This is a genomic window from Sphingobacterium prati, assembly GCF_013167215.1.
In the GTDB taxonomy this organism is placed as follows: domain Bacteria; phylum Bacteroidota; class Bacteroidia; order Sphingobacteriales; family Sphingobacteriaceae; genus Sphingobacterium; species Sphingobacterium prati.
In genome coordinates this window covers 230687-414617 of sequence record NZ_JABJWY010000024.1, presented here as the reverse complement: position 1 = coordinate 414617, position 183931 = coordinate 230687, and the positions used below count along the sequence as shown (strand labels likewise).

The window sequence follows — 183931 nt, the reverse complement described above, 5'->3', positions numbered from 1 at the left end:
GATGATATTAAGAGTTACACTGTTGATGTTTATAGCTGCCTTTTATGTTTCTGGAGTAAATGGACAGACAAAAGGGATATTTTCTACAGGTACGAAAATTGTAATGCCCAATATTCAGGAGTATTTTAAGGAATGTGGGGTAAGAGGGACTATAGCTATTTATGATAATAGAAATGACATCTGGTTTGTATCCGATACATCGGATTCCAAGGTTGAAAGTGTACCAGCATCTACGTTTAAGATCATCAATATGCTCATCGCATTAGAGACAAATACGATCAAAGCCGAAAACGCTGTGGTGAAATGGCCGGGATCAACAGATACCATTAAATATGGCTATCGTCCGGATATCTACAGAGATATTTCAGTAAAAGAAGCTTTTCAGATGTCTGCAGGCTGGGCTTTTATTGAGCTTGCAAAGAAAATAGGCAGATCTACCTACCAAAAGTTTTTAGGAGAATCCGGCTATGGAAATGCCGATCTCACTGAAAAAGGAGAAGATTTTTGGAATTTTGGAGCAATGGGTATTTCTCCTGTCAAACAGGTTGAATTTTTGAAACGATTATATGAGGGGAATTTGCCTTTTTCCAATCGAAATATGAACATTGTCAAAGAGGTAATGATAACAGAGAAAGAAAAAGACTTTATAATACGGTCAAAAACTGGATGGACAAGGGAGCATAATACGAACACAGGATGGTGGGTAGGATACCTTGAATCTGGTCAAAATGTGTATTTCTTCGCGACACGACTTATACAGGACCGTAAATTCAATAGATCAGATTTTTCCAGCTGTAGGAAGGAAATTACCAAAAAGGTATTTCGGGATCTTAAAATAATGCAGTAAATTATACTGTTATCGAAAGGAGTATTTTACGCATCTTAATCCAATGTTGTATAATCCTTTGAACAAGTTGACAAAAGTGCTTTTCGTGAGGTTAATGCCCAAACTGGGGGTGGTCTATCCAAAGTAACTATATATTCCACAGTTCAAGAAAATTAATTGTATTAAATTTCATATTAAAGCCATGCGTGACATCAGTTATTTAGGGCTTTACTACTAATTTTGATTGATAGGCTGTCATGACCATGCTTATCTCATTCGTCAACACTGTTAATATGCTACGGGAGCACCATACAATTAACGATACCCCTTCGAGATGAGATACTTATTTACTTTGATATTTAGACCTAATATTGCTATCATAACCCCGAACCCGATAAATATATAGCTGAACATATCTTCAAATCGAATGTTGATGAAAAAGGGGATACTTTGATAATCAATAAACTCGACATTATCGTTAATGCCCGTCACTTGTGTATCCGAGTTTTCGCTGTAGTATATTTCGATATTATCACCCACACGGAGATCATCTATCGTTTGTAGGTTTCTAACACTATTTGGCTCGTAAATCTCGAAAACATAGGGGTAGCTGTCAATTTTCAGATATCTGTAGCTTCCACGGAATCTCTTGGGAAACTCTTTATACTCTTTTGAAAAATAAGTTATTGTTCCTGTTGTATTGATGTAATCGGATCGTTCTCTATTACTTTTATACAGAAGGATCAGCCCACCAATGAAAAACAATAGGGAGGTGATCATTATTTTGAAAAATTTCATTGTTATGATTCGCTCATGTGAGCTTATATTTAGTTGATCATTATAGGGCTTATTCCATCAATTTGAATTCGCCTAAATTACGTAAAATCTTGACGGTTCAAAATTTATTTTCGGATGTATTTATTGCGTTCCCATAGATGGAATATAATAAATCGTTAAGTCCCTTAATCTGTATTTTCGGTATCTCCCCGATACCGCTTACATACACCTTGTTTTCCTTAGATACCCCCCGTAGCAGCCATACTTTTGCTATACACATAAAAACAAAAGAATATGGCAAATCAATTTTTAATTAAAGAGACTATGGCAGCTATGCGAGGCTTATCTGCCGCTGAAATTACGGCATTACAGAACGGCAATTATGACGGCGTGCAATTATTGGGATATTATGAAAAAGGAGATACACCAACACCTATTGTTTATTACTTATCAGACTCAACAGAATCTGATAACGGAGGTTCTGTAGTATCAGTAGGTGGAATTAAGTTAGTACATGAATTTGTGGGTAGTATTTTCCCTGGTTATTTTGGAGCCAATTCTATAGGTGATAGTTCTGATATATTTCAGATAATTACTAATTTATACCCATCACCAAATATTGATTTAAATGGTCGTACATTTAATATTAATACTAGATATAATACGAAAAATAACACGTCTATCAGAAACGGATCTATTGTTCTGGGATCAACAAATAAATATGATACTATTTGGTTGACTGGAGAGAATATAAAAGTTGAAGATTTAAATATATTATGTGATACTCAGGAGAAATTAGGAGCATTGAGGCTACACCTTTGTAAAAACGTTAGAATACAGAATGTACAAGTTTTAGGAAATAATCCGGGACTTGCTATCTTCTGTAATACCTTGGCCAGTAATGTTTATATAGATAAGTATTATGCGCCATTATTCCGATGTGGTTTTCAATACAATGATGCAGTTGGAGAACAAGGCTCTGATTTTCGTACAGTAGATGGTGTTAATTATGCGGGCCAAGTTATTGGTGAAGGAGTTTTTGTAACCGATTCAACGATATCAATATTAGACAAGACATGGGGAGGTGATGGATTTTTAATTAATACCCCTGATAATGGGTTTAAAACTGTTAGAATAACAAATCTTATCATACAACGGACCATACGGCCAACTCCTGATTTTGCAGGTGGTTTTGGGATTGCCTTTGCCAATTGCAATGATGTAATAGTAAAGGGATGTACAGTATCAAATTCAGGCCATACAGCGATACATGCTGAAAAAGGTTATAATTACATTATTGAATCCAATAATATATACACTAGCGTTAAAGGCTTAAATATAGAGCAACTTAGAATAGCAAAAGTATTAAATAATAATGTTTTTGGGTGTGTAGACGGGTTTTCGACTTACAATGTCAATGTTAACTCCACAGATTGGGAGGTCAGTGGTAATTATTTTGATGGATGTATAGGATATCCCGCTATTGTCTCTTCTTCGGACAGAGGAAAATTTAACAATAATACTTTTATCAATAGTACGACTACAAACGCAATCTTATCTATACAAACAACAAACGGGCGCCCTTGCTCAAATTCTGAATTTAAGAATAATAAATTTATTCTTGGTACAGGAAGCGGTACAGTAGCTTTATTTTTAAGTACTGAATCAACGGGTAATATATTTGAAGGCACCCAGTATACGGGGTATGTAAGCACCTCTTTTCTTCAAACTACCACTACAAATCGTGCAAGGGTAGAATCATACATAGGAGAGGGCAACAAAAAGGGGGCAATGATATGGAGTGACAAAGACCCTAATGGCTACTATAATGGGAGAGCAGGTGATTTATGTACCGATACGATATTAGGAATACTTTATAAATGTGTTGGAGGACTTGCTTGGAAAAGAATACTTCCATCTGCTTATGGAACAACAGCACAACGTCCTATATCTCCATTGACAGGTGAATTATATTTTGATACTAACTTAGAATCGCTAATATGGTTTAATGGTACACAATGGGTTCTTGCTGTTCCTAGTGCAACATCTTCTAGAAGAGGTGTTGTTCTTCAATCTGCATCTATAACCAATATTACAACTCCGGACTCTACAGACGAAATCTCAGCTATAACTCTTGCAAATGTTAATAAATCAAAGATAAATGAGATTTTAGCTAAATTAAGAATAGCTGGCATATTGGCTATTTAAAGTAAATATGGTAAATTGAATGGTTACTTGTAGGGAGGTGTGGGCAACTCTTTCTTAAAAGTGATGATTTGAACAACATTTTCGATGAAATGAACAATAGCTATTTCAGATAACATGCTTATCTTTATGTAAAGACAAACTACATATAGTTTGCGGCTAAGTTAACCAGTTCATTAGCCAAATTGCTTCCCTCTGCGGGTTCGAGGGAAGCTCTTTTTGTTTTATGAGCACTCAAAGAAGAATAGAGATACCGGTCATTATAATTTTAAATTCAGGCTTGTATTTTAAAATTGACTATAAGCACATCACTCCCCAGAATGTAGATTAACAAGAGGAATATCAATTTTTAATCCGATGCTAAATATCGCAGCGTCGAAAGCCTTATCATTAAATCTTTTTTTCAGTCCCTCATCATAATACGCTTTTAAAGGGAGCAATTTTCCCCCAATGAATGCTACGAAAGGCGTATTTTTAATATTATATAGGATGTTAGCTCCTGGACTAAAAACTTCGCTAAAATGGACTTCCTTATTGTAGGCTGAGTCTGGAGTAATTAGATAGTGATTGACGAGGTTTCCTAATTCCAACAATTGCACGTTGAAATTGAAATATTTGAAGAAGTTACCTGCAGGTCGTATGGTGACACCTATTGGGGCAGTTATGCCACCCGTCCATTTACAGTTTAATGAAGAGTTTCCAATTGGAACAATTCTTCCTGCAAAGGCCCCCACATATGCATTCAAATCTACAGACGAAGACATTTTCCTTTTTAATTTGTAAGAAGTCGGAGGCAGTGCATGCGACTCTATTACATTCGCCAGTTCGGCTGAAGATGACGAGGCAATGACATCGCCAAAAAATCCCGACAGTTTGATCAATTCGTTAGCGTAGGACATTCCTGATAACTTTGGAAGAGCTGAGGCAAGCGTGTTCAATTGGGGAATTGAAGCTGAAAATAAATTTAACGCTGCGGTCTGCTGAATTGGTTTATTGGTTTCTGAAATGATTTTGAAAATCGCAATTCGATTAATGAGATATATCAAATCTTTATTATTTAAGCTATCTAGCCGTTCTAACTTTGTTAGCACCTCTTTTCCTTTAATAGTTTCTTTACTTGTTGTGATGAAACCTGATCGATCGTTTTCATCAAGACGCTGTAGATTTGTACCCAGATACTTAATATATTCCAAATCTTCTTTCTCTATTGGCGTACTATTATCATTAATCTTAATTGTAAGTTGTGTATTATTTGCGTCGTAATCTAGTTCATACTTATTCTCCGGGTGTTTTTTTAAAGAGAAACTTTTTAACGCAGTTATATCTATAGGATTTTGAGAAAAGCCTATTTTATAGTATGAATCAACCAATCCCAAAGTATTTTGTGCAGCGGCAACGAAATTTTTCTCCTGAATGTTTTCTATAATATCAAAAACGTTTTTGATGTTCGCCAAATAATTGTTGACACCTTGCTTCTCACTGATCCCAAATGGATAATTTTCAAAATTAGCGATCACTTGTCCAAGTATACTCCATGTATTAGAAAGCGATTGGTTCATTTGATCCGATTTATTTTTTTCAATCAAGGCTTGCTGTTCCAAATTGATCTTATCGAATTGACCTAACGATAATAAAAGTGGACTTAGCCAAGCGATCACTTTATCCTTATTTTTGATCGCATTTTTGATACCAGGTAAATTATCAAATACATTACCATATTTTAAGTCGAGGAGTTCAATAAATATTTTCCATTGCTCTGTATCCAAGGTTTTTAGTTCTTCATATGTAAGAAGCCTGTAATTATTTTTATCTGTAATCGTAAATAACTCATTAGTTGCTATGTAAAGTAGTGCAATAATATTTTGTGCATGTTTATTTATACCTCTTGTATTGTTAACTGATATATTAGGATCAGGACTGTAAGTTGGATTAAGGTACAGTTGACGAATGATATCCCTATAATTATATCGCGCTTTAATCAACCCATCAATATTATAGCCCATTTCTACGGCCGTCTCTAGGTTTGCCGCATTTTCTGTAGTTAAAAATTGTTTTGTCCAGCTACTTTTGGACACATTTCGAGGCATTTCTACAAAATCTTTTGAGATGGCGTATCGCCAAGAGGTGCCAAAATTGGCGGTTCTGTAGTCAGAGAGTCCGTCTAACAACTCAATTGTAGCTGGAAAAACATCATATATCAAAGGATTATTTACTCTTTTGCGCAATTGATCCATAAACCATATTGCCGCCTCCTGTTTTGCTCTTTTCGCCAGAAACATGGCCATAGCGTCTATCATTTGAGACTGTGAGGGAATACTTAACCCTGTGTAATTAAGACTTTGTTGCGCATTTTGGGTTGAGGTTGTAAGATTGATCTGTAATGACTCCTGTCGACTACGTTGGTTACCCTCCAGATAATTTTTAATATTAGCCGAGAGAGTTCCGTCACTTAGATATTTTTCGGCAATATTTTTAATTAACGAATCCATTTTGGAAGAAATTCCTTTTATCAATGTACTATTTGCGTCTATCTTAAGATTGGCTTTCAAAATCTCATTGTTGATTGATGCATCTTTCCGCATTAATTTTTGATTTAAGAGTTCTAAAGAATATATGTCAGCTTCCTGATGATCAAGCAGGTTTTTGTATTTATTTATTAGATCAATTGAATCTTTAGAATCACCACCCTTAAAAACCTTTAGGGAATCGAGAGCAATTTTTAGCTCCCTTTGTCTACTTGATAAAAGGGATATGTTATTTTTTGTTTCAGTGATTTGTCTATCATTCTCATTATATGCTATTTGTTGTTTTAAAAGAGAGTCCAAATCTTTATTTTTTTGTAATTTTGAGAGAGATTGCAAATCTTTATTTTTGTTCTCATGTTGTTTAGACTCTAATAATCTTCTTACAAAGTCTGTTTTGGCATTAATAGAACTCGTTTTGAATCTGTAAATAGACCCATACTTTTCACCCTCTTTTACTATATCTAGCTTATCTTTGCCAACTAGATTTACTAGGCTGCTGTAAATCAAGTCGTTTTCAGTGGGGTTCAGCGTTATTTTATTTAGATATTTACTTAAATAGAATAGGTTGTATGGCGGGGTGATACTATTTTTAAACTCATTAGAGTCAATCTTTGTAGAAGAGTTTTTGGATTGCTGCCCGTTCGCGATAATATAAAAGCTACTCAATAACAGCAATGACAAGGTAATTAGGTAAGGTCTTTTCATAACTTAATATTTTAATTTAATGACTTGTTTGGCTTTCAGTCAATTGGCTTGCACTAATATAAATAAATTATTTTAAAAAGTTACAGGTCGAGCAAAATGTTTGGGATGATAAAAATTAATCTTTTACTTAAGAAAAATATTGACAGATATGAAAAATAGCATCCAGAAAAAATATATAACTATTTAAAATCCAGGAGTCCTGAGGGCTACACAACTAATGTTAGTATGGTAAACAAAACCATCAACGGCATTTAAAATAATCTCCGGGAATCCTTTCTACAACAGGGTTGGGGAGAGCGCATTACCCATTCCGATGCGGATACCCAGCACAGAATTTATTGGATATACGCTAATACTCCAGTTGATCCAATAATACCATCTGCTCGCAATCTATAAAAAGTGATGATTTGAACAACATTTTCTATGAAATGAACAATAGCTATTTCAGATAACGTGCTTATCTTTATATAAAGACAAACTACATATAGTTTGCGGCTATTCAGACCAACTCACTAGCCAAATTGCTTCCCTCTGCCGGTCCGAGGGAAGCTCTTTTTGTTTTAGGGCTTTTCTGTACGCAGATAGCTGCTATTATTAAATTGATGCAGTGGAAGCGATATACTCGTTACAATAGGCAGGTCAGCTTCGGCCCAGTCGTAGTTCCTTAATTGAGCAGCATGACTATTTTGATATGTTCCAGTTTTAAGTAAGGTTTAGATAATTGCCATAGACAGATAATTCCGATAAATGCGATAGCACCGCCAAATACGAAGGATATTATGAGCAAAATAACCAAAACAGAAGCTTTTCGCTATTTCTTCTGTTCAAATGCCTGTAATACTTTTGATGCGAAAATAGGTGAATATTGAAGTTGTATACAAATTCGATTTATAATTTCTGCAAATACTCCAGATCCATACATTTCCTTGACGGGGTTGTTTTTATAGGGTGCTACCCAATTTTTAACTTCTTCACTTTTTAATATACCCATGATCTTTTCGGCTTCATCCTTCGTTTTTATTGGTGGAAGTGAGGCAAGTTCGCGCCATCTATCATCACTAAAATAAGTGTAGAAAAACCAATTATCTGTAACGATTCCTTTGTCCATGATGCTATCTGCCACATGACGCTCTACTTGGCTAGTTACATCAGCTGTTTCTATCTGGTTTTTTGTAATTCGTCGAAAAACTGTAATGGAAAATCTATTTGGAGGAAAGGGGACTGTTGTGTTAGGACTGCTGTCGAGGGACTCTGTCATTATCAACCAGCTATCACCATGCGCTTGTTGTCGGATGATTCTGTTCGTTTTTTCAATCTCCCAGTCTTTAGAGTTTAGGTTCAATGGTTGTTTTAGTTCAAGTAAGCTACCATGGAGTTTCATAAGAAGACTATCTTTTATAATTATGCGCCCCATCTCTCCATCGGATATTATAAATGAATATGCGCGGTCTAAAACAAATTTCTTTTGCTGTGCAAAAGCGGCCGTAAAAAAGATCGTATTTAAGAGTAAACATGTGGTGATAAGAGTTTTAATTTCCATTCTTTCTGTATATAAAGTTCTTTGAAAATATGTTCTTGTAAAGTTCACTCATTCGCATTTTTCAATGTTTGAAAACACAGAACATGAATAATCCACTATTTTCTCATTTTTATTTTCGTAGCACCACGATCATACCGCTTTCCATCTTTCGCGCCATCCCAGACCTCAGTGATACTACGAACTTTAATAGGAGCCTCTTTCTCTAAGCGTATTAATTTTTTGCAAACTTTTCTAAAAGTCCTATTCCATCGCCTTTTATCTTGTTTCTCCGATTCCGTATTGGTAATTCCGAATATTTTAGTTTTTCGTACCGATCTCGACATAAGTTTACTGTTTTGCACAAATATAAAGATATCAGCGATTTCTACTTTAAGATTGTTTCGGTCAACAATTCAATCTTTCCTCAAAGATCAGATAATATTTTATTATTTTTTTGCCACATTAAGCTGGTCACGAGGGCAAAGTCACATATTAATAGCTATCTAAACCTCCCTTAAACTTTTCGGTCTATAAGATCGAGGGGGTATTAATACCGTATTTTTCAATATAGTTAACACGCATAGCCATTAATTTATAAATTTTGCAACCGTCTTTATAAAATCTAGCAGGTATTCTGAAATATACTCTTGCTCTTCCTCAGATACTTCCGGTTGATAACCTTTTGGAAGATAGAAATGAAGCGTCTTTTCGTTCCAAAAACAGCGTGCATTGTATTCGGTAGAGTCAAGCATCTTCTTAAGTTTTGCTTTGCCATTGAAAGCATCAAATCTAAAAATTGCCCTTTGATCGACATGAAGCCGGAGTCCCTCTGTATAGTCGCATTTTAGAATGGAATCCTCTATGTAAAAGCTTCTATCAGGAAATTCAGATTCAAGCAACTTTTGGATCAAAGGCAGATGAAAATCTGTAGAGTTAATATAAGGTTCTTCAATTTTCGGACTAAAGAGTCTGTTTTTTATGGATCGGGATGCACTTTTGATTGATTCAACTTCAATCAAAACATCTTCGAATATTTCCGGATCATCGCTCTTGGTAAATAAGATACCCATCTCTCGATTATATCTTTCAGAATACTCATGTAGGTTCATCGACGACATCACCATAGTTTCGTCGTTTATGTAGCATTTAGCATGCAGGTTCTCGCAAAATAAAAGCTCAAGGTGTTCCAGGGCCATCAACTTTTCCAATTCAGGCTTTGACAGTTCCACTTTACCATATATAATGGTCATTTTTACTTTCCTTTTATTCGCGTCTTTTAACCGCTGCTCGAACTGCCAACTCAATTTGAGATAAGGTGTAATTAACGTCAATTGATTTAAAGCCTTTCTTACAATATCTTCAATACAAGATGCGGTGCCGGTTGTTGTCAAAAATTTTGCCATAGAAATATCTTATCACAAATTACAAATTTTGTGTACATTATCAAAGCAAGCGAAATCTTGATTTCAAAGAATGTAGGCTTATTTCAATCGACACCCAGTTATAGATACTTACTACTAGCCCTACTCTTTATTTCATATCTGTTAATTTGCTGATAAAGGAATAATGCAACTCCTTAAGCTCTTTCAATCCTTTATGTGGCACGGTTTGACCGAAATCACTGGCATCATTACTCGAAATACCCAGATACCGTCACATTTTAATCAGACTTCTAAAACTCTAAACCAAGGTGGTGTATTTTGCAGCGGAATTACTGGTGCTTAAATAGTAAAGTAAAATTTGAGATAAGATTATAGATCATTTGAAGAAGTATCCTGATCTGCAAATGAATCGTAATAGTCTCTGATAGTTGCTTTATCATCAAGCATCTCGCGTATGATCAGATTGTCTTTTATGATAAGGACAAACTTTTTCTGGGCTTCACAAAAGCGCTTTACTAAGGAAAATGGGTTTGGGAATATTACTTTCAGATCCTGTTTATTGAGTAATGCGTTGGATAGTTCATTGTTATGTTTGTCGCCACTGTAATACCGGTTGACAAATTTGGTTTTGATGATTGGTGAGTCTGACTCTGAATAATCATCTTTATCATCCTCATAAGTCCAGATGGGATGATGTACTAGGCAAAATGTTTTAGGATGTTTTAAGAAATTGGCCCAGCGTTTTACCTCATAAAATACCTGAAAGTGCTTTTGCTTGTAGGGTTCAGGAAGTTTGACGATATCGAAATATCAAATATCTGTTCCACCTGGAGGTATAGTAGGAATATAAAAGTAGTAAAGGTGGTGTATTCGTCATTAAAGAGGCGATAACCCAGTAAAAATGTTTCGATCCTGCGGTTGGATTCGTTCATATTACAGCCGATACAATTATGGGCATCTTCTGAACTAAAAAACTGATGAATAGAACAGAAGAGAGAATCATCGCCTTCACAAATAATATCAGTAGGCGTGTTATGAAATTCAACGTAATAAATCAATACTTCCTGAAAAATCTTTTTTAAGGCATTCGTGTCGTTTATATTCGTATAGTGGGCTTCAATGATCTGTTTTGTCTTTTCCTTCATAAGTCTTTTTGGTTATTAAATATGATTACTAAAATAAAAAATAAAAGGGTTAGATAAAAATGAGATTGTTATGGAGATCAGCAGGTCCTTGTTGGATAGGACCTGCGATAAAAGGAAAATACAGTATTCAAACTATCATTTATATTATTTCAAATACCCGTATGTCAAAAAGTTTTACACATCGTTTGAACTCCTAAGTATTTGAACTAAATTCGACCTAAGGGGTACAATTGGATAGAGACTGCTTGTTGCATTTTAGTAGATAATCTGTATAAGGTAGTTCATTCATTCAAAAAGGTACTAGCTAATTTCGTTATTGCTTTGAGGGCACTAGCCAACCCCTTCAAATATTTAAGTAGCGTAGAAATTTATGATAGAATGGGAATATCTAGCCAAGCAATATAAAATTGAAGGTGCAAGAAGCCGTTTTGAGGAAGTATGCACCGCAGTACTGATCAGGAAATTTCCTGAACGAAATGTAAAAAGTCCACAATCAAGTTCAGGCGATGGAGGTATTGATATCTTTATTGGCGATTTAGGTACAGCTAAGGCAGATATATTCCAGTGTAAATTCTTCCTTAATAGACTTGGTCCCTCCCAGAAGCAGCAAATCGGTTCATCTTTCCGCAAAGTTATTTTAGCAGATAATTTCAGAGCGAGCAACTGGACGTTATGTTTACCTATTCAGTTGACAAAGGAAGAACATATTTGGTGGGCACAATGGAAACAAAGACAGGAGGTTGAATTTGATCTGGGAACAGGTTTTATACGGCTAATGGACGGTCTTGAACTTCTTGAGGAACTAAAGCAACATGGGCTTTATGACCAAGTGTTTGATGAGCACGTCAAACAGGACATAAAATTGATGCTCGAAAGAACAGCACCTAAAGAATTTAACCTTGAAACGGAGCTTGCAAGAGCTTCTAATTTTCTTGGTGCACTAAAGAACTACTTTTCAAATAATACGCAAACCCATTTAAAACGGAAACAAACCTTGCAAGTGCTGGAATGGATCACCAGCGAACCACAGGGAGAACAAATCTTGGGAAATGTACTGGTAATAAAAGGGAGGAAAGGAGTGGGGAAATCCACCATCATTTCAGATACTTATCACCAACTCATCAGTGATAACAAACAACATATACTAGCCATAAAATGCGATCAGTTTTATGATACAAATGCAGAAGATCTTGCCAAACAATTATTTAGTACAGGTATTTCATTTGAAGATATATTTTCTAAAGCAACAGCCTCAGGAAAACAGACTGTAATTTTGTTAGACCAATTGGATGCCCTGTCTCAAACACTTTCTACAGACCGCCGTTGGCTGAAAACCTATTTATCCCTTATTGATTACCTGCTTGAAAAAAGAAACGTAAAGATTATCCTCTCTACCAGAACTTTTGATCTTGATTACGACGCAGACCTGATCAGGTTTAACGACCTGCAACATGTAAAACATATAGAGGTGGATTTGTTATCTCTTGAAGAAGTTTCTTCTGTACTGAGAACCCTCACAATAAACATTAAGAATAATACACTGCTTGAACATTTACGTATTCCTTATAATTTGGAGCTTTTTACGAAAATTCCAGATCTGGATAGATTGCTCGGAAATAGTATTGAAATTAATGTTTCTAGGCTACATGCCGAACTTTATTTCCAAGTACTAAAAGCGAGGCATTTGAAGATAACAGACTGTCTTGCACTGATTGTCCAGCGAATGTACTCCAATTTGCCGAACATAATCGAAGAGCGGTACCTGGAGGCCTTCTCTTCAGAAATCGACTACTTGATATCGCATGGAATCCTGATAAGGCATGGGGCAAAATTATCTTTTTTCCATCAGTCATTCTATGAATATTACCTGGCCAGATGGTTTGTTGATAAGCAAATGGACCTTGTGACCTATATCTTTGAGCAGGAACAAAACCTCTATATTCGCTCGCTGATAAAAAATGTAATAGATTACCTTCGTGAGGCTGATCACACCATATATATCAGCCTGTATAAAAATATTCTAAGCGATAAAAACATCCGTTATCATATCCTTTACCTTTTCATCACCACCTTAGGACAGGTCGAGCAGCCATCGGAAAAAGAACAGCAGATGGTTTACGAAATGCTGAATTGTGAACATGGAGCGTTATTTGGGGAAGTCTTCAATTCTGCTGGGTGGATGGAGTTTTTGATGGAAAATAATCTTTTGCCTAAAGGCACCAATGAGCTATATCCAATTTTGCACCGAAACCTTAATGCATTTCCAGAAAAAATTCTCAATTTTATTGAATGTTCAGCATTACCTAACCAAGAAAACCTGATTGCAAACTTGCTGTATTCAATTAAAGAATGGAAGGTAGGTCTATTGCCTTATTTTGAAAAATATTATCCTTATTCGGAAAATAATGAACTATGGTATTTTGAGATGCTGAAGAAAATTGCAATAATTGATTTCAAATTTGTTCTTGAAAAACTTAAACCGATTTTCGTTGCTCAGCGAAAGGAAAAAGAACGTTTGAAATTTGATTACCGGTATGATCGGATTGTCGAGCATCTTTTCAAAATAGATCCACGCTCCACAGCTGAATTTCTTCTGAATGTCCAAATTAATATTCTTGAGGAAACACAAAATGCATACTTTGGAGAGTATGGGAGGATTTCCTCTCCACTTCTAGGTTCCAGTCATTATGATAGGGGACTACGTTACAAAGATGGAGCTGATGAGAAATACCTTGAATCTTTCCTGTTGCGCTATTACCTGACTTGCGAAAGGGCTGAACTATTAGATCTTTATCAAAATCAGAAAAACAGTAACTACGTAGTGTTGATTTGTTTGCTTATCAAGTTGTTAAGGGATCGTGCGGAAGAATTTATAGACGAGATTTTCGAACTGATTGAAATTCTCAACCAAAAAAATGGATTAAAAGGTTGGGATGACTTCTTTTCGCTCCAGGTCCGCATGCTGATCTCCCGTTCAATACTGCTCTTTAATAACGGCCAATACCGGGCAATTAAAGTTCTCTTATTAAACCTTAGTAGCCCTCGGGAAATTTACATTTGGACTTTTGAGGATGGAAAGCGCCGTTTAATATCAAATTTGGGCAAGAAGAAATACCTTTTCCTTAAGGGACTTCCTTCAGAAGTGCTAAAAATGGATCAGAAAATACGCAGATCATATTTGGAACTTCAGCGAAAATTCGGCGAAATTAACCATAACATTGCAATGGAAGCTAGTGGAATGAGGTGGGGTGGGGGTCAGTCTCCACTTAGCAATCCACATTTTGACAAATTTAACCATAAGGCATGGCTTTCCAGCATGCGCAAAATACATGAGGGCTACAAGCACGAAGATTTTATGAGGGGCGATATCCTTGAACACGGCCGCTCTTTCGAAAAAGCGGTAGAACAAAATCCAGAATATTTTTACGATTTCATTGATAAACTGTTCGATCAAGATGGTATTTCCCCAAAATACATTTCCCATGGTATTTCGGGATTGATCAGCGCAAAAAACAACATTCCTAAAACGGCAGAACTTATCAAAAAAGAAATCCGGTTATCCTATGACCGAGAGTATACACAGTATGCGGTATGGCATAGCGTGTTTTTAATTAAACACAAACTCGTCACCCAGGAAATTGTAGAATTCTGGGTAAAAGTAGCCAAATGGGAACCACATGAAAACGACAGACTCAATCCAGGTCAGGAGATCAGTGACTTTATCAACACTCCAAGAGGTATTGCAATGGACAACTTAATGCATTTAGGTGCCTTTCCTGAATATAGCGAAACGGTTTTTGAAACTATTGAATATATCCTAAGGCCAGGGCAGATTCCGACCAAGACGCTATCCTGTGGGATAATGACCAATATCGCTTACCTCAACCAGCTGAACTTAAACAGGTCTTTTGAAATTTTCAAAACACTGGTAGCATATAACGACCTGGACATACTGAAACATTCCATCAATACCGCGCAATATTACAATAATACCTTCCACTACCAGATGGGGTTTTATTTTGATCAAGTGTTGAGACATAGTGAACTTTATAAGAACGCTTATTTTTTTATTTCCAGCTGGATTTTTGAACGTATCGATGATTATCCTTTGTATGATAAATTTATGAAGCTTGGTGGAGACGTATTAAAATGCGCAATAACTGTAGCAGAAAAACTATTAGTCGGTGAGAATGGGATAGATAAACGGAGCATTCAGGTTTTAGATCGATGCCTGGCTCAAGACGGTGAAGACCTATCACATGAATTCTCAGGCTTAGTGTTGAGGAAATTTAAGACGAATCAATTTTTGGAACTCTATTCATTTATTGAAAAATATATTACTACCCGACATTTTGCAAAAGATCCTAGGTATCTTTTTGAATACTTGACTGAATGTACAGCTTCATATCCGTGCGAATGCCTGCAACTCCTCGGTAAAATGAATCTCCCGTTCGATGTAGACATGCGGGAAACTGCATATATGGGAGATGAACCGCTCATTTTGGTGCTGGCGATTTACTCCAAACTGCGCAGCCTAAAATTCAAATATGCAACAGAGCAGAAAAAAGCGCTAGATGAATTTGACAGAATGCTGAAAATACCTGCTATCCGAATCAAGGCACTGGAGGCAATGGAAAATGTGCTTAATTAATATTAGATTTTGTTTATCTAAATAAATAACCCCAAGACAATTAGGGAAATGACAGATCCAATTTGGAAACCTTCGTTAGCGGAGTCAGGTTCAAAAAATAAATTAAAATTCAAATTAAATGGATGTCATAGAAATTATTAAACAAAAGAAATAACTGAACATAAGTTGTACAAAGTGGGACGAGTCAATGCAATATATAACTCTATCATTTGAACCAGAGCAAGCTAATCACATAACCATAGTTATCTGCGTAAAAGCACTGCTCGTTCATTTTACGATTGGCACGGTAATCGTTGAGAAAAGGAAAGAACCAGTCATCTGGATTGACTTCCTCTATGGAAGAAAATCTGCTATCTGGTTTAGTAAAGAATTCGCCCGCAACGGTCGTCGGCGGTAAAGTTCCGTATACCTTAAAACGAAATGGCCATTTGGGGAAATATTCGTTTCTTCCATACCATTTTACGATGTTATTTTCCGAAACCACAAACATCATCTCGTGAATACAGGTCTGGCAATATCGTATGGTCGCTGCTAAAAGGCTAACTTGGAAGCTCTCGGAAATTGCCTTGATCTTATCAAGGGAAAAATTTTTGACCTGATCAAAGTAATATAATTTATCATAGGGCATCAAAAGACAGCCGGCAAAGTAGTCAGCCTCCAGTTCAATAGGATCACTGTTATTAAGATCTGTAATTGAGCCGTGCGGTTCTAATAGGCCATTTTGCAAGCCAATACGATGTTCGTTGATGTAATAATGTGCAATTTCGTGAGCCAGGCTAAATCTTCCCCTGGTAGTTTCCAAGCTATTCTTTCTGTCGATATTCAAGTGTATGTGGAATTCCCCTTCATCGAACACGAGCATCCCGTCAAAGAAATTTTCGTAATGATCGATATACAGATTGATTTGTTCAGACTCGACGATCAGGTCGAGCCGCGTTACATTCTTTGTGGAAAATTGGACTGAAACAAAGTCTGCTATCTTATTCAGTTCCTTTTTCCGATGCCCCGTTATCATCTTTTGATCTTCCATCTTGGTTCTTTTTCATTTTGTCCAAAATATGCTGGGGAACATTAGAGCCCTTTCTAGCTATCATTTTCAAAGGAATAATATCTTTTTCTTCCGCTTCTTTTTTTAATGGTATTGTCCTGGTTTTCAGAGTTCCATTAAAGATCTTATCAAAATCAACCTGAAAACTGGAAGTGTCTTCTGCCTCTTCCGGATAAAGTTTGTCAAAACGAGCCAATTCCAGCTCATTCCGTGGAAACAAAAATCCAGTGGATGCCAACCATTCAGTTATGTTGTCAGGAGTGATATGTAATTTATTTTGAGCCATAAATTTCTAGGTACTCTTTAATCTTGTCAAACGCTTCTTTTTTGTAAAACTGTATTGTTGCCTGGGTCAACTGTAGTTCCGTCCGGAGTTTTTCCGTCAATGCTCTGGGGAGTTTGAAACCTTGCTGAGCATACTGTTGATAGGTGAGGTATATGATTTTATGCTTGGGAGAAAGCCTCTCCAGTGCCTTTTGGACCAATTCATATTTTTCTTTTATTTCTTTGAGTTTCTCCGGTCTTGCATCTAGCGCCTCTAAAGACGGCATATCATATATAAGTTCCTCCTCACCAGTAAAAGGACTAGGATTGTGTTGCTCATTGTAAAAATCATTGAACATATTCTGCGCCATCCGATACAGATAAAACTTGATACCCGAATCATAATCCTTTGCCTTTTTTTTATCAAAAACGTATTTGGGATATTTCAGAAATCGTTCAAATGTTCGTTGCGCGATGTCGTCAGCAATATGCTGGTCATATCCTCTATTTCTACTAATCACTCTGCACTTTTTCGCTAAGTCTGCCTGGAAACGAAAACAGAAGGCTATAAATGCATCCTGTGCCTGTTCGCGCATATCTCTATCGGTAAACCAACTAATGTAGGTTACCAAGTCTTCAGTGGATTCCGATTTCAGGTCTTGCCAGGCCATTTATAAAAGCGATCAATTTAATATACCCAAAACCGTTGGTAATGGTTTTGGTAGCATAGGTGGATACCGTCCGCTACATAAAGATAGTATTATTCATTTAACAAAAAATAAAAATATGAAAAAGAACAAAGACGTATTTGTAGTAAAACATGGAGATGACTGGGCAACAAGAACAGCAGGCAACCAAAGGGTAACCCAGATTTTCGATACCCAAAAAGAAGCGATTGACTTTGGCAGGCAGCAAGCCATCAGGAACAATTCGGAATTGACGATTCAGAATCGTCATGGACAGTTTCGTGAGAAAAACAGTTACGGCAATGACCCGAAAGATATCAAAGGATAGGATGGAAAAAGAAAGACTAAAATACTGTATCGATCGATTCGATCACTACTATGATAGTGTTAACAACAAAAGTTCAGTCTTCCTCGGTCTGAGCACATTCATAGTGGGCGGACTTGTCGCTGGTTACTTTTTGGTAGACCAGTACGTTGATTGTGGACTTTGGACGCACATGCTGATGATTGTTCTGATTGGGCTCGGAGTAGCGAACATGATTGTTGTTGTAACCGCTACAACGCCGTTTTTTGGAAAGGATAGTGATTCGCTTCATTTCTTTGGATCTATCGGCTGTATGGAAATTGGTAAATTCTGTTTGGAGTCGGAAGCAATGATAGACATGGATGTCGAACTCAAGGATCTTAGGTGCCAGGTTCATCAGCTTGCTTGTGGTCTGAAAAGAAAGTTCAATAAACTGAAAATTGCAGGTATACTATTTACCATTCAATTTTACCTATTTCTGCCCTTATTTATTAACATAATCTGTAACCTAAAATAAATATTATGCATATTTACGACGACTATTTAAAGCCGATCCGCGAAGCAATGAAGGCGGATCCGAAGTTCAGAAGAATGAATGAAAACTTTTCCTCTTCGGCAACCAATCTGAAAAAGGGAATGGAGTATAAAACCTTTAACCAACTTGTCCCCGAAAAGCGTCTTCTTCCTAATCTAGCGGATTTTGCAAGGGAACTAGGTCTCTCTCCAAACTTCGATCAAAGCCTGGGACTTCACCCTGATTTTTCTGATCTCAAACATTCAGAGAGATTAGAGGAGCATTACATTGTTTCTATGTTCGTTGATATTAAAGGTTCTACGAACCTTTTTAAGAAATATACGCCCCAGACCGTTTGGATCATCACCAACACTATACAACGAGCTGCAATACACACCTGTCTAATTTTCGGTGGATATGTACACCGTCTACAGGGTGATGGCCTGTTCGTCTATTTCGGAGGAAAGAATATGTCCGCTGCCATGGCGGTGCAAAGGTCCCTTCAGTTTGCGAGTGTATTCACCTATTTTGTAAAGGAAGACCTGAGAAAGTTGTTCAATGAACAGGGAATAGAAAATATATTCACGCGAATCGGTATCGATCTTGGCTATGATAGGGATGTCATATGGGGTATGGCTGGGATCGGAGAGATCAGCGAGGTTACCACCTGCAGCCTGCACACAAGTCTAGCCAGTAAGATGCAATCGCGAGCTATGAGCAATGGGATTGTGATTGGTGACTATGTCAAAAATGAAACTCCAGCACTTAACGACTATTATACCCCGGTATGCCACAGAACGAAAAGTGAAAATGACCGTTATATCTTTCAAATTCCAGATGAAAGGTTTAACTATACACAATATGACTTTAATTGGTTATCTTTTCTCAAACGACAGGATTTTATAGCGACAGATCTATATGGGCAATTGCAGCTCAAGCAAAAGGCGGTAACGATACCAAACAGAAATCTGGTGAACTTGGCACCAATTGCAGCCACTAGCAAACCTTATTATGACTTTAAATAAAAAGAAGTCGGTTTTTGAAAAAGATTTTGCGGAAGTGAAGGAACGCTTTCCGAAGCTTACTTATGGCTGGGACAAAAAAAGTAACTTGTGGGTAGTGTCTGGGAAACTTGATATCTGTGATATCGCCGGGGCGTACTGGAATACATTCGAGATAATGATCCTAGTTCCCAAAGGCTACCCATTTTGCGTACCTGTCGTGATCGAGCGAAGCGAAATCATTCCCCGTAATATAGACTGGCATGTTTCGCCTGAAGGTATTTGTTGCCTAGATGCAAAGCAATCACTTTTAGCCCTGTCAAAAACCGGAATTGAACTAACAGATTTCATCGCCGAGAAAGTCTATACCTTTTTTGCTAATCAGGTATATAGACTTGAATCTAAGAAGTATGCCGGCGAAGAATATGCCCACCATACTGCTGGCATTATCCAATATTATCTGGAAGATCTTAAGTTCCCATCAGTTGAAAAAACGGTTGCCATTTTGCAAATGGTGTTGAGGAAAGATGCTTTGGGAAGAAATGAAAAATGTCCCTGTTCCAGCGGGCTTAAATCTAAGCACTGTCATTTGCGGTCGATAGAGACCATCAAGTCATTCGGCTACGAGGAGATCAAGTCCGATTTAGAGAAAATTACTTGCTATTTAGCTGGGGCTAGCTAAATAGCTTTAATTTAAATAATTATAAAGATAATCGAGTATTTCTTTCAATGAATTAACTCGACCTAGAAGTCAATAGCTTCCGAAAAAGTTTTTAAAAACAGGTCCCAACCCCGAAGAGGGTAGTAGTTGAATACTTGGCATAACAACGATCGCACATCCTTTAGTTAGGTAAACTAGGTAAATCCATTCTATGCCCTGAGGCCTGGATCGACAAAATGGCAATGATGGGAAGTTGTGATGATTTTTGGCATAGCCTAAAAAATAGTAAGTTGACTAATAGCACCAGATCTCCATTTCAGCACCACAGCTGATGATCCGTTCATATACAGGGATCGCTAATTCATAAACGTTGTTATTCTTGCGGTTTTGTTTGGAAGTTTTGTTGTGATCGAATCCAGGTTGTGCTAGAACGACTCGGAATTTCCAGGCATTGGCTGCGAAATCATCTCGGATATCATAAAATACCTTTTTCGTACCTAAAACCAGGTTTGATTTTTGAGTCAGTCGAGTATTAAGCTGATTTAAAAGCTGGGTAGAAGAAATCCAATTGACACAACGTAGGGCTTGGGCAAATAGGATATCGGAATCTTTCACCCTGCAACCCGGAGTGTCCTTTGATGAAGGTTTGCAGTGGACAAAGGTGATAATTTTGTTTGTTCCATCAAACCAAACCAAATCCGAAATCTCATGACTACCATCGTCCAGTACCAGTACATCAGTGGCCGGATTAAACTTTGGTTTGATCTTTTCGACAACTGCGTTTATCACCGGTAGCTGATTAGCGGGGGCTGCGTTGTCATATCTTTCCTTTGTAATTTTGCAGTTACTCCAATCTTCTTTTACCCAGAGTGCTGATGGTAGGGATTCAATCTGGCGGTTTGGGGTAATCTCATTATTTCCGATGATAACATTTCCCTCCTGCATCACGAGCGTCGGTGGATAGTCGTTCAATAGCTGTTCCAGGTTGTCCTCTGTAACCTGCTGTTCATGATGGTCGGCTCTGACCGCTATTGGTGTAGTATGAATTATTTTCCATATTCTGTCTTGAGTGAGATCCATAGTCACCTGACATTTGAAAGAATCAATTTCTAGGGTACATTCTAGTATCTTTTGCGCAGTGAGGTTGTCAATTTTTACAATTGGGAGGACGTTCCGGAAAGTATCATTTTCGACCTGGATAATTAAGGTGCTTAGGCGAAAAAACCAATCATCCAGAATAGCTGCCATTGGCTTGCTTGGCAAAGCACTGACCGGTCTAGTGGTAGCCAGAAAACCCAGATTGGGAATTGATTGCGTGGGAGGTCCCTGCATCAAATTACCAAGTTCATCACACCAATCCTGCCATTCCGAAAGAGATCCTCTACGCATGGCCCAGATCCTGCCTCGTTTTGTAGCAATACCCCAGGCATTATCTTCATCCAGTCTGAGCAATGCGTGTCCAGCGCCAAAAGTACGGCCTTCGCTAGCCCTAATGGAGGATTGGACCGCGGTGCCAATCAACGTTTTGTAGGCAGGTTGTGATGCGCCAGTTCCGACAGCGTTTTTCATGCCGACCATTATGTAGTCTCCACTCTTGAATATCGACAATACCTTGAATAACCTACCGTATGGGATCGGCTTTAGTGTTGATGTGATTAATTTTGAACGGAACGCCCTAAGTGCTTTTTCACTTGTAGTCAATTCAAATACCAACTGATAAGTAGGATTATGATAAAAAAGATGGACATCTAGAACATCCTCGGTAAATAGTATTCTGCTTGACCAGTCCAATGGTTTCAAGGAACCGGTGATGATGGCCAGCGCTGAATCTGGGTTTTCCTGTTGTGTGTGTACAATTTCCACCTCGCCATTGATCTGGGTCTCAAATCCGCTTGCAAACTGAAATCCAGAAGGTGCCTGATAAACCAATACGCTAAAGAACACATTGAGCTCAGGAAACTCGAAGTCGTTCTGACGCCATTGTGCAGAACTGTAATGTCTCGCGGTTTTCAGCTGTTTATCAATAATACCTGGAATAATGATATCCCATGCTTGGTCAGATCTGTATAACCTGCTTACTTGTCCTTTCACCTCGTCGGTATTTGCAATCAGGATTGCAGATCCTTTTTGATCCTTCCCAGGTCTGGATATCCGCCCTAGAAACTGGATCGTATATGGGATGGATCGTGGGGTAGCATGTAAGACCGCAACCTTGAGATTGGGGATATCAAGGCCCTCGCTGGCTATTCCGACGCAAACCAAGGCGTTTAACTTGCCGTCTCGCAATGACTGTATAGTTTGGGCATTATTTGCGTCGCTTTTTTTTGAATGGACTATGCCAAATTTAAGAGTTGGTTCTGCTTGCTGATATTTCTCCAGAAGATTTTCTGCCTTTACCACCTCATCTGTACGGATCAAGAGAGCGGCGTTGGGCGAAGTTTTTAACTCCTCCAAGATCGTCTCAATCGCACTATGGATAAGAGCATCATCACTCTGGTCAGCTGTCAGTCCTGCAGCAGAACCTTTAAATACCACTGGTCGGAGTATATTATCCTGAAGAGCAATTTCAAGGGGATAATGGTAGGCGAGCTTTGCTTGCATCCTTTTTCGATCTCGCCTGAAAGGTGTTGCTGTAAAGAAGATACGTTTAATTGTTCTGTAATAATCATTGATCGCATTCCAGGTGGTGGCGGGTTCATGATGAGCCTCATCCATAAATACCGCATCGATTGAATTAGCCGGCAGAGGACACAGTTCTTTATAGTATGGGGAGATACTATTTGGGTGCGCCACAATTACATCATATTCCTTCAAAATTTCAACCCATTCCTCCTTGTGTTTTATTCGTTTGGATATTTCCTTTGCCTTAAGTCCGGGAGCTCCATCTGGCAGACAACCAACGTCTTTCAAAATCTGCAAACTACTGAATTGCATGCAGAGCTGCTGGCGTAGGATTTTGGAGGGAACAACAATCAAAATTTTCCTAAGGCCAAGCTCAAAGCAAGCAGCCATCATGAGCGCCGTCTTTCCTGCCCCCGTTGGTAAGCTCACCAGCGCAGATATCTCATGGTTTGTGGTAGTGAAAAAACTTTTGAGCGCCCAAACCGCGCCAAGTTGACATTTACGTAAACCATTACCTTCGTTTTTTTCGGGCTGAAGTTTAAACTTAGAACCGTGTTGTTCGAAATAAGACATAAATCAGATTTGAAAGAAAGTTATTAAAAATAGCTGGAAGAGGTGGAAATGCAGAAATAAAATTCTTAGCCATAATTGACAGTTTTATTTGACTTTACAAACACCTAATAGGTTTTAATTTGTTATATAAATAGATGTCTTGTATCAAATTTCTATAATTATTTAAATCTCTATTCCTCTCAAATTTCTATAAAGTTTAAGGGCGAATAGATCTGTCATTCCAGAGATGAAATCTATTATATGCATTACTTTTTGATAATCAGTTTCTTCTTCATTAAAGCTAAACTGTTTTGGAAGTAATTCTAATACTTTTTTATGCTCCTTTTCTCTTTTTGTTTTTGGAGTCAGTGCTGCGGTAACGAAATCCTCTACTAATCCAGACATTATTCTAAATCCGGCTAGTTCTAGCTTAACTACCTTTATATTATTGTATATCTTTTCATCGGAAATTTCTCTAATCTTTTTTAAAGTGGGTTGAATTTCCCGGATATCTTCTAAAAGTGTGTTTGCATATTCACCGTCAATTATTTTCGACTGGTTCTCTATAAACCTTTCAGCACATTTCAAAGTTAAAGCATTGATCGATTTAGCCCTCAAATAGGAAAGTGCTTCATTTTTATCATCTTCTAAAGTCAAAACTTGTTCCTCTATCCAACTAATCTGATCCGGTTCACAGAAGTCTATAAGAGATATTAGAAGTTCTTTTATAACGGCATATTCAATTATTCCCAATCTGTGCGCATCTTCTAAATCTATTATACTATAACATATATCATCTGCAGCTTCTACTAAATAAACAAAAGGATGTCTTTTGTATCTTACTAAATGATCTTTCCTATGCACAATCAAATTAAGCTCATTTGCAATATCTTTAAAAACACCTTCATCAATCTTAAAGTAGCCATATTTCTTTAAATGCTTTTCGCCATCTTTACCCTCAGAACCAAGAGACTCACATGGGTATTTTATAATTGCTCCGAGAGTTGAATAAGTGAGTTTAAATCCTCCTTTTACTTTACCTTTCTGTTGCATTGTTAGAATTCTGAGTGCATTTGCGTTTCCTTCAAAGTGTGTTAAATCTTGCCACTCGTTTTCAGAAAATTTTTTTCTGAAATCCATATCTTTTTGTTTTTTTCTAAAGTATTTAGAAATCGCTTCTTCACCTGAATGGCCGAATGCTGGGTTTCCTAGATCATGAGCTAAGCAAGCCGATGCTATTACATTTTTAAGGTTATTACGATAGAATCGCTTAGCTTCTTGATTATCATTTACTTCTGGTGTATCAGATAAATGTTTTCCTATTTTTTTGCCCAAAGACCGGCCAACACTTGCTACTTCTAAAGAATGTGTGAGTCTATTGTGTACAAATACTTCTTCAGGTAAAGGGAATACTTGTGTTTTATTTTGTAATCTTCTGAATGGACTTGAAAAGATTATTCGATCCCAATCTCTTTCATATTCTGTACGTATTCCTGCTTCGTTATTTTCAAATCCATATCTACGAGACGAAAAACAATTCGTCCAAGTCATCTTATTGTTCATTATATTACAATTAATTAATACCAAGTTCTTGTCTTACCCTTAGTTGTTTTTTACATCCAGAGCATTGTCCACAAGCTATGTTTGAAATATGACAAGAATGAGCGATTGATAGAAGTTCAAAGGGTACTTTGTAGGTTTCTGCTAATTCATGACTATAATAATCCAAAGTATCTGCATGCACTGAGATATTTCCCTCTTGGTAGGTTAATAACTCATTTATTTTTTCATAAAAAGCTTTAGTACCATCTCGATGAAAATTATCAGATTTAACAGATGCCAAATGCAATTCATTAACTCCATCTTTTATGGCTTGCATAGCAGCTAGAGTTATTAGCAGCTGGTTTCTATATGGCCACCATTCTTCGGAAGGGGAGATTGATATACTTTCAGTATTAGCTAAATTTCCAGATCCTAAAGATTTACAGTCTACAGATATAACTTTGTGTTTGATGCCCAATTCTTTACTTATATATTTTGAAACATAGATCTCTCGTTCAGCTACTGTTTGTCCGTAGTCAATAGTATAAGCTATATCGGGTTTTATTCCATATGTTAAACAAATCGAATCCACTCCACCAGATAACAAAATTCCTTTTTTTATAGACTCCATATTGTATTATAAATTGCAGATGTAAGATTATCATAAAGTTTAATATCAGCCGGTTTAAGCATTAAAAGATGATTTTTTTCACAGGTTCTTTGATATCCAATGATCTTTTTGTCATGCGCTAGTGCAAAACCAGATTCAATTAATGTTCCAGAATCTAGATTGTCAAAAACACAAAAAATAATATCTGATTTCATAAGACCTTCAATATCTTTTCTTGCAATCGATTCATCATCCCCGAATCCGATATCATGAAACGGAGAAAATACTTTTACACCAAAATCCAGAAAAGCAGTCCTTATTTTATCAATTAGGATTAGCTCTGCAAGGCTGAAAAAAGGGGCGGCTAAATAAACTTGTTTCTCTGATAAGTCAGAGAAAACATGCTCTTTGTATTGCTTATTCTCTATTGAACTCGTATCAATATAAGCTTGGATATCACAAAAATATGCTGTAGATAACGAGGCATACAAAGCACATTTTTCAAGAGGTAAATCCTTCTCTAACCAATAATAACCAAAACTTCCGGTGAAGATGTCCCCAGATCCGATTTTATGAACGTTAGAGGTAATATATGATGGAATATCAAACTCATATTGATCATAATATAGTTTGGCTCCATGTGGGCCGTTTTTTATAATAAGAGCATAAGCTTTTTCTTCCTTGAAAAAGAAAGTTTTTATATCTTTTATATCTTTGCTACCGGAAATTGATTCCGCTTCGCTTTTATTAACTATATAAATTAATTTTTCAGCTTCACCAAATGCTGAAAATTTTTTCGGTTTAACCGCTGTTTGAGGGTCGTATATTACCTTTATTCCTTTTATATTAACTTCTCCTTCTAATAATCCAAAACATATAATATTGTCATCACTTATCATTATGTGCTCTGATTTCACGATGTTTGGCAAACTTGGAAAGATCATTGGATTGTCTAAAGCGAAGCTATATTTAAAGGTTATCAATTCAGGGCTCGTAAGAAATTTGAAATCTAGTGCTGGATAAGCCTTTTTGTTTTCCTCCAGATATAACAAAGTCTCTTCATTTCCAAAGGTTACATATTTTACTTTACAGTTATTCTCCAATAAAAATTTACTAGATCTGAAACCAGAACCAAATATTTCATGAGAGACATTATCGTAATTAATTTCTCTATAGGTACCACCGACAACAGCTATCATATTCTTCTTATATTAACAGTACAAACAGGTGTATTGATAGCAGTTATCTTCGCAATATAATTGTTTCCATCATTAATACATTGTTTAATGTCACTAGTATTTACGTGGACGATAGATCCTAGGATCTGGCCATTCCCATTTACTGTCACTAAAGCGCCTGTAGCATTAATTTCTACCTGCAAAATGTCTCCAGCAGAATGAGTTAATAATATTGTTAGGTTAATTGTTGAAAGATTTGTGGTAATTGTACCACTATTGCAATCAAATTGCGCTCGCGCAGATGATTGATATCCGCGTTCTCCTCCAGATCCGCTCATTAGAATTTCTTTAAAAGGTTAATAATATATATCAAGATATAAAATATATTGTTGAATAAAAAAAATGCAAGTACTTTGTTACAAAAATAGCTTAGAAAATATGTTATTTTTAAGGGAAACCGTAATTTATGTGATTATAAAGTCTAAAAAATTAAAATGAATATTTTTTATATTTAGACAAGTTTGAAAAATAAAAAAACTGCGTTTGAATTCTATGACTTTATTGCTCTCGCATGGATAATTTTGATTTCTCTACTTTAAATAGTTCTGATTTGGAGGAACTTGTTTGCGATTTGCTAAATGCTAATTTGGTTGGATTAAAACCTTTTACTAGATATTGAACTTTCAAGGAGGGAAAAAGATAGAAGGATAGATATTTTGAGAATGTCCTGTGTGCAGAATCCGAATACTTTGTAACGCATATTCCGCAAGGCCCTATTGACAGATATATCCTTTTACATATTGTGTCCGATTTTTGAAATTTGAAAAGGTTATTAGATTAGATCGTATCTCGCTTGTTATTAATAGTTATGAATCTTTAAGCATTTGATATGCTTTTTCTTCATCGATGTAACTCAGATTAAATACAGGGATGATTAATTCGATATATATCCAAATATGGATATATTTGTAAAAAAAACAATAAATTTGATAGAAAAAATGCTAGTATATGCCAGAGGAGCCAAAAAACACTTTAAATGATCAATCTAATAAAGATCTTAACATGCAAGAAGATGTCGAGATTGAATTAGAGGATAATGATCCAACAGTCTCTTTAATGGATCGACCCTTTGATCCTGCCAAGATTAATATAGAAACTAAAACTCCATCGCTCGATACTTTAATAAAAAGGATGGAAAGGCTTACAATTCAAATGGATACTGATTCCTACTTTCAAAGAAAAGACGATTTATGGGATAAGGTGAAACAAAGTAGATTAATTGAATCTATTTTAATTAACTTTCCATTACCAGCTTTTTTCTTTGATGCAAGTGATGATAACAAGTGGCTTGTGGTAGACGGACTTCAACGACTAAGTAGTATTAGAAATTTTTGTGTTGAAAAAAAATTAAAGCTTACTAATTTAGAGTTTTTGGAAAAATTAAATGGTCTTGGATGGGATGATCTATCAATGGATCTACAAAGGATAATTGAAGAACACCAGGTGGTGATTTATAAAATTTTGCCTGGAACGCCCACAGATGTAAAATTTAATATATTTAAGCGAATTAATACTGGGGGGCTTGTATTAGAACCTCAAGAGATCCGACATGCTTTATTTCAAGGTAAACCATCTGTTTTTATAAAAGAGTTAGCTCAAAACCCTTCATTTATTAAAGCGACTGGTGGAAAAATTAAGACTCATAGAATGCTAGATCGTGACTTTGCAAATAGATTTTTAGCTTTTTATCTTTTGGGAATTGAGGATTACAATTCCGATTTGGATACTTATATGAGCAAGGCAATGGCAAAAGTTGGAACTTTTGATGATGAAGATTTAGACACTATAAAGAGAGATTTTACAAAAGCTATGGATATCTCTTATGCTATTTTTGGTGATAAATCTTTTAGAAAAATAGCTTTGGATAAATCTCGCACTCCTCCGGTTAATAAAGCGCTATTCGATGCAATTTCAACTAGATTTTCATTTATAAATGAAGAAGACGCTAAAATTTTAATTGAAAACAAAGAAGATTTTAAAGAGGGACTAGCATATGCGTTAGCATCGGATTCAGCTTTTTTTACTGCAATTTCGAGTTCTACAGGGGATCGATTTAGAGTTAAACTAAGGCACGATAAAATAAAGGAGATTATTCAAAAAGTATTAAATACATAGAAAATGATTACAAATATTGAACTTAAAAATTTCAAATCTATAAAGAGTAAACGTTTCGATATGAGGCGTTTAAATATTGTTATGGGGATGAATGGTCAGGGGAAGTCTTCTTTTATTCAATCTTTATTATTATTAAGACAATCTTACGGATTTGAAAGTGGTTCTTTAAAACTTAATGGTGGGGAAAACGGGCTCTTAAATATTGGTGTAACCAAAGACGCTCTTTATCAATTTGCAGGCGCCGGCGAAAATTTGGAATATCATATTACATTTAATACCAAAAGTAATTTAGATATTACAACAAGCTATGAGGCTGGGGCAGATTATTTTTCAATTTCGAATATAGAAGAATTTCAACATCAATTTTCTGAGGGGCAGATTCACAAGGAACCACTTTTTACGAACAGTTTTCAATATTTAAATGCTCAAAGGGTTGAACCTGCAGAAGCAAACAAGGCTAGTTATACATCTGTATCATTAAATAATGATCTTGGTAAATATGGCGAATATACTGCTCATTATATTGATCAGAATGGAGCTCAAAAATTGAATTTCAGAAACCTTATACATCCTAGCTCTACAGATTTTGATGAGATTACTGGAATGGAATTAACAAAAACTTCTTTGGTAGATCAGATTAATTTTTGGCTTGGTGAAATTTCTCCTGGAGTATCAGTTAAGACTCAAAAAGTAACAAACGAGATAGTCCTACTTGACTATGAGTTTAGTCAGCCAAATTTAGGATTTACAAATAAGTTTAAGCCTCAAAATGTAGGTTTTGGGATTTCTTACGCTCTACATGTCGTAACAGCGATTCTTAAAGCTAAAGAAGGTGATTTAGTTGTCATTGAAAATCCGGAAAGTCATATTCATCCTCGAGGTCAAGCGGAGTTAGGAAAACTTATTGCAAAAGCAGCTTTAAACAATATTCAGATCATTATTGAAACTCACAGCGACCACATCGTAAATGGAGTTCGTGTGGCCGTAAAAGAAAATCCGGAGTTGAAAGATGAAGTTATATTGCACTATTTTGAGAAAACCATAGAAGAAAAAGAACAATATTCGAAAATTTCGGACATAACAATTGACAATAAAGGTTCGCTTTCTATTTATCCAAAAAACTTTCTAGACGAATGGTCTAATCAACTATTTAGATTAATGTAAATATGGAAGTTTATTTAAATGAAATCTCTATTGAACCAATTTGTATTTCTATAGATGAAAGTAAAAAGAAGATTTTTTTTCTCTTAGAGGTAATGAAATTTCTAAGGGAACACAATATAAAAATTCTGAGAGTACATGAACACTTTTATATAGAAAACCTCGGCGGAGATTATTCAATAAATGATTTCCTAAATGATCAATCGGTTCCAATAGATATAAGAATTCTGCTTCAATCTATAGTAGCATATCCTGTAATAAAGGAAGAGAATGATAAGGAAATGGATAGCTATATCCATAATATTTTTGAAGTTGTAGATCATAAAAGACAATTGAAGAGTTCAGAGGGTGTTGCTGCTGGTTATTTATTTAATTCCCCAGTTTTAAGCCTATCAACACATGAATACTGGTCCGATGATGAGATTTCCCTTAAAATTACTTATCATCAAGGAGACGAGTTGACGTGTAAGGTTATTAATTTAGGATATCATAATTACAATAGTAATCAATTACTACTAAATTACTTGGAGATTGTAAATGGAATTCCTGCAATCTTCGATGAAGCGAGCATTTACAATATTTTTCCAATTGAGAGATATTTTTTTGAAAAACCTGCTATAGACGATATTCTTTCTTGGGTTCGTGACGATATAAGGTACATTAGCAGAATCATTGCGCTTATCGAAGATATTCCATTACATCCATTTTCAGGTGGGCTTGGTAAAACTGAAATACTTAAATATAATTGGAATGGTAAATGCTCCAAAAGAATAGTAAAAAAAGATCGCGTGATATATACATATACTGATGCAAAAATTACTATACATAGATGTAGGGAACACTATTAATTTTTTACACTTTTTGAGAAATATGGTAGGTAAATATCCCTGAAAAATCGGCCAGCTTGAGACTGGGGATAAATGTTTAGATTTAAGTAATAAAAAGTAAAAACAACCTGTCATTTTTGCCCTTGCCGGGCATACTCATCACGAAAAATATATAACCATCTCATGCGTAGTAACTAATAACTACCTTTACCCGGTATTACATGCCTCACACCACCTCTAGGATTTTCCATGTCGCCAGAATAACGCGGAATTAAGTGGCAATGAAAATGAAATACCGTTTGTCCGGCAGATTCGCCACAGTTCATACCAATGTTATAACCGTCTGGTGTAAACTCAGATTCAACTAAAGATCGCGCTAGACCAATTGCATTATCTAGGTCCGCTTTTTCACTAGGCGTTAACTCGAAATAATCTACTCGAAGTTCCTTGCTTATTATAAGGGTGTGACCTGGGCTAACTGGAAAACCATCACGGATCAAGAAGAAATGTTGTGTTTCTCCGATTTGTTTATCTGTTGGTAGTTCTAAAAAGTTTTTAATACTGCTCATAGCTTAAATTTCTCTAGAGATTATTCTCATTATCAAACAGAGTAGGGGTGTGTCGGTGAAGCGATAGAAACTGCTAAACTATTTTGCTGCAACTGATTTCATCTTTTTCATCGACTCGTCAATTGTTTTCATTAAATAATCGATAGACGAATTTACTTCTTCATTTGGAATAACCAAAGGTTTAATATCTCCTCTTGGAAAATCCAATTTACCGGCAAGTTCAGGGAAAAGAAAGTTTAGTTTTTCGTCATTCAGTCCACTGTAATCCAAGAAAGTCCAACCTTTGACAGTTGGCTCTTTGATTGCCATCAAAGTCGAATACCTAATCATTTTTTTTGTGCTGTCTGGTATACCTAAGACTATCAATTGTGGAAAGAAGCAGTACTGAATATTTTTTACTTTGGAAATTTCTATATCGGTATAGTTGATTACTGAATCAATTGTGACATTATCTTTTTGTATCTCCGCCATACTTTTTTTAAAAAGCTTTAAGGCATTTTCTTTTCCGCCCATTGGTTTAATTAGCCTTGGCGATGTTAAGTTTAAGGTGGCAAGTGGGTTGTTAAGAGTCGAGATTGAGCTCATTTTTGCAATCGCAATTTTAAGCTCAGGATCTTTCTGAGCATAACTATATGTAAAATTAACGATGATGGCAATTACTGTTAATAAAAAGGATCTCATGGCGTTTTATTTTTCTAAAAATTTCCCTGCAGTTCGATCCATGGTTCCCATTCGTGAATGGAATAGGAGAGTGTTAGATTATACTGCGCTTGTAGAAAGATACGTCTTTTTTCTTTTGTCAGGCCTGTTTGATTAATAATTGTTTCGGCAAGAGGGTGTTTACTTTCTATGTAGAACTCATTTCGGTTATACAATCGCTCCAAGTATCGTCGGTGTGGTACTCTTGCACTTTTATCGCTATTGATTTTAGGATCAGCTAAAACCAAATTCCAGATACCGTTAATATTTGCTTCTTCTGCAGTATGAGCTTTTTTATTCAGATGCGGTAGGAAGTGATCTACTTCACAGATGTTTTCCGATCCTTTGTTGACAAAAATATCTTGGTAGGAGTAGAAGCATTTGCCTTTTTGGTAACCATTTAATGCATCTCTGACAGAAGTAATATCAATACGACGCATTAATGAATCAACGAACAATTCCTGTTTTAGAGAATCGTGTTTTACTTCCAGCAGGTTAGGATTGATCTGCAAGCTCCAGGCTGTTTCAACCAGGCTCCATCTGGCGTCAACCTCTTGGTCCAAATTAATAAATTGAAGGCCTTCACTTAATTTAAATATATTGTCTGTTAGACTGATCTCTTTTTTACCGTTACCATAGTTTTTTTGATAAAAAGGATCTTTAATAACGTCTCCATTCACATTTTGAAATGCATCGACAACATTGACAAAGCCGGATTTGATTGTCGTTTGGATCAACTGATCTTCATTGATCTTACTCGCAATAAAATCGCGACAAGCATTTAAGAATTTGCTTGAGGAAGAATTACCCTGCTTATCACTTTTCCGCAAATGTTCGACAATATTCCTTGAGAAGGGGCCTGCTAAGTCTTCCAGCAACAAAGAAGATTTGCCTGAAGGCAATAACTCAATCATTGCCTTGGCAAAGGCAAACTTATATGTCGCCGAGTTTTTGCCAAACAAAATAATGGCGCGCCATTGCGACTCGAGACTGGGATCGTTTATCTGGAATATTGTAGACATTTATTCAAATTCATTAACAGCTTTGATCAATTAAAAAGACCTATTCCTTAATGTGATCTTTCAATTCCTCTTTCAACCTATAGAATAATTCTAACTCATATTTTAGCTGATCTTCTTCCGAAACCGCTGGTCTTACATGCGCTTCTGAAGGATCGAATGGGCCTTTTACAATTTCTAAAGTGACAATGTCTCCGAAATTAAGGTTGGTTTTTAGCCAATCAACGTGACTGTTTGCATCGGAATCTAGGCCCCCTACGTGGAAACCAAATGCATCATTGCTGCCTCTTCTACGTGCAAAAGCAGCCATTGCATGCAATACGTAGTGAGCTTTGTTAAATCCTGCTCTTGTAATCTGTTCCCCGTTTATTTTGATATTGATACCTATATTTTCCATGGAATTATTTGATGTGGTCTTTTAGTTTTTCTTTCAGATGATAGTAGTTTTCCAGTTTACTTTTTATCCTCGCTTCCTGGTCTATATCACTTTTGGTTCTAGATTTGGGGTCGTCAAAAGGAGCTTCAATTACCTCAAAAGTAATTGTGTCCCCTTCTTTTAGATCGGTCCCGTACCAATAAACATCGTCGTTCTGTTCGCCATCCATTCCGCTTATATTAAGTGTAAAGTCCTTACTTCCGTTATTTCGTTTCGCAAAGGTTACATTACCAATTAATACATAATCATCCGTGTCCAATCCGGCATTTGTGACTAGATTGCCATTGACTTTTATTTTGAGACCTAGTTTTTTATCCATAATCTTGTCTGCGGTTAGTTCTAAAGTTCTTTACTATTTCCAGTCTTTAATTTTTTCAATCAACTCCTTCGCAATTGGAATATCAGCTGGAGCCAGCTTCCAGTTTAATAGATCACTGACCTTAACCCATTCGAGTTGATCATGATCTGTAGACTCTGTTGCTATATTTTCGGTCTCACAGATGAAAGAAATCAATTCAATAGCGCCTTTATCGTAATGATGTACAGTATCGAAAAAGTGCTGTTTAATTTCGACCTTCAAGTTGAGCTCTTCAATCAGTTCACGGAGTAAAGATTCTTCGTAAGATTCCATGTCTTCCACTTTTCCGCCTGGAAATTCCCAATAGCCACCAAGGGATTTCTCCGGTTTTCGTCGGCAGATGAGGACCAGATCATCTTTGAATATAATTCCGCAAACTACTTTAGTTATATCCATGATCAATCAGTTGACAGTTTTAGTTTTTAGTAATAGAATCAGTTCATCCAAACTTAATGTTCGGTTCTTGCGTCGATGTATCATCGAATGACAATTAGGACAGAGAACGATCATATCCGTTCGAGGATTGACTATTCTCTCACCATCACCATCTGATAACGGTTTGGTATGATGAACGTGTATAAACCCAGCTCCCCATTCACCATATACTTTTTCGAAGTTAAAGCCGCAGCCCATACAAGTCAGCCCATGATACTCTATAGCTTTTTCCCTAAGCGTATTATCACGTTCGTATTTGGTTGAGTAAACAAGTTTACTTTTTCCTTCTGGCCGACTATAAGATTCGAGTTCTCCCTGCGCATTATCATTCGTTGCGTTATAATCATTCAGATCCGATAAAGAAAATATCTTGTTGAAGGTTTTCTCATCGATTTCTCTGACGCCATCTCGCCAATAATTTTTAATTTTTGATGATGGTATTGATTCTAAAAACGCACCATTGTGTTTAGCTAAAACGGGAGATAAAAAAGGCTTAAAATTGACGATCTCAGCATAGTAATCATTTTTATCAGAATCGTTATCGCGCTTGACCTCTCCAATTTGTGCGATTCCAAAGTAATGCGACAAAGCGGTCATACGCTTAGTAGTATATGATCGGTCTTTCATTAATCCTTTATAATAGATAACAACAGTTCCTTTTGTCAAATATTTTAAATAACGTTTAGGAAAATGATATTCTCTTCCTGTATTATCGTTCCATTGCGATACATCGTTTTCGGTAATTACAACGTAATTCATCAATAATAAATTAGTGCATTATAAATTTAGTTAAATCACTATGAGGTAGTAGTGGGAGGTGGATTATCGTTGTTTTCTGGTTTAACAGATTTCACAATATCTCTTAAAATATCATTTTGCTCACGCAACGCTGCGGTGTGCTCGCGCTTAGCGACTAGGTATCTATCAAGAAGACTTGATAGAACAAGGTACAGTCCGTAAAGACAGATTGCAATAAATCCTCCATATATGAGGTACATTAAAAGTCCGAATGAGAACATAATTTGTAGTTTATTGGTTAATGTATTTTTGTTTTAATCTGTTCAAGTATTTAATATGATTTATACAACTTCTTCAATAATAGACTTACCACTTGATTGGTCACCGCTTGTCCATTTCCATTCTTCATGAAGCCGTATTCTTCCATCTTCAAGAATCTCTGGTCTCGATTTACAAAGCCCTGTCATTATTTCCCCTTTATTATTAATATGGTGATATTGCATATCTATATTTCCATCTTCATCGACCATTCCGAGCAAATGTCCGGAGACAATGCTACCACCTGAATAGATCGAGGTGAGAATATTTCCTTCTTGCTTGTAATGGAAAGTGGTTTCACTTGATGTGTCGCCATTATCTGAATTGTTGATAACTCTGAATATTCGGTTATTGTAGTTCATTTTTAAATTTTGCTATTTAATAATGTGTTTCGCTATCATAGTCAATTAGATTTTTTCCTTTGGAATCTTTCTTTACCCCATCTTTCTAGTTTTTGAACCTAGATCTCCAAAATCAAGGTTATAGGATTCTCAATTTTCTCTGCCATATACGATACCTTGCTCGCGTAATATATTTTTCTCTCGTTCTATTTCCGCTATTAGCTCTTCTTCCGAAGGCAATTCGAGTAAATACTTACTGACGAACAATTGCTGATCGCTGTCAGCGATGGCGTATTCTACCAAGGCTTTATTTTGGTTGGTCACGAGCAATAATCCCACGGGAGGGTTGTCGTCCTTTTGCATCATTTCCTTTTTGTAGTAATTGACGTAGGTTTTTAATTGCCCAATATGTTCATGCTTGGCCTCGTCAATTTTGAGTTCTACGAGGACATGACATTTTAATATCCTGTGGTAAAAGACAAGATCAATGAAGAAGTATTCGCCACCTATCAGTATGCGTTTTTGTTTGGCTTCGAAGCAAAAGCCTTGGCCCATTTCGAGCAGAAAGCCCTCCAAGTGTTCGAGGAGTGATTTTTCAAGATCATTTTCGTAAACGACATCTTTGGCCTTTAGCCCAAGGAACTCAAAGGCAAAAGGTGATTTGATGAAATCATCGGCTGTTAGCTGTTCTGCTTTTTGGTTGACAATCTTGGATAATTTATCGGGTTTCTTGCTTATCCCACTTCTCTCATAATATAACGTGTTGATTTGTCTTTTCAGCTCCCGTACACTCCATGCATTTGTTATCGCTTCCATTTCTAGGAAAGCTCTTTTGCTGAGATTGGTAATGGATGCCAGTTCTTGTAAATGAGAATAGGATAAACTATCAAGCAGTTTGCCAGCTGGAGTAAGGATTGATGGCAATTCATCAGACAGCGTCTGATGAATTGTATTTAGCTTGTAGTCAATACTTTGTAATTGGTCAGACACTGTCTGACCAATTTGAATTCCTTTTAAGTTACTGTTGATCAGTATATCTTTTACAGCAGATATTAGATGGGGATATGCAATATAAAATTGTCGGCATAACCTTAGATTCGTAACAGATAATCCTTTTATTTTAATAGATGCGGCGAGTTCGGCGAGTAGCTGTTCACCATACTTTGCTCTTTCTTTACCCTTTTGTTCAAATTCTATGATGTATAGGCCTATTAGCCAGTTGCGCAAAGTGAGCGATTGGTTCACAGCTTTTATCGCTGAAAGCTGTAACTCTTCATGGGTATTTTGGATACTGCTGACTAATTTTTCAAATTCCATCGCGTAATAATATCTTTAATTATCTCAATTCTCTACGCTATATCAGTCAATCTAACTATCTTCCCATCGGCCGAAAACTCAAAAATCGACTGCCCTTGTAAATTAATCTCATCGCCTTTTTTTAGTCCATTCGGAAAATCCATTGCTGCAACCGCTTTGTAGTTAATTGTTATTTCAGTAGAATTTTGCTTGTGACAAATTGATTCAATAGACTGCTGCCTTTCACTGAAATATGATAAGGCATCAATTGCCTGTCTTTTAAATTCTTCTATGCCTCGTAATTCCATAGTCTTCTCACCGTTCATAACATTCTGGAAAATAATATCATCAGAAAAATCTGCTACCATATTTTTCACGTCCATACTGTTATAGGCCTCGACATATGTGAAAACTTTGTTTGTCCAATCGTTTAGGACGGATGCGCTCATAAGTTTTTCCATTTTTTTACTTAATAGTTGTCGTGTAGAATTTCCTATCTAAATTTTCTATTTTGCATCTAGGTATATAGACTTGACGAGATCAAACACGTCATATTGGCATTTTAGCTTAAGTAGCTTTTTTATCAGCATCTTTTTTAAACTTTTCCTTTATCTCATCATAGGTTTCCGAAGTCTCGTTTTCCCAACTTGTTTCATTCAACAAAAGCCTCACGTCAATCCTCAATAATTTAGCGATGAGATTAAGTTCTTCAATTGTAGGTTGTCTCTTATTATTTACCCACTTTGAAATAGTTTCTTCTGATTTATTAAAATATTTAGCGATGATTCTATTCCGAACCTTATACTTTTTAAATACCTCTTTTAATCTATTTAGTCCCATGAAACGTTTTTTTTTGTAAAAAGTTTGGCGTTTAACGTCAAACTTTGTATATTTGAATCAGTTAAATAATTACGACAATTTTGAAATGCTCGCGTTTCAAAAAACGATTGTCACTCGTGAACGAAAGCCGCCAAAAATTCCACATGAGTCGACACGGAGTTCGTATTCTATTGAGTTTTTGTATATTCGTACATAATTCAGTAGAGCGAACTTCTTGTAAGACTTTGTGGAGCTTAAGTTTCGACTTAAGTAGGTTGCTTGGCGGCGCCACGTTCAAAGCATTGAAGTTCGCTCTATTGGTTTTTCAACCAGTTTGACCTTTCTCTAGCTTTTGAGTCACATCGTTTTTATAACCAAAAATGATTATGATAAAACGATTCAAAGACCGCCAAAAACAGCAGGCTTACCTCAAGGAGGTTAGCACTGAGTTTTCCGATTTAATTCTAATAAGCAAGATTATTCGGGCTCCAGAATAATCGACTATAAAGCTATAAAACCAAAATAGGGGATAGCGGCATTGCATTTTGTTCTGTGCCGAATAGGTATACACTAGAAAGGCCCTTAGACTAGGTTTTCCCGATCTGTATTCGATACACTACCCTTTAATTTTGTGTAAGTTAAATAAAAGCTCTTTCGAGCCGTAAGACATCTTAAAAGTAGCAATTTATTTTTGAACAACAAAATTAAATACTATAATTTTGTATTGGTATTCTATACTAAATAGATCGGGTTTTTATTTCTTTCCGACAGGAAGCGCCATAATGCCTTCTAAAGATGACTAGTAACCAATTTTTAGGCGCTTTGCGGATCTGTTAATTTTTTCTTGTTGTACAAGTAGTAATAAAAAAATGCTGCGAATGACAACCCTTTTTGAATGCAAAAAATTGCAATTGGGGAAGCTATGCTCTTTTCAGAATATGGAGCCGGGCTCAAGTCATCTTTATTGAACCTATAAAATGAACCAAAAATATTCAAATGTGCTAGCGTTAGAACTTGCACTCTATGAAATCCACGATGCAGGATACGATCCAATCCAAAAGATTATAGACTTTTGGGAAAAACACGATCTGATAAGTATTCAGCGAACAATCGATCTATTACTAAAAAATCACACCGATATTAATTACATGAACGAAATTTATGTAGTCAGCCATAAACAAGTTTTTACAGCTGATTTGTTTCGTTTACTAGTCGCCTATTTTATGGCGCATACAAATCCTATTCAAATCGATAACATTGACATTTATGATGCTGATACCTCCCAGGTAAGTCTTCAAGAAATTACGATGACGAAACGGATTCATGATCTTTTTGACCGCATAGCTGAGTAAACCATTGACAATAAGCCGATGAAACACAGATCAAATCTGATGTCTGCCTTATTGGATAAGGTAGCATATCTGGCGTCCTTAAACGGCGCTGGAAAAAATAAATTAAAAAAAGTTCAATTCGAATGGGGTAAAAATTACCTCTTCAATTGTATAGTATATAGTCTGAGGCAGATCATGTCGGTATGTACCCCTGTGCCGACGCCGAGGAGCGTAAAGGGAATGTTTCATATAAGGGCAATTCTAATCCTGTCCCTTATGGTTTCTATGTTTAGTTTATCGGCTCAGACGCCCCGCAAGGACAGCGGGGCGGAAGGGTTGTTGTCCATCAGCGGTATTGTCCAATCGTCTGTCGATGGTAAACCTATCCAAGGAGTTTCTATCCGAGTCGAAAGTGAAAAGGGTAGGACCTCTTCTAAGAATGATGGTTCGTTTTCATTGCAAGTTTCCAATCCTAAAGGTACAGTTTCGTTCTCCCATGTGGGATTTAAGCGTTTAGAAACTTCATATACTGCCGGAGTATCAATGCATCTAAAATTGATACCACTGGAGAATCAATTGGAAGAGGTAGAGGTGCTCTCTACCGGGTACCAAAAGATTCCAAAGGAGCGGGCAACTGGGAGTTTTGTGCAGGTGGATAACCAACTACTCAATCGTACTGTCAGCACAAACATAATCGATCGGCTAGATGGCTTGACTAGTAGCCTTGTTTTTAACAAAAATCCAGAAAGTAGCTCACCCATAACTATCCGCGGAAATAGTACAATATATGGCAATCAAGTTCCTTTGATTGTATTGGACAATTTTCCGTATGAGGGGTCCTTAGAGAGCATTAATCCCAATGATATCGAAACGATAACAGTATTAAAAGATGCCGCTGCTGCATCAATATGGGGCGTGCGTGCAGGTAATGGTGTCATCGTTATCAATACCAAGAAAGGGGCTAACAAGAAAACGCAAGTGAATTTAGTTTCTAACTTGACGGTATCTCAAAAGCCGGATATCTTTTATCGACCTCAGCTTTCCTCAAGCGAATATATTGCATTGGAAACCTCATTGTTCAACAAAGGATACTTCTGGAATGTCACAGATGGATTTTCACCCATCTCTCCAGTAGTGGCGATGCTGCAGCAACGAAAAGAGGGAGAGATTTCAACTGCAGACTCTGCAGCATTTGTAGATCGATTGAGCAGTTTTGATGGTCGGCACGATATTTCTAATACTATTTATCGCCCGGGAGTAAATCAACAGTATGCTGTATCGATACGTGGTGGCAGTACCGCACACCGATACTTTCTTTCGGGTGGATATGATAGAATCCGTGGTACCGTCATCAATCAGTTAGACCAACGCTATTCGCTTACAGCAAAAAATTCGTTCAATATCTGGAAAGATCGACTAATATTCTCTTCGGATATTTTCTTTACAGAAAGTAATAAGAAAGGAATAAGTTCCCCTTATCTGACACCAAGATATCCCTATGAGCGAATGTTCGACGAAAATGGCAATGCATTGGCCACAGTGAAAGATCTGCGTACAAGTTTTGTGGAAAGCATTGATACGGATCAAATGTTGGACTGGTCTTACTATCCTGCCAATGAGCTGAATGCAGACCGAATGATCAATGGAACTGACTATCGGTTGAATCATCGTATTGAGGGGGAAATTTTGCCGGGGTTAAATGTTTCAGCTAACTATCTGTTTCAAAAAGGAACACAGGATAATAGGCGTCATTATCTTTCCGAATCTTACTATGTACGCAACCTGATCAATACATTTACACAACTGGATAAAACGACCGGACAGCTGAATCGGCCCATTGAATTTGGCGATATCTTAGACCAGGACTATAGTAGATTCATCAATAAGGCCGGAAGACTACAGCTAAATTTTGATAAACAGTTCGGAAAACATCAGGTCCATACGCTGACTGGATTTGAAATTAGGGATTATAAAACCGAATCATCCAGCGATAGGCGTTACGGATATGACCCTGAAACAGGCATATCAGCTAATAATGCGATGGATTTTTCAAAAGAATTTGCACAGTATTACGGTTATGGAAGTTCACGAATTGCTGCTCGGGTTGCCAATAGCAGGACAATAGATCGTAACCGATCACTGTATTTCAATGGATCTTACACTTACAATAACCTTTACACCCTCTCAGCGAGTGCGCGTAGGGATGAATCAAATTTATTTGGCGTAAAAACTAACCAAAAAGGGGTGCCGCTCTGGTCACTAGGTGGTTTATGGCAGCTTTCTCATGAAGATTTTTATGGCATATCAGCCATTCCAGTTTTACGCCTAAGGGCTTCTTATGGTTATAATGGTAATCTAGACAAATCTATATCGGCCTATCTCACTACACTGGCTGGTACGGGTATCAATAGCTTTGGCAATAATTATTTGAAGATTTCCAATCCGCCAAACCCTTCTTTGCGATGGGAAAAGGTCGGTGTTTGGAATTTTGGTTTGGATTTCGAGACCTTAAAAAAACGCTTGAAGGGTTCTGTCGAATATTATCGTAAAGGTAGCACCGATCTAATAGCAAACAGTCCGCTGGCGCCGCAAGCTGGTGTGCTTACCATAAAAGGTAATGCGGCAGATATGGTAACTGCAGGCTGGGATATCACGCTCAACAGCCGCAATCTCATTGGGAAATTTAATTGGGAAACTACAGCATTGCTGAGCTTGGTTAAAGACAGGATAACAAATTATAAAGCCAGACAGAGTACCAATTTTGATGTGGTAACAGGAAATTATATCAATCCATTGGAAGGATATCCACTATACGCCTTATTTAGCTTCCCATATGTTGGACTGGACGAGCAAGGCAATCCGAAAGGAAGGTTAGAGGGACTGGAAAGCCAAAATTATAGTGCGATAATGAACAGTTCAAATAGTGTGGATTTAGTCTATTCAGGTTCGGCTACGCCGACATGCTTTGGTAGTTTAATAAATACCTTTCGTTATCGTGATTTTGATATCAGTTTTAATATCGTCTTTAAAGCAGGGCATAAATATAGACGTGGATCGCTAAATTATTCGGAATTGTTGACTAATTATATGCAGTCTGACTATGATAAGCGCTGGCAGCATACAAGCGATGAAACCTGGACTAACGTACCTGCAATGGTGTATCCTTTCGACAACAATCGCGAGAGCCTTTACAAATATGGCACAGCGCTGATTGAAGATGCCAGTTGCGTTCGTCTAAAGGATATACGTATTTCTTATTACAAAGCTTTCAACAAGCTTGGGATACGTGACCTACAACTCTACCTCTATGCCAATAATGTTGGGCTGCTATGGAAGGCAAATAAGGTAGGGGAAGATCCCGATTCCCCTTTGCTACCTATACCCCGGAACTTTAGTGTTGGATTAAATGCAAACTTCTAATGAAATGATGATGAATATAAATAAATACATTACTTCAATAGGTGCTTTTCTATTGCTATTCATGTCGTTATATATTACTGCCTGTAAGGATAGCTTTCTTGATGTGAAGCCCTCCACAGATATCGTGTCTCCAAAGACATTGGATGATTTTCAGCAAATGCTGGACTATCCCCGGATAAATCAAACATCAGCACTACCGTTCCTAGCCTCGGACGAGTATAGTATACCGGAGGAAAAAGACTGGTTGGCTCAGTCAAATTTGGAACGAAATGTTTATATCTGGTCCGATGATCGATATGGTGGACAGACGAGTATAGAAGATTTTAATTACCCCTATGAGGGCATATTTTATGCTAACTCGGTTATCAGCGGAATGGAAAATCTCAAAGAGACCGGTTCAGATAGGAAAAAATACAACCATATTTTAGGACAGGCCTATTTTGCACGTGCTTTTGCATGTTTTGATCTAGTCAAAAACTTTGCGGCGCCCTATGATGCGGTTTCGACAGGGAAGGAACTTGGAATTCCTTTAAAACGCTCCCCTAATATTGATCAAGTGGTAGAGCGGTCTACTATCCAAGAAAATTATGATCAGATCCTGTCCGATCTTAACAGGGCTACTTCATTATTGGACGCGCTAATTACGGCCAATAGAAACCGGGCGAACAAACCTTCGGCTTATGCTTTGGCTGCCCGCATCTATCTAAGTATGCGGGATTATGAGTCTGCCGAAAAATATGCCGATAGCTGTCTTGTTTTGTATGACAAGCTGATTGATTATAATACCGTTAGCTTAACAGCAGCGGCACCTTTTACGCTAGGCAATGAAGAGTCAATGTTGTATTCAACAGTGGGGCGCAATTATTCATTGGTATTATATGCGAGTACACAAAACATGAGTATTGATACGGACCTGTATAATCTATACACTGATAATGACCTTCGAAAATTCATTTTCTTTTCAAAAAATGCTGCAAACGGGCTGATCAAGACTAAAAGGGGATATAGCGGTTCTTCACGTTTTCCTTATTCGGGATTGGCTACGGATGAAATATATCTGATTAAAGCAGAATGCGCCGCCAGAAAAAATGAACTATACACTTGTAAGGATTATTTATTTAAGCTGCTTTCCAAAAGATATAAAACGGGGACATTCACAATGGATAACTTTTCAACACAAGATGAAGCCCTAAAGAAAGTGTTGACAGAAAGACGGAAAGAATTGGTATGGCGAGCAGGATTACGCTGGGACGATATACGGCGGCTCAACAAAGAGGACGCGAACATATCTCTTACGAGAAGGTTGGGCAATAGAACTTACCTGTTGGAAATAGGATCACCTCGGTTTACATTTCCGATACCGACCAACGAATCAATTTTTTACACAAACAATAAATAAGGATAGTAATGAAAAAGATCTTTTTCAAACGGATGATATTTCTAATAGTCTGCTTATGCTGTAAGTTATCTGGGGTACAGGCTCAAGTTGACATAACAATTGGAGGCCACTTTTCAAAAGAATTGCCAAAAGGTACGAAGTTTAACCTTATTGTTCTTGACGAATATGCCTTGCCAAATTGGTTCGCATTTTCGACAGTGTACAAGAGTGAAATAAGTGAGGACGGCAGTTTTCAACTCAACTTTAAACCTAAAAGTTCCAAACTTTTTGTAAGCTTTAAGCTCGAAGGATCGAAACATGAATATAACTACCTGAATAAAGAGGACAATAATTACACTCTGTACCTGATGGAGGCTGGGGATAGCTTGCGTATGGATATTTCGGATGATAATGTTATATTTTCAGGTAAAGGCGAGGATAGAATGAACTGTCAACAGGCCATATATTCCAACCAGATATTTCCGAGGAATGCTATTTTGCCTTTGCTTCGTCAGAAAGAACGCAAAAATAGCGGTGATTATGTAAAATCTTTAATTGGATTAATTGATAAAAATCTGCAAACAAAGCTGGCTATCCTTGACCTTTATAAAAATGATTTGACCGACTCAGTATCCCAGATCATAAAATACAATACGATCGGAGGAGCTTATCTTACCCTGTGTTCGCAATTTTGGTTGAACAAAGGAAAAGTTGGATTTGACTTTCCTGTATTCAGGCAAGAATATCTAAATTGGCTATCTCAAACTCCCGAAGATGGTAATGATTTGGCTGCATATGCGCCACTTTACATTAAATATCTCTTTGAACGGGAGCAAAGCCGTGCAGCTTATACTAAATATCCTGATAAAATTGCTCAGGATTTTGAATTTAGCGATATACTTCAAACGATTACTACCATGCCTGTAAACAAACAACGTGATGCCTTATTGACTGCCAGCGCAATTAATCTCGCTGAGCGAAAAGCAGGTGTACAAGATACTGCGGCAAGCATTTATAACATGCTAAAAGATCCCATTATTAAGGATCTATTTGAAAGGTGGCAATCGAAAACAGGTAATAATGTGCCGGCGTATGCCTTTAGCCTTCCCGATACATCAGGTCACATGCATCGCTTAAAAGACTTTAAAGGTAAGATGATCCTAATTGATCTTTGGTTCAACGGTTGCTTCGGCTGTAAATATATGAACAAAGAAATGCGCAAGATTATAGACCATTTCAAATCCAAGAATGCAAAGAATATTGTCTTTATCAGCCTCAGTGTTGATAAAACTAGAAAGGGATGGATAAATGGACTGAAGACCAAAGAATACAGTCAGCCAGAGCAACTGAAACTCTCGACCTATGGAACATCTTGGTTTGATAATCCATTCTATAAACATTATAATTTTAAAGGGGCTCCACAGCTTCTCCTTATTGACAAAAAAGGGAATGTTATTTCATCAGCGCCTCCAGATCCGAGGTTTGACGGTGGAAAGGCATTAATTGAGTTAATGGAAAAGAATCTTTAGTACAACAGGCCGGCAATAATAGCCGGCCTGCTTTCTTAGATCCAAAAAGACTATTGGTAAAAGGCCTTATCTGAATCTGGGTGTGGTTGTACACCATTTGCCGGAGTAGCTTGACTGTAGTCTAACGTCGAAGGCAATGAAGCATTCTCCGATTGAACGACACAGTCATTTGGACTTGGTTCCTGACAATTCTCAATAGGATTTGGCGGAGTGGTTACTTCGATGTACTTGCCAGTTGCCTGGTCATTTACCCAGTAACGCATCGTAGCCTTTCCTATTGTTACTGCTTCAAGTTTCTCGCCATTCTGATAGGCAAGCTTTGAAGCTTTTTGCGCTTGAGCATAGTGAGCCATTCCGGCTCCTGCTCCTAAAATTGCTACTCCCAGTAGCACTTTCCCATATTTTTTGATTTTTTCCACGGGATTAAATTTTAAATGTTTATAATTTTTTTCTTTTCAGAGCATAGAGTCCTGCTATCAGCCATATGATATTAAAGGCGATATGCGTTTTCCAGCCCATAGCTTCGATTACACCACCACAATGACAAAGCTTTTTCTCTGCAAACATGACCATCAAACTAAGGTATATTGTAAATACACCCATTAATAATGTCGATGCCCACAGTGCGGAGCGCTTTACCCAATATACAGGGATAATTAACAGTACAGCCAGCGCAACCTCCAAAGTGGGGATGCCATAACCGATCGCTTTCGCATACTGACCTAGATGGGGGATCTTACTATTGCCTTTAATGAAGGTGGCCATATTCATAAACTTGGCCCACCCTGTGTACATATACATAAAGACATAACCATAGATGATCAGATCAGGCAAGCGAAAATAGATCCAGCGTGCAACCCGGCGGATTAAACTACCGCGTTTTGTGGAGCTCGTAGGGTGATCCTGTTGATATGCTGAAATATTGATGCGCTTTTCCATAAGCTTGTACGTATTGCTGTTGTATCTTTTGGTTTTCTGCGGAGCCACCTGCCCATAACAGATGGGTTTCCTGGTTAGTCTTGCTGCTTACCGGCATCGCGGGAATAAGGCAAATTTTCTTTTGTACTGTTTCATAACGTTTGTTTTTTATTGGAGCTTTCGGATGGCAGCCTCACCTGTACATGTTACTTTCTTCGATTAAGCTTGATGGCATTGATCTGCTGCATCCGACCCGCTGTTACAAAGTTCTAAAGCAATACCTGTTATATTTTGGGATTTGGAGCACTATGTTTTGGAATTGAAATACCAATATTTTGGTATTCCAGTTCCAATAAATTGGTATTCAAGTCACAATAAATTGTGCTCGTTAATATTCCCTTTCACGCAAAATACGTCTCAGCAGTTCGATACTGATCCCCATAAACCGTGCAAGCTCTTTTTGCGTAATGTGCGAAAGTATGTCCGGGTATTTGTCAAAAACAAAATCGTACTTATCCTCATTATGGAGCGAAAGCAGTTTGTGCCTATAATCGAGATAGATCTGCTGCTTGTCCCTGAGATTGGCGTATAGGCAAAAGACTTTTGAATTGTTGCCGTTGATCTCATACAGTTGTTTGAGTGAGGTTCGGTACGTGCGGCAATCACTTAGTGCGGTAAACTGATAAGCGTGCCTTTGGTTGGGGATCATCAGCGATTCGCCCCCGATGGCGTAGCGCACCGGGCAGGTCTTTTCATACTTTCCAAAAATTCCGTCAACGATCAGATACAGGTCGCCCCAGTCATTGATCAATTGCTCCCCCTTAATAAATCGCTCTTCTGCAAAAGCTGTTTTTAGTTCTGGAATTTCCTTCTGCCAGTTGGGATAAATTTCTTTAAAAAAGGGATTTAGTAGGTCTTCTTTACTTCTCTTCATTGTTTAGTTTATGTTGGCATTTTTATGATAAAAAAAGAAGAGGCAATTTACCCATTTGATTAATTAAAGGTTAATTGAGGGATAAATGACCTATTTGAGGGGTGAACTGCATATACGAGGGGTGAATGGTATTTTAACCCCTTGTGGTAACCTACTTTTCAGTTCAGCGCTGTTTTTTGGCTCTATTTCCCTCAATTTGTATAATTTTTTCAATTTGTAGCAAATTTGTTTATCAGCTGATCATTGAATAAATATATCGTACGATAGAGCAGGATAGATTCGATCTGCATTATTCGAGTCAATAAAATGATTTAAAAATGGAAAATGAATTGCAAACAAGCGTAACAAGTGATCTATTTGAAGGCTATACAGCTTTTGAACTGTTTGGTGACGACCCCATATTGGGCGATCTGGATGATGATAAGTGTTGGACAGGTTCTTTATAGGCCTTAATCGTTCACCAATGACATCAGGTGATTCAAATCACCTGATGCTATCTTAACCTAAAAGCACATGAATAATCAAAAAAAAGAAGAGCTGCAGCGCCTGCTGTGGATGGCTAACGTACAAGGATTTTATCCGGATAAACCCGCGGTCGAATTGGAGGCTGGCTATCAGCGGTGGCAAGGGCACCGCCAACAGTTTGCACAGCTGGACAGGGATTTTTCGCCTGAAAATATTCGGCATGGATCTCCTAACCTTGAGCTCGCTTCTTTGTCCGGCAGCCTAGTATTTACCTTTCATTATGGCCCATATCGTCTGGTGCCACGTTATCTGGTCGCAGCAGGATACTCACTCACGATAGTAGTCTCGGATGCAGTGCTAGACAGAGAGCGCAGGCGATATGCACGTGATCTCGACGCGATGGGCTTGCCAGCAGATAGGCTCGAATGTCTGGAAGCGAGTAACGCAATGGTCATACGCAAGATGCTTCAGGCCATTTCCAACAATCGACTGATTCTCGTATTCTTGGATGCGAATGAATCAGTCGGCGGCAATGAAAGTAAAGAGGAGCAGGGGCGACTGCGGGTCTCTTTCGGTGCAAGCTACTTTTACTGGCGTAGTAACCTGCTCAAGCTTGCACATCGATTTGGACTGCCTGTCTACGCCATCCATCTCAGTCCAAAAGTTCATCATGCCGCACCAGCCTGGCAGATGGGGGATCCGCTCACCGTATTAAGCCCAGCTGATAGGAATAATCCCATAGCGATCTTAAATGCCTTTACCAAATTGCAGGAATTTTTTCATGCAATGATGCAAATAGATTGGACTGCCTGGGAAAACTGGGGGCTGATGCACCATTATAAGGGATTTGACGAGCGGACCGGATTAGGCATAAGGTGCAATGGAAGCTGGATGGTTCCTTTTTCCTTTGCGGATAAAGGTTATCTATTTGACTTGTCTAGAAAGATTTTTTATGAAATTGTTCTTAAAAAGAATGAAAATTTCTAATTTAGGTTAAAACTTAACCGAATTTCATATGAACATTTTTTCATTCAATCTGGATTTTTTCAATCAGTTGCATTACAGATTCTTACTTGGAGTCACATTATTTGGCGTATTGCTGGCCATCATATTCAAAGATGTGTGGTTAAATCATCCGCTGATCATCTATTTACTGTTAATAATTCCGTATATATTCTATTTTGCGGTCTGTTTTATGACTTTTCATATCGTCAGGCTGCAGAAATATAGGCTCTGGTTTCTATTGCTGCCTGGTGTCGTACTGCTTGTATTGGTTTATCCTGTCATAAAATGGTATTATTATAGTTTTCTGACTGCACACGGCGTAGTGCTCTATTTCCCTTGGAAGGATGGGGATGCGCAAAAGCTATTTATTAAAATCGTTCGTGGGCTTTCGTTCGTGCTGCTTATCCTTGGACTCGATACCTTTTTTTGGCAAAAGAAACAAAAATCAGTAAAAATAAATGAACTTCAGCTCGCAGTAAAAGATATTTCTGATAATGCACTGCTGTCGGGACATTTTTTGTTTAAACTTTACCAATTTTCAGTAGAGAAGAAAATTGTGTTTGACCTTACAGTACTGGATTTCTTCCAATACATCATCAATAAGATCGCCATGCGTGATAGTCGGGTAGCGTTGGATGAGGAATGGGCTTATTTCAAACAATTGGTGGATATATGCGTGCATCGTAAAATAGAGATCAAAGGAGAGGAGCTTGTCCCAGCTTATATCTGGAACAGGTCTGTCCCTACGCTTTCGCTGATGACCTGGATTGAAAATGCAGTTTCTTATAGCCCGATAGGTAAATCGTTCCCTATTGTTATCGAGTGGATACGGGAAAAGGATGCAACCGTTTTTACAGTACGTAATCGTATTGCGGGCAGAAATGGAGAGAAGGGAACCGGCAGGGGGCTGATACTGGTCAATCGTCTTTTTGAGTCTTTACAAAAAGACAGGGTAAATGTTGCGTATCGTATTGAGGAGGAAAAGTATTTTGTGGTGGAATTAAAATTTATGAATTAATTATGCCTAAGTATAGTATCGTCGTGGTCGACGACGACAGATCGGATGCCAACAAGGTTGTCGATCAGATCTTAAAATTAAAAGATATCCACAAAATAGGGGATTTTGAAGATGTCAGAGTTTTTGAGAATGGAAAGGATGCGCTCAACTACCTGATGCGCAATAAGGTGGATATTCTCTTTCTGGACATACAGATGCCTGAGCTCTCAGGATTTGAGCTCTATAAGGTATTGCCGCAGCAGATGCGTCCGGCACTGGTTTTTGTTACGGCCTATGCTGAGTTTGCGCTCGATAGCTACAAATTGGATGCCTGCGATTACCTCATGAAAAATGTCAGTTTTGAAGCTATATTCCTTGCATTAAACAAATGTCTAAAACGATTAGGTGCGCCAATCATGCTTGCTCCTGCGGTACAGCGCGAATATTATGTCTACGAAGTCAAAGACTCCCGCAGTAAAAGAGTCTTGAAATATCGGGATATCGTCTATATCCAGAGCATAGACAATTATGTGGAGATAGTGACCCGCAATGAGCGGCTGATCTGCAGAATTACCATGGAGGAGATAGAAGAAAATATGCCGATTTCTTATTACGCACGTATCCATCGGGGATACATTGTCAACTTCAATTTTGTCAAGAATATTGATGGTGCCGAGCTATGGCTCACTGAAGGTGAAAAAGTTAGTCTTCCAATCAGTAGGACGCGCAGAAAAAATATTGCTGGAATGGGAAAATCGGCTGAATAACCCGTCTTTTATAAACCCTAAATAAATCTGTATGCGTAAAAATCAGTATCTCAGGGGCTTTTCCATAAGCTCCGGGCATTCCTTTGCCCAAAAATTGGTCTTGGTGGAACTACTGGCAGTAAAACGTCAGCTGGCTACCTATCTCGACTTGCGGGAGCAGCTAGAAGCGGAAAATGTCGTGCTTCGCGATGCGGAGTATGTCAAATCGCATGTCGGTATCTCAACTGAGACACTCTATCGGCTCCAGCGCGATGGCTATATCTGTATAGCCAAACGAGAACGCAATAAGCGTTATTATCGGGATGTGGATGTAGAGCGGCTACGGCTTAGCTACCGTGGGTTGTAGGTACTGCTCGATCAATTGATTTTTACCTGTACGCGGATTACTTTCTTCGGGCGTCTCTCTGGTCGGGGAGACGTTTTTTTATTGCGGTGTAACCTCCCTTATGATCAGCTGGGCTAGGAATGAATATTTTTCTGCAATGGGGGGCAATATCTTATAGCGGCTTTTGAATAAATTATATTTTTGTAAATTGACCTATCAAATGCTAACGATGGATAGTTTAATCGATTATATCTTGCGATTTGGTGATCTCAATACGTCGGAGATCGCATCAATCAAAGCAAGTGCTACGCAAATAGAATTGAAAAAGGGAGAATATTTTTCAGAGGCCGGGGCAGTGCCCAGACAGGTGGGTTTTGTCGTGCAGGGCGTGCTAAGGGGCTGTTATTATAATCAGGCAGGAGAAGATATCACACGCTGTTTTATTGCTGAAGATAGCCTGGCAGCGGATTACCTTAATCTGGAATCGCACCAAATCTCGACCGAATATATTCAAGCCTGTACGGACTGCAAATTAATTGTTTTTTCAAAGGCACAATGGGAGGGATTATCCCATACCGTTGCCGCATGGGACACCATAAAAAATAAAATGGTGCAACTCTGTATGTATCAAAAATCAAGAAAAGGACCCGTGGTATCGCAGGATGCTTCTTCCCGCTATCTTGAATTTTTGAAAAATTATCCTGATGTCATGCTCCGTGTGCCACTCCGTTATATCGCATCTTATCTGGGGGTGACGCAGCAATCCCTGAGCAGAATACGTAAAAATATCACTTGATGCATTTTTTACCATTTGGTAAAGAAATATTTTGGGGACTGTTATAATATTGCTTTCAGATTTTAAATATAAAAAAGATGAAAACAGTACTTATTACAGGTGCCAACAAAGGCATTGGATTTGAAACAGCGCGGCAATTACTGGAGCAGGGCTTTTACGTCTATTTGGGGAGTAGAAGTTTACAAAATGGGCTGGATGCCGTAAAAAAGTTGGCTGCATCAGGGCTTACACATGTAGAGGCTATTGCACTGGATGTGACCAGCCTGCGCTCAGTAAAAGAAGCGCGTGATCAGATCGCTGAAAAAACAGCTGTACTTGACATATTGATCAACAATGCCGGGATTAATGGCGATGCGCCCTACACCGCCTTGGAGGCTAGCGAGGATCAGTTTTTGGCGACTTTTGATACCAACGTCATTGGCGTATCCCGGGTTACCCAGCATTTCCTTCCCTTGCTGCAACAATCGGATCAACCCCGTATTGTGAATGTGAGTACCAGTGTTGGCTCGCTTTCGTTGCAAAGCAATCCGGAATGGCCTGCCTATGACTACGCGAAGTATGCCGTCTATGCTGCCTCCAAAGCTGCACTAAACATGTATACCATACACCTGGCCTATGAGCTGCGTAATACAAACTTTAAGATCAATGCCGTATGCCCGGGGTATACAAAAACGGATTTCACAGGCCATAATGGGGGTGAGGTTGAGCAGGCTGCTGGCAGGATCATCAAATATGCACTGATCGATGAACATGGCCCCTCCGGCAGATTCTTTAGTGAGGAAACGAACCCTGGCTCGGGTGAAATTCCATGGTAATGTGCGCTTGATAAAAATGTCGGTTGGATGCTTGTATTCCCCAAAGGAGACAACCCGACTGACACAATAAATGGATAAGCCGTTTGACATCTTGTGAAACGGTTTTTTTATGCTGGATCACCCGATACCAGCGGTGCTCAATGAATGGCTTTCTCGTAATAGTTTCAACTCTTCGGTTATTCGCCCGACTGCCCAATATTCTTCGGACTTTCTCCTGACCAACTCCTGCCTTTGCGGCAATTTCCATCGAAATGGCATCGGGATTTCATCGGAAAAATAGCATCCAAACCCGATGAAAATTCGATGAGAACCCGATGAAAGGTGGGAGCTGATTGGGAGTTAACTGCCTGTTGATTCATCTCCAATACCGCTAAAACTTGCGCTCTTTTTTCAAGTTTTGTGCTTCAAAACAGCCGTCATATTTCGTTGTATTCGGTCGGTGATCGGTCTACTTTTCGATACCCGTCGGTCAGTCTTCGGTCTACCATTCTATGTCTATTTGTTTCTGATTTAAAGTGTTTTATGTTTGTTATGTCAATCACAAGTACCGGTATGTAAAAGTGATGATTTAAACAAATGGGAACTATTGTAAATGGAGCAAATGGAGGCTTTAAGGGTAAAGCCGGCTCAATAATCGGAAGTAGTTGGAAGAGTATCAACTACATTAAGGGGCTTTATAAAAAAAGATCAAAGCCCGCAACAGAAGCACAGATGATGCAGCAGGAAAAATTCAAAACACTGATGCGATTTCTGCTGCCCATCAACTTCTTTTTAAAGATCGGATTTGGCCGTAAAAATACGGAAAAATTGACACCGATCAACGCGGCGTTTCAATTTAACTTGAACCAGGCAATCGCCGGCGTCTATCCGGACTATACCTTGGATTATTCCAAGATCAGTATCTCGGATGGTGGCCTGTACGGCGGTGGAACTGTTGGCGTGTCGTATGACGCGGGTGACCTCACCTTCATCTGGAGTACAGATGCAAGCGAGACGTTCGAGACTTTTGAAGATGATATTGTCTATGTATTGGCTTATCATCCCGAGAAAGACGAATTTATATCCACACCTACGCCAAGTTCCCGTGCGGCTGGTACGGTGTCATTTACAGTGCCCGAGCATCTGGCGACGGGTGCTGTACATACCTGGCTGTTTTTGTCCAATCGGTCGAAAACCAAGGTGTCCAAAAGCGTGTATCTAGGCGAGGTACAGCTAATCTAAATTAAACTGGGTTGGGCCATGCTGGCTCAGCCCATATTATACCACGTATTATGGCTAATAAAACTATCAGTCCTGCTCAGCAGCGGGTACGGGCTGCCTTTAAAGTGGGGGCTGCATTTCTGGCACCCTTAAATGGATTGATCAAAAAAGGCTTTGCCGAAATGGCTAAACGAAAGAATTCACTTGCATCGGGACTCGCACTGGGCTATACATTGCAAATGGCAATTAAATATGAAACAGATGGTCCGGTTGTCGATCCTGCTTTGGTGCGGTTGAGTGAAGGTTCGCTGTGGGGTGTCGTAAATGGGCAGGTGCATCGTTACGTCGATCGCATTGAAGTGGCCCATGAAATGCAATTCTCGAGCTTAGTTAATCATGACGACCGGCTGATCCTCTGTGCTTACCAAGTAGAGAAAGGCTATGCCTTTGTCAATGAGCAGATCTGGCAACGGCGGGAGGGTAAGGTCGTCGTTCCGATCCCGGAAGGTTTCCAGGACGATGGATTCCATCTCTATTTGCTGGTCTCAAACAGGAAGGGTTCAAAGTATTCACGCTCATTGTATTTGGGCTATTCAACGAAATGAAAACGAAACATATCCTGCTGCTCCAACGGAAATATGGAGCTAAGGGAACAAATGGAACCATCACCTACAAAGGGGAGCTGATCTGTCATACGATTGAACTTCCGGATAGAAATAATATCCCGCGTATCAGCTGTATTCCTATCGGGCAGTATAAACTGCAAAAGCGCCGCTACCCAAAGCATGGCGAGCAGATTGGTATTCCAATGGTGCTCGGCCGCGAAGCGATCCTGATCCATGCCGCCAACAATGCATTGCGTGAATTGCAGGGTTGTATCGCTCCGGTCACCACCTTAACAGGTGAAGGTACAGGCGATCACAGTGGTAAAGCGCTGGCGAAGTTGAAAGCGCTGGTGTATAGCTTGTGGGACCAAGGCGCAGAGGTTTATTTGAATATTCGATAGAAATTGGGAGGACATGAATTGGCTACTGCATTCCTTTGTGCCATCTTCTTAACAATCTGACGGCATAAATCAAACTCGCTGTGCTCAGACAATGATTTATGCTACCGTCATATTGCGTCAGCGATAGGCAGTCGAAATGCTATGCTTTCAATTCCTTGTCCTCCTTTATTGCTCGAATAAAAGTGGGCAGGATGAGCGATCAGCAGCTTCATATTCCGACTGCAAATTGATGAAGTCCCATGGTGTAAAAAATGAATTCCTGCCTGAACGAAGTGAGTTTGAATTCATTTAGCCATTGGGCAATAGCAATTGCATCAAGGAATATAGCGAATGATCACCGTCCTGTCTATTTAAAAGTAATGACCATGAAAAAAATCTTAAATAAAATCGGACAGGTGCTGCAGGTGGTCCTTCTGGCGCCGGTCAAACTGCCCGGAAAGGCAGCAAATATATTGAAATACATTGCACTGGGGCTGGGGATCGTGGAGACGGTCTTGGAAGAGGATAAGCCACCTCCTGAAAAGTATTCTGATGAGGGCACCGAGCATACATCAAGCGGCGAATCTCGCGGATCCACAGGCTCTCCGGTGGATGATGACGAGCTGCCGGTAATGCCCAAGGAAAGGAGCGAAGCCGATGAAACTGAATGATATCCGCATCTCCGCGATCGGTGGTACGCTTTGCTCCATCTGGGCAAGTATCTCGCTGGGCGATGTACTGCAAACTGCTTTAACAGCCGCTTTGGGGACCTTGGTCAGTTTCGCCACGAGTAGGCTACTGGGAAGGTGGAATAACAAGACCGGCAATAAGAAACGTTAGACAGTGCTCTGAAGACGTCTCCTAAAATTGGGAGGCGTCTCTTATGCCTGATAACTATAATTGACCATGGTACCAAAGATGGACTGCTGTCAGCATGAGCATTTTAAAGATTTATTGACAGGATCGGATCAAAAAATGATCGATCAGTTAAAATTCACCTTGCGAGATTCAAAATAGGTAATGGGAATCATAAAAATAAAGCCGTTTGAGATCTCCCAAACGGCTCCGTCACCCGGAGATGACTGATATAATAAAACAAACAACAGCGAATTATTGCTCTGGATAAAGTGTAAACTGAAACAGATGGCTTGATTCCAGGTATTTCTGCGCCAATTCTTTCACCTTTGCAGGGGTAATGGACTTAATCTGCTCGCTTTCATTAAAAATACGCGCCGGATCAAGCTGATCAACCGCACTGCTCAACAGGTAGGACAGCCAGAAACCATTGTATTGCAACTGCTGACTGCTGCTCAGGAGTTTTTCTGCAATGTATTTATCAACATCTTCCTGCGATGGCCCATTCTTACGGATCAGTTCGATCTCTTCGAGGGCGGCGGCCACTAATTTGTCAACTTGCTCGGGTGCTGTTGTAAAGGATATATTCATGCCAAACCGCTTCCGTGGATTTTTGGCAAGTGAAGGTGATACGCTAATGGAATAAATACCGCCTTCTTTCTCCCGTAGCCGCTCCGTCAGCTTAATCGTTAGGCTGCTTGACAGTGCGTCCATCAGCAGATTATTGTACTCGCTGTAATCTTCATAGGTGCCCAGATAGGCCATTGCTACAGTGGATTTCTCTTCTTTCCCCTTATAAATAGCGCGGCGGATACCCTGCTGCGGCGGATAAGCACCATTGTCCACGAACGATTCCTTGCGTTTGATATTGGGTAATGTGGCTAGATATTGTTTGATATAGGGATCTATAAAGGGACGGTCAAAATTGCCGACAATCACAAATGTAAAATCTGAGGCATCTGCAAATCTGTCTTTATAGATTTCGAAGGAGCGGTCAAAATCAATTTCCTCGATTTTTTGTAAAGTTGGCGCAGTTTTACGTGGGTCGTTGTTGTACAAAGCAGCGGCAATAGAATCTGTGAAAAATGTACTGGCTTGTTGCTGTCTATTTTTGAGGGACAGTTTTGTTTTTTCAAGATTGGTTTTATTGATATCCTTATCCAGACGGGGGACCGTGAAATAACCGTACAATAGCTCAAATGCTGTTTGTAGATCTTCACGATTGGATTGTGCTTTAATACCTTCGCCGATTTCATTGATGAAGGGGCTGGCCGTGGCATTCTTACCATTAAGGTAATGGGAGAGCTGTAGCGAATTAAAAGGACCCAATCCACTATTGGTGACGATATTGACAGCATTGGTTGCGGACTGGAAATCTTTAAGTGCATACTGAGAATACCCGCCAGGACTATAAGAGGTCAGCAGGATTTCGTCGTTTTTTAATGTTGTGGGCTTTAGGATAACCTTGGCACCATTACTCAGCAAAAGGGTCTGTGTACCTACTTTCTTATCTTCCTGCTCACTGATGATCTTTCCCGGCTGTGGTAGGCCTGGCAATAGCTGATCTGCGAGTTGTTCTTCTTGATAGGCACTTACCTGTTGTTTTGACGCCCTACTGATCCAGTCGTTCAATATAGACTCGTTGGGAACTGCTTTAATATCGTCATTATAAATCAACACCATATCGCGATTCTGATGACCTTCAAATTCTTTGCCATAGGTCAGGATATCGGTCATACGGATTTCCTCAAGTGCTTGGAGCAGGATAGGCTGCAAAAATTGAAAGGAAGGTGCGGGTTCTCCTTTGAGGTAGTGGGCCAGGATCTGATCCATAAAGGATTTGGAGTCTGTCTTGTCGTATTCTTTGAGGCTCTGTATGAGCATGCTGCGGTAGTCGGACTTCAACCGATCGAGTTCAGCCTTGGTGAAGCCATGTGTAGCAATCTGGCCCAGGGTGTAGTATACGGCATTGATACTGGACTGCAGGCTGTCGGGCTTGGGCATAATCTGAATGCCATTGGTTTCGATATTGCCAACAAGCGCGCTATTGCTCAGCGATGCTGCCAGAAAAGGTGTCGCTGATTTTCGCGTTTGTTCGGCCAGACGCATATTGCAGAGCTGGACAAAGAAATCTTTGGCCAATGAGTTTTTATAGTCGCTTAGCTGCCGCGTTTTCCGTGCTTCCTGTTTATATAAAATCTGTAAGGAGCTTTGTGTGACTTCGGGATCGGTGAATGCCAAAAATTGGTTCTTGCCGTTTAAAGAAATCGGGTAGCTTTTGGATTGCGGGGCGTTCTTTGGATTTTTTAATCCCGAAAACTGGGTTACAATCTCTTTTTCGATCGCATTGACGTCGATATCGCCGACGACGATCAGCGCCTGTAGCTCAGGGCGGTACCAGTCTTTGTGAAACTGCCGGATCTCTTGGTGTTTAAAGTTGTTGAGCACTTCATCGGTTCCGATTGGCATACGGGATGCGTAACGCGATTGGTTGGTCAATAAGGGAAATGTTTTTTCCTGCAGGCGGTGGGAAAGTCCACCCCGTTGCCGTTTCTCCTCGAGGATCACACCGCGCTCCTGATCGATTTCATCATCTTCGAGCAAAGCGCCATTCGCCCAGTCGCGCATAATCAGGATACCTTGGCGCAAAAGTACCGGATCTGTGGTCGGTAAGGGTAATTGGTACACAGTCTCTTCAAACCCAGTATAAGCATTGAGATCAGCGCCAAAACGGATTCCTGATTTTTGTAAATAGTTTACGAGCGCATTTTTCGGAAAATGGGTTGTCCCATTGAAATTCATATGTTCCAAAAAGTGGGCAAGCCCTTGCTGTTTGTCGGTTTCCTGTAGCGAGCCTACTTTGTTGGCCAGATAGAACAGTGCGCGTTCTTTGGGTTCGCTATTCCGTAGGATAAAATATTGAAAACCGTTGGCCAGTTTTCCCACCTTAATAGCGGGGTCAAGGGGGATAGACTTATTGGATCTGACGGAATGTTCAGTCTTTGCCTTTTGGGCATAGGTAAATGTTGGTGCAGCCGATCCAACGGATAGGGCCAGAAGTGTAAAAAATAGGGTTGTATGTCGCATGTTTTAAATATTTTTACGGTTTTGTTCTAATAATTCAAGTACCTTTTCTTTCTGGATCAGTACCATTCCATGTTTGTCGCTGCTGATTCCTTTTTCGGACCGGTAGCTGTAATAGGGGACTTGTCCGCGCATCTGGGTAGGCATATAGACAAACTGAACAGAACTATCTTCCTGCTGCAGCTGCTGGCCTACTTCAACAATGTGTGTGGAGATCAGGTACTGGCAATTGTGGTGTTGCTGGAATGCGCGTGTGACCGTAAGGGTGGCTTCAAAAGCATCCTTGACATTAGTCCCCTTGAAGAGTTCATCAAAAATCACAACCATATTTTTCCTTTGATTGACATACTCGGCCACCTTTTTGACACGGAGCACCTCAGCATAATAGTGGCTATGGCCCATATCGATGTCGTCCGACACGTTGATGGAACTGTATAAGCCCTCTTTTACGGAAAATAGCATCCTCTTAGCGGGCACCGGAAGGCCTAGATGGGCAAGGTAAATGGCAATGCCAAAGCTCTTCATATAGGTGGATTTGCCCGCCATATTTGCCCCGGTCAGAAAGATGAGGTTCTTCTCGCGATCAAAATGCAGGTCATTGCCCACGGCATTGGGAATGGTCGGATGATAGACATTTTCGAGCAGAATATGTTGTCTTTCTGCCGGAAGGACTTCAGCCCGCACAAAACCCTGCGCATTGGCAACGGAAGCAATAGACTGATAAAGATCGATGTGATAGACTGCAGAGAGGCTCTGCTGAATCTCTTTGGACCACTTGTGCCGCAACTGATAATCACAGCTTGCTGTCAAACCTAGGGGGATACCCTCAGCATGGGATTCGATTTTCTGCTGTAGCTGTACCAGCTGGCCATATTCCTCGCGCAACCACGATTGGTCAAAGATGCTTCCCTGGAGCAGGCCTGTGTTGTCCTGCTGTTGAAGTTCGGATAGATAACCGGCCAAATGCAGCATAATCCGAAGGGTGGTGCGAATACCGGACTCCAGGTATTTCTTTTCTTCTTTTAAACCCAGGCTGGCCAGCAGCTTGCGGCGGCCTGCATGGGCGAGGGTCAAGGCAAAGCCTTGATCCGAATAGCTGTTGGTAAAACTCTGTGCAATATCCAGATCATCTGCGTTGATCTGGAAGATATGCGGTAAACTCCTGAAAAATGAAACCAGCGCTGCCTGTCTATCAATGGCATCAGGGGTGGTAAAAGGCTGCTGAAACAGTTTTTCCAGCAGCAGCTCCCCGCCAAAGGTCTCGGTCTTATTGTAAAGTGAAAAGATGGAATCGCGTTTATATTTACCGGAAATATTGAGATCCTGAAGTGTTTGTTTATCAATGATGAAACTCATAAGCCCGTTTGTTTTTGAGAAGTTAATAAATCAATGATGCCTTCGTTTTCTATGATGATCATTCCATGCCTGTCTGCCGAAATCCCCTGTTGCAGCTTATAGCTGTAGCTTGGCTTGCCTTGTACCATGGTTGTGGGTAGAAAAACAAATTTGATATCGGGATACGCGTGCATCAGCTGCTCTCCGGCTTCGAGAATATGGGTGGATAGTACAAATTGACATCTGGGATGATGATATAGTCTGGAGACCACTTCAACGGTACCTTCAAAGGCATCCTTGACATTGGTACCCCGAAACATCTCATCGAAAATGACGAAAAGCCGGCGCCCCTCAGCAAGCTGCTGGGCGACCTTCTTGATGCGCAATACCTCGGCGAAAAAATGGCTATAGCCCATGGCGATATTGTCGGGCAGGTTGATCGAGGTAAAAATCCCGTCCCGAGGACTGAATACCAAACGTTTTGCCGGCACTGGAAAGCCGACATGTGCCAAATAAAGTGCAATACCCAACGACTTCATAAAGGTGGACTTACCGGCCATATTGGCCCCGGTCAGGAAGGTGATATTGTGTAAGATGTCCATACTATGGTCGTTGCCTTTGGCATTCCTGACCAGTGGATGAAATACACCTTCATAGATCAGGTGTTGATCCTTACTGCTATCGACAAGTGGAAGGACGAAATGCCGCTCGTTGGCGACGCGGGCAACACTCAGGTAAACGTCAAAGGTATAGATGTCACGAAGGATATTTAATAAGAGGTCTTTTTCCTCGAAGCGGAGGATATTGTCGTATTGAATGACCGTATCACGCTTTAGCGGCTCTTTTTCTTTGAGCAGCGGAACCTGGTCTAATCCACTGTTCTCAAATTTGAGAGACCACTTTTTTAGTTCTTCCCGATAGTTATCTTCAGTGCCGGTGCTGGAATGGATAAGCTCTTTCCAGCAGTGCATGATTTTGCTGCAGGCGATAATGCCGGCAATCACTTTTTTGTAGTCGGTATCGCCACCGGCAAATTGCTGAAAGCGTTCTTTAAAAGTCAGATTTCCCGCTTGCAGGCGGCTACGCTCATCGGCCATATCCAGATAAAATAGGGCCTGGTCAAACCAGCTGGACTGGAAGGGGAATTGCATAGGCTGCTCCATAAAATATTGAATGGTAGCCGTACGCCGGCCAATGGCGGTAGCATCTGAAAGCGGATAATTGAACCATTCTTCCAGAAGTTCGGCTCCGCCCGAGGTGGCGGTTTTGTTGTAGAGACCAAAGATGGACTCTGTACCCCTGGCAGCAAAGATCGAGAGGTCGTCCCGCGTCTGTTTGTCTATGAATAATCCCATAATTAACGCCCCCTTCTTCTGATCCAGATAATGATACCAGCACCCAACATGCCCAGTGGTATGATGTATTTGATTAGCAATTCAATGTATGTCCAGCTGCTTTCGCCGATCCGTAGGCTTTTATCAATCGAATCGGGTAGACGCATATCCACAGGGACTTCGCCATCACTAAGCCAGGAGAAAGCTGCGCTGACCAACGAAAAGTTGGAGGCATTGACCTGATTGCGTTTGATGAAAAGTTCGCTGTTGCTGATCCAGTCGGCATCTCCGGTGACCAGGATTTTTTGTTCTTTATGGCCGACTTTTCGGGATAGGGCCACGACTGTTGGGCGGCTTCCCTCATGCTCGCCGGCAGCGGCGTTGACAGCTGGTTTGTTGTCAATGAAATTAAGGTTTTCAAGCTCATTCCAGGTCCCGGTCGTATCCGAGGTAAAAAGTACCTTGGATTGGAACGGCGATTGTGGCGATACCAGGATACCAGCTGTACCGGACATCGTGATGACCTCTTCGCGGCGGGTCATTGGTTGGAGGTAATAGGAAAAATCCTCGCCCGTCTTGGTCGGTTTGAGTGTCAACAGGTCTGGTTGTAAGGCTTCTTGCTGTTTGACCAGTACGCCAGGTTCTAAGGTAACGCCCAATGGCGATGCGATGCGGTTGAAAATAGCTTCTTGCCCCGGCTCTCCGGCGAGCATCATATTGCGGCCGCTGGCGATATAGGCATGCAGGTTGGATAATTCCCGGTCATTGTAGGCCTGGCGCGGTTCGGCAATAATCAAGATATTGATGTTTTCGGGAACTGGCTTTGAAAGGTCAATTTCTTTGAAATCAAAACCTTGGTTGATCATCGAATAACGGAAGGTCTTTTCCTGAGTGATAGTCTTATAACCGCGGTCCTGTGTAGAGTTGCTGTTGCGCTCGCCATGTCCCGATACAAAGCCCACCACAGGTAGCTCATCCATGACCAGACGTTTGATGGCAGCGCTGATTTCGGATTCGAACGGCACGCGTTGCATGTCATCGTAAACACGTAAGAAGGTCTTCCGCCCATTTTCACGTTCCAGTACACGTACAAAACGATAGTTTTCCGAAGAGAGGTCTACTTGTTTTTTGATGGCCTCATAAGGAAGGATATCAAAATTCCATTTATTGAATTTCCGCAGGGTGTCCAAACGCTGTTCGGCATCGAGTTTTGGAAACTGTCGGTCGAGAATGGGATTCTCGGTCTGATGGTAGTAATACACATATTCCATCTCTATTTCGGGCTTGAAACGGATGTATTTCTCAAACGAGCCTACATCACTTTTGTAGGCGGAAGGGAGTCCGATAAAACTATTTCCATCAAGCATATTGACGTAGGTGGTGATCTTAAATCCACCGTTCAGTTTTCCCATGATAGCTTGGCTACTGGGGCGTAGGGTATTGCTTTTTCGGTAGGTGCTGTCATAATATAATTTGACAAAAGGCAGGGTGGTCAGGTATCCGACAAAGAACACCGCAAAGGTGATACCGCCAAATTTCAGTAGGTTTTTGCCTATCGACTGTTTCTTTCTGATGGCTTGAAGACGGAATATAGAGTAGCTGACAAAAAGTACATTAACAAGAATGAAGTAAAGAATATCTTCTGTCGTGATCAAGCCTGCGATAAAGGTGTCAGCTCGGCCATTGATGGCCAGCCAATAGGTAATCTCACGAACAAAGGGAATGTCCTGCCAAAGGCCACGTGCAAAGTTCATCATCGCAAATACACAGAGTGTACCAATGGCCGCCACGATATTGTAGCTGGTCAATGACGACATAAAAAGACCCACTGCAGCATAGGCTGACAACAACAGGAAAAGTCCGAGCAGGCCCGTCATCATCGGTCCGATATCTGCATTCACCACCGTGCTCATGGTAAAAATGACCAGAATTGAGACTGATAAGGTAAGGACAAGACCAAAAAGCAGCAGTGCAATATATTTGCCGAGAATAATCTGGCTATTGGTGATGGGTGAAGAATACAATAATTTGATGGAACCACTGCTATATTCCCGGCTCATTATGCTCATCGTCAATAAGGGCATGTAGAGGTAGAGATAGGATTGTACCTTTGGATAGATACCACCCCAAGCAGATGAAAATAAGCTTTCCGTTGCATTGACAAGGTCAATTTTCATGGATTGTAGCTGGACCATACCGGCATAGGAGGCGGAAAATAAATAACCTATCTGAAAGGTAAAGATCATCAGGACAAGCCATGCGACAGGTGAGTAAAAAAGCACCTGCAGCTCTGTTTTTGCTATTTTTAATGTCGTTTTCATGTTTGAATGGAATTATACTTTTCTTCTTTTTCGTGTCATTTCGGCAAATACGTTTTCGAGCGAACTTTTTTCGGAATAGATCTCGATCAGATTCCAATTTTCCTGGACGCTTTTTTCTACTAAGGCCCCCACGAGTTCCTGTGTGTTGGTGGAGCGTATTCGAAACTTAATGTTGCCCAATGGCTCCATATCAACAAAGCCGGGAAGCTGCTGAAATGCCTCCATGGATGGGGGCGATATCAGGCTGACAACAACACTGTTGGGAGCGACTTGATTGTCAAATTCTTCAAGTGAACCCGAAAAAATCATGCGACCCTCGTGGATCATCCAGATATGATCGCAGAGCGCCTGTACTTCTTGTAGGATGTGTGTGGACAACACGACGGTACGTTCTGCTGCGATCTCGCGGATCAGGTGCCGGATGTCGAGGATCTGATTGGGATCGAGGCCATTGGTTGGCTCATCCAATACCACAAAGTCAGGCTCATGGATAATCGCCTGAGCGATACCCACCCGTTGCTGGTAGCCACCGGACAGATTTTTGAGCAGGCGGTGGCGGAAATGGGCGATGCTGCATTTTGAGAGCACACGTTCGATAGCGGCAGGAATTTTGTCGGGCGCCATCAGACGTAAGTTGGCTGTATGGGTGAGATATTCCTCCACCGTCAATTCGGGTAGCAACGGTGGCTGTTGAGGGAGAAAGCCAATGTGTTTCTTTGCTTCTACCGGATGCTGTGCCATGCTGATGCCTCGGATATAGACCTCACCGTGTGACTGGTTCACCACGCCGCACATGATATTCATGGTCGTAGATTTTCCAGCTCCATTGGCTCCTAATAGGCCATAGATGCCATTTTTTTGTACTTCAAAATTAATGTCCCGGATAGCCCATTGGACGTTGTACCGATGGGAAAGATCTACCACCTGAACAATGGGTGTGTCGTTTGCTGTGCTCATGTTATCTTTTATTTTGGTATGAGTAATCCCCGGACACTGTGTTTTTGTTGTCATGGACACAGTGCCTGCTACCAGCGGAAATACTTTGTACGCCCGCTAGCAGTAGGGGATCATATTTATAATGCTTTTGTTACCTGGGATTCTGAACGATTTCAGGATTTAAAACAATGTATTTGGATGCAATAGGCATGACATACCGATTGCTGTTGGGGGCCAGGGTGAAAGACTCGCCTTTATACGTCCGTGTCTGCGTGTTGACAAACCCCGGTTCGGCCGCGAGACGTTTCTGGTCAAACCAGCGCAATCCCTTTCCCATCAGCTCTTTTCGCCGTTCGTTGATCACGAGCTTTAGGGTCGCCTGCTGACCGGGAATCTGTAGGGGCTTGTAAGCGCTGTCTTCAAAGCGTTTGCTTCGGAGGCTGTTTAATACAGCTACAGCTTCCGCAAAACGGCCATTATCCCGGGCCAGGGCTTCTGCTTTGATCAGCATCATCTCCGGAAGGGTGGGGCCATTGGTAATTTTGGCATTGGCCGATATAATGCGATGTTTGTTGTAGGCCTTGCCCTGGAAGGGTGCCCAGGGGAAGGCGCTGCCGTCAACGATAAAGAGCGTCGCGCGAAGGTCACCCGGCTCGAAAAGCGCCAGTAGCTCGGGATTTAATGACAATGTTGGCGCTATATTGCGCAAACTTTTTATAAAGATTTCTTCTGTATCGTCAAGGACATTGGGATAGCTGTTTGGTACCGCTTTGTACTGCCTGAGATCGATCAGTTTATACTGTGGTCTGGCCAGTACTAGCTCCGCATACTGCAGCGCTTTCCCATAATCGCGCATCTGTAAATATACGCGCGCCAAGATGCCCTCGGCGGCAGGTCGGGAGGCCAGCGTATTAAAATTGGCTTGCTCCGGAAGATCCGGGATGGCGGAGTTAAGGTCTTCAATAATCTGCTTGTAAACTGCCTCAATGGGTTTACGGTCTAGCTTGACATACAGATCGGGACTCGTTAATAAGGGAACACCCAGATCAGTTTTCGCAGTTGAAGCATCATACTGCTTCGCATAGCTATTGACGAGGTTGAAATAATTGAGCGCGCGATGTACTTTTGCCTGGGCCAGAATATTTTTCTTTTGGATCTCTGTTCCGCCCTGGCTTTCCATAATTTCCGTTGCGATCTGATTGAAAAGGTAGATCTGTTTATATTGGTCGGCCCAGTCGGGGTCCTCACTGTTGTCACCGACAAGGTCGCTTTTCCAGCTATAGGCATTGGCATCGGTCAGTAATAGTGTATTGAGGTAGGCTTCATCCGATCCATAGATATCGTCGCTGGCCAAGACTGGCCAATAATACGATCGCTCCACCGAAGTGCTGTTATTGAGCAGGCTCTGATAGTCCTGCGTATATTTTAGTTCACGTTTGCCGACCAGGTCTATCTCCACAAATTTACGGCAGGAAGCCAGGCTGGAAACGAATATGGTGGCAAGGCTGAAGGTGATAATCTTGTTTTTCATGTTCATAATTCTTAAAATCCCATATTGATGCGGAAAACATAGCTCGTAACGGGTGGCATGCTGCCATAACTGCCGTCAAACATATAATCTGGGTCGATATCCCGATTTGTCCTCTTCCATAAAAGGCCGAGATTGGTGGCTGTGGCCCCTATGCTCAACGATTTGATGGCTTTATTGCTGCCTAGTATGCTTGCTGGGAAACTATAGCTCAAGGCCAGCATTTGCAGTCGGATGTGACTGGCATCGATGACATTAATGTCTGCATACTCAAAGCGTTGTATGCTGTTAAGGTTGGTATTGATGACACCGGGGATGTTGGTATGCGCCTCGTCTCCGGGTTTGCGCCAACGGTCTACCAAAGCCTTGCTGTTCGGAAGGTATCCGTCAAAACCTGCTGTATTTGTAGGATACTGTGTGGAATTGACTTCTTTCCAACGTACCTTGTGCCCGAATTTCATGGTCATACGCGCTGTTAAGCTAAAGTTTTTGTAAGACAAGGTATTTGTCCAACCACCAAAATAAGGGGCACTCATGCGGCCCATATAGCGTAGATCAGTAGGTTGGAAATCATCTGTTGAGGCTTCTGAATCCAAGATGTTGCCCTGACCGTCACGAATTAAGGAGCGCCCTTTGTCGTCGAGTCCCGCCCAATGGTAGGCAAAGATCTGGTCAATGGGGTAGCCTTCGATCGGTGTGGAGGTCTCACCCGGCGTCTTCAACGTATTTGGAAAGCGGTCGTCCGTCACTTCGTTGCTGCTGTAAGCCAGGTTGAACGCACTATTCCACCTCCAGTTTGGCCCTTGAATGATCTGCCCCTGAATGCTCAGGTCAATACCATGACTTTTCATATTGGAGGTGTTGAAGGATAGGGTGGACCAGCCATAGGTCGAATTATAGGGGACCGAAGCAACGATACCGTATGATCTCTTGGTATAATAATCAAGGTTGACAGTCAATCGATTATTCAGCGCAGTGATATCCAGCCCTGTATTGAATGTGCGTGTTGTTTCCCATCCCAGCAGCTGGTTGGCTGGAATGCTGATAGATCCAGTAGGGAGCTGGGTGTAGAAATCGGTTATAGAAGCTGAATATAAGGTGTATGAGGTGCCGTCACGCGGTACGGAGCCGCCCGTACCGATGCTTCCGCGCCAGCTCAGGGCATTAATCCAGGGTAGTGCCCGCATAAAGTCTTCCTTGTGTAGATCCCAGCGCAGGCCCGTAGACCAAAAGGGTTTGGCGCGCTTAGAGCGGTCCACACCGATGATCGTCGCATCGTCAAAGCGTAAGCTACTTGTTAAAAAGTATTTTTCAAGAAGGGTATAGCCGGCATTGGCGTAGTAGCTCAGGTACCGTATACGGTCGATATTGATCGGAGCGTCCTGTATGTTCAATGTCTTGTTGCCGCCATAGATATCCTTATAAGGAACCGTCGGATTGATGACGGTAGATTGATAGGTATCTTTATCAAAGCCATAGCGTGTCTGTAGATAGCCCATCGTCTGGCTCTGGCGGATCTCGCTGCCGGCAAATAGGTCTATCTGGTGGATATCGTTAAATTTTTTGGATCCATCCAATTGGAAGCGTAGGGAGTAATCGTCTGTTTTGTTGTTGGAAGTGACGTATTTGCCACCCAAAGGAACGCCATAGATGAGTTTTCCTGTACTGCTGACTGTGGTACCGCTATTGATCAGGTCACGCATTTCATAGCTGTCGCGATCGCGGAGGCTTTCCATGTTACGCAGGCCCTTTTGATAGGATCCTGATAAAGATGCATTCAGCCAGCTCAAGGGACGATAGGTCAATTGACCGGTGAAGCGCGTTAGGTTATTGTCGTATCTATCGTTGCTCAGATTCAGCTCATCAATGTGATTATAGGACCAAGGTAAGTATCCTTGGCTCTCAAACCGTTCTTGTGCAACTTGGGGTGTGAAAGCAAAATAGCGATTGATGCTATTGCCATTTTCGTCCAATAACAGATTGTAGGGGGTGAGTCCAAAAGCACCCGGACTGATGGCACGGATGGCTGCACCATTAACCTTGCTTTTTTGAATGCTATGGTTGAGGCCTAAAGCTACTTTTAGCTTGTTGTTAAAATAACTGTTTTCGATATTGAAAGTCAAGGACATATTATTGGCATTGTTCTCCCGGTAGATCGGTCTGTCTTTTGAATACACAGCCGAAGCATAATAGCGCGCTCCCTGCACAGCACCATTGAACGACAGGTTATATTGTTGGCTTTGCGCCGCCTGCAACAGCTGGTCGCGGATTTGCTGACGGTTGTCCATCTGTCCTAGTTGGCTAAGGATGCTATTTTCTTCGTCGAGACTGATTTCACCGCGTTTGGCACGGAACATCGTCATGATGGCATCGGAGCGATTTGGTGCGCGCCAGCCGGATGTAGGATCGTAAAAGAAATTATTGTCAAAGAGCTCTTTCTCAAAATCAATATACTCAGCCGCATTCATACTCCGCAAGTTGTGCAGGTTGGGTGGTGCAGAGGTGCCTAGCGTAGAAGAGAAGTTGATGCTATTTTTCCCCATTTTGCCCGCTTTTGTTTCAATGACAATTACGCCATTGGCAGCTCTTGATCCCCAGATAGAGGCTGCGGCGGCATCTTTCAGTACCGTAATGCTGGCGATATCATCCGGGTTGAAGTTATTGAGTATTCCGGCACTTGTACTTGTGGCGGAAAGACGATCACCGGAGCCCGTTGGATTGCTGCTCAACTGTTGTTCCATTGCCGGAAAGCCGTCGATGACAATCAGTGGAGTACTGGAGGTGCTGGAAAAGGTATTCGGTGAGCGGACAAGGATCCTATTGGTACGGGTATCAAATTGAACGCCAGGAATTTGGCCTTCCAATCGCTCCATCAGGCTCAAAGCCGGACTTTCCTGTATTTTCTTTTCGTCAATGACGACGAGCGAACCCGTAGCTTTGCTGGGGTCTAGTTTTTGGTATCCTGTATTTGCCATCACGGATACTTCGTCGAGCGCAGAAATCTGTTGCTTGAGTACAAATAACGGTCCTAAGTTGCTTGCTGGTGTACCACTGAGGTCTATTTGTCGTAATTCATAGCCTAAGTAGCTGATTTCGAGTATGGCATCGCTGGGTACATTTGACAATACAAATATTCCCTTTCCATTTGTGCGGGTTTGATTATTGGTGCCTTTGATTCGTACACTTGCTCCGGCGAGGGGCTTTTGCTGCGTATCTGTAACGATTCCATTAATCGTGCGTTGCTGCTGATTATCCGTGACAATTATGGTCTTGTTGCGCACGATAAAGCCTAGGGATTGTCCCTGGAAGCAAAGTCCGAGCACCTCGTTAAGCTCAAGCTCACTTAAGTTGATCGTTAGGGCCGAGAACGATTTGCTATGCTCGGGACGGATCACATAATCATATCCCGTCTGTGCACGAACCTGTTGCAGGATCTGTTCGAGGCTGGCACGTTTGACATTTAGGTCAATTTTGTTTTGGCCGTGCAGGGCTGTGGCTGTTTGTAAAAACAAAACCAAAAACAACATGCAGAATAATTGAAATCGCATAAGCAATTTGATTATAAAGTTGGAAAAGATAGGCGGTCTTTGGGTCGGTTGATTTACCTGATACTTTTCATTAGCAAAAAAATATTGATACATTTGTTTGTTGATTTTTGGACATGGATGTCCCTCTAGACAAGGAGACATGTCATGCAGTTCATAATTTTCGTAATAAATGCTAGGCGTGAATTCAAAAATCAGTTCTAGGGGCGGTGCAACGCCTCTAGATTTTTTTTGAAATCCTGTTTTTTCTTTCGTTAGGGTATTACCATCAACCTCCTTTCTTTGCCTTTTATCTGGATATCAAATTTGATACCTGTGGTGGTCTCTAATATTTCAAGTACTTCCTGTAATGTTTTTTTGCGGGATATGCTGCTTATATATCGTTGATTGTTAATAGGACCGAGGTATTCCACTTCGATATTGTACCATCGTGATATTTGGGCCATGATTTCTTGTACGGTCGCCGAATCGAAGTAGAAATCGCCATTTTTCCAGGAGAGATCCTTGGAAAGATCAACTTCCAGTAGCGTAAATTCGTCGCCTGTCTGTATGATTTTTTGACCAGGTTTTAATAGGATAGGAGCAGGATTGGCAGGATTATTTAAGGCAATGGCCCCCTCTTCCAAGGTAAAACTTTGCTGTTTGTCTTCACGATAAGCTTTTACATTGAATTTTGTGCCTAATACCTGAATGGCATTCTGTCCGGCGTGTACAATAAATTCCTGCTTGATCATTTTACTGCCGGCGCTGATCTGCCGTTTGCTGACCTCAAAGTAAGCTTCACCATCCAGCGTCACTTCGCGTTTTGTACCTGTAAACTGTACCGGAAAAGTCAATTTACTATCGGCATTGAGCGTTACCTGTGTACCGTCCGCAAGCCGAATTTTGTAGGTATTGCCCTTTGGTACCACAAGTGTATTGCTGCGTACAGCTTGACTGTTACTTTTTGAGTCGTCGGCTTGGTAAACAAGCTGATTGTTATCGCTCCAATCGATAAGGATTTCGTGATCTTTGCGACTGTATGATCCACCGTTTTTATCCAGTGCTATTTGCTCGCCGTTCGATAAAATCAACATGGCTCCGCTGGTTGCTGCTGGGATCGGGAGGATTTTTTGTTTAGAAGATGAACCTGTTTCAACTTCTGAAGCCTGTATCCTGCTACTAATGCCCTTGGGGGCGGTGGAGGAATTGTGTATAAGGAAATAATAGGAAGAAAAGCCAATAACACAAATAGATGCTGCCGTTGCAAACCATTTTTTCCAGTGAGATCTGGATTGTTGCGGTACGTGGATCTCGGCATCAATGCTGTTCCATACATTCGAAAGATCCGCTTGCAGTTCTTCGGCTGTCAGCTCAAAATCAGGCAGCTGGTTTACATAGCTGATATACCAATCATCCACAAAGGCTTTCTCTCGGTTCGAACATTGATCTGATGTATATCTTTTTAGTAAATCGCGATCTACTTTTAACGGTTCTTTCACGTGTTGTTGTGTTGTTGTTTTGGAGTATAACAGTTAACTCGGCCACAGGTCCCAGATCAAAATGATTTTTTTAAAAAAAACTTGGACCATTAGGGTCGGTCCGGAAAAAAAGCAAGGATAAACAGAAGTAAGGGTAACTTGTGGCGCAACAAATTGAGTGCATTTGATATTTGATTCTTTACTGTTTTTTCACTGATTCCAAGTTTTTCGGCAATCTCCTTGTGGCTTAGGTACTGCGTGCGGCTTAATTGAAATATTTCACGCATTTTTTCAGGTAGATTTTGGATCTCTCGTTCGATGATGTCCTGCAATTGTTTCTCACGGATGACATGATCGGTGTCTGCTACGTAATTTGATGCATAAGAGGACATGCTTTCTAGGTATTTATCAACTACCTTACTGTGTGAAATATGGTTGATCAGTTCATTTTTAACAATTTGATAGAGATAGGAGGAAAGCTTGATGTCTGTCGGCAACTTGCTGCGTATGGACCAGATCTTGACAAAGACTTTTTGTAAGATATCTTTTGTCTCCTCTCGGTCACGGATAAATTTGTTGGCATGGACGTACAAAGGCATGCTATATCGCTGGTAAATGACTGAGAAAGCTTTCTCGTCATCCTGGCGAATCAGATCAACCAAGATTCCATCAGAGAGTATGGCGTAATCGTTGTCCTGCATGTTGTATTTAGGTACGTTTTTCTAAGGTGAATAACAGAAGCCGGGCCTTATCTTTTTGCCGAACTTCATCAATTAATAACACAAATATAACTTTTTAATAAAATAAGTATGAATGTTTTGCAAAAATTTCACTTTCGTCCAAAGGTCATTTGGGTTATGACCTAAAGATACGCAAGATTTATGCTGTTGCTTATCCAAAAACAACAGAATGAATTTGGTATAATTAGTTAATCACTTATTTTTTCTTTTTGGAACAAAGCTGATAGGCCACTAATCCAATGCCAAAATTTGTCCGGCACGCGGCAAACAACGTGCTGGACTTATCATCATTGCACCAGCTCGCTGGACTCGCTGATCAGTGTTGTCATGGCATGATAATCTATTTTTCCATTGCTGGTCCGTAAGATCGCGGACAGCTGCTGAAAACGGATCACTTGGGGCAGGATATTTACCCGTTTAAACAGCAGTTCTTTAATCGTTTCCTGTTGAATGTCGGGGTTTGCATAGCAGATGCTGATGTATTTATCCGAAGTACTACACAGACCAGTTCTTCGCGGAGAAACTGGGATGCCAGCGTTTGCTCAATGCAGCACATGGAGAGTGGGGTAAATAATTGGATGCAGAATATTGTTTATCGGCTGAAGCTCCTTAGTGCTGGAATTAAAAAATGCAAAATGGAATGAATGGGCTGGTTTCATTTTGCATAATTCGGTCAGGATTATTTGCTTAAAATAATCCTGACTATTCCCTTGCCCACTAGTTTGTATGCACCATCCGATAATTCCGCTACGCGTTGATAGGATGATTTAATTTTTTGTTCTACTTTAATCTTCGATAAAGTTGTTTTTGAAATGCCCAAAAGTTTCATCTCGGCATGGAGCGAAACACTACCCTCAACATGAAAAGTAACCGAATTTTTGAGTTCTCGAAAGTTTGAAATTGGGTAATTTATAAATAACGTCCCACCGAAAATAGTCAATTTAAAATATTGTCTGGGTATGATGCCGAAGGCAATGCCGGCTCCATATACTTCTTGTCCAACTTCTCCGCTTTTCTCCCACCCATCATGGATATCCTCTAACGGAACCCACAGATCTTTTTGCACCTTGCCAGTTTTGGTTTTTTCGGCGATCATTTCAGGTGGAAGAAGTGTCGGATAGTAATAGGCTAGTCGCCCTACAGCATATTTTATAAATTCAGGGATCAATACTTTTAATGAGGGAAGAATAGTGATGCCGGCCGTCACCTCTAAGTAGTGGTGCAGGGCGGCGAACACTTCCAGTTCTTCATATGCTGCTGTATAAGGCGCATCGTTTAACGGAAAAACGGAAAAGAAATAAGGGAAATTTTTGCCATAACCATAATCACAATCCCATATCTGACAATTTTTAAAAATTCCGGCAAGGCAGCAATAGCTGAGTTCCAGGTACTTCTTATCCCCGGTAATCTTGTACATTTCAACTAACGCTCCTGCAGAAAATGCAGTGTTGTTGGCCTGATAAAATATATCAAAGGCTAGGCCATCCAAACTTTTTATCGCCCTGGATGCTTCAAGAAGAAACCGTTTTTCTTTAGTCAGCTGCCATGCCATGAGCATGATATGGGCATAGGATCCGGGTACATCTTTTTCACCTCCGTCTCCTGGCGCCGTTTCAGCTTTTAATACTTCTAGCGTAGTCATCTTATAAAAAACGGGCCACTCGTATTCGAAATGCCGGGCAACCTTGATGGCATAATCTATTGAATCCAAAAATAACTTTTTAGCTTTTTCATCCCCCCTTAATGCGAGCCGGGAGAGATTCAACAGAGGATGGTGTAAATACCAGGAGTCCATCACCATTTCACGTTTTTGCTCCTCGGATTTGTCTAAGTCATCTTCTAGTGCGGGATGCCAGCGCACAATACTGCCTATGGATTTATCATAAAATGTCGTTAGCCCGTCAGACAGATCTTGATACATGGGATGATTTTCCCCTTTCCAAGTCAAATATTCCTGCAAAGGGAGCAGTACAGCAAGCTGTACCATAATCTCTGCTGGAGTCTTATAGTCGTTGACATAGGCATTGAGGTATGGACTTCCTCCCGTCTGGGTCCAACAACCTTTATGATTATAAATATTGTCCAAAATTTTTTCAGCTGTTGGTAGCCAATCGTGTTGGCTGGGTGCGGGCTTCGGAAGCAACAGATAGGTCGTTGCGAGTGACTCAAGATAGCTTTCAACAACGTCACAGTCCAATTCGGGTATAGCTGCATCGAGTTTAACAAAAGCATCCGAAATAATATATTCAACGTCAGCAGGTAGCGGTTTTTCTGCATTTACAGGAAACTGAAACCCGAGCTCTGGCCATTTGCCACCTACAGTTTCGCGGAGAGATACTTCTGTTGCTTGACAATAGGGAGACATCGCTGTAAGGTTCTGAAAGTAAAATACAGAACCGACTTGCGGTTTTGTCATGCTGAAAAAGAGTTGCCCCGAGCGGGAGCCTACCTGTTTGACATGGACCTGCCCCGCAGTGTTTTCGGTGCTACCGCCTTTTGTTAATGGCAGGATGTCTCTTGGCCAGAAAGGAATTAGTAGTGGTAGTTTGGTCCGCAGGGTGGTGGTATAACGGAACATTGTTCCTGAACTTTTGGGAAAGAAAAGAATAATTCGATAAGAAGCTAGCCTGGTAGAGGCGGTGATCAGGATTTCATCGGGAGCTTCGGAGATTGCCACTTTTTCAAAATTACTGTTCATCCCAAAGGCAAGCCTAAAGGCTATACTTCCCCCATTTGGCCAAATGGCCACCAGCCAAATGGAGTCACCTACATCATAAATTTTGAGTTTATATTCCTTAAGTGCAGTCTCAAAAATAGGCATACTTTCAGAAAGGTCGGCCTGCACTGTGGCTGACCATGGAGTGACAGGGTTTATCATCACGCTATCTTTTAAAATATATGATTCAATTAGCGATTCTTATTTGTTTGTTATCTAAGGAAGGGTAGTGGCGCAATAATCGTTTTAAAAATTTTTGGGATGTCATAAAAAAATATGCCCACAAATTCGGGCCTGGCCTAATGGTGATACTGAAGTGATCAGCGCTACTGGTGTTTATGTATAGCGCTATCCGCTTTATTCTCAATTACAAACTGTCGGATATGCCCTTTTTCCCAAGCATTTGCCAAAGGATCTACATGGCCGAAAGGAATAGTTTCTCGTTGTGCTTTCTTTTTAGGAGTAGAAATATCAAACCGCTTGTCGCGGTCTCTTATTAAATCTGGATGTAGTTGACCATCTTTGGTAAAACCCATCATGATCATTGGAGCGCCTACCGGCAGTTGACGTTCCTGGTCAGTATGCCAGGTGTGTATGGTTTTACCGTAGGTATTAACGAGCTTTTCCATCAATTCGTATTCCGCCTTATCCGGAATTCCGGGTGCGATCAGGGTTCCTGATTTCACTTCATAATGATGTGAATGCCAAAGCATTTTCTCCTCTGCCGGCAATGATTGGAAAAGCTTCTCGGTTATGATGTATTCCACACCCATTATTTTGGCATCCTTGCTGTTGCCGTCAAATATAATAGCCTGATAGAGATCATCACTAAGTTGCTGTACGTAATGGTGCGCTTCCATCTGGGCATTGATATTCCCGTTGTAAAAATGAAAGCCGTCCAGGTAAACATTAAAGGCGCTCAAAGGACTCTTGTCCTGGATAACATCTGCTGCCGCCTCCAAAGCTTTATCTTTGCCGGATTTTTCGGCTCCAGGTGTTTTGACGTTGGACTCCGTATTTTTTCCGCCACAAGCAATGTTGAAGACAATTGCTGATAAAATAAGCAATCTATGGTGTAGGTTTGTAGTCATATCTTTTATGTTAGCCATCTTTTTATATTAACCATCTTTGAACAAAAGCAAAATGCATATCGTTGAAACTTAAAAGAATTCATTAACCTTTTCTGCAGTTTCCAATGCTCCATGTATAAATCCATATGCATAATTTGTGTTCATCGCTTCTCCAATAAAGAATATCCTGTTCTTTATAGGAGATGACGCTACTTCTCTGGCATTCCCTTCGCCCAGCATCGGAAAGCTGTATGTTCCTTCAATAAAAGGCTCCTTTGTCCAGTCCTGAAATTTTGTGCTTTTTAGCAAAGGTCGAAGATTCCGTCCCGCCAATGTAGCAAGTTCATCAAGCATGCCCTCTTGATATGTGACCGGGTTCTCATAATATTTTTTAGCATAATGACCCATAATGATAGTGATGACAACGACATACTTGCCTATTTTTTTTTCGATATAATAAGGAGCATATTGTTGGGCGAAGGCACTTTTTTTGAGAATTTTCTCTTCGAAAAAAAAGAATGCTTTCAGGCCTGTGCCCATGCCTATTTTTTGTATGGCCAATCTCTTCTCATGGGATAATTGGGGAACGAATTTTATACTATTGTTTTTCAGCTGCGAAATCGGTACAGCGACTATAGCGCGGGCAAAATTCAGCTTTTTTCCCTCCTCGGTGGTAAGCGCTACTGACTCTTGGTCATAGCAGATCACTTTTATCGGAGTCGAAAGGTGGATCCTTTGCTTGGGGATGTCACTGAAATAGTTATGTATAAAACTACTCATGCTAGTATCCTTTAGTTCATAGTCTGAAGGCTCCAATGCCGGTAGTAAATGTATAAATTCTTTTGTTGAAAAATTTTCAGTTGAGGATGCCATGTCCACTAAGGCGGTATCGAAATAAGTTTTTAAGCCGGGGTCTCCGGAGAAATTCCGAATAGTTTCAGACAATTGTACATCCAGTTTAAAGGGAGTATTCTGGATATAATTGATAAATGATTCCACCTGTTTTGGGTCTGCTTTGGTTTCCTCGTTGTTATTTTGATGATCATTATAATTACTGATTGAACGATAAGCCTGGCCAGCGTCCTCGATAATGCTGGTTAACGAATTGGGGTTATCATTAAATTGATGCAACCATTCACCTCCGAGATCAACGGTAATATCATCAAACTGATATCCCTTTATTCTACCACCGATGCGAGCTGAAGCTTCAAAAAGGGAAACATCATAGCCTTTTGCCAGTAGTAGCTTGACCATGTAAAGGCCTGCTATTCCAGCCCCTATGACAGCAACGCGTTCCTCATTATTTTTAGTCATCATAATCATGTTTTTACTAAAACAGAAGCTTTTGACATTTCGTTCTGATTTATCTATCACATTACAACATTACTTACACGGGGACGTATTGATGGAAACTCGCTGCCCAACGATCACCAATCGGGAGTCAATCAATGTTTACCTGAATCCGAAACCGGGTGTGCTTGATGAGGCGCCGAATAGCTCATAAGTTCTTTACAGGTCATTGGGCTCAACAGCGGATGTCTCTAATATTATGAGTTTCCTTGTCGAAATGTTTCAAAATTACATTTTCGTAAATCTGTGCTATTCTTCCGCTGATATGGAGTAGAGCAGAGGCCTGTTCTGGATATAACTTTGTCTTATCAAAATAACAAATAACACTTTAAACAATAACAAAATGGCAAAGACAATTTTTATTACAGGAGCAACTTCAGGATTTGGAAAACTTTGGACAGAAGCTCTGTTGCAGCGTGGGGACAATGTCGTCGCAACTTCTAGAAAAGCAAACGCTTTTACAACATTATCAGAAAAGTATGGTGATCAGTTTTTACCGTTACAGCTTGATATTACGGATAGAGAGGCTGTATTTGCTGCCGTTAACGAAGCTAAAGAACATTTTGGTCAGCTTGATGTGGTGATCAACAACGCGGGATACGGTGTTTTTGGTGCAGTGGAAGAAATCGGGGAAAAAGTAGCCCGGGATGTTTTCGACGCAAATGTGTTCGGAACGCTATGGGTGACGCAGGCCGCATTGCCGATTCTGAGAGCACAGAGACATGGGCATATCATCCAGCTTTCCAGTGTACTTGGCGTATGGAGCCTTCCGACGCTGGGCATCTACAATGCGACTAAATTTGCAGTGGAGGGACTTAGTGAAGCCCTGGCCAGTGAGGTCAAAGATTTTGGCATCCATGTAACGCTAATCGAGCCAAATGGCTACAAAACAGAATTTGGAGGAAGTTCAGCAGTTTTTGGCGATTCGCTGGATGTTTATAGTCCGCTCAAAGAGAGTCTGACCAAAATAGAGGGGCTTGGTCCAAACGATTACGGAACTCCGGAAGCGACTGTTCCCGCTATCTTAAAGCTGATTGACAGTGAAAATCCACCGTTAAGATTATTCCTCGGTAAATTGGGTTATGTCAAAACCGAAAGGGTGTACGATGAAAAACTTCAGCAGTGGAAAGAGTGGAAAGATGTTTCAGAAGCAGCGCACGGGTAATCCCGTGCTTTTTTACACATAGTTCAGCATCGTTATGAAAGCCCAAAAAATAGAATATTTACACATCAGCACACTGCTCGCCTTTATCCTCATTCCGCTTGGAGGACTTACCACCGATATTTATATTCCCTCGCTGCCGGCGATGGCAGGTGATCTGGGCGTTTCAATGCAGCAGGTGCAGCTTTCCTTATTGCTTTTCATGATAAGCTCCGGACTCAGCCAACTTTTTATCGGTAGTATACTGGATAGCTTTGGGAGATACAGAATCAACCTGTTTGCCCTTATTGTATTTTCAATCGCCAGTTTTATTATCGCACTGGTTCCCCATATCGGTGTTATCTATGGAATGCGGATAATACAGGGAATAACAGTATCGCTGATCATCGTTGGAAAGAGGGCATTCTTTGTGGATATGTACAGTGGTGAAAAGGTGAAGCACTACACGAGCCTATTTTCAATTGTATGGGCAACGGCTCCTATTGTCGCACCATTTATTGGCGGATATCTACAGGTAACATTTGGCTGGCAGTCGAATTTTTATCTATTGGGCTTTTTGACAGCAGCTGTTCTGTTTTTCGAGTGGAGATATACCGGTGAATCGCTCCGGAATTTCCAGTCCTTTAATCGGAAGCAGATCCTAAATGTCTATTCAGGTATGCTTAAAACAGCGGATTTTAGTGTAGGGCTGCTTATTATCGGACTGAGCTATTCACTACTCGTTATTTACGGTATCAGCAGTCCGTTTATTATTGAAAAAGTGTATGGTTATTCACCTGTTGTGACAGGCTACAGTTCGCTGGGTTCAGGAATTGCACTGATGCTGGGCGGAATCACCTCAAAGGTGTTGATAAACAAAAATCTATTCTTAAAAATCAATACCGCCGTGATCCTACAATTGATTTTCGCAGGCCTGATGACCATTATATCATTTGGAGCGAATGGATTTTATGTACTGCTTATTTTTACGTTGCTTATTCATTTCCTTTCCGGCTTTATTTTTAATAATGTCTATGCATACTGTTTACAGCGTTTTAGCAAGAATGCAGGAGTGGCAAGCGGGCTGACAGGCGGCGGTATTTACGTCATTAGCTCCATTGCCGGTTACGGCCTGATCAATTTATTTATGATAAAAAATGTTCAGAGCATTGCAATGGTCAATCTACTGATTGCGGTTTTGACTTTTCTGGGGATTTTTATTTTCAAAAGATCAGTCGTTAGACGGGGGTGAGATTTTCAAATTTTACGGGATTACATGTACATTTCTACGATCGCCCCATCTATCGTAAATCTGTGCTATTCTTCAGCTCAAACGGGCTACTTACAGGGGCATTATCCGTGGTAACTTTGTTATATCAAAAATGAAAAAATAAAAGAAAGCTTCCACTGACAATTGGAAGATTCAAGTAAACAATAATAAATAATAAGAATATGAAAACTATTACAGTTCCAAACAAAGAACAATTGAGCGAAGAAGCTCAGGTCATTTTATCATCAGTAGAGAAAAAAATGGGCAAGATCCCGAACCTTTATGCTACTATTGGATACTCTTCATCAGCTTTAAAAGCAATGCTGGAAACAGAAGCAACCTTAGCCCATCATTCTTCTTACACCGCAAAGGAAAGGGAAGCGATCAATTTGGTTGTGTCCCAAGTAAATGATTGTGATTATTGTCTTGCTGCACATACCATGCTAGCTAAATTAAATGGTTTTAGTGAGGAGGACACTTTAGCAATCAGAAAGGGAGGTGTTGAGGATGTTAAATTGGATGCCATTATAAAACTTGCCCAATCGATCGCAAACAATAAAGGTAATGCCGGAAATGCTGCACTGGAAGACTTCTATAAAGCTGGTTTGGATGAGAAAGCGCTAGTAGAACTTACAGCCTTGGTTGCCCTTAGAAGTTTTACGAATTATGTTTTTGCAAATACCCAGATCCCGATTGATTTTCCGGCAGCAAAAAGTTTATAATAAGTGTTTAATTGAAGTGTTGGTGAGAGTTTCTTTTAGAAATTGAAAAAGCTCTCTTTTTTAACTAAGGTCTATAGCTAAAGCTACATCGTAATTATGTGCTATTCTTCAGCTGAAATGAGTTAGTGTATGAGTATGGATAAGGATAATTTTGGATTAACAAAAAAAGAAAAAATAATGAGCAAAATAATTTTTATTACAGGAGCTTCCAAAGGATTTGGAGGATTATGGGCTGAGGCCTTACTTAAGAGAGGTGACAAAGTTGCTGCGTCAGCAAGAAATATCGATGCGCTGCAGGATTTAAAAGACAAGTACGGTGACAGCATTCTTCCTGTGAAACTGGATGTCAACAACCGTACAGAAGTGTTTGAAGTAACGGAACAAGTAGAAAAACACTTCGGAAGAATTGATGTGCTGATTAATAATGCAGGTTTTGGATTGTTCGGAACGACGGAAGAAACAACAGAACAACAGGCAAGGGAACAGATGGAAACCAACTTTTTCGGCTCCCTTTGGGTGGCACAGGCAGTTTTGCCAGTGATGCGAAAACAAAGAAGCGGACATATTATTCAGATCTCCAGCTTTTTGGGATTAACGACTTTACCGCTTTTGGGATTGTACAACGCTTCAAAGTTTGCCGTGGAAGGTTTAATTGAAACCATCGGTTCAGAAACAGCACATTTGGGAATCAAAACGACTTTAATAGAACCTAACGGATTTGCAACGGACTGGGCAGGAGCTTCGGCGGTGCAAGCTTCTTCCGATATTACAGATTACAATCCGGTGCGTGAGGCATTTGCAGAGACAGGGGATAATCCGGATATCTGGGGAAAACCGGAAGCTACGGTAGAGCCTGTTTTGAATCTTATCGACAATCAAAATCCGCCGCAAAGATTATTGTTTGGTAAAATTGCTTATCACGTTGTCAACGAGGTTTACACCAAAAGGTTACATGATATCCAAAATTGGAAAGAGGTGAGTATCGCGGCGCACGGGCATTAACATTCGTCATAAAAGGAGATTGTCGTACATTTGATTAAAATAAATGATAATGAAACATTATAAAACCCTTACAGAACTGCACACGGGAAATGGCTGGGACGCTCCGCAACACCCGCTATTCAGTATGATCGGCTGTCAGGCGGCCTGTCCGCTGGGAAATAGGGAATTTACCACAGATTGCTACATCATCGCCTTTAAAAAGATTAAATCAGGGATGTTTTTGTATGGACGTACCAAATACGATCATGATAATGGCTGTCTTTTCTTTGCCAAGCCACGGCAGATCATTGAAATGAGAGACCTCGAATTTGAAGAAAATGGCTACATGCTGATGATTCACGAAGATTACCTCAACGGTCACGAGCTCTTTAGAAGCATTAATAATTATGGCTTTTTTGACTATGAGATAAACGAAGCATTGCAACTTTCCCCAAAAGAAGAACAGACAATTCTGGAGCTTCACTCCAAAATCCAGGGGGAATATTTTAATAATCCGGATGAATACAGCCGCGAGATTATCTTGAGCCATATTTCTTCCATTTTGAAATATGCACAGCGCTATTACAAAAGACAGTTTGTCGACAGAGAGCAGGTTAACGGAAAAACAGCATCACGATTCAATGATACCCTGAAAAAATACATGCATGAAGGTGGTCTGGAAAAAAATGGGTTGCCAAGCGTCACCTTTATTGCCGACCAGCTGTTTATTTCGCCACGCTATTTGAGTGACCTGCTCAAACAGGAAACAGGGAAAACTGCTTTGGAGCTCATTCATATATTTCTTATTTCAGAAGCTAAAAATCTGCTGACCTTGGGAGAAAAGGGAATAGCGGAAATAGCCTATCACTTAGGTTTCGAGAACGCTTCTTATTTTACAAAATTATTTAAGAAACAAACGGGTATGAGGCCCTTGGAATTCAGAAAATCACAGCTCAACTGATTACTGCGATTCTGCTGTTTAAAGTGTGCAAATGTATCTTTTTTTGACTGACCAGGCTAATTTACAAACTCTTCACCCCATTTCAAGAGTTCTGTAAGGCTGGGTTCCAGCTTTCTTCCTTTTTCTGTGAGTGTATACTGTACTGTTGGCGGCACCGTAGCAAATACTTCCCGGATAACAATCCCATTTTCCTCCATATTTTTTAATTCTTTCACCAGCATGCGCGTATTGATGTTAGTGACTAATTTTTGAAGCTCGTTGAATCTTTTGGTGCCATGTAGAAGGGCAAAAATGATTGACATCGACCATTTTCCCCCAATTATATCCAAAATTTCCTGTATGACACATTTAGCTGAAATTTTTTCAGATTTTTTTTTGCTCATAACGTTTTGATTTACTGTAAGACTGTACTTTTTGGTATTACTTTACATTTGTGTAACTACTTTCAAATGTAAAGTATTGGATTTAGATTTACAACATAATATTTCAATTTAACATTATGGCAAATTCATTAAAAGGAAAAATTGCGCTCGTTACGGGCGGAACAAAAGGTATCGGAAAGGCAATAGCCGATAAGCTCGCACGCGAAGGTGCAAAGGTTATTATAACAGCTCGAACTAAACCAGCTGTAGAAACGGTGCATTATTTTATAGCAGGCGACCTGAGCAGACCCGATGCTGGCCAGATCATTGCGGACGAACTTCTGGAAAAATTCGGTAAAGTGGATATTGTGGTCAATAATGCCGGTGCCAATACCAGCCCAGGCGGGGGATACAGTACGCTAACGGACGAGGACTGGAATAACGAGATACAACTGAATCTTATGTCTGCCGTTAGGGTCAATAAAGCGTTGATTCCGAGTATGGTGGCCCAGAAGGAGGGCGTAATCATCAACATATCTACCGGCGCTGCACTACAGCCTCTGTGGAAAATGACCATGTCCTATTCGGCTTCAAAGGCAGCGTTGAATGCCTATACCAAAGCTTTGGCAAGCGAATTGGGGCCGCAAGGGATCAGCGTGAATGCCGTTTCTCCGGGATTGGTCAAAACACCTCTGATGGAAGCTTTTATCGCTGATATTGCAGCAAAAAACGGTACCTCTGTTGAGGAAACATTTCATGCTATCAAAAATGAAATTGGCGATCTTCCAATGGGCAGAATGGCAGAACCCGAGGAGGTAGCAGCTCTTGTCAGCTTTTTGGTTTCACCGGAGGCAAAATATATCACGGGGGCAAATTATAGGATTGATGGAGGTGCACTACCAGTTTTATAATACTTAGGATCGGTTTCATAACGGCATTGCCCGGTAAATAGATTGAAGTCCCGCAGATAAGCTCTGCGGGACTTTTAAGATATAGGTAAAATATCAAAGGAATTTCGTAGCCTAGCTCATAAGCGGTCTTACTGATCGTAAGATCGGTTGTACAAAGTTTATCTTTCGCCTTAGTATTAATAAGCGCATTCAAGGATTCACTTTGCGGGGCAGTATTGGTCTTCGATCATTGGATAATGAATGTTTTACTCGTGGTCAATATTGACGCGATAAATAGCTTCGGCCTCTTTATCATCAAATTTGCGCATTTGCTTGACAAGTTTCTTCTTCATCATGTTGACGATGCTGCGGTACGCGGGGTCGCTGTACACATTGTGGAGCTCCTGTGGATCTTTTTCCAGATCGAATAGTTCCCAGTTTTCTATACGTTTATAATAGCGGATCAATTTATAGCGGTCATCCCGGACCCCAAAGTGTGGGCTCACGGCATGTTCTCCATTTTCAAAGTAATGATAGAATAGGTCCTTGCGATGTTCCGCTTTGTTGTTTTTCAGCACATGGACAAAAGATTCGCCCTGCATGTCTTTGGGTTTCTTTACGGCGGCCAGTTCCAATAGTGTAGGTGCGATATCAGCATTGACAACCTTGGCATCAATGGTTGAATGCGCGTGCAACAGGGCTGGATACCGCATGACCAATGGTGTGCGGAACGATTCTTCGTACATCCAGCGTTTGTCAAACCAGCCATGCTCGCCCATGTAGAAACCTTGGTCTGATAGATAAATGACAATGGTATTTTCGGTGAGTGATTTTTGATCCAGATAATCCAGTACTTTGCCAATATTGCGGTCCATCGACTGTGCCGTGTTAAGGTAATCGATCATGTAACGTCTGAATTTCCATTCTGCAAGCTGTTTTCCGGACAGGTTATCTTGCTTTAACTTTTCGTAAATAGGACGGTAATAGGCGATGTAGCTGTCTTTTTGGGCTTGATTCATCCGCTTGAAATTGCCGTCGGCCATCATGTCTTCCAGGGATTTGAACATCTTTAGGTCGTAGCCCATCTTCATATCCTTATCAATGGACATTTCTTGCAGTGCTGCTGCGTCTCTGCTTTGGTAACTGTCATAGAAAGTTTCGGGCAGCTTAAAATTTACGGTATCATAGCTGCCAAAATCTTTAGGGTCGGGCATCCATGTGCGGTGTGTTGCTTTATGACCGATGACCAGACAGAATGGTTTGCTGGCGTCTACGGTATCTAGCCAGTTCACTGCTTTTTCGGTCACGATATCGGATACATAACCCGCCACTTGTTTACGGCCCTGTTTGCTGATAAAATCCGGATTAAAATAGGTGCCCTGATCAACAAGGATATCATAATAGTCAAAGCCTTGCAATTTGTTTCCCAAATGGATTTTACCTACCCAAGCGGTATTATAACCAACTTTTTGCAATTGCTTTACAAAAAGGTCCTGGCTGAAGTCGAACTCCGAGGTTTCATTATCCCTGAATCCATTCTTGTGGCTGTATTTTCCGGTCAGCAGCGTGGCGCGAGATGGGCCACAGATGGAATTATTGACAAAGGCATTTTTGAATATTGCCCCCTGATCAGCGATGCGGTCTATCTGTGGCGTTTTCCCATATGTCGATCCATAGGCTCCAATCGTCTGATAGGCATGGTCATCCGAGATAATAATGACGATATTTGGCCTTTTCTGTGCAGAAGCGTGTTGGAATAGCGGAAGTGAAAAAAATATAAATACAAGCGTTTTAAGTTTCATTGTGCTTTCTGTTTAAAATAGATTGTTGTTTTGAGCTGAAGCTGATCCAAGATAGTGATAAAGTTTCGGTTGTCTGGTCTACCAGCCGACCCACGATCAGCATCCATTGATGTACTTTTCCGTGGTCAAGCGTTATTTAATGGCGCCGAAAATTAATTGTTAGTCTAATACAGATCTGTGGATTGTTGATTTGTTTCTCTCATATTTATTCCAGTTGAATATCGAATTCGTCAAAAGATTCTTTACGCCAGGCCATGTCCTGTGTGGTTGTCGAAAGTGCAAATAAAGGAGAGAATGTTTTTACTTTTATGGTTTTGCCATCCGGAAGAAATTCAAGGATCCGTAACCAGCCATCGCCGCCGCTGCCCCGGTGCCCGCCGCCAAGTGCCTGGGCATTAAAGGTCATCTGGTTGACCTTTTTGTTGGCAGAATTATTGTCAATGCGAAAGCCAATGTGCTTTTTGATGTCATTGGCAGCGCCGATATGGCCCGAAAATACCAGCGCTATGTTTTTGGAAGGCTGAACCAGTTTTTTCCAGATGGATTTGCCATAGTTGGCGTCATCAAGATCATATTTTTCTTTTTCAATATGCTCATTTTTATAATTTAAATAAGAATGTGTTAAAAGGACGACTTGATGATTGCTGTATGCTGGTCTGTTAATTACTGATCTGGCCCATCCCAATACCGTGTCTCTTGGCGCAAATTCGATCGAGAGAAAAAGAAAATTTTGTCCATGTGGCGAGCGCCATTCATAGCTTGCATTTTCTAAACTTGGATCACCGTATATGTTTTCGGTGACATCCCGCAGCAGCTCCAGGTTTTTGCTGTTTTTGTCTGAAGGGAAATAAAGCGGAAAATGGGTGGTTTTTGGTTTATGTGTATAGCTGAATATATTATAATCATGGTTTCCTGTCGCTGTTATATAAGGTAGTTTTCCGTCTAATTTAGCGAAAGCTTTTGCCGCAGCTTCCCATTGCTGTTTTCCGGTCTGGTCCATTTTTAGCCGGTCTGGATTAATGATGTCATCGTGTTCGACCAGATCACCGGTGCATAGCACGATTTTTATATTCATTTTTTCCTGATGCTCCACAATCCAGTTCATCATGATATCCAAAATAGGCTGATTGCGCTGAAACTTGACATAGTTCTGTATATCCGGAAGCAGTACCATGGACCATGATTTTTGGTCGCTCAGCGTCGGCTGCTGAAAATGATTGCTTGTTGATTGACCTTTTGCTGCTGTTGTAAAATACACCAAGCATAGCAATAGAAGACTGTTTTTGATGAGGGTTGTCATTATAATAAAAATTAAATCTAGTACCTTTTAGGTTAGTTACACGTATATGAATTTAGCTTATTTTTTGTTTAAAAACCTTTTTTTTATTTCCGCAAGATGAAAAAAATATAGTGCTGTGTGACGACTCGTGCTATGCGCTAACATTGCCGTTTTGTGCGTTCCAATTGTCGGATGCCTGGGATTTTTCATGAGCAGTTTATGTTAATTTGTTATTAAATTATCTTTAAATATGTTTATTTTAGTGTTTAAATATGTTTAAATATATTAAATTTGTTTGTATTTTATTTTTTATAATAAATTTTAATGTTTAATATTGTTGAATAACATATACCTAAGTTTCATAATAACCAATTGGATCGGGATAATCTCAGTGGTATGAATGATAAATCTATAATTCTTATACAATCAAAATGAATAAAACATTTCGTTTGGCTGCGTTATTATGTGCAATGCCTATAAGCATGGCTTTGGCACAGCAGGCCGCCATGAAGGGTCGTGTCGTTGATGCACAGGGGCATCCGCTAATAGGGGCGACCGTTAAGGTTAAAGGGAGTGCTGCCGGTCCTTCGGCTGTGTTGGACAATGGTGAATTTAGTTTAAACGTAAAAAATGGGGATACAATAATTGTCACCATGCTCGGGTATGCACAGCGGGAGGTTGTTTATCAGGGGCAGGCTAATTTAGCTATTGTACTGGAGGGGAGTGCGACCAACATCGAAGAAGTTGTTGTTGTTGGATATGGTACGCAAAAGAAAGTTAATTTAACGGGGGCTGTTTCCGTTATCGAAAGTGGCCAGCTCGAACGCCGGCCTAATCTTTCGACTTCATCGGCCTTACAGGGGTTGGCTCCGGGTGTGACGGTGACCTCGCAGACTGGCGCTCCGGGTGGCGATGGCGGACAGATCCGGATCCGGGGAATTAATTCTTTTGGTGGTTCTGATTCCTCCCCATTGGTGATTATAGACGGTGTGGCGGGATCGATAGATAATATTGACTACAATCTGATCGAAAGTATCTCTGTGCTCAAAGATGCGGCTTCTTCTGCTATCTATGGTTCGCGGGCTGCCAATGGCGTGATATTGATTACGACGAAAAGAGGGAAGGACAAGTTGGCTATAGATTATAAGGGTTATATCGGTATGCAGGATCCTACCGCTATCCCTAAGGTGGCCGACGGACTCACGTATATGCGTATGTTTAACGAGGCGAACCGCAATGATGGAAATCAGCCTACTTATACGGATGAGGCCATGGAGGAATATCGCAAATTATCTGCCGCTGACCCGGATAATTTTGATTGGCAAAAGGCAATTCTAAAGGGCTCAGGCTTTACGCAAAATCATTTTTTAAGCCTTTCTGCAAATAGTGGTATTATCCGTGTGGCACCATCGTTTGGTTACGCAACGCAGGATGGGCTGATTAAGAACACGGGCTTTAAACGTTATGTGTTCCGTAATAATATGGACATTACGCCAAGTGATAAATTTTCGGTACGGATGGATCTCTCGGTGACTAATAAAAATAGAAAGCAGATTGCCGGTGAAGGAACGATATGGAATTACTTGGGCCGCATGCCGACGGATTTGCCTATTCGTCATCCCAATGGACTATGGGCTGAGGGTTGGGTAAAAAATAATCCTGTAGCGCAGATCGAAGAGGGCGGGAATAATAATACGAACAACCTGGAATTTATTGGGAATCTATCCCTGAATTATAAACCTACAGCATGGCTCAGTCTGCTGGGAACTGTCGCACCCAGGTATTTAACGAGAAATACGCATCAGTTTACCAAAATGGTAGAAGTATATGATGTAAATGGGGCTTCAGCTGGCTCGGCCAATACGACAACAGATCTGACAGAGCGTTCTTACAGGCAATATTTTGGTAGCTATTTTGTGACGGCAACGGCTGATAGATCATATGGAGACCATAGTTTTAAAATGATGGTGGGGACCTCCCGGGAATCTTTTAATGAAAAGTTTTTGATGGGTTACCGCCGGGACTTTATGTATGACACTTATGAGGTTTTAAATGCCGGGGCTGACAATGCAACAAAGAATAATGGCAGTACAATTGATGAGTGGCTGCTGATATCACAGTTTGGTCGATTGAATTACAGCTTCAAAGATCGCTATTTATTTGAAGCGAATATCAGGCATGACGGAAGTTCCAGGTTTGTCGAAAAAAACAGGTGGTCCACCTTTCCCTCTTTCTCTGCAGGCTGGCGCCTGAGCGAGGAACCCTTTATGAAAAATTTAAAAGGAGTGGTCAATCAGCTTAAATTAAGAGGCTCATGGGGTAAGCTCGGAAATCAGAATATCGGTGATTCTTATTACCCTTTCGCTTCGCAGCTGGCCTTGGGAAGTATATCCATGGGCGGACAATTGTATCCATTGGTATCGCAGAATGAAATGGCTAATGAAAGATTGGTGTGGGAATCTACGACGATGAGTGGGGCGGGGCTCGATGCGGTATTGTTTAAGAATTTTAGCCTGACTTTCGACTGGTATAGCAAGACGACCAATGGGATTTTGCTCAAACTTGATATACCTGCCGTACACGGACTTCCCGGACCGTTTCAGAATGCAGGCAAGGTGCAGAATAAAGGCTGGGAGCTTGCTGTTCGTTATGATAAGAAATTTGGGGATTTTAAACTTGGTTTAGGTGGGAATATAGCTGATGTCAAGAACAAGATCCTGGATATGAGCAATACAACAATGGGGACATTTTTACGTCAGCAGACGGGATATTCGATTAATTCTATTTATGGCTATGTGGCTGATGGTTATTACCAAGATGCGGATGAAATCAAAAACGGTCCTGCCCAGTTCGGAACGTTGCAGCCAGGCGACATTCGTTATAAGGATATCGCGGGAGGATTCGATGGGGCTGGTAACCCGATACCGGATGGCAAAATCAATGAAAGTGATAAACTGATCATTGGTAATACGATTCCACGTTATACCTATGGTGTAAATCTGGATCTGAGTTACAAAGGGCTTCGACTGAATGCATTTGTGCAGGGAGTGGCCAAAGCGGATGGCTACCTGAGTTCGCATTATGTTGTCCCGCTGGCAATGGCAAGTGCTGTCAAAGAATGGCAGACCGATTACTGGACGGTAGACAATCCGGATGCTGCATTGCCGCGCTTATCGCATTCTTCGACCAACAATACGCAAAACTCCACTTTCTGGATGCGGAGTGCAGCTTATCTGCGGCTTAAAAATGTACAATTGGGGTATGAAATTCCACAGCAACTATTAGCTAAATTGAAATTGAATGGGCTGTTTGTTTATGTTAATGGACAAAATCTCTTTACGAAAACCAATTTCTATAAAGGATATGATCCTGAAATCAATTACAATGCAGGAGCCAGTGAAGGGGTTTCATTGGGAGATGGTAATTTCTATCCGCAGGTAAAAGTGTACACGTTTGGTGTTGATTTTAAATTTTAATGAAAACATGAAGAATCGCATAAAAATATATTTTGGTATAGCGCTGCTGGCTGCAACGGTTAGTAGCTGTAATTTGGATAAAGAACCGCTGAACGGCCCCGCTACGGGTACGTTTCCAAGCAATGAAACCGAAGCTGAGAATGGGTTGCTGGGGGCTTACAAGGCGCTGACCCTCCTGGATGCGAGCAGTACACCGTTTTTGCATGTGCTCGACAATATTACGGATATCGGTTATGCACGTCCGGGTAATAATTATACGCCCGGCATAACCAGCTCATATACGACTGATAATACCTTGGCTACGAAACCTTGGACAGCACATTATAAAACGCTTGCTCGGGTGCATTTGGTGTTGGATAAATTGCCGGGATTACAAGGAAAGATTCCGCCCGAAAAGTTGAAGCAATTGGATGCAGAGCTCCGTTTTATTCGTGCCTACGTGTATTCGCAATTGATTGAATTGTATGGGGGAGTACCTTTATTGACTAAAAATGTACCTTTGGGAGAGGCGAATATCGCCAAAACGGATGCTGCTGAAATTAGGCAATGGATCATTGAGGAGCTGACCGCGATTGCGGATGCTTTACCTGTTAACCAGTCCGCTTACGGAAAAGTAAGAGCGAGCAGTGTTGCCGCCTATATGTTAAAGGCCCGGGTTGCACTTTATGCGGGTCAATTTGATCTTGCCGCAGCGTCAGCTGATCAGGGGATTAAGCTTTCAAACGGATTGCATGAGCTGACTCCTTTCAATGAAAGCATAAATTATGCTGGCAAGAGCCATGTTGCGGGCGAGCCTGATGTGAGCAATATTTTTGGACATGAGGGGTTCAAGAGCAGTAAAGAGTGGATCTGGGTCATGGAATATAATATCAATGTTCCCGGAAATGTTCACAATCAGCAATATTATGCGGCTTCACGCCTTGGTAGAGGGGTGGCTTATTGGGGTCCAACGCAAGATTTCATCGACTCTTTTCAGGCTTCTGACGGTCTTTCGATTACCGAATCTACTGAATATGATGCTTCCAATCCTTTTGCGAATAGGGATCCGAGATTGGATATGTATTGTGTGCGGCCCGGATCTCGATTTCTTGGCTATCAATTTGAAATGAACAGCTCGTTTAAAAATGTGTTAAATTATTGGCCCATATTGAGCGCGGCCAGTGATGAGCCGTCTACAGTCGCTAACGCGGATCAGTCTAATGCTGCCCGGTCATATAGCGGTTATTTGTGGCGGAAACATGTGGATATCAAAGATTTTGCAACGACTTCCGTCAATGGGCAAAGTGATCTGAATATCGGGATTTTTAGGTATGCAGAATTGCTTTTGATCTATGCAGAAGCTAAAATAGAAGCGAATAAGATTGATAATTCGGTGTACGATGCCATCAATCAGATACGTCTTCGGGCGCATATGCCGGTACTTAAAGCTGGTCTTAGTCAGGCCGAATTAAGGAAAGCACTCCGTTATGAGCGTAAGGTCGAACTCGCTAGCGACGGCTTCAGGTGGTACGATCTGCGCCGCTGGGGAATTGCCAATCAGATTTTGAATGGTAATCTTTATCTTAACCGCGATGCAAATAAGTGGACTTCGGCAGTCCTGACCAAAATCGACGATAACGCTTCGCCGGTTTACAATACAGCGTTGGCGAATAAGGTTTTTGGTGTTCAGAATGTTATTTTTAAAATAAATAAGGATGAATTTTGGCCGATACCCGAAAGCGAAATTGTGATGGTCCCGAATCTGAAACAAAATCCTGGATACTAAAAGCGCTGTTCAAAAAGAAGGCCTTTAGCTGTTGAAACCTAAAGGCTTTCTTTCTGGTCAAGCAATGATTACTTTTACGCCGAGTTCCTCTATATTTTTGACATCACTTTCGGAGACCTTATTGTCCGTGATGATATAATGGATGTCTTCAATGTTGCATACCTTTCCGAGCCCTCTCTTTCCAAATTTGCTGCTGTCTGCCAGTACAATGACAGTTTGAGATGTTTCAAGCATTTTTTGGTTAAGGGTTGCTTCGGAAAGATTACTGATTGAAATGCCGAATTCGATATCTATACCATCTACGCCAAGAAAAAGAAGACTGCAGCTTACTTCGTCGAGCAATCTTGATGCATAGTGACCGGCTACCGAGGATGAATTTGGCCTGATCAGCCCGCCCAGCTGTAAGACTTCGATGTTTTTCTTGTTGCTAAGTTCGAGTCCGACTTTAAGCGCAGGAGTGATCACTGTCAGATGCTGTGTAGTTTCTAGATTTTTTGCCAGGGCATAGGCAGTGGTGCCTGAGCCGATCATGATCGAGTCGTTGTTTTTGATCAGTTTAATCGCAGCTTTGGCTATTCGTTCTTTATCATCGCTATTGATGGATTCTTTTTCCATGATATGGCGATCTCCCGCATAGGGATTGTAGGCAGAAGCGCCACCTTTTGTGCGAAATAAAAGGTTTTTATCTTCTAAAAGTTTAAGATCCTTACGAATCGTTACGCTGGAGACTTCCATTGCCCTGCTTAACCAATCGATGGAAATTTTTCCTTTTTCTTTAAGTTTCTTGAGTATGAATTCGTGTCGCTCTGTTATACTTTTCATAATGCTACAAGTTTATTGGCAAATATACTGTGTTGAAAATTAAACTTCAAGCCTCTAAATGTTAAATTATCTTTTTTTTTATTTAAAAATGTTTTATTTTGCTTTTTTTGTTATAAATTTGATTAATCAAAATAAAAGAAAAAAACCACAATCTATTTATGTCCAAGTTTGTCCTTCCGATTGCTCCGCTGTATAGGCGTTGGTTAATTATTCTCGTTATATTTTTGGCAATTGTCTTCAATTATTATGATCGCCAGATTGTGTCTATCTTAAAACCTATGCTAAAAGCGGAGTATGGTCTTGGGGACGATGGCTATGCATTGGTTATTAATGTTTTTACTTTGTTCTATGCGCTTATGTATCCGGTCTCCGGTTGGCTTGTGGATCGGTTTGGCGAACGGCGGGTGATGTTAATCGGTATTCTGGGTTGGTCTCTGGCTTGTTTTGGTGGTGGATTTTCGCGCACCTTCGGTTCTTTTCTTTTTTTTCGTGGATTGCTGGGCGCTTCCGAACCTGCTAATTTCCCTGCGCAATTAAAGGTAATTACGGTCTGGTTTTCGGGCAAGATGCGGGCTACTGCCAATAGCCTTTGCATAGCCGGCAGTTCAATAGGGGCTATCATTGCCCCGCCGATGGTCGCCTGGCTGGCAATTTCCTACAATTTTCATACGGTCTTTATTGTAGCGGGCGTAATTGGCCTGGTGATCGCCTTGCTGTGGTTTTTGATTTACATTGAACCACCCGCTGCCATCGCTGAGGAAAACACGGTTGAACCTAAGCAATCGTCCTCGGCCTTTACCTGGAGGCAACTGTGGGGCAGAAAGTCGTTGTGGGGGATTCTGTTAATTCGATTCGTAAGTGATCCAGTTTGGTATTTTTGTTTGTTTTGGTTGCCAGGTTATCTTCAGGAAGAATCGGGCTTGACCTTGGCTCAGATTGGAATGTTTGGCTGGATACCATTTCTGTTGGCAGATTTAGGTGCTATTGGGACATCGGCTTGGTCCGATAGACTGGTCAGGAGGGGGAAAGACCCACTTCTGGCACGCAAGATTATGTTAACTGCGGTGGCGTTGCTGGCTCCGCTCTGTTGCCTCACCACTTATATTGCTAATCCTTATCTTACGTTGCTCATTTTTGGATTAGTGGCTATAGCCTGTTTGAGTTGGTTGTTTACGATCAGCGTGGTCATTGCCGAGGCATTTCCTGTGGCTAATGTTGCCTCTGTTTTGGGTATTGCTGGCGGTTTTGGTGCCCTGGGGGCGGTCCTGTTTAATTATTTCGTCGGACAGATGCTGGGTTCGGTAGGTGCGGGCACCGTATTTATAATCATGGCATTTATGCATCCTTTAGCGGTATTGATCCTATGGACAATGGTAAAAAAAGAGCTTCCCGTGGTCGCGGAGCAGCAGCGGGCCGAATCGTTAGTCGTATAAAATCCCTTGACGTTCGTCTTTGTTTGTGTTTAACGTATTTATGTAGTTTGTGAAATAAATTTTTATAGAAATGAACAGTATGAAAAAGATTAGTGAACCTGCAAGAGAGGTTCCGGTAAGAATGGAGGTCGATGTATTGGTTGTCGGTGGAGGGCCTGCAGGTATTATTGCGGCGCAGGCCGCAGCTTCGGATGGTCTGAAAGTGGCTTTGATTGATAACAGAAGTTTTGTTGGTGGCAATATGACGATCGGTCTACCAATTTTGGGCTTTCTTGGGCAAAAGGGGAATCAGATCATCAAAGGTCTTCCACAGCGTTTTATCGATAGGTTGAAAGCTGTGGATGCGGCATCGGAGCACCGTCCTTGTCCATTGCACATGAGTCTTACGTTGGTAGAGCCCGAAGCGGTTAAAAATATTGGTTTAAAAGTTTTGGAAGAGGCAGGGGTAGAAGTCCTGCTGTATGTTTTTTCGGCAGGCGTGGTGATGGAGGGCGATGTGCTCAAAGGGGTGTTCATTGAAAGCAAATCTGGCCGGGAAGTAATTCTCGCAAAAACAATCATCGATTGTACGGGTGACGCCGATGTGGCCTTCAGGGCAGGGGTTGCCTGTGAGCAGGGGAATGAAACTGGTGGGGCGCAGCCACCGACACTGATGTTTTGCATGGGGGGTGTTGATACCGAAAAGCTGCGTATGTCCATTGCTGAAGAACCCCGGACGTATCTGACGGATTTTATTCCCGCTGAATATTTTGGGCAGAATAACCAGTTTATCGTCGTTGGATTACGCAGCGTGATGGAGAAAGCGAGACTGGCGGGGTACCATTTGCCTGTTGAGCGTACGATATTAATCACAGGACTCCGAGAAGGAGAGGTGTGGGTTAATATGTCTCGCGTGAATGGGGTGGACGGCACCAATCCAGCCAGTCTGACATTTGGAGAAATAGAAGGGCGCAAACAGGTCGAAGAGATTCAGCGTTATTTGGTGGAATTCGTTCCGGGATTTGAGCAGGCTAAATTTACTAAAATGGCTCCTTTTCTGGGAATTCGGGAGACTAGGCGTATTGTAGGCCAATATGTACTTACGGCCGATGATATTTTAGCATGCACGCGTTTTGACGATGCTATTGCTGTAGCGAGCTACCCGCTCGATATCCATCATCCTGAAGGGGGAGGCTGTACCCTGACCTGGTGTGGGGACAGTTATGATATTCCATATCGTTCGTTGTTGCCTACACATATTAAAAACCTATTGGTGGCAGGGCGATCGATTTCTACGACGCATGAGGCGATGTCTGCGATTCGTGTAATGGCCCCTTGTATGGCCATGGGGGAAGCTGCCGGACGTGCTGCTAAAATCGCGGTTCGTAAAGGTGTTTCTCCCGCTGAAATCAATGTTGATGAGCTTCGTAGGGAACTTATTGCCGAAGGGGCATATCTTGGAGAAAATGAAACGGTCGTCTGATATGATAAAGGATACTAACAAGGATTTGCTAGGTCGAAGAGGTTTTTTGCAAAAGTTTGGGGCGGCTGCGCTTGTGTCGCTGCTATCCTTGGACGATACTGTTGCCAGCGGGCTTGTCAAAAAAGATAATCTTCGTGTCTTGACCTGTAATATACGGGTAGATCTTGAAGAGGACGCGGCAAAGGGATTGGGCTGGCAGCAACGCCGGGCGGCATGTCTGGAAGTGATCAAGCGGCAGCGGCCGGATATCATCGGTTTTCAGGAAGTCCTGTATAATCAATTTATAGCTATTAAAGATGCGATGCCGGAATATCTTGCGCTGGGATTCGATGGCCCGGAAATGGACGCCATTAAAACGGGGTATCATGGTATTGCAAAAAATCCAATTTTATTTTCCAAAAAGCGGTTTGAGCTGTTGGCAGCTGGTACATATTGGCTATCCGAGACGCCGTTGATGGGCGGAAGTGTTTCTTGGGGCTCAGCACGCGCCCGTAATGCCTGTTGGGTACGGTTGTACGACCGCTATAGCAAAAAGGAGTTTCGCTTGGTAAATCTTCATCTGGATCATGTCAATGCCGAAGCAAAACTGAAGCAGATAGCGGTGGTACTGGATGAGTCTGCGCAATATGCCGATGGATTTGTGCAGGTCATGACCGGCGATTTTAATGTTGGGCCTGACAGCCAGGTGCACCAGAATGTACTGTCAGCAGGCTGGAAAGATACTTTTATTGAACTGCATGGTACGAAAGATGTTGGTGGTACGACCCACGGATTTAAAGGTGAGCAGTATGAGAAGAAGGACCGGGCAAAAAAAATCGACTTTATATTTACCAAAGGTCCGGTTGTTCCTAAAGCGTCAGTCATTATCAAAGACAATGTTAAGGGGATTTACCCGAGTGATCATTATTTTTTGCTTGCTGAACTTGAATTATAAATAGGCACAGCAATTTTTAAAAAGCAATATGTTTAATATTGCTTTTTTTTGTTTAATAATTTTTTATTTAATGTTATTTTATATTTTATTTTGTTTTATTTTGTTAATTTAGTGCTGTAAAGTAACCAATATTCAAAAAAACTAAATTATGGTACACATACTTGGGAAATGGGGAATTCCTTCAAATTTAAAATGGGGTTATCTGGGTATCCTCCTTTTTATGATGGGCGATGGTGTTGAACAGGGCTGGTTGAGTCCCTATCTAATAGCGCATGGAATGAATATACAGCAGTCAGCTAGTTTATTTACGGTTTATGGAGTGACAATTGCCATCTCTTCTTGGTTTTCGGGTGTACTTGCCGAAAATTACGGCCCGCGCAGATCCATGGTCATGGGCTTACTGCTTTATATGATCGGTACAATCGGTTTTGTCGGACTTGGGATGCAAAAGCTTGATTTTACTTTCATGCTGTTATTTTATGCCATTCGTGGTTTCGGTTATCCCTTGTTTGCTTATTCCTTTATGGTCTGGATTACCTATCGTACACCTCAATCGATGTTAGGGCGTGCTGTGGGCTGGTTTTGGTTTGTTTTTACGGGGGGATTGAACGTACTCGGTGCTTATTATTCAAGCTGGGCCTTAGAGTACATGGGCTACCAGAATACGCTGTGGTCCTCGTTGTTATGGGTCTTGATCGGCGCTTTTTTCGCCTTGGTTTTAAACCGTGACCGATTTGCGATCCCTCATGCCGGGCAATCGAAATTAAAAGATATGCTGAAAGGACTGACCATTGTTAGGCGCGAGCCTAAGGTCTTGTTGGGCGGAATCGTAAGGGTGATCAATACCACGGCACAGTTTGCTTTTCCGGTCTTTCTGCCCATGTATATGGCCCAATATGGTTTTGAGACCAAAGCTTGGTTGCAGATTTGGGGTACCATTTTTACCAGCAATATCGTCTTTAACCTCCTATTTGGATTTGTTGGAGATCGGCTTGGCTGGCGTAACACCATTATGTGGTTTGGAGGGGTAGGCTGTGCGGTTGCAACACTGCTGTTTTATTATTCTCCGGCTTGGTTTGGCGGTAATTATTGGGCTGTATTGGCAGCAGGCGTACTATGGGGTGCTTTGCTCGCAGGGTACGTCCCACTGTCGGCGCTAGTGCCTTCTTTGGTCAAAGAGGAGAAGGGGTCGGCAATGGCGATTCTCAATCTCGGGGCTGGCCTGCCTGTATTTGTAGGTCCGGTTCTGGTTGGGCTGTGCATCGGTACGCTGGGAAGTGAGGGTGTAGTTTGGATACTGGCGGTCCTTTATTTGTTGAGCGCTTTCTTGACTGCCTTAATCAGACTGCCTGAGCAGCATTCAATTAAAATTGATAGAAATATATAAAATTAAATAGAAGAACGAAAACTATGAAAGTATTATTGACGGCTCCCTATGAGAATGAGAAGGCATTCGGAGAATTGGAAGGTTTGGTTGGCGAAGTTATTTATCGGCCATGGAAACCACATGGCAGAGCCTATAACCCAGCGGAGCTCATTGATCTCTTGCGGGACACGGGAGCGGAGGCCTTGATCGCTGAACATGACGAAATTACTGCGGAGGTGCTTCATGCGAATCCTTCGTTAAAGTTTGTCGGTATTTGCCGCGGCACACCGTCCAATATTGATTTACCTGTAGCCACCAAACTGGGGATTCCTGTTTTTAATACGCCGGCCCGCAATGCGCAGGCTGTCGCTGAAATGTTTATCGCCAATGTGATTACGCTGATGCGTAATACGCTCCCAGCTGTTGACTGGCTGGAAAATAAAAATTGGGGCGTGGGTGCACATACTTCCTATCTGCAATTTAAAGGAAATGAACTTGCTGGAAAGAAAGTGGGAATGGTTGGTTTTGGTGCTGTGGGCCAGCATATCGCACGCATGTTGAGCAGTTTTCCCAGTGAAATTTATTACTTCGATCCCTATTATACGGATGAGAATACCGCGTATAAGAAGGTGGAATTAACCGAACTTTTTTCTTCTTGCGATGTTGTAGGGATACACCTACCCGTAACTCCGGAGACCGTAGGTATGATTGATGCAAAATATCTTTCTTTATTGAAAAAAGAGGCTATTTTTGTTAATACAGCCCGGGCTACGGTGGTCAATCGTGAAGACTTACTTATGCTATTGGAGGCCGGACAGATCCGTGGTGCTGTGCTCGATGTATTTTATCATGAACCTCCAGATGAGATTGACTATAAAATGATCCTCCACAAAAATGTCATTGCCACACCGCATATTGCCGGCGCTACGCACGAAGTAGAGGACCATCATGCATTTATTATGAACAATAACCTGAAGGAGTATTTTGTGAATGGAAATAAGACGATTCGTCAATTGGTAAATAAAGCTGTACTAGAAAACTTAAATGTATAAAAGGTGATAAAAAAAGCATATTTGATTGTAGATATCGGTACGGGGAATGCGCGTGTCGGCGTAGCATCCCCTGCGGGTGAGTTATTGAGCATAAAACGGGAAAATGTACAGTATGAATCTGACAATCGTTACGAAGAATCTATTTACTTTGACCCCAATAATCTCTGGGCGGAAATTCTTCGTCTGTCTGCTGAAGCGATGGCAGAAGCCGGTTCGGTACAAATTGAAGCGATCACGGCAACCAGTCAGCGCGAGGGTATCGTCATTATGGACAAAGACGGAAACTCGGTTTTGGGGATGCCGAATATAGATCATCGGGGAAGGGCATGGGAGAACGAACTGGCAGCTAAAGCTCAGGTGTATCAAATAACCGGCAGATACCCAACTTCTCTTTTTTCGGCATTCAAATTGGTCGGTCTTCGCGAGGTATATCCCGCTATCTTTAATGATATCGCTTGCTTTATGAGTATTAGCGACTGGGTTCAATATAAATTTTCAGGAATTTGCGGTTATGAGCATTCGCAAGCTTCCGAAACTTTATTGTATGATGTTGCCAGAAAAAATTGGAGCCAGGAGTTATTTGCGCAGTTTAATTTGCCTACTGCCATTGTTCCGCCGTTGAAAGAAGCGGGTTCCATTTTGGGGGATATTCTACCCGATCTCGCCGTAAAAATGGGGATCAATGCTGGGGCTAAGGTGATTGTTGGTGGCGGCGATACGCAACTGGCCATCAAAAGTATTGCGCCATCAGCTAACGACGTTGTGATCGTTTCGGGTACAACAACACCTATTATCAAGATTGTTGAGGATTATGTTTTGGATTCGGATCGGCGTACTTGGACCAGCCGCCATGTTGAAGCCGATGAGTTTATCCTAGAAGCCAATGCTGGTGTGACGGGGCTCAATTACCAACGTCTGAAGGAGATCTTCTATCCAAACGAAGGCTATGATATCATCGAAAAAGAACTGGAAAAAGTGACCTACTCGCAGTGTGTGGCTTCACTGGGGTCGCTTATCGCAGACGAGGACAAACCGCTTACCAAAGGGGGATTTATTTTTAATGCCCCGGTCTCTCATCAATTGACCAGAGGTAGTTTTGTTTTTGCTATCCTTTGGGATATAGCATGTAGCATTTATGAGAATTATAAGTTTTTATGTGCTGTATCGCCGCACAATGAAAGCTATATCTGGGCCTGTGGTGGTGGTATGGAAAGCCGGAAATTACGACAATTTATCGCTAATTTATTTGGCAAAAGCATCAAGATCAGGGATACCTTTCGGCAAGCATCCGTTTTGGGCGGAGTCCTTGTCTGTAACGAAGCACTTGGTTTGGAAAATTTTGAACCTGTGCTGTTGGACGAAGTCGAACCCCAAAATCACGAACAATTTGAGCAATTGTATTTGGAGTGGAAAAATGCACGCAGAACATTTAAGCAAGTGACCTCATAGATGGATACCTATTTCTTTGGATTGGATGTTGGCACACAGGGTGCACGTGCCGTGTTGGTCGATCAGCTCGGAAATATAATGGGGTCAGAATCGGTGAAATTCGATCTCGATGAGCGGTTTAGAGAAGAGCAGTCCCCTGCTATATGGTGGCGTGACTGTGCCGCTATTATTACCAAAATTTTGGCGGGATTGCCACAGGCGATCGATAAAGAGGCCATTCGGGCAATTTCTGTAACGTCGACTTCGGGAACGGTTATACCTCTTGATCGAAATAACCTTCCGCTTCACGATGCGATCATGTACAGCGATGGCCGGTCTGTAAAGCAAGGGGAGCGTTGTATGCAAGCGGCAAAAGACCATGTACAACATGGTTATACCGGATTCAATTCCTCGAGTGGAATGAGCAAAATGCTGTGGTATGTAGAGCATTATCCCGATAAAGTAAAAGATATCGCTTTATGGATCCATGCCTCGGATTATATCGTAGGTAAGCTGTCGGGGAATTATCACATGACTGACTACACCAATGTGCTCAAGAGCGGATACGACCTGAATGCCTTGGAATGGCCTTCTTATATTGTTGATGTATTGGGTATGAAGCCTGAATGGTTACAACAGGTTGTCCCGTCCGGTACAATCATCGGTAAATTGAGTGCGGACCTGGCAAGGGCTTGGCAGCTACCGCGTATTGATGTGGTTGTCGGAATGACGGATGGCTGTGCGACTCAGATGGCGTCAGGAGCCGTAAATCCTGGAGAGTGGAACACGACGATTGGTACTACTTTAGTCATCAAAGGGGTGACCAAATCACAAGTCATTGATCCCTTGGGGAGGTTATATAGCCATCGCCATCCTGAGGGGCACTGGATGCCCGGCGGGGCGAGCAATACAGGGGCGGACTGGATTAGCCTGGATTTTCAGGCTGATTTTCAGGAATTGACCGAACAGGTACCCGCATTGATTCCTACGGGGCTGTTAGCCTGGCCGCTCAAACATAAGGGGGAGCGCTATCCTATTATGGCAGCTCAGGCTCGTGGTTTTGAACCCGAATCTGTCTCCCGGGAACTCCTGTTTGCAGCCAATTTAGAAGGGGTAGCTTTTATTGAGCGGTTAGCCTATGAGATTATTGAGGAACTGTCCGGTGAAAAAGTCAATGCCGTATTTACCGCCGGAGGTGGAAGTAATAGCAAGGTCTGGTTGAGGATCAGGAGCGCCGTGCTGAACGTGCCGATTTTCAAATGTAAGGAGGCAACCGGTGCACTGGGGGCGGCAATTATGGCCGCATCATACAGCTATTATGGTTCTTTGGAAGAAGCTGCTTCAAAAATGACCCATAAAGAAATGCAGGTCTTTCCCGATATGGAATTAGCCGATTCCTATGAAGGACAATATCAACAGTTCAAATATAAACTCAAACAATTAGGCTATATTTAAGATGGTAACGATTATACTTTTAAGACACGGCGAAACGGCGTATAATGCCAATGGAAATCGGTATTGTGGACGTACGGATATCGCGCTGACTGGTAAAGGAGTAGATCAGGCCAGGCGTATGCGGCATCTATTGGAAGGATATAATTTTGAAGGGGTCTTCTGTTCTCCACTGATCCGCGCCCGTCAGACCGCTGAGATTGCATCGGGAGCGGCACATGAATTACAGGTGGACAATAGATTGATCGAAATTGATTTTGGACAATGGGAAGGAAAGTGTTCGTCTGATTTTATTGCCGAGGATCCTCAGGCTTGGGACAATTGGTTGCAGTCACCAGAGAATTATGCAGCAGGAAGAGTAGGAGAGACCGGACGCCAGGTGATCGATCGTGTCAAAAGTTTTTATGATGATATCCTACAGCGCTACGATGGTAAAACTGTTTTGATCGTTGGTCATAATGGAATCAATCGGCTGTTTTTAGCCTATCAGCTCGGGATGCCGCTGGCTAACTACCGACGAATTGTCCAGGAGAATTCTGCTTTGACACTATTTACTTTAGATAAAGTGGCTGGTTTTAATTTATTAAAATTGAATGCCTGAACTTTTTTTGAATGGATCAATTGTTTATTAAGGAGCACAACGTATTCATTCATAGCGCAGGCTCTTGCTGTGAAGCGATATATACACAAATTTTTAACCGTTAAAAATAAGTTAGTGATGAGAAAAATAGGTTTTTTTATCAGTTTGTTAGCTAGTACGATGGCATTGGGGGCACTGCAGGCGCAGGAGCTTCATACGCTTGACTTTAAAACCTGTAAAGCGATGCGTGCATATTTTCGCTATTCACCTGGTAAAAAGATAATAAGCGGCCATCGTGGTACGATCGAAAATGGACTGCCTGAAAATTCGATCCCGGCATTTGAAGCAGTGCTGAAAAAAACGCCTGCTATTTTCGAAATAGATCCGCGTTACACAAAGGACAGTGTTGCCATACTGATGCATGATGCAACGTTGGAGCGGACAACAAACGGAGTTGGCAAAGTTGCTGATTATACTTGGGCCGAACTTCAGAAATTGAGGTTGCGGGACAAGACGGGCAAGGTGACCCCGTATGGAATCAATACACTTCAGGAAGTGATCGATTGGGCCAAAGGTAAGACCATACTCAATCTGGATAAGAAAGACTTGCCATTGGCTAAGACTGCTGAAATCATACGGCAAAATAATGCGTGTGCCTGGGTCTGGGTGACGGTGCATAATGTCGAACAGGCGAAATATTACCTTGATCAAAATAAAGATCAGTATTTGTCCATGCATATTAAAGACAGGGCAGCTTTAGCTAAATTTGAATCCTCGGGGCTACCCTACGACCGGATGATTGTTTATATCGGTGCTGAAATTGTGCCAGCAAATCAAGAAATGTATCGTTTTTTTAACAACAAAGGGGTGATGTGCATGATATCAACTGCGCCTAGCTACGATAAACTTGCAGAAAAAGAGCAACGTTACGAGAAATATAGCGCTGTATTCGAAGACGGAGCTTCTATTTTAGAGTCTGATTTACCCATAGACGTGAGTCGTGCTATTGGGCAGAAATAAATTGCCATAATCTGTTGCATTACAGATCGTGCTGAAGCTACGCTGGGCGCCATCCTAAGCTTTGCGGCAAGTAGGCTACTCCGAAGCTGGCGACCTAAAGGCCCAGAGAAGTAACAAAAGGCTTGGCTTTAATAACAAAGGGTATGAATAACAAAGGGTATTCCTATTGCATGAATACCCTTTGTAATCCTATAAAAAGAGATGTTATTTATCCGTAGGGGGGAGCTCTACCTTTCCGTTTACCTGCTGCATAACCAGGCGGTGGAAATAGTCGACAATGTCTGCATAGTGGCGATCGTTTGCAAGGTTAATCATTTGATGGGGATCGGTAAGGGCATCTGTAAGCGATTTCCCGGCACCATGTCCGAAAAATTCTGCATACCGCCATTTTTCCGTACGAACGGTAATTCCCGTCACACCTTTCCCGTTTTCGCTCCAAACGGTATATGCGGGCCTTTCCCAAGTTTGATCAGGCTGGTATAGCAATGGTTTTAAACTTTTCCCTTCTAAGCCCCCGTAACCGGGTAGTCCACAGAGGTCGACTAAGGTTGGGTAAATATCCAGCAGTTCCACTACCCGTGGCGATGGCTGCCCATTGCCTTCAGCACGTGGATCGTAGATAATAAAGGGTACACGGGTACCCTGTTCCCACAATGAACCGGCTTTGGACCACTTTCCTTTTTCACCCAGTTGATAGCCATGATCGCTCCAGAAGACCACGATGGTATTTTCCTTTAATCCGGATTCCTCCAGCTTCTTTAGCACCCGACCCACATTCCAGTCCATATAACTGATGCAGGCAAGATAAGCTCTAATGTATTCTTTGGCTTCCTGTGGCGATGCTGTCCGGTTGACAAAGAAATCAGCGTTTCTCCGGCGAATGGACCCGGCAGGAAATCCCACGGGTATGCCGGGCATCGATGAAAAATCAGGCGGCAGGGCGATACTGTCCAGATCATATAGATCAAAGAATTCCTGTGGGGCTACAAACGGGGTATGTGGTTTTGAAAAACCGCAGGCCAAAAAGAATGGCTGCCCCGTTTGCTTAAGGTTTTCTAAATTTTGGATGGCCCGGTCTGCTACTTTCGTATCACCTATTTGCATTGCCTCTTCGCCCGTTAAGGCCGCCCATTTGTCTGATGCTGTCGATGCGGCATAGGGGTCGATACGGGCTGGCGAATTGGTATATTCTTGCCAGTAAGATTGTGAATCCACTGCTGCTGGGGGAGCGCCATTAACCACGGTACCGTATTGGCGCTTTTCTCCGCCAATATCCCAGGCCTCTGTGTCATCTATGCCGCCATGGAAGACCTTACCGCTTCGGATCGTGGTGTACCCGTTTTGCTTAAAATATTTAGGGAGGCTGATCCAATCCGGGAAAGACGCGTTAAACCATTCTCTATTTCCGTAAAGGCCACTTGTTGTCGGGCGTTTTCCAGTTAACAGGGATGACCTGGAGGGATTGCATAATGGATATTGACAATACGCATTTTTGAACCATACGCCCTTCGCTGCTAGGCGATCTAAGTTGGGTGTCTGTGCCAAAGGATGTCCATATATGCCCATATCTGTTCGCAGGTCATCTGAAATCAGAAACAGTACATTATATTTTTTTGGGGCTGAATCTGCTAATCGTTTGTCTTGCGATTGTCCTCGCAAACATAGCGCAGCATTCAGGAAGCAAAGCAACAGGTAATAATATTTTTTCATTGTGATGTATTGGTTGTTATCGCCAACCGGCCAGCAATAGGACGGTACATGCGCTTGGTAAACGAAAGATACTATTTAATTCATTTTTTAGGGCTAATACCCGGGATTTTGATAGGATCGGCGGGCTGTTTCATCAAGTAGTACGCCATCCTTGTCTGTTAGCATGCTGATAAAAGATTGCGGAAAGGGTTTGAACGTATGCGTTGCTGAAAAGGTTCCTTTGCCATTTCCATCCTGGCCATTTACACCTGATGGATTATCCGATCTGGACCAGCTGCCAGTACGGCCAGAGGCCAGTTGCGCGTGATGCAACATCCGCTCCAGCTGTATACCTGCGTGGTGTATCCCCTCGTATACGATCTGCTCTGTATTGAACTCCCGGGAATACTCATTATAGATAAAATGCACAAAACGTTTCAACTCGGAATTTGCCTCGGGCGGATACTGCTCGGCCTTGGCTTTAGCCGAACTACCATCCCAATAGGAAGCATCGACTCTAATTTTATCAAATGTAGCTGTCGACGAAGGATAGGGGTAGGAGCGCTCTTCGGCACGCAATGATTCGGCACCAGGGTATAAGCGGGCCAATACCTCGGCGCGATTTTCGCCAGCTTTATAGGCGGCGCGGTTGCGTAAGATATTGATATCGGCGATAGCTTTTGCATAATCTCCTTTCCGGCCATAGGCTTCTGCCCGGATCAAGTAGGTTTCGGCAAGCCGGAAGATGGCCACGTCACGTGTGCCGAAATGGTTGTCGACGGTACTGCGGTTTGGATCGATAAACTTACGTGAAGAGGGGCGTACCTTTCGGCTCAGGAGCAGTCCAGCATTCCCACTGTAACGATCTGCACCGGTCTTCCGGTAATAGTATTTTCCATTGTCCTTGATCCACCGCGGATAGAGCACATAGGGCTGTGCGAGAGCCTCAGCGATATCAATGGCCGTTTCCTTGCTGTTTTCCAGGAAAACAAGTCCCAGGTCAGCTTTCCCAATTTTCCGCTGTCCGGCCACGGCATTCCGGCCATTCCATGATGGACGTTTATAGTTCGGCTTGATATTGTCATTAAAGAAATCGGCTTCATTTGTTTGCCAGGCCAGGGAAGCATTTTTTGCATCCGTATAAGCCAGGCCGGGACCGTCCGATTGGGAAGCATTATCGAAGGCGGCACTCTCATATTCGAGCTGGAAGGATTTTTCAAAACGGGAATCGTTCAGTTTATCGGTAAATACATCATATCCCCAGTCCGAAGGCAGGAATCCCTGACCTTTTAGCAGTCCGTAAGACCAGGTCCAGCTTGGGATATTCCAGGCCGAGTTGCGGTAATCGGCGGTAAAGGCGGCGTTGGTACGCATGCCGTAGCGACCATTCTCCAAATTATTACCATAGGAGGCCTGCAGAATAATTTCGGAATTCGTTTCGTTGCTCCAATTGCCTTTCTCAATGGCAAAAAGGTCCCAATAATTTGAGGCAAGGCTGATCCCGGAATTGATTACCTGAGTGGAATAATAAATGGCGGAATCCAAATCTGCCGTTCCCTCGCCCTTGTACAATAGTCCTTGGTACGCATTGGGACTTGTGGGATCGATCGTTCCGTCGGCATTGCGGTATGATTTAAAGGGCGCGGCCTGATGGCGCTGCAGGTAAAGCTTGGCCAGGAAATGCAGGGCCGCGTTGCGGGTAATGCGACCGCGCTGTGTCTGTCCGGCAGCAGGTAAATACGGCTCCGCAAAGCGTAGATCAGCAATTAATCGGGCATAGATGGTCGCCGAATTTGTTTTCGGCAGATAAAAATTAGCCGGTAGGCTGTTGTTGCTTTTGAGTGGAAAAGGGACATCCCCCAATTGCGTGACCAGTAAATAATAAGCATAGGCCCGTAGAAAATAGATCTCAGCAAGCTTTTGGTTGGCATAAGCTGCATCATTTGCGTACTTGCCCGGAGCCCGTTCGGTGATGATTTCGATGGCTTTGTTGCAATCATTAATAATCGGGTAAGCACCCAGTAGCTGGGTCTGATAATAGCCGATCAGATTGTTGGCATATTCACCGGCAGCTCCTGATGGCGACCATACTGCGGGACTGAAGGTGGCCCAGGCGTTATCCAGTGGTTCAGTGATATCATTGCCGGTTTCAAAAAGGAAAGGACCTTCCATAAATCCATATTTCCACCGCAAGATGCTATAATTTGCGACGACAAGTTCATCTAATCCCTTTTCGGATTCAAAATAATCCTGTGTAATCGTGGAGACCATCTCCTCTTGGAGAAAGTCTTTGCATGAACTTAATCCCGATCCCGTCGATAGTATTGCTATTGCCCAAAGGGCGACCGTTTTTCTATTATATTTTCCAAGTCTCATGTTTCGTTGGTGCTAAGTAATTTAAAGACCGATTCTCAACCCGAGAACGGCACTGCGCAATAAGATGCTGTTGGCAGTCTGTCCACCGCTCTGCGCTGCGGCGGCACTATCCCAGCCATTGACATCATCCGGATTAAGGCCAATTTTTACCGCTTCGCCACCCCAGATGACGGGGTTGAGGACCTGCGCATAAACCTGTAGGCTGCCGATATTAAGTCGATCGAGTACAGGTTGTTTAAACGTGTAACCCAAGGAGATATAGCGCAACGACACGAGACTGCCACTCGTGTAATTGCGTGTCGCATTGTAGTTTGTAAAAGTCGCTGTTGTCTGCTGCGGAAATGCCGCTGCGGTATTTTCAGGGCTCCAGACAGCTGTTTCCGTACGGCGGCCATAGGTCTGTAGCGCGCCATAGTAGCGGCTACCGATCCGTGCATAGATAAAGAAGGAGAGGTCCCAGTTTTTGTATCGGAAAGCGTTGACAATCCCGCCGGTCCATTTGGGTCTATTGCTGCCCAAGATCTCCTTGTCACTGTCGTTGATGGTTCCAAAACCATTGTCGAGATAGGTGACCGTTTCACCAGATGCCAGGGTGACCGATTTTGCACCGTCCGTACCGGGCTGTACTTCCACAAGTTGCTGATCTTTGATTTTTACCTGCCCGGGTAAAGCCGTGATATTTCCAATTTTTCGGTAAAGTTCGATCAGCCGCTCATCTTCGGCTGTCTGTTGCCACAATCGGTCATAAACATAATCCCTAAATACGGCTATAGGCTGCCCGATAAACCAGCCGTTGGCCACATCGTCTACCTTACCGTCGACCAATTCGACGATCTTCTCCCGGTTTCTGCTCCAGGTCAAGGTTGTATTCCAGGAGAAATCCGGTCGGTCGATATTCTTTGTCGAAACAGAGATTTCTAGCCCGCTGTTGCTTGTTTTTCCAATATTGCCCAATATGCTGTTGTAACCCAGTACAGGAGGAATGGATCGATTGAGCAGAAGGTCTTTGGTATTTGCCCTATACCATTCTACAGCACCTGATATGCTGTTGTTCAGAAATGCGAAATCCAGCCCGATATTATGCTGTACTGTTTTTTCCCAACCGAGCGCTGCGTTTGGCATGGACGATGATTTGTAGCCCGGCACCTGCGTTTCGTCAAAAACATAGGCTGCACCAGCGATTGTCCCTGAGGTGGTGTAGGGCGATACAGAAGAATTTCCCGTTACACCGATACCATAGCGGAGCTTGAACTGATCAACCCAGTCCACCTGTTTTAACCAAGGTTCTTCTTCCAGCTTATAGCCCAGGGCCAGGGAGGGGAAGAAGTCAAACTTATGCCCCTGAGCCAGTACCGATGCCCCATCCCAACGTCCCGTGGCCGTCAGTAGGTATTTATTTTTCAAGGCATAATTAGCCCTTAACATATAAGATAGCAAGGTAGATTTACTAAAGGACGTCCCGTAGCTCATGGGGATTCCGAGGTCATTGGCACTCAGATTGTACCACAGCGAAGAAGGAAAGGTAATATCCTGCGCCCGGATATTAATACCATTGGATCTATTTTCCTGTGAAGACTGCAAGGCATCCACTTTCAGGGAATGATCGTCCCATTTCTTATCGAAGGTCAGCATATTCTCAAATACCCAAGATAATCGTTTGTTGTGGGAATTGTAGCCAATCAATGGAGCTGTCCCCACCGCAGAGAAGGGGTTTGTATAATCGGCGCCATAGAACGAGCCTTTTTCCGTTCCCGTATACTGCACCCCAAATTTGAGCTGGTATTTTAACCAAGGTGTAAAATTGAGCTGCGCAAAAGCATTGGAGAGCACACTGTATTGCGTATTTTCATTTTTACTATTTTCAATATTCAGAAGTACATTATGCGCCGACAGACCCGTGCGGTTGGTATTCAACAAAAGGCCGTTCTCATCATAGGCCGGTGCATAGGGCATGAGCGCCAGGGCCTGGCCGTAGGAATCTTTTCCACCCGTATTGGAGCTGTTGTCAGCCATGCCATAATTTTGGACGGAATAACTGCCGATCATTGATATGCCCAGCTTCAGCCATTTTCGGGGCGAAACATCGCCTTTTAATGTCGTGGTATACCGCTTATAATCCTGATCGATCATGGCGCCCTGTTGATCGAGTAGCCCCGCAGACAGGTAAAGGCTGGATTTTTCATTACCCGAAGAGAGCGAGATGCTGTGGTTATTGGTTTTTGCAAGGCGTGTCACCAAATCTGTCCAATCCTGATTGAGGAGGTTGTTGCCGTTATATACGGGCACTTGCTGTGCGTATCCACGTGCAATCTCTTCTGCAGTAGCATCACGCAGCAGTACGTTGCCGTCTCCTCCCCAGCTATAGGCCTTACGGATGGATTCAATACCGTAGGTTTCGCCGCCACCAAAATTTTGAATATCGAAATCTGGATCGGGTGCTGTACCGTATTTTCCGGTATAGGTACCTCCATTGATGTGACTCTGCCGTTGCCAGTCCAAAAGTGCTTTTGAATCCATCCAGTCCGTCGTCGAATGAATCTGATCGAGAGACAATGATCCGTTATATTGCACAGATACCTGCCCCTTTTTTCCTTCCAAAAGAGAGACCAGGATCACGCCATTTGCACCGCGTGATCCGTAGATTGCTGTTGCTGAGGCGTCTTTCAGAATTTCAATCGAGGCAATATCTTTTGGGTTGATAATAGATGCTTCGCTTGCGGATATCGGAATTCCGTCAACTACATAAAGTGGCTCATTGGAGGCATTTATGGAGCGGTTACCACGGATGCGTATCGTGCCTACGCCACCAGGACGGTTATTTGAGGTAATGTCCACGCCACTCGCTTTGCCCTGTATGCCCTGGACGATATTCGCTATTGGCCGGTCATTGAGGTCCTGCCCCTTGATCTGGGACAATGCGCCAGTAATATCGCCCTTTTTTGTCGTTCCATATCCGACGACAACAATCTCGTCGAGCTGCCGGTCATTGGGCTGCAATTTGATTTCCACGGGTGAGCGCTGTACAATTAAGGTATCCGAGCGGTAGCCCAGATGGCTCACAATAATTTTAAAAGGCAATTTTTGGCCGGTTCGGAATGAAAAGCGCCCCCAGGTATCGCTCTGTACACGATGTGTGACAGCATCTAGTTGCACTGTTGCCCCAGCGATGGGTTTATTGGTTCGTGCATCGAGCAGCGTACCAATAAGATCTGCATTGATAATGGGTGAAACGGGCTGCTGTGCGAGTACGATATTGGCCTGAAATGAGGCAAATAGTGCCACAGACAATCGTTTCCAATTGTTTATGTTCATGATTAAAACAGTTGATTAGGTTGATGTTGAATGCTAAAAAAGCAATAGCTATTCAGCTATTGTGCACGTGTATCACGCCATGCACATTCGTTTTTCCTTGAAAAATAATGGATTCAACAGGGGACTGTTTTTAGGAGAGATTGTTTGTCTAAAATAATACTTGCTCATAGAAATTTAATTGTGAAAATTACATTTAAAAAATAACAACGTGACCAACGCCAATTGAGAAACGATGAACAAATATAAAAATAGTAAAGAATAAAGTCTAGTGTTTTTGTAGATTTTTTTAGTTTACAGCATAAACAGCAAATTAAAGCTTGCTAAGCCCCTCGTTTGCCGCATTTCGGCCTAAGTATTAGGCTAAGACGCGTAGAATAAATTAAATGTTTGTTTTACATTTAATTTATTCTTATTTTCGATTTACATAACCAATGGTGTAAACTAAAGCAGCCACGATGTTTATATTCAGTTTGAGCTAAAGACAATTTTTTTTAAGCTAATAAGTGTTGTTTTGACATTTAAAATGGAACTTTGGTAGCTACACCTTATAAATAAACTTTTTATGAGATCAATTAATTTAACGAAGAAACGGATCAATTGGTGCGGATTGATCGTTTTATCCACGGCACTGTTACCTTGCCCAGGGTATGCGCAGGTGCAAGTGGCATTGAAAGGTAGGGTAGAAGGCCAAAATGGCAAGCCTTTGTCTGGGGTTACGATCTATTCGAAGACCACAGCCAAGGGTGCTGTCACGGGCAATGATGGGGAGTTTACCATTCCATCTGCTGCTGCAGACACATTGACATTTAGTTTTATCGGCTACGATACGCAAAAAGTAGGCGTTGGAGGAAGATCCAATCTTGTGATCAAATTAATTCCTAACAACGAACAGCTCTCCGAAGTGGTGGTTATCGGGTATGGCCAACAGCGAAAAGGAGATTTAACGAGTTCGGTTGCGACGGTGACATCCGAAAATTTTGTAAAAGCTCCTGTTCAGGATGCCGGCCAGTTGTTGCAGGGTAAAGTGGCCGGATTAAGCGTAGGGACAACAAGTGGAAACCCGACGGGTGGAAGCCAGATCCTACTACGCGGAAATACAACATTGTTTGGTGCAAATAGCGACCCATTAGTGATTATTGATGGAATCCCAGGAACATTAAATACCGTAGCCCCCGAAGATATTGAATCCATCGATGTACTGAAAGATGGTTCGGCAGCGGCCATCTATGGGGTCCGGGGTACCAATGGCGTCATTATCATTACAACAAAAAGGGCAAAAGGCCAGGAAACAAATGTCATCGACTATGCCGGTTCGGCGAGTACACAGTCTATTTTGCGCCAGCCTCAGCTCCTCACGGCTACCGACTACCGGAGGCAGATCAAAGAAGGTACCCGTGATGCATCATGGGATCTAGGTTCGGATACCGACTGGTTAAAAGAAATTTCACAGACCCCTTTGACGCATATCCATAATTTGACATTTCGTGGCGGAAGCAGTAAAACAAATTACCTGGCATCAGCGAATTACCGGTATCTGGAAGGAATTCTGAAACGCTCCGATAATGAAACATTCAGCGGAAGAATTGATGTCAACCATTCGATGCTGGACAATAAGCTTAAATTCAATCTAAGCCTGCTCAATCAGACCAATAGCTTTACGCAGACACAAGATGGGGGAACGTTTAATGGATATACCTATAGGCAGGCACTGATATTCAATCCAACATCGCCTGTATACAATGACAAGGGGGACTGGTTTGAACAGCCTAGTAATTTCAACTACGAAAACCCCCTTGCTCGTCTTTATGAGAGTGACGGCCAGACCCGTAGCGTAAATTCAAGGATGGCTGGTACGATCACCTATAATCCAATTGCTGATCTGAAGTTGAGTTCGCTCTTTTCGTACTCGAGAAATAACATCACGGCTGGCTATTCCGAGACCAAAAACCATATTTCCAATTTAAGGGATAGTCGGAATGGTTATGCGGCGCTTGGGAATAGATTGATCATCGATCGCCTGATGGAGCTTACAGCAGAATATACCAAGACGATCGGAAAGCATCGCGGCAGTATTTTGGCTGGTTATGGTTACCAGGAAAATGAAAATTCGAGCAGTTTTATCCAAAATTGGGATTTCCCGACCGATGTATTTGGTTACAATAATATTGGGTTAGGTAATGCAATAAAAGATGGTAAGGGTGCCATCGGTAGCGATAAATTTGAGACGAATCTAATCAGCTTTTTCGGCCGGCTGACCTATAGCTACGACGATCGCTACCTGTTATTGGCAAGTGTCCGTCATGAAGGGGCAAGCCAACTCGTGGGTGCAAAAAGTCCATGGGGTACATTTTCGGCCATTTCTGGGGGCTGGCGGATCTCCAACGAATCCTTTATGGCAGATCAAACAGTCTTTGATGACTTAAAATTGCGTGTCGGATATGGTGTAACGGGAAATCCACCGTCTAACCTCTTTTTGGGACAGGCACAATTGGGATACGGTGGATATATTTATTCCAACGGACATTGGGTACAATCGCTTGGCCCAACCTCCAACCCGAATCCCAATATTCGATGGGAAGAAAAACGGGAAAGTAATTTTGGACTCGACTTCAGCCTGTTAAAAGGTCTTGTAAGCGGTAACGTTGATTATTATATCCGGGATATTAAAGGCCTGTTATATGATTATCAAGTACCGAGTCCCCCAAACTTGGTTACGACAACAAGGGCGAATGTTGGAACCATGCGCAACAACGGTATAGAGGTGCTGCTCAATATAGCGCCGGTGCGCAAACCCAATTTTGAATGGAATACCAGCTTGCTGTTTTCGACAAATACCAATAAGCTGAAAAGCCTGTCCAATGAATTATACCAAACGACAAATGATTACTTTACAACGGGCGGTACGGGCGAACCGATACAGACCTTCACGAATATTGTCTATATCGGTCAGCAGATCGGTGATTTCTACGGATTTAAGGTCGTAGATGTCGACGACAGCGGAAAATGGATCTATGAAGGTGCCGATGGTGCACGCGTAGCATACAACGATTTTGGACACACCTTCGAGGATAAAAAAGTACTCGGAAACGGCCTGCCAAGATACTATGCGGGCTGGAACAACAATTTCCGCTATAAAAATATTGACCTCTCCGTCACCATGCGGGGTGCATTTGACTATCAAATTCTTAATTTCCAACGTATGTATCTAGAAAATCCTAGCCTGCAGAATTATAACCGCTTGGCATCATCAGAGGATTTGGTATTTGGTAAAGCAAAATTAACGGCACCGCTTGAGTTCAATAGTTATTACATTGAAAATGGAGACCATTGGAAGATAGACAATATTACCCTGGGGTATACTTTCCGAAATATGAAAAGCAAGTGGTTGAATAATGCCCGTATCTATGCAAGTTCGCTGAATACTTTTGTCATCACAGGATACAAGGGCATCGATCCTGAAGTAAATCGCTTGGGATTGTCGCCGGGTAATGATGACCGGGATAAATACCCAACAACACGCACTTTTACTTTTGGTGTTAACGTTAGTTTTTAATTCTTTAAAGATGTCAATTATGAAAAGAAATAATTTAGCAAAGATCTTATTTGTCGGCTGTGCTTTTCTTTCGGTCAGCAGCTGTACAAAATTAAAAGATGATTCCTATACAACTATTATCTCCAATAAATTCCAGCCGACACAAGATGACCTGGCCTCACTTTTGGGAACAGCATATTCCAACTGGCGCTTTTTGCTACTCGATTGGGATGGCTTATGGCGGGCCCAGGAACTCAGCGGTGACCAGGAAGTCATTCCGGCAAGACCGAATGGATGGGTCGATGGCGGAGTATATAAACGTATCCATCAACATACTTGGACTGCTGATGAAGGCATAGTGGTGCAAACTTGGAACAGAACGTTTGCCGGAATTACAAACTGTAACCGAATCATTTACCAGATCGAATCCGGTATGATTCCCGTAGCGGAAAATAAGGAGGCTGTCATTGCAGAACTGAAAGTCCTCCGGGCAGCTTATTATGCGATTTTATGCGACGCCTTTGGCAATGTCCCGATTGTAACGCAGTTTGACCTTCCCGAAGGCTTTCTTCCGAAACAAAATTCCCGTAAGGAGGTGTATGATTTTGTTGTCAATGAAATCGAATCCAATAGCAGCTTGCTGAGCGAAAAGAATGACAAAAGTACATATGGTAAATTGAATAAATGGGCAGCAAATGCGTTATTGGCACGTGTGTACCTGAATGCCGAGGTGTATAGTGGCACGGCACAGTGGCAGAAAGTAATTGCTACCTGTGATGCAATTATCAACTCGGGTGCAGGATATATACTGGAAAATAACCAAAAGAACGTATTTGTCACCGAAAACCAGAATTCGAAAGAAATCGTGTTTGCCCTGCCGTTGGATGAAAATTATACGAACAACTGGAATGCATTTGACCTTCATATGCAGTCACTTCCTTCGGAAAGTCAGGCGACTTACAACCTACTCTCGGCACCATGGGGCGGTATGTGCGCGATACCGCAGTTTATTCGTTCTTTTGATAAAGATGATAGTCGGAATCAGCGTAACTGGATCCAAGGGCAGCAATATTCTTCTTCGGGACAAGCACTCGTCGTAGGGCTCGGCGCATACAAGGACAAACCTTTGAATCTGATCAATGAGGTTCCTTCGATTGATGCGTCGGAAACCATCCACGGTTTCCGTTTGGGAAAATTTGAAATAAAGCAGGGAGCGGCGGTACAACTCAGTAATGACTATCCGATTGTTCGGTATGCTGAGGTTTTGATGATGAAAGCTGAGGCGCTCTTGCGGTCCGGTAAGCCCGATGAAGCTGCGCAGATTGTAACGACAGTAAGGCAGCGGGCTTTTCCCGATCAGCCTGCCAAAGCAATTGTTACGGGAAGCCAGCTACAGGGGGGCAGCATCTATGATTACGGTCAGCGTGACAGTGATGGAAGTACCAAGGAGGGCGGAGCCGATATCAAATATGGCCGATTTTTGGATGAATTGGGCTGGGAATTCGACCAGGAAGCACACCGGCGCACAGACCTGATCCGTTTTGGCGTTTTCAGCACGAAATCGTGGCTCTCACATAAGGCAACCAAGAATGCAACGCGCAACTTGTTCCCAATTCCACGGCCGGCTTTGAACACCAATTCAAACTTGGCTCAAAATCCTGGATATTAGTAATAAAGGTGAAACGGAAAATGAACGTTAAGATGAAAAGACTAACATGCTATGCAGTACTGATTTCGCTATTGGCGACTGCATTTTTTGCCGAAGGTCAGGCGCAGACTAAAGAGGCTAAACAATACGATTACCCAATCGAACCTGTTTCTTTTGTGGATGTAAAGTTTACCGATAAATTTTGGGCACCTAGACTCAAGATCAACCAGCAGGTGACGATCCCCATCGCACTCCAGCAGTGTTACTCCACCGGAAGGGTCGATAACTTCAAGAAAGCTGGCGGCCTGATGAAGGGATATTTCAATACAGAATATACCTTTGACGATACAGATATTTATAAAATAATAGAAGGAATGGCCTATTCGATACAGACCAATCCGAGTGGGGAATTGGAAAAGCAGATGGATTCACTGATCTATTTTATAGGAAAGGCGCAGGAACCTGACGGTTACCTGTATACCGCGCGTACAGCTGCCGAGCCTGGAAAGCTACATCCATGGACTGGAGAGAATCGCTGGGAGAAAGATCCTGATCTGAGCCACGAGCTATACAATTCAGGACATTTATATGAGGCTGCTGTAGCGCATTATTTGGCTACTGGAAAGCGTACATTATTGGAAATAGCCATTAAGAATGCCGATCTCTTGGTAAAGGACTTTTTGCTGGGTGGATTGAAATATGAACCCGGGCATCAGATCGTAGAAATGGGCTTGGCAAAGATGTATCGTGTGACCGGAAAAAAGGAATATCTTGATCTGGCGAAATATTTTCTTGACTTGAAAGGAAAGGGTGTTCGGGGTGAATATGCGCAGAGCCATAAACCGGTCATCGAACAAGACGAAGCTGTGGGGCATGCCGTACGCGCAGTTTATATGTATTCGGGTATGGCCGATGTCGCAGCACTTACCGGCAACAAGGCCTACCTAAATGCAATTGATAAGATATGGAACAACGTGGTTGATAAAAAGTACTATGTTACCGGCGGAATCGGCGCACGGGGACATGGAGAGGCGTTCGGTGATAACTATGAACTACCGAATATGTCAGCTTATTGTGAGACCTGTGCGGCCATTGGCAATGTGTATTGGAACCATCGCCAATTCTTGATGCATGGTGATTCGAAATATTATGATGTAATCGAACGTACCTTGTACAATGGTGTACTCTCAGGTGTGGGGCTCTCAGGGGACCGTTTCTTCTATCCAAACCCCTTGGCATCTGAGGGGCAGCATACACGTGCCGAGTGGTTCGGCTGTGCATGTTGTCCGAGTAATGTATGTCGTTTTATACCTTCAATACCAGGATATACCTATGCGCACAAGGACAATGAAATCTATGTCAATCTTTTTGTGGAAAGCGAAACGACAATCGACCTGCCCAAGAATAAGGTCCACCTTTCACAGAAATCGAATTATCCCTGGGAAGGCAATACGACAATCAGTGTTACTCCGGAAAAAACTGCGGCATTTGACGTTTTGGTAAGGATACCGGGCTGGGCTTTGGAACGTCCGGTTCCGAGTGACCTCTATACCTATGTTAAGCCCGAAAGAAAAGAAGTGGAGATCCAGATAAACGGTAAGCCGATTGAATATACCGTCAGGGCAAACGGTTATGCCACTTTAAGCCGTCAATGGAAAAAAGGTGATCGCATCGATATCGTATTCCCAATGGACGTAAAACGTACGATTGCGCATGATCAGGTGAAAGATGATAAAGGAAAGGTGGCGTTGGAACGGGGGCCAATTGTATACTGCTTGGAATGGGCAGACAACGATGGTAAAGTCTCGAATGCCGTGCTTACCGATGATGTGCTGGTTAAGAGCAGCTATCAGCCCGATAAACTTAATGGTATTGTTAGCCTGGCAATGGAAGGTAAAAGTACCGCTCGGGACGGGCAGAATAATATAGTAGAAAAGGACAAAAAGCTGACGGCAATTCCCTACTATGCCTGGGCCAACCGTGGTGCTGGTGAGATGGAAGTCTGGATTCCCAGAACGGTGGAATATACAAAACCATTGCCTGCTATGACAAATTCGACGCGCGCAAAAGTAACCTCTTCCAAGGGTGTAAATGCTTCATTGGCGAAAGTGAACGATGGCTATTGGCCTAAGAGCTCTTCGGACCGTGATGTCTCCTTTTATGCATTATGGCCAGCGAAAGGCACGCAGGAATGGATAGCTTATGAGTTTGAAAAACCAATGCAGATTTCCCAGGCAAGTGTCTATTGGTGGGATGACCGACCTTGGGGCGGGAGCAGAGTTCCAGATAGTTGGCGTATAGAATATCTCGATCTAAATGGCAATTGGGCCGAAGTAAAAAATACAACAGCATACACGCTTGAACAAGACAAGACCAATACGGTTACTTTTGAAACCGTTTCTGCACAAAAAGTCCGGTTAAAATTTCAGATGGGCAAAGACTTTTCGGCAGGAATATATGAATTTGAGGTAAAGTAATCGATTACATGGACACTTGTGGCCTGGGATCACCGGCCGCTAGCTTATTTTAGCTATTTTATCGCCAAAAGCTCTTATGAAATGTATCGTGTTTTCAATAGATTTTTTTTGAGATAAATTGCAAGTTGGTTAACTACATTGGATAAAGCGCACGACTACGTTCGTGCGCTTTAAAGTTTGGCTGCTGAACTGGACTCCAATGAGCTGGTGGTCCGATCGAAATTCCAGCTTGCACAAACGCTTAATTGTGATTAACCGTTAAAGACAACACCGTCGTAACAGGCGTTATAGATGTCTTTAAGGTCTTGCAAGACCGGTACACGAGGGTTGAATCCTGTACATGGATCGAGCAAGGCGTTATTTGTAATGTAGTCGATGTTTTTATCCCAATCTTCCCTGGAAATTCCAAATTCTTTGATGGACGAAATATTGTTTACCTCAGCACGTAAACGCTCAATAGCCTGTGCCAGCTCTTCAGCCGTTTCTTTACCGATCACTTTCGCTAAATCAGGAAAACGCGTGGAAACCTTGGCGTTATAACGGATCACATTGGGTAAGAAAATGGCATTTGCAGCACCATGAGGAATACCATACAGCGCGCCGACCTGATGCGATAGGGAGTGCACAATACCTAACCAGGCATTGTTAAATGCCAATCCTGCCATGAAGGATGCGTCGTGCATGTTTTGACGGGCGGTGATATTTGTCGGATTATTGACCGCTTCTTTTAAATTATTGAACACTATTTCTAGACCACCTTTTGCCAATACATCGGCATAATTGTCGTCAATGTTGGATACGTAGGCTTCTACGCAGTGTGTCAGCGCATCTAAACCTGTATTTGAAGTGATATGGGCCGGCATGGACGCACAGACTTCGCCGTCTACAATAGCGATATCGGGTGTCAGTTCGTACGAAACAATAGGGTATTTGACACCTTTTTCCCGGTCAGTGATGACCGCCAGACCGGTAGTCTCGGTACCGGTTCCACTGGTGGATGGGATGGCGATAAATTTCGCTTTGTTGCGCAAGGTAGGTACTGTAAAAGGTTTGACCAAGGCATCGAAATCGGCCTCTGGATATTCGTAGAATACCCACATCATCTTAGCAGCATCAATAGCTGAGCAACCGCCAAGGCCTACGATCCAGTCGGGCTGAAATTCACGCATCGCTGCAGCACCCCTGAAACTTGTCGCCGATGATGGATCTTCCTCTACGCCATCGAAAACAAACGTTTCAAGACCTGCTTCCTGTAAAAATGCAATTGATCTATCCAAAGTTCCGCTTTGACGCATCGAATTTCCCCCTGTCACGATAAAAGCTTTCTTACCTTTAATATTCTTCAGTTCTTCAAGGCTTCCCGCGCCGTGGAATACTTCTCCTGCAATAAATAATTTGCTCATTGTTGTATCTTTTATTTAATGCTTCAAAGATAACGCGGCAATGGGCCTCCATTATTACACAAACAGGACTACGTGTTATACATTTGAGCCAACTCGTTTTGAAGCTGGGTCGGTGTTTCATTGAGCTTAGCTTTCACAAATTTGTTCAGGGCTGCTGGAGAGTTAAATCCCAGGTCAAAGGCAATCTCTTTGTGTGTGATGTCTGCAAACATGAGCTGCCGCTTGATTTCGGTCATAATCCGGTTGTGGATGGTGTTGATCGCCGTATCCCCACAATGTTTTTTGGTAATGGCGTTGAGCTTTTTGGGCGTAATATGAAGCTGATCGGCATAGTATTGTACTGAGCGCTCTTCTTTGTAATTTTCGTTGAGTAGTTTTTTGAATTCGATATACAAGCTTTGGTCTGCTGTTTTAGTCCCCAAAACAGGATGCTGACCGTGTACGGATTCAATGAGTTTGAGCAAAAATATCTTGATATAGAATCGCGCTTCTTCTTTCCTGACCAGACTTGGATTTTGATAAATATCCTGTATAAGCTTGATCGTATGGATACTCTCGGCAAATTCGGCGGTTGACAAAACCGTATTGTTTAGTTGGGTCGACAGGTTGATATTATAGGGGCTCAATTCATTTTTGAGGATGTCCGAACAGAATAATACCTCCTCAAATAAGATAATTTTGCCGGTTACCTGATCAGAAAAAGCCTGTACGGCATGCACCTGATCCGGGAAGACGACCGATATCCGGCTGTTGTTCAGGATGTATTGACGGTCTTCGATCTGTAGTTGTAGTTCTCCTTCTAGGACCACGAAGATGCAAAAATGGTCTTTTTGGTGTGGCGCCGTGTAAGCCTGTAAATGCTCGGCGTCAAGGTCAAACACACGGAAAGATAGTTTTTTGTCTTCTATTTTGTTGATCTGCTTTTTAAGGTGTAGTCGTTCCATCATCTAATTTCCGTTAGCTAAAAAGAAACGCAAAGTTAGCCATTTACACTAAGAGTTCTCGATTTTTTGGCAAGTCTTACATTGACGCAATGAATAGTATGATTCAGCGACTTTCGTAATGGCACGAAAATTAGCCGCTAGATTGAGTGTTGAAGGACTATCGCAGAATTTTTCGCTATTGAAGCAGCTTGTTGATTTTATCTTTTGCCGATAGCGGCCGGAGATGGCTCCCAGTTTCTCGAATCGTGCCATCCTTGTCAATTAATAGATAAAATGGTATGCCACCGACCTTAAACAGGTCCCGGATAGCGGCACTCTGCTTGGCGGATAGAAAATAATGTTGCCCGCCCAGATCATACTTACTGACTGTCGCTTTGTACTTGTCCAGATCTGAATCAAGACACAGGTAGACCAACGAAACTGCTTTATCATGAAAGTCGGCTTCGATCTTTTTGGAATTGGAAAATTCGCTTAAGCATGGTGCGCACCAGGTGGCCCAAAAATCAATATAGATCACTTTACCTTTGTTGGCCTGCAAGATATCTTCTATGACCCCTTGGATCGGAGAAGACTGCATGTCTTTCAAAATAGCTCTGCTATTTAACTCGGGATGTTCGACTCTGGCTTTCGTGGCAAGGTATTCCTGCCGTAGCGGATCCCGCAGGAATGGCGATTTAATATATTTGGTGACAATCGTATTGAATTTTTCGTAGGTCTTGAAATCCTGATGTTGAAACCTTTTTGAAAAGTGATGGCTTAGCATGATTTCTTGTAATAGGGGATCGGTCACGTAATCGACGATGCTATTCAAGACGAGGGAATCGGAAATGGCTGGGGGCGCAAATAATTCGCCGATTGGCGATATTCCCCAAATGGAGTCTTTGGTATCCCGAGAGCGAAGTTGTTCGTTGATGTAGAATTTAAAAAAGCTGGAAAATGTTAAAATTGAGTTTGTGTTCATTAAATTGTCGATATGCAGTGGGAGGCGGTTAACCAATTTTTCGTAGAAACCCTTCGGGATAACGAAAGTGGTATCCATCGATCCCAGATTGTTCGCGGATTTGTGATCCATGGCATAAAATTGAATATTTTCGTAATACCGACTTTCGCTCTCAAAAAGCGCCCACTTTTTACTTTCTTCATTGGTGGCATAGGCATTGATAAACCGTGCATATAGCTCTTTCCCCTTTTGACGTATTGTATCATTAAACAGCATATACTGATCAGGACCATAATTTTTTACTGCCTGATAGTTTTTGTTTTGGTCGTATAGTTCACTGGCATAGTAAAGGCGTTGGAATTGCGCGACCTGTGTATTGGTGACTGCGGCAGTTCCGGCAAATTGGACTGTGTTAAGGAGCGCGCTCCGTTGATCGATGTTGCCATCAAAGGAGACCCATAGGCTGTCCCTTGGATGAAGGATGACGCTGAAATTTGTTTTATAACCTATCCAGATTTGCGTAGGGATATATAAATCAATCTCTGCATAAAAGTCGCCTTTATCGTTGACCTTAGGATAAATTGTCACCGAAGAGCGCCCGAGCCTATGCATAGTCATACTCAGGGGTGTTGTTGCATCATAATGGTCAATTGTCCCGGTCAAAATTGCCTTCTCAGCAATTACTTGCGCGTTACTTATCGGAGAGTATGCCGATAATAGAGCGAGCAGAAAAATGGTCAGAAGGTGTCCCTTAAACGCTTTTAGCGATAATGTTATTTTAGGTCCAGTGGCAAACATATTTGGTTCTTTAACTAAAGATAAAGAATCTATTTTACATTTAATTGGCAAAGCAGCTTTTATTTTATAACATTTTTTTAGTACAAAAAATACAATACGTCCTATTTTTAGTTTTTCTGATTGCTTCATGCTCGAGTAATGGCGGAGCGGATTCGCAGGAAAGAGAACAGAAGCTTTCCCCTCAAGAGTAGGTATTCGCTAACAAAGAGGGGAATATAAAGCCTGCTTGCTATGCGTGATAGCCTGATGGCAAGCAAAATACACGTATAGACTTGTTTTTTTGATTATAAGGAAAATAAATACTGTAACAAACGAAAACCTATTCGTTAGTTGTGCAATCGATTGTTTTAAGAAAAATATTTTTTTTGTCATATATTGAATTATGATAATTTATTTGTCATAAGCAATTGATTATAAACTAAATTCAAAGAAAAATGAAAAAGAACATTTCTTATGTGATTGCAATGGCTCTTGTTGCGACATTTTCATCCTGTAAACAGGATCTGGTCACCATGGAACCTGTCCCTGTCGATCAAGGCACAGCCCCCCTCGCTGTAGCAGACAGTGTGCAGACCTTTAAGGTGATCCCTTCGGCTTCCATTGAAACGGACCGTCTGCAATTCAGGGCCGCGCACAATGAGATGCAGGCAACTGGATTTTATGTGGCGCCCAATAGCACGATTACCATTACGGTGAATGTAAAATCGGGTACTACGGTACCCCGGCTAGCGATAGGTACGCCATTCCGGGATAATATCAGGCCGGTAAGGCAGTATTTTAACCTGGCCGCCGGAACACAGACTTTTACCGTAGATCAGTATGGAGGATTGGTCTATATCATCTATGCCGCCAACAATTACACCACAAACGGCGAGATTGAGGTGACCTTTGGCAATGGTTTTAAACCGGTGCCTTATTTCCAAAAGGGGATCACGACGCATCAGCAATGGCTGGCGACCTTGGATTCCTTGAAAACCGCTGTACCGGATGTCGTGTTTTCTTCCGACCGTTCAATAATGGTCTCCAATATGGATGAAGCGTTGCTGTATAAGAATGAGGACCAGCAAGCTATTGTCAACCGGCTGGATTCCATCGTTGGCCATGAAAATTACATCAGCGGATTGAGTGGTACGACAGGCGTGCATGCTATTCCGTACAATAAACACCTGGTGACAGTTCGGGATTCCGCATCGGGTGGGTATATGGCGGCAGGAATTGCCATTTATTACACCGAATCGCTTTCCTACAGAATGTTGCAGCCTAAGTACCTGACAAACACCAATGGTTGGGGCTTATGGCATGAGTTTGGCCATACCTATCAGCAAAAAGGCTGGACCTGGGGCGGACTCACCGAAACGACGGTGAATATTTACTCGATGGCTGCAGAGCGCGGCTTTGGCTTGCCTGTCAGCCGGATCACGGCAAATAATTCCTGGCCTAAACTGGATACTTATTTCGCTAAACCCATCGCAGAGCGTAATTATAACGCGGGAGACAATGACCTGAAATTGATTATGTTCCATCAGCTTTGGTTGGCCTTTGGTGATAATCTCTATATCACGCTGAGCAGGTCTACCCGTGAAAATCGTCCGAACGTGTCTACGGATGCGGAGAAAATGCGTTATTTTATGATCTCAGCCTGTCAGATCGCCCAGAAAGATTTGTCTGATTTCTTTACAAAATGGGGATTCCAGGTGGATGCTGCTGTTTACACGGAGATTGCCAACCTGAATCTGCCCGCACCGGCACAGGATATTACCCTGTTAAGGGATTAATCTATAAAACGTCTCCCGCCCCCGGGGGACGTTTTTTTTCAAGTCAATTCAACCGACTGTTTCCTTATTCGCCGATAGGGGATGTGATATGTTAATTTAGCTTAATGTTTGTTAAATGCATATGAAGCGTACAACTATTTGTAAATTAAATCGTTAATTCGTTGTAAATCGTATTAAAAATGGTTTCCGAATTTATTAAAAATAAGCATTTGGCGAATCGTGCCGGATTTGGAATGAGTCTACAACAGATTGCTGCCTTTGAGCAGCAACCTGTCACCGATACCTGGCAGATGTATGCGCGCTCCAGGGATTTTACTCCAATAAGCTACATCATGGCGCGAACGGATGTTGACTACACGGACCTATCAAAGATGAATGCGGAGTCGAAGAAACAGGTACAACAGCTTAACCGCAAGCGAAATATAGCGACCAACCTGAATTTTCTAAATACCATGGTGCATGCGGATGATCAGCTGCGGGAGAAAATGGCTTTTTTTTGGCATGGACATTTCGCATGCCGGGTCGTCAACGCGAATTTTAGCGCACATCTGCTCAACGAAATCAGAAAAAATGCACTCGGAAATTTTCGGGACCTGTTGTTTGCCGTTTCGAAGGCTCCGGCGATGCTTAACTTTCTCAACAACCAGCAGAATAAAAAAGGGCATCCCAATGAAAACTTTGCCCGGGAGGTGATGGAACTTTTTACCATGGGGCCCGGCAATTATACCGAATCGGATGTAAGGGAGGCTGCCCGCGCCTTTACGGGATGGTCTTTTAATCGTGAGGCACAATTTGTGGTGCGGCGCAAGTTTCATGACATGGGTACGAAGAAGTTTTTAGGAAAAACAGGCAATTTTGATGGAAATGCTGTTTTGGATATTATTCTGGAACAACCCGCTACCGCCAAATTTATTACCGGAAAATTATACCGCTTCCTTGTCAATGAACAAGCAAATGATGCTATTGTCACTGCGCTAAGCAAGGATTTCTATCATTCGGGATATGATATCAAGCAATTGCTTGAGCGTATATTTACGGCGTCCTGGTTTTACGATCCCATCAATATCGGAAATAAAATAAAGTCTCCGATCGAACTGATGGTGGGTATCATGCGCACGCTTCCGATGAAAATTGCAAGCCCGGAAAATCTCATTGTCTACCAAAAATTATTGGGACAGATGTTATTATACCCGCCAAATGTAGCGGGCTGGCCATCAGGGAAGGCCTGGATAGACAGCTCAACCTTGCTGCTTCGGATGCAGGTACCGCAAATATGGGCTGGAATGCGGCCATTGGACCTTGATGCGCAGAACGATGACGACCTGGACATGGGGTTGAAACAATCGCGCCAGCTCTACAAAACCTTCAAAAATCCGCAGATTACCATCGATTGGGCGCAGGTTGAAAAGGCGTTTTCGAATAGGGATCCCTTTCAGCTATTACTGCAGCAGCAGCCTTCCTTTACGGAAAAACTACTGAAAAGGTATGCTGGAAGTGACAAGCGAATGGCGATTATCGAAACAATGTGTATTCCTGAATATCAACTCTGTTAACGGTTAAAAGGACGGACATGATCATAAAAAGACGTGAATTTCTCAAAACTGGCTCGCTCGCTACGGCATCGTTGTTGCTACCCAATTTTCTGAAAGCGATGGCCTTTCCCAATTCTTTGGAAAGAACTGCTAAAGTATTGGTTATTTTGCAATTGAGTGGGGGGAATGATGGGCTCAATACCATCGTCCCTATGCGCAATGATATTTATTTTCGGGAGCGACCGACAATTGCCATTGACAATGCCTTGATCCTAACGGATGAAGCTGGGATCAATCCAGCTTTGCCCTTCTTCAAAACACTTTTTGAAAGTGGGGAACTGGCCGTGCTCAATAATGTGGGTTATCCAGATCCGAATAAATCGCATTTCCGGAGCATGGATATCTGGCATAGTGCGAGCCGAAGTGATGAATATCTGGAGAGCGGCTGGATAGGCCGTTACCTCGACGAAGCCTGCTACGACTGCAGCCATCCGACACAGGCGCTTGAAGTCAATGATATGCTGAGCCTCGCGCTCAAAGGAAAACAGAAAAAAGCTTTCGCGTTCAGGGATCCCAAAAAGCTCTATCAAACCAGCCGCGAAGAATATTTTAACACAATTTATCAGGAGCATCAGCAACAGCATGAGGAGGAGACAGTAGGCTATCTCTATCAGACATTGGGTGAAACCATCAACAATGCAGATTATATTTTTGAGCAAAGCAGGGCAAAAAGAACAGCTGCGGCATATCCTGATTCGGTACTTGGAAAGGATCTAAAGACGGTCGCCTCCCTGATTAAATCGGACATCAATACACAGGTATATTATCTGCAGATCGGCAGTTTTGATACTCATATCAACCAACAGCAGCGGCAGGAGAGCCTTTTTCATACGATCAATGATGCCGTACAGGCTTTTGTGGAAGATCTAAAGAAAAATGGTCTTTTTGAGGATGTGATGCTGATGACCTTTTCGGAATTTGGCCGTCGGGTAGCCCAAAACGCCAGTAGGGGTACAGATCATGGCACTGCGAATCAGCTTTTCTTTGTGTCTGGTGGCTTAAAAAAACAAGGGCTGCTAAACGTTTTGCCGGATCTGAACCAGCTCAATGAGGGGGATCTGCAGTATACGGAGGATTTTAGAAAAGTATATGCGACACTGCTTAAAAATTGGTTGAGGGCGGACGCAGACCGCATATTGGGCTGGAAAAATGGGATTTATGATTTTGTCTGAAAATTATCGTAAATTTTATTGCACAAAAGGGTGGGAGCTATCAAAAAAGCCCTGGTTTGTCAGATGAACCAGGGCCATTTTTACAGGTAGGGTAAGACTTTTGTTAAGCTTTGATAAATAAACCTGCAATATTAAGTACAGCTTCTGCAGATAATGGCTCATCAAAAGATTGTGTGGCGGCACTGGTTGAGATTTTTCCCATTGTACCGTTAAGGGAGGTCATATCAACGCCTGCCTGTTTCACATTATCTTCACCTGCATAGATCGGATTTACAACAGTACCGATACCAGTATCATTGGCTCCGGTAATCCAAGGTTTCTGATTAGCGGCACCAGCCCCGCGGGCGCGGCGCATCTGACGGATATGCGAGGCATGCCGTGCTTCTACCGAATGAATCTGCAATGCCGCCGTAAGTACAACGCGGTTGCCAAGCAAGATACCTGCCTGTCCTTTATATGCCCTCACACCGGTATCTTCAAATGCCTGTGCAACCGCTAAAAATGTATCATAATCACTGAAAACATTTGCAAATGTACCTCCAGCCGTAAAATCAAATGTTGGTTTGGCAACAGCTTTATTGCCCAACACTTGTTTCAGAAACTTGACATGGGCTACTTCGTGATCACGAATGGTTGTAATCGCCCCAAGCGGTTTGCCCGAAGGAATAAGCCCTGCTTTGGCAACACCCATGCTGTAATATTCTGCTTCGAGATATTCCAAGGTAAGCGCATAGTTGAGTACGCCATTGACATCCGTAAGTGCCGTAGCGCCGTAGGCTTTTTTAAAAAGTTCGCTTACAAAGAACGGTAATGCCGCCAATGTTATTTTTCCAGTCATGGAAGCTAGATTCTTAATCGCTTCGCGACGTGGATTGATACGATCGCTGAACTCAGGATCTACAGTATTTATTTGTTCAAAAACGTTTAAAAGATTCATGATAATCAAAGTTTAGGTGAATTAATAAGTAGGTAGATCCGATACATCGATTTTCGATTTGATAAATGGTGCAGCGGCGCTCAAGACGACACTCGGGCTTTTGGCAACATCAAGTCCATTGCTATCCACGACCTCCATATTGGCGAAACTGCCATTATCGATCATATCCCGTACCCAAGCAGCATGGCGTGCTTCGACAGAAACGATCTTGCCTGCCAATAACAGATAATTGGGATCTTTAATGAGCCATCCGGCACCGTTATAGGCCGATACGCCCAGATCTTCAAAGGTTTTGGCGGTGGCCAACACGTTTTCCCTACTGCTGAAATTAATTCCGGAGAGATTCAGTTCAAGACCGGAAATTGCTTTGGCCCCCAAAGCCACCTTGAAAAACTCGCGATGGGCGATCTCATGGTCGCGGATATCGGTAAAAAAAGCTTTTTCCATATCAGTCATGCCGGAGTAGGGATTATTCACCAACTGAATGTAAAATGCGGCCTCAAGTTGCTCTAGGGCATAGGCATAATTCAATATGGCAATATCGCCGCTACCAAAATATAAGCCTTTGCCGCCGTTATCCATGCCATCGTCATCATCTTTGCTGCAACTTGATATACCAAGGATGGCGAGTGATGCCGCACTGGCACCTGCAAATTTCAAAAAATCCCTTCTTCGGAGATCCTTTTTGTCGATCACACTATCGTTAGTCAGTAGTGCCTCTTTGTGTGCTGTTATCTTTTCCATAACAAAAGTCGTTTAGTTTATAATTTTTCTGTACTTATAGTCATTTACGACTTTTTTTAAAGCTTGGATTGCGAAATTTTAATTTTTTTATTTCACCTTATTTCCTATCCTTCGTTACATAAATTTTATGAATTCACAAACATAAGCAGCTGTCATCTTGTTAAAGGGTTATGAATCTTATCTGGCTTTGAAAACGGCCTATCAAGAGTAAAAAAACTATTTCAAGTGAAAAAAATAATACATCTATCAATCCTCACTTTGCTGATCTATTCATGCAACAATGCGGGCGGTGATCTTCAGCAAAGAGAAGAGCGGCTCGCACAAAAAGAACAGGAATTCGCTAACAAAGAGGGGGAATATAAAGCCTTGCTTGCTATGCGAGACAGCTTGCGCGCGGCAAAATCTAAATCTGCTGACAGCATGCTGGTAGCACAGAACTGGCCTGATTCGATCGCTGGACAGTGGAGTAGCCGCCTGGTCTGCCGCTCGTCGACTTGTAGCAATTATGTCATCGGCGATCAGCGAAACGAACAGTGGCAATTTGTTGCTGACTCCACTGGACTGTATGTCAGGACCTCTACAAAAAATAAAACCACGCAGCTCTTTAAAGGTAGCTTGCAGGGAAACCAGATTACCTTGGTCCAGCAGCATGACAGTATAGCGGACGGGAGGGCTCAGATTCAGATTAACCTTGCTATTATCGGCCCAGAAATAATGCGTGGAACGCAGACAATCCATACAAAAGGGGATTGTCAGGCGACCTTTTCTGTTGAACTTATATCCAATGAAAAATGATCATAGCCAGTATACATCACATTACTTTTCCTGTTGAAGATCCGCTACTCAAATTTTTTATTGAGCTGCTGATTATATTGCTGGTGCCATTGCTGCTCAATAAAATAAAAATTCCGCATTTGTTGGGTCTTTTGGTCGCGGGGGCAATCGTGGGGCCTTATGGCTTCAATCTCCTGTCACGGGATAGCAGCGTGGTCGTGACAGGTACCACGGGTTTACTCTATATCATGTTTCTGGCCGGGCTGGAAATTGATATGGGCGACTTTAAAAAGAATAAATGGAAAAGTATTACTTTTTCTATTTACACCTTTTTGGCTCCATTTATCCTCGGATTTGTCGGGGGCTACTATCTCCTGCATTTTTCGCTGTCTACCTCCATCTTATTTGCGAGTTTGTTCTCTTCCCATACTTTGATCGTGTACCCCTTGGTCAGCAATCTGGGAATCGCAAAGAATCCGGCGGTCAATATTACCGTAGGCGGAACCATGATTACGGATGTACTTTCGCTTTTGGTATTGGCGGTGATCGTTGGTCTTTCCCAGGGTGATGTGGACGCCGCCTTTTGGATTCGGCTAAGCGTTTCCATGATTGCATTTGCCTTGGTTGTACTGCTGATCTTTCCGCTGATAGCCCGTTGGTTTTTTAAGAATGTGGCCGATAAGATCTCGCAGTACATATTTGTTGTCGTGATGATCTACCTGGCGTCGATTTTGGCCGAACTGGCGGGTATCGAGTCCATCATTGGTGCATTCTTTGCTGGGCTGGCACTCAATCGCCTGATCCCGCATACTTCTTCCTTGATGAATAGGATCGAATTTGTGGGGAACGCGATTTTCATTCCATTTTTTCTGATCAGCGTAGGCATGCTGATTGATTTTTCGGCCTTTTTCAAAAGCTGGGAAACTCTTGGTGTGGCAGCGATCATGCTGGTCGCATCCATTGGTGGTAAATATATTGCTGCCATCCTGACCCAAAAAACTTTTCGGCTGAGCAAGGAGGAGGGGCTCCTGATTTTTGGAATGAGCTCCGCATCTGCTGCGGCGACATTAGCGGCGGTGATGGTGGGCTATAATATCGTCCTTGGGCAGACGGCAGACGGCGAACCCATTCGTTTGCTCAATGAGCATGTACTAAATGGCAGTATTCTGCTGATTCTGATTTCCTGTACCATATCGTCTTTTGTAGCGATGGCCAATGCACAGCGCATTGCGGAGGTGGACCGGGAAAATACCATTGCCGGGGATAAACAACCTAATGCTCATATTTTATTGCCGATCAATAGTGAACAGATGACCGAAAAGATAATCAATTTGGGATTGTTGATGCGCACGAAATCAAAGGAGGATCAGCTCTATGCCCTAAATATTATCAGCGAAGACAAAAATGAGTCCTCGGTCAAGAATGCGGCAAAAATCCTCGAAGCAGCGGTAAAACTCGCTGCAGCGGCTGATGTGCAGGTACAGCCGATCACGCGTCACGATAACGAGGTAGTTGCCGGTATCAATAATGTGATCAAAGAGAAAAATATTACGGATCTATTGATGGGCCTGGATAAGGATAAAGGCTTTTCAACTTCTTTCATGTATAATTTATACAATGGCTACCTGAAGAATGAACATGTCAATTTGATTTTGTACAGTGCCATACAACCTATTTCTACTGTAAAAGAATATGTCGTGCTCATCCCGCCATTGGCTTATCGGGAACCAGGTTTTTTTGAAGCTTTGTCAAAAATATGGAATATTGCCCGTAATTCGGGATCGCCTTTAAAATTTTATACCACAACGGATATCATCGAAATCCTGCATCGAATCATTAAAAGATCGGCTGTTGAAGCTTCATTTGTCGGTATAGCCAACTGGATCGAAGTGGATCAGGTCATCACTGATTTAAAATCGGATCAAGGGCTGATTGTGCTGATGGCCGACCGTAACCGCTTTTCGTATAAATCCCCGATCCATACCATTACGCAATACCTGAATGAAAACCGGGTCGAAAACAACTATCTGCTGATTTATCCTTATACGGAAAGCGCTGCGGATGCTGCGGAAAAGCGTGCCATTAACAACCATCAGGATTTTGCTGAAATTGGCAAATTAATACAGAAGGTGTTCCGGTAGCCTAACTTCGAATAGCACTTTAATTTACTTAAAATGCTATTCGAAGAATAAGCGTATAGGGATTATTTAATAGGAACAGGAAATAATAGGAACAGGAAAAATTGTGACTATTTCAAACAGCTAATTTAGCTAGTCGCTATTTTTTTGGGACCAGAGTCCCATGTTCGGAAAGTTAAATTTATCATTGTTAAATACCGGATCTTTCTTGGCCTTCTGCTGCTCGCGATAGTCGTCATAAATGACAAGTACTTTTTTGTGGAGCAATAAAATTGCAATCAGGTTGAGCCAGGCCATGAGTCCGACGCCGATATCCCCTAGCGTCCAGGCAGACTTTGCTGTACTGATGCAACCTACATAGGTAGATACCAACATAAGCAGGCGCAAAACCCAGATAAGTACGGTCTTGTGTTGTTTTTTTCGGCTTACAAAACTGATATTGGTTTCGGCAATATAATAATAGGCCATGATAGTCGTGAATGCGAAAAACGCTAAGGCTAAAGCGACAAAAGCATCCCCAATGGTCGGGAAGTGATGTGATACGGCTTGCTGCGTAAAGCCCGGGCCCATTTCCGTAGCGGGAAGGTGCTGTACAATAAATCCTCCTGTTGGATTTTCCACATTATATTGCCCTGTAAATAGGATCATCAAAGCTGTCGCAGTACACACAAACATGGTATCGACATAGACTGAAAAACCCTGAACCAAACCCTGCTTGATCGGGTGCGATACTTCGGCTGCGGCGGCAGCATGTGGGGCGGTGCCCTGACCGGCTTCATTGCTGTAAATGCCCCGTTTTACGCCCCATGAAATTGCCATGCCCGCCACTGCACCAAAGGTTGCCTCCAAATTAAAGGCAGCTTTTACAATGAGTGAAATGACTGCTGGTATCTGCGTAAAATTGAGCCCAATAATGACTAAAGCCATCATAATATAGGCTCCCGCCATAAATGGAACGACATATTCAGCGACTGTACTGATCCGCTTTACACCACCGATAATGATGATGGCGAGTAAGGCAGCTATGGTCAATCCGGTAACGCTCGGCGATAAGTTGAAGGCTGATTCAACTGCCGCACCGATGCTGTTACTCTGCACGCCAGGGAGTAAAAATCCGGTACTGATGATCGTTACGATGGCAAATGTCCAGGCAAAAGCCTTGGAACGCAACCCGTTCAGAATATAAAATGCTGGCCCGCCCCGATATTCTCCATCATTGACCTCTTTATACATCTGGCCGAGTGTAGCCTCTACGATGGCCGATGCACTGCCCAAAAAAGCAATAACCCACATCCAAAAGATAGCTCCAGGGCCACCCATGGCTATGGCTGTAGCAACACCGGCAATGTTGCCTGTACCTACACGACCAGAGATGGCGAGCGAGAATGCCTGAAATGACGAAATTCCTTTGTCAGAACTACTACCATTAAAAAGCAAACGGATCATTTCCCGAATTTGCGTGAGCTGCGGGCATCGAAAACGTATCGTAAAATAGATACCCGTCAACAGACATAGGTATACCAGTGCATCACTCCAAATGATGTCATAAATTTTATTGATTATATCCTCCATATTTTAAAATTGAATCTTTAGGCACGTTAAAAATAGATAAAAAGCAGCTAAAACATAGTATAATTTCTTAATATATCGTATTTGTTATAGTGATTTGGTTGAAAATAGATGTAAAAGTTATGAATAATGCGATTATTTCAGTCTTACTATAAATTATTTGTGCAATATGGAATGAAACAAATATATAGAATCAGTATTTTTTTCGACAAGATACATCGCTAGCCCGCTTTGTTTCAAAAATGCCCCGGATGCCGCTTGAAATTAAGTAATAAAGACAGCTACCATAGCTTCAAAAGTTACTAGCGATAATTTAAGCCGTAGCCTAGTGGTATGCTATTGATGAAGTGATCCCGGGCAAGGGATGTAAGGCCTTTACCGCGAGGATCACAGAAATCTTAAATTTTACTGAAATTGCGCTCTGCCACGAGTATACGCAGGTCATCGGATGCCGGTAGTTCAAACACCTGCAGGTGGAAGTGTTTAATGGCGGCCAATAGATGATCAAATATATCGGCCATGGTATCTTCGAAATAAACCCATTGTGTGCCCTTGGTAAACATGTACAGTTCCAACGGAATGCCGTATTCGTTTGGCGCGAGCTGACGCACCAATAGGGTCAATTCCTGATGTATATTGGGGTTATGTTTCGCATAGGCAAGGATGTAGGCCCTAAAAAGCCCGATATTGGTCATCCTTCGGCCGTTGACAGGTGAGGAGCTGTCGGTATTCCAGGTCTTGTTGTAATCGGCAATTTCACGTTCCCGTTTTTCGATATAGGGCGCCAGCAAGCGAATCTTTTTTAATGCTGTGATTTCCTCGGCGCTAAGGTAGCGCACAGAAGACATTTTAATGTTTAATGCCCGTTTTATACGACGGCCTCCAGTTTCCTGCATGCCGCGGTAGTTTTTGAAAGAGTCGCTCAAGAGGGTATAGGTCGGGATGGTGACAATGGTCTTGTCCCAGTTGCGTATCTTTACATTGTTGAGGTTAATTTGTAATACATCGCCGTCCACGCCATACTTGGGCATCTCTATCCAGTCACCTACACGCACTGAGTCATTGGCCGACACCTGTATACTGGCCACAAAGCCTAAAATGGTGTCCTTAAATACCAGCATCAGAATGGCGGACGCCGCTCCCAAAGACACGAGAAAAGACCAGGGCGAATTGCCTGTCAACAGAGATACGGCCAGTGTGCCAATGATAAAAATCAAAAAGATCTGTACCACCTGTAGGTAACTGTCTATGGGCTTGTCTTTAAACCCTTTTGACGTACGAAAAATATCCCTGCAGGTTTTTAACAGGCTATTGACGAGATGATAGACAGCAAGCAATACCAGTAAATCCAGAAATTTTACAATCGCTGCTGTAAGTACGGGAAAACCAAGAAAGATGACCGGAAGAAGCTGTCTTGTCAGCAACGCCAATATGGTTCGGCTCAGTTGCACATGCACCCTGTTGGCCAAAAGAAAATCATCCCATTGAGTCGAGGTACGCCGGGCAATTTTGTTCAATGCCGAATAGAAGATGTTGCGCATGACGTAATCCAGCGCATAGAGTAGCAGTGCAAAAGCCAGAAGTAGTCCGACTGCCGTACCCATGTGGGCCTGCTGTTCGGGTAAACCTACCGTCGCAAAGAGATCGAAGATGTACTGATAAATTGAACTTGATTGTCGTTCACTGAAGTTGAGTATGTCTAAATTTTTCATATGAACAGACAAATTTACGAAGAAAAATAAAAACGGGTTTTAACGTGGTAAATACCCTGTTATAGTGGTTTTTCTATGTTTTATTTGCTTATTGATTAATTTTTACCTATATTTGTAAATTAATAGATAACCCGATAGCGAAAACTTTCTGTTTTCGCGTCTTAAAACCCCCGACGATTTGAATGAGATTAGTGTGATAGGTGGTGGGAGTTGGGCCACGGCCCTGGTTAAAATTTTGACAGAAAATAGCATCCATGTCAACTGGTATATGCGGCGTCCTGAGCAGGTGCGCTCGATCAATCAAGATGCTATTAATCCTGACTACCTATCGTTTTTAAAACTTGACAATACAAAAATTTATGCTTCTGGTCAGCTGGATGAGATCGTGGCCCGATCGAAAGTAGTTCTTTTCGCCGTGCCCAGTGCGCATCTTGATAGCGTTTGCGCTGCAATTCCCAAAGAGGATCTTGCAGAAAAATTTGTGATTACCGCCGTAAAAGGGACCGTCGGTCCAGAAAATCTGCTTCCAAGTGCGTATCTAGCACGACGCTTTGATCTGAAGGATTTTCAGCAGGCGATGATTGCGGGTCCTTGCCATGCCGAAGAAATTGCGCGCAATAAGAAAACCTATATGACTCTATGCGGTCTTAATGAAACCGTTATCAGCAAGATCTCAAACTGCTTTGCTTCAAGCTATATGCAGGTAAATTACAGTCCGGATATGATCGGGGTGGAGTATGCTGCCATTTACAAAAATATTGTGGGCATTGTCTGTGGAATGGCCGAAGGACTGCATTATGGCGATAATTTTATGGCTGTGCTGGTTGCTAATGCCATTGATGAACTGGGGTTGCTGCTACCTGCGGTTGGCGTGCACAATGTCCGCCTCGGCCGTTCAATGTACTTGGGTGACTTATTGGTGACGGGCTACTCTGCGCATAGCCGCAACCGTACCTTTGGTAAATATCTTGGCCAGGGCTATTCGGTTTTCGAGGCACGTCAGCTCATGGGCATGGTAGCCGAAGGTTATTTTGCAACCAAGGGGCTGATGGCGACAGTGACTAGCCTCGGACTGAATTTACCCTTACTTCAGACCGCCTATCGCGTCCTATATAAACGCATGGCTGCAATTGATGAATTTAAACTTTTAGAAAGGAATATAAGATAATATGTTATTAGCAACAGATTTAGATGGAACTTTTTTAGGCGGAAAGATGGAAGACCGCCTCAGATTATATAGATTAATAAAAGCTAGCCCGAATATGCAGCTGGTTTTTGTCACCGGAAGGGGACTGGAGTCGGTATTGCCCCTACTGAGTGATCCGCTCATTCCGGTACCGGACTTTATTATCGCCGACGTGGGCGCCACCGTGGTCAACGGCCATTCTTTGGAAGCGATCGAGCCGCTGCAAAGTGAAATTGAGGAAAAATGGCCGCAGACTTATGCAATCCGGGCAGCACTGGAGGAAATACCGCAGTTGAATTACCAACATGTACCACAGCAGCGCCGTAGCTCCTTTTATTATGAAGCTGGCGTAGACCATAGCCTGGTACAGCAGGTGGCCGATAAGTATGATTGTGACATTATAACTTCGGCTGATAAATACCTGGACTTGCTCCCTAAAGGTGTCAACAAGGGAACAACGCTAAAGAAGTTGGTCGAATTTCTGGCTGTTGGTGCGGATGATGTGATGGTAGCCGGCGACACCTTAAATGATCTGGCCTTATTTCAGATCGGATTTAGGGGTGTTGCCGTCGGAAAATCCGAACCAAGTCTGCTGCAGGCCATTGCTGAGCTTGATACGGCTTATAACGCAGAAGCTGCCGGCGCCGGCGGAATACTGGAATATATGAGCAAGCATCGCCCATTTCAACAGTTGATCCGTGAAGAACAAAAAATATCCCCTCAGAAAAGGAAATCCAAAGAATCTGGTCAGCTGGTGATGGTGTATCATCGGCTGCCTTTTGAAAAGGAATCGGTTAATGGGAAAACAGTGCGGGTAGCGCCAAAAAGCCCAAATGGGATTATCCCATCGCTACTGGGCTTATTTGAAAAGGGACGGTCTGGTCTCTGGATCGGTGAGGAAGTGATCCAGCCGGACGGAACCTCTGTTCCAAATCAGCTGGTGGATGAAAGCCGATATCCTAATCTGGTGGCTTCCACGCTGTCTTTATCCAAAGAGGATATCGATAAGTTCTATCGTGTGTTCTCCAAGGAGGCTTTCTGGCCGACAATCTTTTCCTTTGTGGACAGGGCCAAGTTTAATCATGAAGATTGGGATCATTACCTGACGATCAACAAGCTCTTTGCTGAGCGGATTGCCCGCGAGGCAGACGAGGGGGCACTGGTCTGGATCCATGAGTATAATTTGTGGATGGTGCCCTCTTTTTTAAAGACGCTGCGGCCCGATCTTAAAATTGGCTTTTTTCACCATACGGCTTTCCCGGCAGCAGATATTTTTAATATTATTCCCTGGCGCAAAGAGATCATCGGCAGCTTGCTGCTCTGTGATTTTATCAGTTTTCATATCCCGCGCTATGTAGAGAATTTCGTGGATGTGATCCGCAGTCATACGCCATTTAAAGTAGTCAGAAAAGTAGATGTCGCCAATCAGTTTCTGACCTATAGCTGTGCGCTTGGGGTAGATCAGATGACGAAGATCATTGAGGTGGATGGTAGACAGATCAGGCTAGGAGCACAGCCTGTGGGTGTCAACAGGGACCATATCGAACATATTTTGACTGATGATCACATGAAGGAGGAGATCAATACACTCAAAAAGAGCAAAGCCGAATCGGAAATAACGCGTATCATATCCATTGAGCGCCTGGATTATGTCAAAGGACCATTGGAAAAAATTCAAGCTTTTGGCGAATTTCTTGCGGAGTATCCTGAATTTCGGGGAAAGATCGAGCTGGTCAATGTCTGTACGCCGCCATCGCAGGGTATGACGATCTACGATGAAATTAGGGATCAGGTGAACCAGGCTGTGGGTGAGATCAATGGCAAATACGCTACGATGAACTGGACGCCTATCCAATATTTTTACAGGGCGCTGCCATTTGAGGAAGTGGTCAAGCACTATGCCCTGAGTGATATTGCCTGGATCACGCCGCTGCGTGATGGCCTTAACTTGGTTGCAAAGGAGTATATTGCTACGCACGGCCTGTTGGGAACCGCGGGTATCCTTGTGCTTTCGGAATTTGCCGGTGCTTCGGTTGAGTTGCCTTATGCCATATTGACCAATCCATATGACCGCAAGAGCATGAAAGATGCACTTTTGAAAGCGCTTGTCATGGAACCTAGTGAGGCTCAGGTCAGAGCGCGTAGGCTATATGATCATATTGAACACTACGATATCCATTATTGGGGTAAGGATTTTGTCAAAGAGCTTGAAAAATCAGGTAAGCGACTTTGAATAACAATTGCGGGGGCTAATATGTAGCCTCCGCAATTGTTAAATGGACTAAAATGTCCCAACTTAATCCAAATAGAAGAAGAGCCTACTGAAGGTTTGATTTGGCACTTTTGGTGCAATAAAATAGGGCTGGACTTTGCCCTTATCATTTAGCGCCGGCAAAAAGAATCCCCCTGCAGGCAGCTTACTTTTTGTTTCATCGTTTTCAAAAGCCCATTCGTCTTCGGTATTGGCCTTGGTGAAATTGACCGTAGCACTCATCAGATCACTGTTTTTACCAAAATCATTCGATGCCAAGTAGTCGACGTAAACCCATTTTCCGGGCACAACATTTTTGGCGAGATACACTTTACGGACTTCTCCGGTAGTGGCATCGACTTTTTGTAAGGAAATATCGATGGGGTAATCAATGCTCTTATCATAAATATAAAAACCTAATGTATTGACATTGGGATTACTGGCAGGTAGGTGCAGCTGCTGCACTTTGCCATCAAAATAGAGGTAATTGAAATTGACCTTAATCGTGTTTTCTGGCAACTCAGCACTATAAACTACTTTCTTTGTCACCGTATCCGTTAATGTGACCAATCTTTTTTTAGGTGTTCTATAGCTAAATGCTGTGGTAAAATGTATATTGCTCTGGGGCTGAATGATAAACGCACCATTTTTATGGTCGTATACTGTGGTGTCGATGGCCACTTGTAAAGGATGCGCGCTACCATTATACCCATTGATGAGAATATGCATGGCTCGCTCCGTCTCGAGGCTGTCTTTGTTACAGGCGCTGAAAAAGAATGGAATTGCTATCAGCAAGATGGCAAAGGATACTGAAAATGTCTTTGTTGATAAGTTTTTCATAATTATAATTCTAAAACCTTATTGAATCGCATGGTGTTGTTAAGCGGAGCTTCGTTGATGATAAACAATTTGGAAATGGATGTGGTCGGCGAGGGGACCGGAGCACCCGAGGTCAGCTGATTGAATGTGTACGAAGAACCCTCGCTGTACGGTATATCTGTCCCGGCTTTATAGATATAGGCCCGAAATAATACCGATGTCTTCTGCCCGTTATAATCCTGTATGCCTAACGGGAATGGGTCAAAAGCGATCGGTTTTGAGAATTCATTGGGCTTTAAATTTTTTATCCGGATGACTTCTTCAAATACCTTGGGGGTAAAATAGAATTTCCCAAATACAATATCCACCGGCTCGCGATAATTTAAAATATTGGACTGCAACATATAGATTAATTGAACCTTGCCTTCCACCGGCGCTGGGACTGCCGGGAAATCGGCCACTTTTCCGTCCATATAAATTACATTGAGATTGGTCTCCAGTGTGGTATCACTGGCTTTGATTTCCCTCTGCAAAAGAATTTTGTCGGTGGCTTTGGATTTCATGATAAATTTTAAGCTGGACTTGCTGATAGCGTTGAAATTGTATTTTGCACCAAACTCGATCCGGCTAAATGGCGGAGTGACGGTGGCAGCAAAGGTGTCCAATTGAAGGATAAGTTCCTCTTCACTGTTATTATAGCCACTTAAATTGACCATATGTACATTAGAGCTGTACAAAAGATCGTCTCCACCTTTATTGCAGGACAGCAGGGTGAATAGCAGAAAAAAGTAGATCGCTGTGGCTGTTAAGATTGGTTGTGTTTTCATAGCGGTTGATTTAAAATGTATATCCGACGGATAGGCTAAAAGAACTGCCCACTTTTCTGTTGAAGGTCTCTTTATCACCGACACGGGTCTTTTGCTTGCCATCTTCGGAGGTTTCATAATAGCCTTCTTCATATTTTTGCGAAAAGCCGAACTTCCATTCGTAGATCTCCTCCCATTCTTGTGTCGGCCATTCGGAGTTGGCCAGTCCTTTCCACCGGTCTTGTACTTTGAATGTTTCGGCTCTATTCACATAAAAGCGGAACGGGCTATTCAACAGATTACTCAGATTGAGTTTGACATCCAGATTTTTGTTTTTCAAAAATTTATAGCTAATCTGTGCATCCAGCTGATTGCGCGGGCGTTCGTATTCGATAAGCTCTTCGCTCATGGCTGTCATAAAGGTTTTGTATCCCATATGGTTGAATGCCACATTCGCACCTAATCGATCGGCTGTGTACTGTAAGGCTGCATTGTAGACCACAGGGATCTGTCCATAGAGTGGACGCTTGCTTTTTAAGACGTTTTTCTCCCGGTATTCAAAGGTATTTCCGTATTTATCGGTGTCCATGCCCTTTGCCTTAAATTCGGCTGACTGTACCTCTGAGCTTTGAAGCGTGATGTTTCCGCTGAGATTAAAGTTCTCCATCAGGGAGCCTGGCCGTATAAAGCCTAAATTTTTGCGGATATCAAACTCCAGTCCCTTTACTTTGGCCCATTCGGAGTTGTTGGTCGTGACGTAAATACGGTGCGAGGAGTCCATCATCTGCTGGTATAATTCGATGGGGTTTTGAAAATATTTATAGAAAAATCCGATTGAAATCACCTCTGCAAGAGAAGGGAACCATTCAAAACGTACATCATAATGGTCAATTGCGGTAGACAGTACGCCTTCATTTCGACGGTAAGCGCCACCTAATGCCGGGTCTTGGCGGACCATCCGCGAGTTTTCGATCAATGCCGGGCGCACCACAGATTGGGAATAGGCTAGCCGGATATTGAAATCCTGCAATGGGGTCAACGTCAGGCTCGCCGAGGGTAGGTAGCGCCAGGTTTTCTCTTCGGTTTCGGGATCGGCTGTCATACCCACAATTTTTCCGGTTTTTGGATCGACAAACCGTTGCTTGCGCATGGCAATAGTCCTCGCATCCATCATCAGGTCATTATCGCCATTCTGCAAACTTTTATACTTAAAATACTCGGCACGTAATCCCCATACGAGGCGGATCCATGAATTGAACCTGTTGTCCATCATTCCGTACACGGCCTGGTTGATGTTTTTTCCTTCATAGGCGCTGACCGAGAAGGCGGCAGGATAATAGAACATCCCATGTAAGGGATCTTTAAACTCAAGGTATTCCGACCAGGTATTCACGGGGGTGAAGGTATTTGCACCGACCGAAACAATCGGTAGGGAGACCCATTCGAATAGTCCGTGTCTATCCATAAATTGATAGCCTGCTTTTAAAATTTGCTTTTGCCCCAACCAATTGGTCTGGTAGCTTACTGCGCCTTCGGCAATTTTATTGGTCTCGGTATAATGGTATTCGGAGCGCGTGAAAGTTCCGTCGCCAGCGTTGGCGTAGTGTGAAGGGACAATATTATAAATGGTATCATTTAAGGTGCCGATCGGGGCGAGCCAGGCCTCGGTGGCATCTTTCTCCAGGTTGTTTAAGCGATTGCGGGCAACATTCCACTCGAATTTGAAATTGCCGAACTGATGTTCGCCTTCCAGCTTGTTCTGGAGCATATTGATAAATTTAGGCCGGTCATACTCCCTGATGGCGGGCCTGGAATCATGACCGATATCATTCCCCCAGCCTTTGATCACAGAAAACTGGTTATTGAACATCCTGGAATAAAAATTTCGGGAGGTAAGTTTGTGATTTTTGCTGTTCCAGCCGATGTTGATCAAAGCGCTCAAACTGGAGTTGAAGTTATACTGCGTGGAGATGGTGGGATTGACTTCTTTTCCGGTGCTGATATCGTAGGTTGTCCCGTTTGTTTTCTGCCAGTTGCCCCGTTCAAAATTGGAGATGTTATCAATGGATTGTTCGTTTCTGTAACTGAGCGATCCGACAAATCCCAGGATACCCTTGGCTGCGGTGTAACTTCGTCCTAGGCTGAATTGATAGTTTTGCCCGGGCAGGGCGGTATATTTCCGCGTCCCCAGACGTTCTAATCCGCCGATGCGTTTGTTTTGTGCAGCGATCATCTCGGGTGTAAATGGCGTAACGCCCTCAGGTACCGGCTCATAGGGGTTGGCGGGGTCGTAATTGATGCCGTTGAATACGGTCAGGTCGCGCGGAAAATCGCCCCGGGTACCGTCGTCAAAAGCTAGGTAGTCCAAGCTGCCGCGGCCATAGCCTAAGAAATCTTTTCCTGTCGATCCATTGATATACTTGCTCCCTATCGAAAAGGAAGTGAAGTTTTTGACCGGAATGGCCAGGGTATTGATCTTGACCAGGCCACCGCCAAAACCGAAGCTCAGATCAGGTGATGCTGTCTTGTGGATAATGACATTGTCGATCAGGTTGCTTGGCACAATATCGAATTCAAAGTCCCGGACCTGGACGTCGGTACTGGGGAGGGTGGCACCGTCCATCATGGCCAGGTTATAACGTTCGGCAATACCCCGAATGACCACCCGGCGGTTATCGTTGGTGCTCACGCCGGAGATACGCTTTAATGTTTCGCCTACGTTTTTATCAGGTAGAACGGCGATTTGTTCGCGGCTAATCCCGTTAGAGATGGTCGCTTCATTTTTTTGCTTGGTATAGAGTGATGCAATGCTTTCCTGTTTGTAACTTGCCGTGACGACGACCTGCTCCAGGCTCTTTATGGCATCCTTTAAGACGATGTTAAGTTGAGTCTGTTTCCCTGCCTGGACAAGAATGTCCGTGATTCTTTTTGTCTGATAGGAAATGTAGCTTACTTCGATCGTATAGGACCCGGCGGGGAGGTTCAACGTGTAGCTTCCGTCGGCTTTACTTTTTAGCGATTGGTTGGTTTGGAGCAGCGTGATACTTGCATCTGCCAGCCCTTCACCATTTTCGGTGATAATCCTTCCACTGATATTTCCCTGTTGCTGCGCCGCTGCCCTGTCTACGCCCTTGGAAAAGGAGGGGAGAGCGTCTGCTGTTTTTCTGGCCGAAACGATCGCGGATTGGTCCTTCAAGATAAAGGTCAGCGGCTGGTTTTTGAAAATTTCTGCCAGCACAATTTTTATATCGCTGTTTTTGGTTTCAATTGTGACCGGTCTGGACATTTTAAGGAGGCTGCCTTCCACTAAAAAACCATAACCTGTCTGCGTACTTATTTTTTTGAATACTTTGGCCAGAGAGCTGTTTTTCTCTGAGAGACTGATCTGCTGTCCTGTTGCTGCTAAGCTGATCTGCAGCATGCCAAAAAGTGTCATGAAGGTGCTTAGCTTCATCTTCAATAGTATTTTTGTATTTTTTTTATACATTTGTTAAGCTGAAATATGTGTTAATTGGATCGCGAAATTCGTTTGCCTTATTCCAGCTACTGGCCAGTAGTGTTTCGACCACTATTGGCTTTTTTTGGAATCAGGCATCAGTGTGTATATTATTTTGTTTCTACAATAAGCCTCCTTCCTTGCATTTCTACCTGAATGCTTTTAAATGTTTTCAATAAATTCAATACTTTTTCAAAAGGCCAGGACCGCGGTATTCTTCCCGTAAATGTTTCTTTGGTAGGGACGCCCGCATAGTCGATGTCTACATTATACCAACGGCCTAATTCTTCGATGACTGTGAGGATATCATTATCCGTGAAGTCAAAGTAGCCCTCTTTCCAGGCGATGACTTCAGCCGGATCCACCTTTTTTACGGATAGGGAAGGGCCGGCAACAATGCCTTGCTCACCCGGTTTCAGGACGACGCGATGGTGACGATTGGTCAGGGCTATGGAACCGGTCAAGAGGGTTGTTTTGGCATCGGAGCCAGTATGGTAGGTATTGACGTTAAAATGTGTTCCCAGTACTTCGATCGTCTGATTTTCTGATCGCACGCGGAAAGGCATGGTGCTGTTGTGTGCCACCTCAAAATATACTTCGCCGCTGATCTTCACCTCTCTGGAGTGGCCATGAAAGGCCGAAGGGTAGGTGATCGACGATTGCGCGTTCAGCCAAACCCGCGTACCGTCGGCCAAAGTCAGCTGATATCTGCCCCCACGGGGGGTAGACAGGGTATTGCTGTATACCTTATCTACCTTGTTGTCGGTGGTATAAACCAAATTGCCGGGTTTCAATTTGTTGATATGCACGTTTCCCTCCGTAAAGAGTTCCCCGTTTTTTGATTCATCAAGCAGGATCTCTTCGCCATTACTACGTGTTAAAACCGCTCGGTCTGTTGCGGGATTGATGGTATTGTTATGCGCGCCTACGGTGGCCGGCGGCTTTTTATACTGATTGTTGATCAAGTAAAAAGAGACGGCACAAATCAGGATCAGGCTGGCTGCTGCTTGCAATAGCCGCTTGCCAGGAGTGAGGAAAAATCGCTTTTTGGACGTTACCGCCAATGCTGATGTATCTGCAGTAAGCTGACCGAGTATCTTTTCCTGCAGTTGTTTTTTTCTAAACGTGCGTTCTTCGGCGCTTAAACTGTCGATGAGATCGGGGTTGGCCTCAAATGGAGCATACCAGTTGTCAATTAGACTAAGCTCTTCCTCGGTTATCGTTCCTGCTTCGTATTTCGCAAGTATATCCCGTATGTGTTGATTTTGATCATCCATTTCCTCTGCTTTATACTAACTAGTACCCGAAGTAGTCAAAAGCGGGAACAGGAATTTCAAAAAAAATGAAATTGGTTAATTTTTATGGCTATATAGCAGTAACATCAAATAGAAAATATCCATTTGATGTTCGTTGATTTCGGCCCGCATCATATTCATGGATTTGGTAATGTGCTTGCGGACCATGGCCACTGAAATGTTGAGCTGCTCGGCAATATCTTGGTTCGAACGTTTTTCGAAACGGCTCAATAGAAACACCTGTTTGCAGGTGGGCGGCATTTTTTCTGTGATCTGAACTATCTCGGCATGGATTTGTTTGGCTTCGAGCATGCTGTCGGGTTGAATAGGGGATGCCTGACCGAGATGGGATACAGTTTCAATATATTTATCCTGGATTTTTTGCGCCCGATAGGTTTTAAATACCTGAAATTTTATGGCCGTTTTTAAATAGGCCACAAGGGAATGTTTGAGCTGGATTTCTTTTCTTCGCAAATAAAAATCAACAAAGACGTCTTGAACGATTTCTTCGGCCATAGATAGGGAGAGTGTCCTCTTACCTGCAAGATTGATCAATGGCTCCCAATAGCGGTTATAGAGTTCGGAAAAGGCCGCTTTATTGTCCTCGAGTTGGACCAGGCCCACCAGTTCCTGATCCGTAAGTGCTGTAAATTCACAATTAGCCATGGTAGTTATGCAAAGACCAAATTTAAGTAGGCAATTATACCTGAGCGTGTTACGAATATTAATAAATTATTAATATTTACTTCAGCCCATGTCACTGCGGCATCCAGGGATGTGGGGAAAGAGTAAGTATTCTGGGAAACAAGTCCCAAGAGTTTTTTTTCTGAACTTTTAAACCCTATTAGGATTGGTGGACGGAAATTGCATGCTCTTTTCAGAGCATGCTGCCTATCATTTACATCATCGACGGAGAATAAATTTGCACTTTTTACTCCTGACTATTTTTGTTTATTGGTCAAAAGTTTTTATATTTACTGCTCAAATCAATAGTTCGTCTAAGGTGGTCGGAAAAATCAGCTTGCAGCTATGGAATTTGTAATGGATCAAAAACTCCGTGGAATATGAAATATTATCTACTTACCTTTTCTGTTTCGGCCCAGGTGCTGGCCAAACGTACCGAGATCATAAACTATCTAAATCGGCATATTGCAGATTTAAAATACATTTCAGCAGATTTGCAGGATAAACTATGTACGATCACATTTAGATCCAAAAGACGCGATGAGGCAACTATCCTAAATCTTATCGCGATCAGAGGGTTTAACGCATCGTTTTTGTCAGCGACTGAAAGTGCTTAAATACATTTGCGATCACCGATGAAATAGGACTTTCGGCTATCCCTATCCATGCACCTCGTCTTATTGCGAGAAACAACGAGGTCAGTATGGATAGGGTTGCAGAACATTAGGCAGATGTCGATAAGACCGTTTAAAAAAAAGGTGACGATATAGCTCAGTCTTTTTGCCACATCAGCTGATTTAAATTTAACAGGGAGATCTTTCCATTCCTATCGGGAATAAATTCAAAGCGCACCGATTTGCCAGCCTGATCTTCTAAGGTCATCGTATGGTTACCCGAAAATATAAGCGTAGTATTGGGGAAGGAATCGGCCAAATAAGTAGTATATAATTTGCCTTCCTTTTGGTATATGTCAATAGATTCTGTACCTCCCACAAGTGAATATTTTCCGACATATTGTCCTTGATCCGTTATTGGAGCTTCTGCATAGGCAGGCAAAATCAAACTGGAGATATATTGGTCAAATCTATTAAATTCGAAATCTGTTGTATTTGTTAGGATGACCCATCCCACTTCGAGCCTCGGGTGGATAACGATTTCACAACGAAAGCCTAGCATAGCACCCTCATGTCGTAGATAGGGATAATTTCGCTGCCAACCGATGCCTAGCGACTGCATCATTCGAATGGATTTTTCAGAAAGTAAGACATTTTTATCACTAAACTGTGCGCTAATAAATTTTGCTAAATCTCTTGCCGTTGAATACATCCCTGAGGCCGGTGTCATGGCATTGGCGTAATAATCTGGTGTTTTTACAAAGTCCTTTTGATCATTTAGATACCGATAACCCTGCACGATCCTATTTTCTTCGTTGCTTACAGTTCCTACCCCTGTATTGTCCAGTCCCAAATTGTGACAAATCGTCGATTGTATGTAGTTTGCGTAGCTCGTTTTTGCTACCCGTTCGAGTGCCAATCCTAATAAACCATATCCTATATTAGAATAATGCCTTTGATCTATAGGAAGGTATTCAAAGTTTGGATATTCCTTCCTGATCATTCCAAGTGCATTTAAAAAAGTACTTTGATGGGATGAATGTAAGGATTTTACTTCCCGATTTTTAAGTGTTAGCATCTCCGCATCTTTGAATAATTCAAATTCTGAAGGAGCGTTCCTCGGGAGACCTGAGGTATGGGTAGCCAATTCTAATAGGGAAGTTGCTTCTGCACGCCCTTTAAGGGTTAATCCTGTAAATTCAGGAACATATTTTCGGACATCGTCCTCCAGGGTTAGCAACTTTTTCTGCCATAGCTGCATGAACATGGTGGCCGTAAACAGCTTGGTAACGGATTGAATCTGATATTTAGAATCGATCGTTGCTGGAATTTTCTGATCCAAATCTATAAAACCGTCCGAACCGGAAAAAATAATCGAATCCCGATGGACTATTGCCAATACAACACTAGGGGAGTGATAGCGCTCTTTGAACCCCTTGATTCCAATCTCCAACTGATTACGGATGGAATCGTTTATGCCATGCTGTGCAAACGTCGGTTGGGTCACGACCGACATCAGGAGAACGATATTAAACAGTAATTTTTTCATTGACATTTTTTTTATCAAATATATTGTGTTTGGATCTGTGATATCGCGTCAATGGTTGCGCCATTTTTACGCCATTTTGTATGTCAATTACAGTATTAGAGTACATTGGGTATAAATTGGATTGGATGATCGGTTTTGTTTAGGCTGCCCGCGATCGTTAATGTCGTAACCACATGAACAAAAAGCATTAGCCAGTATACCCACACAAATAGTGGAATATCGTGGATGGATGTAGGAATATCCGGAAGCCAAAAGGTGAAAAGCGGTGTCGATATCATGAACAGCATTGTCGCTGTTGACCATATGATTTGGAAACTGAGGATTTTTAAAACTGTGATTTTTTGGTTTTTATCGATCAGTCTCTTTTTGAACAGAAAATAAAAGATTGGTACAGATAGCAGGTTGGCAAAAGGGATTAACAGTACGATAAGCGAACTGAAATTAATGTATTTAATGTTTGCGGCATTGTCGCGGTCTGTTTCAATGCTGCTGATTGATTCAATATCTGCTGTTCCCAGGAGCTGATCAGGCCCCTTTTCATGCACAATATCTGATTCAATATAGATAACCTGGGGATCCACATCAAGCGTCTGGCAGAGGGATCTTATGACATACGGGCTTCCCTTAGATTCACCTTTCTCCATCCGTTGGATGGTCCGGAGGGAAATGCCAAAGAGATTTGCCAGTTCCTGTTGGGATAATCTTTTCTCGTTTCGTATTTGCTTTAAATTCTTCATGATCGGAAATGCTTTGTCCTTTAATGTATTGCTCATGCAAGCCTTGACTAATTCTTAAGCTAAATTAAACCAATTTTGCTGTACACTTTTATAGCGGATCAAACGAAATGCCTTAAATGTAAATTATTGATATATAATTATTTGTGTAGTTGTTTCTGTGGTTTCCTGTTCGATTTCGAACGCTATATGTTCGTTTGCGGCCATATCTTCGATACCTCTTTTTTTTAGGCTCAAAACCTGTGCTGTTAGTCGAATTTCAGACTGCTACGGTATAATGGCTATGGCAGTAAAAAAAAATCTACTAAATTAGTATACATTATTTGTTTTTATTCTTACATTTGTATTATCGTAGTTTCAATTGGCGTTGGCGACGATCTAATCATTATCTAAACAAAGTAAAAATGAAACAGCATTATCTAAACCATCCCTTCAACGTAAGTAAACAACTTTTCCCAGATACACATGTAGCGTTCTCTGCGCGACGAATGTGTTGCTAGTACTTTTTCTCCAATTTTCCAGACAACAAGAGCGATAAGCTATTTATTGCTTCTGTCTTCGGCTATAAATAGGTTTATGGCCCGCACATCTATTTTTTTAAATTAATTTATTCCACCTATGAAAAAGAGAAGAATACTGCATTATTCTGCCTATCTATTATTGGCAGGTCTGGCCGAAATGCCATTTTACACGTATGCACAGGATTCCCCAAAAACCATTATAAATGCCTCCTTCAGAGGACTGGTTATTGATGCCGAGAATGGACAAGCAATTGAAGGTGCCACGGTCAAGCTCTATGGTGTTACGCATGCAGTGACGACAGACAGAAAGGGCAACTTTGCTTTCGTGACCGGGCAAAAGCTACCGGCACGCGTCGTCGTATCCTCCGTCGGTTATAAAGAGCAAATAGCACTGATCCAGGAGCAGGGGGACACCGTGCGTCTGGTCCGGGAGGACCGGGCACTGGAAGAAGTTGTCGTCGTGGGCTATGGTACACAGAAACGCAAAGATTTCACAGGTGCGGCTGCCAGTATCGCTGCTGATGCAATCAAAGATGTTCCGGTACAAAGTTTTGACCAGGCTCTGGCCGGCAAGGCTGCAGGAGTAAGCATTTCTCTGCCGAATGGCCTGCTCAATAATCCTCCGGTCATACGGGTGCGGGGACTCAATTCGATATCCCTCAGTTCATACCCCTTGATTGTCATAGACGGTATTCCCGTAAATACCGGCAATATCGGCTCGTCCAATGTGGCCAACAACCCGCTCGCTGATATCAATCCGTCAGATATCGAATCCATTGATGTCTTAAAAGATGCGGCTTCGACTTCCATCTATGGTTCGAGGGCTGCAGCAGGTGTGCTGATCGTGACAACCAAAAAAGGAAAACAGGGACGTGCAAAAGTCAGCTATGACGTATGGGGATCGGCCGTGACAGCAGCACGATTGCCCAAATTATTGCATGCCAGCCAGTATATAGCGATCAAAAATGAAGCTGTACTGAACAACAAGATTTTGTCGGGCAATGCAAATAACGACAAGGTGGCCAGTGAACTTTTCTTTCCGCAGTACGATGCAAATGGCAATCTGGTGGAAACCAGCTGGTACGATCATGTCTATAACACGGGATATAGCCACAACCATAGTCTCTCAGTGAGCGGGGCCAATGCAAATACGCAGTACTATTTTTCAGGAAATTATTCGGATCAGGAAGGTTTTTTTGCAAAAAATAGCTTTGACCGCAAAGGTCTGCGCTTTAATATCGAACATAAGGTAAACGATTGGTTTTCTGTGGGGAGTAACCTGACCTACAACAACACTTTCAATGATGCTAAAAATTCGGGTTCACTGCCTAGCAGCCAGCTGCTGTTGATCGGTGGCGCACGGCTGGCACTTGTATTACCGCCTAATGTTTCGGCCTATAAGGATGATGGTACCTACAATTTAAGTAGTACGGGCTTACTGGGGCCGGGAGCCAACTTATTTACCAATACATTATACAATCCCGAAGCGCTTTTTGCCTATAGTAAATATACCACGGGGAATGACCATATCCTGGGCAATGTGCATGCTTCGCTCAACTTGCTGAAAAACTTAAAATTCACAACCACTTATGCTGTTGACCGCAATCTGTCGACCACCAAGACGTACCTGAGCCCTAACCTGGGCTCATCGGGGTATACGAATGGTGGATCGGTAAATAATGTGAGCAGCCTGCGCAACAATTGGAACTTTACCAATAGCTTGAGTTATGATCAAGTGCTGTCTGAAAAGCACGCGCTATCTCTTTTGTTGGGCTACGATATCCAAAAATATGACAACGATAGCTGGAATGCATCGCAAAATAATGCATCGGACCCGTTTTTTGAAAATTTTCAGGGCAATTGGACTACGCTTTCCGGGGCCGGGGGAAGTATTTCCGAACGTTTCTACCGTTCTACATTTGTGCGCGCCACCTACAATTATGGCAAACGCTATTTCCTGACCGCCAATTTTAGAAGAGATGGCAATTCGGCCTTGGGTGCCAATAATAAGTACGGTGATTTTGGTGGGCTGTCCTTGGGCTGGTCTGTTTTTGAAGAAGATTTCTATAAGAACGGCAGCCTGGCAGACCTGCTGGGCGACCTGCGCTTCCGCGGGAGCTGGGGTAAGGTCGGCAATGGAAATCTTTCGGCCTATGAATCGCTCAACCTGTATAGCTCATCGCTCTATGGCACGGTGCCCACATGGAGCATTTCCCAGGCAGGTAATCCGGACTTAGGCTGGGAGACTTCCGAACAGACCAATTTTGGGTTGAGCCTGGATCTCGCGCAGAAGCGTCTGCATGTGGATATCGATTACTTTAGGAACAATGTGAATGGCCTTATTCTGGATGTGCCACAGTCGCCATCAAAAGGCATTCCTGGTAATAGCATCCTCAAAAATGTCGGCAGCATGTATAATCGGGGTATCGAGTTTGCCATCAGTGGCGACATCCTTCGAAAAGGAAATTTCACCTGGAATTCGTCCTTTAATTTCACGCATGTAAAAAATAAGGTAACATCCCTGTCCGAAGGCAATGCGGATATCATTGGGTACACACATACGACAACAGAAGCCAACAACATTACTCGGGTAGGCTATGCTGTGGGCAGTCTGTATGGTGCTGTAACCGATGGGGTAAACCCCGAAAATGGTCAGCGGGTATTTATCAATAAAAATGGTGAGCGGGTACAATATAGTGCCGCCGTAGCTTCAGGGCAGAGTAATTGGACTTATCTTGACGGCCGCGTTGCCAGCCCGATCACGGTGGCGGATTATCAGGTGCTGGGGACGGCATTGCCGACCTGGTATGGCGGTTTTAATAATTCCTTCCGTTATAAATCCTTTGATGCCGCGGTCAATTTCACCTTTGCCGGCGGGAATAAAGTAATGAATGGTACAAGGGGTACGCTGCTGGATCAGCGTTTTTACAACAATTCAGCCGAGGTGCTCAACCGATGGACCACGGCCGGGCAACAGACGGATGTTCCGCGATTGGTCTATAACGATGTGATATCTAATGGTTCTGCCGGATTTTCCATTGACCAAAATGCCGAGAAAGCTGATTTTTTACGGTTGCAACAGCTTACACTTGGCTACACGTTCCGTGGTAGCCTGTTTAATACGATCGGTCTTTCCAGCATCCGTATTTATGGTCAAGCGTCGAATCTTTTCCTGATAACTGGGTATTCGGGTACCGATCCGGAGTCTTCTTCGAACGGAAATTCCAATACCTCGATTGGCATCGAAAAGAATTCCATCGGTCAGGGCCGTACCTGGACGGCAGGTTTAAATGTCTCATTCTAAATAGTTGTAAACATGAAAATTAAAGCAAAAAGATATAGCTGCCTGGTCAGCGCATTATTATTGGTGTCCACGCTGAACTCTTGTAAAAAGGAGGACGGATTGTTTCCAGTTCCGACCACATCCATATCGGATAAAAACGTATTTGACACCCCTGCACGGATTGAAGGTGTGGTCAATGGTATTTACAAGAACTTGAAAGCTGCCAGTTTATATGGTGGACGTTATCTCCTTTACCAGGATGTCCGAGGGGAGGATTTTATCAATGTCACGGCCAACAGCTATACAGCATATGAAAGCTGGAACAATTCCTACAGTTCGGGATCCAATGATATCAACAACCTGTGGTCTGCTGCGTACACGACTATTAATGGCGCAAATATCCTGATTGATGCGCTTAGCCTCGGTACTGCAGTCATCAGCCAGGATCTGGCTAAAGCCTATATCGCTGAAGCAAAGTTGCTGCGTGCAGTGTCCTATTTTAGTCTGGTGACAGTATTTGCACAGCCATATAACAAAGATCAGGGTGCTTCACCGGGCTTACCGCTGCGGTTGAGGGCTGAAGTCGACGGTAATAACAATGACCTGGCCCGGAGTACCGTTGCCCAGGTGTACACACAGATCTTGAGCGACCTGGATGCGGCCGAAAAAGATTTGCCGGAAAATTATTCCACTGCGCTGCTCAATACGACACGGGCACATAAAAATACGGCCCGGGCTTTCAAAACCAGGGTGTATCTGACGATCAATAATTACCAAAAGGTACTGGAGGAAGCGAAAAAGATCGTCCCGCAGCAGGCCGCTCCATTTAAAGCGCAACAGGGCGTTGCGCATGAATTGCAGGCAGATATCACCGCTATCTTTGGAAGTAATTATACCACGACTGAATCTATTCTAAGTATGCCCATGAGCACAACGGATGCGCTTTCGGGGCAGTCTGCGATAGGTTATGTTTATAATGTCAATAAAGAGTATTATCTTAATCCAACCGGTATTTTAAACGACGCCCAATGGGATCCGGCAGACAAACGGCGTGGCCTCCTTCAAGCGAATGGGGGCAAACAATACTTAAAAAAGTACGCCAAGGCCTCACCCTATGTTGACTATATTCCGGTAATCCGTTACGCTGAGGTCTTATTAAACTATGCTGAGGCCGCAGCACAGGTCGAACAGCTCTCGATTGCCGGGACGCTTTTAACCGCAGTCCACCAGCGGTCGGATGCAAGTTTTGTATTCCCAGGTGCGTCCCTGACCAGCAAAACGGCCATCTTGGAAGCAATTGGCAAAGAACGGCGTATTGAGTTGCTCGGGGAGGGATTGCGCGGACATGATCTCCTGCGCCACTTAAAAGAGTTGCCCGCTAAAGGGGATGCTAGTATACAGACACCAAGCGTGCCTACAATTGCTCAAAACTATATTTTTCCGGCGCCTAACACAGAATTGGCGACCAATAAACTTTTTAATTAAATCAGTTGAACATGAATAATACAACTAAACTCATCCTCCCTTTGCTGCTGGCAAGTGGGGGATCCTTACAGGCGCAACAGCAGACATTGTCACTCCAAGGTACGGTCAAGAACGGGGCGGTAGCTGTTGTCTATCTGCAACGTTTTGAAAATAAAATTTTTACGGTCATTGATTCTGCCCAGGTCAAAAACGGCGGATTTTCCTTCCGGCGGCGGCTGCCGCTTCCTGAATTGTATGGTATTTCTACACAGCGGGATGTCGTGCCGAGCTATGTGTTCCTGGATGCTGGCGATAATAAAGTGACGATTGATGCAACAGATGAGAACAGGCAGAAGGTGTCGCTATCTGGTTCAAAAAGCCAGCAGCTCTTTGAGGAATATCGGGCACAGCGTAAACCGGATATTCGCTCATTTATTCAAAAATATCCGGATAATATTGTTTCCAGTTACCTTCTTTACAGGGAATGGTCTTATCGGCTGTCTCCGGAAGAACTTGAAGCCAATATCGCATTGCTCTCTGAGCGTCAGCAGCAATCGCGCTACATACAGGACCTCCGAAAAATTATTGCGGTCACCCGCCAGGTCGCTGTAGGAAAAAAAGCCCCAGCCATCGTAGCCAATGATCCCGATGGCAATCCTCAGGCGCTCTACGATCACTTGGGCAAATATACACTGATTGATTTTTGGGCTTCCTGGTGTCCGCCATGCCGCAAAGAGAATCCTAATATTGTGGCCAACTACCAAAAGTATAAATCCCAAGGTTTTGAAATTTATGCCATTTCACTGGACAAAAAGAAAGAAGCTTGGCTAAAAGGTATTGCGGATGACCACCTGACCTGGCAGCATGTCTCTGAACTGAAATACTGGAATAGCGATATTGCGGCTGATTATGCGGTGCGTGCGATCCCAGCTAATTTTCTGGTGGATGAACAGGGGACCATTATTGCTAAAAATGTCCGAGGAGAGGAGCTTGGTAAAGTTTTGGACAGCCTTTTTAATCAGGCGAAAGTGGAGATCGGCGGACTGAAGAAGGATTTTAAAGGACAAAACCCCATTAGCTATGAGTCCACAAAATCCCAGGAGATTGTGAAGCAAGAAGGTGGTATTTTTTCGGTTGACAAACGTGTTTTTTTTACGAACGATTATGACGGAGCGCGCTTGAATGGGTTACAGAAATCCAGTGATGGCGTGTATCATGTGCAAGTGGCCCCGGAACGAACGCCGATCAATCCAAGTCCGTGGTATGGTTTTCAGGTCTGGGCCGCCCGGGATACGACGATAAGGATCCAGCTTGATTATCCATCAGGCGTGCACCATCGCTATGATCCAAAAGTGAGCAAAGACGGAACGAGTTGGAATAAGCTGAGTGGTGCTTCTTTTGATTTGCCGGTCTCCGGTGAGCGCACCTGGGTTTCGGCCCAGTCAAATGTTCCATCTAAGGCCGTATACCAGTGGATTGAGCAGGTAAATCCTGCTGTCCAGCTCCAAAAAACGGAAGCCGGTAAAACGGGCTTGGGCAAAGCGCTCAATGTGTATGTGGTGGGGAATCCTGAGAGCAAAAAGAGCATTGCTGTCTTGGGAAGACAGCATCCTCCCGAAATTACGGGGCATTATGCTTATGCTAGTTTTGTCGAATACCTGCTCGGCAACAGTGCGGATGCAAAGGAATTTCGGGAGAAATACCGCATTTATCTGATCCCTATCGTCAATCCGGACGGTGTAGATTTGGGGCACTGGCGTGCCAATGCGAATGGAGTGGATCTCAATCGGGACTGGTCCGAATTTAATCAGCCCGAAACCATTGCCCTGCGCGATTACTTTAAGAAAGAAATAGGGCAGCAAGGCCGACAGCTCTATTTTGCGATTGACTTCCATTCGACAGGGAGTGATATTTATTATACGGTCGATCCTGCATTGCCAAGCCGATTTCCGGGTTTCATTCCCAACTGGATAACCAGTGTCAAGGAAGCAATTCCGGGGTATGAGCCTCTGGTGAAACCCTTATATCTGGGTGGGCCGACCTTTACTGCCTACAGCTATTTTTATAAAAACTATAATGCCGAAGCATTGGTCTATGAAATTGGCGACAACACGGATCCCGATTTTATCCAACGCAAGGCCCGCATTTCTGCACAAAAACTAATCGAAAAACTGAATGAAAGCTAGCAGATACATAAGTTGGAAACATCACTTTATTTGTCTGTTTCTGTTGGGGAGCATTTTTCCATTTTTTGCCAGCGCAGGTGCAGATGATAGTTTGATCGTTGCAAGCGATCTGCTCCGGATAAAAAATGTTGTTGATCTGCAGGTGAAACCAGATGGTAGCGAATTGGCTTATGCCGTAAAGGGAATTGTGGCGGATACGGCCAAACATGCGGGATTTCGCTATGAAACGACCTGGTATGTGAATAAAATAGCCTCGTCAGCAAGGGCTGAGCCGTTGAAAGGAGATCTTCAATTTACCCAAATCTTATATAGTCGGGATGGACGCAGATGGGCTATTGGCAAGGACAGCAACAAACGTGCGCAACTGTTTTCATTTCCGGCAGGTGGCCAACCGTCCCTACAGGTGACGACATTGGCCCAGGGGCTGGGCACGGTAAGGTTCAGTCCTGACGGTTCAAAAGTACTTTTGTCGAGCAGCTACAGCCTTGGTGATCTTGCAAAAAGTAAAGATTTCAACGCTGCGGGCATGTTGCCGCCATGGGCATCGGAGAAACCGGGCGATCGCAATCACGCATCGTTGTTGGGCGAGCCCGGGCAGGAGGATCCGGATGGAAATGTCGCCGGGATAAACGCCTATCTCAAACACGATGAACGGGAGGGTATTGCCAAAGTGACCAATAAATTGCAGTTTCAAACAGAGAATTCAACGACAGGTGAAATCCGTTTTACCCATTGGTATATCCTGGACCTTGCCGCAAAAACACAGCCTATGCCTTTAACGCAAGGCTTTCGAAGCTATTCGGGTGCTGAATTTTTAGGGAATAATCAGGTTCTTTTGAGTGTGGAGACCGAAAATGGCCTACATCCGGATCGTGTTGTATCTACAGATCTTGTCCTATTGGACCTTGATTCACGAAAAAGGGAAACTATATTGAGTGACAGTATACATCGCTATCAGGTTGCTGCTGTATCCGCATCGGGAAAATGGGTGGCGGTGAACCGTGGACGACAGAATTCGCTGACGGTGGGTGAACTTTATCTCTATAATGCCCAGAATTGGAAAGGTTTCAGCCTGGCCGTAGATCGTAGTCTCACCAATGTGCAGTTTTCGCCTGATGAAAAATCGGTTTATTTTATTGCATCGGATCGGGGTGGTCGGACGATCAACCGTGCTGATTTAAAGACTGGAATTATCCGCACCTTAAGTTCGGTAGAGGAGGGGATCGGTGAGTATTGGGTAAATGGTCAGAAAGCCTTCTTCACCAAAACGACTTTTGCCAATCCATCGGAACTGTATCGGGCGGATGCCAACTTTAAGAATGCGGTTGTAATCAGTGACATCAATTCAGGCTGGCTATCGGAAAAAAATATTGGTATTGCACAGAAAAATAATTTTCGAAATGACAAGGGACTGGAGGTCGATTATTGGTTATTGAAGCCGGCAAACTATCAGAAAGGAAAGCGCTACCCATTGTTGGTAGAGATTCACGGCGGCCCCGCATCGATGTTTGGACCTGCGGATGCCAGTATGTGGCACGAGTATCAGTACTTTCGTGCACGGGGCTATGCTGTTTTATTTTCCAATCCCCGTGGTTCAAGCGGTTATGGCGAAGCGTTTTTAAAAGCTAATTTTAAAGACTGGGGTGCGGGGCCATCACGCGATGTCCTGGAAGCAGTTGACCGATCGCTGGCGACAGGTACAGTGGACAGTGCGCAGCTGTTTATCACCGGCGGCTCCTATGGTGCTTATCTGACCACATGGATTTTGGCGCATGACAGTAGATTTCGTGCGGCATCGAGTCAACGGGGGGTGTATGACCTCTACGTCTTTTTTGGTAGCGCCAATGTGTGGCCCATGTTGAAACGTTATTTTGATGGATTTCCGTGGGAAAAGGGTACGCGCGATATCCTTTTGGCACAGTCTCCCACCAGCTATGCCGAACAGATAAACACACCTTTACTCATTTTTCATGGAGAGCAAGATAATCGCACAGGTCCCGTACAGAGTGATTTTCTATACAAGCAACTCAAATATTTGGGCCGCCAGACAGAATATGTCCGACATCCAGGTGCGGATCATGAGATCACACGCTCGGGCAACGTTGGCCAGCGACTCGATCAGCTGTTGCGGACTTATGAATTCTTTGAACGGTATCGGCATTGATCCTGCTGCTTGAGCAAAGCGTACACTTGTACGCTTTGCTCAAGCAGATTTTGACAATCATGTTATGCATTATTTTTATATAGCAATGTTAATCCGTAAAAAATATTCAAAAAACATTTATCTTAGCGGCAGTAAATCATGATCGCGCGCGTTTTTAAATTAGGCACCATAAGTTTGCTATTGCTTTGCATTCTCCTGCTAAGCTTTAGTAAAGTATTTATTGTGGTGAGTTTTTATGCAAACCAGACTGATATCGCCAATAGATATTGTATCAATAAAAGTAACCAGTCGTTACACTGTGACGGGAAATGTTTTTTGATGCGTATGCTCAAAAAGGAAGCACAACGGGAAAAAGACTTTCATGAAAGCTTTTCCAAAACACCGGTCATGTTCTGCCAACATTATTTTCCTTTGATCGTAAACAAAGCCTATGTCCCAGCACTCCCTAAAGATCATCATACGCTACGCAATGTCGCATTCCGCAAATTTGATGTCTTTAATAAACTGCTCAGGCCACCCAGCACTGCAATAGCATAAATTCGTATACTTTAAGTATCGCTCCAGCGATGTATAGGTAAAACAGATTGCCATAGCGCTAACACCTGTTTTATACCTTTTTCAGCTGTATAGTCCCCATTTTTCAAGATAGAAATGATGATCTCTTGCAGAGCAACCAAGCAATGGCTGGAATTTGCTGTGCAGGACCTTGTCGGGGGCGAGTAGGACTCATTCATTGTTGATCAAATTTAGTTTCTAATGCTATTGAACACCCGCTATTTAAGACCTTTTTTAATTTTTACGCTGATATTTACAATTTTTACAGGCACTGTACAGGCCCAATCCAGGGATACACTATTGCCAAAACAGCTCGACTCCGTTTTTATAAGATCACATTTCAGGGCGAAAGACAAATCGAGTTTCCAGTCTGCGCGAATAAATATTCGTGATTACGAAAACCCACAGGTAACGGCCAGCGTGGGTATCAACCTGACCAAAAATAGGAATTACTATACACAAACGGCCATGCTGTCGAATGCCACAGGTGTAACACCTAGTTGGGCCGGCGTGGCCCCTTACTTTACGATCCGCGGATTCCGGACGCGAAGTAATTTTAGAAATGGGCTGAATGCTTATCTGCAATACAGCGACGAAAATAGCAACATCCAGCAGCTGGATGTTATCAAAGGCCCGAACGGTACCTTATTTGGCGGCACCAATATGGCTTTTGGTGGACTGATCAATGTGCTCACTGCTATTCCCCTTGATAGTGCCTTTACAAATTTTTCTCTGGCTGCGGGTAACAATGGGCTTCATCGAGCTAGTATCGAAGTAAATACACCATTAGATTCCGTTCATAAAGCACTGTTCCGGATGTTTGGTACGTATACGTCGAGAAGTAGTTTTCAGGATCAGGGTTTAAATAAAAGTCTTTTCCTGGCACCAAGTTTCAGCTACCAGCTTACTCCGGATTTAAAGATTAGAATGGAAGCTGAATTCTTAAACCGGAACACGACAAATAGCCCCTTATTCACACCTGCTAATCCAAAAACGGCTGTCGGACCGGATAATGTACAGCATTCAAGAGGGCTTGAGCTCGACTACCGAAAATCGTACACAGACAACAGCCTGTTGTGGAAGACCTCCTCACTGAATCTTTACGGAAAGATAAGTTATGCGATTTCGCCGAACTGGCAGTCTGAAACGAACTTTGCAAGTACATATAGTACCTCAAATGGCGATTACCAGACAAACTTGTTGGTCAACAATAATGCTGCTGTGGCTCGGAAGGTACTACGCTATGAAGCAGAAGACATGAGAAATAATCAGGTGCAACAAAACTTTATCGGAAATTTTAAGGTCGGTAACTGGGACAATAAATTGCTTGTCGGACTTGATTATCACCGCTATAGTTATGCAGCAAATTATAGGAGTGCGGGCTATGTAGACACGGTATCCATTGCGGATCCCACGGCTGCGGCAAACTTATTTAATGCAGACCTCGTCCGGAATATCGTACTGTCCAAACAACCCAGCAACTCGGTCGCTCCACAAGATGCCTACTCGGCGTATATTTCGGATGTCATCAAACCCAACAATGCGCTGACCATTATGCTGAGTGCGCGTTACGATAGGCTGATCAACTTTGGAACACGGGATGTGCTGACTCCCATCACAACAGGCGACTATAAGCAATCTTCGATCACTCCTAAGATTGGGTTGACCTATCAGCTTATTCCAAAGACCGTTACATTTTTCGGAAATTATATGAGCGGATTTCAAAATATTGCACCAACGAGCAGCAATGGTATCTTATATAATTTTAAACCCCAATATGGAAGCCAGTGGGAATCGGGGATTAAAATCGCTGTACCCAATAACGTACTGGATCTCACCTTGAGTTACTATGCTATCAATGTGCGCAATACCGTGACTACAGATCCGAACGACGCCACAAAATACCTGCAACGGGGCAAGCAGTATAGCCGTGGCGTGGAGCTGGATGTACAGACTGAGCCTTTGCAAAATCTTTTTCTACATGTTGGTACAGCCTATAACAACAGTAAAATAACGGTTGGCGATGCCGCTGTCCAAGGGTTGAGGCCTGTGAATGCTGGCCCGAAATGGTCTGCGACCTGGTATGCTAGTTATGAAATGCCGGTGGATAAGGTCAGTAAATGGAACATCGGTTTCGGGGGCAATTATGTGGGGCAGGATCTGATAATCAACAGCACAAATGCCGGAAGTTTTTATACGAATGCCTATACACTTTGTAACGGTAATATAGGCTATACGTATCGACAGCTCCAATGTCGTTTTACAGCTGAAAACCTGTTTAATACCCACTATTATTATGGCGGAAGGGGCTTTGTTACAGCAGGTAGCCTAAGGCAGTGTATCTTGTCGATAGGACTGCATTTTTAATGGATTTGAGTGGTGATCGCTACCAGTAGATTGGTTGGGGGATAAGCACAGCACATATACACGGTTAATTTAGATGTGCTAATCCACCAGACCGACTAGCATATCGGCTAATTTTTTCGGCTCGGTCAGCATGGCATCGTGCCCGGTTGCGATCTCCAGATATTGCCAGTGGAGCTTTTGATCAGCGCGCACCGTTTCGCTCATTTGCTTCATAATAGGCAGCTGAGGATCCGTGCAGGCAATATAAACCAAGGGCAATCCATTACCATATTGGTTTTTTAGGTGCAATCGCTGAGCAAATGTACCATAGGGTTGTGGACTAAGTCTATCCTTTACCCAAGAGACCATTTGGGGGGCTGTCACGCCAAACAATGCAACGTCAAAGGGAGCAAAGTTTTCTTTTTTCTGAATGTTTTTGAGCTGAACTTTACGCACGGCCTCTGGTTGCAGTGAAATAGGGCTTTGACCGTCTTCAATGATCATGGCATCCAGAAAAATTAATTTGTGCAATCGTGATGGAATGCGGTCGGCAACTCCGGCAATCACTGCACCTGCGTAACTATGCCCTACAAGATACACGTCATGTAGATCTTCCATCTCGATCAGATTGACGATATCCTGGACGTGGGTGTCGATATCTACCGACGGTTGGATCAGATGTTTGCGCTCTCCGAGTCCTGTGAGCGTGGGAGAGTAGACATTGTAGTGTTCATCAATTAGCCTTTGTGCGACGCTTTGCCAGCACCAGCCACCATGCCAAGCACCGTGGACCAGTACATAAGTCGGCCGGCTATTTGGGCTTTGCGCATAGCCAACTAGCGTACTGCTCAACATCAGCAGTAACAGAAATAAAGTTCTCAATTGTTTCATTTTTTTTAATTTTATATTGTTTTTTAATACCTGACAAAGGTATACCCAAGCTTCTGTCCGTACAATAACTCATCCTAAAGTGAGTGGTTATAAATTAATTTTAAAATGGCAACACCTAGAAAAGAACAATCGACAAACACAGAGAATCTCCAAACTTTGGCACAGGCATGCGATGTGAACGAAGTACTACTGCAAATATCCCTGCGTTGGAAAATGCAGATTTTATATTGCATTGCAGAAGATGTATCACAATTCAGTACGTTAAAAAAAATGTTTCCAACGCTCTCAGATCAGGTGTTGAGTAAACGTTTGAAAGAGCTGAAGGAGGAATTTTTGGTTGTTACCGAGGATATTGAAAATACCACACCCCCTCAGATTCGCTACAGGCCAACAGAGAAAGGCAAGGAGCTGCTCAAGATTATCTTGGACCTCCATAATTGGGGACTAAAGTGGAGAATTGCGGGAAATGACTATTGCCATATGAATGTACAGCCCTGATCGACGTAGGGTCGATAGGCTGTTTTTATTTGTTCTTTGCAATTCTAAATCCGAGGTCTTCAATTTTAAATTTTAAGGGATGGCTCCGTCGGCGGGTCGTTGCCATCACGCCCCTTTCTAAGTCACAAAAACCACCTCCACGGAAAATACGGTAAGAACCATATACTTCTGTATCGTATAGGTCTGAACACCATTCCCAAACGTTGCCCAACATATCATAAAGCCCCCAGGGATTCGCTGTTTTCTGTCCAACGGCATGCGTTCGATTTTCTGAATTGCCCTTATACCAGGCGATCTGATCCAGTGCCCCATACCTAATTCCGGTTGTCCCGGCTTTACAAGCATATTCCCATTCGGCTTCTGTGGGTAAACGAAAGCCATCGGCTGATTTTTCAAACTGTATTTCTCCGCTTTCCTCTTCAATAAAATAGCTAGGTGTCAATCCGTTTCGGAGCGAGAGCTTATTGCAGAAAATCACAGCTTCTTTAAATGTAACAGTTTCAACAGGAAGTAATTTACCTTTGAAAGTGCTGGGGTTTTCATTCGTTATATCGAAATATAAATCTTGTGTTACAGGAAATTTCTGCAGTAAAAAGGGCACGATTTCAACAGTCCATTTCTCTTTTGTCCGATCGTCGCGTAAATCAATTCTTCCCTTGGGTATTTCGACCATCTGGTCTAAAATTTTTGGGCTCTTCTGCATACTATTTGAATTCATCGGGCTAAGGAGATTTAATTTTCATTCTTCTGTGGATGAAGATACTTAAACTTTTGCTAGTTAATACAAAAGCTAGATTTGTCTTTTTTAACCTTGCCAAAAGAAGGTCGCATGCTTCTCTCAATTGTAAACTTGAATTTACGTCCACACAAAGCTTTTTATTTAAACGTTAAGAGGTTTTCAAAGTACCAATTGCTGATATTGCCAAAAGGCACAGGACTTACCGTTGCCGAAATCGAAAAACTAAAATAGTTTAACTTATTCCTTTCGGTAAAATCTAAACAATGTTTTCTATTACTACAATAACACCTTAAAAAGGAGTCTTTAGTATAATTTATAGCAAAAAGCCAAGAATTTTCTTGGCTTTTTGCTATTTATAAACTATTCGGGTTCTCGACCGGTAATAATGCCCATACGATTCCATGCATTCATAGCCACAATGGTCATAACCTCAGTAAGGTATGGCTGCCCCAGCAACGCCGACATATTAAATTTCGTCGCTTACACCTGCGTAGAAATCAGCGTCATCTGCTCCATCAATGCTACTAGTATGGCCCTTTCTTGTCCGAAAAGAACGACGTATCCGGCCAGTGCGACAAAACGTATATACGGCGGGCATCCTCGCTAATGGCTATGGCATCTCGGATATGTTTGTCGATACAATAGGTACAGCCATTTATTTGGGATACCTAATTTTGATCAGGTCGGCATGGACAAATATAAATCCATTATAGCCTACCTTTAGGGGACTGATTAAAAAAACACTATAGTCCAGATGCAATTTTTTAAACATCAATACAGATGGATACCAAAAGTAAAAAAGGCTTATACATTTTGACGAGATACTTACTACCAGGGAATCTCACCTGTCTCAGGATTGGTTTCTTCGCAGAAAAATTTTCCGGTAACACCATCGTTGCCAATAAGTGCATACTTGACAATACGCTTCGCGGCATCTTCGATGGTGCCCGTGCCACGATTGAAGTTTAAGTCTGTTTTTGTAAAACCAGGACTCACCGCATTGATCTTAAAATTGGTATCCCGCAGTTCATAAGCCAGATTGACTGTATACATATTCAAGGCTGACTTTGACGATAGATAGACCGAACCTTTATGGTTATAATATTTATAATTTGGATCACTGTGCAAGGTGATTGATCCCTGGCTGGAACTTACCATCACTATCCGTGGTTCGTCTGATTTCTGGAGCAGATCCAAGAAGGCTTGTGTCACCCTGATCACGCCATAAACATTGGTCTCATAGACTGTTTTATAGATTTCTACGTCTGTGTCAATCGCCGTCTGGGGCACAAATGACCCGTTCTCGCTCAGTTGTACTCCGGTAATGCCGGCATTGTTGATCAGTACATCCAGTACCTCAGTTTTTTCGCCAATAAGATGACGGGCATGTTTAACGGATTCATCGTTCGTGACGTCTATTTGCACAGCTTCTACTGCTGTCAATCCTTCTTGCTTGAGCCCTTCGGCGGCTAGTATCCCGTTTTCCAGACTTCGGCTTCCCAGATAAACATAATATCCTGCCTGTAGTAATTGTCTTGCTGTTTCCAGACCAATTCCTTTATTGGCTCCGGTGATAAGTACTTTTTTCATTGCGTTGATTTTAATTTACTGTTGTAAAGCTAGCGCTGTTAAAACCAAAAGTATTTACCATTTGGTAAAAAGTGTGTAACGATCGGCGACTATGGCTTTAGGCCGAGATATAGATCAATATAGGGTACAAAAATGTAAGAACGTGAAAAGCGCAGACTTTGTAATATAAAAAATACGAAAACGTTGTAGTTAAATTACGAAAACGTTGTAGTTAAATTCTCATTCTTAGTTTTTTGTCTAATTATACTAAATAATCAGGCTATCTATTTATAAGACGACTATTGTTTTATATTGAAAATCGTGTTATTGAGACAAAATAGCAGTTTTTTGATACAATTGGGTCCTGATTTTCTAAAAGCTAATCTAGACTTTTACAGTTAAAATTCCTTGATAAGAGGAAGCCAATTATAAAATTTCTAAATCACTCAAAGTAAATATTGCTTTATGAGAAACAATTGTAAACTAAAACAAAACCATTCTTTTGGCTTTGGAAAGGGCAAATGTAGTCCTTCTTCCTGGCTGATGTGCCTGGTCGCTTTTGGTAGCCCTACCGTAGCATTAAAAGCGAGTACTCCCTTAAAATCGATCGATAGATTGATTGTCCAAAACCGAGAAATTACGGGCAAGATATCGGATAGCAACGGCCAACCGCTGTCTGGTGTTACTGTAAATGTGCAGGGAAGTAGGATCAGTGCAGCCTCAAAGGTGGATGGTTCGTACCTCATCGCGGTACCCCCTGGCGCAGAAAAGCTTGTGTTTAAGCTTATTGGGTACGAGAGCCAGGAGATTGTTATCACGCCAGCTAAGGTGCTCAATGTGGTATTGAATTCATCAGCAGATGAGCTGGACGAAGTCGTGGTGGTGGGCTATGGCACCATGCGAAAAAAAGATCTGACCGGATCGGTGACGCAGATCCACCCGGATCGCATAGCCAATGAAAACCCAAAAACGGTACAGGATATCCTACGCGGTACGGCGGGGATGAATATCGGCTATGACGCCTCAGCAAAAGGCGGTGGTTCGATTGAGGTGCGTGGTAAGCGTTCGGTCTATGACAGCAACAGTGGGCACAACAATCCTTTGCTTGTATTAGATGGGATGATATTCTATGGCGAGCTCTCCGAAATCAACCCGGATGATATTGAACAGATCGACATCTTAAAGGATGCTTCGGCTGCCGCTATTTATGGTTCGAAAGCGGCCAGCGGTGTAATTATCATCAGTACAAAAAAGGGTAAACAGGGTAAGCCGACGATCAACATGACCATGAATGCCGGTGCTACGCAATTGAGCGAGTACCGCAAAAGATTCAGCCCCAGCGCTTATCTGCAGCACCGGGAAGATTGGTATACGAAGAATACCTATGGCATTAACCCCGAAACAGGCCTATATGAGGCTTATCAAACGCGGGATGAGAATGGCAATTTAACGGTACCTTATGGATTTTACCTAAGCCCAGACCAGCTGCCTTCGTCATTATCGCGCGATGCCTGGCGTGCGCAGTCAACAAATGAGGATGGCGAATCTGATTTGAGTATCTGGGGCCGTCGACTGGGTCTGCAGGGGAATGCACTGCAAAATTTTCTGAACGGCAAAACCGTGGACTGGGAAGACCATGTCTTTCGAACAGGCTTTAACCAAGATTATAATGCCAGCATTAGTGGTGCAAGTGATAAGGTCAATTATTACATGTCCATGGGGTACCTTAAAAATGAGGGAACAGTCATCAGTGATACCTACAAGGCTGTTCGGGGAAATATGAAAATCAACGCACATGTTAATCGTTGGCTGGAATTGGGGGCCAATGTTAATTTTCAGGATCGCTCGGACGGAAACATAGACATCGACCTGGATCAGACGCTGCGGAATAGCCCTTACGCGGATTATGCAGATGCCAGTGGCAATCCGCTACAGTATCCACTCAGTGAACAGTTTAGTCAGCGGGGCTATAATTATGATTTTCAGAAAAAATACCTTGAACTGGATAAGGGCTACACCGTACTGAACTCGATCTTCAACGCGAAGATAAAATTACCATTCAATATCACGTATTCCTTTAACGCATCACCGCGTTTGCAATACTTCCACGACCGTTATTTTATGTCAGCGGAGCTTCCTGGATCTAATCCTGCCGATCGGGGTGCAAACCGTGAGCAGACAAAACGATTTGACTGGTCGCTCAACAACACCATCAACTGGGAACAGACCTTTGCAGAGAAGCACCGTCTGATGGTGACCTTGGTACAGGAAGCGGAGGAACTGCAATCGTGGAAAGACCGTATTGAAGCGCGTAACATTTTACCGTCGGATGCACTGGGCTTTCACAATACAAAAAATGGTTCGAAAGAAGATAGCAGTTTTGATAGCTACGATAGCCATCAAACAGCGGATGCCTTATTGGCCCGCTTATTTTATTCGTATGATGACCGTTATATGCTAACGACCTCCATCCGGCGGGATGGTTATTCGGCTTTTGGTACCTCAAATCCCTATGCTACTTTTCCCTCTTTGGCCCTGGCCTGGAACTTTAGCAAGGAGAAATTCTTTAAATGGACGGACGTGATGGATTACGGTAAACTACGTGTTTCCTACGGTAAAAACGGTAATAGACAGCTGGCAGATCCCAATCTGGCGCTCGCAAATCTCTATTCGGGCAGTGGCAAAATGCATGGTTACCTCAACTCCGCCGGTGAGCTGGTCCAATATCGTTATCTGATGGTGGATCGTCTGGCCAATCCGAACCTGCAGTGGGAAAAGACGACAGCATGGAATTTTGGTCTGGACTTTGGATTCTTAAAAAACCGGATTTCGGGGACCTTGGAATATTACCTGATGCAGACCCACGATATGATCATGGAGCAGAAGCTGCCTAATTTTACGGGATTTGGCAGCATCACAACGAACTTGGGGCAGGTGGATAACAAAGGGATTGAATTGACTTTAAATACGGCCAACCTCCAAAAGGAGAACCTGCGATGGTCCACAACATTTAGTTTCTCGTATAACAAGAACCAAATTGTGCATCTCTATAATAACTACGAAGATGTGCTGGATGCAAATGGAAATATTATCGGTCGGAAGGAAATGGATGAGATTTCGAATGGCTGGTTTATTGGCCAGCCCATCGGTACAATATGGGATTATCATGTCACTGGCATCTGGCAGGCGAATGAAGCTGCCGAAGCAGCCAAATATGGACAAGCGCCCGGCGATCCGAAAGTGGCCAATATATACACGGCGGATGATGTCGTGAATGCGGACGGCACAAAACCTGTCTATAATAATAACGATAGGGTGTTTTTAGGACAGACTGACCCGCGCTTCCGCTGGGCGATGCGCAATGAGTTTACCTTATGGAAAGACCTCAGCTTTTCATTTAACATCTATTCGTCCATGGGGCACAAGAGCTTGTCGGGCAACTATCTGAACAACGATGACGATGGTGGGCGTATGGCGTATGGACTGGCCAATCTGCCGGAAAAAGAATACTGGACGCCAGCTAATCCAACGGATCGGTACGGACGTATCGAGGCGAAAGGGCCAATCGGGGCAGAGGGGGCACAGCGGCTTTACGACCGTTCATTTATCCGCCTGGACAATATTTCTGTGGGCTATACGCTGCCAACATCCTTGACATCCAGGTATAACTTAAATCGGGTCAAGCTGTATGGAACGGTGCGCAACGTTGCCACCTGGACCAAAGAATGGGAATATGGTGATCCGGAAACCTTTCAATCCAGCGATAACCCCAATGGATGGGCATCTCGCGTATATACCTTCGGAGTGAATTTATCTTTATAACCTCTTAATTGATGGACATGAAATATACTTTAAATAAATCCAAATCTCTCGGCAAGGGTATTGCAATTATACTTGCGGGTACGCTGGCCATAAGCAGCTGTTCGAAAGGATTTCTACAGCCAGATCCACTGTCTATATACTTACCCAATGAAACCTTTAATACCGAGTCTGGACTGCTGTCGGCGATGGCTATATGTGATCGCCACCTCAAAGGCTATTGGGCCACAGATCACAATGAAATGCTGACCTTGGGTACCGAATATATCTTCTCCGAACTGATGGTGGCCAGCAACACGGACAAACGGAGTATGATGGCGGACGTCGCCAACATGCTGACGCCGACTAGCGACAACTCCAGTTTGCAAAATTTAGACCGATCAAATAGTATGTGGTATTTATGGCAGGAAACCTATAAAGGCATTAGCTATGCCAATACAATTATCAAGTATGTGGACCAAGTGCAAGCCTTGAGTGAACAGGATAAAAATGCCTACAAAGGACGTGCTTACTTTCATCGTGCATTCCGTTATATGGCATTGGTATTTCAGTACGGTGATGTGCCTTTGGTGACGACCATCATTGACGTACCCAAACAAAACTACCGGAGTACCAAACGTGACGCCATTTTGCAGATGATTACCAAAGACCTGGAATTTGCCGTACAATGGGTACCCGATCAGAAAAACATGAACTTAATAGGCATGATCAATAAGGGAGCCTGTCGTATGCTGCTGACAAAATGTTACTTGGCCCTGGGGGAATACCAAAAAGCGAAAGAACAGACGGATATCCTGATCGATCAATCGGGCTACGCTTTAATGACCGAGAGCTTTGGAACATTTAACGATGGAGGTGAGGCACAGACCTGGCCCATTAGCCGCAATGTCATCTGGGATATGCACCGCCCCGAAAACAAATTAATTCCAAGTAATCGGGAAGTGATCATGGGGATGCCCAATCGCGGTGCCGAAGCGGAGTCGTTTGTGAAAATGTTAACCATGCGTATTTTATATCCCTTCGTATTCGATAGCCGAATACAGACAACGGATGGTAAACAGGCCTTATTGAATATTAAACGAAATAGTCCGGATTACAACGCAAAATATGATTATATGCGCGCCTTCGGTAGGGGCATCGCTACTTTCCGCCCTACGTCTTTCCAGTCAAAGGGGGTATGGTCTGTCAACGGTAAGCTAGATGAAGGCGATTTGAGACACAGTTCAAAAGTGGGAAACTGGGTGCGCATGGAAGATTATAAGGTAAACAATAAAGCCTCAAAGGATTTTGGAAAACCAGTATCCCTCAAAGATCCACAGACGGGCAAATTACTATGTTCGGATTCCATCCGCCGCTGGTATGATGTGCCCCACTATAAATTCTTCCTGGATGACCCCGTCAATGACGCGAACATCAGTGGATCGGATGGCCTGCGGGGAGCCACAAATGGTGGTATTGCCGACTGGTATTTGTATCGTTTGGCTGAGGCTTACCTCTTGCGTGCCGAAGCAAAATATTATATCAATCCATCTGACGGAACAATAAAAGATGATTTAAACGTGCTGCGCCAACGGGCTAGATGCAGTGAGCTGTATCAGGGCCCAGTGACCATCGGTGACATTATGAACGAGCGGGCACGTGAACTATATTGGGAAGAATGGCGGAATGTGGAATTGAAGCGTGTTTCTGTGTGCCTTGCACGCAGTGGCAAACCCGATGAATGGGGGAATGTGTATAATCTGGAAAATTTTGACAAGCAAAGTGGTACAGATGCCACCGGTGGAAGCTACTGGTACCAACGTATTGTGCATTATAGCTTGTACAATAAGGGGATCATTCATGTGAGCGCCACTGGGGTAAGCGATATCAATTATACGATGGATAAAAAGAATATGTACTGGCCAATTCCGAATGTCGCGATTACCTCCAATATTAAAGGACAATTAAAGCAGAACTATGGCTATGACGGTTATAACCCAGCAACTCCGGTATGGGATAAATGGGAGGATGCGGTAGCGGATGAAGCAAAAGTAGAATAGGCATGTCGTATGTCCTGAACCGGTGTTCAAAAAGGAGAGTCGGTTCAGGATTTTTTCAAACTCAGTAATTTAAAATTAATAGCTTCTATTATGATAAAAAATGTGTTTTTGTTTTTATTAATTCTTCCGATTAAATTTTTAATCGCTCAATCGGAACTGGCAGCCTTTCCTGCGGGTGCAGACCCAAAAGAAATAGGCCATAAAATTGCGCATCGTTTCATCACGGGCAAACATATGCTTCATGCGGGTAAATGGATCAGTTATCCGGAAACTTTTTACTGGACGGGGACCATTAATTACGCCCACCTGACGGGGGATCACGTGCTGATGCAGGCTATGAAGGATCGCCTTTCCAAATTAACGGCAAGCGAGCCGCAGCTGCTTCCCCCTAAAAATCACGTTGACTTAAATATGTTCGGAAGTCTCCCCTTACGCTTATATCAGCTTAGCAAAGATAAAAACTATCTGGATCTAGGGCTGCCTTATGCGGATACACAATGGGAAGTGCCGCAAAATGCCAATCCAACAGAGAAAGATTGGGCGCAAAAAGAATACTCTTGGCAAACTCGCCTTTGGATTGACGATATGTATATGATTACGATCGTACAGGCAGCGGCGTTCCAAGCAACAGGCGATCCGAAATACCTGGATCGTGCAGCCAAGGAAATGGTGCTTTACCTGGATGAGCTACAACGTCCTAACGGTTTATTTTATCATGCGCCGGATGTACCCTTCTACTGGGGACGCGGCAACGGATGGATGGCTGCGGGGATGACCGAATTATTGCGTATGCTCCCGCAGGATCACCCGGATCGACCGCGTATCTTGAAAGGTTATCTCACCATGATGAATAGCCTCAAAAAATACCAGACCAGAAGCGGCATGTGGAATCAATTGATCGATCAATCGGACTGTTGGGCAGAAACTTCTGGATCGGCCATGTTTGCCTATGCGATCATATCGGGTGTTAAGCAGGGCTGGCTGGAACCAAAAAAATATAGTCCGGTGGCTCGGAACGCCTGGTTGGCTTTGGCAAAATATGTGGATGATAAAGGTGCGGTATCGGAAGTCTGTGTGGGTACCAATAAAAAGAATGATAAACAGTATTATTACGACCGTCCCCGACATACGGGCGATTACCATGGACAGGCTGCTTACATGTGGTGTGTCAATGCGTTGTTGGAATAATTTGACCGATAGGCTGTTATCTTTGCTTTAGGCCAAGAATTTTCTTGGCCTGTTGTATTTAATAGGAAGAGGATATCTTTTTTAAAAAAAAATAGTCTATTGATTTAGTAGATTTTATTATAAACTTTTCTATATTTACATATTCGTTGAATCAATTGGCGTTGGCAACGATATTAAACAGAGTTACTAATTAAACTACTAAACCGCATGAATACTATAATTTACACATCGTATTCCTTTAAAAAACAATTTCTTAATAGCAATAGCTTGAACTTGACGGGGCGAATGTGTGGCTGAACGAAATTTCCAGTTGATTTCAAAAGACAACATGTTCTTTTGAAACGTTGATGAAGTATCTATAAGTGATCGATTGGCGTTGGCACTTGTTCAGTACACTATTTAAACTCGCATTCATGAAAAAAATCAAGCATGCAAAGCATATCCTGTTTTGTGTCCTGTTCACCATGTCCTTTATTCCGGTGAAATTATTTGCCCAGATAGCTGGTGAACCTATTATTAATGCAACCTTACAAGGTAAAATTGTTGACTCCATTTCTGGCGAACCCCTGGAGGGTGTTACTATCCAGCTGGAGGCCGTGACGCATAGCGTAAAAACTGATGAAAAGGGAAACTTTCATTTTGTGACCGGTCAGAAACTTCCTTTCACCCTGATGCTCTCGTATGTTGGCTACGAACGCAGGAAATTGGTAGTCAATGCTTCTCCGGTCTTAATCAAATTGCAGCGCTCGTCGGACAACCTGGACGAAGTGGTTGTGGTGGGCTATACAACGGTGGGCAAAAAGAATCTGATTGGTTCAGTGGAGAAACTGGGTCTAAAGGGGGTGATTTCAATCCCTACCGGCAGTTTCGATGCGCAATTGCAAGGTAAGGTGGCCGGAGTTCAGGTCAGTAGCAGTACCGGTGTGCCGGGCGAGGCCCTAAATATCCGCCTCCGTGGTGCCACTTCCATCAATGCCAACAACAATCCGCTCTATGTAATTGATGGAGTATTTGTTAACTCCGAGAGTCTCCAGACCCTAAACACAGGCGGTAAAGCGACCTCTCCAATAGCTGACCTAAACCCCTCGGATATCGAATATGTAGAGGTGCTCAAAGATGCGGAAGCGACAGCATTATATGGTTCAAGAGGAGCCAATGGTGTCATTTTGATCACAACCAAACGGGGTAAAAATGGGCAGTCTACCAAGATCGACGTCAATTTGTACGCTGGCAGGGCAAAAGCGGCAAAGCTGTGGGAGCTAACAACTGGCCCTGAACATGCTGAGCTCGTCAATGAATATAACCGTAACATCGGCAAACCTGAACCTTTTGTTTCAACCGCTCAGGGTGGTCGTGGACTGCCTTCAGAGCAGCAGACTTACGACCGACTTTCGGAAGCATTCCGCTCTGCAGGGATATATAGCGCTGATATTTCGCTATATGGCGGTAGTGATAAAACGACTTATTATCTAGGCGCTGGATATAATAAGCAGGAGTCTATTCTGCGCCCTATCGCTTTTGACCGGGCAAGTTTTCGGTTTAATCTGGACCAAAAGATCAACGAACGTCTTAAAGTAGGCTCTAGCAATGCAATTTCACGGACAGGACGTAATCAGGGAAGGGCCGGAGATGGACCACAGGGAGGAATCTTGCAGGCGGCCTTGCATACGCCGACTTATCTTTCGCCCTATAATGAACTGGGGGAGCTGGTCGGAAGGGCGGGCTTTGATAATTTGACGCTGCTATTGGATAATTACGATGTAGGCTCGATCAGTCTCCGGTATATCGGTAATGTCTACGGAGAATATCAGATCTCTCCACATCTTAAATTTCGATCGACCTTCAGTGTGGACTACAACCACTATGATGAGCATGAGTATTGGAATAAATTTTTGATCGCGGGCAGCCCCAGTGGCTCGGCAACGTCGGCCATAAGCCAGTCGACAACGTGGATCAATGAACAAACGTTGACTTATCGCAAGCGTTTCGGTACCCAGCATTCCTTTGGCCTACTTCTGGGAAATACTTTACAAAGCAGTACATTTTCCCTCACCTCGGCTACAGGAAAAGGCTTTGCCTCCAATGATTTTAAGATTATTGGATCTGCCGCCAATACCACCAGCTTTCAGGATTGGGACAAATACAACTTAGCGTCTTTCTTTGGACGCATCGACTATGGTTTTGCGGATAAGTACCTGATCGATTTTTCGCTTCGGGCTGATGGTTCGTCAAAGTTCAATAAGGGGTATCAGTGGGGGTATTTTCCTGCAGTGGGGCTGGCCTGGCGATTGAGCAAGGAAGATTTTCTCAAGGACGTTTCCTTTGTCAACGACCTCAAGATCCGAAGCAGTTATGGGATTACGGGCAATCAGAGTGGGATCAATTCCTTTGCTGCCCGACAGCTTTGGTCTGGTGTAAATGGTGCTTACCGTGGCGTAGCCGGTATGTTTCCCGAACAATTGGCCGACGAAAAATTGACCTGGGAGCAAACTTCACAATTCAATATTGGTCTTGACGCTGCGCTCTTTCATAATCGCTTGTCATTTGCTTTCAACTATTACGATAAACAGACCAAGGATGGACTGTTGACAGCGGTATTGCCCGGAACAACGGGCTACGACAATTACCTAAACAATGCTGCTAAAATAAGTAATAAAGGGCTTGAATTCAGCCTCAATTCGACCAATATCCAACGGAATTACTTTAGCTGGACGACTTCTTTTAATATTGCGCGAAACGTCAACAAGATTGAACAGTTAAGCAAGCCCATGAACTTTGGTAGCCGCGACCTGATTCTGTTTAAGGAAGGAAGCCCAATGTACTCTTTCTGGGTCTATAAGCAGCTTTATGTGGATTCCCAGACTGGCGATGCTGTCTATGAGGATGTCAATGGGGATGGCAAAATTACGACAGATGATCGCCAGCTCTTAGGGAGTATATGGCCTGATTTTTTTGGTGGAATCTCCAATAATTTCAGCTATAAAAACTGGGACTTGAGCGCCTTTCTGAGTTTTTCAGTCGGTAATGAGATCTATAATCATAACAGGTTCTTCGGTGAGGCCGGTGGAGCCCGCGATGCTGCCCGCGTGATTTTCAGGTCGAATCTGGACCGTTGGCAGCAACCCGGTGACATCACCGACGTACCCAGATCTGACGGTATTAACAATAACAATTACAAAGATGGTGGCGGACGATGGCTAGAAGACGGCTCTTACCTGCGCTTCCGCTCCCTGAGTATAGGCTATAACCTACCGGCAGCAGCACTTGAAAAGCTCTCGCTGACCAAACTGCGGGTGTATGTGCAGGCGACAAATTTGTTCACTTGGACAAAATACACTGGTCTGGATCCCGAATCTGCGGCAAGCAGCTCGGCAAACGAACAGGGAATCGACCTGGGCACGCCACCACAACCACGGAGTTTTCAATTGGGTGTTAATCTAACCTTGTAACGACAACATGAAAAAATATTATCTCTATCTATTGGCCTTAGTTTTCTTTTCGTCCTGTTCCTCCTTTTTGGATGTGGACCCGCGGACTTCCATATCCGGCGATCAGGTGATCAATGACGAAACTTCGGCCAAAGCAGCATTAAATGCGGTATATGCTGCCCTGCGTAATTATTATAGTGTCAATTATCAATCCATTGCCTACCTCTCCGGTGACAATATCGAATGGACGGGGTCGCAGTCGCAAATACAGGAATTTATCAATCATAAAGTGAATGCCGAAAATGCAACCCTGGCCACGGCATGGAACGGGATCTATAAATCCATTGACCGGGCCAACAATGTGATCCGGGATTTAACGGAATATGACAAAACGAATATCAGCGAGGCGGTAAAGCGGAGCATACTCGGTCAAGCTTATGCCATCCGGGCCTTGAATTATTTTGACCTGGTCCGGGTCTGGGGCGGTGTGCCAATTGTCACGGCACCGACGACCAAGATCGGGGAGAACATGGGCATCGCGCGGAGTAGCTCGGATCAGGTCTATGCCCGTGTGCTTGAAGACCTGAACACGGCGGAAGGCTTGCTGAGCAATACAACTGACCGCACGGCTTTTACAAAAAAGACCGTACTGGCGCTCAAAGCAAGATATTACCTTTATCGTCAGGATTGGCAACAAGCCATCCAATATGCTAACGGGCTGCTTTCAGATCCGGATTATGAACTCCTTAGCCCTTATTATAGTTTTTTCAAAAATGACGTGACCGAAACCAAGGAGTCTGTATTTGAACTTTTTTACAGTGCAAATGAGCCCAATCCGCACCGCGCGCAATGGCAGCCGCAAACCAACGGGGGGACACGTCAGTGGGCACCCAATGCGGCATTGGTCAAACTATTGACCAACCCGGAAACCGGTGGAGCGCGTAGCGAGCTGATCGCCAAGGATAACCAGGGTAGGTGGTATGGCAACCTCTACTACCGCGATCCGGCCAAGGATCCCACCTACATCATTCGCATCGCTGAAATTCTGTTTATCCGCGCGGAGGCAAGCGCACAACTGGGCAACTATTCACAGGCTCTGACGGACCTCAATCGGATCCGTCAACGCGCGGATTTGGATGCGCGTCCCGCTCCGGTAGACAAAACTGATATTTTACAATGGATAGGCGAAGAGCGCAGGCTGGAATTTGCATTTGAAGCACACCGCTGGTTTGATCTGGTCCGTACGGACCGTGCCAAGCAGGTATTGGGGATCCAAGAGGATTTCCGCTTGTTGTTGCCTATTCCTTATAGTCAATTGTTGGCTGATCCAGTGTTGAAACAGAATCCAGGTTATTCACGCTAAAAATATAGATCATGACAACAATACAAACACTTTCGATTACCCCCTTCTGGAAAAGATATGTCCTGCGTCTGAGCATTGTTTTTATCCTTTTGCTCAGCGTACCCTTACAAGCGGACTTCTATCGTCAGCTGGTGGGCATCAGCTGGCAATACCTGCCGAGCGATCTCTTTAATCTTGTTATTTTCTTGCCTCATTTCTTTGGGGATATATCACGTTTTTCCGACTGGTTTTTACTGCTGGCCGTGGCCGCGCTTGTGGCAAGTTTCTGGACCGCTAAAGATCGCATCGATCCAGAAAGGGAAGCTACGCTTTTCTATTTTCTACGCATATTCGTCCGCTTCCGACTGGCTGCTTTGCTGTCCGTGGCGGGGTTAACAAAGTTATTTGCCATTTTTGCACCGGCACTTTCACTGAGCCATCTGAATACACCTTATGGCTATTTTGAGGATTGGAAACAGCTCTATCTCAGTTTGTCGGCAGCACCTGCTTATGTTGTTTTTTTAGGTGTTGTCGAATTGCTGGCGAGTTTTCTCCTGTTGTTTAGGCGTACCTCCTTTTTGGCCGTTCTCATCATTATACCTTTTTATGGAAACGTGTTCCTGGCCGACCTGGCCTACGGTGGTCGCTATTATCTCGCTTCGGCTTTTGCCGTATTACTGACGTTGCCTATTTTCTTTTATGATGCGCAGCGTTTGGTCAGGCTCGTGATCCATTTTGATTATACCTTTCCGCAGCGATGGCGATTTGATTGGTCTAAGGTACACCTGGGCTATTCCCGATGGATTTTTAAAATACTCTTTGTATTGGTCTTTATCGTTATTGCTGGTTTTAAATCATATGAGGTCAGTACCACATCATCGCTCTATTATCCCGAACAGGCAGGGCTACCGGATATTGCCGGTAAATACATTGTGGATGAATTTGTTGTCAATGGGGATACCATTCCGTTTTCGCCCACTGATAAACAGCGTTGGCGAGATGTTGTCTTTGAGCAATGGAACACCTTGAGCGTGCGCATAAATAAACCTATAAAAACGGTTTCACCCACCAAATTCTTGGAAGGCCAACATCGGGACTATGAGTACACTCAGGTAGGGGGCAGGTTGTACTATCAATATACGACAGCGTCCAAGAATACGATCCTGCTGAAAAATCCGAATCCGGCTTATCGCGGCGACAGCCTGCAGTTGCAGTTGTTACGGCCAGACAGTACACATATTCGACTTTACGGAACCAATTCATCTGGAGACACGCTCTCTATAGCCCTGCAGAAGCTAAATAAGAAGTATTTGCTCTACCAGGTTGGCAAACGCGGCCGCGACCGGCTGGGCTTTAAATTATAATTGACGGTAACTTTAAATCGAAAAATCATGCAAATAGCTGAAAAAATACAAACAGTAAGGGTGGACACAGAAGTTGTGCACACGCAGAAATGGACGCTCCGCCAACGGATTGCTTTTCGGGTCAGTTTTATCTTTTTTATCATTATTTCCATTCCCAATAGCGTCTTGTGGTACAAACATATATTTGCCATAAACTGGTTAAACCTGGATTACAGAGACCTTTATGATATCTGCCGTTTTGGTTCGGGAGTCAGCTGGTTTGGACGTAGCACTTTTGGCAGCCGGCTAGAAGGTTATAGTATCTGGGTAAATACCTTCTTTTTCGCGCTCTTTGTGGGACTGCTTTGGACGGGTGTAGCCAAGCTGCTGAAAAAGGAGAAGATCAGTTACAATAGGTTATATTATTGGCTCAACGTTATTGTAAGATACCGCGCGGGTCTGGGCATCATTGGTTTTGGATTTACCAAACTATTTCCGGTACAGATGCCTTATCCGTCCTATGGGATTCTCGATACTGACTATGGTGATTTGACCGCCCAAAAGATTTTTTGGCTTTCCTTTGGTATCGTACCTTGGTATCAGGTGTTTGCGGGTGTTCTGGAAGTGACGGCAGGTACGCTACTGCTCTTTAGACGTAGCGTAGCGATTGGTGCGGTCCTATTGGTTGGTGCATTGGGCGCTATTGTTGTGGTCAACTTTGCCTATGACGGTGGCGTGCATGTGTATAGTTCATACTTTGTCCTGTTGAGCCTATTCCTGCTCGTACCCTACTTTGGGCCCTACTACCAGGTTTTTATTCGCGAACAGCCGGCGCGTGTGGCGCTATTTTTTCCGAGTTTCAAAGGCAGGCTCAACGAAATTAGAATTGGACTTAAAGGGGTGATTATCTTTATCTTTTTGATCGTTTTCTTCTATCTGCAATATGTTGATTTTAGGTACGACCCTTATAAACAACCTTCTACAGCAGGCCTGCAGGCGCTGCGTGGAAATTATGATGTGACGGAATTCCGTCTCAATGGGCAAGTGCGGCCATTTAACCCCTATGATAGCCTGCGCTGGCAGTCCGCTACTTTCGAGAAATGGTCGACCTTGACCTTTAAAGTGAATAGACCCTTAAAATTAGACCTTTCCAATGGGGGTGGGGATCCCAAAAGAGATGTCAACCGAACATTTGAGATATCGGGTGTCGCCGGGGGGCAGCGTGCTTTTCATTATTATGTGGATACCATCAATCAGCGTTTGTACCTGGAAGACAAATATAAACTTATCCCTGATCAGCGCAATATCACCGCTGGTGAAGGGGGCGATGGTGGCGTGCGCAACTACCTGAAGTCGGTAAAGGAGCCGGTAGAAAAGCTGCCGGCGATTTCGCTGGCCGATTGGATGCCTGCGAAAGTGAAAGCTTCCCTGGGTGATGAAGCCAATTACGTCGCGAAACCGGCACGGACAGCACGGCGCCTACGGGAGTTTGCAAAAGCAGATGCGCTCGCAGCAAAAGAAATACGCGAAAGATTTGTGGCTTCCTATAAAATTATTGACGGTGGAAATCGGGTGATTTTAAATGGCATCGATGAACATAGAGATTCTATTTATGTGGTGTTGGATAGAGCCATTAGGGATTATAAGATTTCTCCGGGTAAGTTTGCAGCAGGGCATTATGATCAATAGGAGGAGATTGCTATTTACATGCTGCATGTTATTTATGTGCAGCTGTAAAACCTGTATATCGGCGATCGAGCATAGCCGAAAAGTCAGTCCACGACCTTATGAGGATGATGGTTCCTGGTCTGCTAGAGCAGCGCTGTACCGCTACTCATCCCGCAGACTATTTACCGGATTGACCATCGCTGCTTTGATGGATTGATAACTGACCGTGAGCAGCGTCAGTGCCAGGGCGCCAGATCCCGCGATAAAGAAGATATCCCAGCTAATTTTAATGCGGTAAGTATAGGAGCTGAGCATATGATCCACGATATAATAGGCTATCGGAAATGCAACCAGGCAGGATAAAAGAACCAAAAAAATGAACTCTTTTGATAACATCCTTGTGATGGATACAACAGATGCACCCAATACCTTGCGTACACCGATTTCCTTGGTTCTATTCTCGGCCATGTAAGCTGTCAGACCATATAAGCCCAGGCAGGAGATAAAAATTGTCAATAGGGCAAAAAGGCTGGAAAGCTTGCCCAGTTGCTGAAAATCTTTGAATTTCTCTGCATACTTGGCATCGACAAACGAATACTCAAATGGATAATCGGGATTGAATTCTTTGTAAATTCTCTCCATTCTTGCCAGGGCATCTGCTGTCTCCATATGATCATTTAATCTGATATTGGTTACATTACTGCCTGCAAAGGCACCCTGAATGACAAGTGGCGTGATGGGGTTAAAGGGGGACTCTTGCACAAAGTCTTTGATAACGCCTATGATATGCCAATTTCTCCCGTCAACAACCGTTTTTCCGATAGGATCCTCAAAATTAAATACTTTAGCGGCAGACTCATTGATGATCATTGCTGCAGAGTCACTTGGGAATTTAGCCAGGTCAAAGTCGCGTCCGGCAACGAGTTGCAATCCAGCGGTATGGACTAGATCGTCATCGACGCCCATTCTTGCAAAAATGGTGTTATCATCTTTCGGTTTACCATCCCAACCCATGGAATTATTGCTCCAATTTTCTGTCAGCGGAGAGGACGTCCGTGATACATGGGATGCGATACCTGAACTGCGTAAAGCTTCTTTGATCAGCGAACTTTTTTTACTGATCTCTCCTTGGTCAATAACATGGATAAGTCGGTCTTTGTTGTATCCGATTTCTCTATTCTGCGCATATTTGATTTGTTTTTGGATTGATATCGTCGTGACAATAAGCGTAATGGCAATGCAAAATTGCGAAACAACTAATACTTTACGTGGGTTGAATTTCCGGGGCATATTCAGCAATTTGCCCTTCAATACTTTGGTGGGTAAAAAGGAGGATAGATAGAATGCGGGATAACTACCTGAAATAATGCCTGTCCAAAGTATAAATCCGATGAAAACAGACCAAAAAGGTACATCATTAAATGGAATCGTCAATGCTCTTGAAATTAAATCGCTAAAATAAGGGAGTGCCAGGATGGTAATCAAAAGGGACAAGAGCCCTGAAAATAGCGCGATCAGAACGGATTCGGTCAAGAATTGCCAGATTAACAATCCTTTATTGGCACCTACTACCTTCCGGACGCCAACTTCCTTCGCCCGCTTTTCACTTTGAGCGGTGCTCAAATTCATAAAATTGATGCAGGCAATAATTAAGATAAAGCAGGCAATGGCGATAAATGAACGGACCATTCCAATGCGTTGGGAACTCGGTCTTCCCATTTCGCTGAAGCTGCTGTAAAGCCACTTATCACCGATTGGTTGAATAAAGTTTTGGGCTTTTGTTTCGGTATGTTTTTGCAGGAAGCCTTTTATCGTGTTTTGGAATTGTTCTATATTGGTGTTTTTATTTAGTTCGATATAGGTCTGAATGGAATTATTGCCCCAGTAATCATCGGAATAACCTATTTTCTCCATCAGTGTCCAGGGAACCAAATAGGTTGTGCCCTTCATAAAAGAATTATCAGGTATGTCTTCAATGATCGCAGATACGGTTGAAACCTGGGTACTATCCAGTTTGATGCTCTGGTTGATCGGATCATTATCGCCAAATAGCCGCTCGGCAAAGGATTTGGTTAAAACAATTTGATTTGGGTTTTTCAGCGCTTCCGCAGGATTACCGGCTACAATTTTATAATCAAATATTTTTAAGAACGTACTGTCTACAAAGACACCCGCTTCCTTCGAAAGCTTGGTTTCTCCGTGTGTGATTAGAAAACCTGTGCCTTTATTGACCCTCGTTACTGTCTTGATTTCTGGAAAGTCGGTTTTCAATGCCGCAGCCATTGGCTTGGGGGTATAAAAATGCTGTACTGCATCACCTGCCCATACATCTTTTATGCCAACGGCATAGAGTTGGTCGGTCTTCGTATAAAATCGATCAAAACTAAATTCACTTTTTACCCATAGCATTATCAGCATCGCCGCAGCCATGCCAGCTGCCAGGCCGACAATGTTTATCGCTGTAAAGCCCTTGTTTTTCCTTAGATGTCGAAAGGCGATCTTGAAATAATTTTTGAGCATACCGGTCAGTTTTAGTAGAATTTTTACCAATTCATTTGCCAACTATTTAACCTGTTGAAAATTAATGTATTGTTGTTTTATTAAAACCCGGTTGACTGTCCGTTCCCGGACGCTTTATGTGCGGAAGCGGACAGTAAAGGTAGCGGCATGGGTTATATTTCAATAAAATTTGAATGGATGGGTTATTATACCATGATTGTGTTGTTAATGTATTCTTTACCTGTCCTTAATACTGTATTTGTATTAAAACGTGATATTTATGGCAGACAAAGAGTTATCGATCTAGAAAGTATGCTTGTGAAAACAATAGACGCAGTGCTATTAGCGCGTCTGATGAATGCAGATTACAGTGCTTTTGATGAGATTTATGAGCGCCATTGGAAGACACTCCTGGAAATCGCAATTAAGAAGATAGGAGATATGGATGTGGCCATGGATCTCGTTCAAGACCTCTTTGTGGACCTTTGGCAAAGACGACATATGATTAATATCCACAGTGGATTGCGGGCCTATCTTATTTCAGCATTATATCATAAGCTTTTTCAATATTTTAGAAGGAAGGGAGTACATGAAAAACATGTTGAGCAATATAGCTTAATGCTACAAGATGGCCTACAGGATATGTTTCCGCTCGATGGCTATGAAGAAAACTATACTGAAGTGTTGGTCGCTATCGAACAGTCTATCGTGGAGATGCCCGACCGGATGCGTGCCGTGTTTAACCTGAAATATCAGCGCAGCCTCAGTAACCATGAAATTGCGGAACAATTGGGCATTTCACTACAGACCGTCAAAAATCAATTGAGTAAAGCGCTACAGCTTGTGCGCCAGCAGATACAACAACAACAATTGAATCCTACGGTATTTTTGTCTCTATCGCTTTTGTTTTTCTTTTAGCGAACAGACCGTTCATGAACGAATCTGGTTTGTCGGTCCGGATACGATATCATTAGCGATCTCCTATATCTCAGGAAAATCGGCGAAAACTGTTAAACCATAAAAATGCGGCCGACATCCATTGAGCTTTAATTCGTCAATCCGTGAATTATTTCTTAAATTTAATGGCTCAATAAATCACATCAAACGCTATAAACACCTTATGATGACTAGATCCCTTTTATTGCTATGGTTTTTATTATCTTCGGTATGCTTGTTTTGCCAAACTTTTAAGAACGACAGCGTAAAATCTTTTGTCGATAAATCTATTGAACTTATAGCGGCAAACTCCATTCATAAAGAAAACCTCGAAGTTATTAAACATGAACTTTACAATAAATCCCGAAATCTAAACTCGATTGATGAAACCGCAGCATTATATAAGGATGTATTTAAACAGCTTAATGACTATCATGGCAGTTTAAAATATAAAGGAAAAACCTACGGATGGAACAATCCTAATGTGATGACGAATGGGTATCTAAAGAATAGGATCAACATGGACAAAAGTACATTTAGCCAAGTAATTGATCAGAAAATAGGATATCTCCGAATCGTTGGAAATAGTGATTTTGCGTTTAAAAAAGTAGATAGCATAGCCGATGATATCGTGGCTCATATCAATGACATAAATTCAGTTGAAATTAAGGGCTGGATTATAGACTTGAGATTAAATACTGGCGGAAATATGTATCCGATATTACTCGGTTTGAAAGAGTTTATCGGAAATAACCTGCGCTTTGGTGGTTTTAGGGACGCGGGTAATAAACCTAGCGGCGACTGGGAGATCAAGGCGGGAAAACTGTTGATTGATGGCAATAGGCTGGACAGAAAAACAGCATTGACCTATCCGATTGCAAACGATGTTCCATTGGTTATTTTAACGAGCTGTTATACGGCGAGCGCAGGTGAAATGGCCGCTATATCGTTTATTGGAAGGAATAACACCTTTATTGTGGGCGAAAAGACAGCAAATTATACCACCGCAGTGCTGGGTTTTAAAATAAATGATTATGCTGGTATTAATTTGTCAACAGACTATGTCGTGGACAGGAATCTAAAAGTTTATAAATCCTATATTTCGCCTGATGTTGAAGTCGTGGGTGGCGATAACCTGACAGCATTGAAAAAGGATCATAAAATTATCAAGGCCTTGGAATTATTGGGCCAATAACAAGGAGTTAACCGCTAACAAACAAGCCTTTCAGCATTTACTGAAAG

137 protein-coding genes are annotated in these 183931 nt (G+C 42.6%); 72 read left to right on the top strand and 65 right to left on the bottom strand.

Going from position 1 to position 183931, the window contains the following annotated elements; all coding sequences use genetic code 11:
- Positions 1-25: 25 nt before the first annotated feature.
- Positions 26-847, top strand: a complete 822-nt coding sequence (locus HPC41_RS07740) for a penicillin-binding transpeptidase domain-containing protein (RefSeq protein ID WP_420240179.1) — start codon at positions 26-28, stop codon at positions 845-847.
- A 294-nt stretch (positions 848-1141) separates the two neighbouring features.
- Here HPC41_RS07740 and HPC41_RS07730 read toward each other — a convergent pair whose 3' ends face one another.
- Positions 1142-1624 (bottom strand): hypothetical protein, encoded by a 483-nt coding sequence (locus tag HPC41_RS07730; RefSeq protein WP_172393455.1) that lies wholly within the window; start codon positions 1622-1624, stop codon positions 1142-1144.
- 273 nt (positions 1625-1897) lie between these two features.
- Between HPC41_RS07730 and HPC41_RS07725 the strand changes: the two genes are divergently transcribed.
- On the top strand, positions 1898-3811 hold the full coding sequence (locus HPC41_RS07725; protein WP_172393454.1) for a right-handed parallel beta-helix repeat-containing protein: 1914 nt from the start codon (positions 1898-1900) through the stop codon (positions 3809-3811).
- Positions 3812-4116: 305 nt separating this feature from the next.
- Here HPC41_RS07725 and HPC41_RS07720 read toward each other — a convergent pair whose 3' ends face one another.
- The 5 genes from HPC41_RS07720 to HPC41_RS07700 form a co-directional block, all read right to left on the bottom strand.
- Positions 4117-7038, bottom strand: coding sequence for a hypothetical protein (locus tag HPC41_RS07720; protein ID WP_172393453.1), 2922 nt, complete (start codon positions 7036-7038; stop codon positions 4117-4119).
- Between the two features lie 811 nt (positions 7039-7849).
- Positions 7850-8578, bottom strand: coding sequence for a hypothetical protein (locus HPC41_RS07715; RefSeq protein ID WP_172393452.1), 729 nt, complete (start codon positions 8576-8578; stop codon positions 7850-7852).
- A 95-nt stretch (positions 8579-8673) separates the two neighbouring features.
- Entirely contained in the window at positions 8674-8901 is a 228-nt protein-coding gene (locus tag HPC41_RS07710; protein WP_172393451.1) for a hypothetical protein, read from the bottom strand.
- Between the two features lie 243 nt (positions 8902-9144).
- Positions 9145-9960, bottom strand: coding sequence for a phospholipase D-like domain-containing protein (locus HPC41_RS07705; RefSeq protein ID WP_172393450.1), 816 nt, complete (start codon positions 9958-9960; stop codon positions 9145-9147).
- A gap of 722 nt (positions 9961-10682) precedes the next feature.
- Entirely contained in the window at positions 10683-11084 is a 402-nt protein-coding gene (locus HPC41_RS07700; protein ID WP_172393449.1) for a hypothetical protein, read from the bottom strand.
- A 370-nt stretch (positions 11085-11454) separates the two neighbouring features.
- Between HPC41_RS07700 and HPC41_RS07695 the strand changes: the two genes are divergently transcribed.
- Positions 11455-15735: an AAA family ATPase gene (locus HPC41_RS07695; RefSeq protein WP_172393448.1), complete on the top strand. Its 4281-nt coding sequence runs from the start codon at positions 11455-11457 to the stop codon at positions 15733-15735.
- A gap of 205 nt (positions 15736-15940) precedes the next feature.
- Here HPC41_RS07695 and HPC41_RS07690 read toward each other — a convergent pair whose 3' ends face one another.
- Genes HPC41_RS07690 through HPC41_RS07680 form a run of 3 tightly spaced genes read right to left on the bottom strand, consistent with a single transcriptional unit; the run spans position 15941 to position 17718 of the window.
- Positions 15941-16765 carry an ImmA/IrrE family metallo-endopeptidase gene (locus HPC41_RS07690; protein WP_172393447.1) on the bottom strand — a complete coding sequence of 275 codons (825 nt, stop codon included), beginning with the start codon at positions 16763-16765 and terminating at the stop codon, positions 15941-15943.
- Positions 16716-17069 (bottom strand): hypothetical protein, encoded by a 354-nt coding sequence (locus HPC41_RS07685; RefSeq protein WP_216660693.1) that lies wholly within the window; start codon positions 17067-17069, stop codon positions 16716-16718. Before HPC41_RS07685 ends, HPC41_RS07690 begins: the two co-directional genes overlap by 50 nt.
- Complete coding sequence (locus tag HPC41_RS07680; RefSeq protein WP_172393446.1) at positions 17056-17718, bottom strand: RNA polymerase sigma factor; 663 nt, start codon at positions 17716-17718, stop codon at positions 17056-17058. The genes HPC41_RS07685 and HPC41_RS07680 overlap by 14 nt, the downstream gene beginning before the upstream one ends.
- A gap of 115 nt (positions 17719-17833) precedes the next feature.
- Between HPC41_RS07680 and HPC41_RS07675 the strand changes: the two genes are divergently transcribed.
- The 4 genes from HPC41_RS07675 to HPC41_RS07660 are packed head-to-tail and all read left to right on the top strand — an operon-like array spanning position 17834 to position 20234.
- Positions 17834-18061 carry a DUF2188 domain-containing protein gene (locus HPC41_RS07675; RefSeq protein WP_172393445.1) on the top strand — a complete coding sequence of 76 codons (228 nt, stop codon included), beginning with the start codon at positions 17834-17836 and terminating at the stop codon, positions 18059-18061.
- Position 18062: 1 nt separating this feature from the next.
- Positions 18063-18554, top strand: a complete 492-nt coding sequence (locus HPC41_RS07670; protein ID WP_172393444.1) for a Pycsar system effector family protein — start codon at positions 18063-18065, stop codon at positions 18552-18554.
- Between the two features lie 5 nt (positions 18555-18559).
- On the top strand, positions 18560-19576 hold the full coding sequence (locus HPC41_RS07665) for an adenylate/guanylate cyclase domain-containing protein (RefSeq protein ID WP_172393443.1): 1017 nt from the start codon (positions 18560-18562) through the stop codon (positions 19574-19576).
- Positions 19563-20234, top strand: a complete 672-nt coding sequence (locus HPC41_RS07660; RefSeq protein ID WP_172393442.1) for a YecA family protein — start codon at positions 19563-19565, stop codon at positions 20232-20234. Before HPC41_RS07665 ends, HPC41_RS07660 begins: the two co-directional genes overlap by 14 nt.
- Before the next feature lie 273 nt (positions 20235-20507).
- On the opposite strand, the gene HPC41_RS07655 is transcribed toward HPC41_RS07660, so the two are convergent.
- The 5 genes from HPC41_RS07655 to HPC41_RS07635 form a co-directional block, all read right to left on the bottom strand.
- Positions 20508-23408 (bottom strand): DEAD/DEAH box helicase, encoded by a 2901-nt coding sequence (locus HPC41_RS07655; protein WP_172393441.1) that lies wholly within the window; start codon positions 23406-23408, stop codon positions 20508-20510.
- A gap of 162 nt (positions 23409-23570) precedes the next feature.
- Complete coding sequence (locus HPC41_RS07650; RefSeq protein ID WP_172393440.1) at positions 23571-24950, bottom strand: deoxyguanosinetriphosphate triphosphohydrolase; 1380 nt, start codon at positions 24948-24950, stop codon at positions 23571-23573.
- Between the two features lie 10 nt (positions 24951-24960).
- Complete coding sequence (locus HPC41_RS07645) at positions 24961-25560, bottom strand: 7-cyano-7-deazaguanine synthase (protein WP_172393439.1); 600 nt, start codon at positions 25558-25560, stop codon at positions 24961-24963.
- Complete coding sequence (locus HPC41_RS07640) at positions 25548-26738, bottom strand: PfkB family carbohydrate kinase (RefSeq protein WP_172393438.1); 1191 nt, start codon at positions 26736-26738, stop codon at positions 25548-25550. Before HPC41_RS07640 ends, HPC41_RS07645 begins: the two co-directional genes overlap by 13 nt.
- Positions 26735-27055, bottom strand: coding sequence for a hypothetical protein (locus HPC41_RS07635; protein WP_172393437.1), 321 nt, complete (start codon positions 27053-27055; stop codon positions 26735-26737). Before HPC41_RS07635 ends, HPC41_RS07640 begins: the two co-directional genes overlap by 4 nt.
- A 670-nt stretch (positions 27056-27725) precedes the next feature.
- Between HPC41_RS07635 and HPC41_RS07630 the strand changes: the two genes are divergently transcribed.
- Genes HPC41_RS07630 through HPC41_RS07620 form a run of 3 tightly spaced genes read left to right on the top strand, consistent with a single transcriptional unit; the run spans position 27726 to position 30901 of the window.
- Entirely contained in the window at positions 27726-28892 is a 1167-nt protein-coding gene (locus HPC41_RS07630; protein WP_172393436.1) for a DUF262 domain-containing protein, read from the top strand.
- A 3-nt stretch (positions 28893-28895) separates the two neighbouring features.
- Positions 28896-30056: an AAA family ATPase gene (locus HPC41_RS07625; protein ID WP_172393435.1), complete on the top strand. Its 1161-nt coding sequence runs from the start codon at positions 28896-28898 to the stop codon at positions 30054-30056.
- A 2-nt stretch (positions 30057-30058) separates the two neighbouring features.
- Positions 30059-30901, top strand: coding sequence for a Txe/YoeB family addiction module toxin (locus HPC41_RS07620; RefSeq protein WP_172393434.1), 843 nt, complete (start codon positions 30059-30061; stop codon positions 30899-30901).
- 173 nt (positions 30902-31074) lie between these two features.
- Here HPC41_RS07620 and HPC41_RS07615 read toward each other — a convergent pair whose 3' ends face one another.
- From HPC41_RS07615 to HPC41_RS07565, 11 genes are all read right to left on the bottom strand, one after another.
- Entirely contained in the window at positions 31075-31449 is a 375-nt protein-coding gene (locus HPC41_RS07615) for an HIT family protein (RefSeq protein WP_172393433.1), read from the bottom strand.
- A gap of 78 nt (positions 31450-31527) precedes the next feature.
- Positions 31528-32130, bottom strand: a complete 603-nt coding sequence (locus tag HPC41_RS07610; RefSeq protein ID WP_172393432.1) for a hypothetical protein — start codon at positions 32128-32130, stop codon at positions 31528-31530.
- 14 nt (positions 32131-32144) lie between these two features.
- Positions 32145-33170 (bottom strand): HNH endonuclease family protein, encoded by a 1026-nt coding sequence (locus tag HPC41_RS07605; protein ID WP_172393431.1) that lies wholly within the window; start codon positions 33168-33170, stop codon positions 32145-32147.
- Between the two features lie 40 nt (positions 33171-33210).
- Positions 33211-33564, bottom strand: coding sequence for a hypothetical protein (locus HPC41_RS07600; protein ID WP_172393430.1), 354 nt, complete (start codon positions 33562-33564; stop codon positions 33211-33213).
- Between the two features lie 4 nt (positions 33565-33568).
- Positions 33569-33922: a hypothetical protein gene (locus HPC41_RS07595; protein WP_172393429.1), complete on the bottom strand. Its 354-nt coding sequence runs from the start codon at positions 33920-33922 to the stop codon at positions 33569-33571.
- 33 nt (positions 33923-33955) lie between these two features.
- Positions 33956-34357: a (deoxy)nucleoside triphosphate pyrophosphohydrolase gene (locus HPC41_RS07590; RefSeq protein WP_172393428.1), complete on the bottom strand. Its 402-nt coding sequence runs from the start codon at positions 34355-34357 to the stop codon at positions 33956-33958.
- A 6-nt stretch (positions 34358-34363) separates the two neighbouring features.
- Positions 34364-35155: an HNH endonuclease gene (locus HPC41_RS07585; protein ID WP_172393427.1), complete on the bottom strand. Its 792-nt coding sequence runs from the start codon at positions 35153-35155 to the stop codon at positions 34364-34366.
- A 320-nt stretch (positions 35156-35475) separates the two neighbouring features.
- Positions 35476-35814, bottom strand: coding sequence for an avidin-fold protein (locus HPC41_RS07580; protein ID WP_172393426.1), 339 nt, complete (start codon positions 35812-35814; stop codon positions 35476-35478).
- A gap of 129 nt (positions 35815-35943) precedes the next feature.
- A complete protein-coding gene (locus HPC41_RS07575) occupies positions 35944-37110 on the bottom strand; it encodes a PDDEXK nuclease domain-containing protein (RefSeq protein WP_172393425.1) in 1167 nt (388 codons plus the stop codon).
- Between the two features lie 32 nt (positions 37111-37142).
- A complete protein-coding gene (locus HPC41_RS07570; RefSeq protein ID WP_216660692.1) occupies positions 37143-37550 on the bottom strand; it encodes a nuclear transport factor 2 family protein in 408 nt (135 codons plus the stop codon).
- Between the two features lie 106 nt (positions 37551-37656).
- Positions 37657-37929, bottom strand: coding sequence for a helix-turn-helix domain-containing protein (locus HPC41_RS07565; RefSeq protein WP_172393424.1), 273 nt, complete (start codon positions 37927-37929; stop codon positions 37657-37659).
- Between the two features lie 956 nt (positions 37930-38885).
- On the opposite strand from HPC41_RS07565, the gene HPC41_RS07560 reads away from it, so the two are divergent.
- From HPC41_RS07560 to HPC41_RS07545, 4 genes are read left to right on the top strand one after another with little or no spacing between them, the layout of a single operon-like run.
- Positions 38886-39260 carry a hypothetical protein gene (locus tag HPC41_RS07560; protein ID WP_172393423.1) on the top strand — a complete coding sequence of 125 codons (375 nt, stop codon included), beginning with the start codon at positions 38886-38888 and terminating at the stop codon, positions 39258-39260.
- A gap of 18 nt (positions 39261-39278) precedes the next feature.
- On the top strand, positions 39279-42659 hold the full coding sequence (locus tag HPC41_RS07555) for a SusC/RagA family TonB-linked outer membrane protein (RefSeq protein ID WP_172393422.1): 3381 nt from the start codon (positions 39279-39281) through the stop codon (positions 42657-42659).
- Positions 42660-42663: 4 nt separating this feature from the next.
- Positions 42664-44058, top strand: a complete 1395-nt coding sequence (locus HPC41_RS07550; RefSeq protein WP_172393421.1) for a RagB/SusD family nutrient uptake outer membrane protein — start codon at positions 42664-42666, stop codon at positions 44056-44058.
- A gap of 8 nt (positions 44059-44066) precedes the next feature.
- Entirely contained in the window at positions 44067-45566 is a 1500-nt protein-coding gene (locus tag HPC41_RS07545) for a TlpA family protein disulfide reductase (protein ID WP_172393420.1), read from the top strand.
- Between the two features lie 50 nt (positions 45567-45616).
- On the opposite strand, the gene HPC41_RS07540 is transcribed toward HPC41_RS07545, so the two are convergent.
- From HPC41_RS07540 to HPC41_RS07530, 3 genes are all read right to left on the bottom strand, one after another.
- Positions 45617-45985, bottom strand: a complete 369-nt coding sequence (locus tag HPC41_RS07540) for a hypothetical protein (protein ID WP_172393419.1) — start codon at positions 45983-45985, stop codon at positions 45617-45619.
- Positions 45986-46004: 19 nt separating this feature from the next.
- On the bottom strand, positions 46005-46505 hold the full coding sequence (locus HPC41_RS07535; RefSeq protein WP_172393418.1) for a DoxX family protein: 501 nt from the start codon (positions 46503-46505) through the stop codon (positions 46005-46007).
- 367 nt (positions 46506-46872) lie between these two features.
- A complete protein-coding gene (locus HPC41_RS07530) occupies positions 46873-47418 on the bottom strand; it encodes a cyclic nucleotide-binding domain-containing protein (RefSeq protein WP_172393417.1) in 546 nt (181 codons plus the stop codon).
- A 317-nt stretch (positions 47419-47735) separates the two neighbouring features.
- Between HPC41_RS07530 and HPC41_RS25535 the strand changes: the two genes are divergently transcribed.
- The 13 genes from HPC41_RS25535 (at position 47736) to HPC41_RS07470 (ending at position 55613) form a co-directional block, all read left to right on the top strand.
- Positions 47736-47864 carry a hypothetical protein gene (locus HPC41_RS25535; RefSeq protein WP_281358792.1) on the top strand — a complete coding sequence of 43 codons (129 nt, stop codon included), beginning with the start codon at positions 47736-47738 and terminating at the stop codon, positions 47862-47864.
- 67 nt (positions 47865-47931) lie between these two features.
- The gene (locus HPC41_RS07525) at positions 47932-48870 is read left to right on the top strand and encodes a hypothetical protein (RefSeq protein ID WP_172393416.1); all 939 of its coding nucleotides are present in this window, start codon (positions 47932-47934) and stop codon (positions 48868-48870) included.
- Positions 48871-48898: 28 nt separating this feature from the next.
- Complete coding sequence (locus HPC41_RS07520) at positions 48899-49906, top strand: histidine kinase (RefSeq protein ID WP_172393415.1); 1008 nt, start codon at positions 48899-48901, stop codon at positions 49904-49906.
- Positions 49907-49908: 2 nt separating this feature from the next.
- Complete coding sequence (locus HPC41_RS07515) at positions 49909-50652, top strand: LytR/AlgR family response regulator transcription factor (protein WP_172393414.1); 744 nt, start codon at positions 49909-49911, stop codon at positions 50650-50652.
- Positions 50653-50683: 31 nt separating this feature from the next.
- Positions 50684-50998 (top strand): MerR family transcriptional regulator, encoded by a 315-nt coding sequence (locus HPC41_RS07510; RefSeq protein WP_172393413.1) that lies wholly within the window; start codon positions 50684-50686, stop codon positions 50996-50998.
- A gap of 208 nt (positions 50999-51206) precedes the next feature.
- The gene (locus HPC41_RS07505) at positions 51207-51773 is read left to right on the top strand and encodes a Crp/Fnr family transcriptional regulator (RefSeq protein ID WP_172393412.1); all 567 of its coding nucleotides are present in this window, start codon (positions 51207-51209) and stop codon (positions 51771-51773) included.
- Between the two features lie 77 nt (positions 51774-51850).
- The gene (locus tag HPC41_RS07500) at positions 51851-52588 is read left to right on the top strand and encodes an SDR family oxidoreductase (RefSeq protein ID WP_172393411.1); all 738 of its coding nucleotides are present in this window, start codon (positions 51851-51853) and stop codon (positions 52586-52588) included.
- Between the two features lie 109 nt (positions 52589-52697).
- Positions 52698-52868, top strand: coding sequence for a hypothetical protein (locus HPC41_RS07495; protein WP_172393410.1), 171 nt, complete (start codon positions 52698-52700; stop codon positions 52866-52868).
- A gap of 296 nt (positions 52869-53164) precedes the next feature.
- On the top strand, positions 53165-53809 hold the full coding sequence (locus HPC41_RS07490) for a DUF6266 family protein (protein ID WP_172393409.1): 645 nt from the start codon (positions 53165-53167) through the stop codon (positions 53807-53809).
- A 50-nt stretch (positions 53810-53859) separates the two neighbouring features.
- Complete coding sequence (locus tag HPC41_RS07485) at positions 53860-54393, top strand: DUF6266 family protein (RefSeq protein ID WP_172393408.1); 534 nt, start codon at positions 53860-53862, stop codon at positions 54391-54393.
- The gene (locus HPC41_RS07480) at positions 54390-54794 is read left to right on the top strand and encodes a DUF5675 family protein (protein WP_172393407.1); all 405 of its coding nucleotides are present in this window, start codon (positions 54390-54392) and stop codon (positions 54792-54794) included. Before HPC41_RS07485 ends, HPC41_RS07480 begins: the two co-directional genes overlap by 4 nt.
- A 251-nt stretch (positions 54795-55045) precedes the next feature.
- Complete coding sequence (locus HPC41_RS07475; RefSeq protein ID WP_216660691.1) at positions 55046-55444, top strand: hypothetical protein; 399 nt, start codon at positions 55046-55048, stop codon at positions 55442-55444.
- Positions 55431-55613, top strand: coding sequence for a hypothetical protein (locus tag HPC41_RS07470; protein WP_172393405.1), 183 nt, complete (start codon positions 55431-55433; stop codon positions 55611-55613). Before HPC41_RS07475 ends, HPC41_RS07470 begins: the two co-directional genes overlap by 14 nt.
- A gap of 270 nt (positions 55614-55883) precedes the next feature.
- Here the strand turns inward: HPC41_RS07470 and HPC41_RS07465 are convergent, their stop codons facing one another.
- From HPC41_RS07465 to HPC41_RS07410, 12 genes are all read right to left on the bottom strand, one after another.
- The gene (locus HPC41_RS07465) at positions 55884-58715 is read right to left on the bottom strand and encodes a M16 family metallopeptidase (RefSeq protein WP_172393404.1); all 2832 of its coding nucleotides are present in this window, start codon (positions 58713-58715) and stop codon (positions 55884-55886) included.
- A 3-nt stretch (positions 58716-58718) separates the two neighbouring features.
- Positions 58719-60068 (bottom strand): MutS-related protein, encoded by a 1350-nt coding sequence (locus HPC41_RS07460; RefSeq protein WP_172393403.1) that lies wholly within the window; start codon positions 60066-60068, stop codon positions 58719-58721.
- Entirely contained in the window at positions 60065-61402 is a 1338-nt protein-coding gene (locus HPC41_RS07455; RefSeq protein WP_172393402.1) for a MutS-related protein, read from the bottom strand. The genes HPC41_RS07460 and HPC41_RS07455 overlap by 4 nt, the downstream gene beginning before the upstream one ends.
- Before the next feature lie 2 nt (positions 61403-61404).
- Positions 61405-63702: a Gldg family protein gene (locus HPC41_RS07450; protein ID WP_172393401.1), complete on the bottom strand. Its 2298-nt coding sequence runs from the start codon at positions 63700-63702 to the stop codon at positions 61405-61407.
- A gap of 12 nt (positions 63703-63714) precedes the next feature.
- The gene (locus tag HPC41_RS07445) at positions 63715-64659 is read right to left on the bottom strand and encodes an ABC transporter ATP-binding protein (protein ID WP_172393400.1); all 945 of its coding nucleotides are present in this window, start codon (positions 64657-64659) and stop codon (positions 63715-63717) included.
- A gap of 130 nt (positions 64660-64789) precedes the next feature.
- A complete protein-coding gene (locus HPC41_RS07440; RefSeq protein ID WP_172393399.1) occupies positions 64790-66169 on the bottom strand; it encodes a RagB/SusD family nutrient uptake outer membrane protein in 1380 nt (459 codons plus the stop codon).
- A gap of 11 nt (positions 66170-66180) precedes the next feature.
- Entirely contained in the window at positions 66181-69714 is a 3534-nt protein-coding gene (locus HPC41_RS07435) for a SusC/RagA family TonB-linked outer membrane protein (protein WP_172393398.1), read from the bottom strand.
- A 251-nt stretch (positions 69715-69965) separates the two neighbouring features.
- Positions 69966-71192, bottom strand: coding sequence for a FecR domain-containing protein (locus tag HPC41_RS07430; RefSeq protein ID WP_172393397.1), 1227 nt, complete (start codon positions 71190-71192; stop codon positions 69966-69968).
- A gap of 89 nt (positions 71193-71281) precedes the next feature.
- Complete coding sequence (locus tag HPC41_RS07425; protein ID WP_172393396.1) at positions 71282-71872, bottom strand: RNA polymerase sigma-70 factor; 591 nt, start codon at positions 71870-71872, stop codon at positions 71282-71284.
- Positions 71873-72590: 718 nt separating this feature from the next.
- Positions 72591-74789: a hypothetical protein gene (locus HPC41_RS07420; protein ID WP_216660690.1), complete on the bottom strand. Its 2199-nt coding sequence runs from the start codon at positions 74787-74789 to the stop codon at positions 72591-72593.
- Positions 74790-74953: 164 nt separating this feature from the next.
- Positions 74954-75736 carry an OBAP family protein gene (locus HPC41_RS07415; protein ID WP_246250458.1) on the bottom strand — a complete coding sequence of 261 codons (783 nt, stop codon included), beginning with the start codon at positions 75734-75736 and terminating at the stop codon, positions 74954-74956.
- Positions 75737-75787: 51 nt separating this feature from the next.
- On the bottom strand, positions 75788-77014 hold the full coding sequence (locus HPC41_RS07410) for a flavin monoamine oxidase family protein (protein WP_172393395.1): 1227 nt from the start codon (positions 77012-77014) through the stop codon (positions 75788-75790).
- Between the two features lie 376 nt (positions 77015-77390).
- Between HPC41_RS07410 and HPC41_RS07405 the strand changes: the two genes are divergently transcribed.
- The 5 genes from HPC41_RS07405 to HPC41_RS07385 all read left to right on the top strand — a co-directional run bounded on the left by HPC41_RS07405 (position 77391) and on the right by HPC41_RS07385 (position 82122).
- Entirely contained in the window at positions 77391-78212 is an 822-nt protein-coding gene (locus HPC41_RS07405; protein ID WP_172393394.1) for an SDR family NAD(P)-dependent oxidoreductase, read from the top strand.
- Positions 78213-78246: 34 nt separating this feature from the next.
- Entirely contained in the window at positions 78247-79440 is a 1194-nt protein-coding gene (locus HPC41_RS07400) for an MFS transporter (protein ID WP_172393393.1), read from the top strand.
- Positions 79441-79640: 200 nt separating this feature from the next.
- Complete coding sequence (locus HPC41_RS07395; RefSeq protein ID WP_172393392.1) at positions 79641-80180, top strand: carboxymuconolactone decarboxylase family protein; 540 nt, start codon at positions 79641-79643, stop codon at positions 80178-80180.
- A gap of 177 nt (positions 80181-80357) precedes the next feature.
- Positions 80358-81182, top strand: coding sequence for an SDR family NAD(P)-dependent oxidoreductase (locus tag HPC41_RS07390; RefSeq protein WP_172393391.1), 825 nt, complete (start codon positions 80358-80360; stop codon positions 81180-81182).
- Between the two features lie 49 nt (positions 81183-81231).
- Positions 81232-82122: a helix-turn-helix domain-containing protein gene (locus tag HPC41_RS07385; RefSeq protein ID WP_172393390.1), complete on the top strand. Its 891-nt coding sequence runs from the start codon at positions 81232-81234 to the stop codon at positions 82120-82122.
- 56 nt (positions 82123-82178) lie between these two features.
- Here the strand turns inward: HPC41_RS07385 and HPC41_RS07380 are convergent, their stop codons facing one another.
- Complete coding sequence (locus tag HPC41_RS07380; RefSeq protein ID WP_172393389.1) at positions 82179-82505, bottom strand: winged helix-turn-helix transcriptional regulator; 327 nt, start codon at positions 82503-82505, stop codon at positions 82179-82181.
- A 116-nt stretch (positions 82506-82621) separates the two neighbouring features.
- Between HPC41_RS07380 and HPC41_RS07375 the strand changes: the two genes are divergently transcribed.
- Complete coding sequence (locus HPC41_RS07375) at positions 82622-83395, top strand: SDR family oxidoreductase (protein WP_172393388.1); 774 nt, start codon at positions 82622-82624, stop codon at positions 83393-83395.
- 245 nt (positions 83396-83640) lie between these two features.
- Here the strand turns inward: HPC41_RS07375 and HPC41_RS07370 are convergent, their stop codons facing one another.
- Both HPC41_RS07370 and HPC41_RS07365 read right to left on the bottom strand, forming a co-directional pair.
- Positions 83641-85176, bottom strand: coding sequence for a sulfatase family protein (locus tag HPC41_RS07370; RefSeq protein ID WP_172393387.1), 1536 nt, complete (start codon positions 85174-85176; stop codon positions 83641-83643).
- A 205-nt stretch (positions 85177-85381) separates the two neighbouring features.
- Positions 85382-86476, bottom strand: a complete 1095-nt coding sequence (locus HPC41_RS07365; protein ID WP_172393386.1) for a metallophosphoesterase — start codon at positions 86474-86476, stop codon at positions 85382-85384.
- Between the two features lie 410 nt (positions 86477-86886).
- Here HPC41_RS07365 and HPC41_RS07360 point away from each other — a divergent pair, with 410 nt between their 5' ends.
- Together HPC41_RS07360 and HPC41_RS07355 are read left to right on the top strand one after the other, a co-directional pair.
- Positions 86887-89931: a SusC/RagA family TonB-linked outer membrane protein gene (locus HPC41_RS07360; protein WP_172393385.1), complete on the top strand. Its 3045-nt coding sequence runs from the start codon at positions 86887-86889 to the stop codon at positions 89929-89931.
- A gap of 7 nt (positions 89932-89938) precedes the next feature.
- The gene (locus HPC41_RS07355) at positions 89939-91696 is read left to right on the top strand and encodes a RagB/SusD family nutrient uptake outer membrane protein (protein ID WP_172393384.1); all 1758 of its coding nucleotides are present in this window, start codon (positions 89939-89941) and stop codon (positions 91694-91696) included.
- Between the two features lie 57 nt (positions 91697-91753).
- On the opposite strand, the gene HPC41_RS07350 is transcribed toward HPC41_RS07355, so the two are convergent.
- The gene (locus HPC41_RS07350) at positions 91754-92518 is read right to left on the bottom strand and encodes a DeoR/GlpR family DNA-binding transcription regulator (protein ID WP_172393383.1); all 765 of its coding nucleotides are present in this window, start codon (positions 92516-92518) and stop codon (positions 91754-91756) included.
- A gap of 158 nt (positions 92519-92676) precedes the next feature.
- Here HPC41_RS07350 and HPC41_RS07345 point away from each other — a divergent pair, with 158 nt between their 5' ends.
- From HPC41_RS07345 to HPC41_RS07305, 9 genes are all read left to right on the top strand, one after another.
- Positions 92677-93951: an MFS transporter gene (locus HPC41_RS07345; RefSeq protein WP_172393382.1), complete on the top strand. Its 1275-nt coding sequence runs from the start codon at positions 92677-92679 to the stop codon at positions 93949-93951.
- Between the two features lie 79 nt (positions 93952-94030).
- Positions 94031-95413 carry an FAD-dependent oxidoreductase gene (locus HPC41_RS07340; RefSeq protein WP_121125152.1) on the top strand — a complete coding sequence of 461 codons (1383 nt, stop codon included), beginning with the start codon at positions 94031-94033 and terminating at the stop codon, positions 95411-95413.
- Between the two features lies 1 nt (position 95414).
- Positions 95415-96347: an endonuclease/exonuclease/phosphatase family protein gene (locus HPC41_RS07335; protein WP_172393381.1), complete on the top strand. Its 933-nt coding sequence runs from the start codon at positions 95415-95417 to the stop codon at positions 96345-96347.
- 148 nt (positions 96348-96495) lie between these two features.
- Positions 96496-97734 (top strand): MFS transporter, encoded by a 1239-nt coding sequence (locus HPC41_RS07330; protein WP_216660688.1) that lies wholly within the window; start codon positions 96496-96498, stop codon positions 97732-97734.
- Between the two features lie 23 nt (positions 97735-97757).
- Positions 97758-98765 carry an NAD(P)-dependent oxidoreductase gene (locus tag HPC41_RS07325; RefSeq protein WP_172393380.1) on the top strand — a complete coding sequence of 336 codons (1008 nt, stop codon included), beginning with the start codon at positions 97758-97760 and terminating at the stop codon, positions 98763-98765.
- Between the two features lie 3 nt (positions 98766-98768).
- Positions 98769-100214, top strand: coding sequence for an FGGY family carbohydrate kinase (locus HPC41_RS07320; protein ID WP_172393379.1), 1446 nt, complete (start codon positions 98769-98771; stop codon positions 100212-100214).
- On the top strand, positions 100215-101648 hold the full coding sequence (locus tag HPC41_RS07315; RefSeq protein WP_172393378.1) for an FGGY-family carbohydrate kinase: 1434 nt from the start codon (positions 100215-100217) through the stop codon (positions 101646-101648). It begins immediately after the preceding gene.
- 1 nt (position 101649) lies between these two features.
- Positions 101650-102246 (top strand): histidine phosphatase family protein, encoded by a 597-nt coding sequence (locus tag HPC41_RS07310; protein ID WP_172393377.1) that lies wholly within the window; start codon positions 101650-101652, stop codon positions 102244-102246.
- Between the two features lie 117 nt (positions 102247-102363).
- A complete protein-coding gene (locus HPC41_RS07305; protein WP_172393376.1) occupies positions 102364-103245 on the top strand; it encodes a glycerophosphodiester phosphodiesterase family protein in 882 nt (293 codons plus the stop codon).
- Between the two features lie 204 nt (positions 103246-103449).
- Here HPC41_RS07305 and HPC41_RS07300 read toward each other — a convergent pair whose 3' ends face one another.
- The 3 genes from HPC41_RS07300 to HPC41_RS07290 form a co-directional block, all read right to left on the bottom strand.
- On the bottom strand, positions 103450-104955 hold the full coding sequence (locus HPC41_RS07300; RefSeq protein WP_172393375.1) for a sulfatase: 1506 nt from the start codon (positions 104953-104955) through the stop codon (positions 103450-103452).
- Between the two features lie 93 nt (positions 104956-105048).
- The gene (locus HPC41_RS07295; protein WP_216660687.1) at positions 105049-107310 is read right to left on the bottom strand and encodes a RagB/SusD family nutrient uptake outer membrane protein; all 2262 of its coding nucleotides are present in this window, start codon (positions 107308-107310) and stop codon (positions 105049-105051) included.
- A 21-nt stretch (positions 107311-107331) separates the two neighbouring features.
- Complete coding sequence (locus HPC41_RS07290; protein WP_172393374.1) at positions 107332-110622, bottom strand: SusC/RagA family TonB-linked outer membrane protein; 3291 nt, start codon at positions 110620-110622, stop codon at positions 107332-107334.
- 562 nt (positions 110623-111184) lie between these two features.
- Here HPC41_RS07290 and HPC41_RS07285 point away from each other — a divergent pair.
- The 3 genes from HPC41_RS07285 to HPC41_RS07275 are packed head-to-tail and all read left to right on the top strand — an operon-like array spanning position 111185 to position 118279.
- Complete coding sequence (locus HPC41_RS07285) at positions 111185-114175, top strand: SusC/RagA family TonB-linked outer membrane protein (RefSeq protein ID WP_172393373.1); 2991 nt, start codon at positions 111185-111187, stop codon at positions 114173-114175.
- Between the two features lie 19 nt (positions 114176-114194).
- Positions 114195-115823, top strand: coding sequence for a RagB/SusD family nutrient uptake outer membrane protein (locus HPC41_RS07280; RefSeq protein ID WP_172393372.1), 1629 nt, complete (start codon positions 114195-114197; stop codon positions 115821-115823).
- A 32-nt stretch (positions 115824-115855) separates the two neighbouring features.
- The gene (locus HPC41_RS07275; protein WP_172393371.1) at positions 115856-118279 is read left to right on the top strand and encodes a glycoside hydrolase family 127 protein; all 2424 of its coding nucleotides are present in this window, start codon (positions 115856-115858) and stop codon (positions 118277-118279) included.
- A 251-nt stretch (positions 118280-118530) separates the two neighbouring features.
- Here the strand turns inward: HPC41_RS07275 and HPC41_RS07270 are convergent, their stop codons facing one another.
- From HPC41_RS07270 to HPC41_RS07260, 3 genes are all read right to left on the bottom strand, one after another.
- Positions 118531-119682, bottom strand: coding sequence for an iron-containing alcohol dehydrogenase (locus HPC41_RS07270; protein WP_172393370.1), 1152 nt, complete (start codon positions 119680-119682; stop codon positions 118531-118533).
- Between the two features lie 68 nt (positions 119683-119750).
- Positions 119751-120629 (bottom strand): helix-turn-helix domain-containing protein, encoded by an 879-nt coding sequence (locus tag HPC41_RS07265; RefSeq protein WP_172393369.1) that lies wholly within the window; start codon positions 120627-120629, stop codon positions 119751-119753.
- A gap of 172 nt (positions 120630-120801) precedes the next feature.
- On the bottom strand, positions 120802-122364 hold the full coding sequence (locus HPC41_RS07260; protein ID WP_172393368.1) for a TlpA family protein disulfide reductase: 1563 nt from the start codon (positions 122362-122364) through the stop codon (positions 120802-120804).
- Between the two features lie 434 nt (positions 122365-122798).
- Between HPC41_RS07260 and HPC41_RS07255 the strand changes: the two genes are divergently transcribed.
- The 3 genes from HPC41_RS07255 (at position 122799) to HPC41_RS07245 (ending at position 126903) form a co-directional block, all read left to right on the top strand.
- The gene (locus tag HPC41_RS07255; protein WP_172393367.1) at positions 122799-124139 is read left to right on the top strand and encodes a M60 family metallopeptidase; all 1341 of its coding nucleotides are present in this window, start codon (positions 122799-122801) and stop codon (positions 124137-124139) included.
- Between the two features lie 179 nt (positions 124140-124318).
- Positions 124319-125692 (top strand): DUF1800 domain-containing protein, encoded by a 1374-nt coding sequence (locus tag HPC41_RS07250; RefSeq protein WP_172393366.1) that lies wholly within the window; start codon positions 124319-124321, stop codon positions 125690-125692.
- A gap of 17 nt (positions 125693-125709) precedes the next feature.
- The gene (locus HPC41_RS07245) at positions 125710-126903 is read left to right on the top strand and encodes a DUF1501 domain-containing protein (protein WP_172393365.1); all 1194 of its coding nucleotides are present in this window, start codon (positions 125710-125712) and stop codon (positions 126901-126903) included.
- A gap of 103 nt (positions 126904-127006) precedes the next feature.
- On the opposite strand, the gene HPC41_RS07240 is transcribed toward HPC41_RS07245, so the two are convergent.
- Both HPC41_RS07240 and HPC41_RS07235 read right to left on the bottom strand, forming a co-directional pair.
- The gene (locus HPC41_RS07240; protein WP_172393364.1) at positions 127007-127840 is read right to left on the bottom strand and encodes a ferritin-like domain-containing protein; all 834 of its coding nucleotides are present in this window, start codon (positions 127838-127840) and stop codon (positions 127007-127009) included.
- Between the two features lie 21 nt (positions 127841-127861).
- Positions 127862-128584: a ferritin-like domain-containing protein gene (locus HPC41_RS07235; RefSeq protein WP_172393363.1), complete on the bottom strand. Its 723-nt coding sequence runs from the start codon at positions 128582-128584 to the stop codon at positions 127862-127864.
- A 225-nt stretch (positions 128585-128809) separates the two neighbouring features.
- Between HPC41_RS07235 and HPC41_RS07230 the strand changes: the two genes are divergently transcribed.
- Complete coding sequence (locus HPC41_RS07230; RefSeq protein ID WP_172393362.1) at positions 128810-129379, top strand: hypothetical protein; 570 nt, start codon at positions 128810-128812, stop codon at positions 129377-129379.
- A complete protein-coding gene (locus HPC41_RS07225; protein ID WP_172393361.1) occupies positions 129376-131499 on the top strand; it encodes a cation:proton antiporter in 2124 nt (707 codons plus the stop codon). The genes HPC41_RS07230 and HPC41_RS07225 overlap by 4 nt, the downstream gene beginning before the upstream one ends.
- A gap of 129 nt (positions 131500-131628) precedes the next feature.
- On the opposite strand, the gene HPC41_RS07220 is transcribed toward HPC41_RS07225, so the two are convergent.
- Together HPC41_RS07220 and HPC41_RS07215 are read right to left on the bottom strand one after the other, a co-directional pair.
- The gene (locus HPC41_RS07220; protein ID WP_172393360.1) at positions 131629-133068 is read right to left on the bottom strand and encodes an alanine/glycine:cation symporter family protein; all 1440 of its coding nucleotides are present in this window, start codon (positions 133066-133068) and stop codon (positions 131629-131631) included.
- A gap of 395 nt (positions 133069-133463) precedes the next feature.
- Positions 133464-134777, bottom strand: coding sequence for a mechanosensitive ion channel family protein (locus tag HPC41_RS07215; RefSeq protein WP_172393359.1), 1314 nt, complete (start codon positions 134775-134777; stop codon positions 133464-133466).
- 178 nt (positions 134778-134955) lie between these two features.
- On the opposite strand from HPC41_RS07215, the gene HPC41_RS07210 reads away from it, so the two are divergent.
- Positions 134956-135945, top strand: coding sequence for an NAD(P)H-dependent glycerol-3-phosphate dehydrogenase (locus HPC41_RS07210; protein ID WP_172393358.1), 990 nt, complete (start codon positions 134956-134958; stop codon positions 135943-135945).
- 1 nt (position 135946) lies between these two features.
- Positions 135947-138196: a glucosylglycerol-phosphate synthase gene (gene ggpS, locus HPC41_RS07205; protein WP_172393357.1), complete on the top strand. Its 2250-nt coding sequence runs from the start codon at positions 135947-135949 to the stop codon at positions 138194-138196.
- Positions 138197-138259: 63 nt separating this feature from the next.
- Here the strand turns inward: ggpS and HPC41_RS07200 are convergent, their stop codons facing one another.
- The 5 genes from HPC41_RS07200 to HPC41_RS07180 all read right to left on the bottom strand — a co-directional run bounded on the left by HPC41_RS07200 (position 138260) and on the right by HPC41_RS07180 (position 145296).
- Positions 138260-139054, bottom strand: coding sequence for a hypothetical protein (locus tag HPC41_RS07200; RefSeq protein WP_172393356.1), 795 nt, complete (start codon positions 139052-139054; stop codon positions 138260-138262).
- A gap of 2 nt (positions 139055-139056) precedes the next feature.
- Entirely contained in the window at positions 139057-139860 is an 804-nt protein-coding gene (locus tag HPC41_RS07195) for a hypothetical protein (protein WP_172393355.1), read from the bottom strand.
- A 10-nt stretch (positions 139861-139870) separates the two neighbouring features.
- Positions 139871-143293, bottom strand: coding sequence for a TonB-dependent receptor (locus HPC41_RS07190; RefSeq protein WP_172393354.1), 3423 nt, complete (start codon positions 143291-143293; stop codon positions 139871-139873).
- A 152-nt stretch (positions 143294-143445) separates the two neighbouring features.
- Positions 143446-144612: a FecR family protein gene (locus HPC41_RS07185; RefSeq protein ID WP_172393353.1), complete on the bottom strand. Its 1167-nt coding sequence runs from the start codon at positions 144610-144612 to the stop codon at positions 143446-143448.
- Positions 144613-144687: 75 nt separating this feature from the next.
- On the bottom strand, positions 144688-145296 hold the full coding sequence (locus tag HPC41_RS07180) for an RNA polymerase sigma factor (protein WP_172393352.1): 609 nt from the start codon (positions 145294-145296) through the stop codon (positions 144688-144690).
- 398 nt (positions 145297-145694) lie between these two features.
- Between HPC41_RS07180 and HPC41_RS07175 the strand changes: the two genes are divergently transcribed.
- Positions 145695-145931, top strand: a complete 237-nt coding sequence (locus HPC41_RS07175; RefSeq protein WP_172393351.1) for a hypothetical protein — start codon at positions 145695-145697, stop codon at positions 145929-145931.
- 154 nt (positions 145932-146085) lie between these two features.
- Here HPC41_RS07175 and HPC41_RS07170 read toward each other — a convergent pair whose 3' ends face one another.
- Both HPC41_RS07170 and HPC41_RS07165 read right to left on the bottom strand, forming a co-directional pair.
- On the bottom strand, positions 146086-147477 hold the full coding sequence (locus HPC41_RS07170; RefSeq protein ID WP_172393350.1) for a serine hydrolase domain-containing protein: 1392 nt from the start codon (positions 147475-147477) through the stop codon (positions 146086-146088).
- A 95-nt stretch (positions 147478-147572) separates the two neighbouring features.
- On the bottom strand, positions 147573-148250 hold the full coding sequence (locus HPC41_RS07165; protein WP_172393349.1) for a helix-turn-helix domain-containing protein: 678 nt from the start codon (positions 148248-148250) through the stop codon (positions 147573-147575).
- 579 nt (positions 148251-148829) lie between these two features.
- On the opposite strand from HPC41_RS07165, the gene HPC41_RS07160 reads away from it, so the two are divergent.
- The 6 genes from HPC41_RS07160 (at position 148830) to HPC41_RS07135 (ending at position 160751) form a co-directional block, all read left to right on the top strand.
- The gene (locus HPC41_RS07160; RefSeq protein ID WP_172393348.1) at positions 148830-152036 is read left to right on the top strand and encodes a SusC/RagA family TonB-linked outer membrane protein; all 3207 of its coding nucleotides are present in this window, start codon (positions 148830-148832) and stop codon (positions 152034-152036) included.
- 12 nt (positions 152037-152048) lie between these two features.
- Entirely contained in the window at positions 152049-153500 is a 1452-nt protein-coding gene (locus tag HPC41_RS07155; RefSeq protein WP_172393347.1) for a RagB/SusD family nutrient uptake outer membrane protein, read from the top strand.
- Between the two features lie 11 nt (positions 153501-153511).
- Positions 153512-155665: a M14 family zinc carboxypeptidase gene (locus HPC41_RS07150; RefSeq protein WP_172393346.1), complete on the top strand. Its 2154-nt coding sequence runs from the start codon at positions 153512-153514 to the stop codon at positions 155663-155665.
- On the top strand, positions 155655-157829 hold the full coding sequence (locus HPC41_RS07145) for a S9 family peptidase (RefSeq protein ID WP_172393345.1): 2175 nt from the start codon (positions 155655-155657) through the stop codon (positions 157827-157829). Before HPC41_RS07150 ends, HPC41_RS07145 begins: the two co-directional genes overlap by 11 nt.
- Before the next feature lie 225 nt (positions 157830-158054).
- Entirely contained in the window at positions 158055-158366 is a 312-nt protein-coding gene (locus HPC41_RS07140) for a hypothetical protein (RefSeq protein ID WP_172393344.1), read from the top strand.
- A gap of 219 nt (positions 158367-158585) precedes the next feature.
- Positions 158586-160751, top strand: coding sequence for a TonB-dependent siderophore receptor (locus HPC41_RS07135; protein WP_172393343.1), 2166 nt, complete (start codon positions 158586-158588; stop codon positions 160749-160751).
- Positions 160752-160829: 78 nt separating this feature from the next.
- On the opposite strand, the gene HPC41_RS07130 is transcribed toward HPC41_RS07135, so the two are convergent.
- On the bottom strand, positions 160830-161621 hold the full coding sequence (locus tag HPC41_RS07130; protein ID WP_172393342.1) for an alpha/beta hydrolase: 792 nt from the start codon (positions 161619-161621) through the stop codon (positions 160830-160832).
- Positions 161622-161726: 105 nt separating this feature from the next.
- Between HPC41_RS07130 and HPC41_RS07125 the strand changes: the two genes are divergently transcribed.
- Complete coding sequence (locus HPC41_RS07125) at positions 161727-162119, top strand: winged helix-turn-helix transcriptional regulator (RefSeq protein ID WP_172393341.1); 393 nt, start codon at positions 161727-161729, stop codon at positions 162117-162119.
- A gap of 25 nt (positions 162120-162144) precedes the next feature.
- On the opposite strand, the gene HPC41_RS07120 is transcribed toward HPC41_RS07125, so the two are convergent.
- Complete coding sequence (locus tag HPC41_RS07120; RefSeq protein WP_216660686.1) at positions 162145-162837, bottom strand: formylglycine-generating enzyme family protein; 693 nt, start codon at positions 162835-162837, stop codon at positions 162145-162147.
- 539 nt (positions 162838-163376) lie between these two features.
- Between HPC41_RS07120 and HPC41_RS25315 the strand changes: the two genes are divergently transcribed.
- A complete protein-coding gene (locus tag HPC41_RS25315) occupies positions 163377-163571 on the top strand; it encodes a hypothetical protein (RefSeq protein ID WP_246250454.1) in 195 nt (64 codons plus the stop codon).
- Between the two features lie 115 nt (positions 163572-163686).
- On the opposite strand, the gene HPC41_RS07110 is transcribed toward HPC41_RS25315, so the two are convergent.
- The gene (locus HPC41_RS07110; RefSeq protein WP_172393339.1) at positions 163687-164448 is read right to left on the bottom strand and encodes an SDR family oxidoreductase; all 762 of its coding nucleotides are present in this window, start codon (positions 164446-164448) and stop codon (positions 163687-163689) included.
- Positions 164449-164892: 444 nt separating this feature from the next.
- Between HPC41_RS07110 and HPC41_RS07105 the strand changes: the two genes are divergently transcribed.
- The 7 genes from HPC41_RS07105 to HPC41_RS07075 all read left to right on the top strand — a co-directional run bounded on the left by HPC41_RS07105 (position 164893) and on the right by HPC41_RS07075 (position 179275).
- The gene (locus HPC41_RS07105; protein ID WP_216660685.1) at positions 164893-168249 is read left to right on the top strand and encodes a SusC/RagA family TonB-linked outer membrane protein; all 3357 of its coding nucleotides are present in this window, start codon (positions 164893-164895) and stop codon (positions 168247-168249) included.
- 17 nt (positions 168250-168266) lie between these two features.
- A complete protein-coding gene (locus HPC41_RS07100; RefSeq protein ID WP_172393338.1) occupies positions 168267-170285 on the top strand; it encodes a RagB/SusD family nutrient uptake outer membrane protein in 2019 nt (672 codons plus the stop codon).
- A gap of 102 nt (positions 170286-170387) precedes the next feature.
- On the top strand, positions 170388-171473 hold the full coding sequence (locus HPC41_RS07095; protein ID WP_288812409.1) for a glycoside hydrolase family 88/105 protein: 1086 nt from the start codon (positions 170388-170390) through the stop codon (positions 171471-171473).
- A gap of 413 nt (positions 171474-171886) precedes the next feature.
- On the top strand, positions 171887-174922 hold the full coding sequence (locus tag HPC41_RS07090) for a SusC/RagA family TonB-linked outer membrane protein (RefSeq protein ID WP_216660684.1): 3036 nt from the start codon (positions 171887-171889) through the stop codon (positions 174920-174922).
- A gap of 7 nt (positions 174923-174929) precedes the next feature.
- Entirely contained in the window at positions 174930-176264 is a 1335-nt protein-coding gene (locus HPC41_RS07085; protein ID WP_172393336.1) for a RagB/SusD family nutrient uptake outer membrane protein, read from the top strand.
- 11 nt (positions 176265-176275) lie between these two features.
- Positions 176276-177607, top strand: a complete 1332-nt coding sequence (locus HPC41_RS07080) for a DoxX family protein (RefSeq protein WP_172393335.1) — start codon at positions 176276-176278, stop codon at positions 177605-177607.
- 27 nt (positions 177608-177634) lie between these two features.
- Complete coding sequence (locus HPC41_RS07075) at positions 177635-179275, top strand: hypothetical protein (RefSeq protein ID WP_216660683.1); 1641 nt, start codon at positions 177635-177637, stop codon at positions 179273-179275.
- A 141-nt stretch (positions 179276-179416) separates the two neighbouring features.
- Here HPC41_RS07075 and HPC41_RS07070 read toward each other — a convergent pair whose 3' ends face one another.
- Positions 179417-181774: an ABC transporter permease gene (locus HPC41_RS07070; RefSeq protein WP_172393334.1), complete on the bottom strand. Its 2358-nt coding sequence runs from the start codon at positions 181772-181774 to the stop codon at positions 179417-179419.
- A 177-nt stretch (positions 181775-181951) separates the two neighbouring features.
- Here HPC41_RS07070 and HPC41_RS07065 point away from each other — a divergent pair, with 177 nt between their 5' ends.
- Both HPC41_RS07065 and HPC41_RS07060 read left to right on the top strand, forming a co-directional pair.
- Complete coding sequence (locus tag HPC41_RS07065; protein ID WP_172393333.1) at positions 181952-182671, top strand: RNA polymerase sigma-70 factor; 720 nt, start codon at positions 181952-181954, stop codon at positions 182669-182671.
- Positions 182672-182873: 202 nt separating this feature from the next.
- On the top strand, positions 182874-183884 hold the full coding sequence (locus tag HPC41_RS07060) for a S41 family peptidase (RefSeq protein ID WP_172393332.1): 1011 nt from the start codon (positions 182874-182876) through the stop codon (positions 183882-183884).
- Positions 183885-183931: the final 47 nt, after the last annotated feature.

Excerpts from the sequence above, each read along its gene's own strand:
- HPC41_RS07225 (WP_172393361.1), top strand. The coding sequence starts at position 129,376 with ATGATCATAGCCAGTATACATCACATTACTTTTCCTGTTGAAGATCCG.
- HPC41_RS07170 (WP_172393350.1), bottom strand. The coding sequence starts at position 147,477 with ATGAAAAAATTACTGTTTAATATCGTTCTCCTGATGTCGGTCGTGACC.
- HPC41_RS07565 (WP_172393424.1), bottom strand. The coding sequence starts at position 37,929 with ATGGGACTAAATAGATTAAAAGAGGTATTTAAAAAGTATAAGGTTCGG.
- HPC41_RS07270 (WP_172393370.1), bottom strand. The coding sequence starts at position 119,682 with ATGAGCAAATTATTTATTGCAGGAGAAGTATTCCACGGCGCGGGAAGC.
- HPC41_RS07350 (WP_172393383.1), bottom strand. The coding sequence starts at position 92,518 with ATGAAAAGTATAACAGAGCGACACGAATTCATACTCAAGAAACTTAAA.
- HPC41_RS07725 (WP_172393454.1), top strand. The coding sequence starts at position 1,898 with ATGGCAAATCAATTTTTAATTAAAGAGACTATGGCAGCTATGCGAGGC.
- HPC41_RS07370 (WP_172393387.1), bottom strand. The coding sequence starts at position 85,176 with ATGAAACTTAAAACGCTTGTATTTATATTTTTTTCACTTCCGCTATTC.
- HPC41_RS07450 (WP_172393401.1), bottom strand. The coding sequence starts at position 63,702 with ATGAAAACGACATTAAAAATAGCAAAAACAGAGCTGCAGGTGCTTTTT.
- HPC41_RS07135 (WP_172393343.1), top strand. The coding sequence starts at position 158,586 with ATGCTATTGAACACCCGCTATTTAAGACCTTTTTTAATTTTTACGCTG.
- HPC41_RS07310 (WP_172393377.1), top strand. The coding sequence starts at position 101,650 with ATGGTAACGATTATACTTTTAAGACACGGCGAAACGGCGTATAATGCC.
- HPC41_RS07550 (WP_172393421.1), top strand. The coding sequence starts at position 42,664 with ATGATGATGAATATAAATAAATACATTACTTCAATAGGTGCTTTTCTA.
- HPC41_RS07480 (WP_172393407.1), top strand. The coding sequence starts at position 54,390 with ATGAAAACGAAACATATCCTGCTGCTCCAACGGAAATATGGAGCTAAG.
- HPC41_RS07675 (WP_172393445.1), top strand. The coding sequence starts at position 17,834 with ATGAAAAAGAACAAAGACGTATTTGTAGTAAAACATGGAGATGACTGG.
- HPC41_RS07710 (WP_172393451.1), bottom strand. The coding sequence starts at position 8,901 with ATGTCGAGATCGGTACGAAAAACTAAAATATTCGGAATTACCAATACG.
- HPC41_RS07150 (WP_172393346.1), top strand. The coding sequence starts at position 153,512 with ATGAATAATACAACTAAACTCATCCTCCCTTTGCTGCTGGCAAGTGGG.
- HPC41_RS07530 (WP_172393417.1), bottom strand. The coding sequence starts at position 47,418 with ATGAAGAGAAGTAAAGAAGACCTACTAAATCCCTTTTTTAAAGAAATT.
- HPC41_RS07495 (WP_172393410.1), top strand. The coding sequence starts at position 52,698 with ATGCTGGATCACCCGATACCAGCGGTGCTCAATGAATGGCTTTCTCGT.
- HPC41_RS07075 (WP_216660683.1), top strand. The coding sequence starts at position 177,635 with ATGCAAATAGCTGAAAAAATACAAACAGTAAGGGTGGACACAGAAGTT.
- HPC41_RS07670 (WP_172393444.1), top strand. The coding sequence starts at position 18,063 with ATGGAAAAAGAAAGACTAAAATACTGTATCGATCGATTCGATCACTAC.
- HPC41_RS07535 (WP_172393418.1), bottom strand. The coding sequence starts at position 46,505 with ATGGAAAAGCGCATCAATATTTCAGCATATCAACAGGATCACCCTACG.
- HPC41_RS07555 (WP_172393422.1), top strand. The coding sequence starts at position 39,279 with ATGAAACACAGATCAAATCTGATGTCTGCCTTATTGGATAAGGTAGCA.
- HPC41_RS07665 (WP_172393443.1), top strand. The coding sequence starts at position 18,560 with ATGCATATTTACGACGACTATTTAAAGCCGATCCGCGAAGCAATGAAG.
- HPC41_RS07110 (WP_172393339.1), bottom strand. The coding sequence starts at position 164,448 with ATGAAAAAAGTACTTATCACCGGAGCCAATAAAGGAATTGGTCTGGAA.
- HPC41_RS07235 (WP_172393363.1), bottom strand. The coding sequence starts at position 128,584 with ATGGAAAAGATAACAGCACACAAAGAGGCACTACTGACTAACGATAGT.
- HPC41_RS07575 (WP_172393425.1), bottom strand. The coding sequence starts at position 37,110 with ATGGAATTTGAAAAATTAGTCAGCAGTATCCAAAATACCCATGAAGAG.
- ggpS (WP_172393357.1), top strand. The coding sequence starts at position 135,947 with ATGTTATTAGCAACAGATTTAGATGGAACTTTTTTAGGCGGAAAGATG.
- HPC41_RS07265 (WP_172393369.1), bottom strand. The coding sequence starts at position 120,629 with ATGATGGAACGACTACACCTTAAAAAGCAGATCAACAAAATAGAAGAC.
- HPC41_RS07585 (WP_172393427.1), bottom strand. The coding sequence starts at position 35,155 with ATGAATTACGTTGTAATTACCGAAAACGATGTATCGCAATGGAACGAT.
- HPC41_RS07630 (WP_172393436.1), top strand. The coding sequence starts at position 27,726 with ATGCCAGAGGAGCCAAAAAACACTTTAAATGATCAATCTAATAAAGAT.
- HPC41_RS07720 (WP_172393453.1), bottom strand. The coding sequence starts at position 7,038 with ATGAAAAGACCTTACCTAATTACCTTGTCATTGCTGTTATTGAGTAGC.
- HPC41_RS07215 (WP_172393359.1), bottom strand. The coding sequence starts at position 134,777 with ATGAAAAATTTAGACATACTCAACTTCAGTGAACGACAATCAAGTTCA.
- HPC41_RS07660 (WP_172393442.1), top strand. The coding sequence starts at position 19,563 with ATGACTTTAAATAAAAAGAAGTCGGTTTTTGAAAAAGATTTTGCGGAA.
- HPC41_RS25315 (WP_246250454.1), top strand. The coding sequence starts at position 163,377 with ATGCTACTAGTATGGCCCTTTCTTGTCCGAAAAGAACGACGTATCCGG.
- HPC41_RS07410 (WP_172393395.1), bottom strand. The coding sequence starts at position 77,014 with ATGATGACTAAAAATAATGAGGAACGCGTTGCTGTCATAGGGGCTGGA.
- HPC41_RS07500 (WP_172393411.1), top strand. The coding sequence starts at position 51,851 with ATGAAAACAGTACTTATTACAGGTGCCAACAAAGGCATTGGATTTGAA.
- HPC41_RS07680 (WP_172393446.1), bottom strand. The coding sequence starts at position 17,718 with ATGGCCTGGCAAGACCTGAAATCGGAATCCACTGAAGACTTGGTAACC.
- HPC41_RS07325 (WP_172393380.1), top strand. The coding sequence starts at position 97,758 with ATGAAAGTATTATTGACGGCTCCCTATGAGAATGAGAAGGCATTCGGA.
- HPC41_RS07475 (WP_216660691.1), top strand. The coding sequence starts at position 55,046 with ATGAATTCCTGCCTGAACGAAGTGAGTTTGAATTCATTTAGCCATTGG.
- HPC41_RS07395 (WP_172393392.1), top strand. The coding sequence starts at position 79,641 with ATGAAAACTATTACAGTTCCAAACAAAGAACAATTGAGCGAAGAAGCT.
- HPC41_RS07330 (WP_216660688.1), top strand. The coding sequence starts at position 96,496 with ATGGTACACATACTTGGGAAATGGGGAATTCCTTCAAATTTAAAATGG.
- HPC41_RS07060 (WP_172393332.1), top strand. The coding sequence starts at position 182,874 with ATGATGACTAGATCCCTTTTATTGCTATGGTTTTTATTATCTTCGGTA.
- HPC41_RS07365 (WP_172393386.1), bottom strand. The coding sequence starts at position 86,476 with ATGACAACCCTCATCAAAAACAGTCTTCTATTGCTATGCTTGGTGTAT.
- HPC41_RS07560 (WP_172393423.1), top strand. The coding sequence starts at position 38,886 with ATGAACCAAAAATATTCAAATGTGCTAGCGTTAGAACTTGCACTCTAT.
- HPC41_RS07290 (WP_172393374.1), bottom strand. The coding sequence starts at position 110,622 with ATGAACATAAACAATTGGAAACGATTGTCTGTGGCACTATTTGCCTCA.
- HPC41_RS07615 (WP_172393433.1), bottom strand. The coding sequence starts at position 31,449 with ATGAGCAGTATTAAAAACTTTTTAGAACTACCAACAGATAAACAAATC.
- HPC41_RS07380 (WP_172393389.1), bottom strand. The coding sequence starts at position 82,505 with ATGAGCAAAAAAAAATCTGAAAAAATTTCAGCTAAATGTGTCATACAG.
- HPC41_RS07175 (WP_172393351.1), top strand. The coding sequence starts at position 145,695 with ATGAAATATTATCTACTTACCTTTTCTGTTTCGGCCCAGGTGCTGGCC.
- HPC41_RS07490 (WP_172393409.1), top strand. The coding sequence starts at position 53,165 with ATGGGAACTATTGTAAATGGAGCAAATGGAGGCTTTAAGGGTAAAGCC.
- HPC41_RS07065 (WP_172393333.1), top strand. The coding sequence starts at position 181,952 with ATGGGTTATTATACCATGATTGTGTTGTTAATGTATTCTTTACCTGTC.
- HPC41_RS07610 (WP_172393432.1), bottom strand. The coding sequence starts at position 32,130 with ATGAGATCCTTTTTATTAACAGTAATTGCCATCATCGTTAATTTTACA.
- HPC41_RS07245 (WP_172393365.1), top strand. The coding sequence starts at position 125,710 with ATGATCATAAAAAGACGTGAATTTCTCAAAACTGGCTCGCTCGCTACG.
- HPC41_RS07250 (WP_172393366.1), top strand. The coding sequence starts at position 124,319 with ATGGTTTCCGAATTTATTAAAAATAAGCATTTGGCGAATCGTGCCGGA.
- HPC41_RS07405 (WP_172393394.1), top strand. The coding sequence starts at position 77,391 with ATGGCAAAGACAATTTTTATTACAGGAGCAACTTCAGGATTTGGAAAA.
- HPC41_RS07260 (WP_172393368.1), bottom strand. The coding sequence starts at position 122,364 with ATGTTTGCCACTGGACCTAAAATAACATTATCGCTAAAAGCGTTTAAG.
- HPC41_RS07455 (WP_172393402.1), bottom strand. The coding sequence starts at position 61,402 with ATGGGATTATTCATAGACAAACAGACGCGGGACGACCTCTCGATCTTT.
- HPC41_RS07200 (WP_172393356.1), bottom strand. The coding sequence starts at position 139,054 with ATGAAAAACTTATCAACAAAGACATTTTCAGTATCCTTTGCCATCTTG.
- HPC41_RS07155 (WP_172393347.1), top strand. The coding sequence starts at position 152,049 with ATGAAAATTAAAGCAAAAAGATATAGCTGCCTGGTCAGCGCATTATTA.
- HPC41_RS07570 (WP_216660692.1), bottom strand. The coding sequence starts at position 37,550 with ATGGAAAAACTTATGAGCGCATCCGTCCTAAACGATTGGACAAACAAA.
- HPC41_RS07600 (WP_172393430.1), bottom strand. The coding sequence starts at position 33,564 with ATGGAAAATATAGGTATCAATATCAAAATAAACGGGGAACAGATTACA.
- HPC41_RS07280 (WP_172393372.1), top strand. The coding sequence starts at position 114,195 with ATGAAAAGAAATAATTTAGCAAAGATCTTATTTGTCGGCTGTGCTTTT.
- HPC41_RS07400 (WP_172393393.1), top strand. The coding sequence starts at position 78,247 with ATGAAAGCCCAAAAAATAGAATATTTACACATCAGCACACTGCTCGCC.
- HPC41_RS07145 (WP_172393345.1), top strand. The coding sequence starts at position 155,655 with ATGAAAGCTAGCAGATACATAAGTTGGAAACATCACTTTATTTGTCTG.
- HPC41_RS07705 (WP_172393450.1), bottom strand. The coding sequence starts at position 9,960 with ATGGCAAAATTTTTGACAACAACCGGCACCGCATCTTGTATTGAAGAT.
- HPC41_RS07300 (WP_172393375.1), bottom strand. The coding sequence starts at position 104,955 with ATGAAAAAATATTATTACCTGTTGCTTTGCTTCCTGAATGCTGCGCTA.
- HPC41_RS07645 (WP_172393439.1), bottom strand. The coding sequence starts at position 25,560 with ATGGAGTCTATAAAAAAAGGAATTTTGTTATCTGGTGGAGTGGATTCG.
- HPC41_RS07640 (WP_172393438.1), bottom strand. The coding sequence starts at position 26,738 with ATGATAGCTGTTGTCGGTGGTACCTATAGAGAAATTAATTACGATAAT.
- HPC41_RS07695 (WP_172393448.1), top strand. The coding sequence starts at position 11,455 with ATGATAGAATGGGAATATCTAGCCAAGCAATATAAAATTGAAGGTGCA.
- HPC41_RS07335 (WP_172393381.1), top strand. The coding sequence starts at position 95,415 with ATGATAAAGGATACTAACAAGGATTTGCTAGGTCGAAGAGGTTTTTTG.
- HPC41_RS07515 (WP_172393414.1), top strand. The coding sequence starts at position 49,909 with ATGCCTAAGTATAGTATCGTCGTGGTCGACGACGACAGATCGGATGCC.
- HPC41_RS07360 (WP_172393385.1), top strand. The coding sequence starts at position 86,887 with ATGAATAAAACATTTCGTTTGGCTGCGTTATTATGTGCAATGCCTATA.
- HPC41_RS07100 (WP_172393338.1), top strand. The coding sequence starts at position 168,267 with ATGAAATATACTTTAAATAAATCCAAATCTCTCGGCAAGGGTATTGCA.
- HPC41_RS07655 (WP_172393441.1), bottom strand. The coding sequence starts at position 23,408 with ATGTCTTATTTCGAACAACACGGTTCTAAGTTTAAACTTCAGCCCGAA.
- HPC41_RS07125 (WP_172393341.1), top strand. The coding sequence starts at position 161,727 with ATGGCAACACCTAGAAAAGAACAATCGACAAACACAGAGAATCTCCAA.
- HPC41_RS07080 (WP_172393335.1), top strand. The coding sequence starts at position 176,276 with ATGACAACAATACAAACACTTTCGATTACCCCCTTCTGGAAAAGATAT.
- HPC41_RS07420 (WP_216660690.1), bottom strand. The coding sequence starts at position 74,789 with ATGATAAACCCTGTCACTCCATGGTCAGCCACAGTGCAGGCCGACCTT.
- HPC41_RS07465 (WP_172393404.1), bottom strand. The coding sequence starts at position 58,715 with ATGCGACATACAACCCTATTTTTTACACTTCTGGCCCTATCCGTTGGA.
- HPC41_RS07460 (WP_172393403.1), bottom strand. The coding sequence starts at position 60,068 with ATGAGTTTCATCATTGATAAACAAACACTTCAGGATCTCAATATTTCC.
- HPC41_RS07220 (WP_172393360.1), bottom strand. The coding sequence starts at position 133,068 with ATGGAGGATATAATCAATAAAATTTATGACATCATTTGGAGTGATGCA.
- HPC41_RS07375 (WP_172393388.1), top strand. The coding sequence starts at position 82,622 with ATGGCAAATTCATTAAAAGGAAAAATTGCGCTCGTTACGGGCGGAACA.
- HPC41_RS07635 (WP_172393437.1), bottom strand. The coding sequence starts at position 27,055 with ATGAGCGGATCTGGAGGAGAACGCGGATATCAATCATCTGCGCGAGCG.
- HPC41_RS07715 (WP_172393452.1), bottom strand. The coding sequence starts at position 8,578 with ATGGAAATTAAAACTCTTATCACCACATGTTTACTCTTAAATACGATC.
- HPC41_RS07730 (WP_172393455.1), bottom strand. The coding sequence starts at position 1,624 with ATGAAATTTTTCAAAATAATGATCACCTCCCTATTGTTTTTCATTGGT.
- HPC41_RS07190 (WP_172393354.1), bottom strand. The coding sequence starts at position 143,293 with ATGAAGCTAAGCACCTTCATGACACTTTTTGGCATGCTGCAGATCAGC.
- HPC41_RS07120 (WP_216660686.1), bottom strand. The coding sequence starts at position 162,837 with ATGAATTCAAATAGTATGCAGAAGAGCCCAAAAATTTTAGACCAGATG.
- HPC41_RS07580 (WP_172393426.1), bottom strand. The coding sequence starts at position 35,814 with ATGAACTACAATAACCGAATATTCAGAGTTATCAACAATTCAGATAAT.
- HPC41_RS07185 (WP_172393353.1), bottom strand. The coding sequence starts at position 144,612 with ATGGATGATCAAAATCAACACATACGGGATATACTTGCGAAATACGAA.
- HPC41_RS07255 (WP_172393367.1), top strand. The coding sequence starts at position 122,799 with ATGAAAAAGAACATTTCTTATGTGATTGCAATGGCTCTTGTTGCGACA.
- HPC41_RS07385 (WP_172393390.1), top strand. The coding sequence starts at position 81,232 with ATGAAACATTATAAAACCCTTACAGAACTGCACACGGGAAATGGCTGG.
- HPC41_RS07295 (WP_216660687.1), bottom strand. The coding sequence starts at position 107,310 with ATGAGACTTGGAAAATATAATAGAAAAACGGTCGCCCTTTGGGCAATA.
- HPC41_RS07445 (WP_172393400.1), bottom strand. The coding sequence starts at position 64,659 with ATGAGCACAGCAAACGACACACCCATTGTTCAGGTGGTAGATCTTTCC.
- HPC41_RS07740 (WP_420240179.1), top strand. The coding sequence starts at position 26 with ATGTTTATAGCTGCCTTTTATGTTTCTGGAGTAAATGGACAGACAAAA.
- HPC41_RS07305 (WP_172393376.1), top strand. The coding sequence starts at position 102,364 with ATGAGAAAAATAGGTTTTTTTATCAGTTTGTTAGCTAGTACGATGGCA.
- HPC41_RS07440 (WP_172393399.1), bottom strand. The coding sequence starts at position 66,169 with ATGAAAAACAAGATTATCACCTTCAGCCTTGCCACCATATTCGTTTCC.
- HPC41_RS07090 (WP_216660684.1), top strand. The coding sequence starts at position 171,887 with ATGAAAAAAATCAAGCATGCAAAGCATATCCTGTTTTGTGTCCTGTTC.
- HPC41_RS25535 (WP_281358792.1), top strand. The coding sequence starts at position 47,736 with ATGGAAAATGAATTGCAAACAAGCGTAACAAGTGATCTATTTGAAGGC.
- HPC41_RS07345 (WP_172393382.1), top strand. The coding sequence starts at position 92,677 with ATGTCCAAGTTTGTCCTTCCGATTGCTCCGCTGTATAGGCGTTGGTTA.
- HPC41_RS07390 (WP_172393391.1), top strand. The coding sequence starts at position 80,358 with ATGAGCAAAATAATTTTTATTACAGGAGCTTCCAAAGGATTTGGAGGA.
- HPC41_RS07165 (WP_172393349.1), bottom strand. The coding sequence starts at position 148,250 with ATGAGCAATACATTAAAGGACAAAGCATTTCCGATCATGAAGAATTTA.
- HPC41_RS07505 (WP_172393412.1), top strand. The coding sequence starts at position 51,207 with ATGGATAGTTTAATCGATTATATCTTGCGATTTGGTGATCTCAATACG.
- HPC41_RS07160 (WP_172393348.1), top strand. The coding sequence starts at position 148,830 with ATGAAAAAGAGAAGAATACTGCATTATTCTGCCTATCTATTATTGGCA.
- HPC41_RS07180 (WP_172393352.1), bottom strand. The coding sequence starts at position 145,296 with ATGGCTAATTGTGAATTTACAGCACTTACGGATCAGGAACTGGTGGGC.
- HPC41_RS07650 (WP_172393440.1), bottom strand. The coding sequence starts at position 24,950 with ATGAACAATAAGATGACTTGGACGAATTGTTTTTCGTCTCGTAGATAT.
- HPC41_RS07625 (WP_172393435.1), top strand. The coding sequence starts at position 28,896 with ATGATTACAAATATTGAACTTAAAAATTTCAAATCTATAAAGAGTAAA.
- HPC41_RS07510 (WP_172393413.1), top strand. The coding sequence starts at position 50,684 with ATGCGTAAAAATCAGTATCTCAGGGGCTTTTCCATAAGCTCCGGGCAT.
- HPC41_RS07105 (WP_216660685.1), top strand. The coding sequence starts at position 164,893 with ATGAGAAACAATTGTAAACTAAAACAAAACCATTCTTTTGGCTTTGGA.
- HPC41_RS07275 (WP_172393371.1), top strand. The coding sequence starts at position 115,856 with ATGAAAAGACTAACATGCTATGCAGTACTGATTTCGCTATTGGCGACT.
- HPC41_RS07470 (WP_172393405.1), top strand. The coding sequence starts at position 55,431 with ATGAAACTGAATGATATCCGCATCTCCGCGATCGGTGGTACGCTTTGC.
- HPC41_RS07595 (WP_172393429.1), bottom strand. The coding sequence starts at position 33,922 with ATGGATAAAAAACTAGGTCTCAAAATAAAAGTCAATGGCAATCTAGTC.
- HPC41_RS07620 (WP_172393434.1), top strand. The coding sequence starts at position 30,059 with ATGGAAGTTTATTTAAATGAAATCTCTATTGAACCAATTTGTATTTCT.
- HPC41_RS07355 (WP_172393384.1), top strand. The coding sequence starts at position 89,939 with ATGAAGAATCGCATAAAAATATATTTTGGTATAGCGCTGCTGGCTGCA.
- HPC41_RS07070 (WP_172393334.1), bottom strand. The coding sequence starts at position 181,774 with ATGCTCAAAAATTATTTCAAGATCGCCTTTCGACATCTAAGGAAAAAC.
- HPC41_RS07415 (WP_246250458.1), bottom strand. The coding sequence starts at position 75,736 with ATGGCTAACATAAAAGATATGACTACAAACCTACACCATAGATTGCTT.
- HPC41_RS07700 (WP_172393449.1), bottom strand. The coding sequence starts at position 11,084 with ATGAAGGAAAAGACAAAACAGATCATTGAAGCCCACTATACGAATATA.
- HPC41_RS07315 (WP_172393378.1), top strand. The coding sequence starts at position 100,215 with ATGGATACCTATTTCTTTGGATTGGATGTTGGCACACAGGGTGCACGT.
- HPC41_RS07425 (WP_172393396.1), bottom strand. The coding sequence starts at position 71,872 with ATGCAGGACAACGATTACGCCATACTCTCTGATGGAATCTTGGTTGAT.
- HPC41_RS07240 (WP_172393364.1), bottom strand. The coding sequence starts at position 127,840 with ATGAATCTTTTAAACGTTTTTGAACAAATAAATACTGTAGATCCTGAG.
- HPC41_RS07520 (WP_172393415.1), top strand. The coding sequence starts at position 48,899 with ATGAACATTTTTTCATTCAATCTGGATTTTTTCAATCAGTTGCATTAC.
- HPC41_RS07340 (WP_121125152.1), top strand. The coding sequence starts at position 94,031 with ATGAAAAAGATTAGTGAACCTGCAAGAGAGGTTCCGGTAAGAATGGAG.
- HPC41_RS07690 (WP_172393447.1), bottom strand. The coding sequence starts at position 16,765 with ATGGAAGATCAAAAGATGATAACGGGGCATCGGAAAAAGGAACTGAAT.
- HPC41_RS07285 (WP_172393373.1), top strand. The coding sequence starts at position 111,185 with ATGAGATCAATTAATTTAACGAAGAAACGGATCAATTGGTGCGGATTG.
- HPC41_RS07590 (WP_172393428.1), bottom strand. The coding sequence starts at position 34,357 with ATGGATATAACTAAAGTAGTTTGCGGAATTATATTCAAAGATGATCTG.
- HPC41_RS07485 (WP_172393408.1), top strand. The coding sequence starts at position 53,860 with ATGGCTAATAAAACTATCAGTCCTGCTCAGCAGCGGGTACGGGCTGCC.
- HPC41_RS07435 (WP_172393398.1), bottom strand. The coding sequence starts at position 69,714 with ATGCGATTTCAATTATTCTGCATGTTGTTTTTGGTTTTGTTTTTACAA.
- HPC41_RS07195 (WP_172393355.1), bottom strand. The coding sequence starts at position 139,860 with ATGAAAACACAACCAATCTTAACAGCCACAGCGATCTACTTTTTTCTG.
- HPC41_RS07605 (WP_172393431.1), bottom strand. The coding sequence starts at position 33,170 with ATGTCTACAATATTCCAGATAAACGATCCCAGTCTCGAGTCGCAATGG.
- HPC41_RS07130 (WP_172393342.1), bottom strand. The coding sequence starts at position 161,621 with ATGAAACAATTGAGAACTTTATTTCTGTTACTGCTGATGTTGAGCAGT.
- HPC41_RS07685 (WP_216660693.1), bottom strand. The coding sequence starts at position 17,069 with ATGGCTCAAAATAAATTACATATCACTCCTGACAACATAACTGAATGG.
- HPC41_RS07085 (WP_172393336.1), top strand. The coding sequence starts at position 174,930 with ATGAAAAAATATTATCTCTATCTATTGGCCTTAGTTTTCTTTTCGTCC.
- HPC41_RS07525 (WP_172393416.1), top strand. The coding sequence starts at position 47,932 with ATGAATAATCAAAAAAAAGAAGAGCTGCAGCGCCTGCTGTGGATGGCT.
- HPC41_RS07545 (WP_172393420.1), top strand. The coding sequence starts at position 44,067 with ATGAAAAAGATCTTTTTCAAACGGATGATATTTCTAATAGTCTGCTTA.